This window comes from Achromobacter spanius (assembly GCF_029637605.1).
In the GTDB taxonomy this organism is placed as follows: domain Bacteria; phylum Pseudomonadota; class Gammaproteobacteria; order Burkholderiales; family Burkholderiaceae_B; genus Achromobacter; species Achromobacter spanius_E.
Window position 1 is genome coordinate 1 of record NZ_CP121261.1, and the last position, 229790, is coordinate 229790.

Consider the following 229790-nt stretch of genomic DNA (forward strand, 5'->3'; position numbering starts at 1 on the left):
TGACAAGCGATAAAAACTTCTTCATAATCTCGCCTCTCTGCTGCTGAAAACAGCAAGCGACGCAAAGCGAAAGCCGCAGCGAAGCTGGTGGGTTCAGCGAGTGGCAAGAAGTTGGTAGTACAGAATTTAGCAGTACCGCTCTTTAACAATTAAACAACCGATAAGTGTGGGCGCTTGATGCGATGCACTGTGATTCAGGTCTGGGGTCAAACCTTGGCTTGCTTCACAAGCACAATGAAATCAAGTGCTCACTAGAAGTGAAGTACCTTAGACGTCAAGTTTAAGAACATACCTCACTTCCTTTGAGTAGCGACGTATGACCTGGTTCGGATTTATTCGGACCAAGAATACGAAACAAATACAGAGATTAAACTGAAGAGTTTGATCCTGGCTCAGATTGAACGCTAGCGGGATGCCTTACACATGCAAGTCGAACGGCAGCACGGACTTCGGTCTGGTGGCGAGTGGCGAACGGGTGAGTAATGTATCGGAACGTGCCTAGTAGCGGGGGATAACTACGCGAAAGCGTAGCTAATACCGCATACGCCCTACGGGGGAAAGCAGGGGATCGCAAGACCTTGCACTATTAGAGCGGCCGATATCGGATTAGCTAGTTGGTGGGGTAACGGCTCACCAAGGCGACGATCCGTAGCTGGTTTGAGAGGACGACCAGCCACACTGGGACTGAGACACGGCCCAGACTCCTACGGGAGGCAGCAGTGGGGAATTTTGGACAATGGGGGAAACCCTGATCCAGCCATCCCGCGTGTGCGATGAAGGCCTTCGGGTTGTAAAGCACTTTTGGCAGGAAAGAAACGTCATGGGCTAATACCCCGTGAAACTGACGGTACCTGCAGAATAAGCACCGGCTAACTACGTGCCAGCAGCCGCGGTAATACGTAGGGTGCAAGCGTTAATCGGAATTACTGGGCGTAAAGCGTGCGCAGGCGGTTCGGAAAGAAAGATGTGAAATCCCAGAGCTTAACTTTGGAACTGCATTTTTAACTACCGAGCTAGAGTGTGTCAGAGGGAGGTGGAATTCCGCGTGTAGCAGTGAAATGCGTAGATATGCGGAGGAACACCGATGGCGAAGGCAGCCTCCTGGGATAACACTGACGCTCATGCACGAAAGCGTGGGGAGCAAACAGGATTAGATACCCTGGTAGTCCACGCCCTAAACGATGTCAACTAGCTGTTGGGGCCTTCGGGCCTTGGTAGCGCAGCTAACGCGTGAAGTTGACCGCCTGGGGAGTACGGTCGCAAGATTAAAACTCAAAGGAATTGACGGGGACCCGCACAAGCGGTGGATGATGTGGATTAATTCGATGCAACGCGAAAAACCTTACCTACCCTTGACATGTCTGGAATTCCGAAGAGATTTGGAAGTGCTCGCAAGAGAACCGGAACACAGGTGCTGCATGGCTGTCGTCAGCTCGTGTCGTGAGATGTTGGGTTAAGTCCCGCAACGAGCGCAACCCTTGTCATTAGTTGCTACGAAAGGGCACTCTAATGAGACTGCCGGTGACAAACCGGAGGAAGGTGGGGATGACGTCAAGTCCTCATGGCCCTTATGGGTAGGGCTTCACACGTCATACAATGGTCGGGACAGAGGGTCGCCAACCCGCGAGGGGGAGCCAATCCCAGAAACCCGATCGTAGTCCGGATCGCAGTCTGCAACTCGACTGCGTGAAGTCGGAATCGCTAGTAATCGCGGATCAGCATGTCGCGGTGAATACGTTCCCGGGTCTTGTACACACCGCCCGTCACACCATGGGAGTGGGTTTTACCAGAAGTAGTTAGCCTAACCGTAAGGGGGGCGATTACCACGGTAGGATTCATGACTGGGGTGAAGTCGTAACAAGGTAGCCGTATCGGAAGGTGCGGCTGGATCACCTCCTTTCAGAGCTTAAGTGCTCGTGTTAAGCGTCCACTCTTATCGGTTGTTTGATATAGCTGGGATCAGTTGTAGGCTTGGGTCGAGGGAATCTTCCCTGGGTCTTCAGCTACCTGACTGCTGATCCGAGAAGGTTTTGGGTCTGTAGCTCAGTTGGTTAGAGCACCGTCTTGATAAGGCGGGGGTCGTTGGTTCGAATCCAACCAGACCCACCAAGTATTCTGCGATGCAGGATATGGGGGTGTAGCTCAGCTGGGAGAGCGCCTGCTTTGCAAGCAGGATGTCATCGGTTCGATCCCGTTCACCTCCACCATTGATTCTCACAATCGCCCTGGTGGTGATGTAGAGGCTAACTCATAGCGCTGTTGTCAGTGTTATGAGTTAGGTTTTACCTAACAGCTATATTCGTTCTTTAACAATCTGGAAGAAGCACAACGAAATGTACTTATTAAGTACTCGACGCAAGTCGAAGAAGATAAGTACGGGTTGTGATTGCATTATTTTGTTCCAAGTTCTCAAGACTGGGGTGAATAACCTCAGACTGCTTTGAAACTTATGAACGGCACAAACGCTAATACTCAGGTCCTATAGCCTACAGCGTTATAGGATCAAGCGACTAAGTGCATATGGTGGATGCCTTGGCGATCACAGGCGATGAAGGACGTAGTAGCCTGCGAAAAGCTACGGGGAGCTGGCAAACAAGCTTTGATCCGTAGATGTCCGAATGGGGAAACCCACTGCAGCAATGCAGTATCCCTAGCTGAATACATAGGCTAGTGGAAGCGAACCGGGTGAACTGAAACATCTCAGTAGCTCGAGGAAAAGAAATCAACCGAGATTCCGAAAGTAGTGGCGAGCGAAATCGGAAGAGCCTTTACGTTTTAGCGCGCAAGATAGTCGAACGGAATGGAAAGTCCGGCCGTAGCAGGTGATAGCCCTGTAGATGAAATCTTGTGTGTGGAACTAAGCGTAAGACAAGTAGGGCGGGACACGTGAAATCCTGTTTGAAGATGGGGGGACCATCCTCCAAGGCTAAATACTCGTGATCGACCGATAGTGAACCAGTACCGTGAGGGAAAGGCGAAAAGAACCCCGGAAGGGGAGTGAAATAGATCCTGAAACCGTATGCATACAAACAGTAGGAGCCTCCTTGTGGGGTGACTGCGTACCTTTTGTATAATGGGTCAGCGACTTACATTCAGTGGCAAGGTTAACCGAATAGGGAAGCCGTAGCGAAAGCGAGTCCGAATAGGGCGATTCAGTCGCTGGGTGTAGACCCGAAACCAGATGATCTATCCATGGCCAGGTTGAAGGCACGGTAACACGTGCTGGAGGACCGAACCCACTAATGTTGAAAAATTAGGGGATGAGCTGTGGATAGGGGTGAAAGGCTAAACAAATCTGGAAATAGCTGGTTCTCTCCGAAAACTATTTAGGTAGTGCCTCAAGTATTACTGCGGGGGGTAGAGCACTGTTATAGCTAGGGGGTCATGGCGACTTACCAAACTATGGCAAACTCCGAATACCCGCAAGTACAGCTTGGGAGACAGAGCACCGGGTGCTAACGTCCGGACTCAAGAGGGAAACAACCCAGACCGCCAGCTAAGGTCCCGAATTATCGCTAAGTGGGAAACGAAGTGGGAAGGCATAGACAGTCAGGAGGTTGGCTTAGAAGCAGCCATCCTTTAAAGAAAGCGTAATAGCTCACTGATCGAGTCGTCCTGCGCGGAAGATGTAACGGGGCTAAGCGATAAACCGAAGCTGCGGGTGTGCACTTTTAGTGCACGCGGTAGGAGAGCGTTCTGTAAGCCTGCGAAGGTGGCTTGTAAAGGCTGCTGGAGGTATCAGAAGTGCGAATGCTGACATGAGTAGCGATAAAGGGGGTGAAAAGCCCCCTCGCCGTAAGTCCAAGGTTTCCTGCGCAACGTTCATCGGCGCAGGGTGAGTCGGCCCCTAAGGCGAGGCAGAGATGCGTAGCTGATGGGAAACTGGTTAATATTCCAGTACCGTCGTACAGTGCGATGGGGGGACGGATCGCGGAAGATCATCAGGGTGTTGGATGTCCCTGTTGCTGTATCGAAGATGGCGCTTAGGCAAATCCGGGCGCGTAAATCAAGGGTATGGCACGAGCGAGCATTGCTTGCGAAGTGATTGGAAGTGGTTCCAAGAAAAGCCTCTAAGCTTCAGCTGTACGAGACCGTACCGCAAACCGACACAGGTGGACGGGATGAATATTCCAAGGCGCTTGAGAGAACTCAGGAGAAGGAACTCGGCAAATTGATACCGTAACTTCGGGAGAAGGTATACCCCGGTAGTGTGAAGCGCCTGCGCGCTTAGCATGATGGGGTCGCAGAGAATCGGTGGCTGCGACTGTTTATTAAAAACACAGCACTCTGCAAAGACGAAAGTCGACGTATAGGGTGTGACGCCTGCCCGGTGCCGGAAGGTTAAGTGATGGGGTGCAAGCTCTTGATCGAAGCCCCGGTAAACGGCGGCCGTAACTATAACGGTCCTAAGGTAGCGAAATTCCTTGTCGGGTAAGTTCCGACCTGCACGAATGGCGTAACGATGGCCACACTGTCTCCTCCTGAGACTCAGCGAAGTTGAAGTGTTTGTGATGATGCAATCTACCCGCGGCTAGACGGAAAGACCCCATGAACCTTTACTGTAGCTTTGCATTGATCTGTGAACCGGCCTGTGTAGGATAGGTGGGAGGCTTTGAAGCGTGGTCGCTAGATCGCGTGGAGCCATCCTTGAAATACCACCCTGGTTTGTTTGCGGTTCTAACCTTGGTCCGTTATCCGGATCGGGGACAGTGCATGGTGGGCAGTTTGACTGGGGCGGTCTCCTCCCAAAGTGTAACGGAGGAGTTCGAAGGTACGCTAGGTACGGTCGGAAATCGTGCTGATAGTGCAATGGCATAAGCGTGCTTGACTGTGAGACTGACAAGTCGAACAGGTGCGAAAGCAGGACATAGTGATCCGGTGGTTCTGAATGGAAGGGCCATCGCTCAACGGATAAAAGGTACTCTGGGGATAACAGGCTGATACCGCCCAAGAGTTCATATCGACGGCGGTGTTTGGCACCTCGATGTCGGCTCATCTCATCCTGGGGCTGTAGCCGGTCCCAAGGGTATGGCTGTTCGCCATTTAAAGAGGTACGTGAGCTGGGTTTAAAACGTCGTGAGACAGTTTGGTCCCTATCTGCCGTGGGCGTTGGATACTTGACGGAGCCTGCTCCTAGTACGAGAGGACCGGAGTGGACGTACCTCTGGTGTACCGGTTGTCATGCCAATGGCATTGCCGGGTAGCTAAGTACGGAAGAGATAACCGCTGAAGGCATCTAAGCGGGAAACTCGTCTGAAGATTAGGTATCCCGGGGACTTGATCCCCCTAAAGAGTCGTTCGAGACCAGGACGTTGATAGGTCGGGTGTGGAAGCGCAGTAATGCGTTAAGCTAACCGATACTAATTGCTCGTGAGGCTTGATCCTATAACACTGATGGTTATGACCTGGTGGTATAGCGTTCCAAGTGTCGTTCAATACAAAATCTGGCTGCACCGTCGGCAGCCAGCCAACACCAATTACATCCCCCCTGTGCGTGATCATCGAGCTAGTCTCTGGTCACCCACACGTTGTGTTTCTTCCAAGATTGGAGCCGTTGCGTTAACCCGCAGCTGCTCAACCCGTTACGCCTGACGACCATAGCAAGGTGGTACCACTCCTTCCCATCCCGAACAGGACAGTGAAACGCCTTCGCGCCGATGATAGTGGACGGACGTCTGTGAAAGTAGGTCATCGTCAGGCTTTTATTGCGCAAAACCCCACAGGTGATCCGGTGGGGTTTTGTTTTTGGGTTTTGAGTTTAGATTTGAGATCCAAGATTTGATCTTCGCGATACTGATTAATTGAAAACGCCTCGCGGCTGATACCGCGAGGCGTTTTTGTTTAATGTCACCGCCATTCGATTATGAACTGGCTAGGTATTTTTGGCGGTCGATGCCGTGGCGTTGGAGTTTGTCGTAGAACGTCTTGCGTGGAATGCCCAATGTCTCAAGTGTGGCCTTGACGTCACCTTGGTTTGCGGAAAGCGCATCGCAGATCAATTGCGCTTCCAGACTTTCCATGCGTTCTGGCAAGCTGAGAACTGGATGCGGTTGCTGGGCTATGCCAGATTCTGGCATATTCAGCACCCCAAGCACTACGCGTTCGGCGAAGTGGGCCAGTTCGCGCACATTGCCAGGCCAGTCGTGCGTCATGACGTGCTGCTTGATGGCGGCAGGCATCTCTGGAATGTCGCGATGAAATCGACGCGATGCGTGCCCGAGATAATGCGCGAATAACAGCGGGATATCGTCCCGGCGCTCGCGCAGCGGGGGAATGCGGATGGTGACCACGTTGAGTCTGTAGAACAGGTCTTCGCGAAACTTGGTTCGGATGGCAGGGCTGCCCAGATCTTCTTTGGTGGCAGCCACGACGCGCAGATCCAGATTGCGCACCTCGTTGCTGCCAAGCGGGGTGATCTGGCGAGATTCGAGTACACGCAGCAGTTTCACTTGCACCGCTAGCGGCATACTCTCGATTTCGTCCAGGAACAAGGTTCCCCCGCTGGCATGCTCGATCCGGCCGACACGTTTTTTCTGCGCACCGGTAAATGCCCCAGCCTCGTGACCGAACAGCTCGCTTTCGATGACGGTTTCTGGCAGCGCACCGCAATTAATGGCGACCAGTTCGCGATGGCGCCGCCGACTGAGCCGATGAAGCGCCGTTGCCACGACCTCTTTGCCGGTTCCCGTTTCGCCCTCGACCAGCACATCGACATCCGCATCGGCAATGTGACGCAGGGTTTCCTTGATACGTTGCATGGCCGGCGTGGCACCGATGAAGGGTACTTCATCGGCTTGCACCGCAAACGCGGCTTCGCGCAGGCGGCGGTTCTCCAGCACCAGACGGCGCTTTTCTGCCGCGTGCAGGATGGCGGTGGTGAGCCGGTCGGGCGCATAGGGCTTGGCCAAAAAGTCATAGGCGCCTTCGCGCATGCATTGCACCGCGGTAGCGATATCGCCGTGGCCAGTGATGAGGATGACCGGCAGTTCCGGGTCGATGCCCCGCAGCCGATTGAACAGTTGCAGACCATCGATGTCAGGCATGCGGATGTCGGTCACGACCACGCCGTCGAAGTCGCGGTGCAAGATCGGAAGTGCCGACCGCGCCGTTCCATATGCGTCGACGGTCATACCGTGCAGCTTCAGGGTTTGAACGTTTGCGCGGCGCAGGTCCTCGTCGTCATCGATGAAGACGACATGGGGCGCCGCGGGGACGCGACCGGGAAGCGCCGGATCCGCATACGGAAAGGTATCAGGGTTTTGGATCATGGTGAAAAGGAATGGCTTGAGCGTCGCGGCCGACGTCTGCCTTGCGCAATGTGAGGATGAAGACGGCGCCGCGTGGGGCACCTTGATATGCCGGAAACCCGGGTTCCCCCGGTTGGCTCGCACGCAGATCACCGCCGAATTCGGCGACTATGTCGCGGCAAATGACAAGGCCCAAGCCCAAACCTTCCGGCTTCGTCGTATAAAAAGGTGTGAACAGGCGTGCCCGGGCGCCGTCCGACAGCCCGGGACCGTTGTCATTCACGTAGAGCTGCACGGTTGCGCCAAGATCTTGCAGGGCGACGATGACCCGGCCTTCGGAAATGCTTTCCAAGGCTTCCATCGCGTTTTGCAGCAAGTTCACCAAGACCTGTTCCAGGCGGATGCGGTCGGCGTGGACGAGTACATCTTGGTCAGCCGGCGGCCGTACCAGTGCAACGCCCTGCCTGCGCGCGCGAGGACCGATCAACAACAGCGCTCCATCGAGGGCTTCGTTGAGACTGGTGGGGCCGATTGACGCGCCCGCTTTGCGTGAAAATGCACGCAATTCGCTCGTGATATGGCCAATACGTTCGGTCAGCATGGCGATGGTGCCCAAATTGTCTTTGGCGGCTTCTGCATCGTCACGACGTAGGAACTCCGTCGCGTTGTCCGCATAGGCGCGGATCGCCGCAACGGGCTGGTTGATCTCGTGGGCAACCCCTGCAGCGACCTGGCCCAGCAAGGCCAGCTTGCTGGCTTGAACAAGTTCGTCCTGCATCGTATGCAGGCGTGCCTCGGCACGTTGGCGTTCATCCATTTCGTCCATCAATTGCTCGTTGACCTCGCGCAGCTGGCTAGTGCGTTCGCTGACCAGCGCGGCCAATTGCGCCTGGATAGCGGCTTGCTGGCCAGCCCGTTCGCGGTTGCGATGGCGCCGATAGAGGACGATGCCAATCGCCGCTGCCAGAAGGCTTTGCACTAGCAAGGCCGCCAATTGCGCATTGGCGATGGCCTGGTTCATGGCCGTTTGGACGGGTGACAGTAAATGCAATGTCCAGCCCGGAGACTCCGCGATGGGCAAGGTGGTGTGCAGCAGCGGTGCCCCAGTGGGAATTTGGGGCAAGGCGTGATTGGCGCGCACCAGTTGGCCGGTGCTGACTGGGGATAGAGGCGGCGTCAAAGGCAAAGGTTGGAATTGGGCATCGCCAAACTGAAGGCTGGTGCGCAAGGTTTGCGCCAGATCGGGAGCCAAAGGTGCCAAGACGTCGAAACGCCAGTCCGCCACGCTGCCCAGCAGAACCACGCCATGCTCGTCGGTAACGAAGATGGGCGCGGCAGATTGCCGCCAGTCGGATTCCAGGCCGCGAAAATCCACTTTCAATACGATCACGCCCAACATGGCACCGTTGGCGTCGTCGACGCGGCGCGACAAGTACAAACCGGCCTCATGGCTGACGGTGCCCAGGGCGAAGTGTTCGGCATAGCCGTTGGCGACGGCGCCTTGGAAGTAGGGGCGAAATTGATAGTCGACCCCGACAAACGTGGCGGGTTCGCGCCAATTGCTGGCGGCGATTGCAAGCCCGGTTTTGTCCAGTAGATAGATGGCTGAGGCGCCGACGCCGCGCGTCAGCGTGTCGAACTTGTCGTCCAGCGATTCGATCTGGGCGGCCGAGGCCCCTTGTAGTGCCGCACGCACGTCAACATCTCGGGTCAGTACGAAAGGCAGGGCCCGAAATTTGTCGAGGTTGTTGCGCAGCAAGGCCGCGTTGATCTGGCCGGCGCTGCGTGCCTGCGCGGTTGCGCTCTTGATTGCGTTATCGCGTGCCCACTCCGTGGCTGCGTGCAAGACCCCGACAATGATGGCGACGGCGACCAGGATGCCCAATGCACGCGCGAGCCACGAACTTGGCGCACGACGCGAGGCGGGTGCGGAAGAGGCAGCGTCTGAACGCTGGGCAGAGGATGAGGGATGGGATCGAGGCATGGTGTGCGGACTTCCGCACATTCTAGCTTAGTTGTGTGCGGCTTCCCGCCATCAAGATGCTGACGCATCTGCGTGTTGGGGGGAAAGCCCCGTCATATCAATGGCTTGCCGAGTTCCGGGTACATCGAGCTCGCCTGGCATGGGTCTTGCATATACACGGCTAAGCCGAGCCACATCCGCGCACGGTGAAATCGGCATGCGACCACAACGCAATGCCATAAAACAGAAAACGCCCTGTCGCCCGCTGCGCTCAACCACGCGGGGGCAAGGGGCATTGGTGGGGACAAAACCCGATGATCGACGTGGATCAAAGCGCACCCGTGCGCAAGCTCAAGTTCTATCAAATCCTGTATGTGCAGGTGATTTTCGCCATTGTGGTGGGGGTGTTGCTGGGCGCGTTCAAGCCTGAACTCGGCCAGCAGATGCAGCCGTTGGGCGATGCCTTCATCAAGCTGGTGAAGATGATCATTGCGCCGGTGATCTTCCTGACCGTGGCGTCCGGCATTGCCGGCATGAGCGACCTGAAAAAGGTCGGGCGCGTGGCTGGCAAGGCGATGCTGTATTTCCTGACTTTCTCGACGCTGGCCCTGATCATGGGCATGGTCGTCAGCCATATCGTCCAGCCGGGCGCGGGGATGCATATCGACCCCAGCACCCTGGACCAAAAGGCCGTTGCCAGCTTCGTGGCCAAGGCGCACGACTCGACCATCACCGGCTTTCTGATGAACATCATCCCGACGACGATCTTCAGCCCGTTCGTGGGCGGAGATATTCTGCAGGTGCTGTTCGTGGCAGTGCTGTTTGGAATCGCGCTGGCCATGGTGGGCGAACGCGGCAAGCCGATCCTGAGCTTCATGACGGCGCTGGCCCAGCCGATCTTCAAACTGGTCGCTATCTTGATGAAGGCGGCGCCCATCGGCGCGTTCGGTGCGATGGCGTTCACCATCGGCAAGTACGGCATCAAGTCCGTGGTGAACCTGGCCATGCTGGTGGGTACCTTCTACGCCACGTCGGTGCTGTTTGTGGTGGTGGTGCTGGGTCTTGTCGCCCGGTACAACGGCTTTTCGATCCTGAAGCTGGTTCGCTACATCCGCGAAGAATTGTTGTTGGTGTTGGGCACGAGCTCATCCGAAGCGGCATTGCCCACGCTGATGCAGAAGATGGAACGCGCCGGCTGTTCGAAGTCGGTGGTTGGCCTGGTGGTGCCCACGGGATACTCGTTCAATCTGGACGGCACCAATATCTATATGACGATGGCCGCGCTGTTCATCGCGCAGGCGTGCGACATTCCGCTGTCGTTGGGCGACCAGATCCTGCTGCTGGCCGTGGCGATGCTCAGCTCCAAGGGAGCCGCGGGTGTCACGGGGGCCGGTTTCATTACCCTGGCCGCCACCTTGTCGGTGGTGCCGTCCGTGCCTATCGCGGGGATGACGCTGATTCTGGGCGTGGATCGCTTTATGTCGGAATGCCGAGCCTTGACCAACCTGGTCGGCAACGCCACCGCCGCGGTTGTGGTTGCGCGCTGGGAAGGAGAGCTGGATCAGGAACAATTGCACGCCGCCCTGGATGGACAGTCGGTGCCTGTTGTACCGGCTTCCGATACGCCGACGCACGACACGCAGCCCACCTTGGGCCATACGCCCGTTTAAGTTCAGGGTATCTGGATGCCTGCCGCTCGCAGCAGATTCGACGTTTCGAATAGCGGCAGGCCCATCACGCCGGTATAGCTTCCGGCAATGCGCGAGATGAAGGTACCGGCCAGACCCTGGATGCCATAGGCGCCTGCCTTGCCGAAGGGTTCGCCGCTATCGCAGTAGCGGCCGATTTCGTCGTCGCTCAAATCGCGCATGTGGACGTCGGTGACTGACACCGCTTCCAGTAGCTGCTCGCCCGTGCAGACTGCGACGGCGGTACGGACTTCATGCGCCTGTCCGGACAAGGCACGCAAGATGCGCATAGCGTCCGCGCGGTCGGCTGGCTTGCCCAGCACGGCGCCATTCAGAATGACGGTGGTGTCCGCGGCCAGCAGGGGCAGATCAGGCAGATTGTGGGTGCGCATCCAGTCGCGGCCTCGCAGCGCCTTGTCGCGGGCAGTGCGTTGCACGTAGTCCGCGGCGCTTTCGCCTTCGTGTTGGGGCTCGTCTTCGCCGGGAGGCGCCGGCACCAGCAGGACCGTGTGCGCAAGGCCGATCTGGGTCAACAGTTCACGCCGCCGTGGGCTGGCCGAGGCCAGGTAGAGGCGAGCGGGCGAGGTGTCAGGGGCGGCAGTGTGGGGCATGCGGAATCTTGTGGGGCGCCGCCCTGGCAGCGGTCAGGCGCGGTGGTAGGGGTGATTGGTCATGATGGCCCATGCGCGATAGAGCTGTTCGGCCAGCACCACGCGGACCATGGGATGCGGCAAGGTCAGCGACGACAAGCGCAGTTGGCCGCTGCACGAGGCCTTCAAATCGGCGTCCAGGCCATCTGGGCCGCCAACCAGAAAAGCGACGTCTTGGCCGCCCGCGCGCCATTGTTCCAGCTTTTGCGACAAGGCCATGGTGGTCAGGTCGCGGCCGCGTTCGTCCAGCGCCAGCCGCAGCGCGCCAGCGGGTAATGCGGCTTCAATGCGTTTGGCTTCCGCCGCCATCATCTGGGCGGGCGTCTTGCCGGTGGTGCGCGGTTCGGGCTTGATCTCGCGCAGTTCCAGCGCGCAATCGGCGGGCAGGCGTTTGGCGTAGTCGGCCCAGGCAGTCTCTACCCAGTCCGGCATTCGCGTACCCACCGCCGCAACAATCAGCTTCACGGCAGGAACTCAGGCTTCGGCGTTGTCGTAGCCGTTGTCGGCGGGGATCGGTGCCACTCGGGTCGATTCCGGCAGCAGCTTCACGCGCACCGGTTTGCCGCCCCAGATTTCTTCCAGGTTGTAGTACTGGCGGATGGCGGGCTGCATGATGTGCACGACGACGTCACCCAGGTCGACGACGACCCATTCACCGGTGTCCTCGCCTTCGATGGTGATGCCGGTCAGTTCCAGTGCGCGGCCGCGGTCGGCCACGCTGGAGGCAAGGGCTCGGGTTTGGCGGTTGGAGGTGGCGCTGGCAATCACGACGCGATCGAACAAGCTTGTCAGATGCGTGGTGTTGTAGACCTTGATGTCTTGCGCCTTGACGTCTTCGAGGGCATCGATGACGGCGCGTTGGAGTTTCGTTATATCCATAGCTGCAAATATAACCCGCGGACGGACGGCGGATGCCGGCTCCGTGGCGCTTTCTGCGCCGGGCGGGTGTGGGTTTATCGGTAAAGTTGGTGCGCCGCAATATAGGCGGCGACGGCCGGGGCCAATAGGCCGTCAGTGGATTCGCCCGCGGCCAGCCGCCGACGGATGTCGGAAGCGGATACCGCCATGGGCGCAAAGGGCAATTCTTCCAGGCTGTGACCTTGCGCTTGCAGCCACGCGGTCAGTTCCGGGGGCGGCGTAAGCGGGGTGCCGGGGCGGGTAGCCACGGCCAGATCCACCAGACTGGCGATGTCGCGCCAATTACGCCAGGTGCAAAAATTGGCGAGTTGGTCGGCACCCAGCAGCCAGACATAGCGCGCGCCCTGGGGCAGGCCGCGCAGCGTGTCGATGGTGTAGGTGGGGCCGTCGCGTTCGATTTCGACGGGGTTGACGAGCAGCCCGTCGTGCCCGGCGATGGCCAGCTCCAGCATGTCACGGCGTTGTTCGCCCGTGGCGTGCAAGGCTGCTCGCTGCCAGGGATTGCCGGCGGGAATCAGTTCCACGGAGGTTAGATTCAGCGTGTCCAACGCGCTTTTTGCCAGCGTGACGTGGGCGACGTGGACGGGGTCAAAGCTGCCGCCCAGGAGACCGATGCGCTTCAAACCCAATCCCGCGGCGTCAGGTAGGCGGCAAGCTCGGCTTCCGGCGTGCCTGCTTCGGGCTGCCAGTCGTAGCGCCATTGCGCCAAGGGTGGCATGGACAGCAGGATGGATTCGGTGCGGCCACCGGATTGCAGGCCGAACAGCGTGCCGCGGTCGAACACCAGATTGAATTCAACGTAGCGGCCTCGGCGGTAAGCCTGGAAGTCGCGTTCGCGTTCGGTGTAAGCCGTGTCGCGGCGACGTTCGACGATGGGCAGATAGCTGTCCAGGAATGCGTCGCCCACGGACCGGGTCAGGGCAAACGAGGACTCAAAGCCAGGCGCGTTCAGGTCGTCAAAGAAGACGCCGCCGATGCCGCGCGTTTCGTTGCGGTGCTTCAGGAAGAAGTACTCGTCGCACCAGCGCTTGTAGCGCGGGTAGTACTCAGGGCCGTGGCTGGCCAGCGCGTCGCGGCAGACCGTATGGAAATGCCGGGCGTCGTCTTCGAAAGGGTAATAGGGCGTCAGGTCTATGCCGCCACCGAACCAGAAGACGTCGGCTTCGTCATGCCCGGGGCGGGCCGTCGCCACGAACATGCGCACATTCATGTGCGTGGTGGGCACGTAGGGGTTGCGCGGGTGCAGCACCATGGAAACGCCCATGGCCTCCCACGCACGACCGGCAAGCTCGGGCCGGTGGGCGCTGGCCGACGGGGGCAGCTTCGTGCCCTTGACGTGGCTGAACAGTACGCCCGCGCGCTCGAACAGCTTGCCGCCTTCCAGCAGCCGCGACAGCCCGCCGCCGCCTTCCGGACGTACCCATTCATCGGCACGGAAAGGGCCGCCTTCCGCCGCTTCCAGTGCTAGGACAATACGCGCCTGCAAGCCGGTGAGGTAATCGCGGACAGAGGCAACGGGCAAGGCGTTCATCAGCGCTTTCCGGCGTTACGCGTTGGACTTGGGTTTTTGTTGCGACGGCTTGAGCGCACGCCAGCCGATGTCGCCGCGGTACTGACGGCCATCGAAATGGATGCCGTCGATGGCTTCGTACACGCGGTCGCGAGCCATCTTGACCGAGTCGCCCAAGGCCGTGACGCACAGCACGCGGCCACCGGTGGTCTTGGTGTTTTCGCCATCGAGTTCGGTGGCGGCATGGAACACCATGCAGTCTTCGGCGTCGGCGGGCAGGCCGCGGATGACGTCGCCGGTGCGCGGCGTGTTGGGGTAATTGTGCGAGGCCAGTACCACGCCCAGGGCGGTGCGGCGGTCCCAGACGATGTCGGCCTGGTTCAGCGTGCCGTCCACGGCGTGCTCAAGCGCGTCCAGCAGATCGCTCTTGACGCGCATCATGATGGGTTGCGTTTCCGGATCGCCCATGCGGCAGTTGAATTCCAGCGTCTTGATTTCGCGGTCGGGATCATCGCCCGGGGCGATCATCAGGCCGGCGTACAGGAAGCCGGTGTAGGGAATGCCGTCGCGCGTCATGCCCTGCACCGTCGGCAGGATGATTTCGCGCATGATGCGGTGGTGCAGTTCGGGCGTGACGATGGGGGCCGGCGAATAGGCGCCCATGCCGCCGGTGTTCGGACCCTGGTCGCCGTCTTGCAGGCGCTTGTGGTCTTGGCTGGTGGCCAGCGCCAGCACGTTGCGGCCGTCGCACATGACGATGAAGCTGGCTTCTTCGCCCACCAGGCATTCTTCGATGACAACGCGGGCGCCCGCGGCACCCATGGAGCCATCGCCCAGCATGGCGTCAACGGCGGCATGCGCTTCTTCCAGCGTGGCCGCAACCACGACGCCCTTGCCGGCGGCCAGGCCGTCGGCCTTGATCACGATGGGGGCGCCTTCCTGGTCAATATAGGCATGCGCCTGGACCGGGTCGGTGAAGGTGGCGTAGCGCGCGGTCGGGATGTTGTGCCGGACCATGAAGGCCTTGGCGTAGTCCTTCGAGCTTTCCAGTTGCGCGGCGGCCTTGGTGGGGCCAAAGATTTTCAGGCCGCGCGCGCGGAACACGTCCACCACGCCCGAGGCCAGCGGCGCTTCCGGCCCAACGACCGTCAGGGCGATTCCTTCGCGCTGGACGAAATCGGCCAGCTCCTCGGCATTGGTGAGCGCGATGTTTTCCATCTGCTCGGCCCGTTGCGTGCCGCCATTACCCGGGGCGACAAACACTTTGTGTACGCGCGGGGAGCGGGCCAACCGCCAGGCGAGGGCATGTTCGCGGCCGCCCGAGCCAATTACCAGGAGTTTCATGTTGCGTGATTCTGAAGGTTGCCACTCTAGCCCGTGGAGAAGGCGACGGACCCGGGACAGCCCCGGGACCGATTCATATTCCGGCACGCTGGCGGACAAGCCGTCAACGCGCTGGAACCGTGGGATTTACTGTGCTTCGTCGAAAATAACGGTCGTATAGACTTCCTGCACGTCGTCCAGGCCTTCCAGGGCGTCGAGCAGTTTCTGCATCTTGATGGCGTCTTCGCCAGCCAGTTCGGTTTCGTTCAGCGCCTTCATGACGATGCCGTCAACTTCGGCTTTCAAACCCGCTTCGTCGAAAGCCTTGCGCACGGCGGCGTAGTCAGCCGGCGCGCAAACGACTTCGATCACGCCTTCTTCGTCGGTCGTTACGTCTTCGGCGCCGGCGTCGAGCGCGGCTTCCATGACTTTGTCTTCGGCGGTGCCCGGCGCGAATACGAACTGGCCGCAATGCTTGAACATGAAGGCCACCGAGCCTTCCTGGCCCAGGTTGCCGCCGTTCTTGGCGAAGGCGTGGCGGACTTCCGCCACGGTGCGGGTGCGGTTGTCGGTCATGCAGTCAACGATGACCGCCGCGCCGCCGATGCCGTAGCCTTCGTAGCGGACTTCCTCGTAGGCGTCGCCGTCGGCACCGCCCGCGCCACGCTGGATGGCGCGCTGGATGTTGTCCTTGGGCATGTTGGCGTCGGTGGCCTTGTCCCAGGCCATGCGCAAGCGCGGGTTGCTGTCCGGGTCGGGGCCGCCGGCGCGCGCCGCCACGGTGATTTCACGAATGATCTTGGTCCAAAGCTTCCCGCGCTTGGCGTCTTGACGCCCTTTGCGGTGCTGGATATTGGCCCATTTGCTGTGTCCGGCCATGGCTTCCCAGGAGAAATTGTCTGCAAAAAAAGGCATTTTACCGTGCCGGCGGCCATAGCGCCCCGGCGTGGCCCCGCCTGTGTCGATATTGCCACGCGCACAAGCCCCACGGCAGGCTCTACACTTGGGCATCCTTTTGGCTTCCTGGCCCGGAGCGTTGCCCATGCCCAATCCCATCGTCATTGCCAAGAACGCGCAGACCGAACTGGCCCTGTTACCCGCTTTGGCCAACCGGCACGGGTGCATTACCGGGGCCACGGGCACCGGCAAGACCGTCACCCTGCAAGTGCTGGCCGAATCGTTTTCACGCATTGGCACGCCGGTGTTCATGGCTGACGTGAAAGGCGACCTGACCGGGATATCGCAAGCCGGCATGGCCAGCCCCAAGCTGGCCGAGCGGCTGAAAAGCCTGGGCCTGGACGAACCCGCGTGGGGCGCCAGCCCCGTCACGCTCTGGGACGTGTTCGGCGAGCAGGGCTTGCCGGTGCGGGCCACCATTACCGATATGGGGCCATTGCTGCTGTCGCGCATCCTGGAGCTGAACGACACGCAGGAAGGGGTACTGACCCTGGTATTCAAGGTGGCCGACGATGAAGGCCAACTGTTGCTTGACCTGAAAGACCTGCGCGCCATGCTGCAAAACGTGGCGGACCGCTCGGCCGAGCTCAAGACCCGTTACGGCAATGTGTCGTCTGCCAGCGTGGGCGCCATCCAGCGCGGCTTGCTGGCGCTGGAATCGCAGGGCGCCGAAAAGTTCTTCGGCGAACCCATGCTGGACGTGGCCGACCTGATGCGCACCGATGCCCAGGGGCGCGGCATGGTCAACGTGCTGGCCGCCGACAAACTGATGCAGGCGCCGCGGCTGTACGCGATTTTCCTGCTCTGGCTCTTGGCCGACCTGTATGAAAAGCTGCCCGAAGTGGGCGACATGGACCAGCCCAAGCTGGTGTTCTTTTTCGATGAAGCGCACCTGCTGTTCAACGACGCGCCGCCCGCGCTGCTGAACAAGATCGAACAGGTAGTGCGCCTGGTGCGGTCCAAGGGCGTGGGCGTCTATTTCGTGACCCAGAATCCGCTGGACATCCCCGATACCGTGTTGGGCCAATTGGGCAACCGCGTCCAGCATGCCTTGCGGGCGTTCACCCCGCGCGACCAGAAGGCCGTCAAGACCGCCGCGCAGACGATGCGTCCGAACCCTGGGCTGGACATCGAAGCGGCCATTACCGAACTGGGGGTTGGCGAGGCGCTGATTTCACTGCTGGACGCCAAGGGCCGCCCGATGCCGACGGAACGCGCCTACGTGATGCCGCCTGCCAGCCGCATTGGCCCGGCGACGGATGCCGAGCGCCAGGTGTTGCGCCAGGGCAGCCCGATGGCCGCCAAGTACGAAAAGGCAGTTGATCGGGAGTCTGCCTACGAAATCCTGGCGGGACGCGCCGCCGTCCCGGTCGATGCTGCCAGCGGCAAGCCGGCGGAATCCAAAGGCGAGGCGCCCGCCGAGTCCTCCGACGGCGGCTTGATGGGCAGCTTGAAAGACGTGCTGTTCGGATCGACCGGCCCTCGTGGGGGCAAGCGCGACGGCGTTGTCCAAACCATGGCCAAGAGCACCGCCCGTTCGATTGCGCGTGAACTGACACGCGGCATTCTGGGATCGCTGCTGGGCTCCAAAACCCGTCGCTGACGCCACCTGTCCACTGGCAGGACGCATCCCTCCGTTTTGTAACGGGGGGTGTTGCGTCGCGGCCGTTTATGCCTATGATTCTGGGCGGTCTATCAAAGGAAACCTTAAGGACAAACGTGGTGGCTAAGAAACACAAGATTGCGGTGATCCCAGGAGACGGTATTGGCAAGGAAGTCGTGCCGGAAGGGCTGAAAGTGCTGGACGCCGTGGCGACGCGCTTCGGCATCGAATTCCAGTGGGATCATTTCGACTGGAGTTGCGACTATTACGCTCAGCACGGCAAGATGATGCCGGACGACTGGAAGGCGCAAATCGGGCAACACGAAGCGATTTTCTTCGGCTCGATCGGCTGGCCCGCCACGGTGCCGGACCACGAGGCGCTGTGGGGCTCGCTGTTCAAATTCCGTCGCGAATTTGATCAATACATCAATTTGCGACCGGTTCGCCTGATGCCTGGCGTGCCGTCGCCGCTGGCCGACCGCAAGCCCGGCGACATTGATTTCTTCATTGTTCGTGAAAACACCGAAGGCGAATATTCCAATAGCGGCGGCCGCCTGTTCGAAGGCACCGATCGTGAAGTCGTCATTCAAGAAAGCGTCTTCACGCGCATTGGCGCCGATCGTGTACTGAAGTTCGCGTTCGAGTTGGCCCAAAAGCGCGGCAAGCACCTGACTGCCGCCACCAAATCCAACGGCATCTCGATTTCGATGCCCTGGTGGGACGAGCGGGTGGCCGACATGGCCGGGAACTATCCGGACGTGCGCTGGGACAAATATCACATCGATATCCTGTGCGCGCACTTCGTGCAGCATCCGGATTGGTTCGACGTGGTGGTGGCTTCCAACCTGTTCGGCGACATTCTTTCCGATCTGGGGCCGGCATGCACGGGCACGATTGGCATTGCTCCGTCCGCCAACCTGAACCCCGAACGCAAGTTCCCGTCGCTGTTCGAACCGGTGCACGGTTCGGCGCCGGATATCTATGGCAAGGGCATCGCCAACCCGATCGGGCAGATCTGGAGCGGTGCATTGATGCTGGATTTCCTGGGCTATCCCGAGGCCTCGGCCGCGGTGGTGAAAGCGATCGAAACCGTGCTGGCGGACGGACCTCGCACGCGGGATATGAAGGGCAGCGCATCGACCGTTGATGTCGGGGACGCCATTGCGTCACTGATCGCGGCCGGTTAAGCGTATTTAGCGAGGGCGGCCATTCAGGCTAGTTGATGGAACATTCAATGTCTTCTACCTCCGCCGCCCACGTGGGCGGTGGCCGGGCCGACCGCTTTGTGCGCAAGCTGTTCCGTTTGCTGCGTTCACGCACGCAACGGCATAACCAGCATTTGTGGCCATTCGTGCGGATCTGGCGAGACCGCACGGGCGTCATCTCCGGCTTTCGCGCCTTTGGCCGGTCGCTGCCGTTGACGCCGCTGGCCCAAGGCTATGACCGCGCCGATGAAACGGTGCACTTGATTCTGAGCGGCCCGTCGGTCGCCCAGATTCCCTACGATCAGTTGGATATTCGCGTGGCCATGGGCGTGAACGGCGCCATTGCGCTGGCGCGCAAGTTCGACCTGCCATTCAAGTACTACTGCATCATCGACCAGAATTTTGTGCGGGAACGCATTGAACTGGTGCGTGAGATCGTTGCGCGCGACCTGACGCTGTACGTGTTTCCGGAAGTGCTGCGCTACATCATGCAAGGCATTCCGCAAGACCAGATCCGCTGCCGCATCTGCATCATCGAATTGATTTCCGAACGCGCCTATCAGCGCAGCGCGGCGCCCGCGGTGCTCAAGCGGATTGCGGCGGCCACGCCTGACGTGCAATTGCTGGATGCCAAGCAGGGCCTGGGCTACAGCTTCGATGCATCGTTAGGGGTGTTCGACGCCGACACCGTGGCCTATGCGGCCTTGCAGGTGCTGATGTCCGGCGGCGCGCGGCAGGTGTATGTGCATGGGCTGGACCTTACCGTACAGAATGGGCTGCGCTTTTATGAGGAAGGCGGCAAGCCGCAAACCAGCCGCCTGGCCCGCAAATTCACGCATTTGATCGAACCGTCGTTCCGCTTTGCCGCCGAGCAATGGCGGGCGCGTGGCGTGTCGGTGTTCAACCTGTCGCCCGTCAGCGCCTTGTCGCCCGACATTATCGAGCGGCTCGATTGGCAAGCGTTCTTGAAAGAGGACGCGCCTGGCGCGCCCTGATTGCCCGCGTCAGTGCGCGCCCGCCGCTGCTTCTGCCGCACCGCCGTCGCCCGCCTTGTTTGAGCGCGGCCGCGCAAACCAGACCAAGCCCGTCAGCATCAGGAAGATGATGGCCGAGGCGAAGAACACGTCCACTGCCGACATCGTGAATGCTTGCGTGTTGACCAGGCCGTCCACCATGCTCAAGGCTTGTTGATGCGACATGCCCAAGCCGTTCTGCAGGGCGTTCATGGTCTGGTCGAACGCTTGTTGGCCGGGCTTGGCGACCTCGGTCAATTGCGAGTGATGCAGTGTGGCGCGGTTTTCCCATAGCGTCGTTGCGATCGAGGTGCCGAATGCGCCCGCCGTCAACCGCAGGAAGTTCGACAGGCCCGACGCGGCGGGAATGCGCCATGGTTCGATGCCGGACAGGGTGATGGACGTCAGCGGCACAAAGAATGCCGCCATGGCCGCGCCCTGGATGATGGTGGGCAACATGAGCGTGCGCACGTCGGTCTGGGTGTTGAAACCCGCCCGCATGAAGCACACCAGCGCGAAGATCAGGAACGCAACCGTCACGATCTGGCGCGGGTCTCGTGTGGCCAGCATCTTGCCCACGATGGGGGTCAACACGATCGCCAGCAACCCAACCGGCGCCGTCACCAGGCCGGCGTAGGTGGCGGTGTAGCCCATATTGCTTTGCAGCCACAGCGGCAGCAGCACCACGTTGCCGAAGAACACACCGTAGGCCACGGCCAGTGTCAGCGCGCCGACAGTGAAGTTGCGCTCCTTGAACAGGCGCAGGTCCACCACGGGGTGGGCGTCGGTCAATTCCCAGATCAGGAAGAACACGAAGGCCACGAAAGCGATTGCCGCCAGGGCAATGATGGTGGGGCTGGCGAACCAGTCCAGTTCCTTGCCCTTGTCCAGCATGATCTGCAAGGCGCCAACCCAGATCACCAGCAGCACCAGTCCCAGCTTGTCGATGGGCAGCTTGCGGGTTACCGATTCGCGCTTGCCGTAGATGCGCCAGCTGATCCACGCGGCCAGGAGTCCCACGGGCACGTTGATGTAAAAAATCCACGGCCACGTGTAGTTGTCGGAAATCCACCCGCCCAGCAAGGGGCCCGCCACGGGCGCGACCAAGGTGGTCATGGCCCAGACGGCCAACGCCATGCCCGCCTTGGACTTCGGGAAGCTGGCGAGCATCAACGTTTGCGACAGCGGGATCATCGGCCCAGCCACCGCGCCCTGCAATACGCGAAAGGCGATCAACGCTTCCAACGAAGGCGCAAAGCCGCACAACCATGACGCCAGCACGAACAGCAGGGTGGAAATCAGGAACAGGCGCACCTGGCCGATGCGCTGTGTGAGCCAGCCGGTCAGCGGTACCGTGATGGCGTTGGCGACGGCGAACGATGTGATGACCCAGGTTCCCTGGCTGGTGCTGACGCCCAGGTCGCCCGAGATGGTGGGGATGGACACGTTCGCGATCGATGTGTCCAGCACGTTCATGAACACCGCGGTGGATAGCGCGATGGACCCGATGACGCGGGCCGCGCCTTCCAATGGCGGGTGAGTACCCGGCGGGCGGGCGGGTTCGATCGGGGGCGCGCCAGCGCCCGCGGGCTGGGCGGTCGTGCTCATGATGCGAGGTTTTGTTCGATGATTTTCTTGATCATGGCGTCGACGTCATCGTGTGCCGGTTCAAAAGCGCGCGTGGACCAGGCCGGCTCGCTGCGCACGGCTTGTGTCAGCGCTTCGCCATCCTGCTGGCCCACATCCACTTCCACGTCCATCGACAGGCCGACACGCAAGGGATGCGACTTCAGGTCTTCGGGGTCGAGCAGGATGCGCACGGGCACGCGCTGCACCACCTTGATCCAGTTTCCGGTGGCGTTCTGGGCGGGCAGCAGGGCGAAGGCGCTGCCGGTTCCGGCGTCCAGGCCGGCGACCGTGCCGTGGTAAACGACCGAGCTGCCGTACAGGTCGGCCACCATCTTGACCGGCTGGCCGATGCGCATCTTGCGCAACTGGCCTTCCTTGAAGTTGGCTTCCACCCAGACCTGGTCCAGCGGCACCACCGTCATCAGCGCGTTGCCGGGGGCCACACGCTGGCCAACCTGCACGCTGCGGCGCGCGATCACGCCGCCCACCGGCGCGGGCAGCACCGTACGCGACTGAGCCAGCCAGGCATTGCGAAGGCCGGCGGCGGCCTGGAGCACATCGGGATGATTGGCAACCGTGGTGCCCTGCGTCAGCGCCTGGTTGGTCACCAGTTTGGCTTGCGACGCGGCCAAGGCGGCGCGGGCTTGGGCCAGGCCAGACTGTGCCGATTTCAGCGCGGCTTCCGCGTGCAGGATCTCTTCACCACTGACACCACCGGATTTGGCCAATTGCTGGCGGCGGCTGACGTCGCTTTGGGCGCGCGTCAGTTCGGCCTGCGCGCGCAGAATGTCGGCGCGGCGCAGGTCGACATCAGCGGCCAGCGCGTCGTTCTGAACGTAATAGGTGCGGACCTGGCGCACCATCTGGGCGAGCCTGGCCTGTGCTTGTTGCAGGGCCACGTCGGTGTCGGCGGGGTCCAGGCGCACCAACGGCTGGCCAGCCGCGACGGTTTCGGTGTCGTCGGCTTCAATGGCCACGACAGTACCGGGCACCTGCGGCGTGATCTGCACCAGGTTGCCGTGCACGTAGGCATCGTCGGTGCTTTCGAAGTGGGCGCCGAAAAGCACCCACCAGATGCCGTAGGCGATGGCGATGAGAATGAAGACGCCGGTCGCGATCAGCAAGAGGCGTTTGCGGGCGGGGTTGGCGGTGGGGGTGGCAGCGTTCATGACGTCTGAATCCGGGGATCGTTCAATGAATGGGGTTCGTGGCGGGAGCGGCCTGCGCGGTGTGCGCGGGCTCCGTCTGTGGCGGTGGGGTGTAGCCGCCGCCCAGCGCGTTGGCCAGGTTGGCATCAAGCTGATAGGCGCGGATACGCAGGTCGGTATCCAGGCGGGCTTGGGTCAGCACGCCGGTTTGCGCAATGAGCACCGTGATGTAGTTGCCCAGGCCGGCCTTGTAGCGGTTCACGGCCAGCTCGTAGGCGGCTTCGATGGCGGTGCGGGCTTGGCGCTGTTGGGCGCGTTCCTGCTCCAGCAGGCGCAGGCCGTCCAGCGCGTCGGCCACCTGGTGCACGGCGTCCAGCACGGTCTGGTTGTAGTCCGACACGGCCAGATCGGCGTCGGCGCGGCGCCCGGCCAGATTGGCGTTCAGTTCGCCGCCATGGAAGATGGGCAGCGTGACGGCCGGCCCAAAGCCCGCCGTGCGCGCCGCGGCGCCCAGCAGATTGCCCGTGCCCAATGCCTGGAAGCCGGCAAACGCGGTCAGGTTGACGTTGGGGTAGAACTCCGCCTTGGCGGTGTCGATGGCGCTGCGTGCGGCTTCGGCGCGCCAGCGCGAGGCCACGACGTCGGGGCGATGGCCCAGCAGGTCCAGCGGAATGGTCGTGGGCACGACGCCCGCGGGCGCGGTCAGGTCCACGGCAACCAACGATTGGCCGCGTTGCGGGCCGGCGCCTGCCAGCGCCGCGACCTGATTGCGCAACTGCGCCAGCGTCGTTTCCGTCTGCGTCAGTTCCACCTGGCCGGCAGCCAGCGACGATTCCGCCTGCTTCACTTCCACTTGCGTATCCAGGCCGGCGCTATAGCGGCCTTGCGTCAAGGACAAGACATCGGCGCGTTGCGCGATCACCCGCTTGAGCACATCGCGTTGCGCGAAGGCGTTCTGCAGGTTCAGGTAGGCGCGTACGGTGGCGCTGGCCAACACATTGCGCGCGGCTTGCGCGTCGGCGGTCGCGGCCTCGCGCTCCGACACGGCCGATTTCAGGCGTGAGCGGTTCTTGCCCCAGAAATCCAGCTCATAGCTGAAGTCCAGCGCCAGCCGGTTATCGCTGACGACGCTGCCACCCAGCGGTGCCGGGTAGATGTAGTCGGACGACAAGTGTTCGCGAGTCAGCGAGTAATCGGCGTCCACGCGGGGCAGAAGCGGCGCGCGGGCAGTGCTGACGGCGGCGTTGGCCTTGGCCAGGCGCGCTTGCGCGGCGCTCATCGACGGGCTGTTGGCCAGCGCTTCGTCCATCAGCGCGTCAAGCTGCGCGTCGCCGTAGCGTTGCCACCATTGCGTGTTGGGCCAGGCGGTGTCGTGACCGGTCAATCCCAACTTGGCCGCATCCAGCGCTACAACGGGTTCGGACCCGGGTTCCATCAGTGCGCAGCCGCTCAGGGCAAGCACCAATACGGTAGAAAGAAGGCGTTTCATCCTGACTGTTTGCTGAAAGTAATTGATTGATCTGTATTTGCCTAGGCAAATATTATGCCAAATAAAACCCCAGGCGCATGGGGCGTAGCTAAAACGGGGGCAGCGTCGTCAGCGCTCGGGCGCCGTGCCCGATGCCGAGCCGTTGGCGATCATGCGGCGCAGGAAGTGCATGAGCTGGGTGACTTCGTCAGCGGAAAATCCACGCAGATGGTGATTCAGCGCCCGGGCGATGGTAGGAGGAATTTCGCGGGCCTTGGCTTCGCCCAATTCGGTCAGTTCGATCTTCACGACGCGGCGGTCTTCTTGGCTGCGGCTGCGGCGCAGCAGGCCTTTGGCCTCAAGCCGGTCAAGTGCGCGAGTCATGGCGCCGGTGTCCATGTCATTCAGGCGGGCGAGTTCGGCGGGGGTGTCGGCGCGGCCGAGAAAGACCATGGCCAATGGGCGCCATTGCATGGCGGTCAGGTCCAACGGCGCCATTTCCTGGTCCAGCATCCGGGTCAGGGAGTGATAGACCAGCTTGACGAGGTAGCCCGCGTTCTCTTCCCCCATGCAACGGTGGTCGTTGCGATAGTGGATGGGGTTGTCAGCGGCGGGCGGGGCAGTTTCGGCATTCATGGGCCGAATTTTACTGCCTAGTCAGTTATTGTCAAGGCTGTGATTTTGCCACCGCTTCTACATCGACCGCACCTTTGCGCAGGCCCGACCAGACAATCGCCGCGACGATCAGCGCGGCGCCGGCAATCATGCGGGGCGTCGGTTCCTGGCTGAACAGCACCCATGCGAAGGCGATGGCGTATACCGGTTCCAGGGCAATCACCAAGCCGGCGCTGCGGGCGTTCAGACGGGTCAAACTGGACACGAACAGATAGTGCGACAGGCCCGTGCAGAAGATGCCCAGCAAGGCCAGCCAGAACCAGTCCAGCGCGGGCAGGGCGGGCAACTGGCCAACGGCGAACGGCACCATCACCAGCGCCACCACCACGTTTTGCCAGCATGCCACCTGCATCGGGTCCATGCCGGAGGCCGAGCGCCGGTTGCTCAACGCCAACAGGGCGAAGGTCAGCCCGGACAGCAGGCCCCACGCCAGACCGATGGTGCCCTGGTTGGCCAGGTCGAACGACGGCGTTACCAGGATGAGCCCGGCAGTGACCAGGCCCAGCAACATCCATTCGGCCGCGCGAATGCGTTCACGGAAGAGCAGGCCTTCGAACAGCGTGATGAAGGCGGGAAAGCTGGCGAAACCCAGCGTGGCGATGGCGATTCCGCCCACCTTCACTGAAATGAAGAACGTGACCCAATGCGCCGCCAGCAAGGCGCCGGCAAGCACCAGCACGAATAGCTGCGCGGGCGTCAACACGCCCAATAGCGGCTTGCGGCGCATGCGGGCAAAAATGCCCAGCGAGATCACCGCGAAAACGGCCCGGCCCAGCGTGATGACGGCGGCGCTGGCTTGTATCAACTCCCCGAAAACGCCGGTCAGGCCGAAAAGCACGGCGGCAATATGGATGTAGGTCAGAGCGCGATGTCGGGTCATGCCGGAGGGTGTCGATGCCAAAAAGCGATGTTTGATCGTGCAAGAGCATTGCACTGAATCTAAAATCATCGCATGAATCGTATCGCCAAGCTTTTGCCATCCTCTCTTCCGTCCGGCCGCGCGGCCGGAATCCTTATGGCAATGCTGGGCGCGGTGCTGTTTTCGGCCAAGGCGATCGTGGTCAAGTTCACCTACCGTTATGGCATCGACGCGGTCACCCTGATCGCCTTTCGCATGCTGTTTGCGATGCCGTTCTTTGCGGCGGTGGCCTGGCACCAGTCGCGCCGCGCCGCCCGCGGCGAGATCGTGACGATGACCGCCAAAGAGCGTGTCCAGGTCATCGTGCTGGGCCTGTTGGGCTACTACCTGTCCAGCTTCCTGGACTTCCTGGGCCTGCGCTATATCACCGCAAGCCTGGAACGGCTGATCCTGTTCCTGTCGCCGTCGCTGGTCGTGCTGCTGTCCGCGTTCTGGTTCAAACGCCCCATCGAGCGCCGGCAATGGCTGGCCATGGTGCTGTCGTATGCCGGTGTGGTGCTGGTGTTTGCCCACGACCTGTCCTTTGGCGGCGGGGGCGAGGTGCTGTTAGGGTCTTTGTTCGTTTTTGGCTCGGCGGCAAGCTATTCTGTCTACCTGATTTGTTCTGGCGAACTGATCAAGCGGGTCGGCCCGACGCGCTTGGTAGCCTACGCCATGCTGGTTTCTTGCGTGGCCTGCATCATCCAGTTTTTCGTGATCCACCCGCCATCGATGCTGATCCAGCCGGCGGGCGTTTACGGGTATTCGGTGGTCCACGCCACGTTGAACACCGTGGTGCCGGTCTTCATGCTGATGTGGGCGGTGTCGCTGATCGGCGCGCCCACGGCATCATTGCTGGGCATGGTGGGGCCGGTGTCCGTGCTGTTTCTGGCGTCGTGGTTCCTGGATGAGCCCATTACCTTGTGGCAGTTGGCGGGAACCGCGCTGGTGTTGACCGGCGTGTTCGCCTTGATGGGCGGCGGCGCCAGCAGGCTGGTATCCGACGCAAAGCGCGCGGCGGAACCGCCATCGCGTTAAAGCCTGGTTTTCCCGATTTATTCGCATCATTTCCATTGAAAGGAGGCCAGCATGGCCAGCAATCTCGTCAAGGCAATTCGTATTGAGCAGCACGGTGGTCCCGAAGTCCTGAAGCTGGTTGACGTGGAAGTTCCGCCGCCCGCCGCCAATGAAGTCACGATTGAGCAGCACGCCGCAGGCCTGAATTTCATCGATATCTATTTCCGCACGGGCTTGTATCCGCATCCGCTGCCGCACGGCCTGGGTTTCGAAGCCGCGGGCGTGGTCACGGCCGTGGGCGCCGACGTCAAACACCTGAAAAAGGGCGACCGTGTGGCGTATGGCCAAAGCCCCATCGGCGCCTATGCCAAGGCGCGCAACGTGCCGGCCAATCAAGTGGTCACCGTGCCCAAGGGCATCGGGTTTGACGAGGCCGCCGCGATGATGCTCAAGGGCCTGACGGTGCAGTACCTGTTCCGCCAGACCTATCGCCTGCAAGGCGGCGAGACCATTCTGTTCCATGCGGCCGCGGGCGGCGTGGGGCTGATCGCCTGCCAATGGGCCAAGGCGCTTGGCGTGAAGCTGATCGGCACCGTGTCCAGCCCGGAAAAGGCCGAACTGGCGCGCGCCAACGGCGCTTGGGAAACCATCGATTACTCGCGCGAAAACGTGGTCGAGCGTGTGCTGGAACTGACCAAGGGCAAGAAAGTGCCGGTGGTGTATGACGGCGTGGGCAAGGACACCTGGGAAACCTCGCTGGACTGCATCGAGCCGCGCGGCCTGATGGTCAGCTTTGGCAATGCGTCCGGCCCGGTGGCCGGCGTCAACCTGGCCGTGCTGAACCAGAAGGGCAGCCTGTACGTCACGCGCCCGTCGCTGGGCGTGCATGTGAACACGCTGGAAAAGCTGCAAGCCGCCTCCAAGGAAGTCTTTGACCTGGTCCTGAAGAAGAAGATCAAGGTCCGCATCGATCAGCGCTACAGCCTGGAGCAGGCCGGCGAAGCACAGACCGCGCTGGCATCGCGCAAGACCACCGGCGCCACGGTGTTGATGCTGGACTGATCCTCTGCATCTGGCGCGCGCCCCCTCGGTGGGTGCGGGTCGAGGCCGGGCAGGGCACGCAATGCGTGGCCTGCCCGGCCTTTTTATTGGATGTCCCCGTGCGCAGAATGACAAATTTCCATGCACGGCCCGACAAGCCAGCGATAAAGCCCGTTGCTATTCTGGCTCCACACTTTTCGTTGGAGCTTTCAGATGTCTTCAGCAAGCGCATGTGCCACTGCCGACCGCCCGGAACTGGCCGCCATCCGGGAATTCATGCTGATAGACGGCAAACCGGTGCACGAAGGGCAGGGCCAGCCTATCCCAGTGTATGACCCGGCCACGGGCCGCGTCATTGCCCACCAGCCCGATGCGGGTCCTGCCCAAGTGGACATGGCCGTGCAAGCCGCGCGGCGCGCTTTTGACTCCGGGCCTTGGCGCGACACGCTGCCGGCCGGCCGTGAACGTCTGCTGCTCAAGCTGGCTGACTTGCTGGAGCAGCACGGCACCGAACTGGCCCGCCTGGAAACCCTGAACAACGGCAAGTTGCTGGGCATTGCGCAGGGCCTGGAAGTGGGAGCCGGCGCGCAATGGCTGCGTTACATGGCGGGGTGGGCCACGAAGATCACGGGCGATACCCTGTCGCTGTCGATTCCTTTCCCGCCTGGCGTCCAGTACAGCGCCTATACCCTGGCGCAACCCGTGGGCGTGGTGGGCGCCATCATTCCATGGAACTTCCCGTTGCTGATGGCGGTGTGGAAGATCGCGCCCGCATTGGCGGCCGGCTGCACGGTGGTGCTCAAACCCGCCGAGGAAACCCCCTTGACCGCCTTGCGGCTGGCAGAGCTTGTGCTTGACGCGGGCTTTCCGCCCGGCGTCGTCAACGTCATCACCGGTCGTGGCGAAACGGCTGGCGCTGCGTTGGTGGCGCATCCGGGCATCGACAAGATCGCTTTCACCGGCTCTACCGAAGTGGGCAAGCTGATCGGGCGGGCCGCCATGGACGACATGAAGCGCGTGTCGCTGGAACTGGGCGGCAAGTCTCCCGTGATCGTGCTGGACGACTGCGACGTCGACCACGCCGTGCAGGGCGCCGCCGCCGCCATCTTCTTTAACCAGGGCCAAGTGTGCACGGCCGGCTCGCGCCTGTATGTGCAGCGCGGCCTTTACGACAAGGTCGTGCAGGGGCTGGCCGACGTGGCCGCCGGCATGAGCTTGGGGTCGGGTTTCGACCCGGCCACGCAGATCGGTCCGCTGATCTCGGCGCGGCACCAGCAGCGCGTCATGGACTACATCGGTCTCGGCCGGGCCGAAGGGGGGCGCGTGCTGACGGGTGGCGTGGCCGGCGAGGGCGAAGGCTACTTCGTGCGGCCCACGGTATTCGCGGACGTGCCGCAACAGGCCCGTATCGCGCAGGAAGAAATTTTCGGGCCTGTCGTCGTGGCGCAGCCCTTCGACAGCCTGGACGACGCCGTGCGCCTGGCCAATGACAGCGCCTTCGGCCTGGGCGCCAGCATCTGGAGCAACGACCTGACCCGCGTCCAGCGCCTGATCCCGCGCATCGACGCGGGCACGGTCTGGGTCAACACCCACAACATGCTGGACCCGAACATGCCGTTTGGCGGCTTCAAGCAATCTGGCGTCGGCCGCGAACATGGCCGAGCCGTGCTTGAGATGTATCTAGAGAAGAAGTCTGTTTGCATCGCGTACTAGCAGGGCGGGCAGCGCTGACCAAGCCGGGGCATACCGGCGGCGGCGCGTTCGCGACAACCAAGGGGAAGTGGATGGCAGGCAAGACATACGGCCGCGCCCGGGTGGGCGCAGCGCTGGCGTTGGCAGGGGCGGGCGCATTACAGCCGGCTTGGGCGGGTGACCCCAGCGCGCGCGACTGGATCCCGGCACCGGTAGGCACCAATATCGTGGCGGGCTATCTGGCGGGCCTGCGCTCGTCCGGGCTGTATTCCGAAGGCAAGCGGGTCGACGATGCGTCGGTGGACGTAAACGCGCTGGTCTATCGCCAGATGCACTACCGTGATTTCTACGGCAAGACGGTGCAACTGGAATTCATCGTGCCCATGTACCGCACGTCGCTGGATCTGCCGGGCATGCCCGGCGATCATCAAACCGGCATTGGCGATGTGACGCTGGGTTCGGCAATCTGGCTCTACAACAACGAGCAGACCAAGACCTGGTTCGCCTGGGAGCCCTTCATTGTGGCGCCGGTGGGGCGCTACGACGGTTCGCGGCCCGATGTGTCGCCCGGCAAGAATCGATGGTCCACCATCCAGGACTTTTCGTTCGTCAAAGGGGTGGGCGAATCCACCTTTCTGGAAGCGATCGCCGAAGTAGAAATCTACGGACGCAACACCGATTGGTACGGCCAGACCTTGAAGAAAGACCCGTCGTTCCGCTTCTTCGCGCTGGCCTCGACCAACCTTACCCCGGACACCTACACAGGTATCCGCTACCGCTACGAAACGGGCGGACGCGAAACCGCGTCCGGGGAAACGGTGGCAACCCGGGCCCGCAATCACCAGGTGGCGCTTGAACTCACGCACCAGATCAACGACGCCAACCAGATTCAAATGCAGTACATCCACGACCTGAAGGTCGAGAACGGGCCGCGCATGCGTGGCGTGCAGCTGCGCTACGTCTACGCTTTCTAGGGAATCGGATCATGAGACCAGGAGGAATATCGATGATTGCGCGTCGAACCAGATCAAGAGCGTTGCGGGCAGGCCGCTGGGCGCTGTGCGCCGCCTTGGCAAGCGCCTCGGGCCTAGCCTGGGCAGACTTGCCCATAGAGGAACTCAAGGGTGGCACCCGCTTGCCCCCGGCCACGGCGCACCGGCTATACGTCATGGACGCGGCCTTCAACCATTTGGTCGACAGCCGGGTCAACATCTATGACGGCGATACCGGCAAATTCCTGGGGCTGGTGCCCACCTCGTTCAACGGCCACATGACGGTGTCGTCCGATGGCCGCGACATCTATGTCATGACGACCTATTACGAGAGGCTCAATCGCGGCAAGCGCACCGACGTCGTCGAAGCCTGGGACGCCGAAACGTTGACGCCCAAGTACGAAGTGCCCATTCCGCAAAAGCGCGCGCAAGCGCTGAACTACCGCAACTACCTGCGCCAAAGCACCGATGGCGAACTGCTCTTCGTGCAGAATGCCACGCCCGCCACATCGGTCACCGTGGTGGATTTGAAGACCCGCCAGTTCGCTGACGAGATCACGGCCGCGGCCGGGTGCTGGAGCGTCATCCCGCTGCCTTCGCGCCCGCGCAGTTTCACCACGATATGCGGCGATGGCGCGCTGCTGACCATCGACCTGGACGCGGCCGGCAAGCCCGCCGCCCAGCATCGCAGCCAGCCCATGTTCGACCTGGAAAAAGACCCCATCTTCACGCACACCGAGAACCTGGGCGACACCTTCTATTTCGTGTCCTACAACGGCAACGTCTACACCGCCGACTTCAGCGGCAAGGAAGTCAGTTTCGGCAAGCCATGGTCGCTGCTGGACGCCTCCGGCAAAGACCAGGGCTGGCGGCCGGGCGGCTATAACCTGCTGGCCGTCAACCGGGCGCTGAAGCGGCTGTACGTGGGCATGCATCCGAACGGCGCGGAAGGCACGCACAAGACGCCCGCCGCCGAGATCTGGGTCTATGACCTGGAATCGCGCAAGCGCGTGGCGCGTGTGCCGGGCAAAGGCGCGCTGTCGATGTCGGTGTCGCAGGACGACAAGCCGCGCCTGTTCACCATCGACGGCGGCAACGTCAGCGTCTTTGACGCCGCGCCGGCCGCACCGGTATTCAAGACCACCATCCAGGCAGCAGGCGAAACCGCGTTGCAGGTCGAGCCGCAGCCGCTCAAGGGGGCGCCATGAACGATCCTGTCCTGTTCTATGGTGCGAGCGCCGCGCTGGCCTGCGTGCTGCTGTTGGGCGCGCTGGAAAAAATGAAGGACGTGGCGGCGTTCTCGGCAGCGGTGTCGGCCTACGACATCCTGCCGTCGAGCTGGAGCGGCATGTTCGCGCGCGGCTACGTGCTGGCTGAGCTGGCAGCGGGCGTCTTGCTGCTGATCCCCGGGCAGCAAGCCGCGGGCGCTCTGTTGGCGTTGGGGGTGCTGGCCATGGCGACAGCGGCGCTTGCGTACAACCTGGCACGCGGGCATCGCGATATTGATTGCGGTTGCGGCGGGCCGGCTTCGCGCGCACCGGGCGGCGCGCAAACGGGCTTGTCTTGGTGGCTGGTGCTGCGCAACGGCGTCCTGGCGCTTTGGGCAATGCCAGCCCTTGCTTCCCAGGCGGGGCAAGCGCGCAGCCTGCAATGGGCGGATGCCGCCGCCGTGTTCGGCCTGGCGATGACCGCCGTGGGCCTGTACTTCACCGCCAATCACTTGTTGGCCTCGCATCTCAAGCTGCGGAATCTTTGAAGGAGTTTCATATGGATGCCTTGATCATTTCCAATTTTCTGCTGTGGGGCGTGGTGCTGTGCCTGGTGCTGGTCATCCTGGCGCTGTCCCGGCAGATCGGCGTGTTGTATGAGCGGGTGGCGCCGATGGGCGCGCTCACCATGGACAAAGGCCCTGCCGTGGGCGAGGCCGCGCCGCGCTTTGCCTTGCCTGATCTGCTTGGGCGCCGCATCACGATCGGTGAACGCGGCCAGCACAGCCAGTTGCTGTTTTTCCTGTCGCCAACCTGCCCTGTGTGTAAAAAGCTGCTGCCTATCCTGAAGTCGGTCGCCAACACCGAAAGCGCGTGGTTGCGCATCGTGCTGGCCAGTGACGGAGAGATGCCTGAACATCTGGCGTTCTACAAGCAGGCCGGCTTGGAGCGGTTTCCGTACGTGCTGTCGGCCGAGCTGGGCATGAAGTTCCAGATCAGCAAGCTGCCCTATGCGGTGCTGCTGGACGAAACGGGCACCTTGCGCGCCAAGGGCCTGATCAATTCCCGCGAGCAGTTGGAAAGCCTGTTCACGGCCAAGGAACTGGGCGTGGCGTCGGTGCAGGACTTCCTGGCCGCAAGCACGCTGGACGAGACCCGGATTTCCCGCAAGGAGAGCGGCAATGCACTGGCTGGATAAACTTGGAGAGCGCGCCACGCGCTCGGTTGCGCACGCCACGTCGCGTCGCAGCGTGCTGAACCGCATCGGCAAGCTGTTGGTCGGAACGGCCTTTCTGGTGCCGGTGCTGCCGGTGGCACGGTCGGCGCCCGCCGCCGGCAAGAAACCGCAAATGGACGACACGGCGTGCGATTACTGGCGCTACTGCGCGGTGGATGGCTTTTTGTGTTCGTGCTGCGGCGGCAGCATGACGTCGTGCCCGCCCGGCACCTCGCCGTCGGCAGTATCGTGGGTGGGCACTTGCCACAACCCCCTGGACGGCAAGGACTATCTCATCAGCTACAACGACTGCTGCGGCAAAACGGCGTGCGGCAAGTGCATGTGCGCGGCAGCCGAACGGGAACGTCCGGGCTACCAGATGTTCCTGCACAACGACGTGAACTGGTGCATGTCCAACGAATCGTCGATCTTCCACTGCACGACGTCGGTGATTGTGGGCTTGGCCAAACCCCAGCTCAAGGCGCCGGCCAAGCCATGAGGCCAGGCGGCAAACGGCGAATGACGGGACGTCGGTGGCCCTGGGCTGCCGGGGGCGCCGGGGGGGCCGGGATTGCCCTCCTGCTGCTTGTTGCGGGGCAGGCTGTAGCGGCGGACGATGCGTCCACGTCAGACCGCTTGCGGCAGGCCGTGCGCGCCGACTACGTGCTGCAATGCGCGGGATGCCATCGCGTGGATGGCCGCGGTAGCAACCCGCATGGCATTCCAGACTTTCGCCAGTCGGTGGGCGCGTTCGTGCATTTGCCCGCGGGCCGCGAATACCTGATCCGCGTGCCGGGCGCCGCCCATTCGCAGCTCAGCAATGCCGAGCTGGCGGCTGTGCTGAACTGGGTGCTGACGGAGTTCAGTGCCCCGCAATTGCCGGCCGATTTTGCGCCCTATACCGAAGCCGAAGTGGCGGTGGCGCGCCCGCGCCGGTACGACGACGTCGTGCCGGTGCGCCATGATCTGGCCAACAAGCTGTCGTCCATGGGCTTCACCTTGTCTGCATATTCTTACGGCAGTGACAGAAAACCCTAGTCCGGCAAGAGCTTAGGGGTTGTCACGGATATTCCCTGCCCAAGCGCGGTGCTAGAAAGAGGCAGCATCCCATTCAACGCTGTAGCTGTGCCGTGGGGCTTGCCGTTCCAGGCACAAAAGGCACGCCGTTTCGAGACGCCGGAGTCGCCATGTCATCATCCCTTTTGCACAGTCCGCCCAGGCATTTCCTGGACTGCGCCAGTTGGCAGGAAAGCATCAGCAGCACCTTCGTGCCCTTGGAAGTGTCGGCGGTGTCACCGGCGCGCTTTCGTAATAGCGTGGCGGTGGACGCACTGGGCTGGATGCACGTCAGCGAACTGCGCAGCAGCGCGCAGCGCGTGCGCCGCAGCAAGCTGCTGGCAGGGAGGTCCGAGGAAGCTGGCTACAAGGTCACGCTGCAACTGGCGGGCCGCAGCGAAATCCGCCAATCCAATCGCACGGCCCTACTGATGCCGGGGGAATGGAGCATTTACGACACCACGCGCCCCTACGAAGTTGATGTAGATGATGGCGCGCATTTTCTGGTGATGCAGGTACCGGGCAAGCATGCCGAAACCTGGCAACCCCATATGCACAACGCCGTGGCGCGCAGCTTCAGCGCCCGGCAGGGGTGCGGACGCATGGCCATGGACCTGTTGCGCGTGGCCTTGAGCGAACATGCTCATTTGTCGGAAAGCGCGGCGCGCGACGCGGCCAACGCCGTGCTGCAGATGATGGGGCTGGATATCAGCGAACGGGCCGGGGGGTTGGCCGAGCAGGATCAGGCCGGTTTGAAGCAGGCGCAGTTGCGCCGCGTGCAGCAGCATATTCTTGAAAACCTGCACGACCCGGCCCTGTCGCCGGCGTCGGCCGCGGCGGCGTTCCGGATGTCGCGCCGCTACCTGTACAACTTGTTCGCGCTGGCATCCACCACGCCAGCCGATTTCATTCTTGGCGCCCGGCTTGAGCGCTGCCGCGACGTGCTGCGCGATACGGCGCAGGCGGCGCGGCAAATTGGCGATATCGCCTACCGCTATGGGTTTTCAGACGCGGCGCGATTCAGCCATGCATTTCGCAAGCGCTTCGGGGCATCGCCATCCGAATACCGGCGCCAGGAGCGCTAGGGCTCCAAGCTTTGCGGTCCCGCCTGTCAAGGACGCAAACGCAGCGCTGTGATCAGAGCTGCTCTTCGTTGATCAGGTCTTCCTTGCCGTAGAACTTCACGCCGATGTGGATACGGTCGCGCCCTTGCGCGCGGCGGTGGCGGTTCGTGTCGCGCAGCGAATACACGCAGCCGCAGTATTCCTGCTGGTAGAAGTTTTCGCGCTTGCTGATTTCGATCATGCGGGCCGAACCGCCGCCTTTGCGCCAGTTGTAGGTCCAGTAGATCAGGTCATCGTAGCGGGCCGCCGCGCGTTCGCCGCAGCCGTTGATCTGGTTCATGTCTTTCCAGCGCGAGATGCCTAGCGAACTGGTGATGGTGTCAAAACCGTGTTCGTGTGCGTACAGCGCGGTGCGCTCAAAGCGCATGTCAAAGCAGGCGGTGCAGCGCTCGCCGCGTTCGGGGGCGTCTTCCATGCCCTTGACGCGGTCGAACCAGTTGTCCATGTCGTAGTCGGCGTCGATGAATTCGATGCCGTGCTGTTCGGCGAAGCGGATGTTTTCCTGCTTGCGGATCTCGTACTCTTTGACCGGATGGATGTTCGGGTTGTAGAAGTAGATCGCGTAGTCGATGCCGGAAGCCGTCATGGCTTCCATGACCTCGCCGGAACAGGGCGCGCAGCACGAGTGCATCAGCACTTTGCTGCGGCCGGCGGGAAGGTCAAGCTTGGGGCGGACGAGTTCGGACATGGCTGGCGTGCGGGCAAAAAGGCGGAAAACTCCTTATTTTACCGCGAGTTGGGGAGCGCCGGGCCGGGCGTCAAGCGCTGCCCCCAGCGCTGCGCCTAGCTCTGCTTCCTGGTCCGCCGGTTAGCTCTGCTTCTTAGCGCCGCCTCTTAGCCCTGCTCCGTAGCGCCGCTTCCCAGCACGGCCTCCCAGAGTTCGCGCACTGCCGCGCGTTCGGTCACCAGTTGTTCCGGCCCCACCCGCGCTTTTTCCACGCCTTGCATGCGCATTTCGTGCTGCACGCGGCGCAAGGTGCGGTAGGCGTCGGCGGCGCGCGCGGCCAGTTCGGGGGCGATCAGGCCGGCTTCGCCCGCCAGCCGCAGCAAGGTGATGTTGCCCAGGTTTTTCACGAACACGGGGTGCGTGGCCGCGTAGCAGAGCACGAGGTACTGCGTCACGAATTCCACGTCGACCATGCCGCCCCGGTCATGCTTCAGATCAAACTGCTGGCTGGTGTTGGGATGGCCGGCGTTGATTTTTTCGCGCATGGCCAGGACCTCGTCCCGCAACGCGGCGGGGTCGCGGGGCTGCACCAGAATCGCTTCGCGGATCTGCTCGAAGCGGGAGCCGACCTGGGCATCTCCCGCAGCGTGGCGGGCGCGTGTCAGCGCCTGATGTTCCCAGGCCCAGGCGTGCTTGTGCTGATATTGCTCGAAGGCCTCGACGGAAACGGCCAGCAGGCCGGCGTCGCCGTCCGGCCGCAGCCGCAGATCCACTTCGTACAGCCGGCCCGACGAGGTCATGGTGGACAGCCAGGACGTCATGCGGCGGCCAAGTTTGGCGTAGACCTCGGCGGCATCTTCACGCGGATCGTCAAACAGGAACACCAGGTCCAGGTCGGACGCATAGCCCAGTTCCTTGCCGCCCAGCTTGCCGTAGGCGATGACGGCAAAGCGCGGCGGGGCGCCGTCCACCTTGTTCACCAGCGGCCAGGCGCGGTGGATGGTTTCGGTCAGCAGCAGGTCGGCAAGCGCCGACAACTGGTCCGCCAGCTTTTCCACCGTGAGCTCGCCTTCCAGATCCTGCGCCAGCAGTTGGAAGCTGGCCTGCCGCTGCACGTCGCGCATCAGATTCATCTGCCGCTCGACGTCGGGGGCGCCATCAGGCAGGCGGCAAGCGTCCAGGTCGGCGCTGAGTTGGCGCGCGATCTGCGCAAAGTCCAGCGGTTCGAACAGCGTGCGCCAGTCGATCAGGCTGTCCAGCAGCAGCGGATGCTGCGTCAGGTACTGCGCGGCCCAGGGGCTGGCGGCCACCATCCGCGCCACGCGCGCCAGCGTATCGGGGTATTCGGCCAGCAGCGCCAGATAGGCGCTGCGTTGGACAATCTTTTCGATCAGGTCAAACAGGCGCACGGCGGCATTCAGCGGCGCCGAGGTCTGTCGAGCCGCGCGCAAGGCGGCCGGCAGCAGGGCTTCCATGCGGCGGCGGCTGCTCTCGGGCAGGCTGCGCACCCGATGGCTGCCCAGCAGCGTTTCGGTACGCCGCAGCAAATCCTGGGCCTCGTCGCCAAAGGCCTGCCGGATCTGTTCGGCAAGCTCGCAATCGCTGCCAGGCTCTTCGGCGTCGTTGCCGCCGTCGGTGGACGTGCCGGTGTCTTCCGCGTCGCCCATGCCGACCATGCGGAAGACGTTGCGGAAGGTCTGCGACACGAATTTGCGATGGGCGGCCAGCGTGCTTTCAAAGTCGTCCGGGCTCATGCCCAGCGCGGCGGCCAGTGCGGCGCGCTGGGCGGGGTCGCCCGGCAGCAGGTGGGTTTGCTCGTCTTCGCGATACTGCAAGGCATGTTCGGTGCGGCGCAGGTAGCGGTAGGCCTCTTCGAGACGGCGCGCGTCTTCCTCGGGCACCAGGCCCGCCAGGCGCTCGGCATGCAAGGCTTCCAGCAGGCCGCGCTTTTGCAGGGCGGGCATGCGGCCGCCGCGGATCAATTGGGCAAGCTGCACCACGAATTCGATTTCGCGGATGCCGCCGTCGCCCAGCTTGATGTTGTTGGCGCTGTCGATGCCGTTGCGCGCCATGGCGCGACGCTGCCAGTCCTGACGGATGCGTTCGCGCAACGCGCGCAAGGCGGCCAGCGCATCGAAGTCGAAGTACTTGCGATACACAAACGGCACGCGCAGGCTCTCCAGTTGGCGGGCTTGCGCGCTGCTATCGCTGCCTTCGAACGCCTGCGCGGGCATCAGGCGAGCCTTCAGCCAGGCATAGCGTTCCCATTCGCGGCCCTGGCCGATCAGGTAGTGTTCAAGCGCGTCCAGGCTCCAGGCGAGCGGGCCGGCGTCGCCGTCGGGGCGCAGCCGCAGGTCGGTGCGGAAGACCTGGCCGTTGGCATCCACTTCCGAAATCACCGGCATCATGCGCCGCGTCAGCCGGCCGTAGAACTCGTGGTGGCTGATGCGGCGCGGGCCATCCGTTTCGCCTTCTTCGCCATACAGCATGATGAGGTCGATGTCGGAAGACACGTTCAGCTCGCAGCCGCCCAGCTTGCCCATGCCGACGATCAGCATTTCCTGCGGCTTGCCGGTGGCGGGGTCGCGCGGCACGCCGTGCACCGCGGCCAGCTCGGCGGCCACGCTGCGGTATGCCTGCGCCACCGCGATGTCGGCCAAGGTGGTCATTGCGCCGACCACTTCTTCAAGGTCGGCCTGGCCGGACAGGTCGCGCACGATCAGTACGCTGAACACGCGCTCGCGCAATTTGCGCAGCACCATCCGGCAGGTGTCCAGCGGCAGGGTGGACGGTGCATCGGGGCCGGCCAATTCAGCTTGCCATTGGGTCATCCGGGCGGCGGTGACGGGCTGCTGCACGGCTTCCGCCAGCCAGGTGGCCAGATCGGGATGGGCGTCCAGGCGGCGGCGCAAGTGACCGGACCAGGCAAGAGCGGGGGCAAGCAAAGAGGGCGTTGACATGGCGTTGTGGCGGCAGACGAATGGGCGCGTTTCAGGTATAAGTGGGGACGATACCGCAAGACATATTCTCCTGCCCACCGATCCGTGTCTGTTTCAAAAAAAGCTCCCACGCCGCGCGCGCGATGCGTGTTCCGCTGCCTATTTTGGGCCGTGTTGATCGTTTATTGCGTGGCGGCTGCGGGGTTTCTGGGCGTGCGCTATTGGGTGCTGCCGCGCGTGGGCGAATGGCGTCCTCAGATAGAAGCGTACGTCAGCGATGCCCTGGGCGCCCGCGTCACCATCGGCGGCATCCAGGCCAGTTGGCAGGGCCTGAACCCACGGTTGGATCTTACTGCTGTCCAGGTCGTCGACCTCGACGATGCAACGCCTGTGTTGTCCCTGCCTTCCGTTTCCGCCGTGCTGGCCTGGCGCAGCGTGCTGACGCTATCGCCAAGGCTGGTGCGGTTGCAGATCGAAAAGCCCGAGCTGACCTTGCGGCGCGATGCCGCGAACCACCTGTGGGTGGCGGGGCAGAATATCGACTTGAACGCCAGCGACCATCAGTCCGATCTGGATCACCCCGCCTTGCGATGGTTGGTGCGGCAGCGCGAACTGCGGGTCAACGATGCCACGATCATCTGGCAGGATGACCTGCGCCGCGCCCCTCCGCTGCCCCTGACTGGCGTCGATTTCCTGATGCGCAACGGCAGCCTGTCGCACCGCTTTGTGCTGCGGGCGTCGGCCGGCGAGGCCCTGGCTCGCAACGTGGAAGTTCGCGGGGAATTCAACCGCAGCCTGTTCGCCGCCAACGCCTCCAACCCCGCAAACTGGAGCGGCCAGCTCTACACGGAACTGGACGATGTCGAGCCGCAGTCCTGGGCGCCATGGGTCCCGGCGCCTGTGATTGCGGGACGGATCGCCGGCCGGGCATGGCTGCAACTGGATCGTGGCAAGTTCACCGTGTTGACGGCCGATGTCGCCGTGCGAGGCGTGAACTGGGCGGCGTCCAAGGACGGGCCGGCGGTACAAGGCGCGTCGGCGCGATTTCGCGTGCAGGGGCTGCCGGGCGACTTCGTTCAGCTAGACGAGGTGCCGCTGGCGCGTAGCCCGGGCGCTGCCGACTTGTCGATCAAGGGGGCGGTGCAGCATCTGCGCGTAACGCTGCCTGGCGTGTTCCAGGAACCGACCCTGGCCGCGCGCGAACTGTCCGTGGATGCTCAGGTCAAGGGGCCGGACGCGGATCATTGGTTTGTAGACGTTGCGCAAGCGCATGTCGTGAACGACGACCTGGACGTGCGCGTACAGGGGCAATGGAAGCCGGAAGGCAAGACCGCGGCGGGTAGCGTCGACATGCGCGGCACGATGGTGCGCGGCGCGATGTCGGCCATCCATCGTTATCTGCCGCTTGAGGTGAATGCGGACGCGCGCGAATGGCTGGCGGTGGGGTTGCCAGCGGGCGAAATGCGTTCGGCCGCCGTCACGCTCAAGGGCGACCTGGATGATTTCCCCTACGCCGCGCCGGATGCCGCCGGTGAATTCGTCATTGCCGGCGAATATGCGGGCGCCAAGGTCGATTACGCACCACTGGGGCCGAGCCACAAAGGGTGGCCCATGCTGGAGAACCTGTCGGGCAATTTCCGCATCGACAAGGTAAGCCTGACGCTGGACAGCGCCGGTGGGGCCACCGCGCTGACCGGGCCCGGGCAAACGGTCAGTCTTGGTGCGGTGACGGCCACGATTCCAAACATGGATGACGGCGCCGAACTACTGCTAGATGGCGAAACGTCCGGCCCCGTTTCGGCCTATCTTGCCTTGGCGGCCAATTCCCCGTTAGGCGGGCTGCTGGACGGCGCGCTGGATGAGGCGCGCGGCACGGGCGACTGGCGCGTGCCGCTAAAGCTCAAAGTGCCGCTGTTGAACACCGACGATACCGAAGTGCAGGGCCACATCCTGTTTGCGGACAACAGCTTCACGTTCATGCCGGAAATGCCGCTGCTCAGAGACCTGCATGGCGACCTGGAATTCTCGGAGAAAGGGGTGCGCACCAAGGAAATCCGCGCGCAGTTCCTGGGCGGGCCGGTGAAGATTTTCGGCGCATTGGCACAAAATTCGGACGTCCTGCATTTCGAAGGTGCGCTGACGGGCGCTGGTTTGTCGCAACTGAGCAATGCGCCGTCCATGTCAAGGTTCTCCGGCAAGACGGACTACAAGGGCCGGCTGGGTTACCAGAAGGGCGGGTCGGTCGATATTTCGATGGAATCCAACTTGGCGGGTATGGCGATCGACATGCCCGCGCCGGTAGGCAAGGACGCCTCGTCCGCGCGCTTGTTGAAGCTGCAATGGGGCGCAGCCGAGGATCGTGGCGCGAAAGGCCGGCGCTGGCTGACGGCCAGCCTGGGCGAAGACGTAAACGCCTTGTTCGAGCGGGGCGCAAGCGGTGGCGCATCCTACTTCGATCGCGGCGCGTTGGGCATTGGCCGTCCGGCCAGCCTGCCGGATCGGGGGCTCAGCCTGAACGCCAGCCTGCCTGAACTGGATATTGATACTTGGGAAACCGTGGTGGACGGCTTCGATGCGCCGGCGGGCAAGGGCGGGGCCCGGAAAGCCTCGACCAAGCCCGTCTTTCCGCAGCCCGAGCGCATCAGCCTTGCCACCGGCTCCTTGCGCGCAAGCGGCTATACCCTGAACGACCTGACGCTGTATGCGATGCGGCCGGGTCCGTCGCAATGGCGTGTCGACATCCAATCACGCCAGGCCGCGGGGTCGTTGGAATGGCAGGAGGCCTCTGGCGCGATCGCGGGCCAGCTTACCGCCCGGATGAAGCACCTGTCGTTTGGAGGAGAGGGCGACACCAACGAGGCGGACAAGGCCCTGGCCTCTGGCAATGACCTGTCGGACATTCCCGCCATCGACCTGCAGGCCAAGGAGTTTCTTCTGTACGGCAAGAATGTGGGCGAGCTACAGGTGGTGGGAACGAACCTGGAACGCGGCCGGCAATGGCGGCTGGACAAGCTGACCATCACCAACGACGCGGCAACGCTGAACGCCACAGGCAACTGGCGCCTGGAAGGGCCGGATCGCGGCTTGAGCGTGGACGCGAACGCCAGCTTCGTGGATCTTGGCAAGTTCATGACGCGGATCGGTTTCGACGGGGTGGTGTCTGGAGGCACTGGTACGGCCCAGGGCCAGGCCACTTGGCGCAACCTGCCATGGACCCACAATATTGCGGACATCGGCGGCGAGGTCACCGTCAGTTTGGACAAGGGCCGCTTCATGCACGTAAATTCCCGCACGGCACGCCTGCTGGAACTGCTGTCCCTGCAATCTCTGCAACGGCTGGCGCGGCTGGACGTCAACCCGACCAATCTGCTGCGCGATGGCTTTCCATTCGACACCATTCGTGGCCACGTAAAGATGGCGGAGGGCAATGTGTCCACCGAGGGCTACAAGATCAATGGGCCGGTGGCGACCATCGTCCTGGCGGGCGGGGTCAACCTGATCCGTGAACGCTGGGATTTGAAGGCCGTGGTGATTCCGAACCTGGACGCCAGCGGCGCGGCCATGGTGACGGCGCTGGCGGTGAATCCGCTGATCGGCCTGGGCGCATTTGTCACGCAATGGTTGTTGAAACAGCCATTGGCGCGCGCGATGACCATGGAATATTCGGTGACGGGTAACTGGGACGATCCGCAGATCGAGCCGATTGAGGCGCCTGGCAAGGGCGTGGACACCGGCCCGGGCACCGACGCCGGCAAAGAGCCGCCCAAGCATACGCCGCGCCCCGCCAACGCTCCGGTTCGCAGCCGCATACCGGAATTCATCGAGCACTGACGGGTGCTTGGGCCTGCCGATGTGCTGGCGGCGCACCAAAAAAAAACCGCCCGAGGGCGGTTTTTTGACGTGAAGCCAGCTTACTTCTTCTTCATCATGTCGAAGAATTCGGCATTGGTCTTGGTGGCGCGCATCTTGTCCAGAATGAATTCCATGGATTGCACTTCGTCCATGTCGTGGATGAACTTGCGCAGCACCCAGACCTTTTGCAGCAGGTCGGGGGCAATCAGCAGTTCTTCGCGGCGGGTGCCCGACTTGTTCAGGTTGATGGACGGGTAGACGCGTTTCTCAGCCAGGCGACGCTCAAGGTGGACTTCGGAGTTGCCCGTGCCCTTGAATTCTTCGTAGATGACTTCGTCCATGCGGCTGCCGGTCTCGATCAGCGCCGTGCCCAGGATGGTCAGCGATCCGCCTTCTTCCAGGTTGCGGGCCGCGCCGAAGAAGCGCTTGGGGCGTTGCAGGGCGTTGGCGTCCACACCGCCGGTCAGCACCTTGCCGGAGGCCGGCACCACGGTGTTGTAGGCGCGGGCCAGACGGGTGATCGAGTCCAGCAGGATCACGACGTCTTTCTTCATTTCGACCAGGCGCTTGGCCTTTTCGATAACCATTTCAGCCACTTGCACGTGGCGGGTGGCGGGTTCGTCGAAGGTCGACGCCACCACTTCACCGCGCACCGTGCGCTGCATTTCGGTCACTTCTTCCGGGCGCTCGTCCACCAGCAGGACAATCATGACGGCGTCGGGGTAGTTGGTGGTGATGGCATGCGCAATGTGCTGCATCATCACCGTCTTGCCGGACTTGGGGCTGGCGACGATCAGGCCGCGCTGGCCCATGCCGATGGGGGCGAACACATCCAGGATACGGCCCGTCAGGTTCTCTTCGCTCTTGATGTCGCGTTCCAGACGCATCGTCCGGTTCGGGTGCAGCGGCGTCAGGTTTTCGAACATGATGCGATGCTTGATCGCTTCGGGCGCCACGCCGTTGACCTTGTCCACCTTGACCAGCGCAAAGTAGCGTTCGCCATCCTTCGGCGTGCGCACTTCACCTTCGATGGAATCGCCGGTGTGCAGGTTGAAACGGCGGATCTGCGAGGGCGAGATGTAGATGTCGTCCGTGCTGGCCAGATACGAGGTCTCGGGCGAGCGCAGGAAACCGAAGCCGTCCGGCAGGACTTCCAGGACGCCGTCGCCAAAGATCTGCTCGCCTTGCTTGGCGCGCCGTTTCATGATGGCGAACATCAGCTCCTGCTTGCGCAGGCGGTTGGCGTTCTCGATTTCCAGGCCAGCGGCCATTTCGAGCAGCTGCGAGACATGCAGCGCCTTCAGTTCATTGAGGTGCATCGCGGTGAATGTGGGGGAAAAGTAAAGGAGGGCTCTGGCGGCGCGCCACGGACGGGCTCGCGCGGTATTGAATGAGCGCCGCCTCCGGGGCGGCGCCTTTCACAGCACGCAGTTTACAACGCGCCGTCCAGGAATGCGGTGAGTTGCGACTTCGACAGCGCGCCAACTTTGGTGGCGGCGGCTTGGCCGTCTTTAAAGAGCATAAGGGTGGGGATGCCGCGGATGCCGTACTTGGTGGCGGTACCCTGGTTTTCGTCCACGTTCAGCTTCGCGATCGTCAGGCGACCTGCGTACTCGGTGGCGACTTCTTCCAGGATCGGGGCAATCATCTTGCAGGGGCCACACCAGGCAGCCCAGTAGTCCACCAGCACCGGCTGGCCGGATTTCAACACATCGGCATCGAAGCTTGCGTCACTGACGTTCTTGATTTGGTCGCTCATGATGGTGATTCTCGGTTCGGCAGCAAAAGGCGCGTAAAAAGGGACGCGCCTTGCCGTTGTTCTTGTATGTGGAATGGATTAAAGCATACCACTGTCGATAACAACAGGCACACCACTGTTAATAACAACAGGGTTTGCTGGTTTTGTGTAGGATGTTGCGGCGCAGTCGTTGTGATCCGGGCCGTGAAGCCCTGACGCGCTGGCTGTGACTGTCATCATCCTACCGAATTCGGAGCTGGTCAGGTCGTGCGCAACCCACCGGGAGCCGCGCGGAATCTAGGCTTATCCGTAAAATGTCGGTTTTTTTCCACAGATGTTGGGGATAACTTGGCCACTCCACGTTACACCGAGGCGTCCATTCGCGTCCTGAAGGGGCTGGAGCCCGTGCGGCAGCGCCCGGGCATGTACACCCGCACCGAAAACCCCCTGCACGTTGTGCAGGAGGTCATTGATAACGCCGCAGACGAGGCCTTGGCCGGCTACGGCAAACAGATCCAGGTCACGCTGCATAGTGATGGCAGCGTGTCCGTCGAGGATGACGGCCGGGGCATTCCCGTCGGCCTGCATCCCGAAGAAGGCGCGCCCGTCGTCGAATTGGTCTTCACCCGCCTGCATGCGGGCGGCAAGTTCGATAAAGCGGGCGGCGGCGCCTATGCGTTTTCGGGCGGCCTGCACGGGGTGGGCGTTTCCGTCACCAATGCGCTGGCGACCCGGCTTGAAGTCGTGGTCTGGCGCGACGGCGCGGTCAACCGCCTGGTGTTCAAGGGCGGCGACGTTGCCGAACCCTTGGCCCCGTACGACCAGGGCGGCCGCAAGAAGTCCGGCACCCGCGTGCGCGTCTGGCCCGACGCCAAATACTTCGACAGCCCCAACATCCCGTTGGGCGAACTGACGCACCTCTTGCGCAGCAAGGCCGTGCTGCTGCCTGGCGTGAAGGTCACGCTGGTCAATGAAAAAAGCGGCGACACCAAGACCTGGCAATACGAGGACGGCCTGCGCGGCTACCTGGCCGAGGCGCTGACCGGCGCCGAACTCATGGTGCCGTTCTTCGAAGGCCAGCAGTACGCCGGGGCCGACCACGAGAACTTCGCCGAAGGCGAGGGCGCCCAATGGGTGGTGGCCTGGACCGAGGACGGCAACGCCGTGCGCGAGTCCTACGTGAATCTGATCCCGACGCCGGCCGGCGGCACGCATGAATCCGGCCTGCGCGAAGGCCTGTTCGGCGCCGTAAAGGGCTTTGCCGAACTGCACAGCCTGTTGCCCAAGGGCGTGAAGCTGCTGCCCGAAGACGTGTTCGCTCGCGCCAGTTTCGTCTTGTCCGCCAAGGTGCTGGACCCGCAGTTCCAGGGCCAGATCAAGGAACGCTTGAACAGCCGCGACGCCGTGCGCCTGGTGGGCGGATTTTCCAAGAGCGCGCTGGACCTCTGGCTGCACAGCAACGTTGAATACGGCAAGAAGCTGGCTGAGCTGGCCATCCGCCAGGCGCAGGCGCGTCAGCGCTCGGCCCAGAAGGTTGAAAAGCGCAAGAGTTCCGGCGTGGCGGTATTGCCGGGCAAGCTGACCGATTGCGAATCCAGCGACGCCAGCCGCACCGAAGTGTTCCTGGTCGAGGGTGATTCCGCCGGCGGCTCCGCCAAGATGGGGCGCGACAAGGAATTCCAGGCCATCCTGCCGCTGCGCGGCAAGGTGCTGAATTCCTGGGAAGTGGACCGTGACCGGCTCTTTGCCAACAACGAAATCCACGACATCTCGGTCGCCATCGGCGTGGACCCCCACGGCCCGAACGACACGCCTGACCTGTCCGGCCTGCGCTACGGCCGCATCTGCATCCTGTCTGACGCGGACGTCGACGGCTCGCACATCCAGGTCTTGCTGCTTACCCTGTTCTACAAGCACTTTCCCAAGCTGGTCGAAGCCGGCAACGTGTACGTGGCCAAGCCGCCGCTGTTCCGCCTGGATGTGCCCGCCCAAGGCAAGCGCCCGGCCAGGAAGATCTATTGCCTGGACGAAGGCGAGCTTGAAGCCGCGCAGGACAAGCTGCGCAAGGAAGGCGTGCGCGAAGGCGCCTGGGCGGTCAGCCGCTTCAAGGGCCTGGGCGAAATGAATCCGGAACAGCTGTGGGAAACCACCATGAATCCGGACACGCGCCGCCTGCTGCCCGTGGGCTACGGGGATCAGACCCCCGAAGACACCACCCGCATGTTCGACATGCTGATGGGCAAGGGCGAGTCTTCACAGCGCCGCGCCTGGATCGAGGAAAAGGGCAACCTGGCCGAGCTGGATATCTGATGACGTCCACCGTGCCCGACCCCGCCTCCGACTCCGCCCGCATGACCGTCGACATGACGGCCGACGACTACGCCGAGTTCGCCGCCTATGTGTACAGGCGCCCCGAACTGCGGCGCCGTCGTTACCGGTCGCACCTGCGCTTTGGTGTCCTGATGATCGTGGCGCTCTTTGCCTACCTGGTCTGGCAGACCTGGGACGGCAAGGGGCCCAATTGGTCGCAGATGCTGCCCGTGTATTTCGAGGGGCTGGCGGTGGGCCTGGGCATTCTGGTGCTGTTGGCGCTGGCTTATGAGTTCGCGTTGCCGCCGCTGGTCAGGATGAACACGCGCCGCATGCTGAACAAGCAGCCCGACGATCTGTTCCTGGGTCAGCATCAACTGGACTTCGGGCCCGAGGGCATTCTGGACACCACCGCCCGGGCCTCCGGGCGCATGGAGTGGTCGGATATCCGGCGCGTCGAGGAAACCCCGCAGCACCTGTACGTCATTCTGGGCACCTTGCAAGGCGTGATCATTCCCAAGCGCGGCCAGGACGCCGCCACGCTGGCCGCGGTGCGCGCGCAAATACGCACGCACGTCGCCGACACCCAACTGGCCCCGTCCGCGTGAAGGCGCATTGACGCCGTTTCGATGAAATTGTCTACCTGAATACAACATGACCGATAGCAATCAACCCGGCCTGTTCGACCCCACCCCGCCTGATGGCGATGGCGATGCCAATGCCGCCATCACGCTGTCGCGCTACGCGGAACAGGCCTATCTGGACTACGCGGTCTCCGTCGTGCGCGGCCGTGCCTTGCCCGACGTGGGCGACGGGCAAAAGCCCGTGCAACGCCGCATCCTGTTCGCCATGCAGGCGATGGGGCTGGCCGCCGGCGCCAAGCCGGTGAAGTCGGCGCGGGTCGTGGGCGACGTGCTGGGTAAGTACCACCCGCACGGCGATCAGGCTGCCTATGACGCCATGGTCCGCATGGCGCAGGACTTTTCGCTGCGCTATCCGCTGATCGATGGCCAGGGCAACTTCGGTTCGCGCGACGGCGACAACGCCGCCGCCATGCGATACACCGAAGCGCGCCTGACGCCCATCGCCAAGCTGCTGCTGGATGAGCTGGACGAAGGCACGGTCGATTTCGTGCCCAACTACGACGGCAGCCAGGAAGAGCCGCAGATGCTGCCCGCGCGCTTGCCGGTGATGCTGCTGAACGGCGCTTCCGGCATCGCGGTCGGCATGGCCACCGAGATTCCGTCGCACAACCTGCGTGAAGTGGCGCAAGCCTGCGTGGCGCTGATCAAGCAGCCGCAACTGCCGGACGCCGAACTGCACGCCATGATTCCCGGGCCGGACTTTGCCGGCGGCGGCCAGATCATCACGCCCGCGGCCGACATTGCGCAAATCTACGGCGGTGGCCGTGGCTCGCTGAAGGTGCGCGCGCGTTGGACGTTCGAGGAAATGGCGCGCGGCCAATGGCAACTGGTGATCACGGAACTACCGCCGGGCACCTCGGGCCAGAAGGTGCTGGAAGAGATCGAGGAAATCACCAACCCCAAGATCAAGTCCGGCAAGAAAAGCCTGACGCCCGAGCAAACGCAGGCCAAGGCGGTGATGCTGAACCTGCTGGACGCCGTACGCGATGAATCCGGCAAGGACGCGGCCGTGCGCCTGGTCTTTGAACCGAAGACCTCGCGTGTGGACCGTGACGAATTCGTCAACACGCTGCTGGCCCAGACCAGCATGGAAAGCAGCTCGTCGATCAACCTGGTGTGCATTGGCACCGATGGTCGTCCGCGCCAGAAGGGCCTGCGCGACATCCTGGTCGAATGGGTGGCGTTCCGCACCAATACCGTCGTGCGCCGCACGCGCTTCCGGCTGGATAAGGTCACCGACCGGATCCACGTGTTGGAAGGCCGCATGCTGGTCTACCTGAACGTGGACGAAGTCATCCAGACCATCCGCGAATCCGACGAGCCGCGCGCGGCGCTGATGGAACGTTTCAAGCTGTCCGAGCGCCAGGCCGAAGACATCCTGGAAATGCGCTTGCGCCAGTTGGCCCGTCTTGAAGGCTTCAAGATCGAGCAGGAACTGGCCGACAAGCGCAAGGATCAGATTTCGCTGCAGGAACTGCTGGACAATCCGACGACGCTCAAGCGCCTGCTGATCAAGGAAATCGAGGCCGACGCCAAGCAATATGGCGACGATCGCCGCACGTTGATCGAAACGGCCGAACGCGCTGTGCTGGAAACCAAGGTGCTAGACGAACCGGTCACCGTGATCGTCTCGCAAAAGGGCTGGCTGCGCGCCCGGCAGGGCCATGGCCACGACGCCGCGCAGTTCACCTTCAAGCAGGGCGATGACCTGTACGGCGCCTTCGAATGCCGCACCACCGACACGCTGATCGCCATGGGCGACAACGGCCGGGTGTATTCGGTGCCGGTCGGCGGGCTGCCGTCCGCGCGGGGCGATGGCCAGCCGGTCACGACCATGATCGATCTGGAATCGGGCACGCGCATTGTGCATACCATCGCCGCGGCACCGGATTCCCGCTGGCTGCTGGCCACGCGCGGCGGCTACGGTTTTGCGGCCAAGCTGTCCGACATGATCAGCCGCCAACGGGCGGGCAAGCAGTTCATCACGCTGGAAGCCGGCGATGAAATGCTGCGCCCGGTACCGCTGTTCGTGGGCGCCACGCAGCTAGCCTTGCTGTCCGCCAAGGGCAAGTTCCTGGTGTTCGGCCTGGACGAATGCAAGTCCTTGTCTGGTGGCGGCCGCGGCACCATCCTGATGGGCCTGGATGCGTCCGACAAGCTGGATCAAACGGTGCCGATCGGCGCACGCGGCCTGCGCGCAACAGGCATCTATCGCAACAAGCTCACCGAGGACATCCTGGCGGGCGACGCCTTGGCGCCCTATGTGGGCAAGCGCGCGCGCAAGGGCCGTCAACTGGATGTGCGTCCCAAGCAGCCGGTGCTGTCGCCGGTACTGGGGTAGGGCAGGCGCGAGGGGCGAGGCGGTGCCTCGTTCCTCTAGCCAACAGGCTTCCACGTCATGGACACATACACGCATCCAGGGCTCGCGCAACCGTCATCCGGGCGCCTGGCGCATGTGGACGCGCTGCGCGGTTTTGCGCTCTTTGGCATCCTGATCGTGAATATCGGCGTTTTCTCGTCGCCGTTCTATGGCGCGGGTGTTGCCGACCCCGTCTATTCGCGTCCGGTGGATCTGGGCGTGCGCTGGCTTATCGCGTGGCTCTTCGAGACCAAGTTCTACCTGCTGTTCTCGTTTCTGTTCGGCTATAGCTTCACCTTGCAGATGGCGGCGGCCGAGCGCGGCCAAGCCGCCTTTGCGCCGCGATTCCTGCGTCGCCTGGCCGGGCTGGCCGTGTTGGGGGCCGCACACGCCGTGTTGTTCTACCAGGGCGACATCCTGGTGACCTATGCGCTGCTGGGGCTGGGTTTGCTGGGATGCCAGTCCGTGGCGCCGCAACGCGCATTGCACTTGGCCCTGTGGCTGATCGTGCTGGCGGCGTCGGTGTGGGCGCTGCTGGGTTGGCTCAGCTTCCTGGACCCCGTGCAGCCGGGCTATCTGGCGCAATACAAGGCGCAGGCGCTGGCGGCCATCGAGGCCTATCGCGGCGACATCGGCTCCACCGTCGCGCAGCACATCCATGAATTGACCACCAGCGTCTGGTTCATGGTCTTGTTCGTGCAAGGCCCGTTTGTCTTTGCAATGTTCCTGATCGGCTACGCGCTGGGCCGGCGCAATGCGCTGGCGGACCCCTGGGCGCGGCCGGGCTTGTTGTGGTTGCTGTGTGCGCTGGGCTTGCTACCCGGCCTGGCCGGCTCGGCGCTGTACGCGACGTCGTCCCTGCCGTTTGTCGACGCGGCCTGGGAACTGCCCGGGCTGGCCGCCGACCTCTTGACGGCGCCGCTGCTCAGCATGTCGTACGCGGCCCTGTTCCTGCTGGCGTGGCGCACGCGGGCGCTTGGGCGTGCGTTGCGGTGGCTGGCGCCCGCCGGGCGGATGGCGCTAAGCAACTACCTGATGCAGTCCGTCGTCTGCGCCTTTCTGTTCACCGGCTGGGGCCTGCGCCTATTCGCATCGGTCTCACCCCTGGCGACCGTCGGCATCGCGGTGGCGATTTTCGCGGCGCAGTTGCCATGGTCCGCATGGTGGTTGCGGCACCATGCCTACGGCCCGGTGGAATGGTTGCTGCGCGCGCTGACCATCGGGGCCTTGCCGCCCTGGCGGCGGGCAAGCGCAGGTGGATAGCAAGCGCAGGTGGATAACAAGCGCACGCGGATAACAAGGCCACGCGTGATCACATGCACAGGGTGATCACACAGGGGCGTTGCGAAGGCCCAATGGGTGCTTGACGGACATGGTCATGCGCGAGCGTCTCCAATGGCGGCGTCGATGGCGCCAGCCAGGCGTTGCGTCAATTGGTCCAGTTCGTCGTCGGAAATGATGAAGGGCGGGGCAAGCAGCACGTGGTCGCCGTGGCGGCCATCAATGGTGCCGCCCATGGGGTAGACCATCAGGCCCTGCGCCATGGCTTCGCGCTTGATGCGCGCATGCAGCGTCAGGGCCGGGGCGAAGGTCTGCTTGGTGGCTCGGTCCTGCACCAGCTCGATGCCCATGAACAACCCCCGACCGCGGATGTCGCCCACATGCGGGTGCGCGCCCAACGCTTGTTCCAGCCGCTGCCGCAACCCGGCGCCTTGCTCGCGCACGCGCTCCAGCAGCTTGTCGCGGCGTATCACGTCCTGCACGGCAAGCGAGGCGGCGCAGGCAATGGCGTGGCCAAGATAGGTGTGGCCGTGCTGAAAGAAGCCGCTGCCTTGCTGCATGGCGTCCACGATGCGCCGCTGCGCCATCACGGCACCGATGGGCTGATAGCCACCGCCCAGGCCTTTGGCGATGGTGATCAGGTCGGGCACGATGCCCTCTTGCTCTACCGCGTAGAGCGTGCCGGTGCGCCCCATGCCGCACATCACTTCGTCGGCGATCAGCAGCACGCCATGGCGGTCGCAGACTTCCCGTATACGCCGGAAGTAACCCGGTACCGCCGCGACGGCGCCGGACGTGGCGCCCACCACCGGTTCGGCCACGAAGGCCATCACGGTGTCCGGACCCAGTCTTTCAAAGGTTTGCTCCAGTTCAAGCGCCAGGCGCTCGCCGTACTGTTCAGCGCTTTCACCGGCTTGCTGGTCGCGATAGGCATAGCAGGGCGAGACGTGTTCGACGTCGATCAGCAGAGGCGCGAATTGCGCGCGACGCCAGGCGTTGCCACCCACCGCCAGCGCGCCCAGCGTGTTGCCGTGGTAGCTCTGGCGGCGCGCCACGATATGACGGCGCTGCGGTTGGCCGATTTCCACAAAGTACTGGCGGGCCATCTTCAAGGCGGCCTCGACCGCTTCGGATCCGCCCGACACGAAATACGCATGCGAGATGCCTTCCGGTGCATCGGCCACCAGGCGTTCGGCCAAGCGTTCGGCGACGTCTGTCGTGAAGAAACTGGTGTGGGCATAGGCCAGCGCGTCGATCTGGGCGTGCATGGCAGCCTGGACGTCGGGATGGTTGTGCCCCAGGCAGGACACGGCCGCGCCGCCCGAGCCGTCAAGATAGGCGCGGCCGGCGCTGTCGTGGACCCATACGCCCTGGCCGCGTATGGCAACGGGCGGGGTCTGGCGGAGGGAACGATGCATGACGTGTGTCTGGCTCATGGGAATTCCGTGATGCGTGAGAGGGTGTCAGGGCAAGGCAAGCGGGGTCAGGCAGGCCGCCGCGAGGCGGGGGCGATCCAGTAAACGTTGTCGGCGCGCAGGCGCTCCTCGACTTCCGTCAGGCGGTTCAGTATGTTGGCGCCGCCACGGGCGGTCAGGCGGGCAATCAGGTGCTCGGCCAGGCCCAAGAGGCCGGCGGTGGTATGGAAGAACGAGCCAGGGCCCTGGCGCGCGGGCTGGGCTCGGACGCCGTCGCGATCGGGAGGGGCGAATCGCAGCGTGTGGCGGGCTTCCACGGCCAATGGCGACAGCGGGTCATCGGTCAGCGCAATCAGCGCAACGCCGCGCTGCGCCGCCTGCCGGGCCAGTTGCACGGTGGCGGTCGGGTAGGGGGCTTGGGAAATGACGATCAGCGCGTCGCCGGCGTCCAGATTGTCGGCCTGCTCGGCGGGGGCCCCGCCCAGGCCATCGATCAGCACGCTGTTGCGGCGCACCAGTTGGTAGGCGTAGCGCATCTGGAACGCAATGCCAAACGCCGAGCGCGTCCCCAAAAAGCCGACCTGGCGCGCGTTCAGCAAGGTCTGGACCGCTGCATCAAATTCCGCCGACGGGTTCAGCGCGCATACCGAACTCACGGCCTGGATCTGGTAGTCGGTCAACACGTCGTGGCCGGGGGCGGCGGGATTGCTGGCGGGGTCTCCAGCGGCGGCCTGCAAGGCGGCAGCCCGGTCACGCAGCCCGGGCTGGCCCTGACCCTGGTCAGCAAGAGCCTGTTGAAAAGGCTGACGAAATGCTTCATAGCTGGCATAGCCCAGGGCTCGTGCCAGCCGCAACATGGTGGCAGGCGCCACGCTTAGCGCCTGCGCTTGCCGCCGCATGGACCACAGGCCGACCTCGGCCGGGTGCGCCACCACCCAATGGGCCGCGCGTTGCAATTCCGGGGGCAGATCCTCCAGCTTTTCTTGCAGGGTCGGTATCAGGTGTGAAGGCAGGGGCATGGGGCGCATCGGAAGGAAAAACAAATGATATATATAAATATTTCAATAAAACATATGTTTTTATTGGGAGTTTCCACTAGGGATGGAACGCAGCGCCAAGCCCTTGATGCAACGGCATTAAGTCCAGTAATTCTGCTGCCATCTTCTGCAATTACGTGTTCATTTATTTACATCAGGCCCCGGATTTTTGTTTGACTCGAATAGATCGGGCGCATATGATTCGTGTAGAAATGAATTTGACCGAACCCTTTTCTTCCATGATCAACCCCGTGAACACTGATTCCACCCAGCAGTACGATCTGCGCATTTTGCGAGCCCTGCGCCGTATTACGCGATCGATCGCACTGCACTCGCGTCAGTTGTCCGCGGTCAGCCATATCACTGCGCCGCAGTTGATGTGCTTGCGTACGGTGATGGCCAACGGCCCGATGACGGCCACGGCCATCAGCCGCGAAATGCACGTCAGCCCCAGCACGGTTGTCGGCATTCTGGACCGCCTGGAAGACAAGGGTTTGATCCGCCGTGAACGCGGCCGCGAAGACCGCCGCATTGTTTTCGTCACCGCCACCGACGCGGGACGCGAATTGGCGCAAGGCGCACCGTCGCCCTTGCAGAAGCATCTGGCCGACGCACTGAATGCGTTGCCCGAGCTTGAACAGGCCACCATCACGCTATCGCTGGAACGCATCGTGGCGCTGATGGAGCAAGAAGGCCAGGCAGTCGCAGCGGAACCGCACGGCGATGTATCGTCGCCCATCCTTGAAGTGCCCACGGGCGGGGCACCCCCAGAATCGGGAATCGTTGCATGAAGAAAAACGAACTGGACACCCCCCATCTCTCAAGTGCCGTGGCGCCGGCGGTTCGCGCGCAGACCCATACCATGCGTCTGCCCAACCGCAAAGACGGCGCCGCCATTCACCATCTCATTTCCGAGTGCCCGCCGCTCGACCTGAATTCCCTCTACGCCTACTTGCTCCTTGGTGAGCATTTCAGCGACACCTGCGTCCTTGCCGAAAGTGCTGGCGGACGTATCGACGGTTTTATCTCCGCTTACGTGATCCCGACCCGACCCGACGTGTTGTTCGTCTGGCAGGTTGCGGTGCACGCCCGCGCACGCGGCCATCGCTTGGCCCGCACCATGCTTCGCGAACTCCTGCAACGCAAGGGGCTCGAGCATGTTCGATATCTTGAAACCACAGTGGGGCCTGACAACCAGGCATCGCGCCGCAGCTTTACCGGCCTGGCCGGCGAACTGGGCGCCCACGTTTCCGAGCAGCCGTTCTTCGACCGGCAATTGTTTGGCGGCGCGGACCATGACGACGAGATGTTGTTGAGGATAGGCCCGTTCGCATTGCCCGCCCCCTAGGGGCGAGCAACCCCAGCGGACTTATCGAATTACCGGGATGGCAGTGCCTGTCCGAATGCGTTCAACGCATCCGGAGGGATTGTGCCGTCCATTCAACTTATTAGATGAAAAGGGAGGATTACTCATGGACTTGAAGATCTTTGACCGGATGGAATCAGAGGTGCGGGGCTACATTCGGTCGTTCCCCGTGATATTCAACCAGGCCAAGGGCTCGACGCTGATCGATGAGGAAGGCACCGAGTACATCGACTTCTTCAGCGGCGCCGGCACGCTGAACTATGGCCACAACAATCCTGTTCTCAAGGAAAAGCTGCTGGAGTATGTGCAGGCGGACGGCGTCGTCCATGGCCTGGACATGGCGACCAGCGCGAAGAAGCGTTTCCTGGAGACGGTGGATCGCGTGCTGCTCAAGCCGCGCAACTGGCAATACACGCTGCAATTCACCGGCCCCACCGGCACCAACGCCGTGGAAGCCGCGCTGAAGATCGCGCGCCAGGTCAAGGGCCGTTCCAATGTGATTTCGTTTACGCATGGCTTTCACGGCGTCAGCGGCGGTTCGTTGGCGGTGACCGCCAACATGAAGTTCCGCGAGGCATCGGGCTATGCGCTGGGCAACACCACGTTCATGCCCTATGACGGCTACTTCGGCCCGGACGTGGACACGATGGCCTACCTGGAGCGCATGCTGGAAGATCCCAGCAGCGGCATGGATAAGCCGGCCGCGGTCATCGTTGAAACGGTGCAGGGCGAAGGTGGCGTCAACGTCGCGACGCTGCGCTGGCTGAAAGAACTGGAAAAGCTGTGCAAGCGCCACGACATGCTGCTGATCGTGGACGACATCCAGGTCGGCTGCGGCCGCACCGGCACGTTCTTCAGCTTCGAGGCCGCCGGCATCCGTCCGGACATCATCACGCTGTCGAAGTCGCTGTCGGGCTTTGGCCTGCCGATGTCGCTGGTGCTGATGAAGCCCGAGCTTGATATCTGGAAGCCGGGCGCCCACAGCGGCACGTTCCGCGGCAATAACCTGGCGTTCGTCACGGCTACGCAGGCGCTGGAAACCTATTGGGCCAACACCGCCTTCACCGCCGACATCCAGCGCAAAGAGCGCCTGGTGCGCGACTGGCTGGAAAACCTGGTCCACAGCTATCCCAACGCCGGCCTGTCGGTGCGCGGCCGCGGCCTGATCCAGGGCCTGGTGTGCAACACCACCCCCGCGCTGGCCAATCGCATTGCGCAGCAGGCATTCAAGAAGGGCGTCGTCATCGAGACCTCGGGCGCGCATGACGAAGTGCTCAAGCTGCTGCCGGCGCTGACGATCGAGGAAGAACTGTTGAGCAAGGGCCTGGACGTCATCGAGGCCAGCGTGGCTGAAGCGCTGAGCGAAGAAGGGCAGTCTGCCCGCATTCTTAAATTTGGAGGAAAACGTCAATGATCGTACGCAATGTCAAAGATGTCATCGGCACCGCCGACGAAGTCCGCACCGATACCTGGGTCAGCCGCCGCGTGCTGCTGAAGAAGGACGGCATGGGCTTTTCCTTCCACGAGACCACCATTTTTCCGGGCGGCCGTACGCACATCCACTACAAGAACCATCTTGAAGCGGTGTGGTGCATTGAAGGTGACGGCTCCATCGAAACCATTGCCGACGGCAAGAAGTACGACCTGGGCCCCGGCGTGGTCTACGCCCTGAACGAAAACGACGAGCACTGGCTGTGCGGCGGCAAAGAGCCGCTGCGCGTCATCTGCGTCTTCAACCCGCCGCTGACCGGCCAGGAAGTGCACGACAAAGAAGGCGTCTACGCCTTGCCTGAAGCCGAAGCCAAAGCGGCTTGATACAAGGAGGTTCGCATGATCTCACCTGCACAGGATCCGTACGCCTCCCGTACGGACCGAGGTTCCGCCATCATCACCCGCCAGGATCCGGTGGTCTATGAAGACGGCAAATACGCCGACGCCTTGTCTGGCGAACAAGTCGGACAATACGAGCGCGACGGCTTCCTCTTGCTGGAAAACCTCTTCTCGGAAGAGGAGGTCCGCGCCTTGTCCACCGAGGTCGAGCGCATGACGCGCGACCCGTCGATCATCCGGCGCGAAGAGTCCATCACCGAGCCGGGCAGCAATGCCGTGCGTTCGATTTTCATGGTCCATGTGTTGAACCCCGTGCTGTCGCGCCTGGTGCGCGACCCGCGGCTGGTCAATGTGGCGCGGCAGATCCTCGGGTCCGAGGTCTACATTCACCAGTCGCGCGCCAACATGAAGCCTGGCTTCAAGGGCAAGGAGTTCTACTGGCACTCCGACTTCGAGACCTGGCACGTGGAAGACGGCATGCCGTCCATGCGCGCGCTCAGCTGCTCGGTGCTGCTGTCCGACAACAACGAGTGCAACGGCCCCTTGATGCTGGTGCCGGGTTCGCATCGGCAATTCATCTCGTGCGTGGGCGAAACCCCGAACGATCACTACAAGCAATCGCTGAAAAAGCAGGAATACGGGGTCCCGGACCCGGTCAGCCTGCAATTGCTGGTAGAGCAGGGTGGCATCCGCTCGATGACGGCCAAGGCAGGCTCGGTGGTGTTCTTTGATTGCAACACCATGCACGGTTCGAACAGCAATATCTCGCCGTGGCCGCGCGCCAATGTCTTCATGGTCTACAACAGCATGGAGAACACCCTGAACCCGCCCAAGTACGGCTTGACGCCGCGCCCTGAGCATATTGCGACGCGCAAGGGGTTCAAGGCGGTGACTCCGTTGGATACGCTGAAGCTGGTGGGCGGTTAATCCGCCGCTTGCGACGAGCCCACCGCGGCACACAGCAGCGGGCGGGACTCGCCACACCGAAACCCGGGCCATGCCCGGGTTTTTTCATGGCCGTCCGACAGGTGAAAAATCGGCCAATGAAGGCCGGGCTCTCTGCTATTCTTTCGCGGATTCCTCCCACGCCAAACCGATGCCGCCATGTCCGCCCGTATCCTGAGCCTGCATATCTACCCGATCAAATCCTGCGCCGGTATCGACCTGGCGGAGTCATCCATCGACCGGGCCGGCCTGGCCCACGATCGCCGCTGGATGTTGATCGGCGCCGATGGTCAGTTCATGACGCAGCGCCAGTGGCCTGCAATGGCCCTGATCCGCACGGCGCTCACCGCCAACGCGTTGCGTCTCAGCGCGCCCGGGATGCCCGACCTGGACGTGCCTTTGGACGGAGCGGGCCTGGAGCCCGGCGCGCAGACCGTCGCGGTCTGGAGCGACACCATTTCGGCCCGGCAAGAAAGTGCGGCGGTTGGCAATTGGTTTTCCGAATTCCTGAAAACGCCGTGCCGGTTGCTCAAGGTGGATGCGGCAGCGGCTCGCAACGCCAAGCCCGACTGGGTCTCGCGCTGGGTCGACGCGCATCCCGATCTGGCCGACGCCTTCGTGGGCGAACACCATTTCGGTTTTGCCGACGGTTTTCCCTTGCTGATCGCCAATCAGGCGTCGCTGGATGACCTGAACGCGCGCCTGCAAGCCAAGGGCGTGGCGCCGGTGCCCATGGACCGTTTCCGCCCCAACATCGTCATCGAGGGCGAATGGGAACCGTTCGAGGAAGACCACACTGCCATGATCACGGCGGCAGGCGTCAGGATGGCCTTCGTCAAGCCGTGCACCCGCTGCTCGATTCCCGACATTGACCAACGCACCGCGCAGCAGCACGAAGAACCGGGCCGCACGTTGGCGGGCTATCGCAATCTTGAAATCGGGGTGGTGTTTGGCCAGAACGCCATTCTGGATGCGCCGGCCGGCGCGCGCCTGAAGGTGGGCGACGCAGTCGAGATCGAACTGGATTTCTGACCGGTCGCCGGGGCTGGGTTGGGCCTGGCGTAGGTTACGCCGAAGACAGTTTCAGGCCGATCAAGCCCAGCACGATCAACGCCACGCTGACGATGCGCATCCAACTGGTGGATTCGCCGAACAGCACGATGCCGGCCACAAAGGCGCCCACGGTGCCGATGCCTACCCAGACGGCGTAGGCGGTGCCCAGCGGCAGGGTCTTCATGGCCACGGCCAGCAGCCAGACGCTGATGGCCATGCCGCCCGCCGTAATCAGGGACGGCCACAGGCGGGTGAAGCCATGGGTGTATTTCAGGCCCACGGCCCAGACGATTTCAAACAGGCCCGCGAGCACCAGGATGATCCAGGTCATTGACGACTCCTCTTGTTGCGCTGCCGGCGTTGCACCGGCAATAAGGGGTCGTCCCCGGATAAAAAAACACCGGTCGATTGACCGTGCGCGGCAACGGGCCGTCCCGCTGCGGCAAAAATTATAGAATACCGGCTTCCAACGGCAAAACCGGATGCCGGGCATCACCTTGGCTACACGTCGCGGACCGGACCGCGAACCAGGAAATTTTCATCATGCAACGCATCATGCTGCGGGCAAAGCTACACCGCGTCACGGTCACCGAAGCCGACCTTCATTACGAAGGCTCTTGCGGCATCGACGAAGACCTGCTGGACGCTGCCGGCATGCGCGAGTTCGAACGCATCGAACTCTACAACGTCACCAACGGCGAACGTTTCGACACATACATCATCAAGGCGGCCCGCGGCAGCGGCGCCATCTCGTTGAACGGCGCCGCGGCGCGCCGGGCCCAGGTTGGCGATTTGTTGATCATCTGCACCTACGGCCCGATGTCCGAAGAAGACTCCGCCACCCACAAGCCGCAAGTGGTGTTGGTGGATGACGCAAACCGCGTCAAGGAAATCCGCAAGTTCCCGGCCTGACGCCGGCCCGAGCGCAGCGTCATTCTGGCCCTGCCGGATGGCGCTCCCGTCAACCCTGAACCGTTTCATCATGAGCTTCCAGGTCATCATCCAACCCAGCAAGCATCAATTCCCGGTCGAGCCCGGCCAGACCGTGCTCGACGGCGCCTTGGCCGCAGGCATCGTGCTGCCCTATAGCTGTCGCAACGGCGCGTGCTCCACGTGCAAGGGCAAAGTGGTGTCCGGGGAGTTCGACGCCGGGCAGTATCCCGCCCAGATCCTGTCGCCCGAAGAGCTGGCCGACGGCTACACGCTGTTCTGCCAGGCGCGTCCGGAATCGGACATGGTGGTGGAATCCACCGAAGTCCGCCTGGCCAGCGACATCCAGATCCGCAAGCTGCCTTCGCGCGTGCAGACGCTGGAGCGCGTGGCCCCGGACGTCACGGTGATCAAGCTGCAACTGCCGGCTTCCGAACAGTTCCGCTATTACGCGGGACAGTACATTGAAGTCATCCTCAAGGATGGCCGCCGCCGCAGTTATTCAATGGCTGGCGCGCCGCACACCGGCAGCCCGCTGGAACTGCATATCCGGCACATGCCGGGTGGCCTGTTCACCGATCACGTCTTCGGCGCGGGCGACACGCAGATGAAAGAACGCGAGATCCTGCGGCTGGAAGGGCCGTTCGGCTCGTTCTTCCTGCGCGAAGACAGCGACAAGCCGATCGTCCTGCTGGCCAGCGGCACGGGCTTTGCACCCGTGAAGGCCATCGTCGAGCACATGATCCACAAGAACATCAGCCGTCCTGTCACGCTGTATTGGGGCGGCCGCCGCCCGCAAGACCTGTACATGGACGCGCTGGCGCAATCCTGGTCGGGCCTGCTGCCGAACTTCAGCTATGTGCCGGTCGTGTCCAACGCCGTGCCGGAAGACGGCTGGACCGGTCGCACCGGCTTTGTCCACGAAGCCGTCATGCACGACATCGCCGACTTGTCCGGCCATCAGGTCTATGCCTGCGGCACGCCGTTGATGGTGGATGCCGCGCGCCGCGAATTCAGCGTGCAGAACGGCCTGCCGCCGGAAGAGTTCTACGCGGACGCCTTCACGTCCGAGGCCGACCTGGCGAAAGCCGCGTCGTAACCAGACTGCACGAGCCACCGGGGGGGAATTCACAGGCTGAAAAGCTTGGTGACTTCCGCCCCTTTTTTATACGTAGGCGTAGGCAAATCGGCGGGGTAAACTGCCTTGGCAGCGGCTTGCCAAGGGGGGCGGACATCGGGTCCGTGGCCGATTTGGCACGCAAGGAGCAATGCGGGCATGAAAGTAGCGGTATTGGGTAGCGGCATTATCGGAATCTCCAGCGCCTGGTGGCTGAATCAGGCCGGCCACGACGTCGTGGTCATTGATCGCTGCACCGGTCCCGCCCAGGAAACAAGCCTGGCCAACGGCGCGCAAATCTCGGTGTCCTATGCCGAACCCTGGGCCAATCCCCAGGCACCGCTCAAGCTGCTCAAATGGATGTTCCAGGACAACGCGCCGCTGCTGTTCCGGCCGCAGCTAGACTGGCGCCAATGGATGTGGGGCCTTGCCTTCCTGCGCGAATGCCTGCCCGGCCGTCTGGCACCGAACATCCGCGCCATGGTCCGCATGGCCGAATACAGCCGCGCCACCTTGCGCAGCATGCGCGCCGAACTAGGCATCGAATACGATCACCTTGAACGCGGCATCCTGAACTTCTATCGCGATCCCCATGAGTTCGAGAACTCGCAACGGGCCGCGGGCCTGATGCGCGATTTCGGCGTCGAACGCCGCGTCGTCAGCGCGGACGAAGTCATTGCCATCGAGCCTGCCCTGGCGCCGCACCGGCAGACCATCGTCGGCGGCGACTACACACCCGAAGACGAAAGCGGCGACGTTCATCTGTTCACGGCCGCGCTGGCCGAGCGTTGCGCCCAGGCGGGTGTTGAATTCCGCTACAGCACGCGGGCGACCCGCTTGCTGACCCAGGGCGGCGCCGTGCAGGGCATTGAAATCATTGAACCCGATGGGCGTTTTGGCACGCTCTCCGCCGACGCCTATGTCGTGGCAATGGGCAGCTTCAGCCCCAATCTGTTGCGGCCCTTGGGCATCCCCTGCAACGTTTACCCGGCCAAGGGTTATTCCGCGACGTTTCCGGTTATCAGGCCGGACGCCGCGCCCACGGTCAGCTTGACGGACAGCAGCCATAAAATCGTGTTTTCGCGCCTGGGCGACCGCTTGCGCATGGCGGGTACCGCAGAGCTGTCGGGATACTCCCGCAGCCTGAACACCGGCCGCTGCGAAGCCTTGACCCATCTGGCGCAAGAACTCTTTCCCGACGCGCTTGATTTCGATCGCGTCAGTTATTGGTCGGGCCTGCGCCCGTCCACCCCCTCGAATGTGCCCATCATCGGCCGCAGCCGCATCCCCAATTTGTATATCAATACGGGGCACGGTACGCTCGGTTGGACGATGGGTGTTGGCTCAGGCCGGGCTTTGGCCGATCTGCTCAGCGGACGGCGGCCAGAACCGGAATTCCCTTTTCTTGGTCTGTGAACCTATGAAGAATCTGCAATTGGCGGGTGTGGCCCGCGCGATGTTCGCCAGCCGGCGTGCATGGGTATTTGGCGCCGCCATGGCGCTGGCGGGCGTGGCGAATGCCGCTCCCGTGGAAATCCAGGTCTGGCACGCCCTGTCGGACGCCAACAAGGCCGAGTTCGAAAAACTGGCCAAGCAATACAACAAAGAGCAGGACGAGGTCAGCGTCAAGCTGCGTAGCTTCAAAACGCAAGACGCCTTGAATCTGGAAGCCGTATCGGCCGTCAAGGCCAAGAAGGCGCCGAACCTGGTGCAACTGACCGACAACCATTCGCCGGAAGTCGTGGCGCAGCACAAGGCCATCCTGCCGATGTACCAGCTGCTGGCCAAGTACCCCATCAAGGACTTGAACTGGTTCGTGCCGGGCACCAGCAGTTTCACGCGCGACGGCAAGGGCCGCCTGCTTGCATTCCCCTGGATGGCTGAAGTGCCGGTGATGTTCTACAACACCGCCTCCTACAAAAAGGCCGGGCTGGATCCGAACAAGCCAGCTCGCACCTGGAGCGAGCTGCAAGCCGAACTGCTGAAGCTGCGCGACGTGGCCGACATTGACTGCCCCTACGCGTCGAGCGACCAGGTCACCGTGCACCTGGAGAACCTGGCCCCCATCAACGGCCAGCAGTTCACCAGCAACAACAATGGCCTGGACGCCGTCACCAAGAAAAGCGCCGCGCCCGCCATGCAGTTCGACACGCTCTACATGCGCCACATTTCGTTGATGGTCAGCTGGAAGCGTTCGCTGCTGTTCATGGCGCACACCGGCGACGCCTCGGCCGACAAGCTCTTCGCCAAGGGCGAGTGCGCCGTGCTGACCGCGAATTCCGGCGCCTTTGGCACGTTCGTGAACACCAAGTCGCTGTCGTTCGGCGTGGCACCGCTGCCTTACTACGACCAGGCCACCAAGTCGGCCGGCCAACCGTTTGTCAGCGGTTCGGCGTTGTGGGCGCTTGAAGGCCACCCGCAAGCCCAGGAAAAGGCCACCGCCCAGTTCCTCGCGTGGTTGTCCAAGCCGGTCGTCGCCGCCGAATGGCATCAGCGCACGGGTTTCCTGCCGCTGACCGAAGCCGCATTCCGCGCGTCCGACGTGTCGTTCTACAAGAGCATCCCGGGCGCACAGTCCGTGATCGCCTCGATGAGCAACCGTCCGGCCAGCAACAGCCGCGGCTTCCGCATGGCGAACTACACGCGCATCGAACCGGTGTTGAATCAACAACTGAATGATGCTTTCGAAGGCAAGGTTCCGCCCGTGGCGGCCTTGAACAATGCTGCCTCGCAGGCACGCAGCATCGCCGCGCAGCGCTGATCTTCAGCCGCGCCTGGCAGCGGGTACGCTGCCTGCCGAGCCCCTCGAAACCCGGTCCTCAAGGATCGGGTTTTTTTTCGTCTGTGCCCAGGCTCGTCGCAGGGGGGATCAATTCATCCATGCGTATATGCCAGTCTGGCGGCACGCCCAACCGTCGTCCACCATGCCGTTCATGCGTACCGCTTCCGGTGCGCCTTTTGCTTGCGGTGAGGCATGGTTCGAATCTTCTTCCTGGCGGCAGGCCTGTCCTGCCTGGGGGCCTGCACTAGCTGGCCCGCCACTGGCGGCGCGGGTCCCGCTTGGCACACCACGGGGTCCGCCGCGCGCGGCTTCCGTTTTGACTGGCGTTTGTCGGGCGATCCGGCGGTGGCGCCCATGCAGGTCTTCGACGATGGCAACGAGGTTTGGCTGCACTTCGCGCCGGGCCAGGCCTTGCCGGCAATCTTCGGCATGCGCGAAGGGCTTGAACATCCGTTGCCGTATACGCGGCGCGAGCCCTACGCGGTGGTTGCGGGTTCGTGGGGCGCTTTGCGGTTTCGCGGGGGCAGGCTGTCGGCCCGGGCTGAGCGTGATGTTGACGCGTCGGTCATGGCGTCTGCATCTGCACCCGCATCTGTGTCTGCATCCACATCAGCCTCCGCGCTGCCCGATGCCACGCCTTCGGTGGCAATCCCGCCGTCGGGCGTAGGCGAATTGGCTGCCCGTGGGCCCATGGGCAGCGCCGGTGGCGCCCCGGCAACGGCGGCAGCCACCGCGCTTGATACGGCTGCTGGTGTGACGACAACGCATTCCGTGCCTGCCATGGCTGCGTCCCTTTCCGGCGATGCCAGCGCACCGGCCCGCTTCTATCGCGCCGCCCCTCCCGACACCACCTTGCGCGCCGTGTTGGCTCGCTGGGCGGGCGATTCCGGCTGGACGTTCTATCCGCGGCACTGGGCCGTGGACGTCGATATCCCCCTGTCCGCGTCGGCTGAATTTTCCGGGGACTTCAAATCCGCTGTCCGTGAATTGCTCAGCGCAACCGAGCTTGGCGATAAGCCTTTGCAGCCCTGCTTCTACGGGAACCAGGTGCTGCGCGTGGTGCCTTTGGCCCAATCGTGTTCTCGCGCGGCCGTCATGCAAGGAGGTGGGGCATGAGCATTTTTCGAATGATCTGCGTTGTCGCCACCGGTGCGCTGGCGGGCTGCGTGGCGTCTCAACAAGCTGCGGATCTGAACCGCGCGGCGAAGGATCGGCTTGCCGTCGTCTCGGGCCGTCATCAAGCATTTGCCGATGCGCTGTCCGACCGTCAGGCGCGCATCGCCGCGCAGGACGTGGCCGCGCCGTGGGTGGCCGGCGCACCGCAGCCTTTGGCTCGCGAAGTGTCGCTGCCGTCCGCCTTGCGCGAAAACGTGCCCACCACGCTGATGCTCGCCGACGAAACCGACCTGTTTGCCCTTGCACAGCGCTTGGGCGCCGCCACCGGTATTCCGGTGCGCGTGCAACCGGAAGCCTTGCTTCCCATTGAACAGTTCTTGCCGCGCCTGGCCGTCACCGGAGGCTTGTCCCTGCCTGCCCCCCTCCGCATGGAGGTCCAGGACGGCCCCTTGCCGCTTGCCGACTTGCTGGACGCGCTTGCCGCGCGCTTCTCGGTGCATTGGCGCTACGTGCGCAACGCGCTGGAATTCTATCGAACCGAAACCCGGGTATTCGACGTGCGCGCGCTGTCGCTTGCCAGCGCGGTCGATGTGCGGTTGGGGCGATCGGGCAGCGAAGACGGCGAGGGCTTTGAAAGCACGTCCAACACCACCTTGTCGGCCAAGGAACACAACGCCGTGGCGGTGCTGCGCGCAAGCATCGTGCCGTTCCTGACCCGTTCGGGCTTGGTCGCCGACGCCGTGGACGGGGCATCTTCCATTGTTGTCACCGATACTCCCGAAGCGCTGGAGCGCGTGGCGCACTACCTTGAGCGCGAGAACAAGGCCATGACTCGACGCGTGCGTCTCGTCTTCGAGGAAATCACCGTCATCGTCAAACAATCGGCATCGGGCGGCCTGGACTGGAATGCGCTTTACGCCGCGGCGGGTTCGTCGGCGCGCTATGTCGTGCCCGCCGCGGCGGCTTTGGGGGCGGGCACGCTGGAAGCGTCGGTGGGCAGGGGCCCGCTGCAAGGCTCGCAAGCCATTGTTTCGGCGCTTAGCACCATGGGCGCGATCGTGCGGCACAGCAAGGTTCCTGTGCTCACGTTGAACCGGCGGCCGGTCACCCACGCGGTCCGCACCACGTTCTCGTACATCGATCGCGTGCAAAGCACTGCCGTCCCAGGCACCACATCGGGAGGCGCCAACGGATCGTTGCCCGCCGTCTCCATCACCCAGAAAGAAGAAACCGTGGGCTCGTTCCTGACGCTCGTGCCCGACATCCAGCAAGACGGCCAGATCTTGCTGTCCGTGGCCTACGACAACGCGGTCGCGCAACCCTTGAAAACCATCACGTTCGGCGAGCGCGGCAACCAGGTCCAGGTGCAGCAGATCACGATCGACGGCAATGGCACGGTGCAGCAGATTGAACTGCGCCCTGGCCAGCCCGTCATCCTGTCCGGCTTCGACCGCAGCACGGACCAACACGACCGCCAGCGCCTGGCGCCTGGCATGCCCCTGATCGCGGGCGGGCAGGACAGCGCGGCGCAAGAGCGCGAGACCACGCTGATGCTGGTCACGGCGCAGGTTGAAGAAGGGTATTGAGGCGCCATGAAACGAGCCCCGCTTCCCTTCCTGCTTGATTGTCCCGGCGCCAGCCACCAATTGGCGTTCGGCTTGCGGTGGCTGGCGCTGATCGGTTCCGACGTCCCGGCATTGGCGCGCGCCCGTGGGCGCAGGCTTCGGGCCACGCATTTCATCGTCGGCGGGTCTCCTGCCACCATGGCTGGCTTTGGCCGCTTGCGTTCATCATGGCGCATCCGCGGGCAGGGCGAGCGGGCGCGGCATCGCAACAAACCTCCGGTCCAGTCCGCCGCACAGCTTTACGCGTCGTTGTATCCGTTGGGCGGATATTGCCTGATCCCCCTTCCAGGTGGCCGTTATTGGCTGGCGGCCGCACAAGACGGCGTAGTGCTGTCGCAAGCAGACCGGGTGTTCGATTCCCGGGACGATGCCGCGCAGGCCCAGGCACGTTTGCGGGAGCAACGCCCCGGTTTGGTCGAGCACGATGCCGATGCGGCATGGGCTGCGCTGCTGCGGGCCGAGATTCCCGGCGCACGGATGGCGCGCCTGCCGTCACGCTGGGCGGGGGTGCCGTTTGCCCTGCGCCTGTTTCTGGCTTGCCTGGCCGTGTCGGCCCTTGCACCCCCGCTATGGCGCGCGGTGTCGTCCTATGTTTTCCCTGAGCAACAGGCCCCGCGTGCCTCGGAGGCCGTGCCGACGGGTCAGCCAAACCTTTATCAGTCGATGCTTAGTGCAACGGCCGCGCATGGGCCTCTTGAGGTGTCGCGGTTGCTGCGCAGTGTTGGAGAACTGCCGGTTCAGGTACAAGGCTGGGCGCTGCGTCGCGCGCAGTGCGATGCCCAAACCAGCGGCTGGAACTGCGTGGCGGTCTATGTGCGCGCGCATCCGCAAGCCACGAACCTGCGGCTGTACGCCCGGTTGCCGCCGGGGTGGCAGGTGTCGTTCAAGCCCATGGATGAAGCCACCCTGGCGTGGCAGATCGCGTCGCCGCCAGTTCCTTTGACGGCCTTGACGCTGCCCACTGCATTGCATGTCGACACCGAGCTTGTCGCCATATTGCAGGGTTTGCGGCCCGCCTTTTCGTCTATGACCTTGGCGCCCGCCATCGCGTTGTCGTTGCCTGCGCTCTTGTCCACGCCCACGACTGCTGGCGTGGACGCCGCCAATGCCGCGCTGGCAAACCCCTTGCCCGTACTGCGGCGGCGCGCACTGCGCCTGCAAGGGCCTTTGCGATCGCTTGCGCTGTTGCCCGCCGCCATCGCGCCGGCGCGATGGTCGCGCCTGATGGTCGATGTGCAGCCTCAACACCGGCCCACCTTGGTCGCCAGCACGCTGGTCGCCGAGCTTCAAGGAGATTTGTATGAACAGGATTAGGCTCGTCGTTGCCCTTGGCCGGCGCACGGCGGTTTGTGTGGCCGTGGCGTTGTCCGCTTGCGCGGCTGCGCATGCGAAGGCTACGCCGCCGGTTGAAGAGGCGCAGGCGTGGCCAGAGGTGGAAACGGTGCGCACCTTGCTGCGCGCGGACGCCGCCGCCGCGCTGGCGGATTGCAAGGTGCCCGGGGTATGCCAGCCAGGGGTGGAACGTGCGGACCCAGGGGAACGCGCGTCACGGCAGCAGGACGACATTCGTGTCGCTGCCATCTTTGGGTCTACACGGCGGCTCAACATCGACGTTCTCGTCAACGGCGCGTTGCTGCGCTATCGGGCGGGTCATGGCGCGCCCGTGGCCGGCGCGGTGTCGGCTGGCGGGTACCGATTGCTTGCCGTGGAGGGCGCTTGCGTGCATCTGCGCCGCGATGAACACAACCGTACCGCCTGCCTGGATGTCGGCAAGGCCCACCCATGAATCCGCCGACCATGCCCCTGAAAATCCACGTACCGCCGGCCTTGCAAACTGCCGATGACGTTGCTCGCCTGAATCCTCCCTTTGCACGTGCGCTGGCACGTGAATTCGATCTGGCCTCTTTGGCCGGCCGGCTCTGCCCGGTGCTTCTGGACAACGGCGATGCGGCGATTTTCGCCGTCAAGGAATATGTTCAGGGCGATGCCGTCGACGAACTGCAACGCATGGTGATCGCGGCGGGATACCGCTTGGCTGATCCGGCGCGCTATGCGTTGCCCGCGCCCTTGCTGCTGATGATCGCCCGTGGGCAACTGACGGCGGCCGGATTGGGCCGGCGCGGCGCGGGGCCGCAGGCCGAACGCACCTCGGGCCTGGCCGCCATGTTCATGGATATCGTCCGCTGGGGCGTCATGCAAGGCGCCAGCGACGTGCACATCAATGTGAATCGACGGCAAGAGGCCTGCGACATCCGCTACACGATCAACGGCGACTACGTCGGCACGCATCGGTTTGTGGGCTTGTCCAACGAGACCCTGCTGGAAGTGCTTGCGGTGGCGTGGATGGATGTGCGCGGCGGCAACGGCGCCGTATTTGATTCCACCGTCGAGCAGCAAGGACGCATCGCCACCACCGTCGACGGCATTCCTGTCGTCCTGCGGTGGGCGTCGCTGGCCACCGATGCCGGGCCTTCAGTCTGCCTGCGCATCCTGCGTCTGGACGCCACCGCCGACGGTGACCTGCAAGCGTTGGGGTATCCGGTCCAGCAAATTTCAACCCTGTTGCGCGCCCGCGACCGTGATGGAGGAGCCATCGTGCTGGCCGGGGTGGTGGGGTCGGGCAAATCCACCACCATCGCCAGCCTGATGCGCGGCATCGAGCCCACGCGCAAGGTCATCACGCTGGAAGATCCGGTGGAATACCTCATTGCCAATGCCTTGCAGAACACCCTGGGCAGCGCATTGTCGGAATCCGCCTGGCCCGCGTTCGACGCCAAGCTCAAGACAATCAAGCGATCCGCGATGAACGATCTGCTGATCGGCGAGATCCGTGATGTCAACACCGGCCGCGCGTTCATGGACCTTGCCAGTTCGGGCGTCAGCCTTTACGCCACCACGCACGCGGGCACGGCCGCCATGATTCCCGAACGTCTTGCGTCAGACGCCATCGGTGTGTCGCGGGACGTACTGGCAACGCCGGGCATTCTGAAGCTGCTGGTCTATCAGACCCTGTTGCCACGCTTGTGCGCCGGTTGCGCGTTGCCGATAGACAGCCTGTGGCTAGGGCGCGAAGCGGTGGCGCCGTCCGAAGGCGCGCCGGATTGGCGGACATGGATAGCGGGCATCTTGAACGCCTATCAACTGGATGGCTCAGCACTACGGGTCAGGAACGCGGCGGGATGCCCGCAATGCCGGCGTGCGCAATTACCGGATTTGAATGGCACGGCAGGCCGTTGCGTTGCCGCCGAAATGATCGAGCCCGAACGCACGGAAGGCTTTCTGGAGCGCGTACGCGTGCGCGACAACCTGGGTTTGAGTCAGCTGGCCGGTTGCGCAGTGCGAGACGGTGCCGACTGGCGCGAATCGGCCCTGCGCGGAACGCGAGCGCTGGACTGCGCATTGCACAAGGTCAGCATCGGCGAGGTGGACCCACGTGCGCTGTTGCGCCGCTTCGACCTGCCGTTGACGCCCAGCGTCGTTGCGGCGCGTGCTGCTTTCCATGACCTTGGACAGGGGCGCTCATGAACAGGCCAATGGCACCGACACGCTTGTGGCCAGGCATGGCGCTTGAGGTCATTTCGATACGGATCGACGCACTGCGCTTCCGCCCGCTGCGTGCGGACTACTTCGCGTATCTGGCTGACCTTATCGAAGGAACGCAGGGTCGAAAGAGCCTGCGCGACATCTTCGAAGACGACGCGCGGCGCTACGGGTCGGGAACGGTGCGGGGCCGCCTGTCGCGCCATTGGGCGGCTGCGTACCAGGAAGAGGGGGGCGACCTGGGAGAAGCGTGGCGGGGCACGCTGCCGCCAGCGGAATGCCAACTGATCAGTTGCGTGCAGGAAGAGGGCGGCGACCTTGCCGCCGCGCTGCGAGACTTGGCGGGCGCCGTGCGGCTGGCGGGGCAAGCGTGGTTGGCGGTCGTATCCGCCGCGGCGGCGGGACTGGTGGCGGCTGCCGTTGCGTTCGCCTTGCTGTGCGCTATCCCGTACTCCAGCGTGCCGCGCTTGTTGGCGGTCTTTCAGATGGTGCCGCCCGAAGACTATGGCCGTTTGACGCGCAACCTCTTTCGTCTGGCGCGGGCGTTGGATCAATGGCTATTGCTGTGGCTCGTGCTGAGTCTCGGCGCAGCCGTCCTGAGCCTGTGGTCGCTGCCGAACCTCACCGGAGGCCTGCGGTCCGTGTTGGATCGCTGGCTTTTGTGGCGCTTGTATCGCGATTTCCAGGCGATCCGCTTTTTGTGCCTGCTGTCGGTGCTGGTCCGGCAGCGTGGCGCGGCCGACACCCGGCTACGCCGCGCGCTGTCTGTGCAAGCGCGAGGTGCGCCGCCTTGGATGCATGCTCATCTGCAGGCCATGTTGGAGCACGTCGACGCGGGTGAAAGCGGCCCGGAGATATTTGCTACCGGCCTGCTGGACCAAGAAACGTGGTGGTACCTGGCCGACATGATGGACGTGTTGGGCCTGGAAGCCGGCCTGGCACGCGTGCGCGAGCGGGTCGAACTGCGTCTGCTTACGCGCGTGCGCCGGCAGGCGTCCGCATTGCGCTGGTCGCTTCTGATCGCGTCGCTGGCCACGGTCTTGGGCATCACCCTTTGGCATTACGGCGTCATCGACGAATTGCGTCACGCGCTGACCAATTTCTACGCAAGTCAGTAGCACTTCACGCGCGGCTTTGCGGGCCCCGCCCGCGGACGCGCACGTACCTTATCAACCCACGGAGGCAGTGATGCAGCAAGCAGTGATGCAGCAAGCAGTGATGCAGCAAGCAGTGATGCAGCAAGTAAAGCGTATTCAATCGGGCGCCGTGCGCCAGCAGGGCTTTTCCTTGATGGAGGTGTCTATCGTGACCGCCATAGTCTTGTTGATCGCAATCGTCGGTATTCCGGCAATTGGTTCGTATGTCATTGAAAACAAGGTGCCGAAGGTCGGAGAGGAGATCCAGCGGTTCGTCGCCAGCATGAAGATCAACGCCCAGGGCGGCGGCGTTACCCCGTACCTGGGACTGGACACAGGCGCCTTGGCGAATGCGTTGCGTGATTCAAGCGTGCTTGCTGTTCAGGGCAGCGGCGCGTCAGCCCGGGTCGTGCATGGCCTGGGAGGCAGCGGTACGGGGCGCAACGGCGTTGTGGAAGTGGCCGCGGCCGCAGCGGGTGGGGGAGGTCTGGGGTCCGCGTTTGTTGTTACGTTGACGAACGTCAGTCAGGCGGCTTGCCCGGCGCTGGCCTCGGTGTTGCAGCGGGTCTCGGACGTCATCTCCATTGGCGGCGGTGCAGGGGCGACGGTCGTGAAGGATGCGTTGGCGACGCCCGCTGTTCTCTACCGCGCCGCATCGGCGCAAGCGCAATGCGGGCAGGGCGAGGTCAACACTTTTGCGTTCACGGCAAGATGATGTCGTCCACCGTTGCGGAAAATGCGGCACGGCGCGTGGCTGCGCGCCGGCGGCAAGGCGGCTTTTCGTTGTTGGGGCTGGCGCTGACGCTGGCGTTGACCTCCATGATTGCCATCTGGGCGTCTAGCCAGCTTGTCCAGCGCATTGAGGACGCGGCTGCCCGTTCAACGGGGGTTTGGCTGACGCAGGTCAGGCAGGCGACCGCGGGCGTGCTGGAGCAACACTTTGCGGCGCTCGCCAAGGGCGAACCTTTGCAGAGCGAAGCGGGCGTTCCGCTGTTTGCCGACCCCTACGCCCCCACGGTTGCCGAATTGCGCGCATCGGCCCATCTTCCGGCCGATTTTCCAGAGCGCGCGTCGATGGGGTTTGCCGCACGGATCAACGTCGCCAGAAGCGAAGCCTGCCCGGGCGAGCGATGCCGGATAGACGCATTGGTCTACAGTGCCAACCCTGTGCTGAAAGTCGGAACGCATGCCCCCGACCTGATCGGCATTGCCGCCGTCATCGATGCCGCCCAGGGATATGGCGGAGCGGTGTGGCCGGAAGCGCCGGGCCAGGTCCGAGGCGCCGCCTTCAGCTTTCCCAACCCCTTGGTGGCCGGTGCGCCCATGCTGTCGGCGGGCACCGTGGCGCTTTGGGCCGGGGTCGGGGCGCAACCCGAGGCGGCCCCCCCGCCGGTCATGCCGGATTTAAGCGCCTACGTCAAAATCGGAGATCCGCGCGATCCCATGCTGGGCGGAGCGCTGACGGTCGCGTCGTCCATCAGCGCGGGGGCCTACCTCTCCGTGGGTGCGAGAGCCGTGGCCCGCCAGCCTTGCCACGTCGCAGCCGGCACGATGGCGTCTACACACGAGGGCGAACTGCTGACCTGCCAATTTGGTCTTTGGCAACGCGCCAGCAGCGGTTTTGGTGGCGCTTACAGCGTCAATTATCCGCTGGGGTGCAGGCATTACACAGGCGTTTCAACCGCAAACCCGCTTACTGGCCAGTGCTCTTGCCCACCGGGCTTTGCGGCCGTGATTGTTTCCGCAGGCGGAAAATGGACCGAAACCGAGGGGTGGACCACCGGGTATGTCTGCGTCAGGTAGAGCGCCATCGGACACCTTTTCCGCGCTTTTGCACTAAGCCTCTATAATCAAAGATTCGCCTAAATCTGCGTCATCCACGATGAAATCCTCCGAGATTCGCCGCCAGTTTCTGCAATTCTTCAAGTCGAAGGGACACACCATTGTTCCGTCGTCCTCGCTCGTTCCCGGCAACGATCCGACCCTGCTTTTCACCAATTCGGGCATGGTCCAGTTCAAGGACGTGTTCACGGGCAAGGAATCGCGGTCGTACACGCGCGCCACGTCGTCGCAGCGCAGCGTGCGCGCGGGTGGCAAGCACAACGACCTGGAGAACGTGGGCTATACCGCCCGCCACCATACGTTCTTCGAAATGCTGGGTAACTTCAGCTTTGGCGACTACTTCAAGCGCGATGCCATCCAGTACGCCTGGGAACTGCTGACGCAGGTCTACAAGCTGCCGGCCGAGAAGCTCTGGGTCACCGTCTACCAGGAAGACGACGAAGCCTACGATATCTGGGCCAAGGAAGTGGGCGTGCCCCCCGAGCGCATCGTCCGCATCGGCGACAACAAGGGCGCGCGCTACGCCTCCGACAACTTCTGGCAGATGGCCGACACCGGCCCCTGCGGCCCGTGTTCGGAAATCTTCTTCGACCACGGCCCAGAGATCTGGGGCGGCCCTCCGGGATCGCCCGAAGAAGACGGCGACCGCTTCATCGAGATCTGGAACCTGGTCTTCATGCAGTTCGAGCGCGACGCCGAAGGCAACATGCCGCGTCTGCCGCGCCCCTGTGTCGATACCGGCATGGGGCTGGAACGCATCGCGGCTGTTTTGCAAGGCGTGCATTCCAACTACGAAATCGATCTGTTCCAGAAGCTGATCCACGCGGCCGCCCGCGAAACGGGCGTCAAGGACCTGGAAAACAATTCGCTCAAGGTCATCGCGGACCACATCCGCGCCTGCTCGTTCCTGATTGTCGACGGGGTCATTCCCAGCAACGAAGGCCGGGGCTATGTGCTGCGCCGCATCGTGCGCCGCGCGCTGCGCCATGGCTACAAGCTGGGCCAGACCAAGCCGTTCTTCCACCGCCTGGTGCCGGATCTGGTTGCCGAAATGGGCGAGGCCTACCCGGAACTGGCGTCCATGGCCGACCGTGTTGGTCAGGTGCTCAAGCAGGAAGAAGAGCGTTTCGGTGAAACGCTTGAGCACGGCATGCGCATCCTGGACACGGCCTTGGCCAATGTGCCCAAGGGCGGCGTGCTGGACGGCACGACCCTTTTCACCCTGTATGACACCTACGGGTTCCCGGTTGACCTGACCGCCGACATCTGCCGCGAACGCGAAGTGGAAGTCGATATGGCGGGCTTCGAGGTGTCGATGGAGCGGCAACGTGATCAAGCCCGCGCCGCCGGCAAGTTCAAGATGGCCGAGGGCCTGAGCTACGAAGGCGCCGATACGCGCTTCGAAGGTTACGAAAAGCTGGAGCTCGACAACGTCAAGGTCACGGCCCTGTATGTGGATGGTACGCAGGTACAGGAAGTGACGGCCGGCCAAAGCGCCGTCGTCGTGCTGGATGCCACCCCGTTCTACGCGGAGTCGGGCGGCCAGGTCGGCGACACTGGTCTGCTGGAAGCGGACGGCGTGCGATTCGCCGTTGCCGACACCCTCAAGATCCAGGGCGGCGTTTTCGGTCACCATGGCGTGCTGGAATCCGGTTCGCTGTCGGTCGGCACCACGCTGCTGGCCCGTGTGGATGCGGTGCGTCGCGCGCGTACGGTGCGCAACCACTCGGCTACCCACCTGATGCACAAGGCCTTGCGCCAGGTCTTGGGCGCGCACGTGCAGCAGCGCGGCTCGCTGGTCGATGCCGACAAGACTCGCTTCGACTTCGCGCAGGATGCACCGCTGACCGCCGAGCAGATCGCGCGCGTCGAGGCGATCGTCAACGCCGAAGTGCTGGCCAATCAGCCCACCGTGGCCCAGGTCATGGCTTATGACGACGCCGTCAAGGGCGGCGCCATGGCGCTGTTTGGCGAGAAGTACGGCGACACGGTGCGGGTCCTGGATATCGGCTTTTCGCGCGAACTCTGCGGCGGCACGCACGTGAGCCGCACGGGCGACATCGGCCTGTTCAAGATCGTGTCCGAAGGTGGTGTCGCCGCGGGCGTGCGCCGTATCGAAGCCATCACCGGCGACAACGCGCTTGCCTGGGTGCAGAACCAGAACGCCTTGCTGACTCAAATCGCCGGCATGCTGCGCAGCACGCCGGCCGATGTTCCGGCGCGTATCGCGCAGGCGCAGGACCAGATCAAGGCGCTTGAGAAAGAGCTGGAACAGTCACGCAACAAGCTGGCTGCCAGCGCGGGCAACGATCTGGCCACCAGCGCCGCTGTCGATGTGAAGGGCATCAAGGTCCTGGCCGCAAGTATTGGCGACGTCGATCCCAAGGCGCTGCGCGGTATGGTCGACAACCTGAAAGACCGTTTGAAGCCGGCTGTCGTGTTGCTGGCCACCGGCTCGGCCGATGGCAAGATCAGCGTGGTGGGCGGCGTCACCGCCGACCTGACCGACCGCATCAAGGCGGGCGACCTGGTGGGCTTCGTGGCCAGCCAGGTGGGCGGCAAGGGGGGCGGTCGTCCCGATATGGCCATGGGCGGCGGCACGGACCTGGCTGCCTTGCCGGCGGCCATTGCCGGCGTGCAGAAGTGGGTTGACGAGCGTCTCTGATGAACGGCGTGCAAACCGGGGGCGATGTCGGCGCGCAAGCGCCTGCTTTCCAGCACGAAGTCGATGCCAGTGGCCTGACGTGCCCGCTGCCGATCTTGCGCGCCAAGAAGGCCTTGGCGCAAATGGCTAGCGGCGAGGTGTTGCGTGTCGTCACGACGGATCGCAATGCAATCCGCGACTTTCAGGCTTTTGCCCGCCAGACCGGGAACGTGCTGGTGGCGCAGGACGAGATCGAAGGCCGCGGCGTGCACTACCTGCGCAGGCGCTAGCGCTCATCTGGCAGCACCATCAAGGCTGCGGGTTGGGCGCAACGCCGTACCCACGAAAAGGCCCGCCTATCAAGCGGGCCTTTTTTCGTCGCTGCGCGTGGTGCTTACTGGTGGATTGCCGCGGCGACCGCCTGCGTGATCGTGAAATCCACCAAATCGCCCTCCTTGAGTTGCTGCAAGCGCGCTTGCAAGGCCGGGTCTTTGACCTGGATCGTGCGCATGCCGCCCTGTGGCCCCTTCAATGTGACAAGGTTGGCACTCTTGTTGATGTGCCAGATCTCGGCGGTAATCGTGGTTTGGCGGCCCATCGCGCCGCCCGGCTTGGCGCCCGTGGCACTGCGCGTTGCCGCCGTTTCGGTCTTGACTTCAGGGGCGCCTGAACCCGCGGGCCGCACATCTACCCCCACGGATTCGTAGTAATCCAAGGTCAGCATGTCGCCCGTCTTGATCTGCTGAAAATTGCGGACGTCGGGGCCGGCCACGACCTCGACCGTATTGCCGTTGGTTCCTTGCAAGGTGATGGTGCGCGTGGCCGGATCCACAGCGGTGACCTTGCCCGAAGCGGTGGTCATCGCCGCGCCGATAATGCGGGCGGAGGCCGAGATGGGCATCGCCAGCGTGCCCAGCAACAGGCCCGTCAAGGCCAGGCGTGCGACGGGTTTGAAGACGGATGTCGGGTTCTTCATGGTGTGGCGCCCTCCAATAGAGGAAGTGTTGGGGAAAAAATACGAACGGACAGGCGTAGCGCTGCCGGAGGATGGAATCCAACGTCAGGGGGAAGACTGGAAAACAGGGGGGAATGCCGTGCCGGGGCGGCGCAGCGAAACGGAGCAGGCGTGGGGTCTGGCGTAGGACGACATAAATCCGATCTCTCCAACCGGCTATTCTTCAAACGCACTGAGGGTAAATCGCAGGAAAAGACAGGCGAAAGCGCGGTCAGGCGGCTACACTTCTGCCTGCGGCGGGCTTCGGCCCGTTTTGTAGAATACCCGGATGCGGTGTTTTACGATACAAATTGCGCCGCCCCAACTGATTCAGCACCTGCATTTGCCAGCTGGCTTGTTTAAGTGCTAGAATTTCCCGTTTTTCACAACTAATTCAAGGGATTACCTATGGTGGTGATTCGCCTGGCCCGCGGTGGGTCCAAGAAGCGTCCGTTTTACAACCTGGTGGCCACCGATTCGCGTAACCGTCGCGACGGCCGCTTTATCGAGCGCGTGGGTTTCTACAACCCCGTCGCTAGCGAAGGCACGGAAAACCTGCGCATTGCGCTGGATCGCGTGCAGTACTGGACTGGCACCGGCGCCCAACTGTCGCCCGCCGTCGAACGTCTGGTCAAGGACTACTCGGCCAAGGTTTCCGCCGCGGCTTAATTGCCTGCGTCGTATAGCCAAGCCGTTAGTTCAGCTGTAAAGCTACCATTCTTAGCTGTTTCATAACTATCAAGAGCGCGATACATGTCTGATGCCGCAACCTCTAACGCGGCGCCTACGGATTTGATCGAGCTGGGCCGCATCACTGCAGCCTACGGTGTGAAAGGCTGGGTTAAGGTGCAGCCTCATTCGGCCAATGCCGAAGTGCTGCTCTCAGCATCTCAATGGTGGTTGACTCGCCCTGTGCCTGAATTGGCGCGGGGCGCTGTCGCGTCTGCGCCTGTCGCAATCAAGGTGTTGCAAGCTCGCTCGCAGGGCGCCACGGTGGTGGCCCAACTGGCGGGTATTGCGGACCGCGATCAGGCTGAAGCCTTGCGCGGACATTCCGTGCAGGCACCGCGCGGATCTTTTCCCGCGCCGGAAGAAGACGAATACTACTGGGTCGACCTCATCGGCTGCGCGTTGTACACCAGCGCCAACGGTGAGCCCGCGCTGATAGGCGTGGTGGACGAAGTCCTTGATAACGGCGCTCATGCCGTCTTGAAGGTCTTGTGCCAGAAAGTTGGAGCCGAAGGGCCCGAACCCATTCTGAACGCCAAGGGCCGACCCGCCGAAATGCTTGTTCCGTTCGTACGCGCGCATATTCACGCCGTCGATCTGGCCGCTCGCCGCATTGACAGCGACTGGCCGGCGGATCTTTGATGCGATTTGACGTCATTACGCTCTTTCCCGAAATGTTCGGGGTGGTGCGCGATCTGGGTGTCACCGGCCGGGCTCATACCCAGGGCCGGTGGTCGCTGCATGCTTGGAATCCCCGAGATTTCACGCAGGACGTCCATCGCACAGTGGATGACCGCCCTTATGGTGGCGGCCCGGGAATGGTGATGATGGCCGCGCCGCTCGAAGCCGCCGTCAATGCCGCCCAACAAGCGCGTGCCGCGCAAGGCCTGGGGCCTGCCCCCGTGGCGTTGCTGGCGCCGGTCGGTCAGCGTTACGACCAGGCGGGCGCTGAAACCCTGGCCTCGGGTGATGGAATCATCCTGATCTGTGGCCGCTACGAAGGCGTGGATCAACGGTTCATTGAACGTTGCGTCACGCATGAAATCTCGCTGGGCGACTTTGTGTTGTCCGGCGGGGAAATCGCCGCGCTTGCGGTGATCGACGCGGCCGTGCGCCTCTTGCCCGGCGTGCTGAACGACGGCGACTCGGCCTTGCAGGATTCGTTCAACGACACCTTGTCCGGCCTGCTGGACAGCCCGCACTACACGCGCCCGGAAGTCTATGAAGGTGAGTCCGTGCCCGCGCCGCTCTTGAGCGGCCATCATGCCAATATCGCCCGCTGGCGGCGTGAACGTTCGCTGGCCCTGACGGCGGCGCGTCGCCCCGAGCTGATTGAATCGGCTCGTGCCAAGGGGTGGTTGAACAAGGCGGATGAGCGCTATCTGGCAGAGCTGGCCGGCACCTACGACCCCGCATCCGACGCGCCCAAGCGCCGACGCAAGCCCGCGTCAAAGACCTCCGCGCAATCCCCCAAGACGCCCGACGCGTCCTGAGCCGTTCCCCTCTTCAAACTTTTCATGACCGCTAGGGATGTTCCTAGGTTGTGAGCTTGCCGCGTGCTCCTTAGTATTGAAAATTACACATAAATGAAATTTTCACATGAGCAGATCCAACGCGGCCGCCTCGCGGGTGGCCCGACCCGTCCTTGAGCATCGCGCTTCGCCGTCGCCGGCAAGGGCGGCTTCGTTTGCGGGCAGGCCGGAGTCAGCCGTGGATATGTGGTTGGGTCAGCAACTGCGGCAGTTGCGCAAACAGCAAGGCCGATCACTTGCCGATGTGGCGCGCGCCTGCGGGATGTCCCTGGGCTTGCTGAGCCAGATCGAGCGCGGCCTGAGCTCCGCCTCGGTCAAGGTATTGCATCTGCTGGCGCGGGAATTCCAGGTGTCGGTCAATTCACTGCTGCGCAATGCCGAGCACACGCAGGGCGAGGACGGCGGCCGCGTTGCCCGCGCCGGCACGCATCGCTTCATAGATCTAAGCGAAAAAGGCATCAGCAAAGAGATGTACACGCCGCCGGCCTGCAGCAGCATGGACCTGTGCCGGGCCACCATTGAGCCCGGAGGCTCCACCGGCAACGAGCTTTTCGTGACGGGGCAGGGCGAGCAGATTGGGGTGGTGCTCAAGGGTTCACTTGAATTATGGGTAGGCGACCGCGTGATGCTGCTGAATGAGGGCGACAGCTTTTGCTATGCCAGCAGCACTCCGCGCCGCTGGCGCAATCCCGGGTCGCAGACGACCGAGGTCATCTGGGCCATTTCCAACATCACTCAAGCCGCGGGGGACGACACGCAACAAGCGCCGTAAGCGCGCAGCATCCACATCGGCGCGATGACTCTGGGGATTGTCGCGCCACCGGACACGCAACGCGTTGCCCGGACTTCTTTGCCACGATGAGGAAATGTCATGAAATTCAAGACTCTGGTTGTCTCTGTATTTGCAGCATTGTCCATGGCCGCGGGCGCACAAGCCCAAACGGTGTTGAAAGTGGGGTCTACACCCACCGGCAGTCCCTTCACTTTTCTGGACACCAAAGCCAATAGCATCGAAGGCGTGATGGTCGACATCATCAAGGCCGTTGGCAAAGAGGCGGGCTTCGAAGTGCAGATCGAGCCCATGGCGTTTTCCGCATTGATAGGATCGCTGACCTCAAAGCGTATCGACATCGTCTCTGCCGCGATGTTCATCACTCCGCAGCGCCAGCAGATCGTGAGCTTTTCCGAACCCGTCTACCGCTACGGAGAGGGCTTGATGGTGCTGAAGAGCGACAACAAGGAATACAAGTCGTTTGCCGACATGAAAGGCATGACCGTCGGTGTGCAGGTGGGCACGGCTTTTGTCGAACCCGTTCAGAAGAGCGGCGTGTTCAAGGAAGTGAAGCTGTATGACAACCCGCCCGACATGATGCGCGACGCCAATGCCGGCCGCATCCAGGGCGGCTTCATGGACTTCCCGATCGCGGCCTACATCCTGACGCAGGGTAACTACCCCAACCTGAAGATGGCGCAGTCTTATCAACCTACCGTGATGGGCAGCCTTGGGCTGGCTACGCGCAAGGAAGACACCGCGCTGCTGGACCGCATCAACAAGGCGCTGGCCAAGCTCAAGGCGGACGGCGCCATCGACGCCATCCTGAAGAAGTGGGGCCTTTCCGGCTCGTAACGCAGCGTTAGTCACAAGCAAGCAAGCGTTTTTGCAACAGCCTGGCCGGCGCGTATCCGCGCGCCGGCGGGCGGGGCGCATCCCGCGTTCCCGCAGGCGGTCTTGTTGGGGTGGGGTAGTTCATGACGGAATTCTTCAAGGACGCGGCAGAGTACATGCCGATACTGCTGGAAGGCGCGAAGCTGACGATCCTGGTCACGCTGGGTTCGCTCGTGCTGTCGACGGTGCTGGGCCTGGTGTGGGCGCTAATGCGCGTCTCGGGAAACAAATTCCTGTCCAAGTTCAGCGCCGGCGTGATCAATCTGCTGCGCGGCATTCCAATCATCGTGCTGCTGTTCTACATCTATTTCGTGATGCCCGACATGGGGGTGTCGCTGACCGCGGTGCAGGCCGCCATCATCGGGCTGGGGGTGGCGTATTCCGCCTATCAGGCCGAGAATTTCCGCGCGGGGATCCAGGCGATTGACCGTGGGCAGATCGAAGCGGCGATGGCCATGGGCATGAGCTGGAGCATGACGATGCGGCGTGTGGTCTTGCCGCAGGCGGTCAAGATAGTGTTGCCGCCTTACGGCAACATCATGATCATGATGCTCAAGGACTCGTCGCAGGCGTCCACCATCACGGTGGCCGAGCTAGCGCTGCAGGGCAAGCTGATCGCGGTGTCCACGTTCAAGAACGCCACCGTGTTCTCTCTGGTGGCACTGATGTACCTGGTGATGTGCGTGCCCTTGATTCTGCTGGTGCGCCACCTGGAAAAAAGGAGTGCCACCAAGTGATCGAACTTCGCGGAGTCCGCAAGAGCTTCGGCTCGCTGGAGGTGCTGAAAGGCATTGACGCCGACGTCAGCAAGGGCGAGGTGGTCTGCGTGATCGGCCCTTCCGGTTCAGGAAAATCCACGATCCTGCGCTGCATCAACGGGCTTGAACGATACAACGCAGGGCACATCACCGTGGACGGAGAGCGGGTCGATGCCGACGCACCGTCCATCGTGTCCATCCGCACGCAAGTGGCCATGGTGTTTCAGCGCTTCAATTTGTTCCCGCATCGCACCGCGCTGGAAAACGTCATTGAAGGGCCGATCTTCGTGAAGAAAGAACCGCGCGCGCAAGTGATTGAGCGCGGCCGCGAACTGCTGGCCAGCGTGGGCTTGGCGGACAAGGCCGATGCGCATCCGAACCAGTTGTCCGGCGGGCAGCAACAGCGCGTGGCCATCGCGCGCGCGCTGGCCATGCAGCCCAAGGCCATCTTGTTCGACGAACCTACCTCCGCGCTGGACCCCGAACTGGTCGGCGATGTGCTGGGCGTCATGCGCAAGCTGGCGGAAGCCGGCATGACGATGGTCGTCGTGACGCACGAAATGAGCTTTGCCCGCGAGGTTGCCGACCGCGTCATGTTCTTTGACGGCGGGGTCATGGTAGAGCAGGGCGCCGCCCGCGAAGTGCTGAATCATCCGCAGCATCCCCGGACGCAGGATTTCCTGCACCGCGTGCTGCATCCCATGTAAGGAACCGTCATGCAGCAAGCGCCGTTTCCCCTTTCCCCGTCGTTGTGGGCAGCGACCGCGGCGCCACCGCCGTCGACCGAGCCGCTGGCCGCTTCCACGCAAGCGGATGTGTTGGTCATCGGTGGCGGCTACGCCGGTTTGAGCACCGCCTTGCATCTGGCCGAGCGAGGTGTGAAGACCGTCGTGCTGGAAGCGCGCGAAATCGGCTTTGGCGGTTCGGGCCGCAATGGCGGCCAGGTGATTCCAGGCTTGAAATACGATCCGGACGACTTGATCGCCATGTTCGGACCCGAAAAGGGCGACCGGCTATTGCGGTTTGCGGGCAGCACGGCGGACTCGGTGTTCAACCTGATCGACCGCCACGCCATGGACGTGCCGCACGTGCGCAAAGGCTGGATCCAGGGGGCGCATACCGCCGAAGCCTTGCGCATTGCGCACGGGCGCGCGGCGCAATGGGCGCGGCACGGCGTGGACGCGCAACCATTGGATCGGGACCAGGTCGCGCGCTTGCTGGGCACGGATCGCTATCTGGGCGGTTGGGTCGACAAGCGTGCGGGGGCCGTGCAGCCCTTGAGCTACGTGCGCGGCCTGGCGCGCGCCGCCTTGAACGCGGGCGCCGTGATCCACACGGAAACGCCGGTCACCGGCTTGAAGCGTGATGGCGGCAAGTGGACGGTGTCCACCGCGCGCGGCGCAACCGTTACCGCAGACCGCGTTGTGATGTGTACGAATGCCTATGGCGGCGATCTGCTGCCCGGGCTCAAGACCTCCATCATCGACGCCAACACTTTCCAGGTGGCCACGGCGCCGCTGCCGGAATCGGTGCGCGCGGGCATCTTTCCCGAAGGTCACGTCACGTCGGACACCCGCAATCTGCTGCTGTACTTCCGGCTGGACCATCAGGGCCGTCTGTTGATGGGCGGTCGCGGTCCGTTTCGCGAACCCAAGGGGCCGCAAGATTGGGCGCATCTTGAGCGCGTCATGTTGAAGATGTTTCCGCAAGTGGCCGGCACGCCGTTCGAATATCGCTGGTGCGGCCGCGTGGCGATTACGCGCGATTACCTGCCGCATCTGCACGAGCCGCAGCCGGGCTTGCTGGTGGATATTGGTTGCCAGGGGCGTGGCGTCGGGCTGCAGACGAGCATGGGACGCGCGATGGCGGAATATGTGGCCACGGGTGATGCCGCCGCGCTGCCGGTGCCCTTGTCGCCGGTGGTGCCGTTTCCGCTTTATGGCTTGCGCCGGCTGTATGTGAATGCGGTCGTCAGTTGGTATCGCATGACGGACGGCGGCGTGTAGGTGCGGGGCCGTTAACGTCGGCCAGATAAAAAAACACCCCGGGGCGTGAGCGTTCCGGGGTGTTTTGCTTTCGCGCGATCCGCAGTCGCTTATTCGCCCAGCTTGGCGCGCTGTTCGCGCACCTTTTGCAGGGTTTCGCCAAACTGCGCCATGCGCGCCTTTTCCTGTTCGACAACCGCCGCCGGGGCGCGCTCGACAAAGCTGGCGTTCGACAGCTTGCCGTTGGCCTTGGCGATTTCGCCTTCCAGGCGGGCGATTTCCTTGTTCAGGCGGATGCGTTCGGCTGCCACGTCGATCTCAACATGCAACATCAGGCGGCTGGCACCCACCACTTGAACCGGCGCGCCGGCATCCGGCAAGACGTCCAGCACATCGACCTGGCTCAGCTTGGCCAGCGCGGCCAGGTATGGCGCGTTGCGCTTGAGCGTGGGCGCGTCGCCCTGGGCGCACAGCGGCACCTTCTGAGCGGGCGACAGGTTCATTTCGCCGCGCAATGCGCGCACGGCTTCCACTTGCGCCTTCAGCTCGGCTACGTCCGCTTCGGCGGCGGCATCCACGGCGGCCGGATTGGCCTGCGGATACGGCTGCACGCTGACGCTGTCGGCCACGCCTTCCTTGCGCTTTCCCGCCACCACCGACACCTTCTGCCACAGCTCTTCGGTGATGAACGGAATGATGGGGTGGGCCAGGCGCAGCACGCATTCCAGCACGCGGATCAGCGTGCGGCGCGTACCGAGTTGCTGGGCCGGCGTGCCGGTCTGGATCTGCACCTTGGCCAGTTCCAGGTACCAGTCGCAGTATTCGTCCCAGACGTAGCGGTACAGGGCGTTGGCGATGTTGTCGAAGCGGTAGTCGGCAAAGCCGCGTGCCACATCGGCTTCCAACGTTTGCATCTGGCTGATGATCCAGCGGTCCACGAACGAGGTTTCGCCCGCGTCCGAACCGGTCAAGTCATGGCCCTCGGTGTTCATCAGCACGAAGCGCGTGGCGTTCCACAGCTTGTTGCAGAAATTGCGATAGCCCTCGCAGCGCTTCAGGTCGAAGTTGATGTTGCGGCCCAGCGTGGCGTAGGCCGCCATCGTGAAGCGCAGCGCATCGGTGCCGAACGCCGGGATGCCGTCGGGGTATTGGCGGCGCGTGACCTTTTCGATGTTGCCGGCTTGTTTGGGGTTCATCAGGCCGTAGGTGCGCTTCGCAACCAGGCCGTCCAGGTCGATACCGTCGATCAGGTCAACCGGGTCCAGCGTGTTGCCCTTGGACTTGCTCATCTTCTGGCCGTCGGCATCGCGGATCAGGCCGTGCACGTAGACGTGCTTGAACGGGATCTGGCCAGTCATGTGCGTGGTCAGCATGACCATGCGCGCGACCCAGAAGAAGATGATGTCAAAGCCCGTCACCAGCACGCTCGAAGGCAGGTAGCGTTGCAGGTCTGGCGTCTTGTCCGGCCAGCCCAGCGTGGTGAAGGGCACGAGACCCGACGAGAACCAGGTGTCCAGCACGTCCGGATCCCGCGTGAGATCGCCCGTGACGCCGGCGGCGCGCGCCTGCTCGATGGCGCCCGCTTCGTCGTGCGCCACGAAGACCTGGCCGTCTTCGGAATACCAGGCCGGGATCTGATGGCCCCACCACAGTTGGCGCGAAATGCACCAGTCCTGGATGTTGTTCAGCCACTGGTTGTAGATGGTGGTCCAGTTGTCCGGGTAGAACTGGATGCGGCCGTCGGCCACCACTTCCAGCGCCACTTCGGTAATGCTCTTGCCCGGGTTCAGCGTGCCTTCCGGCGCGGGCTTGCTCATGGCCACGAACCATTGGTCGGTCAGCATGGGCTCCAGGACGACGCCGGTGCGATCGCCCTTGGGTTGCATCATCTTGTGCGAGTCGACCTTGACCAGATAGCCTTCGGCATCCAACTGCGCAACGACCGCCTTGCGGGCTTCGTAGCGCTCCAGGCCCTGGAACTGCTTGGGGCCGTTCTCGTTGATGTGTGCGTCCAGCGTGAAGATCACGATCAGGGGCAGATCGTGGCGCATCGCGCAGGCGTAATCGTTGAAGTCATGTGCGCCGGTGATCTTGACGCAGCCCGTACCGAAGTCAGGGTCAACGAAATCGTCGGCAATGATCGGGATGTTGCGGTCGCACAGGGGCAGTTCGACTTCCTTGCCAACCAGGTGCTGATAGCGCGGGTCTTCGGGGTGCACGCACAGCGCGCCGTCGGCCAGCATCGTTTCCGGGCGGGTGGTGGCGATGGTCATGCCGCGCAAGGTGACGGTCTTGCCGTCTTTGTCGACGATGGTCTGCGGACCGTCCACGAAGGGGTAGAGGATGTGCCACATGTGGCCCTCGGTCTCTTCGGACTGCACTTCCAGGTCGGACACGGCGGTCAGCAGCTTCGGGTCCCAGTTGACCAGGCGCTTGCCGCGGTAGATCAGGCCCTGTTTATGCAGGCGCACGAAGGTCTCGACCACGCCGCGCGACATGCGGTCATCCATCGTGAAGTATTCGCGCGGCCAGTCGGCCGACGCGCCTAGGCGGCGCACTTGCTCGGTGATGGCGTTGCCGGACTTTTCCTTCCATTCCCAGACCTTTTCCACGAATTTTTCGCGGCCGAGGTCATGACGGGAAACCTTCTGGGCATCCAACTGTCTTTCAACAACGATCTGGGTCGCGATGCCGGCGTGGTCGGTGCCCGGGATGAACACGGTGTCGTCGCCCGACATGCGGCGGTAGCGAACCAGGCCGTCCATGATGGTCTGGTTGAAGGCGTGGCCCATGTGCAGCGTGCCCGTCACGTTGGGCGGCGGGAACTGGATAACGTAGGGTTGGCTTTCCGTCCCCGTTTTTACGTGCTGGCCCGCCGTGAAATATCCGCGCTTGTCCCATTCGGCATACCAGCGCGATTCCAATTCGGAGGGTTCGAAGCTCTTGGAGAGTTCCGGGGTGTCGCTCGCGGGATTCGCGGCGTTCGGGGGAGCAGCTTGAGTCATTACAGGGTTCCGGCAGACAGGGCGCCCGGCGTAGGGATACGGGCAGCAAACCGCTCATTTTAAGATGTAATGCGGTCTTCTCAGCGTGTTAGAATACCGGGTTACTGTAAACCTTTTAGAAGTCCCTGAATTCATTGAGGTTTCCTTCAGAAATGTGCGCTGAAAAGCCCACGTTTCGGTATCCTCGACAAGAATCATGGGCACGTCCGATCGGTGGCCAGTGTCGAATCCCTGCCTTGGCAAGCGGTTCAGGCCGGCCCGGAATGTTCAACGGAATCGTTCAAACACGCCGGACCGCCTGCGCGCCCAACGCGCGATGACACTTCAAGGGTGACACCGACAAGTGCAGAGCCACGCCAGGCAATTCATCAGAAACCAGTCAGAAATCAGTTTTCGGAGTTCCTAATGTCCATTCAACGCACCCTCTCGATCATCAAGCCCGACGCCGTCGCCAAGAACGTCATCGGCCAGATCGTCGGCCGCTTCGAACAAGCCGGCCTGAAGGTCATCGCTGCCCGCCTGGCGCAACTGTCGCGCGCCGACGCCGAGCGTTTCTACGCCGTGCACAAGGAACGCCCCTTCTTCAAGGACCTGGTCGATTTCATGATCTCGGGCCCCGTGTTCGTACAAGTGCTGGAAGGTGAAGACGCCATCCAGAAGAACCGCGACCTGATGGGCGCCACGGACCCGAAGAAGGCCGAAGCCGGTACCATCCGCGCCGACTTCGCCGACAGCATCGACGCCAACGCCGTGCACGGCTCGGACGCTCCGGAAACGGCTGCTGTCGAAGTCGCTTTCTTCTTCCCCGAAATCAACATCCACAGCCGTTGATTTTCGCGTAAGCACTGAATTAGTTTTTTAGCGTTACCCAGGTCATGGAATCCGTCGAACGAATCAATCTGCTGGGGCTGGATGGCTCCGCCCTGTCCGAACTTGTCGGGCAGTGGGGCGGCAAGCCGTTTCGCGCCCGTCAGTTGCAGCGCTGGATGCACCAGCGCGGCGCCGATTCATTCGACGCCATGACCGACCTGGCTCGCGAATTCCGCAGCCAGCTCGCGTCCAACTGCCGCATCGAGGCCTTGCCCGTCAATATCGAGCAGCGCTCGACCGACGGCACGCGCAAGTGGCTGTTCGACGTGGGGCAGGGCAATGCCATCGAAACAGTCTTCATTCCCGAAGATGATCGCGGCACCCTTTGCATTTCCAGCCAGGCCGGCTGCGTGGTCAATTGCCGCTTTTGCTCGACCGGGCATCAGGGCTTCAACCGCAACCTGAAAACCAGCGAAATCATCGGCCAGTTGTGGTGGGCCAAGCGCGTGCTGGAAGCCGATATCGGCACGGCGCGCCTGGCGAACGCCAAGGCGACCGAAGACACGCGCGTCGTCAGCAACGTGGTCATGATGGGCATGGGCGAGCCTCTGCTCAATTACGACCAGGTGCTGCCGGCCCTGCGCCTGATGCTGGACGACAATGCCTACGGACTGTCGCGCCGTCGCGTCACGGTGTCCACGTCGGGCGTGGTGCCCATGATGGACCGCCTGTCGCAAGACTGTCCGGTGGCGCTGGCGGTGTCGCTGCACGCGCCCAACGACGCGTTGCGCGACGAACTGGTGCCACTGAACAAGAAGTACCCGCTGAAAGAGTTGCTGGCGGCCTGCGAGCGCTATCTGGCGTTTGCCCCGCGCGACTTCATCACCTTTGAATACTGCATGCTGGACGGCATCAACGATACCGACCAGCACGCCAAGGAACTGATCCAAATTGCACGCCAGTTGCGTTGCAAGCTCAATCTGATTCCGTTCAACCCCTTCCCAGAGTCGGGCCTGAAGCGTTCCAACTCCGCCCGCGTGAAGGTGTTTGCGCAGCGGCTGATGGACGCCGGCATCATCACGACCGTGCGCAAGACCCGGGGTGACGACATCGATGCAGCTTGTGGTCAACTGGCCGGAGAAGTGCGCGACCGCACTCGGATTACCGAGCGCAACGCTGCACAGCGCCAGACCATACCAATTAAACAGGTGCATGCATGACGCAGGATGTCGCTTCTGCAGTTTCTGAAACGCCCGCCAGCGAAGCGGGCAATATCGGCTCGGCATTGCGTTCGCTGCGCCAGTCCAAGGGCTGGTCGCTTGATGAGGTTTCCAGCCGCATCAAGTTTTCCACCAAGCAGATTGAAGCCCTTGAAAACGAAGCGTGGGCCGACCTGCCGTCCGGGGTTTCCCTGCGTGGTCTGGTCCGCAACTATGCGCGCCTGCTGGGTGCTGATTCCCAGGCCATCGTCGATTCGCTGGACCCCAAGGCTCGCGTCACGGGTCCGGTGAAACTGAGCCCGGGCGCCCTGCATTCGGCGCACTCCATTCCCCAGTCCAGCGCTGACGATGATCGTTCGTCGTCCGCCTCCTGGGGATGGCTGATCGCCATCGTGCTGGTGCTGGCCGCCGGCGTGGCGTATGCGTTCTGGCAAGGCTGGTTGCCGCAGCAATGGCTGCCGTTCGACTGGCTGCCCAAGCCCACCAAGTAAACCGGTTCCGCCGATGCAAGATTCCTCTCTGCCTTGCCACGATGCGCCGCCTCCCGCCGTAGGAGCCGCCATACGCCGCGCTACCCGCTCTGTTGCGGTGAAGTGGGGCGATCGCGTTGTCATGGTTGGGGGCGATGCCCCGGTCGTGGTGCAGTCCATGACCAATACCGATACCGCGGACCCCATCGCCACGGCGATTCAGGTCAAGGAGCTGGCGATGGCCGGTTCCGAGCTGGTACGGATCACGGTGAATACGCCTGAGGCGGCCCGCGAAGTGGTCGCCATCCGCGAACAGCTTGATCGCATGGGCGTGAATGTGCCGCTGGTAGGAGACTTCCACTACAACGGCCACAAGTTGCTGACGCAGTTTCCGGAATGCGCGCAGGCGCTGTCCAAGTATCGGATCAATCCGGGCAACATGGGCGGCGGCAAGCGGCGCGACGACAACTTCGCGCAGATGATCGAAGTGGCTTGCCGTTACGACAAGCCCGTGCGCATTGGCGTGAACTGGGGCAGCCTGGACCACGAACTGATGGCGCGCAAGATGGACGAAAACAGCCGGCGCGCGCAGCCCTGGGAGGCCCAGGCCGTGATGCGTGACGCGCTGGTCGTCTCTGCCATCACCAACGCGCAGCGCGCCGAAGAGCTTGGCTTGCGCCGTGACGCCATCATCCTGTCGTGCAAGGTCAGCCATGTGCAGGACCTGATCGCGGTCTACCGAGACCTGTCCGCCCGTTGCGATTACCCGCTGCATCTGGGGCTGACCGAAGCCGGCATGGGCAGCAAGGGCATCGTGGCGTCCACTGCCGCGCTGGCCGTGCTGTTGCAGCAGGGTATTGGCGATACCATCCGTATTTCGTTGACGCCGGAACCCGGCGGCGACCGCAGCCGCGAAGCGGTCGTGGCGCAAGAAATCCTGCAGACCATGGGCCTGCGCGCGTTCACTCCCATGGTGGTTGCGTGCCCCGGTTGCGGCCGCACCAGCAGCACGTTCTTCCAGGAACTGGCTGACAGCATCCAGTCTTACCTGCGTCGCCAGATGCCGGTCTGGAAGGCGCAGTACCCCGGCGTCGAAAGCATGAACGTCGCGGTCATGGGCTGTGTGGTCAATGGGCCGGGCGAAAGCCGTCATGCCGATATCGGTATCAGTCTGCCGGGAACGGGTGAAGTGCCCGCGGCGCCGGTATTCGTGGATGGCGAACGCACGGTCACGCTCAAAGGCGATCATATCGCCGAAGAGTTCCAGGCCATCGTCGAAGACTACGTGGCGCGCCGGTACGGCGTGCTCGCCTCTCATTAAAAGAAAGGGTGTAGCCGCAAGCGCGCCGACAGGTGCGCGATGCGGCATGATCAAGATGACTCAAGCTTTCCAGAAAGTCGCCGCCATACGCGGCATGAATGACGTGTTGCCCGGGTCGAGCGCCCGCTGGGAACAATTCGAGGAAATCGTGCGCGGCTGGCTGCGCGGCTACGGCTATCGCAATGTGCGTACGCCCGTGCTTGAGCATACGCGCCTGTTCACGCGCGGCATCGGCGAAGTCACTGACATTGTCGAAAAAGAGATGTACACGTTCACCGATGCCTTGAACGGTGAATCGCTGACGATGCGCCCCGAAATGACGGCCGGTATCGTGCGCGCCTCCATCGAGCACAACATGCTCTATGACCGCCCGCAGCGCGTCTACTCGATTGGCCCGGTGTTTCGCCACGAACGCCCGCAGCGCGGCCGCTACCGCCAGTTTCATCAGGTCGACGTGGAAGCCTTGGGCTTCGTCGGTCCTGATGTGGACGCCGAACTCATCGTCATGCTGGCGCGCCTGTGGAAGTTGCTGGGCTTGACGGATGTGCGCCTGGAACTGAATTCCCTGGGGCAGCCCGCCGAGCGCGCCGCGCATCGCGCCGCATTGATCGAGCACCTGGAAAAGCACCGCGACATTCTCGACGAAGACGGCCAGCGCCGCTTGTACACCAACCCGCTGCGCGTGCTGGATACCAAGAACCCCGCCATGCAGGAAATGGCCAACAGTGCGCCGCGCCTGTTTGATTTCCTGGGCGACGAATCCCGCGCGCACTTCGACGGCGTCTGCCAGCGCCTGACCGAAGCCGGCATTGAATACAGCTTGAACCCGCGCCTGGTGCGTGGTCTGGACTACTACAACCTGACGGTGTTCGAGTGGGTCACCGATCGCCTGGGTTCGCAAGGCACGGTGTGTGGCGGTGGCCGCTACGACGGGCTGATCGAACTGCTGGGCGGCAAGCCCGCGCCCGCGGTCGGCTTTGCCATCGGCATGGAGCGCCTGCTGGACCTCTGGGAACAGAGCGTGCAGTTGGATGCGCCCGCGGAATGCGACGTCTATGTGGTGCACCAAGGTGAAGACGCGCAGCGCCTGGCGGCGAGCGTCGGCGAAACCTTGCGCGATGCCGGTCTGTCGGTGATCGTGCATGCCGGTTCGGCCGGCTTCAAGTCCCAATTCAAGCGTGCGGATGCAAGTGGCGCCCGGGTTGCGGTTATTCTTGGCGCCGACGAAGTCGCTTCGCAGACCGCCAGCGTCAAGTTTTTGCGTGCGGACGCCCAGGGCGACAACGCGCAGCAACAGGTGCCGCTTGCGGACCTGGCTGCGGTACTGAACAACAAGGGTTAAGGCATGGCATACGATCTCGAAGAACAGGAAAAGCTGGACGCCATCAAGGCTTGGTGGGCGCGATACGGCACGCTGGTCGTGTCGCTGTTTGCCGCGGTGGCGCTGGCGTGGGGCGGATGGTGGGGCTGGAAGGCCTACGAGTCGCATCGCACCAACCAGGCCATGGGCTACTTCGAGGCGCTGGAAGACGCAGCCCGCCTGGGGGGCGCTGATTCGTCGGTGCGCATCAAGGCCGCTGCCGCCACGCTGCGCGAACAGTATCCGGCCACTGGCTATGCCGCGCGCGGCGCGTTGGTTGCGGCGCAGGCGCTGCAAGCCCAGAAGGACGATGTCGGCGCACGTGAGCAACTGGAATGGCTGGCGGCGCAGGGCAAGAACCCGTCCATGCAAGCCGTTGCGCGGCTGCGCCTGGCCGGCATGCTGCTGGATCAAAAGCAGTTCGACGCCGCACTGGCGCAATTGAACAACCCGCCTGCCGCGTTTGCGGCCTTGTTCGCGGACCGCCGTGGCGATGTGCTGGCCGCGCAGGGCAAGCGCGATGAGGCGCGTGCGGCGTGGCAAAGCGCCATCGACGGCCTGGGTACGGCGAACCCGCTGACCCAAGTCGTGCAACTGAAATTGGATGCCCTGAGCGGAGCGTGACTGTAATGCGTAAATTTGCACCTGGTCGTACGTGGCGTGGCGCCGTTTGCCTGGCAGGCTTGCTTGCATTGGGCGGTTGCGGCCTGTTTTCCCATGACGACGGCCGTTATGATCCCGCGCCGCTGACCGAGTACAAGGCTGGCATGTCGGTGCGTCAGGTCTGGTCCACGTCGATCGGCAGTGGTTCCGGCTTGGGCTTTGCGCCCACGGTGCTGGGTTCAGCCGTCTACGCCGCCACGCCGGACGGTTCGGTCGGCAAATTCGACCTGCAAAGCGGCCGTCCGTTGTGGAAGGCCAAGACCGATACCAAGCTGTCGGCCGGCGCTGGCAGCGATGGCACCACCACCGCCGTGGCTTCGCCTGATGGCGAAGTCATCGCCTTCGACGACAACGGCAAGGTCAAGTGGAAGGTTCGCGCCACCAGCGACGTATCCGTACCTCCCGTGGTGGGCTATGGCATCGTCGTGGTCCGTAGCGGCGACTACCGCATCCAGGCGTTCGATGCCAACAGCGGCGAACGTGTGTGGAGCGTGCAGCGTCCCGGCCCCTCGCTGGCCTTGCGCAGCGTGTCGCAGATGGTTCTGGCTGAAGGCCTGGTCATCACCGGTCTGCCGGGCGGCAAGCTGATGGCGATTGCGTCGGACAGCGGCAACGTGCAGTGGGAAGGCACCGTGGCGACGCCGCGGGGCGCCAGCGACCTGGAACGCCTGACCGACGTCGTCGGCACGCCGCGGATCGCCGGAAATCTTCTTTGCGCAGTGGCCTATCAAGGGCGTATCGTCTGCTTTGAGGTTACGGCTGGCGGCCGTCCGCTGTGGGCCAAGGATTTCTCCAGCGTCAGCGGCATGACGCTGGATGACCGCTTTGCCTACGCGTCGGATCAAAATAGCGTCGTCAGCGCGTTTGCGCTGGATAATGGCGGCAACGTGTGGAAGCAAGCAGCGCTGAAGAACCGTCAACTGACCGCACCGGCCCTGCTGGGCGGCGCGCTCGCGGTTGGCGATCTTGAAGGCTATCTGCACTTTCTATCGCGTAGTGACGGTAGCCTGATGGCGCGGCTGTCCGTGGGTGGAGGCGCTGTCGTTTCGCCGCCGCAAACCACCCCCCAAGGTGTGCTGGTCCAGACGGGCAATGGCAATCTCGTCCTGATCGGCGCCAACTAAAACCTATAGAACAAAGCCTTACACCGTGTCTTTCAAGCCTGTCGTTGCCCTGGTCGGTCGCCCCAATGTGGGGAAGTCGACCCTTTTCAATCGCCTGACGCGATCTCGCGCCGCGTTGGTGGCCGATTTTTCCGGCCTGACCCGCGATCGCCATTACGGTGAGGGCAGGGTAGGCGAGATCCCGTTCATCGCTATCGATACCGGCGGTTTCGAACCCGTCGCCAAGGACGGAATTCTGCTGGAGATGGCTCGCCAAACCCGGCAGGCCATCGCCGAAGCCGACGTGGTGGTGTTTTTGGTCGACGCGCGCGCCGGCCTGAACGCCCATGATCACGAGATCGCCCAACTGCTGCGCAAGTCTGGCCAGCAGCGCGTTCTGCTGGCGGTGAACAAGGCGGAAGGCATGGGCCTGGGCCCCGCCATTTCCGAATTCCATGAACTTGGCCTGGGTCAACCCTATCCGATTTCGGCGGCGCACGGCGACGGCATCGTCGACCTGATTGAGTTGGCACTGAAGGATCTGGCCGAGCCGCCCGCGGAAGAAGAGCCTTTCGAAGAAGGCGAGGGCGAACACGATCACCGCATCAAGCTGGCCATCGTGGGCCGCCCGAACGTGGGCAAGTCGACGCTCATCAACACGCTGATGGGCGAAGAGCGCGTGATCGCGTTTGACCTGCCCGGCACGACGCGCGACGCCATCGAAATTGACTTCGACCGCGATGGCCGCCGCTACACGCTGATCGACACTGCCGGCCTGCGCAAGCGCGGCAAGGTGTTCGAGGCTGTCGAGAAGTTTTCCGTCATCAAGACGCTGCAGGCCATTGAGGCCAGCAACGTCGTGCTGCTGATGCTGGACGCGCACACCGAGATCTCCGAGCAGGATGCCCACATTGCGGGCTTCGTGCTGGAAACGGGCCGCGCCGTGGTAGTTGCGATCAACAAGTGGGATGGTCTGGACGGCGAGGAAAAGGAACGCATCGAACGCGAATTCCAGCGCAAGCTGCGGTTCCTGTCGTTCGCGCGCATGCACACGATTTCGGCGCTGCGCGGGCAGGGCATCAAGCCGCTGTTGAAGTCCATCAACGCGGCGCATGCCGCGGCGTTCGCCAAATTGTCGACGCCGAAGCTGACGCGCGAATTGCAGGCCGCCATCGAGCAGCAGCAGCCCCCGCGCAAGGGGATCTTCCGCCCCAAGATGCGCTATGCGCACCAAGGTGGTCAGAATCCGCCGCTGGTCATCATCCACGGCAACGCGCTGGACGCTATCCCCGATTCCTATCGGCGTTACCTGGAAACACGTTTCCGCAACGCGTTCGATCTGGCCGGAACCCCGTTGCGTATCGAATTCAAGTCGTCGCATAACCCCTACACGCAGGAAAGCTGATCCATGAGCCGTTTCTGGAGTCCCGTGGTCGGGACGCTCAGTCCGTATGTGCCGGGCGAGCAGCCCAAGCTTCAGAACCTGATCAAGCTGAACACGAACGAGCACCCTTATGGGCCTTCGCCCAGGGTGCTTGAGGCCATCCGTGCAGCCAGTGACGACACCCTCAAACTGTATCCGGACCCGTCGTCCGATCAGCTGCGCCAAGCCATTGCGACCGCTGTTGGCGTGCAAGCCAACCAGGTCTTTGTGGGCAACGGTTCCGACGAGGTGCTGGCGCACGCTTTTCTGGCGCTGCTCAAGCACGACAAGCCGCTGCGCTTTCCGGACATCACCTACAGCTTTTATCCGGTCTATTGCGGCCTGTACGGCATCCAGTACGAAACGGTGCCGTTGGCGGCAGACTTTTCCATCAACGTTGATGACTACCTGCCGGGCGCAAACGGGCAGGCAGGCGCCATCATCTTCCCGAATCCCAATGCGCCTACCGGCCGAGCACTGAGCTTGACCGACGTTGAGCGTATCGTGGCGGCCAACCCGGACGCGGTCGTGGTGGTGGATGAAGCCTATGTGGACTTCGGCGGTGAATCCGCTGTGGGTCTGGTCGCGCGCTACGACAATCTGCTGGTGGTACAGACGCTGTCCAAGTCGCGTTCGCTGGCTGGGTTGCGCGTGGGCTTCGCGGTAGGAAGCGCCGAGCTGATCGATGGCCTCGAGCGCGTAAAGAACAGTTTCAACTCCTACCCCATCGATCGCCTGGCATTGGCCGGCGCAGTGGCGGCATTGGAAGATACAGAGTACTTTGAGCAGACGCGCCAAGCCGTGATCGAAACCCGGTCGCGGATGACGGTGGGCCTGGAGGCGTTGGGCTTTGAGGTGTTGCCGTCAGCGGCGAATTTCGTGTTCGCGCGGCACCCCTTGAAAGACGCTGCGGGCTTGGCCGCCGCCTTGCGCGAACGCAGCATCATCGTGCGTCATTTTCGTCATGCGCGCATTGACCAGTTTCTTCGCATTACCGTGGGCACCGACGAGCAGGTAAACCTGCTTCTGAAAGCGCTCGCGGAGGTCCTGCAAACGTGATTTTCAGAGCCATTTCAGCTTGAAATCTCTGGTGTCACTTTTGCTTCCCGGCCAAGTAGCACGGGCCGGGAAAACCCTGTAGAGTACATGCTTCGATGTGCTCCACCAGTACAAGAAAGCACATCATCATTCAATAACAAACAAATGGAGCCTGGCCAATGAGCAATAAAGGGCAAACTTTGCAAGATCCGTTCCTGAACACGCTGCGCAAGGATCATGTGCCCGTGTCGATTTACTTGGTGAACGGTATCAAGCTTCAAGGGCAAATCGAATCTTTTGATCAGTACGTGGTGCTGCTGCGTAATACGGTCACGCAAATGGTTTACAAGCACGCCATTTCTACCGTCGTTCCCGCACGCGCCGTCAATTTCCAGGTGGAAGTCCCTGCTGAATAGTCTCGCTCCAGCTTTACCTTTTTTTGCCCGCCGGACGGTTCACGTCGGCGGGCATTTTCGCTTTGGCTCCAATATGGTGCATGTATGCGCGCTCTGATTATCAGCGTCGACCTGGGTGACCCGGACTTCGCTGCCCATGCCGAAGAATTCGCCATGCTGGCCAAGGGGGCGGGCGCTGAAGTCGTCGGCACCCTGACCGCCCGGCGTGACCGGCCCGACGCCAAGTTCTTCATCGGCTCGGGCAAGGCGGATGAGGCCGTCGGAATGGCGCAGGCCCTATTTGCCGACATAGTCTTGTTTGACCAACCGCTGTCGCCCGCCCAGCAACGCAACCTGGAGCGCGCGTTTAATCTGCGCGTGGTGGACCGTGTCGCGCTGATCCTGGATATCTTCGCGTTGCGTGCGAAAAGCCACGAAGGCAAATTGCAGGTCGAACTGGCGCAGTTGCAGCATTTGGCCACGCGACTGACGCGCATGTGGAGCCACCTGGAGCGTCAGCGCGGTGGTATCGGGATGCGCGGGCCGGGTGAGTCGCAGCTTGAGATGGACCGCCGCATGATCGGCGCCAAGGTCAAGACGCTGCGCGAACGGCTGGACCGCGTTGAGCGCCAGCGTGTGACCCAGCGTCGTGCGCGGGCGCGAGGCGGCGCCTTGTCGGTGTCGCTGGTGGGTTATACCAACGCGGGAAAATCCACGCTGTTCAATGCGCTGACGCGCGCGGACAGCTATGCCGCCGACCAGCTCTTCGCAACGCTGGATACCACCACCCGCCGCATCTGGATCGAAGGCGCCGGGTCCGTCGTGGTGTCGGACACGGTGGGATTCATCCGTGACCTGCCTCACGGCCTGATTGCCGCGTTCCGCGCAACGCTGGAAGAAACCGTGCATGCCGATCTGCTGCTGCATGTGGTTGATGCAGCCAGCCCCCAGCGCGACGAGCAGATTTTTGAAGTGAACAAGGTACTTGCCGAAATCGGCGCCTCCACCATTCCGACCATCCTGGTATACAACAAGATTGACCGGGCTGGGCTGGAACCCCGGGTGGAACGCGATGCACATGGTACGATTGCGCGAGTATTTGTAAGCGCCACCGAGCGCGCCGGTCTGGATGCGTTGCGCGGGGCAATTGCGGAGACCGGACAGATTGTGGGAAACAATGCCGCGAATTATCAAACTCTTCAATCTGAATGACCCCGGTTGGGGTCGTGGGAACAACAATGGCTCCGAGCCGCCGCCGAAGCGGCCTCAAGGCAATGGAGACGGCCCACCTGACCTGGACGAAGTCTGGCGCGATTTCAACAATCGCATCGGCTCGTTGTTTGGTCGCAAGGGCGGTGGCGGTGGCAACAATCGCCCCAACAACCGCGGCGGCATGACGCCGCCTTCTCCGCGTGGTGCGCGCATCGGCCTGGGGGTTATCGCCCTGGTCGCGGCGGGCATCTGGCTGGCCAGCGGCTTCTACATCGTGCAGGAAGGCCAGGTCGCGGTTGTGACCCAATTCGGCAAATACAAGAGCACGTCGCAAGCCGGTTTCCAATGGCGCTTGCCGTATCCCATTCAAAGCCAGGAAATCGTCAACGTGTCGCAATTGCGCACGTTCGAAGTCGGTTTCCGTGGCGGTTCGCGCAACAAGGTCCTGCCTGAAGCGCTGATGCTGACGACGGACGAGAACATCGTCGACATGCAGTTCGTCGTGCAATACCGCCTGCGTGCCGATGGCGCACCTGACTATCTGTTTGAAATGCGCGACCCGGACGAATCCGTCCGCCAGGCCTCTGAAACGGCCATGCGCGAAGTCGTGGGCAAACAGACGATGGACTTCGTTCTGTACGAAGGCCGTACCCAGGTGGCCACGCAAGTACAGGAGTTGATGCAACAGATCCTGGATCGCTACCAAAGTGGCGTGCAGATCAGCACCGTCGCCATCCAGAACGTGCAGCCGCCCGAGCAGGTGCAAGCCGCCTTCGACGACGCCGTCAAGGCTGGTCAAGACCGCGAGCGCCAGATCAACGAAGGCCAGGCCTATGCCAACCAGGTTGTGCCGCTGGCCAGTGGTCAGGCGTCGCGCATGACTGAACAGGCTGAAGGCTACAAGGCCAAGGTCGTGGGCGACGCGCAGGGTAATACATCGCGCTTCACCAGCATTCTGGGTGAATACGAAAAGGCCCCGCTAGTCATGCGCCAGCGCATGTACCTGGAAAGCATGCAGGACATCTTCACGCGTGCCACCAAGGTCATGGTCGACACCAAGAGCAACAACAACATGTTGTATTTGCCCTTGGACAAGATCATGAATCTGGCAGCTCAAGACGCTGGCAAGTCCACCGTGGGCAACCCGGGTTCGCCTGCCTTGATCAGTCCGCCGGTTCAACCGCCGTTGCGTAGCAACGTGGTCCCGGTGCCTCAGTCTTCCGGCAGCAGCAATAGCAACACGCTGCCTCGCGACCGCACGTCGCGCTAACCCGGAGGAATTCTGATCATGCAACGTTTTATGCCCATCCTGGTCGGCCTGCTTATCGTGCTGGCTGCCCTGTCGTCCACCGTCTTCGTCGTGCGCGAGCGCGACTACGCCCTTGTGTTCTCGCTGGGTGAAGTGCGCAAGACCATCAATGAGCCCGGCCTGTACTTCAAGGCGCCCCCGCCGTTTCAGAACGTGGTGACGCTCGACAAGCGCATTCTTACCATCGAAACCAACGAAGCCGAACGCATCCAGACTTCCGAAAAGAAGAACCTGCTGATCGACTCCTACGTGAAGTGGCGTATTGCGGATCCCCGTCAATACTACGTTTCGACGGGGGGCAATGAGCGCGTGGCGCAAGAGCGCCTGCAAGCGCTGATCCGCGACGCCTTGAACGCTTCGGTCAACGTGCGCACGGTGCGCGACGTGGTCTCGACTGAACGCGACAAGATCATGGCCGAGATCCTGGCCAACGTGGCCAAGCGCGCCGAGCCTTTGGGCGTGCAGATCGTCGATGTGCGCTTGCGCCGCATTGAATTCGCGCCGGAAATTTCGGAATCGGTGTACCGCCGCATGGAGGCGGAGCGTACTCGCGTCGCCAACGAGCTGCGCTCCATCGGTGCCGCCGAAGGCGAAAAGATTCGCGCCGAAGCGGATCGTCAGCGCGAAGTGATCGTGGCCCAGGCTTATGCCAAGGCTCAGGGCATCATGGGTGAAGGCGACGCCGCCGCCGCCTCGATCTATGCGCAAGCCTACGGCAAGAATCCGCAGTTCTACACGTACTACAAGAGCCTGGAAGCCTACCGCGCTTCGTTCTCGAAGCCGGGCGACGTGCTGGTCGTCGACCCCAGCTCCAGCTTCTTCCAGTTCATGAAGGACCCAACTGGCGAAGCTTTGGCACCGGTCACCGTGCCCGCCAAGTAAGTCGGCTGCGTATCGCGGAACGAAAAGCCCCTTGGAAATCCAAGGGGCTTTTTCTTGATACCCAGCCAGGCCAGGGGCCACACAAGGGAATAAGGGGACGGTTTGGCGGCGCCTGAATCCCGGCTGGCGCTGCCCGCTGACTCATGTACAATACCGCGTAAGCTAGAAAACATTCCGCAGCGGCTGAGCGGGCTTACGCCCCCTCAGCCGCTTTTTCGTTTGGGCGACGCCCACGCATCACTTGGCGTTATTCAGGTAAACATTCATGGGTAACTGGTTGCTGCCCGAGAGCCTTGCCGACGTACTTCCGGCAGAGGCCCGGCGCATCGAGGAATTGCGTCGCGAACTTCTCGATTTGTACCGTACTTACGGCTTCGAGCTGGTCGCGCCGCCCCTGGTCGAATACATCGATTCATTGCTGTCCGGTACCGGTAGCGATCTGGATCTGCGCACTTGCAAGCTGGTTGATCAGCTGACTGGGCGCACTCTGGGTGTTCGGGCCGACATGACTCCTCAGGTCACGCGCATTGATGCGCACTTGTTGAACCGCGCAGGCGTGACCCGCCTGTGCTATTGCGGCAACGTGCTGCACGCTCGCCCGGCTGATCTGCTGTCCAGTCGTGAGCTGTTGCAGATCGGCGCCGAGATCTACGGTCATGCGGGTTTTGAAGCCGATCTGGAAATCATCCAGCTTGTGTTGGAAACCGTGGCGATCGCCGGGGTGCGCAACCCCCGTCTGGACTTGTGCCATCCGGGTGTGGTTCGCGCCATCGTCGAGTCGGATCCGGCTGCCGTGGCGTTGGCGGAAGACGTTATCCGTTTGCTGCGCGATAAGGACGTGCCGGGGTTGGGTGAGCTGGCCTCGCGCGCACCGGGCATGCGTGAAGAGACGCTTAAGGCACTGACCTTGCTGCCGAATTTGTACGGCGGTCCGGAGGTGTTGAAAAACGCGCGCCGAGAATTGCCGTTGTTGCCGGGTGTGGCGTCGGCATTGGACGCGCTGCAAGCGCTGGTGGACGCGATGCCTAACGTGGCGTTCGGAGTCGATCTGGCCGATGTGGGTGGTTATGGCTACCACTCGGGCGTGAAGTTCGCGCTGTATGCGGAAGGCTGGCACGATGCGCTGGTCAGTGGCGGCCGCTACGACGACGTCAGTCGTGCATTCGGTCGGGCTCGTCCCGCGACTGGTTTCAGTCTGGATTTACGCAAACTGGCGGCAGGTTTGCCGCCAGCGGAACGGGCGCGTGCGGTTCGCGCGCCTTGGGGGCAAGCCCCCGCCTTGACCGAGGCGGTTCGCCGTCTGCGCCGGTCAGGGGAAATTGTCGTTCAGGTATTGCCCGGTCACGAGCAGGATCAGGACGAATTCGTTTGCGATCGCGAGCTGGCGCTGCAAGATGGCGCCTGGACGGTCAGAACGCTGTGACTAACTCCCTCTTGGAAACGAGAGGGCCGCGGGGAGATTTCCGGATTTCCCGAGAAACTCGATATTGATTCGTAACATGAGCAAGAACGTAGTCGTAATCGGCACCCAATGGGGTGACGAGGGCAAGGGCAAGATCGTCGACTGGCTGGCGGAATCCGTCCAGGGCGTGGTTCGCTTTCAGGGCGGTCACAACGCCGGCCATACGCTGTGGATCAACGGCAAGAAGACGATTCTGCGCCTGATCCCGTCGGGCATCATGCATCCTGGTGTCACCTGCTTTATTGGCAATGGCGTCGTGCTGTCCCCGGAAGCTCTGCTCAAGGAAATCGAAGAGCTGGAAGCGGCGGGTCTGGACGTGCGTTCGCGCCTGCAGATTTCTGAAATCTGCCCGCTGATCCTGCCTTATCACGTGGCCATCGACAAAGCGCGCGAAGCGCGCAAGGGCGAGGGCAAGATCGGCACGACCGGTCGCGGCATCGGCCCGGCGTACGAAGACAAGGTCGCTCGTCGCGCACTGCGCGTACAGGACTTGTTCAACCCGTCGCTGTTTGACGAGAAGCTTGCTGAAGTGCTGGACTACCACAACTTCGTGCTGACCAAGTACTTGGGCGCCGAAGCGGTGTCGGCCAACGAGGTGCGAGATCAGGCCATGGCGCTGGCTCCGGCCATTGCGCCGATGGTCAAGGACGTGTCCAGCAACCTGTACGCGATGCAGCAGGAAGGCAAGCGCATTCTTTTCGAAGGTGCGCAGGGCGCTTTGCTGGACGTCGATCACGGCACGTACCCCTTCGTCACCAGCAGCAATTGCGTGGCGGGTGCCGCGTCCGCTGGTGCTGGCGTAGGCCCGCAGCAACTGGACTACGTGTTGGGTATCACCAAGGCGTACACCACCCGCGTCGGTTCGGGCCCGTTCCCCACGGAACTGGTTGACGAGATCGGTACCCGCCTGGCCACCATCGGCAAGGAATTCGGTTCGGTCACGGGCCGTCCGCGTCGCTGCGGCTGGTTTGATGGCGCGGCGCTGAAGCGTTCGGTCCGTCTGAATGGCATTTCCGGCCTGTGCATCACCAAGCTGGACGTGTTGGACGGTCTGGAAACGATTCAACTTGGCGTTGGCTACCGTGTGAACGGCGAATTCCGCGACGTGCTGCCTTATGGCGCGCACGCCGTTGCGCAAGCGCAACCGGTCCTGGAAGAGCTGCCGGGTTGGTCGGAATCCACCGTCGGCATTACCGAGTACGACAAGCTGCCGGCCGCGGCGCGTCGTTACCTGGAGCGCGTTGCTGAAGTTTGCGGCGTGCCAATTGACCTGGTGTCGACGGGGCCTGACCGTAACGAAACCATTGTCCTGCGTCATCCCCTGAAGGGCTGATCGGGTTAATATTCCAAAGGCCGCCGCCGGTCTCATACCGGCGGCGGCCTTTTCGTATCTTTAAGCAGGAGATGCTTACCTATGAGCACGCCGACCAATGATGAAAGCCATCTGTGGGTGACGTGGGACGATTACAACCGGTTGATCGAGCGCCTTACCTTGCAGGTGCACCAATCGGGATGGAAGTTCGACAAGATTCTGTGTCTGGCGCGCGGCGGCATGCGCGTCGGCGATGTTATGTCCCGTATTTTTGACGTGCCGCTGGGCATCCTGGCGACCAGCAGCTATCGCGAGGCCGCGGGCACGAAGCAGGGCGACATGGATATCGCCCAGTTCATCACGATTACGCGCGGCACCTTGTCCGGGCGCGTGTTGCTGGTTGACGACATGGTCGATACCGGGAAAACCTTTAACAAGGTTTACGACCACTTGAAGCGCCAGTTCGCGGACATTACCGAACTGCGTAGCGCGGTGTTGTGGTGGAAGGGGCATTCCCAGGCCACCCCCGACTATTACGTCGAAAAGCTGCCGACGAATCCTTGGATTCACCAGCCGTTCGAAGATTACGACAGCCTGCGTCCGCATCAGTTGGAAGCCTGGATCCGCAAGGGCCATACGAGCTGATCTGTTGCGAACTTCCCAGGAGGGTGGGTTTGTACGCGCCCGGTGTCCCTCCTAGTAGTCAAAGCGGCGTTGACCATGCTAGAATCGCTGGTTATCGCTAAACCGAACTTGGCTTGTTACTCTTTGGGTAGTCTTTGGGTAACGGAAACAGCCAGCGGAAATCCGAGAAATAAGCAAGAACGAGTAGAAGTGGGTGCGCATCGGTGTTGTTCAAGCAGCGCTGCATGTTTCCCACTTAGTCGTTTTTCAGGAACTCGGGTTGCGCTTTCAAGGTTCCACGTTCCGCGGTTATCGCGGACCTGGACCCGCGCAGCGTTGCTGGTAAGCAAGCCAGGTTTGTCATCAACTTTTGTTACCCTACAAGCAGGCCAATCACTTTATGCCTATCGTTCGACTGAAGGAAAACGAACCGTTTGAAGCCGCTCTGCGCCGCTTCAAGCGCACCATCGAAAAGACCGGTTTGCTCACCGAGCTGCGTTCGCGCGAGTTCTATGAGAAGCCCACGGCTGAGCGCAAGCGCAAGCACGCCGCCGCCGTGAAGCGCCACTACAAGCGCATCCGTAGCCAACAACTGCCCCCGCGCCTGTATTGATTTTTGATTCCCGAATCTATTGATTCCAGAATCATTCATCCAGGATCTACTCGCCCGAGTCGACGTCGTCGACGTAGTCGGGCGATATGTGCAGTTGCGAAAGGGTGGGGCCAACTTGCTTGGCCTGTGCCCCTTTCATAACGAAAAAAGTCCGTCATTCACTGTCAGCCCCACCAAGCAGTTCTATCACTGCTTCGGCTGTGGAGCACACGGCAGCGCCATCACTTTCCTGATGGAACATACGGGCACCAGTTTCCCCGAAGCCGTGCGTACGCTCGCGGCTTCGGCGGGAATGACGGTCCCCGAAGAAAATCGCAGTCCACGCCAGCAGCAGGAATCCGCGCGTCGCAAGGCCGAGGAGTCCCGCCACACACAGGTGCTGGATGCCGCTCAGGCGCATTATCTGAAGCAGTTGCGGGCATCGCCCGTCGCGATCCGCTACCTGAAGCAGCGTGGCCTGACCGGGGAAATCGCGGCACATTTCGGCTTGGGGTGGTCGGGCACCGACCGTCACGGGCTGTCGCAGGTTTTTCCCAATTACGAAGATCCCACGCTGGTTGAGTCAGGGCTGGTCATCGAGTCCGAAGACGGTCGCCGCTATGACCGTTTTCGCGAGCGCGTCATGTTTCCGATCCGCAATGTGAGGGGTAGCCTCATCGGATTTGGCGGGCGCATCATCGGCAAGGGCGAGCCTAAATACCTGAATTCCCCCGAAACACCGCTGTTCTCCAAGGGCCACGAGCTATACGGCCTGTGGGAGGCGCGCCAAGCCATCCGCCAGGAAGGCCAAGTGATCGTGGTCGAAGGCTACATGGATGTGGTGGGGCTGGCGCAGCAGGGCATCGCCAACGCTGTCGCGACGCTGGGTACGGCGACTACCCCGGACCATGTGAAAAAGCTGCTCCGCGCAAGCGACAAGGTCATCTTCAGTTTTGACGGGGACGGAGCGGGTCGCCGCGCCGCCTGGCGAGCATTGCAGGCTTGCCTGCCGGTGCTGCGTGACGATATCGCAATACGCTTTTTGTTTTTGCCGTCGGAACACGACCCCGATTCTTACGTCCGCGAATTAGGCGCCGAAGCGTTTCGCGCCTGTTTGAGCGATGCGGTGGCGCTGTCGCGCTTCCTGCTGGATGAATTGGCCTCGCGTCATAACATGTCCGAAGCGGAAGGGCGTGCCAGTTGCCTGCATGAAGCCAAGCCTTTGTTGGCGACGATTCCAGAGTGCGCGTTGCGCGTTCAGATCGAGCGCGAAATGGCCAAGCTGGTGCAACTGACGCCCGAAGAAATGGCGCAGATTCTGGCCCAGCAGCCCGCCAAGCCTTTTGCGCCAGCCGGGTCCAAACTCCCGTCTGGCGAAGGGGCCAGCGCAGCGGGCGCCTCCGGCTCGGACCATGATGGCGGTCACCCGGACATGGGTTACGACTTTGCCGGCCATGATTTCCAGGACATTCCCGCTGATGAGCCTGACTATGCCGATTACGGGCATATCCCGTCGCAAGGCGCGGAGATGCACGGCGGTGGTGGTCAGAGGGCGGGGGGAAAGTCCGAATGGAAAAGCAAAAGCGACTGGAAGGGCAAGAGCGACTGGAAGGGCGGCAAGGGTAACTGGAAGGGGCGCCGTGACAATGACGTCGGCGGCTTCGAAGGGCGCCGCACGATGCCGTCGCTGGCCAAGCGTTTGTTGGGTCTTTTGCTTGCCCATCCTGAATTAGTGGACTCCATGGGTGATCAGCAGCTTGAAGTCATCGACCATGGTCCCCATCTAGGTTTGGTAAGAGACCTGATCATGCTGGCCCAATCCAGTGGTGCGCGCCATGTGGGCGCCTTGCTGGAAGCGGCTGAGCCGGACTCGGACTTGGCGACCGTATTGAAAGGCTTGCGCGCGGATATCCTGTCGCAGGAAGATCTGCCCGACCCGCAGACCGAGTGGGATGACGCCTTGCGGCGTATTGAATTCGATTCAGCCAAGCTGGAAATGGCCAAGTTGGCCTCGACCGGGCTGTCGACTGACGAAGCGCGCAAACGCTACGTGGAGCTATCCGGCAGACTAGCCGTTCTGAAGGGTGCCGGGATACGTTAAATGCGCTAAAATCAAAGGTTGTCCGCTGGCAGGTATGAGTGCCCGGTGGAGCAGTCTGACGGAATCAAATCCAGATATCGCGATCTAATTCTGAAGTGCTGTAGTTGAAACGCAGTTGTAGAAAGAGCAAGCAAGAAAGTAGCCAGTAGGAAGCTGCAAAGCAGTAGGAAGCAGCGAGGTAGTAGGAAACAGCAAAAGAAGCAGCAAAGAAGCAGCATTTAGAAAAAATCAGTAGAAAGTGAAGCATCGGTGCTGGAAGAAGGGCACTAGAAAAGAGTACGTAGGAATTGAAATTCGGCCGTAGGGCTTCAGGCCCGGCAGTCGAGTTTGTTACATCATTAAATTATTATGGCCAATGGCTGATAGCCAAAGGCTGAGCGGTGAATCAGGCAGTTCAACGGCGAGCATTTTTGCGTAGCGTTAGTGGTCTGGGTGCTGTGTCTACATAGCTGCTAGGGGCAATGACCCCATAAGCAAGCAAAGCCTATTTATAGGCAGGCAGCCCCCCCCAACGCCCGGAATCCGTCGCGGAATGAGGTTATGCACGTAAAGCGTCCCAACGGTATTGCACCGCCACGTCGCTAAACGGGTTCGAAAGAACTGGCGCTGCGAACAACGCAGCCGCGTGATCTTCGCCGATTTATCTGTTTTACCCGTAGCTGCGTCGCGCTAGGCCACCGTCTGGCGTGGTGCTTGCGCGGTGCAACATGCCCAAACGGGTTGCGACGACCACGGAAGCGACTATGACCAAATCCACCGGCAAATCCTCCTCTGCAATTGATGCGGCTGAAATCAAGGCCCCCGCGGCCAAGCGCGCCGTAAGCATGGCGGCGGAAAAAGCGCCCGCCAAGACGGCGGTGAAGGTCGCCAAGCCTGCTGCCAAGACGGCTGCCAAGAAGGCAACCAAGACGGCTGCGGCTGACAAGCCCGAGAAAGTGACGAAGGCTCGCGCCAAGAAGGCTGAGGACAAGCTCGCCGACTTGGTCGGCGGTAGCGCCCCGCGCTCGGGCCCGGTCCCGAGCGGCCGCCGCCCTGGCCGTCCCGCCAAGAACGCCAACAATGATTCCGACGGTTTCGACGACACGATGGACGGCGAAGGCGAAGTCTTGCCCGATCTGAAGCCGCCCAAGCGTGGTGGCAAGCGCGGCAAGGCTGATCCCAAGGATCTGATCGCCCGCGGTCCCGTCACGCCGGAAGAGTACGAAGCGCGCCGCAATCGCCTGAAGCAGTTGATCAAGCTGGGCAAGGACCGCGGCTACCTGACGTACGGCGAAATCAACGACCATCTGCCTGACGACCTGGTGGATGCCGAAGCCATTGACGGCATCATCAGCACATTCAGCGACATGGGTATCGCGGTCTACGACCAGGCACCCGACGCCGAAACGCTGCTGATGAGCGAGAACGCACCGGTTGCGTCCAACGACGACGACGTCGAAGACGAAGCCGAAGCCGCGCTCACCACCGTGGATTCCGACTTTGGCCGCACCACCGACCCCGTGCGTATGTACATGCGCGAAATGGGTTCGGTCGAGCTGCTGACTCGTGAAGGCGAAATCGAAATCGCCAAGCGCATCGAAGATGGCTTGAAGCACATGGTCATGGCCATTTCGGCCTGCCCGACCACGATCAACGAGATCCTTGCCCACATTCTGCGCGTGCGCGAAGGCCAGGCCCAGATCGACGAAGTCGTTGATGGCCTGGTTGATCCGGAAGACGGCGAAGAATACGCCGGCGCCGGTGTCACCGCAGACGAAGACGAAGGCGACGACGGCCCCGCCGGCGGCATGTCCAGCAAGCAGCTGGAAGACCTGCGCGTGAAGGCGCTGGCCAAGTTCGACGAAGTGGGCAAGCAATTCGACAAGATGCGCTTGTCGTACGAGAAGGACGGCTACAAGTCAGACATCTACGTGCGCGCCCAGGAATCCATCCAGAACGAACTGATGGGTATCCGCTTCACCGCCAAGATGGTCGAGAAGCTGGCTGACACGCTGCGCAGCCAAGTGGAAGAAGTGCGCCAGCTTGAACGCGCCGTCCTGCACACGTGTGTGGACCGTGCCGGCATGCCGCGCTTGCACTTCATCAAGGTCTTCCCCGGCAACGAAACCAATCTGCAATGGGTGGTGGACGAAGTCGCCGCTGGCCATCCTTACGCCGAGACGCTGGAACGCCAGATTCCCGCCGTTCAGGAGTTGCAGCAGAAGTTGATTGACCTGCAAACGCGTGTCGTACTGCCGCTGAAGGACTTGAAGGACGTCAACAAGCGCATGGCCACTGGCGAAGCCAAGGCTCGCAAGGCCAAGCGCGAAATGACCGAGGCCAACCTGCGTCTGGTGATCTCGATTGCCAAGAAGTACACGAACCGCGGCCTGCAGTTCCTGGATCTGATCCAGGAAGGCAACATTGGTTTGATGAAGGCCGTGGACAAGTTCGAATACCGTCGCGGCTACAAGTTCTCCACGTACGCCACGTGGTGGATTCGTCAGGCCATCACGCGTTCCATCGCCGACCAGGCGCGCACCATCCGTATCCCGGTTCACATGATCGAAACGATCAACAAGATGAACCGGATCAGCCGTCAGATTCTGCAGGAAACCGGCGCCGAGCCGGATCCCGCAACCCTGGCGCAGAAGATGGACATGCCCGAGGACAAGATCCGCAAGATCCTGAAGATCGCCAAGGAACCGATCTCGATGGAAACGCCGATTGGTGACGACGATGACTCGCACCTGGGTGATTTCATTGAAGATACGTCGACCCTGGCTCCTTCGGATGCGGCCTTGCATGGTTCCATGCGTGATGTGGTCAAGGAAGTGCTAGACTCTCTCACCCCGCGTGAAGCCAAGGTTCTGCGTATGCGTTTCGGCATCGAAATGAGCACCGACCAGACCCTGGAAGAAGTGGGCAAGCAGTTCGACGTCACCCGCGAGCGCATTCGCCAAATAGAGGCTAAAGCGCTGCGCAAGCTGCGTCACCCCAGCCGGGCCGATAAGCTGAAGAGCTTCCTGGAAGGGCAGTAATCATTTCCTGGGCCTCTAGCTCATGCCTGGTTAGAGCAGCGGACTCATAATCCGTTGGTGCCGAGTTCGACTCTCGGGGGCCTACCAAGAAAATCCTGAGAAATCAGGTACGACACAGCCGCCAGCAATGGCGGCTGTGTCGTTTCTGGCGTCTACAGTGTCCAAAACATGACGGTCCTGGCATGGTTGGTAACGTGCGTCTAAGCCAAGTGGCATACTTCCGGACCGTCCCGATTCGCTCCTGGCCTTGCTGTATTACCGACGTATAAGGCGCGGATCTCGAGGATAAATTTTTCCTCTGCCAACGCGGAACCGTATGCAACCCCTCGCCCTGCTAATGCGTTTTTACTATGCCGTGCTCGATCCCGTGATCGTGCGACGGCGTCAGGCTGCGCGCTTGCGCCAATGGGGGAGTCACCCGTGCCCACGGCCCTGAGCCTGGAAGGGGCGCGGGCGCAAGGACCTGGTGCGACGCAGGCGTTGGTGCGCATGCAGCGCGTGGCACAACGCTACGATATGCAAGGCATTGGCCGGGGCGCCACGCCGATGATGCTGGATTTACATGCCTGCCGCGATGTCCAGGGTTTGGATCGCCTGCTACGCAGCCGCTCTTCGCGCAACTTGTCCAAGATTCGCCGCGCCGAACGCATCGGCTATCGCGTGCGTCCCTTTGCGCTAGCGAACCACATCCATGATGTGCACGCCATTAAAACGTCGATGGCCGTACGTAGCGGTGGCCCCGTGCTAGCACGCTGGCTGTTACGGCCTGAGCATATCGGCCAGCAGGCCGAGCATGCGCAGCCCTGGCAGGTTCCCGCCTGCGATACGCATTGGACACTGTGGTGGGGCGTCTTCATTGATAGCCCTGGCCATCGCAACGGGCCACTTGAAACCCCAGAGCGTCTGGTGGCCTATACCAAGCTCGCGCGCAGCGGCGAATTGGTTCACTACCTGGACCTGATGGGGCACCGCGATCATCTGGCTGACGGCATCATGCTGCTAATGCACGTGCACATTGCACAATGGCTGCTGCACGCTGACTCGCCACCGGCCCGTGGTGCGCGCGCCATCTGGTATGGGGCGCTGGAGCATGGAGGAGAAGGCCTGCTTACCTGGAAGCGGCGCGCGGGCTTCGCCCCCGTGCGAGCCCGCTTGCAGGCTTGACCTCGCGTACACGAGCGCCGGAGACAGTCGGCATTGTCAGGTCATGCTGCCGTCGAGCAGGGCGATACGCGGTTTAGCTAATAGAAAGACAGATTATCCGTGGATGGCCGCAAGCCGATTTGTTCTTGCAGCGCAACTTCAGCACAGTATGCGCGGATCATCGCCAGACAAATTTCTTTGTCTGCGAGCGAGAGTGCTCTGAATTGCTCGAGCGGGAAATTGGGGATAGGCCAGTCGTTCATGCATCGCACTCTACCAAGTGAACTGACCTTTGCGGCGCATACCGGCCCAATCTAGGACCAATTGACTCTCCTATCTGCAGCCCGCCATGGGCACGCCCTGGCGGCTATCGGGGCGCCATTCCCTTTCTAAGCTTGTCCGGCGCTTCCAGCAGGGAAGAGGTGATTCCTTCACGTTCTTGCACACAGGGTTCGTCGCGCAGGTTCTTCATGAAGTCGTCGTAAAGCTCGCCCGTGACCCCTGCAGGCCGCTTGAAGTCGCTGGACAACTGATACGCGCGTAACAACACCGAGCGCATCCGCTTGACCTCCCAGAGCAGCGAGATCACATCGGAGTTCCAGGGCTGGCGTTCGCGGATGGTGCGAAGGTCGTCAAGGGTGAGGGGGGCTTTGAACGTCATGGCGGAATATACTGTTTGTATATCCAGTATATTCCATCAAAAACGGGGACGTTCCTCACTATCGCAACAAGAGTCCTGCGACGATGCGGACACGAGAGGATTTGGCCGTCTTGATATGCCGAATGCCCGGTAATTCGACGCGCCAATGGAAGAGCGCCCCAGCTCAAGATGAGTCTGAGGCGCTCCTGCCCGGCTTCGCACGCGATGGGTGTCAGACAGCCCGGCAACTCAAATCTACTGCTGCGAAAACCCATCGGCAATAGGGAAAACCCCAGAAAATTAAAGGGTTACAAGAATCTTGAGTGGGGTCCGTCCACGAACTGCATGAGCCCTTCGCCGCCGCCGGCGCGAAGGGCTTTTTCTTGTTGGGCCCTCACGTCCTTACGCACGTCAAGGCTACGAGATCTTTTTGCCCACCTCGGCTTCCGCGAATTGTGACGGCCAGGTGCCAAGCCGACACTGACGCTTCATTCAACGCAGCGGAGAACAGAAATGTGGAGCAGTCGAAAACGGCAATTGGGCCAAGGTATGACGGAATACATCGTTGTCGTGGCGCTGGTAGCGGTGGCGGCCATTGCCGTCTACCAGTATTTCGGTCAGGTGGTGCGCTCACAAACCGCCGCCATGGCTCGCGAGCTTGCAGGGGAAGATGGCGGCACGCAGACGCGCGCGGCACAGCAGGCGGCTCAGAAGGCAGCCGCTCAGGCCAAGGCACGGTCCCTCAAGTCCTTTACCGGCAATGCCTCGGATGCGAAGTGATGACGCAGATGCGCATGCCTCCCAGCCTTCAGCAAGGGCAGGCATTGGTGCTGGGCATGCTGATCGTGTCGGTTGCGGCGGCATCCCTGGTTGTGCTCTACAACCTGGGGCAAACGGCGGAAGGCCGGATGCGCTTGACCCATGCGGCGGATGCGGCCGCATACAGCGGCGCGCTTGAGCAGGCACGTACGCTCAATGCCCTTGCCTATGTGAACCGTACGCAGATTGCGCATCAAGTCGCCATGGCGCATTTGGTCACCTTGGCGGCCGCCGCACAGTACGGCCGCACCATGCAGGCCCAACGTACCCGGGGTAACCCGCCAGCAGGCTTGATCGCCATGCTGTTTGGCCCGGATATGGGGCTTGCTTATCGGGCAGGGCAGGCGTTGCCCGAGGCCGAGCCGCGGTTGGCAAACGCGTTTGCGCAACATGACCATGTTGTGCATCGGGTATTGGAAGCGGCGGCGGCATCGGCCATGGCGGGGCTGTCGGCCTCGCGCGATCGCATCATGCGCAAAGTCCTGGAAGCCAACATGGCTGATCCAGACCCGGATCAGGGTTTGGATTCGGATACGGGATCAGGTTCGGCTTTTGGGAAGTCGCCACGTGCGCGGGGTCTTACCTTGCATCTGCTGTCGGATGCGTGGCCCGGGTTCGCTCAGCGCCAGGTCGCTACGCGCGGCGTGGGGTTGCGGCCAGCAGTGGAACAGGCGGCCGACCGCTATGGATATCTGCAAAGGCGCAACGCCACACGCCGCAATCCCTGGCCGGTCAGCAAGCGGTGTCCGTTGAAGCGGCATGAGTTGCGCCGCCGCGGTTCGACATGGCTTGGGCCCGATGGGCGTTGGGGCGCCTTGGACACGCAGTCCTTTCATGCGCTGCGGTCCAATCGATGGATCGGCTGCTATTACCGGGAATACGCAATGGGCTGGGGAACGGCGCAAGGCCAGAAGTCCAGGGCGCCAGATGGCTTGGACTACGTGGACGAGCCGCCCGCGGACTTTTCCCAAGAGGACTTTTGGCGCTGGGTGGAGCACTCCACCGCGTGGGACATCTTCAGCGGCGTGACCAACCCCATGGCGAATTCCTATGCGATGGCGTCTGCGCAGCGTTGGCCGGGCAAAGGCTTGCCGGCTTACCGCGAAGTCAAGGCGTCGCGCGTGCGCGCGAGGCTGCGTTTTGCCGTGCGCGTGCGTTTGTCCGGTTCCGTGCTGAAGACCACCGATGCGGACAGCGTATTGGCGTCGCCGACGGGCATCTTTCGCTATGCCGCCCTGGGGCAGTCCGGCGGGATCACCGTGACCAGCGCCGCCGAAACGTATTTCTTGCGGCCAGAGCAACGTGCGGATCGCCGTGAAGAACTGGCCACCTTGTTTCGACCCTATTGGCAGGCACGTCTATCCGCAGTCACACCCCAAGAAGCCTTGCTGTCCCGGAGGACGCCATGACGCAAAGGTGTTTGTATTCCAGTCTTCCGGCGAGGCAACAGGGGCAGGCAATCGTTGAGGCCCTGCTGATGCTGCCGCTGATGGCTGTGTTGGTTTGGGCGGTGACCTGGGCCGGCGGGCTGCAGTTTTCGGCGCAACAGTTGTCGCAGGCTAGCCGCAAGACAGCGATGTCCGGCGCACTGGGGCAGCCTGTGGCGCCAGCACATTCCATGGCAGCTACCGGACAGCGCCAACGGGTTCTTGAGCTGCCCGGCTTTGCGCCTTCGAACATGTCTGTATTGCAAGACGAATGGTTTGGCGTGGGCCTGCGCCTGCTGTCGGTGTATGCGCGCTCGATGCCCTCGCAGGCGGGGCGAGCGCCGATCATTGCGCGCCACGCGCATGTGGCGATGGGCGCCGGTCATGCACACGGAGATGCCGACGCGCACCGCCGGATTGGCAATGCACCGACTGCATGGCGTCAGGTTGAACGCGTGTCGCTTGCGCAGGCGCGACGAGTCGGGCCCGCCACACGGCGCATGGACGGCCCCTGGCGGCGGCCGGCACTACAGACTGATTGGCTATCGGCATGGGCGGATGTGGTGCCGCCTGACCGGTTGGGAACACGTAAAGGACGAAAGCCATGAATGCGCACTCAATGACTTCGATTCGCCGGACAAGGCCTGTCGTCGTCCGCCTGATTCGCCCCTTGGTGTTGACGATAGGGGTCGCGAGTGTGACGGGACCCTGCGTCGCGCAGCCCTCGCAGTCCGCAACGACGGCTCCGGCATTCTTGAGCCGACTGCGCTTGCCCGAAGGATCCACCCATGCCTTGCTGGCCGACCGCGTGTGGCTTCATGGCTATCCGGCACAAGTGCTGGTGTTCGACGCACCGGTGGATACCCGTGCGGTGGTCCGCGCGTTGGCGGATCAGCAGCCGGGCTTGTCCGATCTGAATGTGTTGCCGGGTCATCTCATCCTGTCTGGCTGGATCGACGACCAGCAATGGGTGGTGCAACTGCAAAGTGCAGGTCCCAGCCGGACCGTCGGCACGGTCTCCTCGCTGCGCATGATGGCCCCGCCAAACCCCGTGGCGCCCGCCTGGCTGCCAGTGGGTGCACGGCTACGCCTTGATTTTGCGGTGATGGAGGCGGGCGTCAAAGTGTGGGAGCGCATTTGGCAGCACGGCTTGCCGCCTACTCGGCTGGCGCCCTTGCTACAAGCGGCCCTGTTGCGCGACGGGTGGCGCCTTGAAGCAGAGGACGGCGCCTTGCATTCATGGACGCGCGCGAATCAACGCATGCAGGTGTCGTTGGTGCCGTTGGATGCGGGTAGCGGCCTGCGGGTCAGAAGGTGGGCGCCATGAAGGCTGTACTGATGCATGGCGTGTCCCGGCTACGCCGCGCAGGCGTGTATGGCTTGGCGTTGTTGGCCGGGCTGTTGTCGGCATGGGCGGTGCGCGAGCACGTGCAGCAACGGGTAGAGGCATTGGAAGCCGAGGCCCGCACACCGGTTGTCGAGCGTCTGGTTGCCGCCTATGACCTTGCCGCGGGTACGCGGCTGGAAGAGGCTGACGTGGCGGTGCGCGAAATTCCGGCGCAGTGGGCATCTTCCGCCAGCCTGGACCCGCTGGCATTGAACAACTTGCTTGGCGGCACCCTGGTGGCGGATGTGGCCCACGGTGAACCGCTGCTGAAGTCACATCTGACTTTCTCCATGCCGACCCCCGCTCTGGCATCCCGATTGCGCGCGGGTCAGCGGGCGCTGACTGTCGCCGCGGCTGACCTTGGCGGGCTGGCCGATATGCTGCATGCGGGAGATCTTATCGATATCTACGTGACCTTTCCCCATCGCCAAAAAGAACTCACCGTGCCTTTGCTGCAGGGCATGCGCGTGCTGACGGTTGGCGCCGGGGCCGATGAGGACGAGGCGGCAACCGGTGCCGGCGGCATTACGCTTGCCGCTGATCCGGACCAAGCCATGAAATTCGTCGCTGCCAGGCAGGCTGGCTCGTTGACGGCCATGCTGCGACATCGCGACGATGAGGCGGCCGTTGCCGAATCCACGCAGACGGATCTGGCCTCGCTCATCGGATTGGCGCCCGAACCCGCGCCCGCGCCAGGCGTTGCGATCTTGTACGGGGACCGCATGCAGGTCCAATCGCCTGTTCCTTCAGACGCCGCCGCAATGGCGGGCATTGCTTCGGAGCGGCCATGAGACGCCTCGCATTCATCCTGGGCGTCATCACGCTTGCCCTGACGTCCGCAGCGGCCAACGCCACCTCAGCCACCTCCGCCGCCTCAAACGAGCCGCAAGCGCTGGAGTTGCAGGTGGGTGAAACCCGGGTGCTGCCGCACCCCGGAGTGAAAAGAGTGGCCATTGGAAATGGACAGGTCTTGAGCGCTGTTGCGACCGAGGGCCGGGAGGTCGTGATATTTGCCCGCGCCGAAGGGGTGTCGTCGGTGCACGTGTGGACAGCCGGAGGCAAGCCGAAAGCCTATGACTTGCGCGTCGTTGCCGCTGGCGCACCACGTTTGCGGGCAGAGGTTGAGTCGCTGCTTGCCCGTATCCCCGGCGCGCGCAGCACCACGGTGGGAGGGCGTATCGTGATCGAAGGAGACGATTTGTCCGACGACGACCGGGCACGCATCGCCGCCTTGGCCGAACGTTACCCCGCCATCCTGGACTTCACCGGGCAAGTGGGATGGGATCGCATGGTGCTGCTTGATGTGCAGGTTGTCGAGATTCCCACATCGCGTATGCGCGAGTTCGGCCTGCGCTGGGATGGAGTGACCCAAGGCGGTGCCAATGCCGGCATGGCCTGGGACGCCGGCTCGCGGGGGCGCATGACCCGACCCGGCGAATCCATCATCGAGACCACCGGGCCGGTGCCGGCCGCCGCGGGGTATTTCGGGGTCAATGCTCTGCTGTCCGCTCGCATCGCCGCGCTGGCTCAAAGCGGTGAAGCCGTCATGCTGGCGCAGCCGCAACTGCTTGCGCGCAGCGGCGCCAGCGCCACGTTCCTGGCGGGCGGCGAGGTTCCCTACACGTCGACCGATTCGCGTGGCAATCCCACCACCTTGTTCAAACCGTATGGCGTGTCGCTCAACATTACGCCGCGCATCGATCGAAACGGTGTGATTCGGTCGTTGATCGAAGTCGAGGCCAGTTCTGTCGACACGTCGCTTAGTGTGGCGGGCGGCCCGGCTTTGCGGACGCGGCGGGCTTCCACCGAGTTCAACGTCAGATCGGGCAATACGCTGGTCATTGGGGGATTCTTGTCGCGAGAACAAGGCCAGGAAATCAATGGACTGCCCTGGTTGCAGAACATCCCCATTCTTGGGGCCTTGTTCTCGTCGAGGCGGTTTCAGCAGCGCGAAACCGAACTGGCCATTTTTGTGACGCCCAAGATCGTGTCGCAAAGCGAGCCCGCAATGCAGGATCGGGTGCGGCGCGGACGTGGGGTGTTGGAGACGGCGTTTCCAGAGCCGCCACGCCTGGGAACCGCAACGCCCGTGACCGCCGAAGCTTGGGATCCCTATGCAGGCGCAGGCTCGCAATGGGTCGCCCGCGATGATTCCCCGCCGACGCCACAGCGAGAGTGATGAAATGCTCGATATCGAAATGACATTTGAAGATTCCGGCGTTCGCCGACTGTTGGCGCCGACACCGGTGCTGATCGGACGGGGCGCTCAGTGCGGCTTGCGTATCGTCAATTGGCGGGTGGGGCGGCAGCATGCCCGCTTGCTTCGTCAAGACGACGATATCGTTCTGGAGGACCTGGGCACCTTGGCAGGCACCATCGTGAACGGAGCAAGAGTGGTGCGTCATGCGCCGGTCTTGCCCGACGACGATATCCTGATAGGCCCTTGCCGCCTGCGCGTCCGGTGGGTCGCGCCGGATGATGCCGCGCCGGCCCTCGCTGTCGCCTTGGCCGTCGCGCCCGCATCACCGCAGGCAGCGGTGGCGCCCCCGGCTGAGACTGCTTCGCCTTCAATGGTCGCGACGTCGTTGCCGTCCATTGCGCCACAGCGCGTGCAGGCACGGCGGCGCCTGCACGCGGCGTTGCTTGACGCGCTGGACCTGCGCCGGCGCGACGTCGCGGGCATGAGCGACGGCACGTTGCGCGCGGAAGCCGAACGTTTGCTGACGCATATCGTCGCGTCGGACGTCGATTTGCCCGACGATGCGGACAAGCAGGCCTTGTGTCGAGAGGTACTGGACGAAGCCGTGGGCTTGGGACCCTTGGAACCCTTGCTGGCCGCGCCCGACATCACCGAGATCATGGTCAACCGTTATGACGAGATCTATGTGGAACGCGCCGGGCGGCTCTGGCGACATCCCGCCGCATTCACCAGCGAACAATCGGTGCGTTGGGTGATCGAACGCATCGTCACGCCACTGGGCCGCCGTATCGACGAAAGCTCTCCGATGGTTGACGCACGCTTGCCCGATGGATCGCGCGTGCACGCCATCATTCCTCCGGTGGCGATGAAAGGGGCCAGCCTGACCATCCGCAAGTTTCCGCAGCGACGCCCCCAGATGTCCGACTTGATCGCGGCGGCTTCCTTGAGCGAGGCCATGGCGCGGTTCCTGGCACTGTGCGTCAGAATGCGCAAGAATCTGGTTGTGTCCGGCGGCACGGGCTCGGGCAAAACAACCTTGCTGAACATCTTGTCCAACGAAATCCCCGATGGCGAGCGGGTCGTCACCATTGAGGATGCCGCCGAGTTGCGGCTGAATCACGATCATCTGGTGGCGCTGGAAGCGCGCCCCGCCAACCAGGAGGGCAGGGGGCATATCGCCATACGCGAGCTGGTACGCAATGCGCTGCGCATGCGGCCTGATCGTATCGTCGTCGGGGAATGCCGGGGCGCCGAAGCGTTCGACATGTTGACGGCCATGAATACGGGCCATGAGGGCTCGTTGACAACCCTGCATGCGAATTCACCCCGCGACGCCTTGGGCCGGCTGGAATCGATGATCCTGATGGCGGGCCTGGATTTGCCCTTGTCCGCCGTGCGGGAACAAATCGCCGCCAGCGTCGAACTTGTGGTGCAGCAGGCCCGCTTGGCGGATGGCCGCCGAGTCGTGACGTCGATCGTCGAAGTCGCGGGTATGGAAAGCGGGCGCATACAACTGCAGGAGCTATTCCGATTTGATCGGGCGACGGGGTTCAAGGGCAGTGGCGCTTTGCCCAGCTTTTCGCAAGGCTGGGCTGAGGACGGTGTGTCGATGGACCCGGCGTGGTTCACCGAAACATCGGCAACGAAGGGATCGCCTTCGTCCAGGTTTGCACCGGAGCTTCCATGATCTGGTTGGCGGCGGCGGGCGCGATGTGCTGCGCGGCGGTGTTGGTGATGCATGCCCAGGCCTGGTTTGCGCCGGCGTTGCGCCGCTACCGGGAGCTATACACGCAAGACGCGGGGGTCCGTCTAAGTGAATTGTTCCTGTTCATCGACCCGGCACAGTTGTGGCTGGCGGCAGTCGCCTGCGCGGCCCTGTCGGCGGCGCTGACTTTTTCGCTGACCGCCAGCGGCATCCTGGCGACGCTGCTGGCCGGGCTGGCCTCGCGCGCGCCTCGCATGACGGTCGAGATGCTGCGGCGTAGACGGGCACGCCGTTTCGAACAGCAATTGCCGATGGCTTTGCAGATGCTCGCGTCGGCTTTGCGCGCAGGGGTCGCATTGCCCACGGGCCTGCGCCACGTGGTCGAGCAGAGCGGTGTGCCGCTGGCCCAGGAATTTGGCCTGATGCTGCGCGAACAGCGTCTGGGTGTGCCGTGGGACGCGGCGCTGGGAAATTTGCAATTGAGGATGCCGGCCGACTCCACCTCGCTGGTGGTGGCCGCCATGCGCATTGCTTCGCAGACCGGAGGCAACCTGGCCGAGGCGCTGGAGAGCATTGCACAGACCTTGCGTGCGCGCTTGCAGTTACAGGCGAAGCTGCAGGCGCTGACATCCCAAGGGCGTCTGCAAGCATGGATAGTTGGGGCGTTGCCCTTGGCTTTGCTTGCCGTGTTGAACCAGCTTGAACCTGAAATCATGAGCTTGCTGTGGCACACGCCCATGGGGTGGAGCGTGCTGGCGATTGTGGCGGTACTGGAGACGGCGGGTGTGTTGCTGATCCGGCGCATTATCCGGATCGAGCTCTGATAGAAGAGGCAATAAGGAAGGGGCCATGGGGAGGAAGCTATGTTGTTGATACTGAGCATGGGGATGGCGGCATTGGCTGTTGGCTGCCTGACCTGGTTTGCGCTGCGTCCATTGCTGGGCGGCAAACAGGCGCTGACGGCCGGCTTGCCGTGGTGGTGGCAAGCGGCCTGGCCTTGGGTGTCGGCCGTGGCGCCGATAGCGGGGCCGCTATGTTCGTGGCGTCTGCGCACACGATTGGCTCGCGCGATCGAATGGGCGGGCTTGCCGGCAAGCGTGGGCTACGCGCACGTGGCGGCATTGAGCGCCAGCGCGGCGTTGCTGGTTGGTGGGGTGGCGGCAGGCGCGATGGCGGCCTACGGCATGTCACCCTTGGGCTGGACGCCTTGGGCGTTGGCGGCGGGCTTCATGGCCGGTCTGGCCCCCCGCGCCTGGCTGCGAAGCCTGAGCGCAACACGCCGGCGCAGCATTGAGCGCGACCTTCCCTTTGTGTTCGACATGATGACGCTATGCGTGGAAGCGGGTTTGAGCGTGCAGGGAGCGCTGCAACTGGCGGCGCAAAGCGGTCCGCAAGGCGTGCTGCGCAATGCGCTAGCGGAGGCCTTGGCCGAGATGCGGGCAGGGGTTACGCGGACCACGGCGATCAAGGCGCTGGCCGAGCGCAGCAACAGCCCGCTTGCGCGGACCTGGGCCGCTGCATTGGCGCAAGCCGAGGCATTGGGTATCAGCCTGGGGCCGGTTCTGCGGGCGCAAGCGGCGCAGTGCCGCAGCGACCGCCACCTGCGAGCCGAGCAATTGGCGATGCAGGCGCCGGTGAAAATGCTATTGCCCTTGATCGCCTGCATTTTCCCGTGCACGTTCATTGTGCTGGCGTTTCCCATCGCCGTTCAAATGCTGCACAGCGTGCAATGAAGCGCCGCTTGCCCTTGTCGCCTGAGCGCCTGAGGTTCTTGCGTGTGGATGGCTGGAAGCGCCGGATGCGGGGCCTGCTGGGACGTCGGCCGCCCGGCAGGCGGTCCGGCGTGTTGCTCACGCCCTGCGCTGGCGTGCATACGTTTGGCATGCGCTATGCCATCGACGTGGCGTTTGTCGGGCGGGATCTGCGGGTGATGGCGGTGCGCAGGGCGTTGCCGCCCTGCCGCATTGCCTTATGCCTGGGCGCTGTTGCCGTTGTCGAGATGCGGGCTGGTGTTATTGATGCCGAACACGGAGGTATAGGCAGGATAGAAGCTGCAATACAGCGCGCCGCCCGCGGCGATATTGAACGGAATCTGTAGGGTGCCCGCGAATTCGAGCGACAGGCCCATATAAACCAGCAGGCCGGCGCACAGGTCGATGAAAAGGAAGACAAGTGCCCAGGTGGCGCCGTACACCAGGAACGGCCACTTGTTGCGCCAGCATGCAATACCGGAGAAAAACAAGGCTTGCACCAAGCGCAGGCCATGCCACGCGACCAACACCGGGGCATGCCAGAACAAGGCCGCGATCACGACATAAATGATGGCGAAGATGGTCAGCGGAACCCGCATGGCCATCAGGATGGGGTCCAGAGAGCGCTCGACGGAAGCAATGCGATAAGCCTCCGCCATCGAGTCCATGAACGGCAGGAAAGTCAGCAGGCCGGCCGCCATGCTCAAGCCCGCATACAACAAGCCCATCAGGAACAGCTTCCTGAACACGCCCGGCTGCTTGAGGGGTTTGCCCCACATGGACGGCAACATGACGCGGTCGGCGTCAACGTGCTTGCACGCAGACAAGGTCATGAGGGTGATGATGGGCATGAGCGCCACGACCAGGATCGGGCCCACGGGAGGCGTCGCGCTGGCGAAGACGACCAGAAGGCTGATGAACATTGCCCAGGTGAACATGGCCAGGGGTTGTTTGCGGAACAGACGGAAGCCGTCTCGAACCCATTGCCAGCCGGACGTCGCGGGTAAGAATGCTGCTTGCATGGCTCTCTAAAGGAGGGATGTCTCTCAAAAAGGGACGCGCTAGCCCCATTATGGGGGGCGTTACGGTTACGGCAATATTGGCAAGCGTGAGCGGTGGCGTGCCTGCAACACTCTTTCGAAGTGGCGCGGGTCGTGCGGTTTAAGCGTTTGTGCAGGTCGGGGCAGGAAAAAGTCGTACAAGCGGGATATCCAGAAGCGCAGGGCGGCGGCTCGCAGCATCAGGGGCCAGACTTCCCGTTCAGCGTCGGTGAACGGGCGCACGCTGGCGTAGGCGGCCAGCCATGATTGCACCAGTTCGGGGATGAACTCGCCGGTGTCGCGTTCGATGCACCAGTCATTGACGCTGACCGCTACGTCGAATAACCACGTGTCGCAGCCCGCGAAATAGAAGTCGATGATGCCGCCCATGAGCGGATCTTCGAACGTGCCCGCAAACAGCACATTGTCGCGGAAGAGGTCGCAGTGGGCGGGGCCTGTCTGTAGCGCCTGCCAGGCGGGCGTGGTCACCGCGGCTTGTTGGGCAGTCAGTTCCGCGCTTAATAGCTTGGCTTGGTCGGGCGTAAGAAACGGCATGACTTTGGGGGCCGTTTCCAGCCACCAGTTCAGACCGCGCAGGTTGGGTTGCTGGATCGGAAAATCCTGAGCGGCCAGATGGGCTCGGGCCAGGGTCGCGCCCGCCAGTGCGCAGTGGGTCGCGCCGGGGGCGGGTTCGTAGCCGCCGGGCAAGCGCGACACGATGGCGCAGGGTTTGCCGTGCAGGGTCGTCAGCCGGGTGCCGTCGCGCAGGTTTTGCGGCTGCGGCACCGGGACGCCGCGTTCGGCCAGGTGGTACATCAGTTCAATGTAGAAAGGCAGTTGCGCGTGCGTCAACACCTCGAACAGCGTCAGCACGAATTCGCCGCGGGTCGTATACAGGAAGTAATTGGTGTTCTCGATACCCGCCGTAATCCCTCGAAGCGAGACGAACTCGCCCAAGTCGAATCGCGCCAGGAGGGCGCGTGCGTCGTCGTCGGATACGGGAGTGAATACGGCCATTGATATACAGGGTAAGGAGTTAACGGACGCTCGAACATGCCTGGTGCGGCGGCGGCGGCGCAATTTTAGACCACATAGCGCCTGGGCCGTTCGGGAAGGACGCGGGCAGGCGGGGACGGGCTGCCGGACATATTGCCGCGAAGCCCGTAAAATACCGCATCCCCTTGTTTTGTAGAGTGATTCTTGGACTCCCCCGACTGGCGGCTGTGTGTCGCCCCGATGATTGACGTAACTGATCGCCATTGCCGCTATTTCCATCGGCTGCTGGCTCCCCGCGCGCGCCTGTATACGGAAATGATCACCACGGGCGCGCTGTTGCATGGCAACGTCCCGCGTCACCTGGACTTCGACGAGGCCGAACACCCCGTGGCGCTGCAACTGGGTGGCAGCGAACCTGACGCATTGGCCCAGGCGGCCAAGCTGGGGCGCCAATGGGGTTACGACGAGATCAACCTCAACTGCGGCTGTCCCTCCGAACGCGTGCAAAAAGGCGCGTTCGGCGCCTGCCTGATGGCCGAGCCCGCTCTGGTCGCGGATTGCATGAAAGCCATGCAGGACGCCGTCGACATCCCGGTCACCGTCAAGCATCGCTTGGGCCTCGATTACGAGAATTCCTACGAATTTGTCCGAGATTTTGTTGGCAAGATCTATGACACGGGGTGCCGGGTATTCATCGCCCACGCCCGCAATGCGGTGCTGAAGGGCTTGTCGCCGAAGGACAACCGCGAAATCCCGCCTTTGCGTTACGACGTGGTCAAGCAGCTCAAGCGCGACTTTCCCGATTGCACGTTTGTGCTGAACGGCGGTCTGGCTGACGCGCATCAGTCAGTTGGGGCCGCGAACGAGTTCGACGGTGTGATGCTGGGCCGTGCAGCCTGGCACACGCCGCGCGTCCTGTCCGAGGTTTCACTGCAATTGTGGCCGTCGGTTCGCCTGCCCACGGATGCGCAAGTGGTGGACGCCATGACCGAATACGCCGCCCGGCAGGTGGCCAGGGGCGTGCCGTTGCGTGTGATGACGCGCCCGATGCTGGGCTTGGTGAATGGGCAGTCGGGGGCGCGGCGCTGGCGTCGGATGCTGTCGGATCCGGCCCTGCTTGCCGCCAACAACCCTGACTTGATCTATGACGCCTGGCGCAGCCAGCGGCAGGCACCGGACGTGCGCGGCGCCGCATTGGAAGCGGCGCCGGCGGGGGTCTGAGGGGCTGGCTGGCGGCGGGCGCCGCGTAAAAGCCCGAGGGCGATCAGGGCTTGGCGGCTTCCGCGCTTTCGGCCGGCCAGTCGCGGATATAGGCTTTCAGCATGTTGTTCTCAAACTGCTGAGCCGCCACGATCGCCTGCGCCATGTCATAGAACGAAATGACGCCCATCAGGGTAGGGCCGTCCATGACCGGGATGTAGCGCGCATGCTTTTCCAGCATCAGGCGCTGCACTTCGTCGGCGCTGGTGTTGGGAGACACGCTGACCGGCGCGTCGTCCATGATCGACCGGATGGTGGTTTCACCGGCGCCTCCATGCGCGTGCATGTGGCGGATGATCTCGCGGAACGTGAGCATGCCGGTCAGGGTGCCGAATTCCATGATGACAAGCGAGCCTATGTCCTGCTCGCTCATGGTTTGCACGGCCTGGGACACAGGCATGTCCGGCGACGCCGTATAGAGCGTGTCGCCCTTGACGCGCAAAATCTCGCTGACCTTCAACATCGGTTCCTCCTGGGCGGACTGCGCCCTGATACTTTGCTATTTCTTGTTCGCTTCCAACTGCAATAAGGGAGCGACTCCATTTTCGGTATTCTGCGCTTCTCCGCACAGTTCTTCCAGCGTTGGCGCATTTTCCTGGGAAATCACGGACGAGGCGACGCGCAGGATGTCTGGATCGTTCCGCACCCTGGGCTGGTCGCGGTCCAGCAGAAAATGGTCCACAACCGGCGCCATCGATGTTTCGCGGGCATCGCAGGTCAGCACCCAGAGGTCTTCCGGGCTGCGGGTGGTCAGACCCATCGCGCTCAGTCTTTCCAGTACGTCGTTCAGTTCGTCTTGATGCAAGCGCAATTGCGACGCCAGCACGTTGGCGGGCAGGCCCGGCGGGTTGGCGGATTGCACACGGCGCAGGGCGCGCAAGGCGTCCAGCGCGTCCACGAATTGCGCGCCGGGGTAGCGGTTGATTTTGCGGCGGCCCAGCCGGATCAGCGGCGCGCTGGAAGCCAGGATGGCGCCCAGCAGTACCGCCAGCCACGACAGGTAGATCCACAACAGAAAGATCGGCAGCGTGGCGAACGCGCCGTAAATGATGGTGTAGGTGGGAAACCGGGTCAGGTAGTACGCAAAGCCCGACTTCATGATTTCCAGGACGATGGCCGTCACGGCCCCGCCAACCAGCGCGTCCCGCCACAGGACGTCCCGGTTCGGGACGACGACGAACAGGGCCGCGAAGCCCAGGCCCGTCAGGATCAGCGGCATAAAGGAAACGGCGATGCTGATGATTTCCGGGACGTCGCGCACCAGCCCCAGCGATTCGCGTGCCACGAAAGAGGTGGCCCACAAGCTGGCGCCGGCCAGGACCGGCCCCAGGGTGATGACGGCCCAGTACACCAGCGCGCGCTGCCGTAGCGGACGCTGGCGCGACACATGCCAGATGTCATTGAAGGCCTGGTCGATCGTCATGATCAGCAGCAGGGAAGTCACCAGCAGGAATGCGCCGCCAATGGCCGTCAGGCGAGACGCCTGGCGCGCGAACTGGTTCAGGTATTCCATGATGTTGTCCGAGACGGACGGCGGCATCAGGCTGTTGGCGAGGAAGTCTTCGAGGGCGACACGGAACTCCTGGAACACCGGAAAGGCGGTGAACAGGGAAAGCACCACTGCCAGCATGGGCACGATAGCCAGCACCGTGGTGAAGGTGAGGCTGGACGCGACTTGCAGAAGTTTTTCTTCGCCGGCGCGTTGCAGGGTGAACCGAAACATACGTCCTGCCCTGACAACCCATGAAGCGCGCGGGGTCGAGGGTTTGGTAGCCACCGGCGTAGCGGTGACGGACTCGGCTGGGCGATTCATCAGGCGATAATAGCAGCATGAACCCTGAACTCAACCCCCGTTTGCGCCTGCTGGCGTCGGTTTCGCTGTTCGCCCTGATCGTCCTGTGCGTGACTTGGGAAACCGTGGTGGCGCCGTTGCGGCCGGGCGGATCCTGGATGCTGTTGAAGGCCTTGCCGCTGGCGTTTCCGCTGCGCGGCATCCTGCGCGGGAACCTTTACACCTATCAGTGGGCGTCGATGCTGTCGCTGCTGTATCTGATGGAAGGCGTGGTGCGAGCCATGTCAGATCCGATGCCGCTTTCCGTGCTGATGGCCTGGGGCGAGATCGTTCTTTCGGCTACCTTTTTCCTTAGCGCCATTTTCTATGTGCGGCCCGCCAAGCGCGCCGCCAGGAGCCAACGCGCATGAATGCACACTCTCTATCAGAACTGCGCGCGGTCAATACGTTTGCCGCGTTGCCCGCTGCCTTCTACACCCGCCTGACGCCGCAAGGCCTGAACAACCCCCGCCTGTTGCACGCCAACGCCGATGCGGCCGCGCTGCTTGGCCTGGACGCGTCCGTCCTGGCCTCGCCCGAGTTTTTGCAGGTTTTTTCCGGTACCGAACCGCTGCCTGGCGGCGACACGCTGGCCGCGGTCTACAGCGGGCACCAGTTCGGCGTGTGGGCCGGCCAGTTGGGAGACGGGCGTGCTCACCTGTTGGGCGAAGTCCAGGGGCCGGACGGTGGCTGGGAACTGCAGTTGAAGGGTGCCGGGATGACGCCGTATTCGCGCATGGGAGACGGCCGCGCCGTGTTGCGCTCGTCCGTGCGCGAATACCTGGCCAGCGAAGCCATGCATGGCCTGGGTATTCCCACGACGCGCGCGCTGGCGCTGGTGGTGTCGGATGACCCGGTCATGCGCGAAACCGTGGAAACCGCCGCCATCGTGACGCGAATGTCGCCCAGCTTCGTTCGATTCGGTTCGTTTGAACACTGGTCATCGCGTCGACAGCCGGAATTGTTGAAGACGTTGGCCGACTATGTCATTGACCGCTTTTATCCGGAATGCCGCGAGGCGCCGGCGGGGCAGTCGCAGGACTCTCCGGGTGACGTGACGCCCTACATCAACCTGCTGCGCGAGGTCACGCACCGTACGGCGCGGTTGATGGCCGACTGGCAAGCGGTGGGCTTTTGTCATGGCGTCATGAACACCGACAACATGTCCATTCTGGGCCTGACGCTGGATTACGGTCCGTACGGCTTCATGGACGGATTCCGCCTGGGGCACGTGTGCAACCATTCCGATTCGGAAGGGCGCTATTCCTGGAATCGCCAGCCGTCGGTGGCGCTGTGGAACCTGTACCGTCTGGGCGGCAGTCTGCATGCGCTGGTGCAAGACGTTGACCGCCTGCGAGCCGTGCTGGACGAGTTCGAGGCGGTCTTCACCCGCGCCTTCCACGACCGCATGGGCGCCAAGCTGGGGCTGGCGGCATGGCGGCCAGCCGATGAGGAACTGCTGGACGACCTGCTCAAACTGATGGACGCCAACCAGGCGGATTTCACTTTGTCATGGCGCCGGCTGGCGGATGCGGTGCAGGGGAAGCGCAATGGGTTCGAAGACCTGTTCATCGACCGTCCGGCGGCTGCCGCCTGGCTCGACAGGCTGCTGGCGCGCCAGGCGCAGGACGGACGGCCCGCGCAGGAAATCGCTGACGGCATGAACCGGGTCAACCCCTTGTATGTATTGCGCAATCACCTGGCCGAAGAGGCAATCAGGGCGGCAAAGACGGGCGATGCAAGCGAAATCGACACCTTGATGACGCTGCTGCGCAATCCCTATGAAGCAAAACCGGGGTATGAACGCTATGCCGGTCTGCCCCCGGATTGGGCTGGAAGTTTGGAAGTCAGCTGCTCGTCTTGATCGGACTTGTCGTCAAACGCTCAAAAACGCATACCGAATTCTTGTGATTTACGCGAAAAAGCGGTGATAGAGAGTGAAATATCACGCTTTTTTTCACTGCAATCATTCGTTTCCTTTGTAAATCTCGTAAGATTGTCGCCTGTTGGACACTCAGGATCGCATACCGCATCCCTGGAGCATTTGTCGACAATTTTCAATATAAAGCACTCTTAATATGCCTGGCGCAGATGGTTTGCTATGTATCGGTCTGCTTGAGGATGACGCCGACTTCCGCGAGGAACTGGCGTTAGGCCTGGGCGGCTATGGTTTTCGAGTAGCGTTTGCTTGTGACAATGCGGCGGCGTTTTATCGCCGGCTGCAGGAGCAGCCGTGCGACATCGTCATTCTGGATGCGCATCTTCCAGGTGAAGACGGCTTTTCCGTCGCCACTCGGCTACGGGCCTTGAGCCCGGTGGGCATTGTCATGCTGACAGGTCGTAGCGCCCTTGAAGACCGGGTGCGCGGCCTGGAAGGCGGCGCGGATGTCTATATGACCAAGCCGGTGGACCTGCTGGAACTCAGTTCTGTGATTCGCAGCCTTGCCCGCCGCATGCGGCTGGCCAAAGCGCCGCGCCCGGCTGACGCCGAATCGCGGGCATCAGCCGACAGCACCTGGTCATTGCAGGATGGCGGCTGGATCCTGGTGGCGCCAGACGGCGCGTCGCTGCACTTGAGTGCGCAAGAACGGACTTTCCTGATGGCCTTGATGGATGCGGCCGGCAATGCCGTCAGCCGCCAGGTATTGGCGGAATTGTTCTTGCCCGAGAGCCCGGGAGGGTTCGAGCTGCGCCGTATCGATGTGCTGGTGAGCCGTCTGCGTGCCAAAGCGCAAACCGCCGGCCTCAAGCTGCCGGTCTTGTCGGTGCGCGGCCAAGGCTACGTGTTCGCGGCCTGATTCGCGCCAGCGTGGCTGGGCGCATTCTCGGGTAACGTGATGACAAAGCGGGTGCCCACGCCGACCTTGCTCTGCAGGGTCAGCGAGCCCCCCTGGTTCTGGCAGATGCGGCGTGCCAGATATAGCCCGATACCCATGCCCTGCGTTTCCCGATGCGCGGAACGCCGGAAATGCGGTTCGAACACACGCGCCTGCTCCTGCTCTTCAATACCCGGGCCCCGGTCGACCACGGCCAGCCATGCCATTTGCGCGTGACCAACGCGGGCCTGGCCTGTTTCTATCCGGACGGGTTCATTGGCCGGCGAATATTTGATTGCGTTGTGAATCAGATTGCGCACCACGACGCTGGTCAGCGGGCGGTCGCAAAACACGGGCAAGGGGGCGTCCGCTTGGATCACCAGCGCGTGTGCGGTGTCGGGTTGCATCGCCGTTGCGACATCGCGGGCCAGTTCAGCCAGGTCGGCGTGTTCGCCTCGCGGTGTCCAGGCCTGTTCGCCCAGACGGTCCTGATTCAGCAATTGATCCATCAGTTCCGTCATGCGCGCCACAGAGCGGTGGATGCGGCCCAGGCGCGTGTCGACGGCTTCACCGCTGTCTGCCAGGATCATGTCCAGGGATTGCGCGGCCGCGCTGATGGTGGATAGCGGCGCCCGCAGCTCATGCGAAATCAAGGCGTTCATTTGGCGTTGTGTGTCCAGCGCACCGGCCAGTTCCGCCACCCGCAGTTCGCCTTGCGCCACGTGTTCGGCATCGGCGTGGTCGTGAACCCCGCGGCGCACGGAGAAGGGCCCATGGCTTTGCCATCTGAGCGCCACGCCCAGCAGCGCGCCGGCTACCAGCAGCAGCCTGGCAAGCTCAATCGGCGCGCCGGTGGTGTCCGCACCGTTGGACAGCCAGGCGTCATGGCCCAGCATCCATGCTGACGCGGCGTAGATGCAGACCATGGCCAAGGCGAGAGGCCGGCCGGCTTTGCGTTGAACGGCTTGCGCTCCAAACCAGGCAGTCAGCGCCACGCTCAGGCAGGCGCACGTTCCGGCGATGACGGCGGGAATCAGGCCGTTTTCGGTTTCGTAGACGAAGATCAGCGCTAATGCGGCCACGCACGCCAGCGCCATGCTGAGCCCGCGGCAGGCGACTGCAACCCTGGCGGCCGGTGGCGATCCCGGCTGTGGCGCCCCCATCAGCAGGGGGGCGGTCAGCGCCAATAGCGCGGCATAAGAGCCGGCCTGCAACGCACCGGGCGGCAGCAGCGTGGGTAATGAACGGAATACGCCTTCCAGCAACATGAAGGCCAAGCCCGCGCCGAAAAGCGATGACCGGGTGCAGACCCAGGCCAGCAGGCATGCCAGGCCGCACGTCATCGCCACGCCCGCCGTCAAGCCCAGCAACATGTCTTCGTAGGGGGAAGTGATGCCATGCGCCAGAACCGCGCCAGGCCAGAAGAACGCGCACGCCAGCATGCCGAGTCGCGACAACAGTGCCTGCGATCCGGCGGTGGCGCCTCGTGCACCGCATTGGTGGAAAAAACAGCGGGTGCGAAGAAACAGTCCTTCCGTCAACTAGGAACCCATTGATGATCCGGCGCGAGTTCGCGCGTAAGGGCGAAGTTTACGACAGCCCCGCGTATCGCGCGGACACCCAGATCTTCCAGGATATCCTGGGTGGCCAGGTCGGGCACGTCTTCGGCATAGACGGCCATGCCCAAGGTTGCCGCGGTGGTCATGACGGTGGCCGCCAGATGCTGGCTGCCGGGGCTGTGAAGCAAACCGGTAATGAAGCTGCCGCACAGTTTCAAATAGGAAACCGGGAATTCGTGCAGCCGTTCCATGGCGCCGAATTGCTGCGACAAACGTGAGAGGCCGACACGTCCGCCGGCCGCGGTGACGATGCTGCAAAGCTGGCGCAAGTCGGCGGCTTGCTCGATCAGTCCGTCGGCGTCCACTTCAATGATCAGGCGCACGGTCAATGCGGGGCGGTCGGCCAGCATGCGTTCAAGCCTCGACATGAATGAGCTTTGCGCCAGCGACGCCAAAGAAACCGGCACTGTCAGCGCCGCCGAATGGGTGAACAGCCAGTCCAGCCCCAAGCGGATGGCCTGTATGTCGCATTCGGCCGACAGGCCCAGGCGAACCGCGGGGGGCATGAAAATCGAAGCCGGAACGGGGTCGCCGCCGGTCGTGTCGTGCAACGTCAGGCTGGCTTCATGGTGCAGCAGTTCGCCTTGCACCGCATGCAGCGGCAGTACCGATAGCGAAAACCGATGCTGCTCCAGGGCGGTGGCCAAGGCGTCGTGCCAACTGTATTCACCGATGCGCGTACTGTCGGCCGCCTGGCTCGCGGGGGTGATCTGATCGTCCTCGGCGCTTTCCGCGCACATGAGGGCGTGGTCCAGCCGCGCCAGCGTATCGCTCATGTTGTCGCCAGGCGCATAAGCGGCCATCGCCAGCGCCCAGCGACACCATCCGTACTTGTCCATGGGCACCCGCAGCGAACGAAGTTCGCGTCGCACCCGTTCGGCCAGCACGCTGGCCTGCGGCGCAGAGGTGCGGGGCATCAAGAGCGCGAAGTCCGAGCCGCTGATCCGGGCAAGTTGCGCCGTGGGTCCGCCAAATTCGGTAATCAGCTTGCGCAAGCGGTCAGACGAGGATCGCAGCCACTGATCCGTGAACGCGCGCGACAGATGGCGGTTGATCTGCGCCAGATCGCGCTGGCGGAACATCAGGACGTGACCGCCCGCTTCCCCGGTTTTATCGGCCAGCGCCGCTCGGAATTGGTCAATGAAATACTTGCGGTTGGACAGGCGGGTGATCGGATCCCGATAGATTTCGCTTTGCAGCGATTCGATCTTGGCATTCTGTTCTTCCACGGTGGCGGCCACCCGGCGCTGCGCGTCAACCAGGGCCTGGTCCACACCCGCTAGTTCGCACGATCCGCTTGGCGGGGCATTGTGACCGGGTGCCAAGGCGCGGACACGTTCGCAGATGTCGCGCGATGTCCTCGCCTCGATCCATCGCACCAGGTTGATGGCGAAGAGCGCCCAAAAGACCCCCGCCGCCAACACCAGCCCCAGGACCCGGACGCCACCTTGCCACAGCGTGTCGCGCGCCAGCCGGGTATCCGCTTGCACCGTTACCGTGCCGCGCGCGCCGCCGTCCAATGACACATAGGGACGCGATATCGGCGGGGCTTGAACCATCAGCCAGGCATTGCGCCAATCGCCGTTGCGGGCGTCGGCCTGCGGGCTGTTTCGCTCAATGACCGAGGTATCGCCCTGGTTGGTGATGCGTACCTGCGTATACAGCCCTTGTTCGAACAATTCATCAGCCAACGCCGCCCGTTCTTCGTGGCTGGAAGAGGCATGCGCCAATGCCCACGCCAGTGCGCTGGCCCCGCCTTCGCTCTGCTGGGCAAGTTGGGCGTTCAGATAGCGATGGGCGGCCAGCATCCCCAGCGCCTGGGCGCCAAGCAGGATGAAGCCGACCAGGAGGGCAGTGCAAAAAAGTAATCGGCGTAATGTCGACATGTGGTTGAGTTCCCTTTGCGGGCAGCAAGCGCGCGTGTCGAAGACTGCATGGCCGCCGGTTAAAGGGCGTCGGGCAAAGAAGGGGCCCGACGTAAAGAAGCCTGGATAAGAAACGTGACACACGTTACTAATACCGCAGTGGCACCGCTTACACTGTAATTCGGCATGTCACATAACGTACAGAATATTACGAAATTCGGCGCAACGTCAGACGAGCTATGCAATTATTTCTATTGTGATGATCACGAGCTTGAGAACTATTGAGACAGGGCGTATTAATTTTTAGGGCTTCGCTGTCGTAGTAAGGGCAGGGCATGGGTCCGTGGACCGGCCGGCACGCTGCTACCAAGGACCGACATGACCACCCATAAGCGAGTAAAGAGCCTTCAGATTTCAAGGAAAAGAGGCGCGTTGCCTCCGAAGTGTGGCGTTTTTTTGCGAAAATAATGCATAATTCAAAAAATGTTACAGCCTTTGGGTTCTTTCCTGGACCGCAACGCCAAGGGTATCTAGATAGGGGGCTCCGTGCGTGAGAGTTACCTGCTCGCACTGTGCCTGACGCTCGCGGGCGCATTGGCAGCGATAAGTTGGTTTTTCGTGCGCCGGGATCGTGCGCTGCGTCACCGGTTGACGCGCGACGAGTTGACCGGCGTCTTGAGCCAGCAGGAGTTGCATCGGCGCGTCCGCGCCTGGCTGGTGCAAAAAGACGGGCCGGCGCGCCGAGGCGCGTTTTTTCTTGTCAGTTTCGAGCAATACGCCGAGATCAGTGCCATGCTGCGCGCGGGCGAAGACCAGACGCTATTGGTGCTTGTCGCCAACCGTCTGAGCCTGATCACGCGCACGCTCGGTGGCCTGGTTGCCCGCAGCGGCACCGACACCTTTACCGTCTGCGTGCCGGAAGTGGATGAGGTAGGCGCGGCCCAGGTGTCCACAAAACTGCTGGAAGACCTTAGCGAACCTTATGAATTAGGGGGGCGTCCCCTCATCGCGGTATTCAGGGTGGGGGCGGCCTTGTACCCGGAACATGGGCGCACGGTCGAAGAACTGCAACGCTGTGTGCAGGTAGCGCTGGTTCCCCTGAAAGAGCGCGGTGGACCGGGATGGAACTTGTTTGATTTTCGGCTTCTGGCACGGCATCGGGACGAACAAGGTCTGGAAAACGACCTGCGGCTGGCCTTGACCACGCCAGCCATGGAGCAGTTCGAACTCTTTTACCAGCCGGTCTGCGATAGCGGCTCGGGCATGGTGCAGGGGTGCGAAGCGTTGTTGCGATGGCATCACCCGACGCTGGGCAGTGTGTCGCCGGCGGTCACCATCGAACTGGCCGAGCGCAGCGGGCTGATCGTGCCGCTGGGCGCCTGGATTCTGGAACGCGCGTGTTCGCAGGCCGCATTGTGGCCGCCAGCCTGGCGTGTGCATGTGAACCTGTCCGTCAAGCAAATGAATGAAGACGGGCTGGTGCAATTGGTGTCCGACGTATTGGCCACCACGCAACTGTCGCCGCGCAAACTGGTGCTGGAAATCACGGAATCGATCTTCATCCTGCACTACGAAAGGCAGGTGAAGATGCTGAACATGCTGCGCGCCCAGGGTATCGGCATTGCGCTGGACGATTTCGGTTGCGGCTATTCCAGCCTGAATCATTTGCGCCATTTGCCCATCGATTGGGTCAAGATCGATCGCAGCTTCATTTCCGCGCTGGAGTCCGACGCAGGCAGCCGCGAGGTTGTCTCGGCGCTGTTCGGGCTATGCCAGGCGATGCGGCTGCCCGTGGTGGCAGAGGGCGTCGAAACCGAAGGCCAGCGCGAAATCCTGAAGTCGCTGGGCTGCCGTGTGATGCAAGGCTTTCTGCTCGGCCGGCCCGCGCCAGCCTCTGAAATCCAGGCTTTGGCCTTGGCGGTGTCATAATCGGGGTTGCTTGCAAACCCGACCTGTTGACTCCCTATGCCCGGCAATACCCTAGGTACTCTTTTTACCGTCACGAATTTCGGCGAATCCCACGGGCCGGCTATCGGTTGCGTGGTGGATGGCTGTCCTCCGGGGCTGAGCCTGGACGCGTCCGATATCCAGTTGGAACTGGATCGCCGCCGCCCTGGCACCTCACGCCACGTCACGCAGCGCCAGGAGGCCGATCAGGTCGAGATCCTCTCGGGCGTCTATGAAGGTGTCACCACCGGCACGCCGATTGGCCTGCTGATCCGCAACACCGATGCCCGCAGCAAAGACTATTCGAACATCGCCGACACGTTTCGGCCCGGCCACGCCGATTACGCCTACTGGCGCAAGTTCGGCGTGCGCGACCCGCGCGGCGGCGGCCGCTCATCGGCGCGCCTGACGGCGCCCACAGTGGCGGCGGGCGCTATCGCCAAAAAGTGGCTGGCCGAACAATACGGCGTCAAGGTGCGCGGCTACATGAGCCAGTTGGGCCCGGTCGCGATCCCGTTCCTGTCCTGGGACGAGGTGCCCAACAATCCCTTCTACGCACCCAATGCCGAAGTCGTGCCGGAACTGGAAGCCTATATGGACCAGTTGCGCCGCGATGGCGATTCCGTCGGCGCGCGTATCGAAGTCGTGGCCGAGAACCTGCCTGCCGGCTGGGGCGAACCCATCTATGACCGCCTGGACGCCGACATCGCGCACGTGATGATGGGCCTGAACGCCGTCAAGGGCGTGTCCATTGGCGCGGGCTTTGACTGCATTGCGCAGCGCGGCTCCGAGCACGGTGACGAAATCACGCCTGATGGCTTTTTGACCAACCACGCCGGCGGCGTGTTGGGCGGCATTTCAACAGGCCAGCCCATTACCGTGTCGCTGGCCATCAAGCCCACGTCCAGCATCCGTGTCGAACGCCGCTCGGTGAATCGCGCGAACGAGGCCGTCATGGTCCAAACGCTGGGCCGTCACGACCCTTGCGTCGGCATTCGCGCAACGCCCATCGCGGAAGCCATGCTGGCGCTGGTGCTGATCGACCACGCGCTGCGCCATCGCGGGCAGTGCGGCGATCCCCTCTGATCTTCCGGCATTCTCGCCATCGTTTCCAGGAGGCCGTCATGAATCGTAAACGTCATCTGTTGCGCGGCGCGGGCGCCGCGCTTGCCCTGGCCGTGTTGGCGGGCTGCACCGGCATGAACACCACGCAGTCCGGCGCCATCGGCGTCAACCGTACGCAATACATGTCCAGCCTGGTGCCGTCCCAAGCGCTGGAGCAGGAAGCCAGCCAGCAATACGCCGACATCCTCAAACAGGCGCAAGCCAAGGGCTTGCTGGATCGCGACGCGCAGCAACTGTCGCGCGTGCGCACCATTTCCCAGCGGCTTGTTGCCCAGGCGGGCATTTTTCGCCCCGATGCGGCGGGCTGGAAATGGGAAGTCCACGTCTTGTCCAGCGATGAGGTCAACGCCTGGTGCATGCCCGGGGGCAAGATCGCCGTCTATACCGGCCTGATCTCCAAGATCAAGCCGACCGACGATGAGCTTGCCGCGGTGATCGGCCACGAAATTGCCCACGCGCTGCGCGAGCATGCGCGCGAGCGCGTCTCGCAGCAGATGGCAACGAACCTGGGCTTGTCGGTGCTGTCCATCGCCACGGGTTCCAGCGCCGCTTCCGACCTGGGCGGCCAATTGACCGATGTGATGTTCTCGTTGCCCAACAGCCGCACGCATGAAACGGAAGCGGATCGCATGGGCGTCGAACTCGCGGCACGGGCAGGGTACGACCCGCGCGCCGCCGTGACCTTATGGCAAAAGATGGGAGCGGCCAGTAGTGGCAATGCGCCGCCGGAAATCTTGTCGACGCACCCTTCGGCGGAGTCTCGCATCACTGATCTGCAAGCCGCCGCCCAGCAGGTATTGCCGCTGTATCAGCAGGCGAAGAAATAGAGTCGTCATCGCGCGGCAGCCACGCAAGAAAATAAGCCGCCCGGGGTCAAACCCGGGCGGCTTATTCGTTGATGCGTCGTTGATGCGCGGCGCGGTTACGCCGGGTTTGCCACGCGCTTCACGCCAGGACCACGCATGACCTCGATGCCCAAACCAGCCAGGATGCGCTGCGTTTCAGCGTCCGGCACGTCTTCGGCGTAAACATCGATGTTCAAGGCGCGAGCGGTTTCCAGCACCGAGGCCGTCAACTGCTGGCTGCCCGGGCTTTGCGACATTCCTCCCACAAACCCGCCGCCCAGTTTTACGTAGGATAGCGGCAGCGTGTGCAACTGAGCCACCGCGCCGAATTGCTGCGCCAGCCGGCGCACGCCAATATGCGCGCCAAAGTCCGAGACAACGCGGGCCAACGTGGCGATCTGCTCATGGCATTCCACCAGGCCATGCGCATCAATCTCCAGATACAGGCGATGAGCCAAAGGACGGTGTTCTGTCAGCATCAGGGCCAATTGGCGGAAAAACTTCTGGCCACGCAAGGACGGCAGGGCGACGCGCACTGCCAGTTCACCGTCATGGGCGGCAAGCCAAGCCAGGCCCAGGCGCACCGATTCCAGATCGCAATCCGCCACCAGGTCCAGGCGCACGGCGGGTGGAATGAACAGCGTGGCGGGAATGGCGACCTGGTCAGCGGACGTGCGCAGCATCAGCATTGCCTCGGTGCGCAGGGCGGTGCCGTCGGCCGCCAGCAGGTGTTCCGTGGCCAGTTCAAAATGCTTTTCCTCCAGCGCGGACAGAATGGCGTCCTTCCAGGCCCGCTCTCCCGACTCCGACGGCGATTGCATATCCGTCGCGCCCGCAATCACGACCTGATCGTTGTTGGCGCTTTCCGCGCGCATCAGGCCGAAGTCCAGCCGCGCCAACACCGGGCCGGCCTGGTTGCCCCGGCCGTAATCCGTCATGGCCAAGGCCCAGCGGCAAAGATGGCCTTCCCCCACGGGAATGCGCGTGGCATGCAGGTCGGCCCGTAGCTGCTCGGCCACCATCATGGCCTGCGGCGCGGCGCAGCCTGGCAGCAACAACGCAAAATCCGAACCGTTCAGACGGGCCAGCAAGGGCGACGCCACGTTCAGCGCCTTCAACGCGCCCTGAATTCGTTCGCACGCGGCACGCAGCCATTGGTCGATGAATTCGCGCGGCATGTGGCGGTTCAGGTCGGCCAGATCGCGTTGGCGGAACACCAGCACGTGTCCACCCGCCACGGTGGGCGCTTCAAGCGCGCGCCGGAATTCGTTCACGAAATACTTGCGGTTCGGCAAGCGGGTGACCGGATCCTGGTTCAGTTCCAGCTCCAGCGATTCGATCTTGGCGTTCTGTTCTTCCACGCTGGCGTACACGCGCTCGCGGGTCTGGTTCAACGCCTGCACCACGCCGGATAACTCGGGCACACGTGCCTCGACCTGCTCGGGCGGGGTGTCTTGGCCGATGCTGCGGACATGGTCGCTGATTTCGCGCAGCAGACGGTTCTTGATCCACCCCACCAGCACAAAGGCAAACACCGCCCACAACACGCCGGCGCCGACCACCAGCGCAATCATCTTCACGCTGCTGCGCCACAAGGCTTCCCAGGCGTACGAATCATTGGCGATCAGGGTGACTTCACCCAACTGGCGCCAGCCGTCGCTGACCGCGTGGCTGGCCGGTTGAGTGTCCAGCGGCGCCAGCTTCTGAAACCAGGCGGGAACCGCATTCGGCGTGGCGATGGACTTGCGTTCGATCAGCACCTTGCCTTCGGGGTCCGCCAAGCGCACCAGCGAGAAATGCCCCCCGTCGTACAGCGCCGAGATCAGCAATTCCTGCAGCACCGGATCATTATTGGCGGGTTGCGACAACGACAAGGCCAGCGACACCGCCGCATCGGTGCTTTGCACCTGCAACTGGCCAGACAGGTATTCGCGCGCCGAATTGATGCTGAGCGCCAAGGTGCCCAGCAGGATGACGCCGATCGCGAGGGTCACGCTAAGCAGTAACTGTCGAAGTATGGACATAGTCTTGTTTCCGGCCATCAGGGGCGTATGCCGTCCCGTTCCATGCGTTGAAGTAGATCACGCCAGCGGCTGAGTCGGTCAACCGGCGCGGCCGGCTTGCCGTCAACGTAGACACCGTCGGCGTTGAAACTGAATACCGGCGTCAGGTCGCGACGTTGCGTGGCCGGCAAGATGGTTGAAATCAGGCTGTCCAGCACCAGCGGGACGGCGTTTGGCGTGTCGTAGTAGCCCAGCACCATGTGGGCGACCTGGCTGCTGCTGGCCGGCCCGCCCACGCGCGCGCGGACGTAGATGAAACGCAGCTTGTTGGCGGGCACGCCCATCGCCAGCAGGGTGAAGTACTTGCCGATGACGTAGTCTTCACAGTCGCCGGCGCCTCGGCCCAGCGATTCAAGCGGCGTGGCCCAGTAGTCGGCCTGCTTCCAGAGGGTGATGTCTTCGGCGGACAGCAGCGCCTGGTTCCAGAAATCGTTGGCGGCCGTCAGCTTGTCCCGCTCTTGTGACGGGGGCGGGCTGCGCATCAACTGCAGCCAGTTGCCAACAGACTTCGCGCCCTTCGCGCCATAGCGGCTGGCGGCCAGGCTTTGCAGCCGTTCCGAGCTGAGCTCCAGCGCGAAACTTCCGCCCCAGACGCAAGCCAGGCACAGCAACACCAGCCGGCACAGGTTCACAAAGCCGCGGTAACGGTGAGTCGAAGACATGAAACGGATTTTCACATTTTTCCGGCTCATGAAAGACGTGTCAGCAAAAAATATGGCGGCACCAAGGGGAGGGCGGTTGCCCGCCGTCCCCTTGGTGCTTGACGCTTAGCTGTGATCGACGTTCAGCTTTCCCTTCTGCAGCAGGTCATTGATGATGGCCTGGTTGCTCATCGTGCCGTTACCCGTCAGGTCCACGTTTTCCAGCACGATCTTCTGGTCGACGCCATGGGCGATATCGCCCTTGGTGTTGATGTCGATGACCGTGTTGTTGCCGTCCTTGTGGATGTTCAGGTACTGCGTCAGCGTGCCGTCCTTTTCACCGATCAGCAGATCCTTCAGGTCCAGCACGTCGCCGCCATTGGCGACGGTGTCAGCCGAGAAGTCCTTGATGGTGTCGACAGTCGGGGCGCCGACCGTACCCTGGTCGTTCAACTCCCACTTGAAGGTGTCGCTGCCCAAACCGCCATACAGCGTGTCGTTGCCCTTGCCACCAATCAGCGTGTCGTTGCCCGCGCCGCCATCCAGCGTGTCGTTGCCGGCACCGCCATGCAGGGTGTCGTTGCCCGCGCCGCCATACAGGATGTCATTGCCGTCATCGCCGTACAGGGTGTCGTTGCCGCCCTGGCCGTAGATGATGTCGTCGCCCGTGCCGCCGTGGACGGTGTCGTTGCCGCCGCGCGGGTCATCCGCAATGTTGAACTGCGCGTGGTTCGCCTTCAGGTAGTCATAGACCTCCGCGGTGGTTGCCGCATGGCCATTCTGGTAAGCCAGGAAGTCCTGCAGCGCCTTCAGGCCTTGGCCATCGTGCGAACCGGCGGCGACGTTGCCCCAAGCGAGGTGATCGGTGTTGATCGTGTCGCCAAAGATGATGTCGTTGCCGGCGCCGCCGTTGATGACGTCGTTGCCCACCACGGCCGGGTCGGTGCTGGAGCTGCCGCCTTGCAGGGCAGCGGCCAGGTCTTCACCCTTCATCACGATGTCCACATCGCCGCCGGGGGCCGCGATGACGTTGTTGGCGTCGTAGTTCGTGCGCTTGATGTCGTCGATGTACACCGTGGCATTGCCGCCGCCCGAGGTGTTGTCAGCCACATCGAACACGAAGCGGTAGGTGCCACCCGCATAGGTATTGGTCGTGATGGTTTTCCAATCCGATTGCGCGCTGGTCAGGCTGCCCTTGTCAACGGTCATCCAGGTGCCGTCAGATTTTCGAATCTGCAACGCCCACGAGAACACGTCGCCGTTGCTGAAGTTGGCCGTTTCGACCTCGAAGCTCATCTTGCCGAAGCCGGTGTAGTTGAACGTCGGGGTGATGGCGTTGGTGCTGCTGCCGCCATTCGTGTCGACCATGCGCCAGTAGTCATTGCTGAACCAGCCGGTATTGTTGACCCTGCCCGCCGAGCTGCCGTTGCCAGTGCCCGTGATGGTCCATCCGCTGGTGTCGCTCCACCCGCTACCCGATTCAAAATCGGCCAGCGTCGTCGTGGAAGAACCGCTACCGAAGCTGGCGTAGGTCATCACCGAGCCGCCCGAGCTGCCCGTGTTGTCGAACAGGCGCAGGTAGTCTTCGTTGACGCCGTTGCCGACGCCGATGCCGTGCACGGTGCTGACATTGGACAGCGGTGCGAAGGCGTCGACGGATTCCTGCACCGTCGTCTGATCCGTGGTGCTGCCGTCGCCACCAGTCTTGCCGTTGTCCTTGATGTAGTAAGTGGGATCACCGTCGGTCAGGAAGAACGTGACGTTCTCGTAACCGGCAGCCGCCGACTTGCCAGCGGAGGTTTGGGCGTTGAACCACGCCACGGCGCTGTTGAACGCCGCTTCGTAGTTGGTGCCGCCTGACGCCGACAAGTCATCGATGGCGTCCAGCAGCGTCTTCACGTTCGACGCCGTCAGGTTCTGCAGCGTGACAGGCGTGTCCGCCGTCTTCTCAAAGCCGATCAGCGTGACGTTGACGATGCCGTCGTGACCAACCAATTGGTTGGCAAGGTTCGTCAACGCTTCCTTGACCAAGGAAATGCGCGACTGACCCGAACCGTTGGTCGATCCGTCCAGCTTGTACGCCATGCTGCCCGACGTATCCACGACCAGGGCAATGTTGTAGTTCTTGCCCGGCTCCACGGTCACAACCGTGCCGCCCTTGTCGCCCAGGATGATGTCATCACCCGAACCGCCATTGAGCGGCGGCGTCGTGCCCGTGCCGCTGCCGACGTTCTCGCCCGTCACCATGTTGTTCGTGTTCAAGGCGAAGTTGTACGTGCCCGACGTGTTCTGGCCACCGTGCTCCGTACCCCCAGCATCGCGCACCTGGAACCCGATCGAGGTATCCAGACCATGGGCCGACGGCGTGAAGACCAGCTTGCCCGCGGCGATGTCCGCTGCCGAGACGGCGGTGTTCAGCCCCACGGGGTTGCCGTTGAGCGTCAGGGTGCCGTCGGTCGGCAGGCGCGAGATGATCACGCTTTGCAGGGCGTTGCCTTCGGCGCCGTCGCTGAAGTTGAACTCGGACAGCGTGAAGACGTGGCTGTCGCCGATCTCCACATTGGCGGAGTTGTCCGCGGCGACCGGGGCGTCGTTGGTGCCCACGATCGACACCGAGATCGGCTGCACCGTCGTGCCGTCGCCGGCCACTACATTGAACGATTCCGACAACAAGGCGCCCGCGGGCAGGTTCTGCACCACCGCCAGGCTGTTGTTGAGCGTGTACGTCCAGTTGCCGTTGGCGTCGATCGAGAACGTGCCGTACTTGCCGACCACGTTGGTCTGCGCAATGACGCCGCTCTGGCCCACGTCCGCGTCCACCACGTTCAGCTTGCCGGTCGAGGTCAGCTTGTAGTCTTCCGTCACCGTGCCCGAAGTCTGGCCCGTGATGGCCGGGACGTCGTTCGTGCCGGTGATGGTGACGGTAACCGGCATCTGTGCCGTGCCGCCATGCCCGTCGTTGACGGTCACGGTGATGGTGTCAGTAACCTGTTGGCCTTCCTTCAAGCCCTGGACATTGGCGCTGCCGTTGTTCAGCGTGTAGGTCCATTTGCCGCTCGCGTCCACCGCAAAGGTGCCGTAGGCGCCCGCGCCGTTGTTGCTGACGGACCAGGTGTGTGTGTCGGTCGTGTCGACGTCGGTCTTGGTCAGTTGGCCGCTGGCGCTTTGCGTACCGTCTTCCTTCACGGCGCCTGTGGAGGTGCCAGCGATGGTCGGGGCGTCGTTGGTGCCATTGATGGTGACAACGATCTCGGCTTCCGTGCCGTCAACGGTGGTAACCGTGAACTTCTCGGTGAGGGTCTCGCCGACTGCCAGGGCTTGGACCTTGGGATCGTCGTTGTTCAGGTGATAAACCCAGTTTCCGGCCGCGTCGATCGAGAACTTACCGTGGTCACCCGTCTTGTCGGTGATGGCGTTAAACGATGCCTCACCCGCATCCGGATCGGTCACGTCCAGCTTGCCGCCGGTCGTGTAGACGGAGTCTTCCTTGACTGAACCGGCGTCGTCGCCGGGCTTGGAGGGGGTGACGACAGCGCCGTCGTCAGCGCCGTTGATGGTGACGGTGACGGTCTTGGTGTCGAACCCGCCGTTGCCGTCGCTGACCTGAACCGTATAGGTCTCGGTCTTGACGTCGCCATCCTTCAAGGCTTGGGCAGCATCGTTGTCCAGCGTGTAGGTCCACTTGCCGTTGGCGTCAACGGCGAAGGAGCCATACGTACCCGTTGCCGAACCCAGAACCGAGTAGGAGTGGATGTCGGAGGTGTCAACGTCAGCAACGTTCAACTGACCATTGGCCGTCTTGACGCCATCTTCCGTGACGGTACCGGTCAATTCGCCGGACAGGACGGGCTTGTCGTTCGTACCATTGATGGTCACGACGATTTCGGCTTCCGTGCCGTCCACGGTCGTAACCGTGAACTTCTCGGTCAGCGTCTCGCCGACGGCCAAGGCTTGCACCTTGGGATCGTCATTGTTCAGCTTGTAGGTCCAGTTGCCATCGGCATCGATGGAGAACGTGCCGTGGTCGCTGGTCTTGTTCGTGATCGGGTCGAACGCGGCTTCGCCTGCATCCGGATCAGTCACGTCGAGCTTGCCGCCGGTCGTGTAGACGGTGTCTTCCTTGACCGAGCCGGCATCGTCGCCCGGATTAGCCGGAGTGACCGTCGCACCGTCGTCAGCACCGTTGATGGTGACGGTGATCGTCTTGGTATCGAAACCGCCGTTGCCGTCAGCGACTTGAACCGTGTAGGTCTCGGTCTTGACGTCGCCATCCTTCAGCGCCTGGGCAGCATCGTTGTCCAGCGTGTAGGTCCACTTGCCGTTGGTGTCAACGGCGAAGGAACCATACGTACCGGTGGCCGAACCCAGAACCGAGTAGGAGTGGGTGTCGCTCGTGTCGACATCCGACACCGAGAGTTGGCCGTTGGCCGTCTTGACGCCGTCTTCCGTGACGGTGCCGGTCAGTTCGCCGGACAGTTTGGGCTCGTCGTTGGTACCGTCAATGGTGACGACGATCTCGGCGGTCGTGCCGTCAACGGTCGTGACGGTGAACTTCTCCGTCAAGGTCTCGCCGACGGCCAGTGCTTGCACCTTGGGATCGTCATTGTTCAGCTTGTAGGTCCAGTTGCCATCGGCGTCGATGGAGAACGTGCCGTGGTCGCTGGTCTTGTTCGTGATCGGATCGAACGATGCCTCATTCGCATCCGGATCAGTCACGTCGAGCTTGCCGCCGGTCGTGTAGACGGAGTCTTCCTTGACCGAGCCGGTGTCGTCGTCCGGCTTGGATGGGGTCACGACAGCGCCGTCGTCGGCGCCGTTGATGGTGACGGTGACGGTCTTGGTGTCGAACCCGCCGTTGCCGTCAGCGACTTGAACCGTGTAGGTCTCGGTCTTGACGTCGCCATCCTTCAGCGCCTGGGCGGCGTCGTTGTCCAGCGTGTAGGTCCACTTGCCGTTGGTGTCAACGGAGAAGGAACCATACGTACCAGTGGCCGAACCCAGAACCGAGTAGGAGTGGGTGTCGCTACTATCGACATCCGAGACCGAGAGTTGGCCGTTGGCGGTCTTGACGCCATCTTCCGTGACGGTACCGGTCAATTCGCCGGACAGTTTGGGCTCGTCGTTCGTACCGTCAATGGTGACGACGATCTCGGCGGTCGTGCCGTCAACGGTCGTGACGGTGAACGTCTCGGTCAGCGTCTCGCCGACCGCCAGGGCCTGAACCTTGGGGTCGTCGTTGTTCAGCTTGTACGTCCAGTTGCCATCGGCATCGATGGAGAACGTGCCGTGGTCGCTGGTCTTGTTCGTGATCGGGTCGAACGATGCCTCATTCGCATCCGGATCAGTCACGTCCAGCTTGCCACCAGTCGTGTAAGTCGTGTCTTCCTTGACCAAACCAGCGTCGTCGCCCGGCTTGGACGGGGTGACGACAGCACCGTCGTCGGCACCGTTGATCGTGACGGTGACGGTCTTGGTGTCGAACCCGCCGTTGCCGTCAGCGACTTGAACCGTGTAGGTCTCGGTCTTGACGTCGCCATCCTTCAGCGCCTGGGCGGCATCGTTGTCCAGCGTGTAGGTCCACTTGCCGTTGGTGTCAACGGAGAACGAGCCGTAGGTGCCGGTGGCCGAACCCAGAACCGAGTAGGAGTGGGTGTCGGAGGTGTCAACGTCAGCAACGTTCAACTGACCGTTGGCCGTCTTGACGCCGTCTTCCGTGACGGTGCCGGTCAGTTCGCCGGACAGTGTGGGCTCGTCGTTCGTACCGTCAATGGTGACCACGATCTCGGCGGTCGTGCCGTCAACGGTCGTAACGGTGAACTTCTCCGTCAAGGTCTCGCCGACCGCCAGGGCCTGAACCTTGGGATCGTCGTTGTTCAGCTTGTAGGTCCAGTTGCCATCGGCATCGATGGAGAACGTGCCGTGGTCGCTGGTTTTGTTCGTGATCGGGTCGAACGCGGCTTGGCCGGCGTCGGGATCACTCACGTCGAGCTTGCCGCCGGTCGTGTAGACGGAGTCTTCCTTGACCAAACCAGCGTCGTCGCCCGGCTTGGACGGGGTCACGACAGCGCCGTCATCGGCACCGTTGATGGTGACGGTGACCGTCTTGGTGTCGAATCCGCCGTTGCCGTCAGCGACTTGAACCGTGTAGGTCTCGGTCTTGACGTCGCCATCCTTCAGGGCCTGGGCGGCGTCGTTGTCCAGCGTGTAGGTCCACTTGCCGTTGGCGTCAACAGCGAACGAGCCGTAGGTGCCGGTCGTAGCGCCGACCACGGAGTAGGTGTGGGTGTCGGAGGCATCGACATCCGAGACAGAGAGTTGGCCGTTGGCGGTCTTGATGCCGTCTTCCGTGACGGTGCCGGTCAGTTCGCCGGACAGGACGGGCTCGTCGTTCGTACCGTCAATGGTGACGACGATCTCGGCGGTCGTGCCGTCAACGGTCGTAACCGTGAACGTCTCGGTCAGCGTCTCGCCGACCGCCAGGGCTTGCACCTTGGGATCGTCGTTGTTCAGCTTGTAGGTCCAGTTGCCATCGGCATCGATGGAGAACGTGCCGTGGTCGCTGGTTTTGTTCGTGATCGGATCGAACGCGGCTTGGCCGGCATCCGGATCGGTCACGTCGAGCTTGCCGCCGGTCGTGTAGACGGAGTCTTCCTTGACCAAACCAGCGTCGTCGCCCGGTTTGGACGGGGTGACAACAGCGCCGTCGTCGGCACCGTTGATCGTGACGGTGACGGTCTTGGTGTCGAACCCGCCGTTGCCGTCAGCGACTTGAACCGTGTAGGTCTCGGTCTTGACGTCGCCATCCTTCAGGGCCTGGGCGGCGTCGTTGTCCAGCGTGTAGGTCCACTTGCCGTTGGCGTCAACAGCGAACGAGCCGTAGGTGCCGGTCGTAGCGCCGACCACGGAGTAGGTGTGGGTGTCGGAGGCATCGACATCCGAGACAGAGAGTTGGCCGTTGGCGGTCTTGATGCCGTCTTCCGTGACGGTGCCGGTCAGTTCGCCGGACAGGACGGGCTCGTCGTTCGTACCGTCAATGGTGACGACGATCTCGGCGGTCGTGCCGTCAACGGTCGTAACCGTGAACGTCTCGGTCAGCGTCTCGCCGACCGCCAGGGCTTGCACCTTGGGATCGTCGTTGTTCAGCTTGTAGGTCCAGTTGCCATCGGCATCGATGGAGAACGTGCCGTGGTCGCTGGTTTTGTTCGTGATCGGGTCGAACGCGGCTTGGCCGGCGTCGGGATCACTCACGTCGAGCTTGCCGCCGGTCGTGTAGACGGAGTCTTCCTTGACCAAACCAGCGTCGTCGCCCGGCTTGGAGGGGGTCACGACGGCGCCGTCGTCAGCGCCGTTGATGGTGACCGTGACGGTCTTGGTGTCGAACCCGCCGTTGCCGTCGCTGACTTGAACCGTGTAGGTCTCGGTCTTGACGTCGCCATCCTTCAGGGCCTGGGCGGCGTCGTTGTCCAGCGTGTAGGTCCACTTGCCGTTGGCGTCAACGGAGAACGAGCCGTAGGTGCCGGTGGCCGAACCCAAAACCGAGTAGGAGTGGGTGTCGGAGGTGTCAACGTCAGCAACGTTCAACTGACCGTTGGCCGTCTTGACGCCATCTTCCGTGACCGTGCCGGTCAATTCGCCGGACAGTTTGGGCTCGTCGTTCGTACCGTCAATGGTGACGACGATCTCGGCGGTCGTGCCGTCCACCGTCGTAACCGTGAACGTCTCGGTCAGCGTCTCGCCGACCGCCAGGGCTTGCACCTTGGGATCGTCGTTGTTCAGCTTGTAGGTCCAGTTGCCATCGGCGTCGATGGAGAACGTGCCGTGGTCGCTGGTCTTGTTCGTGATCGGGTCGAACGCGGCTTGGCCAGCGTCGGGATCAGTCACGTCCAGCTTGCCTCCGGTCGTGTAGACGGAGTCTTCCTTGACCGAGCCGGCATCGTCGCCCGGATTAGCCGGAGTGACCGTGGCGCCGTCGTCAGCGCCGTTGATGGTCACCGTGACGGTCTTGGTGTCGAACCCGCCGTTGCCGTCGCTGACTTGAACCGTATAGGTCTCGGTCTTTACATCGCCGTCCTTCAAGGCCTGGGCAGCGTCGTTGTCCAGCGTGTACGTCCACTTGCCGTTGGCGTCAACAGCGAACGAGCCGTAGGTGCCCGTTGCAGCGCCGACCACGGAGTAGGTGTGGGTGTCGCTCGTGTCGACGTCAGCAACGTTCAACTGACCGTTGGCCGTCTTCACGCCGTCTTCCGTGACGGTGCCAGTCAATTCACCGGACAGTTTGGGCTCGTCGTTCGTACCGTCAATGGTGACCACGATCTCGGCGGTCGTGCCGTCAACGGTCGTGACGGTGAACGTCTCGGTCAGCGTCTCGCCGACCGCCAGGGCCTGAACCTTGGGATCGTCGTTGTTCAGCTTGTACGTCCAGTTGCCATCGGCATCGATGGAGAACGTGCCGTGGTCGCTGGTCTTGTTCGTGATCGGGTCAAACGCGGCTTGGCCGGCGTCGGGATCAGTCACGTCCAGCTTGCCTCCGGTCGTGTAGACGGAGTCTTCCTTGACCGAGCCGGCATCGTCGCCCGGATTAGCCGGAGTGACCGTGGCGCCGTCGTCAGCGCCGTTGATGGTCACCGTGACGGTCTTTGTGTCGAACCCGCCGTTGCCGTCGCTGACCTGAACCGTATAGGTCTCGGTCTTGACGTCGCCATCCTTCAGCGCCTGGGCAGCGTCGTTGTCCAGCGTGTAGGTCCACTTGCCGTTGGCGTCAACGGCGAAGGAGCCATACGTACCCGTTGCCGAACCCAGAACCGAGTAGGTGTGGGTGTCGGAGGTGTCAACGTCAGCAACGTTCAACTGACCATTGGCCGTCTTGACGCCATCTTCCGTGACGGTACCGGTCAATTCGCCGGACAGTGTGGGCTCGTCGTTCGTACCGTCAATGGTGACCACGATCTCGGCGGTCGTGCCGTCAACGGTCGTGACGGTGAACTTCTCCGTCAAGGTCTCGCCGACGGCCAGGGCCTGAACCTTGGGATCGTCGTTGTTCAGCTTGTAGGTCCAGTTGCCATCGGCATCGATGGAGAACGTGCCGTGGTCGCTGGTTTTGTTCGTGATCGGGTCGAACGCGGCTTGGCCGGCGTCGGGATCAGTCACGTCGAGCTTGCCGCCGGTCGTGTCGGTGGTGTCTTCCTTGACCAAACCAGCATCGTCGCCCGGCTTGGACGGGGTCACGACAGCGCCGTCATCGGCACCGTTGATGGTGACGGTGACCGTCTTGGTGTCGAATCCGCCGTTGCCGTCGCTGACTTGAACCGTATAGGTCTCGGTCTTTACATCGCCGTCCTTCAGGGCCTGGGCGGCGTCGTTGTCCAGCGTGTAGGTCCACTTGCCGTTGGTGTCAACGGCGAAGGAACCATACGTACCGGTGGCCGAACCCAGAACCGAGTAGGAGTGGGTGTCGGAGGTGTCAACGTCAGCAACGTTCAACTGACCGTTGGCCGTCTTGACGCCATCTTCCGTGACGGTGCCGGTCAATTCGCCGGACAGGACGGGCTCGTCGTTCGTTCCGTCAATGGTGACCACGATCTCGGCGGTCGTGCCGTCAACGGTCGTGACGGTGAACTTCTCGGTCAGCGTCTCGCCGACCGCCAGGGCCTGAACCTTGGGGTCGTCGTTGTTCAGCTTGTACGTCCAGTTGCCATCGGCATCGATGGAGAACGTGCCGTGGTCGCTGGTCTTGTTCGTGATCGGGTCGAACGCGGCTTGGCCAGCGTCGGGATCAGTCACGTCGAGCTTGCCGCCGGTCGTGGAGACGGAGTCTTCCTTGACCAAACCCGCATCGTCGCCCGGCTTGGACGGGGTCACGACAGCGCCGTCATCGGCACCGTTGATGGTGACGGTGACCGTCTTGGTGTCGAATCCGCCGTTGCCGTCGCTGACTTGAACCGTATAGGTCTCGGTCTTTACATCGCCGTCCTTCAGGGCCTGGGCGGCGTCGTTGTCCAGCGTGTAGGTCCACTTGCCGTTGGTGTCAACGGCGAAGGAACCATACGTACCGGTGGCCGAACCCAGAACCGAGTAGGAGTGGGTGTCGGAGGTGTCAACGTCAGCAACGTTCAACTGACCGTTGGCCGTCTTGACGCCATCTTCCGTGACGGTGCCGGTCAATTCGCCGGACAGGACGGGCTCGTCGTTCGTTCCGTCAATGGTGACCACGATCTCGGCGGTCGTGCCGTCAACGGTCGTGACGGTGAACTTCTCGGTCAGCGTCTCGCCGACCGCCAGGGCCTGAACCTTGGGATCGTCGTTGTTCAGCTTGTAGGTCCAGTTGCCATCGGCGTCGATGGAGAACGTGCCGTGGTCGCTGGTCTTGTTCGTGATCGGGTCGAACGCGGCTTGGCCAGCGTCGGGATCAGTCACGTCGAGCTTGCCGCCGGTCGTGTAGACGGAGTCTTCCTTGACCGAGCCAGCGTCGTCGCCCGGATTAGCCGGAGTGACCGTGGCGCCGTCGTCAGCGCCGTTGATGGTCACCGTGACGGTCTTGGTGTCGAACCCGCCGTTGCCGTCGCTGACTTGAACCGTGTAGGTCTCGGTCTTGACGTCGCCATCCTTCAAGGCTTGGGCAGCGTCGTTGTCCAGCGTGTAGGTCCACTTGCCGTTGGCGTCCACCGCGAACGAGCCATAAGTGCCCGTTGCAGCGCCGACCACGGAGTAGGTGTGCGTGTCGCTTGCATCGACATCCGAGACCGAGAGTTGGCCGTTGGCGGTCTTGACGCCGTCTTCCGTGACGGTGCCGGTCAGTTCGCCGGACAGTTTGGGCTCGTCGTTCGTACCGTCAATGGTGACCACGATCTCGGCGGTCGTGCCGTCGACGGTCGTAACCGTGAACGTCTCGGTCAGCGTCTCGCCGACCGCCAGGGCTTGAACCTTGGGATCGTCGTTGTTCAGCTTGTACGTCCAGTTGCCATCGGCATCGATGGAGAACGTGCCGTGGTCGCTGGTTTTGTTCGTGATCGGGTCGAACGCGGCTTGGCCGGCGTCGGGATCACTCACGTCGAGCTTGCCGCCGGTCGTGTAGACGGAGTCTTCCTTGACCAAACCAGCGTCGTCGCCCGGCTTGGAGGGGGTCACGACGGCGCCGTCGTCAGCGCCGTTGATGGTGACCGTGACGGTCTTGGTGTCGAACCCGCCGTTGCCGTCGCTGACTTGAACCGTGTAGGTCTCGGTCTTTACGTCGCCATCCTTCAGGGCCTGGGCGGCGTCGTTGTCCAGCGTGTAGGTCCACTTGCCGTTGGCGTCAACGGAGAACGAGCCGTAGGTGCCGGTGGCCGAACCCAAAACCGAGTAGGAGTGGGTGTCGGAGGTGTCAACGTCAGCAACGTTCAACTGGCCGTTGGCGGTCTTGACGCCATCTTCCGTGACCGTGCCGGTCAATTCGCCGGACAGTTTGGGCTCGTCGTTCGTACCGTCAATGGTGACGACGATCTCGGCGGTCGTGCCGTCGACGGTCGTAACCGTGAACGTCTCGGTCAGCGTCTCGCCGACCGCCAGGGCTTGCACCTTGGGATCGTCGTTGTTCAGCTTGTAGGTCCAGTTGCCATCGGCGTCGATGGAGAACGTGCCGTGGTCGCTGGTCTTGTTCGTGATCGGGTCGAACGCGGCTTGGCCAGCGTCGGGATCAGTCACGTCGAGCTTGCCGCCGGTCGTGTCGGTGGTGTCTTCCTTGACCAAACCAGCGTCGTCGCCAGGCTTGGAGGGGGTGACGACAGCGCCGTCGTCGGCACCGTTGATGGTGACGGTGACGGTCTGCTCGTCGAATCCGCCGTTGCCATCGCTGACTTGAACCGTGTATGTCTCGGTCTTGACGTCGCCATCCTTCAGGGCCTGGGCGGCGTCGTTGTCCAGCGTGTAGGTCCACTTGCCGTTGGCGTCAACAGCGAACGAGCCGTAGGTGCCCGTTGCAGCGCCGACCACGGAATAGGTGTGGGTGTCGCTTGCATCGACGTCAGCAACGTTCAACTGACCGTTGGCGGTCTTGATGCCGTCTTCCGTGACCGTGCCGGTCAGTTCGCCGGACAGTTTGGGCTCGTCGTTCGTACCGTCAATGGTGACCACGATCTCGGCGGTCGTGCCATCGACGGTGGTAACCGTGAACTTCTCCGTCAAGGTCTCGCCGACCGCCAAGGCTTGCACCTTGGGATCATCGTTGTTCAGCTTGTACGTCCAGTTGCCATCGGCATCGATGGAGAACGTGCCGTGGTCGCTGGTCTTGTTCGTGATCGGGTCAAACGCGGCTTGGCCAGCATCCGGGTCAGTCACGTCCAGCTTGCCACCAGTCGTGTAAGTCGTGTCTTCCTTGACCGCGCCGGCATCGTCCCCGGGGTTTGCCGGCGTGATGATCGCGCCATCATCCGTGCCGTCGATGGTAACGGTCACTTCCTTGGAAACCTGGCCGCCATTGCCGTCATCGACGGTGACGGTGAACGTCTCGGTGATCGATTCTCCGGACTTCAAGCCCTGGACGTCCTTGTTGGTGTTGTCCAGGTTGAAGGTCCAATTTCCATTGCCGTCGACGGAGAACGAACCGTAGGTTCCCTTGCCGTCGTTGTTGACCGTCCAGGTATGGGTGTCGGTGGTGTCGACGTCGGCCACGTCCAGTTTGCCGGTCGCGACCAGGCTGCCGTCTTCGGTGACCGCGCCATCGGCCTTGCCGGTCAGCACGGGAACGTCGTTGGTGCCGACGATGGTGATCACGACCTCGCCAGTGGTGCCGTCAGCGGTGGTGACGGTGATGGTTTCGGTCAGTGTCTTGCCGGCGCCCAGGCCTTGGACTGCAGGGTCGCCGTTGTTCAGGTCATAGGTCCACTTGCCGTCGGCATCGATCGAGAACGTGCCGTGCGTGGTGGGCGCGTTGGTCTGTGCCTGGAATACGGCCTGGCCTGCGTCGGGGTCCGTGACTTCCAGTTTGCCCGCGACCGACAGCTTGCCGTCCTCGACCACTTCACCCTTGTCGTCGCCAGGAACGCCCGGGGTGATGATCGCGCCGTCGTCGGTGCCGTTGATCGTGATGGTGACGGCTTGCGTGGTCACGCCGCCGTTGCCATCGTCGACGGTAACCGTGAACGTTTCGGTCAACGTTTGGCCCGCGGTCAGGGCTTGCACGGCGGGGTTGGCGTTGGTCAGGTTGTACGTCCAGGTGCCGTCCGCCGCAATGGACAGCGCGCCGTATTCGCCGGCGCCGTTGTTGTTGATCGTCCAGCTGTGGGTGTCGGACGTGTCGACATCGGCCACGTCCAGCTTGCCAGTGGCGACAAGCGATGTGTCTTCGGTGACCGCGCCCGCGGCCTGGCCGCTTAGCGTCGGGACGTCGTTGGTGCCCTGGATGGTGACGGTGACCGTGCCGGCCGTGCCGTCCGCCGTGGTGACGGTGAAGGTCTCGGTCAGGGTCTCGCCAACGGCCAGCGCTTGCACGCTGGCGTCGTTATTGTTCAGGTTGTAGACCCACGCGCCGCTGGCGTCGATTGAGAACGTGCCATGCTGGCCGGCCTGGCCGGATTGCACGACGAAGCGGGCCTCGCCGTCGTCCACGTCGGTGACGTTGAGCTTGCCGTTGGCGGTGAAGGTGGTGTCTTCCTTGACCGTGCCGGCATCGTCACCCGCATTGGCGGGCGTGATCACGGCGGCATCGTTCACGCCGACGATCGTCACTTCGACGGTGGCGGTGGACGTTGCGCCACTGGGGTCGGTGACCGTATAGGAAATCGTGCTGGTGGTGGTTTGGCCTTCAGGCAGGTTCTGGAAGCCCGTGCCGGGCGTAAAGACGTAGCTGCCGTCGGGCAGAACCGTGAACGTGCCACCGTTGGACCCGGTAACGGTGATGCCGTCCGAGGTCATGGGGCGGCCGCTGACCGACACGATCGCCAGGGGATCGCCGTCGGGGTCGCTGTCGTTGGTGAGCAGGTTGCCGCGCTGCACGGCGTTCTGGTCACCCGTGTTGGCGTCGTTCAAGGCCGACGGCGCGGTGTTGGTTGCGCCAGGAACGGCCGCATCGCCATCATCGCCCGTTGCGCCCGCACCCGCCGCGCGGGCCAGGGTGTCGTCGCCACGGGCCGGGTTGGTATAGGCCAGATCCAGCGGCGAGGTCGTTTCCAGAATGCGGGCCAGGCGAACAAAACTGCTGCCGCCTGCATCACCACCGCCCGCCACGATGGCGGCGGTGGGGTCCAGTTCGTCAAACGGGTCGCGGCCGGCTTGCAGGGCGGCCAGAAGGCGTTCGGAATCGGTGCCGGTGGGCGGGGCCACCGCGGCTTCGCTGGCATCGGCCAACGGGCCCGCCATGTCGCCATTCACGGCAACTTCACGGCTTTCTCCGATCACGATCGGCATGCCGTTTTCAACCTGAAGGGAAACCGTGGCGCCCGAAGCCGTGACGATGTCGCTGCCGGCGGGGACTTTGCTGCCTTGATGCAGTTCGGTCAGAGAGCCGTCGCTATTGCGTATCCACGCGCGACCAGAGATTTCGTTGACGACTGCGGGAGTAGAGTTGGCCATGTGGGTTCCGTTTCAGGGAGTTATCCAAGATGGCCAGATACTAAAGAGCGCCGCGTCGGCGCGATATTGTCCTCAAGGACAGGTTCAGGAGGGTATTTTGCTGCGAGTGTCGGCCGGCGCCGAAATGCCGTGGACCAGCAGGGCGAGCTGAAGGCGGTCTGACACATTCAGCTTCTCGAAAACGGCGGACAGATGGGCCTTTACCGTGCGTTCGGTAATGCCCAGCGCTTCGGCGATCTGCGCATTGGCCTGGCCGCTGGCGGCGTACCTGGCAACGGTGGTCTCGCGTTCGGTCAACACGCCGTCATCCCAGGAATGCGAGTCCTGGGCGCGTTCCGTCACCAGCTTCAGTAGGCGCGCCACTAATGAACGGCCCATCCAGATCCCGCCGGACGAAACCACTTCCAGCGCTTGCGACAGGGCGGCAGTGGGCGCATAGCTGTGGCAATAGCCATGGGCGCCCGCGCCCAGCGCTTGCGTGCCTTGTTCGTCGTTGGGGCTGGGGCTGGCCACGACCAGATGCAGGCCGGCCAGGGCGGGCGCCCAGGACGGGTCCTGCCAGGACGGCAGGCGCGGCACGCCGGTATCCAGCACGGCCAGCGTGCGGCCTTGCTCGCGCCAGCGTTGCAAGTCGGCCAGGCCGCGCCCACGGGCAGCCAGCCAGCGCGTGGAATCCAGCGCGCGCCAGTGTTGCCAGAGCAGGTCGTCGTGCGTAATCAACAAGACGGGAACAGGTTTCATAAAGCCTTCCAGCTCTCCTTTAACGTTCGGTGAAGGCGTTTGCCTTGGCACGCAAAATCGGCTTGAGCAGGTACTGCAACACGGTGCGTTTACCCGTCAGGATATGAACCTCTGCCACCATCCCTGGGATGATGGGCAATAGCTTGTCGCCCACGGTGCTGCGGTCCGTGCGGACGCGCACCACGTAGAAGGAATTGCCTTTCTCGTCGGTCACGGTATCGGCGCCGATCTGTTCGATCTTGCCTTCCAGGCCGCCGTAGATGGCGAAGTCGTAGGCGGTGAATTTCACTTCCGCCTTCTGGTCGGCATGCAGGAAACCGATGTCACGCGGCTGGATGCGGACCTCCAGCAGCAAGGTGTCGTCCTTGGGGACGATTTCGATGATGTCCTTGCCGGGCTGCACCACGCCGCCCACTGTGTTGTTGAACAGTGTCTTGATGGTGCCCGCCAGGGGCGCGCGGACTTCCGCCAGCTTCACGCGGTCGGCCAATGCCAGCTTGCCCTGACGCAGGGTGGCCAGCTTGGTGTTGGTTTCCGAGAGTTCGCTGCGCGCCTGGTTGCGGATATTGAGCTCGGACTCCTCCAGCTTGCTTTGCGCTTCCTTGATGGATGCCTGGAAGCGGTCGATCTGCGCTTCGGCGCCTTTCTGTTCGCCGCAATACCGCGCCACATCGCGCTGCAAGCGCAGCAGGTCCACTTCAGACACGGCGCCGCTCTTGAGCAGCGGCCGCGTCACCTGCAGTTCCCGCGACGTCAGACTGCAACTGGTGGATGCCTGGTCGCGTTTGGCGATCGTTTCGCGCAAGTCTTCTTCGCGCTGCTTCAGCTGTTCGCGCGCCACGTTGATGGTGGCGTTCAGCTCGGTATTGCGAGCCAGGTAGGCGTTGCGTTCCATTTCGACCAGGCCGGGGGCTTGCTTGAGCACCTCTTCCGGGGCAACGAACGGTTCGCCGGTGGCCAGCGCCTTCAGGCGGGCGGACCTGGCCAGCAACGACAGATATTCGGCGTTGTTTTCGCCGAGCGAAGACGCAAAACGGGTGGGATCTATCTTCAGCAGGGTTTGGCCGGCTTGCACCTCCTGGCCGGGGCGGACCAGGATTTCCTCGACGATGCCGCCGTCCAGGCTCTGGATGACCTGCACTTGGCGCGACGGCACGACCTTGCCTTCGCCCCGCACCACTTCGTCGATGCTGCCGGTGGCCGCCCAGACGATCAGCAGGAACGTCGCCAGCAGCGCCACCCACAGCAGCACGCGCGAACTGCGGGCTTGCGATTCGTGAATGACCCATTCGGCGTTGCCGACATAGTCAGAGCGCTTTTCCCGATTGCCTTTGTCGGCGCCATCCAGCAGCCGATCAAAAAAGAATACGAAGATGTTGCGCAACTTGCGCCACAAGCCGCCCAACAGGCCGTGCTTGATCTCTCCTGGGTTTTTCTGCATGGCGCCCTTAACTCCCGCGTCCAACGCGTCCTTGACGCAGTGCCTCGACAACCTGCTCCTTGGGACCGTCCGCCACAATATGGCCGTTGTCGATCACGATCAGGCGATCGACCAGGTCCAGCAGAGCGGTGCGGTGCGTCACCAGCAAAATGGTCTTGGTGGCGCTGGCTTCGCCAAGGCGCTTGCGCAATTGGGCTTCGCTCTGGTGATCCATATTGCTGCTGGGTTCGTCCAGCAGCAGGATCGGCGGGTCGTTGATCAACGCGCGTGCCACCGCCACGGATTGGCGCTGGCCGCCCGACAGCGATTCGCCGCGTTCGCCGATCACCATGTCAAACCCGTTGGGGTGCAGGTTGGCAAAGTCGGTAACGCCGGCCAGGTTGGCGGCCGCCAGGATGCTGGCATCGTCGGCATAGGGCGCGCCCATGGCCAGGTTGTGCTTCAGGCTGCCGTAGAACAGCGTCGGATCTTGTGGCACGTGGCCAATGGCGCGGCGCACGTCGGCCGGGTCGATCTGGCGCACGTCCACCCCGTCCAGCAGCACGGCGCCTTCGGTGGGCTGATACAACGCCAGCGCCAGCTTTTCCAGCGTGGTCTTGCCAGAACCGATGCGGCCGATGATGCCGACCTTTTCGCCAGGTTTGAGCTTGAACGACACCTTTTTCAGCACCGGCTGGGTGCTGCCGGGATAGGCGAAGGTCACGTCGCGGAATTCCAGGCCGCCGTGAAAGACGGGGCGATGCAGGAACTCGGATTCGGCCGGGCGCTCGATCGGCAGCTTCATGTAGTTGTCGATGGAACCCAGCGACGTGCGCGCGTTCTGGTACTGCATCAGCAGCCCGGCAACCTGGCCCAGCGGCGCCAGGCAGCGGCTGGCGATCATGGATGCGGCGATGATGCCGCCCATGGACATGGCGGATTCCTGCGCTTGGTAGACGCCGATGATCACAACGGCGATCGACACCATTTGCTGGACGGCCTGCACAAAGCCCACCGTGGACGACGAAATCAGCTTGAGCTTGCCGCTGGTCTGCGCGATGAATTCGGTGGAGCGTTCCCAATTGCGCTGGACGGAGCCCTGCGCGTTCAGCGTTTTCACGGCCTCCAGGCCGGTCAGCGCTTCCACCAGCGTCGCGTTGCGCTGCGAACTGGCCTGGAAGCTGGCCATGGTCAGCGCCTCCATGCGGGCTTGCGCGGCAAAAGACACCAGCAGAATCAAGACGATGGCGACCAGCGGCGGCAGGATCATCCAGGGTGAGATCCAGGCCAGCGCGGCCAGGAACAGCAGGATGAAGGGCAGATCGACCAGCGTGGTGATCGTGGCGGATGCGATGAAGTCGCGGATGGACTCGAACGAACGCAGGTTGGCCGCGAAAGACCCCACCGACACCGGGCGGCCCTCCAGGCGCAGGTCCAGCACGCGTTCCATGATTTGCGCGGACAGACGCACGTCGACCCGCTTGCTGGCGCTGTCCACGACGTGCGAGCGCGCCGTCGACAAGACCATGTTGAAAATGACCACCAGCGTAATGCCGATAGCCAGCACCCACAGCGTTTCAACCGCGTTGTTGGGCACCACGCGGTCGTACACGTTCATCGTGAACAAGGGCATGGCCATGGCGAAGATATTGATCAGCAGCGCGGCGACCAGGGCGTCGCGGTACAGGCGCCGGTTCTCCATGATGGCGGCCCAGAACCAATGGCGCTCGCGCACTTTGGCGACTTCGGGCGCGCGGGCGTCGAAGCGAAACTGCGGACGTACAAAGCACACCAGGCCGGTGTATTGCGCGGCCAGGGCTTCGGGCGTCATCTCGACCGAGCTGCCGCCCAGCTCGGGGTGGCTGACCAGGTACTTGCCGCCTTCTTTCTTCAGCAGCAGGCAGGCGCGCTCGCCTTGCAGCAGCAGGATGGCAGGCAAGAGGTCTTGGGAAATGCTGTCCAGCGTGCGCTTGACCACGCGGGCGGAAAGTTGCGCGCGCGCCGCGGCGCGCGGAAGCAGGGCAGGGGTCAGGCGGTGTTCTTCCAACGGCAGGCCGGAAGACAAGGCCTGGGCTGTGGCCGTCACGCCATGCAGGCGTGTGATTTCAACCAGGCAGTCCAGCAGCGGGTCATCGTGCGCCGCGCGAGCGTCGGTGCGCCATTCCCGAGCCGCCGATTCAGATAACTTGTCCATCTTCGTCATCCAGGAGGTCGAGGTGTTCCGAGAGGCGCGCGCGTTGCTGCTTGCGCTGTGAAAGCTTTTGCTGTGCCTGAACAGGCAGGTCCGTCATGCGCAAGGTGCCATTGGCGATCAAGGCGTCGATCAAGTCTTCCAGAACGCGGACAAAGTCCGCGTCCAACTGCGAAAATTCGTTGCCCTGGGGCGTCATATGGCCTCCTTGCGTCCTGCCGCCATTACGGTTTGGCGTTGGGAGCGTTCAGCGGCACGAGCGTGGGCGGCAGCGTGCCTTCGTTGTATTGAACGCGCACCGGAGCCAGGCGGGCAGAGTCGGGAACCGTCGAATTGCAAAGCTTGATCACTTCGTCGGTTACCTCCAGCTTGCCGTTTTCCTCGGGCATCTCGTTGCGCGCGGGTTGCAGCGCCAGGGCGGGCAGCAACGTGTGCGACAGCGCCAGCCAGCGATACTGCGCAAGCTTGAGGTCATACAAGCCGTTGGTCAATGCGCGGCGTGACTCAAACAGCTCGTTTTCCGTGTCCAGCAAGTCCAGCAGCGAACGCTGGCCAATCTGGAACTGTTGGCGATACGCATCACGTACCTTGGTGGTGGCCACTTCGTGGTCACGCAGGAACGGCAGCTTCTCGCTCAGGCTGGTGATGTTGTTCCAGGCCACGGCCAGATCTTGCTGCACGTTGCGGCAGGTGTAGTCGCGGATGTCGCGCGCGGCGTAGGACTGCGCGGCCGTCTGGCGCACGCGAGCCGAGTCAGCACCGCCGCGGTACAGGTTGTAGCTCATCACGACCTGCACACTGGAGCTTTGGATGTCGCGGTTTTCGGGCGTGGGGTCATTCTGGTCACGGCCCGAGGACGCCACGAATTCAAACTTGGGCGAAAAAGCGCCCTTGGACGACGCGACGCCCGCTTGCGCGGCCTGCAGCCCGGCCTGCTTGGACAGGAAGCTGGGGTTGCGGCGCAGCGAGTCATTGAAATTTCCCGGCTTGACGGGCAGCTTGGCGGCGACGTCGGGCGGCGGTTGCATGGCTTCAGGCGGGAAGGCGCCGGTCACGCGCTGGAAGCGCTGTTGCACGTCCAGCAAATTTGCGGTCTCGGTCATCAGGTTTGTCTGAGCCAGGGACAAGCGACCACCCGCCTGTTCCAGGTCGACCCGGCGGCCAACGCCCGATTCCGTCCGCTCGCTGATTTGCTTCAGCGTTTCTTCGTGCAGCGAATAATTCTGGCGCGCCAACAGTTCCATGTCGCGGTAGCGTTGCAGGTCGATGTAGGCCTGCACCGCTGCAAACGCCGTGCTGTCGCTGGTGGCCAGCACGTCATAGAAGCGCGCCAGCTTGTCGAAACCGGCCTGCTTGACGTCGTTGCTGGTGCGGAAGCCGTCAAAAATCAATTGGCGCAGTTCAACGTTGTAGCCAGGACGGCTCCAGCGCTGCGAACCCACGTCGGGCACGTTGCTGCGATATTCCCTGCCCACGTAGCCCAGTGCGTTGATCTGCGGGAAGAACGCCGCGCGAGCAACCGACTGGCCTTCCAAAGACGCCTGGAAGTCGTGGTACTTGGCCTGAATTTCGGGATTGCTGAGCAGGGTCTGCTCCACAATCTGATTCAGCGTCACTGCGGGGGCACTGGCGGAAGGCACAGCGGCCGGGGCAACAGGCGCGGAAGTTTGGGCAAATGCAGCGGGAACAAAGGCCAGGGCAAAAATCGTAGTCGTGCGTTTGAGCAAAAACGAAGCCATAGTGATTATTCGCGGGTCAGGTTGGAATGAATGGCCGCCATGTTGTATGCAAATGTCAAAATGAACTAGTCAAGATTTGTTAAGTCTTGGTAATCCATAAACACGAACAAAGAACGGTCCATAACTTATCGTCGCGCAACATCACCTAATTTGACTGAATTTGCACGAACTTCGCAGGCTGTTTATTCCTTCGATTTTATTAATACGGTTTATTACGTATTATGTCGAAAGCTGTGTGTCCTGAGTGAAACGGGATTATATCGACTTGATAATTGTGTATCCATTTTATTTACATCTATTGTGTGGTGGATTAACTTCAGTTTCACCCAAACGGACGAGGCCGCGCCTAGCTGAAGGGCGGAGCAACGGCACATCATGGTAGTGGTGGTACTAGTATGTATCGTGCGCTTGTACTAGGTTTGGGGCGTGGGCATAATTCATCCATGCCGCAGTGGCCGGCGCGGGAGCGATTTGCTTTTCAACCGCGTGAGGCTCAAGCCGGATTGTCTATTTGCAGAGCGCATCCATGGCCCAAACCCTTTACGACAAACTCTGGGACGCCCACATCGTCCACCAGGAATCAGACGGCACCTGTCTGCTCTATATCGATCGCCACCTGGTGCATGAAGTCACCAGCCCCCAGGCGTTCGAAGGCCTGGCGATCGCCGGGCGCAAGCCGTGGCGCACGGGCGCCAATCTGGCAGTGGCGGACCACAATGTGCCGACGCTGAATCGCGCCCAAGGTATTGACGACCCCATCTCGCGCCTGCAAGTGGATACGCTGGACGCGAACTGCGATAAGTACGGCATTACCGAATTCCGCATGAATGACCTGCGCCAGGGCATCGTGCACGTGATCGGACCCGAGCAAGGCGCAACGCTGCCTGGCATGACTGTCGTCTGTGGCGATTCGCATACCAGCACGCACGGCGCGCTGGGCGCCTTGGCGTTCGGGATTGGCACGTCCGAGGTCGAGCACGTGCTGGCGACCCAGACGCTGCTTATGAAGAAAGCCAAGAGCATGCTGATCAAGGTCGACGGCGACTTGCCCTTCGGCTGTACGGCCAAGGACGTGGTCCTGCACATCATCGGCATCATCGGCACGGCGGGCGGCACCGGCCACGCCATTGAATTTGCCGGCAGCACGATCCGCGCGCTGTCCGTGGAAGGGCGCATGACGGTGTGCAACATGGCCATCGAAGCCGGCGCGCGTTCGGGCATGGTCGCGGTGGACGACAAGACCGTTGAGTATTTCCGTGGACGCCCCTTCGCGCCCTCGGGCGTGGTCTGGGACCAGGCGGTCAAGTACTGGCGCACCCTGCACACCGATGACGGCGCCAAGTTCGACACGGTGGTGGAAGTGAACGCACGCGACATCAAGCCGCAAGTTACCTGGGGCACCTCGCCTGAAATGGTGCTGCCGGTGGATTCCCGTGTGCCGGACCCCGACCGCGAAAAAGACGACGTGCGCCGCAGCGGCATGGAGCGCGCCTTGCAATACATGGGCTTGAAGCCCAACACGCCCTTGACCGACATTCGCGTTGACCGCGTGTTCATCGGTTCGTGCACCAACTCGCGTATTGAAGACCTGCGCGCGGCGGCTGCCGTGGCGCGTGGCAAGCGTGTGGCGTCCAACGTGCGCCAGGCGATGGTTGTGCCGGGTTCCGGCCTGGTCAAGCAGCAGGCCGAACGCGAAGGCCTGGACAAGATCTTCATCGAAGCCGGTTTTGAATGGCGCGAACCGGGCTGCTCGATGTGCCTGGCCATGAACGCCGACCGCCTCGAACCCGGCGAGCGCTGTGCCTCCACGTCGAACCGTAACTTCGAAGGCCGGCAAGGGCAGGGCGGGCGTACCCACCTGGTCAGCCCCGCCATGGCCGCCGCCGCCGCCGTGGCCGGCCATTTCGTCGACGTCCGCACGTTCCGTTAAGCGATCACGCACCGAGTACCGACATCATGCAAGCATTTACCACTCACGAAGGCCTGGTGGCTCCGCTCGACCGCGAAAACGTCGACACGGACCTCATCATCCCCAAGCAGTTTCTCAAGTCGATCCAGCGCACGGGTTTTGGCCCGAACCTGTTTGACGAGCTGCGCTATCTGGACCACGGCGAGCCCGGCATGGACAACAGCAAGCGTCCGCTGAATCCGGACTTTGTGTTGAACCAGCCGCGCTATCAGGGCGCGTCCATCCTGTTGGCGCGCAAGAATTTCGGCTGCGGCTCCAGCCGCGAGCACGCGCCCTGGGCGCTGACGCAGTTCGGTTTTCGCGCCATCATCGCGCCGTCGTATGCCGACATCTTCTTCAACAACAGCTTCAAGAACGGCCTGCTGCCGATCGTGCTGTCTGAATTGGAAGTCGCCCGCCTGTTCGACGAAGTCAAAGCCTTCCCGAACTACAAGCTGCAAATCGACCTGGACCGCCAGGTGGTGATTGCCGCGGACGGCCGCGCCATGGGTTTCGACATCGAACCTTTCCGCAAGTACTGCTTGCTGAACGGCTTTGACGATATTGGCCTGACGCTTCGCCATTCCGACAAGATCCGTGCCTTCGAGGCCGAGCGCCTGGCCCGCCACCCGTGGCTGGAAAGCCGTCCCATCGCCTGAACCCATTCTGACCACAGGATCGCATTTAAATGACCCACAACATCGCAGTCTTGCCGGGTGACGGCATCGGACCGGAAATCGTCGAGCAGGCCGTGCGCGTGCTCAAGGCGCTGGACGTTTCCTTCGACATCAAACAAGCTCCCGTGGGCGGCGCCGCGTTCGACCAGTTCGAACATCCGCTGCCGCCGGCCACGCTGAACCTGGCCAAGGAATCGCATGCCGTGCTGTTTGGCGCCGTGGGCGACTGGAAGTACGACAGCCTGCCGCGCGAATTCCGCCCGGAACAGGCCATTCTGGGCTTGCGCAAGGCGCTGGGCCTGTTCGCCAACCTGCGTCCCGCCATCTTGTATCCCGAGCTGGCCAGTGCGTCGTCGCTGAAGCCCGAGATCGTGTCCGGCCTGGATATCCTGATCATCCGCGAACTGACCGGCGACATCTATTTCGGTTCGCCGCGCGGCGTGCGTTCGTCGCCCGATGGCGTATTCGCGGGCGAACGCGAAGGCTACGACACCATGCGCTACGCGGAATCCGAAGTGCGCCGCATTGCGCGCATCGGCTTCGAATCGGCCCAAAAACGCAACAAGAAGCTGTGCAGCGTGGACAAGGCCAACGTCCTGGAAACCTCGCAATTCTGGCGCGACATCGTCATCGAAGTGGCGCGCGAGTACCCGGACGTCGAGCTGTCGCACATGTATGTCGACAACGCCGCGATGCAGTTGGTGCGCAACCCGCGCCAGTTTGACGTGATCGTCACCGGCAACCTGTTCGGCGACATCCTGTCGGACGAAGCGGCCATGCTCACGGGTTCGATCGGCATGCTGCCGTCGGCATCGCTGAATGCGGGCGGCCAGGGCCTGTACGAGCCCAGCCACGGTTCGGCGCCGGACATCGCCGGCCAAGGCATTGCCAACCCCCTGGCGACGATCCTGTCGGCCGCCATGCTGTTGCGCTATTCGCTGAACCTGGCTCCGCAAGCCGACCGCATTGAAGCCGCCGTGCGCCGTGTGCTGGCCGATGGCCTGCGCACCGCCGACATCTTCGAGCCGGGCACGACGAAAGTCAGCACGGCAGGCATGGGCGACGCGGTACTGAAAGCCCTGGCCTGAATAGCTGGCAAGGGGTAGCGCCCCTGCGGCGCGAGCCCCGGTTTTTGAAAGGCCGCCTGCGTAGCGGCCCTTTTTTTGGCCGTGTTGCGACGGCGCCGCGAAAGGGGTTTTCGATGATTTCGTCCCCATTTTTTTCTAGCTGCACCGCAACATCCCTCCGTGCATTCTGATAAATTGTTGGATTGCACGCCTTTTTCACCTGGACCTTGTCTCCACCTTTATAGAGCGATTGAAATGAATCAAGCAGTAGGCCTTATCGGCTGGCGCGGAATGGTCGGCTCGGTGCTCATGCAACGCATGCGCGACGAAAACGACTTCGCACTGATCGAACCGGTGTTTTTTTCCACCAGCAATGCTGGCGGCGCCGCGCCCACTTGGGCTGAAGGCGCGGGCCCCTTGCAAAATGCCTACGACATTGACGCTCTGAAAAAACTGCCGATCATCGTGACGGCGCAAGGCGGCGACTACACGTCCGAGGTCTACCCGAAGCTGCGCGGCGCGGGCTGGAACGGCATCTGGATCGATGCGGCCAGCACCCTGCGCATGGCCGATGACGCCATCATCGTGCTGGATCCGGTCAACCGTCCGGTCATCGACGCGGCGCTCAAGCGCGGCGTGCGCAACTTCATCGGCGGCAACTGCACGGTCAGCTGCATGTTGATGGGCCTGGCCGGCTTGTTCAACAACGACCTGGTGGAATGGATGAGCTCCATGACGTACCAGGCGGCTTCAGGCGGTGGCGCGCAGCACATGCGCGAACTGCTGACCCAGTTCGGCGAGATCAATCAGGCGGTCAAGCCCCTGCTGGACGACCCCGCGTCGGCCATCCTGGAGATCGACCGTGGCGTGCTGGCCAAGCAGAAAGATGCGTCGCTGCCTCACGAACACTTTGGCGTGCCGCTCGGCGGCAACCTGATTCCCTGGATCGACAAGGACCTGGGCGACGGGATGTCGAAGGAAGAGTGGAAGGCCGAAGTCGAAACCAACAAGATCCTGGGCCGCGGCGCTGCTTTCGGTACGCCCGCCACGCCGATCGACGGCTTGTGCGTGCGCATCGGCGCCATGCGTTGCCACAGCCAGGCGCTGACCATCAAGCTCAAGCGCGATGTGCCGCTGGACGAGATCGAAGCGTTGATCGCGCAAGGCACGCAGTGGGCCAAGGTGGTGCCCAACACCAAGGAAGCCACCGTTTCCGCACTGACCCCGGTGGCCGTCACCGGCACGCTGGATATCCCGGTTGGCCGTCTGCGCAAGCTCTCGATGGGCTCGCAGTACCTGGGGGCTTTCACGGTGGGCGATCAACTGCTGTGGGGCGCCGCCGAACCGCTGCGCCGCATGCTGCGCATCGCGCTGGCTGAAGCTTGATACCCGCCGCGGGCGCCTGGCAAAGGCGCCTGCTTGGTCGTCAGGACAAGCAGGGGCACCTTCGGGTGCCCTTGATGTTTGCGCAATCGTAGTGAGGGTGTGGTGGATGTGCCCGAGAGCCAACGCCTACGCGCCTTTCAGGTTTGTGAAATGGGCATCATCCATTACACTTTTCCCGTGAATTGAGGCCTGTTCCCGCCTATCTGCCGCGAGACCAGCGCTAGCCCGTAATTCGACTACAAGAACGGAATTCCAGCTTATGACCCAGCGTTCGCGCCATGTGAAGCATGCCCGCCGTTTGAAAGCCCTTCAATGGGCAATCGCTTTGGCGATAGGGTCAAGCATGTGCAGTTCGGCGCTGGCCATGCGGGTCGGGCATTCCCGCGTGGTGTCGGTGCCGGGTGCGCCGTTGCAGGCGGTCGTGGGGTTGCAGGAACTGACGCCTGATGAAGTGTCTTCCCTGAAGGTGTCGGTGGCTGACGAAGCCGCTTGGCAACGCGCCGGCTTGAAGCCGCCAGTGCCGTTGGCCAGCATGGTGGTCCGCGTTGAAGATGGCATGGACAGCACGCGCAAGAATCTTCGCGTCCGGGGCACGCAGCCTCCTGCAAGCGGCGCGGTCGACCTGTTGTTGGACATCAGTTCAAGTTCCGGGCAGCGCCAGGTCCAGGTCAGCATTCTGGTGCCCCTGCGGGGCACCGGTGCCGATGTGACGCCGGCAGCGGTGGGCGGCACGGCGCGCGCGACGGCGGCTACCGTGAATGTGAGGCGTGGCGATCACCTGTTCGCGATCGCGCAACGCAACGCGGTGCCGAACGCCTCGGTCTATCAGATGCTGGTGGCCTTGTGGCGCGCCAATCCCGAAGCGTTCATTCAGAACAATATGAATCTGGTCCGCGCCGGCCAGACCTTGAAGATCCCCGATGCGGCAACGGTCAGGGCGATCGATCCGGCCGAAGCTCGCCGTATCTTCAACGAGCATGCCGAGGCGTTTGCCAGGTATCGCGGTCGAATAGGCGCGGCTGCCAGCGCGAACCCGTCGGTGGTGAAGGGACAGGATGGGGCGTCGGGTACCGTGGCGCAACCGGACGACACCGGCGTGGCCAGCGCCGCGCCGCCACAAGACCGAGTGCGCCTGTCCACGGGGCTGGCAACGGACAGCCCCGCCGCGCAAGCCGATGCGCAGGCAGACGCCAGGACATCGAATGAACGCGCGATGAAGGACGTCGAAGGGCGCGTGAGTCAACTGCAAAGCAATGTCGATGAATTGAATAAAGCCGTGGCGCAACAGGGGGCCGCGGGAACGGGCGGCACGGGAGCGGCGGGTCAGCCGGGGGCAGCGGGTCTTCCTGGCGCAGCAGGCGCACCGGGAGCAGCAGGCGTGCCGGGCGCATCGGGCACGCCGGGCGCAGCAGGCACATCGGGTGCAGCAGGCACACCGGGTGCAGCAGGCACACCGGGCGCAGCAGGCACATCGGGTGCAGCAGGCACACCGGGCGCAGCAGGCACATCGGGTGCAGCAGGCACATCGGGTGCAGCAGGCACATCGGGTGCAGCAGGTACATCGGGTGCAGCAGGCACATCGGGTGCAGCAGGTACATCGGGAGCAGCAGGCACATCCGGTGCAGCAGGCACATCGGGTGCAGCAGGCACATCGGGTGCAGCAGGCACATCGGGTACAGCAGGCGCACCGGGCGCAGCAGGCGCACCGGGCGCAGCAGGCGCATCCGGCGCAGCAGGCGCACCGGGCGCGGCAGGCACACCGGGTGCGACAGGTACATCAGGCGCAGCAGGTACATCAGGCGCAGCAGGCACATCAGGCGCAGCAGGCACATCAGGCGCAGCAGGCACATCAGGTGCAGCAGGTACCTCGGGCGCAGCAGGTGCCTCGGGTGCAGCAGGCACACCGGGCGCAGCAGGCACTCCGGGTGCCGCAGGAACTTCCAGCGCTGCGGGCGCATCCAGCATGGATGGCAGCACGCCCGGCGCGGCCGACACCGACAACGCGGCAGGCGGCGCTTCCGCCAACAATACAAAGGACGTAACAACAAGCATGCCCAGTTGGCTGGCTGACAACCTTCTCGTCATCGTTACCGCCTTGCTGGCGCTGATCGCATTTGTCATTGCATGGCTGCTGCGCCGAGCCGGCGCGCGTCGCGATGACGACGACGAGGACACCTACGCTTATAACGAGCCGGCGCTGGACACGGCAGCGCTGAACCGCAAGCTCGATACGATCAATCTCGACCTGGATGAACCACCCACGGACGAACCGCGCCGAGTCAGCGGTCCTCGGGTTTGAACGATGTCTAGAGTTGCATTGGGGCTGGCGTATGACGGCTCCGCTTGGCAGGGTTGGCAGACACAGCCGCATCGGCAGACGGTGCAGGACACGCTGGAGTCTGCGTTGGCAAGATTCTGTGGGGTGAAGCAAGCCGTGCCCACCATATGCGCCGGCCGCACCGATACCGGCGTGCATGGCGCGATGCAGGTGGTCCATCTGGACACCGCGTTGGACCGGCGCATGGAGTCCTGGGTGCGAGGCGTCAATGCCTTTCTACCGCCCAGCGTGTCTGTGCAATGGGCGCAAGAAGTGTCAGACGAGTTTCATGCGCGTTTCTCCGCCCGCGCCCGCACCTATGTGTACCTGTTGTGGCGTGGCCGCGTGCGGCCAGCCCTGTGGGCAGGGCGGGCGGGCTGGTGTTTTCAACCGCTGGACGTGGACGCCATGCGCGCCGCGGCGCAGGCCTTGGTAGGCGAGCACGACTTTTCCAGCTTTCGCTCTTCGCAGTGCCAGGCCAAGCACCCGGTGCGGCACATGCACCGGCTTGAGATCGCGGAGCGCGGGCCCTTTCTGGTCTTCACGTTGAAGGCCAATGCATTCCTGCATCACATGGTGCGCAACATCATGGGCGCACTGCTGCAGGTGGGGCAGGGCAGGGAATCGGTAGAGTGGATGGCACAGTTGCTGTCCTGGCGCGATCGCACGCAAGGCGCGCCCACCTTTTCGCCGGACGGCCTGTACCTGTCCGCGATTGAATATCCGGCGGAGTTCGGCTTGAAGGAGCTTGATGGCGGCGCTCTGTTGTTGTCGCCATTCACGCAATCGCATTAATAGGACGCTGTTGTCGACGGCGTCTTGATCGCGCTATTGAGGGGGGATTTCGCCATGCAACGCCGCGCGTTTTTGAAGCAAGCCGCCTTGGGGGCCGCGGGGTCCGCGACGATCGTCGCGCCGGCCTTCGCACAAGAGGCGCCGACGATCGCGTGGCGGCTGGCATCCAGTTTTCCGAATGAATCGCCTACGCTGTTCGCGGGCGCCGAAGACGTTGCGCGTTATGTGGCCGAGGTCACCGACGGCCGCTTCACCATCGAGATTTTTCCGGCGGGTGACCTCGTCCAGCCCGGCCAGGTGCTTGAAGCCGTGCAGCATCGCGTGGTGGACTGCGGCCATACGGCGTCGACACGTTACTTTGACATCGATCCCGCGTTGAGTTTTGATGCCGGCGTTCCCTTCGGCTTGAACACGCGGCAAATGAATGCGTGGATGAACGAGGGCGAAGGCCTGGCGCTGACGCGGGTGCTGTTCGATAAGTACAACATCATGAACTTCCCCTGTGGCTACACGGGCGCCCAGATGGGCGGCTGGTTTCGCGGCGAGATCAAAACCGTGGACGATCTGCGCGGTCTGAAGGTGAAGGCGGGCGGCTTTGCGCGCCATGTCCTGTCGCGCCTGGGCGCCACGCCGGTGGATGTGCCGGTGGCGGAATTCTATGCCGCGCTGGAACAGGGCACGGTCGACGCGGTGGCGTGGATCGGGCCGTACGACGATGAGAATCTGGCGCTGTATAAAGTAGCGCGCAATTATTATTTTCCGGGCTGGTGGGCCGGTACCTTGCAGCTATCCCTGTATGTGAACCAGAGCGCCTACGACGAGCTTCCCAAGCCGTTCCAGTCGGCGTTGGCCTTGGCGTGCCGCATGGCAACCGCCAACATGATCGCCAAGTACGACGCCGGCAATCCGGACGCGCTGCGCAGGCTGGTGTCCAAGGGGGCGCAACTGAAGGCGTTTCCCAAGCCGGTGCTGCAAGCATGCCATGAGGCGTCGATGGCGGCTTACAAGGACTTGAGCGCCAAGGATCCCATGTTCAAAAAGCTCTACGACAGCATGACCGCCTTCCGCAACAAGGAGGTGCCGTGGTTTCGCGTCGCCGAGGGCAGCTTTGATTCCTTGATCTCCACATTGGGCCAGCCCGGCGCCTGAATGCCGCGGGCGCACTCGATATACTGATAGACCGCGTCCCCTTGGACGACAGGTAAGAACGCCATGCGCACACGCATCAAAATCTGCGGTTTGACCCGCGAACAAGACATCGAGGCTGCTGTTTCAGCCGGCGTCGATGCGATCGGTTTCGTGTTCTACCCCAAGAGCAAACGTTGCCTTACGCCGACGCGCGCCGCGCAGTTGCGTCGCACGGTACCGGCCTTTGTCGACGTTGTGGCCTTGTTCGTGAACCCTGACCCGTCTGAGGTACAAGCAGTGCTGGACGAGGTGGAGCCGGAGTTGCTGCAATTTCACGGCGACGAGTCACCGCAGGATTGCGGCCGCTACAGCCATCGCTTTCTACGCGCCTTCCGCGCGGGCGCGCCAGGCCTGGATACGGCGGAAAGCCTGGCCACGTACTGCCGGGCTTTCGGTGAAGCGGCGGGCTGGCTGTTCGACAGCTACAGCGCCGGTTACGGCGGCAGCGGCCATGGTTTTGACTACACCTTGCTGGACGAGGTGCGCGCGGATCCGGTGTCGCGCCCGTTGATCTTGTCGGGTGGTTTGAACGGCGATAACGTTGGCCAGGCCATCGAGCGCGTCAGGCCTTGGGGGGTCGATGTGAGCAGCGGCGTTGAGCTTGAGCAAGGAATAAAAAGTTCTGATAGAATCTCGGTCTTCGTTGATGCGGCACATGCTGCGGACGCGAAATTGAAGTGAATAGTAGTGCGGTGATGTGGGCAGAAATGCTAGTGAAAGCGCAAGCAAAAGCAAAGCCATTACCACGCAACGAACATAGCAAAAAATCGATTATGACGATTTGCACGGTTCAAAAAAGCACTATATAATTCTTCTTCTTTGCAGGCGGTTAGCTCAGTTGGTTAGAGCGCCACGTTGACATCGTGGAGGTCGTTGGTTCGAACCCAATACCGCCTACCAGAATACTTGCAAGAGGTGCCACGCACCGACATGAAAGCCGCATAAGTCTATGACTTTGCGGCTTTTTTGCATTCTGCCCGCCAACTGTCTCGCCTATTACCGCCAACTGTCGCCGGCTGCACGCCTAGCGGCTGCCATCAGCCGATTCAAGGGGAGTCGGGCGCCTGACTCATATCAGCGCCTGCATCATGCCAACCTCTCTCTGCCCGTTGATTTTGCGCCAAAAAGACAACGGGGAAAATGGCCCTGATGGAATGATTGCCGCCATCTGTGCTGATCGTAGAATCGTGCTTAGTTCCTAAGGATGATTATGACGACACGGCGTCTCCCGGGCCGATATGGGTTGCTGTTGGTCTGTGTGCCAACTGTGGTGCTCACCGTGTTTTGTGGGGTGATCGGCTATTGGCTTGAAGCTTTGCACGCGGACGAGATCGTTGATCACAATAATGACCACCTACTTCGACGTTCGCTCGACATTGCCAATGAGCAAATCGCCACGATTATTGAGCTGAGTGCTCCGGCGGAATCATGTTCGGACGAGGACCTTGCCCGGATGAGGGCGCGCCTCTTTAGGTCTAGGTATGCCGGCGACATCGCTCGGATTTCCGATGGGGCATTGAGATGCTCGGCCGTGTGGGGACGCTGGAAAGAACCGTATGCTCTTCCTCCTGGCGGGAAGCACGTGCGCTACGGCATCACCCTGTGGAGAAATCTGACAAACCCGGTTCAGCCATCGTTCGTTGGCGGGCTAGCGGCAAATGATCGCGTGGCGGTATTTATTATCCCCAATGCACTTGGCGAGGTGGAGGAGCACTCTGGCCGTTTCTGGGGGCGGGTATTTTCAAGAGACGGAAGCACGATCCAAAAATTCGGTTCTCAGCCACATGCGACGAAAGACTCGAGCGTTATGGGGCGCTTAGCGAGCCGGCTTGGGATCATTCGGCATGGGGTCATGTGTTCGTCGGCTGGTGAGCCCGACGTCTGTGTTGAGTCTTTTACCCGAGTGGATGCGCGCGTTTCGATGCTGGTGTCCGCCCTGATCGGGATGGTGCTGGGCGCGGCCAGTGGCATAGCGTTGTTCCTCTGGTGGCGAGGATCAAACGGTTTGCGAGGGAGTATGGCCCAGGCCCTGCGTCAAGAGAAAATACACGTTCACTATCAGCCGCTCTGTTCTCTTGCGACTGGCGAAATGGTTGGCGCTGAAGCGCTAGCCCGCTGGACGCATGACGAAGTGGGGCCTATTCCTCCGGACACGTTCATTCCGTGGGTTGAGTCGATGGGACTGCGTCGACTTTTCACGAGATACATCATCCGCAATGCGATTGACGGCGTGCGGGAACGGTTGGCCGCCTCGCAGCCGTTCTATTTGAGTGTCAATGTCTTTCCCGCGGATTTGGAAGACGACCTGTTCCTTGAATTTCTCGTTGATTGCGTAGCGGAGCGTGGCGTCTCGCCCACGCGGATTGTGCTTGAAGTGACTGAGTCCGCGAGGTTCTCAACCACCTCACCGGCAGATCTGTTCAAGCGCTATCACCAAGCGGGTTTCAGAGTCTTCCTGGACGATTTTGGTGTGGGGTATTCCAATCTGGTGAACGTTTTCCAATGGGACGTCAGCGGGATCAAGCTAGACAGAATCTTTGTCGGGGCGATTGGAGATGTTTCCAGCGCCATTCCGGTATTGGATCAAGTAATCGAAATGGCCAATCAGTTGGACATTCAACTCGTCGTGGAAGGCATAGAAATGCGCAGGCAGGTTGACTACATCGTAGAACGTGCGCCGCACGCCGTAGGACAGGGCTGGTTTTTTGGAAAACCAGTTCCTGCAGGCGAGCTGAGCGAAGGGGTGATCGGCGCCGACCCGCACAGGGATGTGCGCTCGTCGTCCGCTGGTTGACGACGGCCGTTGGCATTCGCAACGGTTTTAGATCCCTGCAAAGCCGCGCCCAGCACGACTCAGAAAGCCGCGTAGGTCTCAGACTTCCGGACTTCGCGGCTTTTTGTTTTCAGCTTCTGCGCTGCATTCCGGCAGTTTCGCGGGTGCCTACGCCTACGATCCGCTTCAATCAAAAACATCAAAAAGCACATCGGCGACCACGGCGGTCGCGACGGCCACGAGGATCAGATCGGATCCGGCGACTCGCCATTCGTAGCCCGGATAGGCGGGTAGACGAGCCAGCATCGGACCTGGCACCATCTTCTTTGCAATGCCTGGAGGCAGAGGTTTGCCGCGCGCCAGGTTCTTGCGGACGCCGGGCGGCAGTGCGCTGTAACCCGACAATCCGTACTCGTCCGCGTAGCCCCTGGCGACCGAGATCGTGATGCCGGCGTGGCGCAGTGTCACGTTAGTGTTATCGGAATCGGAGGCTCCCCCTTTGGACGAGCCTCCCTGATTGCCACTATTACCGTTGCCATTGCCTTTACCGTTGCCCTTGCCGTTGTTCTTATTGCCCTGGCCCTGACTTTGGCCCGCGTTATCGGGTTTCCCTTTCCCTTCGGGCGGAGCGGCAACTGCGCTGCCACCCACGTACAGACAGCAGATCATGGCAGCGGCATATTTCTTGATAGTGGGGGCATCCATGGAATGGCTCCTGATCAGCCAAAAGTGGCAGTGAACCGATTCTAGGGTGGGCCTAGTCTTTTGGAGTAGGGGCGGAATTGATAAAGATGTAAGCGGAGTTGGCCCCGGCGGCGATGCGAATTTATGGGGTGTCTGCTTTTCCTACGTCGCACGGCCCGCTCGTTTGTTTTTCTTCACTCCACGAATATTCAACGCGGCCAGCCCAACTTGAAGCGCAATCAGCGCAAACGCCCCGTCGTGCAAGCCCCATGCAATCCATAAGGCATTGCTTAATAGAAATACCCAAAACCCCCATTGGCGTTTCGCTTTTCCTTGCGAGGCCACCAACCATGCGGCTGCCAGCGAGGTAATCATCGCGGGCCATTGAAGAAAATCCCATAGTGCTTCCATGGTGCGTATTTCGCTCGGGCTCGCAGTTGCTTTCAGCCCAGTTTCTTGACGACACGAGCCAGTTTCGCGATGCCGCCCGTGCCGCTTGCGGCGCGGCCCATCAGCGCGGTGCCAGCGGCCGTCAGCACGGTGCGCTTGAAGAATGTTCGACCCTTCAGGCCCGCCACCATCAGCAAAGCGCCCAAGCCAAATACGATCAGATGTTCGCCAGGAAAGTCGGGGCGCCTGGCGTCTATGTCTTTCAATTCGTGAAATAGCGAGCGATGGCCGCGCTCGACTGGTTCCATTTCCACAACGTCGTCGGATTTCATGGTTGTCCCCCAAGAATAGAAACTGGGTCCCACTCAGCAAGTGACATGCCAGACACGGTTTGTGTCAGTGTCGGCCCAACTCTGATAAGGTCCGGCGTATCTTCCCTACCGGCCACACCATGTATACATCGCTCAAGGCACTCCTGCTGGTCCCTTGCCTGTGCCTGGCGGCTTGCGCCGTCAAGCCACGGCCCGCAACGCAAGCGCAGCCACGCATCGACGAGTTGCCAATGTACGGCGGCATGGACCGATCGGCGGCCGCCGAGCTTCAGGCTAGCGACAAAAAGCTGGTTGCGGATGCGGTCCAGGCGTTTGGCTCCGCTGCCAAGGCGTCGCAGGCCTGGGTGTCGCAGGGGTACCGCTTTTATCAAGCTGACCAGTTGGGCATGGCGATGCGCCGCTTCAATCAGGCCTGGCTGTTGAACCCGGACAACCCCGAGGTCTATACCGGCTTTGCCGCCGTGCTGCACGACCAAGGCAAGTTCTGCCAGGCCATGAGCATGATGGACCAGGCGATCAGCCATGATCCGCCCACATTCCAGGGAATTTACGCGGATGCGGGGCGTATCGCGGCTCGCTGCGCCGCGGAAGACAAGACGCTGCCGCCCGAAGCGCGGGTGGCGGCAACCGCTCGTTCCGACGAGTGGTACCGCAAAGGCGAGGCCGTCGAACCGGATAAGGGATATCTGTATTCGTCCTGGGCCACCGCCTACTACTGGCGCGGGCAATACGATCAGGCCTGGGCGATGGTTGTCCGCGCGCGCGCGGCTGGGGGATCACCAAGCCCGAAATTCATGGAAATGCTACGCGCCCAAATGCCGGAGCCGCGCTCATAGCCCGCCCATCATGCAGGTGAATCCGGCTGCGCTGGCGGCATTTGCGATATTCTGCTGACCATCATGATCAAAGCTCTATGGTTGGCGTTGGGCTGCGTGATGCTGGCACTGGGCGTCATCGGCGCGTTCTTGCCGGTCATGCCGACGACGATTTTCCTGATTTTGGCGGTGGGCTGCTTTTCGCGCTCGTCTCCGCGCCTGGAAAAATGGCTGCTGGATAGTCCGACTTACGGGCCGCCCCTGCGTATCTGGCGCGAACAGAAGGCGGTGTCTCGCAAGGGCAAAACCTACGCTTGCCTGGGCATGGCGCTGGGATACGGCATTTTCTGGTGGAGCGCGCATCCGTCGTGGCCGCTGGCGGTAGGCGTCGGCGTGTTTTTTCTGGCCAGCGCGGCCTATGTGCTCAGCCGCCCGGCACCCAAAACGACGGGTGCCGGTAGCGAGCCGTTGCAACGATAGGGTTCCGCGCCGGATCGACGCGGGGTATTCCGCTTTACCCGTTTAGTGTGAATGCCGGGGATCGCCCCGAGTTTCGATCACTTTCAGATAAAGCGTGGCGGGTTCCAGGCAGCCGCCGGTCGATAATTGGCCCACCAGTTGCCGATAGAGCTCCTGCCAGGGCGTTTGCGACGCCGGTGGCTGGTAGGCCGGTTCCTGCTTGCGCCGTTCCATTTCCGCGTCGTCCACCAATGCCGTTACGCTGCGTTGGTTCAAGTCGACACGGATCTTGTCGCCCGTGCGCAGCAGCGCCAGGCCCCCGCCCGCAGCGGCTTCCGGTGACATGTTCAGGATGGACGGGCTGGCCGATGTGCCGCTTTGCCGGCCGTCTCCCAGGCAAGGCAGCGAGTCGACGCCACGCTTGATCAGGTGCGAGGGCGGGGCCATGTTGACGACCTCCGCGCTGCCCGGATAGCCCACGGTGCCGGCGCCGCGTATCACCAGAATGCAGTGCTCGTCGATGTTCAGCGACGGGTCTTCGATGCGGGCGTGATAGTCCTCGGGGCCTTCGAACACAATGGCGCGTGCCTCGAAGGCGTTCTCCGAACCGGGCTCCGACAGATAGGTGCGGCGGAAGGCTTCGCCCACGACCGACATCTTGATGATGGCGCTGTCGAAGAAGTTGCCCGACAGCACGATGAAACCGGCGCGGTGCTTGAGCGGCGCCTCGCAACTGCGAATGACGTCGGCGTCGCGGGTCTTGGAGGCCGCGGCGATATCGCCGATGGTTTTGCCGGACACGGTGGCGCAGTCGGCGTGCAGACGGCCCGCGGCCAGCAATTCGTGCATGACGGCGGGCACGCCGCCCGCCCGGTGGAAGCCTTCGCCCAGGTGTTCGCCGGCGGGCACGCAATTGACCAGCAGCGGTACGTCTTCGCCCAAGCGCTGCCAATCGTCCAGACTGAGGTCGATGCCGGCGTGGCGGGCCATGGCGATCAAATGCGGCGGACAGTTGCTGGACGCGCCCAGTGCCGACGCCACGACAATGGCGTTTTCGAAGGCCTGGCGGGTCAGGATGTGCGACGGCCGCAGGTCTTCGCGAACCATGTCGCAAATGCGCATGCCGGTGGCGTAAGCCATCTGCGCGCGTTCGCGGTAAGGCGCGGGGATGCTGGCGCAGGTGGGCAGCGACATGCCCAGGGCTTCCGCCAGCGAATTCATGGACAGCGCCGTGCCCATGGTGTTGCAGTGCCCGACCGATGGCGACGATGCCGTGGCCAGCGTCATGAAGCCTTCGTAGTCCAGCTTGCCCGCCGCCATCAGGTTGCGGGCATGCCAGATGACGGTGCCCGAACCTACCCGCTGGCCGTCGTGCCAGCCGTCCAGCATTGGCCCGCCCGACAGCACGATGGCGGGCAGGTCAACCGTGGCGGCAGCCATCAGGCAAGCCGGGGTGGTTTTGTCGCAACCGGTGGTCAGCACTACGCCGTCCAGCGGATAGCCGTGCAAGATTTCAACCAGGCCCAGATAGGCCAGGTTGCGATCCAGCGCCGCCGTGGGCCGCCGGCCTTGTTCGGCCAGCGGATGTACCGGGAACTCCATCGGGATGCCGCCCGCGTCCCGGATACCCGCCTTGATGCGCTCGGCCAGCGCCAGGTGATGCCGGTTGCAGGGCGCCAGGTCGCTGCCGGTCTGGGCAATGCCGATGATCGGCCGCCCGGACTGCAGCTCTTGCCGCGTCAGGCCGTAGTTAAGATAGCGCTCGACGTAAATCGCCGTCATATCGGCGTGCGAGGGGTCGTCGAACCATTTCTGGCTGCGCAACTTGCGGGGTATCTGAGACATGGGTGACTCGCTTGCTTCGCGTGGGCGTCAGTGATGAGACGTCAGTAATCGGGCCTCAATATCAGGCCCGAACATAAGACTTTGATCCATCAGGCCTTAATTACGCGCCTTCTGGATTTCGTCGTTCATTTGCTTGATGAGGTCGGGCCCCAGCTCCTGGGTGTACTTGTCAACCACCGGCTGAACCTTTTCGCGCATGCGGGCCACTTCCTCGGGGCTGACCGTGTTGATCTTCATGCCGGCCTTTTCAAGCGTCGCCATGGCCTTGGTCGAATCCGCGCGGCTGTCCTTGCGTTCGAAATCACGCGAGGCCGCGGCTGCCTGCCGGATCAGCTTCTGTTCGTCAGGCGACAAGGTGTCCCACCATTTCTTCGAGGCCAGCACCACCCACGGCGTGTAGACGTGGCGGGTGATGGTCAGGAAGGGCTGCACTTCGTAGAACTTGCTGCTTTGGATGGTGGTGATGGGGTTTTCCTGCCCGTCGACCGTGCGCGTTTCCAAGGCGGTGAACAGTTCCGAGAAAGGCATGGGCACGGCGTTCGCGCCCAGCGTGTTGAAGACGCCCAACGCGATCTGGTTCTGCATGACCCGCAGTTTGATGCCTTGCATGTCTTCCGCGCGCACGATCGGATGCTTGGAATTGGTCATGTTGCGAAAGCCGTTTTCCCAATAGACCAAGCCAACCAGGCCCTTGGCTTCCAGCTTCTTCAACAGGTCCTGGCCCACCTTGCCATCCAGCACGGCATCGGCTTCCTTTTCACTGTTGAACAGGAAGGGCAGGTCGAACACGCCAAATTCCTTGACCATGCCCGCCAGCGGCGCGGTGGAACCCACCATCATTTCCTGTGCGCCGCCGGCCAGGGCGCCCTGCATTTGTTCGTCGGAACCCAGCGTGGCGGAACCGAAGGTCCTCATCTTCAGCTTGCCGTCGCTGACTTTTTCAAGCTCTTGCGCCAGGAAGCGCGCGGCGCGGCCCTGGACACTTTCTTCGTTCAGGCCGTAGCCGAAGCGGATCAGGCGCGGCTTGACGTCGGCCGCCGCGGCCACGCCGGCCACAGCGCAGGACAGCGCGGTAGCCAGCACAAGTAGACGGGTCTTGAATCGAATGGTCATGGTGCTCCTCCTTGGGGTTTTCTCTATGCCGCTAGTGCATCCAGCGTGCGGGTACGGTGATCAGTTCGGGGAAGATCACCAACAGAATCAGCAAGATCGCGTAGGCCACGACGTAGCGCCACACCCCCTTGCAGATAGTTTCCATATTGATGCGGGCCACGCCGCACACCACGTTCAGCACTGTGCCCACGGGTGGGGTCAAAAGGCCCACGCAGCCCACCATGACGAACATGACGCCGAAGTAGACGGGGTCGATGCCAGCCTTGGTGACCACCGGCATCAGCACCGGCGCCAGAATCAGGATGGTGGGCGTGAGGTCCATGACCGTGCCGATCAGGATCAACAGAAGCATCAGCGCGAACATCAGCAGCTTGGGCTGGTCCATGATGGGCGCAAGCAGCGCGATCAGATCTTGCGGCATGTCGGCCAGCGTGATCATGTAGGACGACACCATCGCGGCGGCCACCAGGAACATCACCACGGACGTGGTGCGCGCGGCGTTCACGAACAGCGGCACCAGGTCCCGCAGGCCGATCTCGCGGTAGACGAACAGGCTGACGATCAGCGCATAGACGGCGGCCACCACGGCCGCTTCGGTCGGTGTGAAGATGCCGCCACGCAGCCCGCCGATGATGATCACGGGCAACATCAGCGCCCACAGCGATTCGCGCAGCGCTTTCCAGCGCATGCTCCAGGGTTCGCGCGGCGAAGGCGTGATGCTGCCGTGCTTGCGCGCCACCCAGGTCCAAACTGCCACCAAGGTCATGCCCATCATCAGCCCCGGCGCGATGCCCGCAAAGAACAGCTTGGTGATCGACACATTCGTGGCCACGCCAAAAATAATGAACGAGATGGACGGCGGAATGATGGGGGCGACAATGCCGCCCGCGGCGATCAAGCCCGAGGCCTGTCCGGCGTCGTAACCTTTTTCGCGCAGCATGGGGATCAACAATGACCCGAGCGCGGCGGCATCGGCCACCGCCGAGCCGGAAAGGGCGGCCAGCAGCACGCTGGCGAAAATGGCCACATAGCCCAATCCGCCTTGGACGTGCCCGACGAACATGCTGGCCAGGCGCACGATTCGACGTGAAATGCCGCCAGCGTTCATGAGCTCGCCCGCCAGCATGAACAGCGGCACCGCCATCAGCGTGAAGCTGTTGGCGCCCGTCAGCATGTTCTGCGCCAGGATCTGGGTGTCGAAGAAATTCAGTTGGAACATCATGGCCAAGGCGCTGAGTAGCAGCGCGAAGGCAATCGGCATGCCCAGGGCAATCAGCCCAAGCAGCACAAGCAGGAAGACGGTCAGGATCATTGCGGGTTTCCGGGCGAGGCAGGGAGGCGGGTGCGGGGGAAGGCCGGGATCAGATGGCGGGGTCTTCCGGACTGGATTCCGCCGGCAAGGGGCCACCGGCCAGCACGCGGATGATGTCGACCAGGGTCAGGATGCCCATGGCGACCGATGCATACAGCGCCGCGGTGTTGAATACCGCCAGGCGCATTCCCGTGACAGGCAGCACGGTGCCCATGCCGATGACGGTCTGCACCCAACTGCCTTGCGCCATCAGCCAAAGCACCCACAGCACCAGCAATTGGCAGAACACGTGCGACACGCGTCGGGCGGTGGGACCGAATCGATCAACGAGCATGGTGACGCCGATGTGCTGGTGATCGCGTAGCGCAATGACCGCGCCCAGGAAGATCAGCCAGACGAAAGCCAGGCGGGACACCTCGTCCGACGCATTGATGCCGGAATTGAACAGGTAGCGCAGCGCTACGTTGCCGAACAGCAGCACGACCATGACGACCAGACAGGCCACCATCAGCCAGGTCTGCAACTTGAAACACCAGTCAGCGGCGCGGGCCAACGGTGAACCGCCGGGCCGCCCGGAATGGGAAGCTTGCATGTTTGTCTCCTGCCCCGTTTTTCGGGGCTTTTTTCGCTTATGCTTTTGCGGATGTTAGCGCTAACATTTCGACTTTGGCAAGCCCCTGTTTTTGCGTCAGACTACGCGCTGCCCATCCGACCACGAGGCCCAATGTCCGTCCGTAAACCCCGCAGCTCGCACGCTGGCCGCATCACCATGCAAGAGGTTGCACGCCGCGCGGGCGTCAGCGCCATCACGGTGTCGCGCGCGTTGCGCACGCCCGACAAGGTGGCCGAGGCGCTGCGCCTGCGTATCGTCCGGGTTTGCCAGGAATTGGGCTACGTGCCCAACCACGCCGCCAGTGCCTTGGCGTCGGCGCGGTCGCAAACCGTGGTGGTGTTGATTCCGTCGTTGAGCAACGTGGTGTTCGTGGACATCATTTCCGGCATCAAGGAAGTGCTGGATCAGCAGGGCTATCACATGCTGATCGGGGTGACGGGGTATTCGCCGGATGCGGAAGAAGCCTTGCTGCGCAAGTATCTGCAGCATTCGCCGGACGGCGTGATCTTGACCGGTATCGACCACAATCCCGGCACATGGGCATTGCTGCGCACGCAACGGATCGCCACGGTGCACACCATAGAAACACTGGCCGATGGCGAAGACATGAGCGTGGGTTTTTCGCAGTTCGATTCGGGCTATGCCGCTTGCCGCCACCTGGTGGAGCGCGGCCGTCGCCGCATCGGCATCATCGGCGCTCAGCTGGACCCGCGCTCGTTGCGCCGCTGCGAAGGCGCGCGGCAGGCGCTGCGCGATGCGGGCTGCTACGACGCCACGCTGGAAATCATGACGCCGGAGAAATCGTCCATCAGCCTGGGGGCGTCCTTGCTGGACACCTTGCGCACCCAGCATCCGGATTGCGATGCCGTTTTCTTCTGCAACGATGACCTGGCGCAGGGCGCGGTGTTTCAGTGCGGCAGGCTGGGCGTGCGCGTGCCGGAGCAGATGGCCATCATCGGCTTTCATGATCTGGCCGGCACCGCCTGGACCACGCCACCCTTGTCGACCATCGCCACGCCGCGCTACCAGATCGGCTTGTCGGCGGCCGACCTGCTGATGCGCCACCTGGCGGGTGAGACCGTCGCCCAGCGGCATGTGGACTTGGGCTTTACGCTGGTGCAGCGCGAAACCAGTTGAAGGGCGGCGTCAGGCCGCGCGGCGCAACGCCAGGAACACGCCCGAGGCCATGATCAACCCCATGCCCGCCAATGCCATGGCGTCTGGCGGCCGCTGAAACCAGAACGTGCTGAACAAGACCGCCAGCAGCAGTTGGAAGTAATTCAAGGGGGCCAGCGTGGCGGCCGATACGCGTTGGAACGCGGCAATCAGCAGCACCTGCGCCAGGCCGCTGCATACGCCAAGCGCGATGATGAGCGTGGCGTCGGCGGGGCCGGGCCAGGGGTCCGGCAGAAAGAAGGGGGCGGGCAAGGCCGTGACGATCAGGCAGATGATCGCGGTATAGGCGTATTGCACGGGCCCGGGCACCTTGCCCGACAGCTTGCGCGTCAGCACCTGGAAAATCGCGTAGCACACGGCCGACACCGCCATCAGCAGCGTGCCCAGCAGCGGCAAGTCGGCACCCGGGCGCACAATCAAGAGCATGCCGGCAAAACCCACGGCCACCGCGATCCATTGCACGGGGCGCACCCGTTCTCGTAGCAGCCAGGGCGACAGCGCCACCATGATGAGCGGCGAGGTGAAATAGATGGCGGTGGCTTCCGACAGCGGCATCCAGATCAGCGCGGTCATGAAGCACGTGGCCACTGTGGCCAGCGTTAGCCCGCGCAACACCAGCAGCGGTTTCTCGGGCGTATCACGCAGTCGCAGGCCGGGGGCGTGGCGCCATAGCATGTACAACGCCAGAACGATCACCGCCAAATACCGCATCACGTTCAGGAAGGGCGCGGGGTAGCGTTCCAGCATGTGCTTGGAGCCGGCGTCGAAGGTGGCGAACGCGACCAGCGCCGCAAAGAACAGCAGGATGCCCGCGTTGCGCGACGCGGCGGGGGCGGGCAGGACGGCGTCGGGAACGGAGGCCATGGATGATGCGCGCGCGTCAGGCGCTGGCTTGCCCCATGCCTTGCAGGAAGGCGTCTAGCGCGGGGCCGATGGCCTGGACCATGTACCCGCCTTCCTGCACCACGACGGTAGGCACGCGCAGGCTGGCCACGCGCGCGCCGATGTCGCGGTAGGCGTCGATGTCCAGCTTGAGCACGCTGATGGGGTCGTCCTTGTAGGAGTCGAAACCCAATGCCAGCACCAGCGCTTGCGGCCCGTAGCCGGCCAGCGCCGACAATGCCGTGTCCAGCGCGGCCAGGAAGGGATCGTTGCCCGAGCCGTGCGCAAGCGGCAGGTTCAGGTTGTAGCCTTCACCGGCGCCGTGGCCGCGTTCGTCGGTATAACCGGTATAGAACGGGTAGTAGGCGCTGGGGTCGGCGTGCAGCGACACGGTCATGACGTCGGCGCGCTGGTAGAAAATGTTCTGGGTGCCATCGCCGTGGTGCGCGTCCACATCCAGCACCGCCACCTTGGACCACGTTTGCAGCAAGCGGCTGGCCGCCGCCGCGCTGCTGTTCAGGTAGCAAAAGCCGCCGGCGCGGTCACGATGCGCGTGATGGCCGGATGGCCGGCACAGCGCGTAGGCCATGCCCGCCGTGCTGGCGACATGGTCCGCCGCCGCCACCGCGCTATGGGTTGACCGCAGCGCCGAGCGCCAGGTGTGTGGGCCGATCGGGCAAGACAGATCGCTTAAGTAGTAGCCCGTTTGCGCCACGATGGACGGCGAAGGGCAGGGCCCGCGCCCGGCCTGTTCGACACGCCCGTTGTAGTAGGGCGACAGGTTGGGCAGGACTTCCGGCCCGGGGTCCACGCCCGGCGCTTTCAGCGACTGCCAGCGTGTGTAGGCGGTTTCCAGGTAGTTCAGGTATGCGGCGCTATGAATGCTCTCGAGCGGCTTGCGGCCGTAGTCGGAAGGGGCTTCCACGGCGATGCCGCGTGCCGCCAGCGCGCCTTGCAGGCTTTCTGCCCGGGACGGCAGATCGGTGGGGGCACTGAGCCGGCCCAGCCGCATGAACTGCTGCGGGGTGTGCAGCAATTGTTCTTCCGAGAAAAACGCCTTCATGATGATCCTCGCTGATGCGTCAGGCCTGCTTGATTTCGATTTCGACAAAAACGAATTCGGTATCGCCGGGATTGATGACGTTGTGCTCAACGCCAACCGGTCGATAGTAGGCGATGCCCGTCGTGAGCTGGCTGGTGACCTGGCCGGTGGGCGTGTCCAACAGCAAGGGGCCGGTGGTTTGCGGGACCACCACGTAGTTCATGCCATGGCGATGCCAGCCCGTTTCGCCACCGGGCGGAAAGCGCCATTCGGTGACGGTGACCAATTCGTTATCGATCTGCACGGTGGGAACGGCGGCGGGACGTTGCACGAGGATGCTCCTGGGGTTGGCTTGGGATTGTCTTGGGGCTTAAGGATGATCAGGCCATTGTCGCCTGAGTGGGGTCCCAGTGCTGGCCGGGCACGGCGGCGATCAACTGCCGCGTGTATTCATGCTCGGGCCTGTCAAAGATCTGTGACGGCGAGCCATACTCGACGACCTTGCCGCGATGCATCACCAGCACCGAATTGCAGATCTGAGCGGCAACTCGCAGGTCGTGGGTGATGAACACCAGCGCAATCTGCAAACGCTGTTGCAGGTCATGCAGCAGTTGCAGCACCTGCGCCTGCACCGATACGTCCAGCGCTGACACCGATTCATCGGCCACCAGCACCTTGGGCTCCAGGGCCAGCGCGCGCGCGATGCCGATGCGCTGACGCTGCCCACCCGAAAACTGATTTGGGTAGCGATCAAAGGCGGACGGGTCCATGCCCACCAACGACAGCAGTTCGCGCACGCGGGCCTCGGCCTTCGCGCGCGGCACGCCATTGGCCACGGGGCCGTCGCTGATGATGCGGCCTACGGTGTGGCGCGGGTTGAGCGAGGCGAACGGATCCTGGAAGATCATCTGGATATCGTGGCGCAGCGGGCGAAAGCGCGACTCCGACATCTTGGCGATGTCCTGGCCGTTGAAGATCAATTGGCCGCCATTGATGCCCACCAATTTCAGCAGGCATTTTCCGATGGTCGATTTTCCCGATCCCGATTCCCCCACGATGCCCAGCGTCTCGCCCCGTCGCACGGTGAAACTGACGCCGTCCACGGCACGCACTTCACGCTTGCCGCCCAGCCAGCCGTGGCCAATCACGTAGGTCTTCTTCAGGTCTTTTACTTCCAGCACCGGCGTGTCGTCGGCCGTTGCCACGCGTTCTTCGCCACGGCGGTGCGGCACGGCCGCGATCAGGCGCTGGGTGTAGGGGTGGCGCGGACGGTTCAAGACCTCGTCGGCCGGGCCTTGCTCCACCAAGATTCCTTTTTCCATGACGGCGACGCGGTGGGCAATTTCGGCCACCACGCCGAAGTCGTGCGTGACGAACATCACGCCCATGCCCTTTTCTTTCTGGATGCGGGCAATCAGCGCCAATATCTGCGCCTGCGTGGTGACGTCCAGCGCCGTGGTGGGTTCATCGGCGATCAGCAACGCGGGCTCCAACGCCAGCGCCATGGCGATCATCACGCGCTGGCGTTGGCCGCCCGACAAGCGGAATGGGTAGACGTGGTAAAGCGTGGCTGGGTCCGGCAGGCCCACGAAGTCCAGCAGTTCCAGCGTGCGCCGCATGCGCTCGGCGCCGGGATAGGCGTTGTGGACGCGCATGACTTCACTGATCTGTTCGCCCACTGTCATCAGCGGGTTCAGGGCCGACAACGGCTCCTGGAAGATCATCGCCATGTCCTTGCCGCGCATGGCTTGCAGCGTGGCTTCGTCTTGCCGCAGCAGGTCTTGGCCACGGAACAAAATGCGGCCCTGCTGCGGCGTCAGATAGTCGGGCAATAAACCCATGATGGCGTTGGCGCTCATGGACTTGCCCGAACCGGACTCGCCCACGATGCAGAGGATTTCGCCGGCGCGGATATCGTAGGAAACGTCCTGCACGGCAAAGGGCCGGTCGCCGCCCCGAGGCAGCGCAATACTTAGATTCTGGACAGACAACAGCGGCGTGGATTCGGTCATGTCGGCCTCCTATTCGCCGCGCTTGCGCAGTTGGGGGTTGAGGGCGTCGTTCAAGCCTTCGCCGATCAGGTTGATGGCCAGCACCGTCAGCAAGATGGCCACGCCGGGCCAGACGCTCATCCACCAGGCTTCGCGGATCATCGTACGCGCCGCGCCGATCATGAAACCCCAACTCATCAGGTTGCGGTCGCCCAGGCCCAGGAAGGACAGGGACGATTCCGTCAGGATGGCGGTCGCCACCATGAACGAGGCCGACACGATGATGGGCGACATGGCGTTGGGCAGGATCTGGGTGCTGACGATGCGCGCGGGGGTCTGGCCGATGACGATCGCGGCCTGGACGAATTCCCGCTGCTTGAGCGTCATGAATTCCGAACGCACCAGCCGCGCGGCCGGTGGCCAGGACACCACCGCGATGGCCCCCATGATGGAATACACCGACGGGCTCAGGATGGCCACCAGCACCACCGCCATGGCCAATTGCGGAATGGTCTGGAAGAACTCGGTGAAGCGCATCAGCGCGTCGTCCACCCGGCCGCCGCAGTAGCCGGCCACCGAGCCGATCAGTATCCCGAACAGCAAGGCCACCGCGGTCGACAGCAGTCCCACCATCAACGACACCCGCGCGCCCCATACCAGGCCTGCCGTGATGTCGCGCCCCAGCATGTCGGTGCCAAAGGGGTAGGCGGCATCCGTGAATGGCGGAATCAAGGGGTCGGCCACCATCATCCAGGGCGACTCCTGATACAGCAGCGGGGCGGCCAGCGCCACGATCACCACAACCAGCATGATGGCAAGGCCTGCCACCGCGCCGTAGTTGCGCATATAACGTTGGGCAAAAGACTTCATGCGGCGGCTCCTTGCTGCGCACCGGCGCCAATGCGCGGATCGATCAGGCGGTACAGCACGTCGGTCAGCAAGTTGAACACCACCACCATGATGGAAGTGACGAGGAAGATGCCCAGCAGCAATTGGTAGTCGCGTTGCAGCAGGGCGTCGAACATCAGGCGGCCGATGCCCGGCCAGGCAAACACGGTTTCGGTCAGCACCGCGCCGCCGGCCATCTGGCCTAGCTGGATGCCGGCGAAGGTGATGACGGGCAGCAGCGCGTTGCGCAACACGTGGGCGCGGATCACGCGGCTGGGGCTAACCCCCTTGGCGCGCGCCGTTTTCACGAAGTCCATGCCGATCACTTCCAGCATCGACGCCCGCGTCAGGCGCACGTAAACGGCCATGAAGAAGCAGCCGAGGGTCACCGTGGGAAGAATCAGGTGCTGCGCGATATCCACCGCGCGGGCCCAGCCGGTCAAGCCGGCGCCTACCGTTTCCATGCCGAAGGCGGGCAGCCAGCCCAGCACCACCGAGAACAGCAGGATGCCCATCAGCGACAGCCAGAACAAGGGCGTGGCGTACAGCAGCAGCGCGCCCGTCATGACCGAGCTGTCGATCCAGCGGCGCTTGTTGCGGTAGCGCGCCTTGGCGGCGACTACACCCAGGAAGACGCCCAGCACGATGGAAAACACAAAGGCGCAGGACATCAGCAGGAACGTCGCGGGCAGGCGCTCCACAATCAGGTCCAGCACCGGCACGTGGTTGCGATACGAAAAGCCCAGGTCCAGTTGCACCACGCCCTTCAGGTACAGCATCAGCTGCGTCATGATGGGCTTGTCCAGCCCGAAGGCCACGCGCAACTGGTCGACGTAGGCGGCATCGCCCGCGCCGGCCTGGCCCGCCAGCACGGCGGCGGGGTCACCGGGCGCCAGGCGGATCAGGAAGAAATTGATGATCACCACGCCCAGCACGACCACCAGGGCCTTGCCGATGCGGGACAACAGAAAAGACAGGAATTTCATGCTTGAAGTCCTTCTCAGGCTGGCGTGGGCAGCCAAGGGCCTGCCCGCCGCGCGGCCGGGATCCGCCGCCGCGGGGAGCTCCGCGGCGGCGTCTTGCTGCGCTTACTTTTCGATGTAGACGTCGTCGAACGATTCGTTCAGGCCAATGGCGGTCTTGACCAGGTTCTTGACGTTGGAGCGGTACAGGGTGGGGAACTCCATGTCCACCATGAAGCCGTTGGCCACTTCGTTGACCAGCGTCGTCTGCAGCTTGGAGTAGAGCGCCTGGCGCTTGGCCGGGTCGACTTCAGAGGCGGCCGCTTCCCACTGCTTGTCGGTCTCGGGGTTGCTGTAGCCCTGCACGTTGGCAAACGGCGAACCCTTGACGATGTTCGACGAGATATACAGGCGCTGCACGCCCAGCGCCGGGTCGCCGTACTGGTAGGTGAAGTTGGTGGTCAGGTCGAAATCCCAGTTGCCGGTGCGGCTGGCCCAGCCGCCTGCATCCGTGGATTCCAGGTTCACCTTGAAGCCCAGTTGTTCCAGCGCCTGCTTGGTGTATTCGCCCAAGCGGTCCCAGGTCGAACCGTAGGGGAAGCTCAGTTGGCGGATGGTGTAGTCCTCGGGCTTGATGCCCGATTCCTTGATCAGCGCGCGCGCCTTTTTCATGTCGAACGGCATGGGCGGCGTGTTCTTGTCGTAGAACATTTCGGTGGTGACGAACGGGCCGGTCGACACTTTGCCCAGGCCGAAGAAGATATTGTTGACCACCATCTTGCGGTTCATCGCGGCCATGACCGCTTGACGCACCTTCAGATTGTCGAAGGGCGGCTTGCGCATGTTGAACAGCAGGTAGGCCTGCGGCGAGAACATTTCCCAGCCGGCGGTGGTGTATTCCACCTTGGGCAAGGCGCGCAGGCGCTTGATGTCGACGTTGTCCACGTCGCCGCCGCGCAGCACGTCCACGCTGCCGCGTTCAAAGGCCACCGCGCGCGAGGCCGCGTCAGGGATCACGTTGAACACCAACTCGTCTAGATACGGCAGACCCGGCTTCCAGTAGTTGGGGTTGCGCGTCAGCTTGATGTATTCGCCACGCTTCCATTCCTTGAACATGAACGGACCCGTGCCCACCGGTTTCTGGTTGGCCGGATTGGTCATGTAGTCAGTGCCGGCGTAAAGATGCTTGGGCATCATGGGGGCAAAGCCCGGTTCGAACATCAGCATGAAGGCCGGGAAGGCGGTCTTCAGCTTGATGACAACGGTCTTGGCGTCGGGCGCGGTGACCGAATCGACGAACTTGTTCAGGATGACGCGGGCGCGGGCATGCGTCTTGGGCAGCATCTCGGCCAGCGAGAACACGACGTCTTCGGACGTGAACGGCTTGCCATCGTGCCACTTGACGTTGTCTTGCAGGTGGAAGGTATAGGTCAAGCCATCGGCCGACGCCTCCCAGGATTTGGCCAGGCCCGGCATGGGCTTCAGGTTGGTGTCATAGGTCAGCAGGCTTTCGTAGATCTTGCCCGCGACGAATTGCGTAGGCCCTTGCTGGTTGATGGCCGTGACAATCACGGGCGGCTCGGGCTGAACAATCATGTTCAGGGTGCCGCCTTTGGTCTGGGCCAATGCTTGGGTGGCGGGTAGCGCGGCCGCAAGGACCAATGCGCCGATGCTTAGGGAGAACCATTTCTTCGATTTCACTGCGAGCCTCCGGGCTGGAAAGGGACTGACAGGTGACCGCCGCTGCGCGGCGGATGCCGTGCTTTGACAAGCAAACCTTGTGCCACCTGGGTTTCTCAGGGGTACTACAGGCGAAGCCGCTACAGCCATGCTTCGTACAGGTGCTGGGTAAGGCAGGCCGCGCACCATTGCGGCGAAATCGGCGGTGCACCGCGGCGTGCCGTAAGACGTCGGAATGGGCGGTGCATTGATCGGATGAAAACGCGACCGCTAGCGCGCGGCGTTGGCTCGCGCCACCATGGCGTCAAGCAGGACGTTGCAACCGGCTTCCAGATGCTCGGGCTGCGCGTCTTCAATTTCGTTGTGGCTGATGCCGTCCTTGCAGGGCACGAAGATCATGGCGGTCGGCGCCACGGCGGCCATATAGACCGCGTCGTGTCCAGCGCCCGTCACGATGTTCATGGCGGGCAGGTGGCGCTTGGCCGCGCCCTGGCGCACCTTGTCCACCAGGTCGGTGTCGAACGGTGTCGGGCGGAAGTACTGCACGTCTTTCAGATCGACCTGCACGCCATGGGCCACCGCGATGTCATCGCAGGCGCGCCGCCATTGCTGGTCCATGCGCGTCAACGTGGCTTCGTCTTCGTGGCGCAGGTCGGCGGTGAAACGCACCTGGCCCGGGATGACGTTGCGCGATCCGGGATGCGCGTGGATTTCTCCGACGGTGCCGCGCCCGTGCGGCTGATGCGCGTTGGCAATGTTGATCACTGTCTGCACCAGAAAGCTGGCGGCAAACAGCGCGTCGCGGCGGATCGCCATCGGCGTGGGGCCGGCGTGCATTTCCATGCCCGTCACCGTGATGTCGTACCAACGCAGGCCCAGCGATCCGGTCACCACGCCGATGGTTTTTTCCTCGTGCTCCAGGATCGGGCCCTGTTCGATATGGGCTTCAAAATAGGCGTCCACCGGGCGCCCGCCCACCGGGTCCGGGCCCGCATAGCCGATCGCCACGAGTTCATCGCGCACCGTGATGCCCTGAGCGTCTTGCGCCGACAGCGCCGTCTCCAAGGGGAACTTCCCGGCGAACACGCCGGAACCCATCATCACGGGTACAAAGCGCGATCCTTCCTCGTTGGTCCAGATGGCCAGTTCCAGCGGCGCTTCGGTCTGCACGCCGGCATCGTTCAGCGTGCGCATCACTTCAAGCCCGGCCAGGACGCCATAACAGCCGTCGAACTTGCCGCCCGTGGGCTGCGTATCGATGTGGCTGCCGGTCATGACAGGCGGCAGCTCGTTGTTGCGGCCCGCTCGGCGCGCAAAAATGTTGCCCACCTGGTCCACCCTGACGGTCATTCCTGCTTCGCGCATCCAGGCGGTGACCAGATCGCGGCCTTGGCCGTCAAGCGCCGTAAGCGCCAGGCGGCAGTTGCCGCCTTTGGGCGTCGCGCCAATTTGCGCCAGATCCATCAAGGACTGCCACAGCCGTTGGCCATTGATGGACAGGGAAGACGATGTCATGGGGCGCCTCGATGGTCGGAAAGTGAGTCGAAGTCTTCACGCAGCCGTGCCAGGATGCCCAACAGATGCGTGTGCATGGCGTGGCGCGCGCGGATCGGGTCCCGCGCCGTGATGGCGGTCAGGATGCGTTGATGCTCGGCATGGGCGGCGGCCCAGGCTCGTGTGGTGACAAAGTAGTCCTGCATGCGGCTGTACACCGAGCTGGCCTGGCTAAGGTTCCACAAGTGCGCCACGGCCGAGGCCAGCGCGGCGTTGCCGCAGGCCGCGCCAATGGCGCTGTGGAACGCGCGGTCGTGGTCGCCGGGCGCGTCGGTCAGCGACATGGCGGCGTGGGCGTCGCGGATAACCGCAATTTGCGCGGGGGTGGCCTGGTGCGCGGCCAGCGCGGCGCATTCCGGTTCGATCAGCATGCGCGCCTCCAGCAGGTCGAAGGGGCCGATGTCGTCTTGACCGACGGCCACGGCCGCGCCGGTGGCAGGCAACAGGGGGAACGCGGCTCCATCGGGCGCGATGGTGACGAACACGCCCGTGCCCACGCGCACTTCCACATAGCCTTCGATTTCCAGGGCGATCAATGCTTCGCGGATGGACGCCCGGCTGACTTGCAGTTGTTCCGCCAGCTCGCGTTCGGACGGCAAGCGTCCGCCGCGAGCAAAGTCGCCCGCACGGATGCGGCCGGCGATCTGGTCGGCGATCATGCGGTAAAGGCGGGTGGCGGCGACAGCCTGGAAGGTGCTCATCAATGGGGCGATGCTATGGCCTGGTGGTCAGGCCACCAATATAGGCACGCTGCCATTGAAATAGAAGGGAAATATCGCGTTTTCAGGGAAAACGATCAGAGGGATTTCACGTCTTCCTATCTGGTGGTCAGGCCAGTTAGGAAGTGCGTGGCGGCGCTATTGCTGGCCGTTGTCGCCGCCGGGTTCCGGCGTCTGCGTGAAAGCGCGAACCAGGCGCGCGATGCCGTCCAGTTCGTCGTGTGCGCCCACCACCCATTCGGGCTTTTCGAAGGGGCTGTCCGAAGGCGCGTTGTCCATGCTTGTCTTCAGGTCGTTCAGCAGTTCCAGCGCCATGTCGGTGGCTTGGGGGCTGCTGCGGGTGGAAAGGGCGATGGCGATTGCCAGCGCCTGGCGCATGGCCAGCAGGCGGCCGTCCAGTTCAGTGCCCATGAGGTGTCCTTGTTATGCAACGTGAAAGGGGGCATTTTAAGGGCCGGGCAGGTCCCGCGCGCGGACGCGATTCGTGCACATCCTCGACGCGGGCAACTTGAGCGAAGCCGCGCGGGGTTTGCGCAAGATCAAGATGCGGTGGCAGGCATGGGCGAATAATCCGGGGTATGCAAGCCGCCATACGCCCACCCGCCACGCCGCCCGCGCCTGTCACCGCGGCGCCATTTTTCCCCCCTCAGTTGCTGGCCAGGCTGGACAAGAACGGGCCGCGCTATACGTCGTATCCCACCGCCGACCGCTACCACGGCAACTTTGGCGAACAAGACTATCGGCTGGCGCTGCGGCAGCGTCACGCCACCTGTCCGACCGAGCCCCTGTCGCTGTATGTACACATTCCGTTCTGCGATTCGGTCTGCTACTACTGCGCCTGCAACAAGGTGGTGACCCGGCATCATGACCGCGCCGCCCGTTATCTGGATGCGCTGGCAAGCGAAATTGCGTTGCACGTCAACGAGTTGGGCGCGGGCGTTCCCGTGACGCAACTGCATTTCGGCGGGGGCACGCCAACCTTCCTGTCCGACAACGAACTGTCCCGCCTGATGCGGGACTTGCGGGCTGCTTTCCAGTTGGCGCCAGACGCCGAGATCTCCATAGAGGTTGATCCTCGCACCGCCACGCCGCAACGCCTGGCGCATTTGCGCGAATTGGGATTCAACCGTCTGAGCTTCGGCGTGCAGGATTTCGATGCGCGCGTGCAAAAGGCAGTGCATCGCGTGCAGTCCTTCGAGGACGTCCGCGCGCTGATGCAAAGCGCTCGCGCGCTGGGCTATGACTCGGTCAACATGGATTTGATCTATGGGCTGCCGTTGCAGACCGCCGAATCGTTCGCTCGCACAATCAAGCAGGTGGTGGCGCTGCGCCCCGACCGCATCGCGCTGTACGCCTACGCGCATTTGCCAGAACGCTTCAAGCCTCAGCGCCGCATCAACGAAGCCGAATTGCCCGACCGGGCGACGCGGGTCGGCTTGCTGGGTTCCGCCATCGATGGCTTCCTGCAACAGGGCTACACCTACATCGGCATGGACCACTTCGCCCTGAACACCGACGCGCTGGCGATCGCCAAGCAGCGTGGCGAACTGCATCGCAATTTTCAGGGCTACAGCACGCAACCCGATCGTGACCTGGTCGCGCTGGGCGTGTCGGCCATCGGCCGCATCGGCAACACGTACAGTCAGAACGCAAAGGTGCTGGATGCGTACTACGGCGCGATCGAATCCGGAAGTTTCGCGGTGGAACGGGGCCTGATGCTCTCGCCCGACGACCTCGCACGGCGCGACGTCATCATGGACATCATGTGCCAGGGGCGCGTCGACTTCGCGACGGTCGAAGCGCGCCATGGGTTGCGGTTCGGTGATTACTTCAGCCGCGAACTGCTGCAAATGGCCCATCTGGCGGAGTTGGGGCTGGTCAACCTGCGGGCGGGCAATGTGCAGGTGACCGGACTGGGTTGGTATTTTGTACGAGCCGTCGCCATGGTGTTTGACGGTTATCTGGGCAGCGTCAGCAGCACTGCCAGCTATTCCCGCATTATTTGAGATCGTGGCCGCGCGGTGGGTTCATTCGGCGAACTTCTCGCGCAGGTAAAGCGCAAGCGAGAGGTCGTCGGCCAACTGCAGCTTGCGCATGGCGCGGCGCTTGTGGGTGCTGATGGTCTTTTTGCTACGCATGAGCCGCGCGGCAATCTGCGTGACCGACAGGCCCTGGCTGATGTGACGCAGAATCTCGACTTCCGACGTGGTCAGCATCGCATGAGGGTGGGTCGGCAGCAGCGGGCGGATCTTGCCATCCTGCACCGACAGAAAATCATCGTTGCCGCTGAGCACGCCTCGAATGATCTCAGGCAGCAGCATCATGCCCCATTGCTTGGCAAGGTAGCCGTTGGCCCCCGCGCGGTACGCGGCATATTGTGTTTCCTGCCGGTTCCCAGCCGAGAAGGTGATGATGGACAGGGTGGGGTGGTAGCGCCGCAAGCGGCGCAGGAAATTGACGCCATCCCAGGGTTCCTGGGGCAGATAGAAGTCGATCAGGGCAACGTCACAGGGTGATTTGCTCAGCTTTTCCAGCAGCGCGCGCGCGGACGTTTCGCGATGCAATACCCGAAAGCCGGGCCGGCTTTCCAGATACGCGCCGACGCCCAGCGCCACGACCGGATGGTCGTCAAGTATTGCAACCTTGATGACCGAAGGCAGGCGCGACAGCAGCAGGTGGCGGCGCCCGCCTGAGCGGCCGCCACCGTCGCCGCAGCGAGACGGATTTGAAGGCGTTGCCGCTTTGGTCACAAGTTTTGGGACAGCTTTCATCGATGCTCCACAAGCCGGGAAAAAGAACGTTGGTGGCGGGTTCAGCCGGCTAGAGTTGAAGTCCGGAGCACGCTCCGCGGTTAGTCGTAAATTTGCGATGGAAGGTTACGTTTTCGAGCGCCCGTCCGGATAGGAATCACGCGAAAATCAGACCGTTGCACCTTCGAGCGCGCATTCGGTCTTGCCCCGGCAAGCGGGGCGTATGCCCGCATTCGGGATAGGCGCAAATGGTGCTACAATCGGCAACGTTAATTGCACTCGTTCCGTTGGTGTCCGGGGTTTTCCCCGCGTGGTTCCGGCGTGAATCGATGGCTCAAACTTGATTGCTCAATATTTAGCGCGCCGCCTTGGGCGCGTTTTCCACAGGCTTAGAATCATGTTTTTCCCGCTGGCACGAACTACGACCCGGAACTTTCGCCCTATGTCGCGTTAGTTTTTCGTGCGTCGGGTTCCTCCGTGTCAGGTCAGCGGCAGAACTCAGCAAGACAACCAAAAACGCGGCTCTCAGGCCGCGTTTTTCGTTTCCGTTTCGTTTATTGATTTTCTCGTTCCAAGAACCCCAGGAAGCACTCCCGATGGTACAGATCACATTGCCCGATGGTTCGCAACGCCAATATCCGGGGCCGGTCACGGTCGCTGAAGTGGCGCAGTCGATCGGTACGGGCCTGGCCAAGGCCGCCTTGGGCGGCCGCGTGACGTTTGAAGGCGCGGATTCCAAGCTGGTCGACACCAGCTTCAGCATTGAAGGCGATGCGCGCCTGGCGATCGTGACCGCCAAGGATGCCGACGGCCTGGACCTGATCCGCCACTCCACGGCCCACCTGCTGGCCTATGCCGTGAAGGAATTGTTTCCGGACGCCCAGGTCACCATCGGCCCCGTGATCGACAACGGCTTCTACTACGATTTCTCGTACAAGCGTCCGTTCACGCCCGAAGATCTGGCGGCCATCGAAAAGAAGATGGCCGAGCTGGCCAAGAAAGACGAGATCGTGACGCGCGAAGAATGGTCGCGCGACGACGCCGTCGAGTTCTTCAAGGGCATTGGCGAAAAATACAAAGCCGAGATCATCGCGTCGATTCCGTCGAACGAGCCGCTCAGCCTGTATCGCGAAGGCAATTTCATCGACCTGTGCCGCGGCCCTCACGTGCCGTCCACGGGCAAGCTGAAAGTCTTCAAGCTGATGAAAGTGGCGGGTGCCTACTGGCGCGGCGACAGCAAGAACGAGATGCTTCAGCGCATCTACGGCACGGCCTGGGCCACCAAGGACGAACAGGAAGCCTACCTGCACATGCTGGAAGAGGCCGAGCGCCGCGACCACCGCAAGATCGGCCGCGAGCTTGACCTGTTCCACTTCCAGGATGAAGCGCCGGGCTTGATCTTCTGGCATCCCAAGGGTTGGGCGTTGTGGCAGCAGGTGGAGCAGTACATGCGCTCCGTCTACAACAACAACGGCTATCAGGAAGTCAAGGCGCCGCAAATCCTGGATATCTCGCTGTGGAAAAAGACTGGCCACTGGGACAACTATCGTGAAAACATGTTCACGACGGAATCCGAGAACCGCGTCTATGGCCTGAAGCCGATGAACTGTCCGGGCCACGTGCAGATTTTCAACGCCGGCCTGCATTCCTACCGTGAACTGCCGCTGCGCTACGGCGAATTTGGCCAGTGCCATCGCAACGAACCCTCGGGTTCGCTGCACGGCATGATGCGCGTGCGTGGTTTCACGCAAGACGATGGCCACATTTTCTGTACCGAAGAACAGTTGCAGGACGAATGCGCTGATTTCACGGCACTGCTGCAAAAGGTCTACCGCGACTTCGGCTTCACCGAAGTGCTGTACAAGGTTGCCACGCGTCCTGAAAAGCGCATCGGGTCGGACGAAGTCTGGGACACGGCCGAGCAGGCGCTGATGGAAAGCCTGCGCCGCACGGGCTGCGAATTCGAGATTTCCCCCGGGGAAGGCGCGTTTTACGGCCCCAAGGTGGAATACACGCTGAAAGACGCCATCGGCCGCCACTGGCAATGCGGTACCATTCAGGTCGACTTCTCGATGCCTGTGCGTCTGGGCGCCGAGTATGTCGACCAGAACGACCAGCGCCGTCCGCCGGTCATGTTGCACCGTGCCATCCTGGGTTCGCTTGAGCGATTCATCGGCATGTTGATCGAAAACCATGCCGGCGCGATGCCGCCCTGGTTGGCCCCGGTGCAAGCCGTTGTATGCTGCATTTCCGAGCCTTCGGCCGATTATGCGGCTGAAATAACACAAAGCCTGAAAAAACAAGGCTTTAGAGTAGAGTCCGATTTGCGTGGTGAAAAAATCACTCGTAAAATCCGGGAGCACAGCCTGCAAAAGGTGCCGTACATTCTTGTCGTCGGCGACAAGGAAAAACAAAATGGCACCGTAGCCGTTCGCGGTCTGGGTGGATTGGACCTTGGCGCCATCGCATACGACGAATTCGTCGCGCGATTGTCCGAGGATGTCTCCGCCCGTCGCGACGTCAATCAACCTGATAGCAGTGCTGCTTAACATTTCTAGGAGCTTTCAACATCGCCACTGAAAAAGCCAATCGCATCAACGGTGAAATCCGCGTCCCCGAGGTGCGCCTGATAGGTCTGGACGGAGAACAGCTGGGCATCGTCAAGATTGCCGACGCGTTCCGTCTTTCCGAGCAAAGCGACGTGGATCTGGTGGAAATCGCGCCGAACGCCGAGCCGCCGGTCTGCCGTTTGATGGACTACGGTAAGTTCAAGTACCAAGAGCAGAAGCGTCAAGCCGAAGCTCGTTCCAAGCAGAAAGTCATCCAGGTCAAGGAAGTCAAATTCCGTCCGGCCACCGACGAGGGCGACTACCAAGTCAAGCTGCGCAACCTGCGCCGCTTCCTCGAAGAAGGCGACAAGGCCAAGGTGACGCTGCGCTTCCGTGGCCGCGAAATGGCTCACCAGGAACTTGGTATGCGCGTGCTTGAACGTGTGCGTGACGATCTGCTGGAACTTGCCCAGGTCGAAGCCATGCCGAAGCTCGAAGGCCGTCAGATGGTCATGGTGCTGGCGCCCAAGAAGAAGGCCGTGCCCGCTGCGGGCAAGCCCGAGTCGGCGGCATAAGTTCCAGCCTTGGCCTTCCCTAGAGGGCCAGGCCGCCTCCCACCCGACCCGCCGTCCATTGTGTGACCGGCGGGTTCGCTTATTGGGCGGCTCTGCGCTACGATGTAAAAAATGCCGCCTTCCCATTAGGGAAGGCGGCGTACGTTCAGGGTGTCGCGATGCATGTATTGTTCGTTATGGATCCCTTGCCGCTTCTCAAGGCGTACAAGGACAGTTCGGTTGCCATGATGCGTGCCCTTGTGGCGCGCGGTCACACGCTTAGCGTGGCCATGCAGGGCGACCTTTACATTGAGGCCGGAACGGTCAAGGCTGTCACCACGCCCGTCGCGCTGGTGCCGGACGCAGACTTGCACGGCCACGCCTGGTGGACGGAGTCCGCCGCGCAAGACCTGCCACTGGCGGATTTTGGGGCCGTGGTCATGCGCAAAGACCCTCCCTTCGACATGGAATACGTGTATTCCACGCATCTGCTGGAATATGCAGAGGCGCAAGGCGCGCGCGTGTTCAATACCGGCGCCGCCATTCGCAACCATCCCGAAAAGCTGGCTATCACCGAGATCAGCGAGTTCACCACCCCGACGCTGGTGACGCGCAACATGGCTCGCCTGAAAGCCTTTCACGACACGCATCACGACGTGATCGTGAAGCCCCTGGATGGCATGGGCGGCACCGGCGTGTTCCGCCTGCAGCCCAAAGACCCCAACCTGAACGCCATCCTGGAAACGCTGACCGACAACGGCGCGCGCACCATCATGGCCCAGCGGTATATCCCTGAGATCGTCAACGGTGACAAGCGCATCCTGCTGATTGGCGGCGAGCCGGTCCCGTATTCGCTGGCACGCATTCCCCTGGCTGGCGAAACGCGCGGTAACCTGGCTGCCGGCGGTCGTGGCGTAGCACAAGAGTTGTCCGCGCGCGATCGCGAAATCGCTGAAGCCGTGGCCCCCAAGCTTGCCGCTCGCGGCCTGCTGCTGGTCGGCCTGGACGTCATTGGCGATTACGTCACCGAAGTCAATGTCACTAGCCCCACCTGTTTCGTAGAGATTGCCGAACAGACCGGTTTCGATGTCGCGGGCATGTTCGTCCAGGCGCTTGAGAAGGCCGTGGCGACCACTGCTCTCGCGGCCTGATCTCTCTGGAAACCTTCATGACCACGGGTATTGTTATCGTCGTGCACGCGCCTTTGGGCGCGGCGATGCGGGAATGCGCCAGCCACGTCATGGGCGACCTTGACGGCATGCTGGCCATTCACGATATCCAACCCGAAGATCGGCCCGATGATCAGGCGCCGGCCGTTCTGAAGGATATTCTGGGCCAGGATCACGGCGCCGGTGTGCTTGTGCTGACCGACCTGATCGGCGCCACGCCAGCCAACATCTCCAAGCGCGCCGTGGCCGATGCCCAGGCACAGGGCATCCAATGCTGCGTTCTGGCGGGCTTGAATACCCCGATGCTTTTGCGCGCATTGACCTACCGCAATCTTCCGTTGGCTGAAACGCGCGAGAAGGCCTTGGCTGGGGGAGTGCAGGGCGTCTTGCGTGTAGACTGACGGGCAGAAATTTGCCCTAGAATTTGCCCTAATATGTCGGCTGGCACTTCAAGTTGAAAAGCGGTTGGCGGTTTGGCTCTTTGTTGCGATCAACACTGCGGCGTGAATCCGCGGTCATAATATTTCCTATGCCTACTAAAGACATCGTCATCAGCAATAAATTGGGTTTGCATGCGCGGGCCGCGGCCAAGCTGACGCAACTGGCCAGCAAATTTTCAAGCGAGGTCTTTATTTCTCGTGGCGCGCAACGCGTGAACGCCAAGAGCATCATGGGCGTCATGATGCTGGCGGCCGGGTTGGGCGTGACGGTCAAACTGGACGCTTCCGGCAGCGATGCCGAGCAAGCGCTTTCCGAAATCGAAACTCTGTTCGACAGCAAATTCGGTGAGCAGGAATAGAACAACCCCTGAATCCGCCAGCCTGGGCATAGCCGAGGCTGGCCTGTCTACGACCCTGAACAATGCCCACGACGGGGCTGGCGGTGCCAGTCCCGTCGTTTGCCTTTATGGCAAAGGCGTTGCGAAGGGATATGCCATCGGACGCGCCGTCGTCATGGGCGCCGCGGCGCTGGAAGTGGCGCACTACCGTATTGCCCCCGAGGACGTGCCCGCTGAAAGCAGCCGTCTGACCGAGGCGCTGGCGTCGGCGCAGCATGAACTTCGGCAACTGGCCGACACGCTGCCCGCCGATGCGCCGCGCGAGCTGGGCGCCATGCTGAACGTGCACAGCCTGTTGCTGGGCGATCCCTTGCTGGCCGAACAAACGCTTGGCCTCATTGCGGAACGCCACTACAACGCCGAGTGGGCGCTGACGACGCAAGGCCAGATGCTGGGCCAGCAGTTTGATGCCATGGAAGACGAATACCTGCGCGAGCGTGGGGCTGATGTTCGCCAGGTTATTGAGCGGGTGTTGCATGTACTGGCCGGCACGTCGGTGATTCTGCCCGACATGTCGCATATGGGCGGCGACGACGCGCTGGTGGTCGTGGCGCACGACATTTCTCCCGCGGACATGCTGCGCTTGCGCGGCGGCCGCTTCGCCGCCTTCGTGACTGACCTGGGCGGCCCCACCTCCCACACGGCCATCGTGGCGCGCAGCATGGGTGTGCCCGCCGTGGTGGCCATGGGCAACGTGCGCGAGCTGGTGCGTGACGGCGACATGCTCATCATCGACGGCGCGGCTGGCGCGGTGGTGGTCAATCCGTCAGATCGCATTCTTCAGGAATATCGCCGCCGTCAGGCTGCGTACGCGGATGAACGCGCTGAACTCGGCCTGCTGCGCGACGAACCCTCCGTTACGCTCGATGGCATCGATATCGTGCTGCACGCCAATATCGAGCTACCGGAAGAAGCCGCCCTGGCGCTGGCTTCCGGGGCGGATGGTATTGGCTTGTTCCGCAGTGAATTCCTGTTCATGGGGCGCCCGGACCTGCCAGGCGAGGAAGAGCAGTACGAAGCCTATTCCTCGGTGGTCAAGGTCATGGCGGGCAGGCCTGTCACGATCCGCACCCTGGATATCGGGTCGGACAAGACGCTGGACGGTGAGGCCACCGTCGCCACCAATCCTGCCTTGGGGCAACGCGCCATCCGCTATTGCCTGGCGCGTCCCGAAATGTTCGCCACGCAGTTGCGCGCCATCTTGCGGGCATCGGCGCACGGCCCGGTCCGTCTGCTGATCCCCATGATCGCGCACATGCATGAGGTGGTGGCGACCAAGGCGGCCATCGAATCCGCCCGCCGCGAACTTGATGCGCGCGGCCAAGCCTATGCACCGCACATGGAAGTGGGCGCCATGGTGGAGGTGCCGGCAATCGCGATTGCGATCGAGCCTTTTGCGCAGGCGCTGGATTTCCTGTCCATCGGCACCAACGACCTGATCCAGTACACGCTGGCCATCGACCGTGGCGACCACGATGTGGCGTCGCTGTACGACCCGCTGCACCCCGCCGTCTTGCGGCTGGTGGCCAACACCATCAACGCGGGCGAGCGTGCTGGCAAGCCGGTGGCTGTCTGCGGCGAAATGGCGGGCGATTCGCGCATGACCCGGCTGCTGTTGGGCCTGGGCCTGACGGAGTTTTCCATGCATCCGCAGCAACTGCTGGACGTGAAGCGCGAGGTGCGCCGGGCGCACTCGAACGCGCTGCGGATCAAGGTGGCCACGGCGCTCAACCGCGCGTTGCCCGTCGACCTGGATGCGCTGGACCCGGCCTGACCCCTGGTGCCTGAGCCGCCATACGCTGAACGCCCCGTGATGGGGCGTTTTTCTTGCGGGGCATCTTTCCTGCTGTGGGCATTCACCATGAAAAACGGCGCCGGGGTTAAGCCCCCGGCGCCGTTTCTCTGCAAGGCCCGCTGCAAGTGCCGCGGGCCCGCCATACTGATCTAGCTGTGGTAAGCCGATTCGCCGTGGCTCGTGACGTCCAGGCCTTCGCGTTCCTGGTCTTCCGGCACACGCAGGCCGCAGAGGGCGTTGGCGATCTTGTAGGCAATCCACGCCACCACACCGGACCAGACAACGGTCAGCAGCACGCCTTCCAGCTGGACCCACAGTTGATGGGCGATCATGCCGGGCTCGGCCAAGCCGGGGCCACCGAGGATCTGGGCGTTGAAAACCCCGGTCAGCAGGGCGCCGACGATGCCGCCCACGCCGTGCACACCGAACACATCCAGCGCGTCATCGGCGCGCAGCAGGCGCTTCAGACCATTCACACCCCAGACGCAGACCACGCCCGCGACAACACCGATAATCAGAGCACCCACCGGGCCAACCAGACCGGCTGCGGGGGTGATGCCCACCAGGCCGGCGATTGCGCCAGAGGCGGCGCCCAGCATCGAGGGCTTGCCCTTGACGGCCCATTCCGTGAACAGCCAGGCCAGGACGGCGCCCGCGGTGGCGATCATCGTGTTGAAGAAGGCCAGGGTGGCATTCTCATTGGCGGCCAGTGCCGAACCTGCGTTGAAACCGAACCAGCCCACCCACAGCAGGGCGGCGCCCACGAAGGTCATCGGCAGGTTGTGCGGCTGCATCGCTTCGCGGCCGTAGCCGACGCGCTTGCCCACCACATAGGCGCCCACCAGGCCGGCTACGCCAGCGTTGATGTGCACCACGGTGCCGCCGGCGAAGTCCAGCGCGCCCGCGGCATTAAGCAGGCCCGGCGCCGTTTCGGATGCGAACCACACCATGTGGGCGATCGGCACGTAGGCGAACGTGAACCAGATCACCGTGAACACCAGCACCGCCGAGAAGCGGGCGCGTTCAGCAAAGCTGCCCACGATCAGCGCGCAGGTGATGCCGGCGAACGTAGCCTGGAACGAGGCGAACAGCAGCTCGGTCAGGGAGTTCGACATGGCGTAGGAGCCATCAGCCGGGTTGAACATGCCAGAGAAGAAGGCGCGCGACAGGCCGCCGAAGAAGGCGTTGCCCTCGGTGAAGGCAAGCGAATAACCGTAGATGAACCAGAGAACCAGGCCCAGCACGAACGTGCACAGCACTTGCAGCAATACAGACAGCACGTTCTTGCTGCGCACCAGGCCGCCATAGAACATCGCCAGACCGGGTACGGCCATCATCAATACGAGTAGGGTAGAGACGAGCAACCAGGAGATATCTGCTTTATCCATTTTCAGGCTCCAATGAGTCTTTATTTATTTATTTACAGCGCAGCTTCGCCAGCTTCACCCGTGCGGATACGGATAACTTGTTCCAGGGGCGCGGCAAAGATCTTGCCGTCGCCGATCTTGCCGGTACGAGCGGCTTGCTCGATCGCTTCGATGACCTGGTCGACAAGGTGGTCGGGCACGGCGGCTTCGACGCGCAGCTTGGGCAGGAAGTCGACGGCGTATTCCGCGCCGCGATACAGCTCGGTATGGCCCTTTTGTCGGCCAAAACCCTTTACTTCGGTAACAGTCAGGCCCTGGACGCCGATCCCGGATAGAGCCACCCGCACTTCGTCGAGCTTGAAGGGCTTGATGATGGCGATGATGAGTTTCATGGCATTTCCTCTCATGGTTGCACGTTGGCTACGACTATCAAGCAATATCCATGCCATGTTTTTTGATACGCAAATTGCGGGCTGTAGGCGCATGAGTTGTGCCTGCGCGCACCAACATGGGGCGCCATGCACCACAAGCCGGCCTCAATTTGGTGCGTAACGTGGGGATTCGGGTATATGCAACCAAATATGTTTCAGGCTGGGTATTTGTAGCCAGTTAATGCTGCGCTCGTTGCCGTTTGTATGCATTTTGCATTCCCGAAGGCCGGCGCCTGCCAACCCGAAATGGGCCGCGCAGCCATGCTGGCCGGGGGCTGCGGGGTTGCCGCATGGCGGCAGTTGCGTTCCCGCGCTTGATTCAGCGTCCTCAAAACTGAGGGGGTGTGTGATACCAGGGTTTACACGCATGAGCTTGTTGCGAAGGGGCGGCTGAAGAAGAATCAACAAAACTCACAAAAGTTGGTGAGTAAGGCAAGTAAGGCAGCAATGCGGCGCTCAAGAAGAAGGGATGTGGGAAAAGAACTCCATGAGGATTCAACGCAAGCTGATGGGCGTGTTGGCACTGGCTGCGTCGGTGGGCGTCCTGGCGGGCTGCAACAAGAGTGAAGAGAAGGTCGCTGCACCGGCGGCCTCCAGCCCTGCAGTGCCGTCGACGCCGGTCCCGTCAACGGCTGCTGCTCCCGCGGCTAGTCCGCCAATAGCGGGCTCGGCCTCGTCGACCCCGGCGGAGTGCGAGGCTTACGTGGCCAAGGTGAATGCATGTATGGACAAGTTGGGCAGCAGTAATCCGGCTGCCGCCAGCGTCAAGCAACAGCTTGAGGCGGCTAAATCGCAGTGGGCGGCCATTTCGGACAAGACGCAATTGGCGGCCCAATGCAAGCAATCGTCTGACATGTTTGCGAAGTCAGCAAGTCAGATGGGTTGCCCGTAACGATGTTGGTAGGGGGTTGCCGCCATGGCAACCCGGTTTTCTCCTGTGCTTTGATGGGCGGTCACCGCATGCGGCCCGCCCTTTTTTTTTGCCTGGCGTTTGGCCGCCTGCCTGAGACGGGCCGCCGAAGCACTACACTTGAGCCATCAAGAACACGAGAGGCCGCTATGAACAATCGCACCCAGTGGATGGAAGACATCCAGAAGAATATTTCCGACCTGATCGCCCGTAGCCCCGCGGCGGATGTTGAGCGCAACGTGCGCGCGATGATGACGCAGGCGTTTTCGAAGCTGGATCTGGTCACGCGCGAAGAATTCGATGTTCAAGCCGATCTGTTGGCCCGTACGCGTGCTCGCGTTGATCAGCTTGCGGCTCAGGTGCAGCAGATGGAATCGCGCTTGTCCGCAATGGAAAAGTGATTGGCCGCTAGCCGGCTCGCCGACTCGCAGCAAAAAGCGACCGCCCTGTGCGGTCGTTTTGCTTAGGTGGCATTGGCGTCTTGATAAGGGACATCATTGTCCCATTCGACCTGCGGCCTGCGGGCGGAATTGCCGATACTGACGGTCCTGCACTCACGGAGACTGTCTTGACGCTTGCCGTACTCGCCAGCCGCGCGCTTAGTGGCATGCATGCGCACGCCGTCCGGGTCGAGACCCATTTGGGCCCTGGGCTGCCCAGCTTCAACGTCGTGGGCCTTCCCGACACCGAGGTGCGCGAAAGCCGCGAACGCGTGCGTGCCGCGATTTTGAACAGCGGATTCGATTTTCCTTCCGGTCGAATTACGGTCAATTTGTCGCCGGCTGACATCCCGAAGGAATCGGGGCGCTTTGATCTACCCATCGCGTTGGGTTTGTTGTTGGCGTCTGGCCAACTGGCCACGCCTGCCGGTGGCGACGATGTGGCGGGCAAGCCACCTGCGTCCGAGCCATCGCTGGCGGACCTGGTGTTCGCAGGCGAGCTATCCCTGACCGGAGCGTTGGTGCCGGTTGCCGCGCCCTTGGTCATTGCGCTGAGCGTGGCCCACGATGCCCCCGGCGCTACGCTGATTCTGCCGGCGGGCAGTGCCGAAGAGGCCGCCTGGGTGCCGGGCTTGCGCGTCTTGTCGGCGCGCAGTCTGGCCGATGTCGCCGCGCATGCCGCTGGCGCGCAATTGCTGCCCGATGCCATCCCGAAGGCATGGCCGCAAGCGCCACCCGGCCCGTGCCTGTCGGATGTGCGAGGGCAGGCTGTCGCCAGGCGGGCATTGGAGGTCGCCGCGGCGGGTGGACACAGTTTGCTGATGGTAGGCCCGCCGGGGGCAGGCAAAAGCATGCTGGCGGCGCGCTTGCCGGGGCTGCTGCCGCCATTGAGCCGGTCTCAGGCGCTTGAGGCGGCGGCCGTCGCTGCCTTGGCGGGCTTGCCGCAAACCCTGATGGGCGAACCCCCGTTTCGCGCGCCGCACCATTCGGCATCCGTTGCCGCCCTGGTGGGAGGGGGAAGCCGGCCGCGCCCCGGGGAGATCAGCCTGGCGCACAATGGCGTGCTGTTCCTGGACGAATTGCCTGAGTACAGTCGCCGTACCCTGGAGGCACTGCGCGAGCCGCTGGAGGCGGGCAGGGTGGTTATCGCCCGGGCGTTGCACGCCGCGCAGTTTCCGGCGCGCTTTCAACTGATCGCCGCGATGAATCCCTGCCCATGCGGGTGGCGCGGACATCCCGGGCGGGCCTGCGTATGCCGGCCGGACCAGGTCGCTCGCTATGTGGGCAAGATATCGGGGCCACTACTGGACCGGATCGACCTGCATGTCGCCCTGCCGCCGTCGGATCCGGCGGCGATGGCGGGTCCGGCGGGAGAAGCCTCGAGCCAGGTGTCGGAACGCGTGAGACGCTGCCGTCAGCGCCAGCACGACCGCCAGGGCAAGCTGAACGCCGCGTTGGGTGGGGCGGAGCTTGATCAGTACTGCGTGATGCAGGCAGACGCACAGGCGCTGCTGTTCCAGGCCATGCGCCGGCTGTCCGGCTCCGGCCGAGCCCTGCACCGGGCATTGCGGGTTGCCCGCACGATCGCTGATCTGGAGGGGGCGCACGAACTGGGCGCCAGTCACGTCGCGCAGGCGGTCCAGTACCGCCGGCCGGGTTTGTAAGGTTGCTCGGAAGCCGGGCTGTGCACCCACCTCGGGTTTTTCCGCATTTCGGCTCGACAGCGCCCCGGAAATCACCATATAATCAAAGGCTTTCCCGGATCTGGGCTGCTTATTTGCCACGTTTCCGGGGGAGAAGTCCTGAGGGAAGCCTCGGGAAAACAGCGGCGCTGTAAGTCAGGCGCCGCTGTAGCAATAACTCCGCAATACCTGGCAGTACCCCAGCAATACCCCAGCAGTACCCCCAAGAAGTGGCAACAGGTCTACAAGTTTTGCCGTTGTGTCGGTACCAGCCTTTGGGCTGTCAGCCACCCGCGTCAAGCACCTGGCGTCATGTCAAATCAACTACGAGTTTAAGTTTAGGGAATCATCATGCCCAAGATGAAAACCAAGAAAAGCGCTTCCAAGCGCTTTAAGGTTCGCGGCAGCGGCTCCATCAAGCGCGGTCAGGCGTTCAAGCGCCACATTCTGACCAAGAAGACCACCAAGGCCAAGCGTCAATTGCGCGGCTCGACGGCGGTTCATGAATCCAACGTGGCCTCCGTCAAGGCCATGATGCCTTTCGCTTGATAAGGGAGATCTAATATGCCTCGCGTCAAACGCGGCGTAACTGCCCGCGCACGTCACAAAAAAGTCATTGCCGCCGCCAAGGGTTACCGTGGCCGCCGCGGTAATGTGTTCCGTATTGCCAAGCAAGCAGTCATGCGCGCTGGCCAATACGCCTACCGCGACCGTCGTAACAAGAAGCGTACGTTCCGTGCTCTGTGGATCACGCGTATCAACGCTGCTGTCCGCGAACATGGCGTCAGCTACAGCGTGTTCATCGCTGGTCTGAAGAAGGCTTCGATCGAACTGGACCGTAAGGTTCTGTCCGACCTGGCCGTGCGCGACAAGGCTGGCTTTGCCGCCATCGTGCAACAAGCCAAGGCTGCCTTGGCTGCCTGATCGCGCGCTTTAACTCATCGCGCATCGCTGCAAACGGGGCTGTAATAGCCCCGTTTGCGTTTTGAAGGCTGGATTTCATGACTCTATTGGTTGACGACCTGGTCTCCCAGGCGCAAGAACGGTTCGCCGCGGCTACGGATGCCGCCGCGCTTGAGAACGCAAAGGCTCGATTCCTGGGTAAGGAAGGCGCACTGACGGTGCTGCTGAAAGGCCTGGGCAAGCTCGATCCCGAGCAGAAGCGCGAGATGGGCGCCCGGATCAATCAGGCCAAGCAACAAGTCGAAGAACTCTTGAATTCGCGCCGCGCCGCGTTGGCGCAGGCGGAACTGGACGCCCGACTGGCCTCTGAAACCATTGACGTCACCCTGCCGGGCCGCGGTCGCGCGCCGGGGGGCATCCATCCGGTGATCCGGACCTGGGAACGTGTGGAAGCCATCTTCCGTTCCATTGGCTTCGACGTGGCCGATGGCCCCGAAGTGGAAAACGACTGGACCAATTTCACCGCATTGAACAACCCGCTGGACCATCCGGCGCGTTCCATGCAGGACACGTTCTACGTCGACATGAACGACGCCGACGGCCTGCCGCTGCTGCTGCGCACGCACACCAGCCCCATGCAGGTGCGCTACGCGCGCATGCACAAGCCGCCCATCAAGGTGATTGCACCTGGGCGCACCTATCGCGTCGACAGCGACGCCACGCACTCGCCCATGTTCCACCAGGTGGAAGGGTTGTGGATCGCCGAGGACATCTCGTTTGCCGATCTGAAAGGCGTGTACACCGATTTCCTGCGTTGCTTCTTTGAAAGCGATGATCTCGTCGTGCGTTTCCGTCCGTCGTTCTTCCCGTTCACGGAACCGTCCGCCGAAATCGACATGATGTTCACCTCGGGTCCCAACCGTGGCCGCTGGCTGGAAATTTCCGGCTCGGGCCAGGTACACCCCGAAGTGGTGCGCAATTTCGGACTTGATCCCGAGCGCTACATCGGCTTTGCCTTCGGTTCCGGACTTGAGCGCCTGACGATGTTGCGCTACGGCGTCAACGACCTGCGCCAGTTCTACGAAGGCGATTTGCGCTTCCTGCGCCAGTTCAACGAATAACAGACGGCTGATCATGCAATTTCCCGAATCCTGGCTGCGTACGCTGGTCAATCCTCCAATCGCAACCGATGAACTCGCGCACCGGCTCACCATGGCCGGCCTGGAAGTCGAAGACACCGCGCCCGCCGCGCCGCCCTTTACCGGTGTGGTCGTGGGTCACATCGTCGAGATCGCGCCGCATCCCGACGCCGACAAGCTGCGCGTCTGCCAAGTGGACGATGGTTCCGGCGAACGCCTGCAAATTGTGTGCGGTGCGCCGAATGCGGCTGCCGGCCTGAAGGTGCCGCTGGCCCGCGTCGGCGCGGAACTGCCTGGCGGCATGAAGATCGGCGTTGCAAAAATGCGCGGCGTGCAATCGTCGGGCATGCTGTGCTCGGCCCGCGAACTGGGCTTGTCGCAAGACCACGCAGGCCTGTTGGAACTGCCCGCCGGCATGGTGCCCGGTCAGTCCATCCGCGAAGCGCTCGACCTGGACGACACGCTCTTCACGCTCAAGCTCACGCCCAACCGCGCCGATTGCCTGTCGATTCTTGGCGTGGCGCGCGAAGTGGCCGCCTTGACCGGTGCGCCCCTGTCCGTGCCGACCGCCGTGGCGGTGCCGGTGGCGCTTGACGAGCGTTTGCCCGTCATGATTGAAGCCCCGGACCTTTGCGGCCGTTTTGCCGGCCGCGTGATCCGCGGCGTGAACGCCCGCGCCGCAACGCCCGACTGGATGAAGTCGCGCCTGGAGCGCGCTGGCCAACGTTCGCTGTCGGCCCTCGTCGACATCTCGAACTACGTCATGCTTGAGTTGGGCCGTCCGTCGCACGTATTCGATCTGGACAAGATCGGCGGCGACATCTCCGTGCGCTGGGCGCGCGAAGGCGAAACGCTGGAACTGTTGAACGGCCAGACCGTCACGCTGGACCCGAAGGTTGGCGTGGTTGTGGCCGGCGATCAGGTGGAAAGCCTGGCCGGCATCATGGGCGGCGAAGCCACCTCGGTAACGCTGGACACGCAGAACATCTATCTGGAAGCCGCGTTCTGGTGGCCGCAAGCCATCGCCGGCCGCGCGCGCCGCTATAAGTTCAGTTCGGAAGCCAGCCATCGCTTCGAGCGCGGCGTGGACTACGCCAGCATCCCCGAGCACACTGAATTCATCACGCGCCTGATCGTTGATATCTGTGGCGGCCAAGTCGGCCCCTTGGACGATCAGGCCGTCAATCTGCCCGCGCGTCCGCCTGTGCGCATGCGCCTGGCGCGTTGCCACCGCGTGCTGGGCGTACCCGTCACGCAGGAACAGGTCGCGAAGATTTTCGCCAGCCTGGGTCTGGAATTCACGGTTGAAGGCGATGACTTCATCGTCAACCCGCCGTCGTACCGATTCGATCTTGAGATCGAGGAAGACCTGATCGAAGAAGTGGCGCGCATCTATGGTTTCGAGAGCATTCCCGATGTGCCGCCGATGGCGCGCGCCAAGATGTTCTCGCAGCCCGAAGTGCACCGCGGCGCGCATGCGCTGCGCCGCTTGACCGCCGCGCAGGACTACCAGGAAGTCGTCAACTACAGCTTCGTCGAAGCCGACTGGGAACGTGACTACGCCGGCAACGACACGCCCGTGCGCCTGGTGAACCCGATTGCCAGCCATTTGTCGGTCATGCGTTCAAGCCTGATTGGTGGTCTGGTCGCCAACATCCGCCACAACGCCAACCGCAAGCAGTCGCGGGTTCGTGTGTTCGAACTGGGCCGCGTGTTCATGCGCGACGCGGATGCGCAAGATGGTCCCCTGGAAGTTGCAGGCGTGCGCCAGCCGATGCGTTTGTCGGGTGTCGCCTGGGGGCCGGCCGTTGAAGAGCAGTGGGGCATTGCCACGCGCCAAGTCGATTTCTTTGATGTGAAGATGGATGTCGAGGCGCTATTCGGCGCACGCGGCCGCCGCTTGCGTTTCGAAGCCGCCGCCCATCCGGCACTGCATCCGGGCCGCAGCGCCCGCATCGAACTGGACGGCAAGCAAGTGGGCTGGATCGGCGAACTGCATCCGCGTTGGGCGCAGCAAGCAGACCTGGTGCATGCTCCCGTTGTGTTTGAACTGGACGTGGACGCGCTGTCTGAAGGCGAGCTGCCCCAAGTGCGCGAGCTCTCGCGTCAACCGGTGGTGGTGCGCGATCTGGCCTTGTGGGTCGACGCCTCGGTGTCTACGCAATCGATGCTGGATACTGTGTTCGCAGCCGTCAAGGCCGATGCGCAACTGGCCGTTGTGCAGGATGCGCGCGTGTTCGACGTGTGGCGCGAGAAGGCCCAGGGCAGCGAGCCCGTCACGGAGAAAAGCCTTGCTTTCCGTTTCTGGCTACAGGACACTGAAGTCACCCTGGACGAAGCTCGTGTGGCGGATTGCCTGTCCCGCATCAAGGATGCATTGGTCAGCGCCCACGGCGCGCGCCAGCGTACATGAACCATGGGGAACAGTATGCTTGCTGCCGAGCCACGCACCCTGACCAAGGCTGAGCTGGCCGAACTGCTCTTCGAGCGGGTCGGCTTGAACAAGCGCGAAGCCAAGGACATTGTCGATACCTTCTTTGAAGAAATCCGCGACGCGCTGGCGCGCGGAGATTCCGTCAAGCTCTCGGGTTTCGGCAATTTCCAGGTGCGCGACAAACCGCCGCGCCCGGGCCGCAACCCCAAGACCGGCGAGACCATTCCCATCGCCGCACGCCGCGTGGTCACGTTCCACGCGAGTCAGAAACTCAAGAGCGTGGTGGAGCAGGCCACCCCTGCGGCACCCGACGCCGCGGAGTGATACGCTTTGTCGGTAATTGTTATCGGCACCCAGCTTACTCGCGGCATAAAATTCGCTTATGACACGTACTGAATCCACCGTTACGCTACCGCCCATTCCCGCCAAGCGTTACTTCACCATTGGTGAAGTCAGCGAGCTGTGTGGCGTCAAGCCTCATGTCTTGCGGTACTGGGAGCAGGAATTCACCCAGCTCAAGCCGGTCAAGCGGCGCGGCAACCGCCGCTACTATCAGCACCACGAAGTGCTGCTGATCCGCCGCATCCGTTCCTTGCTGTATGAACAAGGCTTCACCATCAGCGGCGCACGCAACCGCTTGGGCGATGCGCGCGACATGCCGCACGACCAAGATGCAGCGGTGCGTTTGTCTGGGGCCGAAATGCAAGGCTTGCGCAACGAACTCGCCAACGTCTCGACGATGTTGGCCGACGCCTTGGGCTTGCCCGCGAACGCGCCCAGCGCCGCCCACACCGCAAGCGGCAGCAACGTTGGCACCGCGGTCTGAGCGCTGAGCCGATCGACCGCTTCATCGTCGTCAAAGATCTTCCGACAGTACGAAATATCCGCAACGCGCGACGCTGATTCAGCAACGTGCGTTGCACATCGCAGTGCCTTTGCGCGTCATGCGCCGTCTTGTATGTAGCTGATGCAAGCGACGAACATGAGGCGCAAATTTTTTTGAGTATTAAGCACTTTTTTTGCACCAATCTGTGCAAACAAATTTTTGTTCTGCTATACTCTTTTTCTTTCGGGGCGTAGCGCAGCCTGGTAGCGCACTTGCATGGGGTGCAAGGGGTCGCGAGTTCGAATCCCGCCGTCCCGACCAGCAATACCCTAGGGGGTTAGTGATAGTAATCACTAACCCCCTTTCTCATTGTGGGGACTTTCTGGGGACTTCGCTCTATTGTTGTCGGCGCAATACCGTCAACGTAGGCGTGTGATCATTGGTGCGTGTAATGCGATTGGCCAATTCGATCAGCTTGCCCAGCTCCGCAGCAGAGTAGTGCGACGTGACGCTGCCATTCGTGTGGCCCAACAGCACCTGACGATCCTCATGCGAAACGTCCGCAGCCCTAAGCCGACGCCCAAACGTGTGTTTTAGATCGTGCACGCGAAGCCGTGCGAAGTCCGGATGCGCCGGCTTGCCGTATTTCTTCTCCCAAGCCGACGCAGCGCGCTTGCGCGCGCTACGCCATGCGGTCGCATTCATTCGCGACATCGGACCTCCTTCGAATGGGAACACCCATTCCTTATCTAAACCGCGTTGAAGCCGGATGACCTCACTGGCGACGTCGTTGAGCACCACGAGCCGCTCTTCGCGATTTTTCACGCCTGAGTCGTCAAACCGGTCACCAAAGTCTGCTGGCAACAGGAAGACCGAAGTGCGGAGCTCAGGTACGTGAATCTCCCATTCCCAGCGCAGTTTGCACACCTCTTGCTCGCGGCAGCCTGTATTGGCCGTGTACAGCGCCATCCGCTTGAGATACAGCGGCAGCTCGCCCATCAGAAGGTCTTCTTCATCCCACGAGATCGGGTAAGGCTTGCGCGATGTGCGCTCGTCGAGCATCTCGATCAACGGCACGGCGTTAAGCCACGGTCGCTTCTCTGCCGTCCGCCATTTGCGCTGGCAGAGATTCAAAACGCGTACTACGCGCTGCAACGCGATGTTCACGGTCCTTGCCTTGATCCCGGCCTCCAGACGATCCTCGACATAGGGCTCCAGCGCCTCGCTATCGATCTCGTGCAGCTGCAGCCCCCCGATGTAAGGGTCCACCTGCTTTAGATAGGTTGCAGATAGCCAGATCGATCGCTGATGAGCGTATTCCTTTAGGTACCGGGTCGCAGCTTCGCGGAAGACTGGCGAGCGTATGGCTTCTTTCTTGCTTACCGCGGCGGCGCGAGCCTCGTCGATCGCTTCTTGGAGTCGGGTTTCGGCTGCCTTCCGAGAGCTTGTGCCAGTGCTGCCTCGAATTCTGCCGATCCCCTTGATTTGTTTGTCGATATGCCAGATCCCGTCTTTCTGGTATAGACCTGTGATTTTCTGCGCCATGTCCCGGTGATTCCTTCCTGCAATTCTGAATCCACTTGGCCTCGCGGCAGCAAGGGCTGGATGTCTTTTTCGACCGCGTGTACCTGCTTGTAGTGTTCGGCGAATTGGTCCAACTCGATGCGGTCAAAGCCGATACCTTGTTTGCCTATCGAGAACTCGAGCAGGTGCGGCCTCGCATCGCGCGTGAAGACGGTGCGGGACATCCCTAGATATGCCGGTGCCTTTCCGGCCCGGATGAAGCGGGGCTTGAGATTAGGCATGTCCTTCTAGACCCCGCATGTCAGTGATTACGGCAGACGTGAGAAGATCGCTGCCTGGAAGAACGGTCGAGCCACGGGAGGCATTGGCATGAACGAGTGGACGTTTTACGTCAACAAGCGAGATTCGAAAGGCGAGCCGGTCGACAGCTGGACTTTGCATGTGCTTCCAAGCGAGCAACCAACGGTCCATGGGCATTCGTTTGCTGATTCGGATGCATGGTTGTGGGTGCGAGAGCCGTACGTCGGCCAGATCCGAGAGCTCGTCGACGCATCGATAAACGGCGACGGGCAAAGTGGTTTTGGCAGGGTTATTGGAGCGTGTGGAATTTGCGTCAACGCTGGACGGCTCTATCTCATGAGAGAGCATGTTCCCGACGTCCAGGTCGGGGACGTCTCTCGTAGCCAATAAAGTTGTCGCATTCATATCGGCGTCTCCCGCCACGTGACCACGTTGCTGACCGCGTGGACCATCGGAGGCTGCGCCGCAGCCGCGCGTATCGCGGCCTCTCGCATGGTCCTGTCGTAGCTCAGAGGCTTCCTCACGACCGGGCGGCAGACCATGAAGGGCGACCCTCAATGATGTGAAGGTTCTGCATGATCATCAGGGGATCGGCGCGCATGCGCTCGGACATGTTGAGCGCCACAACGCAGTTCGCCAGCGCTTTCGGGTTCTCGCGCGTGTCCGTGATGTTGCCGTACTTGTCGCGTTTTTCGATGGTGGCCCGATACTGCTCGGGCACCAGGTCGCTGCTGGAAAGCAGGCGCGCGGCGCGCTGCATCAGCTCAAAGCTCTGCAAGCTACCGAAGCCGGGGGAAACTGCAGGCATTTGTGCCTCGGCAGGGGAACGCAACGCTTGAACGGTGGCTGTTTCCGTCGTCATGTTCAACGTCCTTTGTTCTGTTGTGCGCGGTACTCCGCGACGGTTGCGATGGAAATGGTCTGGCGATCTTTCGGTTTGGCCTCGGTGTCGTACTGCTTGACCTGGCAGGCCACGAACATGCTCGGATGAAAGCCTGGTCAAGCTTGTCGCGGCCCAGGCTATGGCAGGGCGCGAATCCTATACGGGGCCTATACGCATGGACCTGGACATAGTCCTACCGATCCCGCAATCCTGGTCCGGCGTGCGGCAGCGCCGCGCGGTTGAAGGGCTGATCGCTCCGACGGTGAAGCCTGATGCCGACAACGTCGAGAAGGCCATCAAGGACGGCTGCAACGGGGTCGCATACCGCGATGACGCTCAAGTGGTCCAGGCCAGCAAACGCAAGATCTACGGCCTGGTGCCGGGCATGGCCGTCGTGCTGACCGTGTTAGACATGGAACCCGCGCAGGGAGTAAAGAAAAATGCGCCGTGAAGCCGGGACCTTTGCGTGCGCAGAGCACGCGATCGCGGTTGCCTACCTTATGTTGGCTCTGTCGATCGAGCCGAAGAACCCAACGCAGATGGTGTGTGAGGCGCTACGGGAGCGTTTCGACGCGACCTACGACCGCAAGGCGCTATCGGGTCTTTCGCCGCATGAGTGGCACGCGCAGGCGGTGTTCATCGTCAAGCTGATGGAGCGGACCTTGGGCAACGGCATTGGGTTCCATCTGCTGCGCGCGCAGCATGCTACGGGGCTGGACGGCGCTGAGAGTGCTCGCAAGGTGTCGGAATGGCTGAACCCGGTGGGTGAGGGCAGGGAGCGCCTGGTGACCGATATGCTGGTCTGCCGAATGCTGCGAGGCCGGCCGAGAATTCGCGATCTTTCGGATCGTTTCGATGTGCCGAAGTCGACTCTGCACGATGTGTTGCAGGCATACCGATGTCTGGCCGGGTCGGAACGGGAAGCGGCGTTGGCCTCGTTAGACCACGTGATGAGGGATGTTGCACTTGTCGTTACGTGCCCATCCTAGGCAGAACCTTAATTCAACTAACTATTTTCGCGTGAACAACGTGGATATTGTCTTCGCGAGCAAGGTGTCCAGGAGTTTCGATTGTCTACGGGCAATCGGGTCAGTCCAATAGCTTCTTCTTATTTTTATTTCTGGATTGGGTAGTCCATCTCTCTCCGCAATTGATCTTATAGTGTTTCTTAGTATGTGTTGCTGGTAAGTCATTGCCTGGTTTCTTTCTTCTATGCTTTGGACAAAGTTACTCGCCAGTTCTAGGACTTCCGGGTAATCCTCCCTTACGAAAAAGTCCTCATATAGTTTCGTGACGTTATCCCATTCGTTACTGGAAGTTATGTAATTATATATATCGATTGGGAGCGTTTTGGAAGGATTTTTATTTGATATCGGCCGCTCGATCTCAGCATACGCTTTGCTAACTAGTTCTGAACAGAACGATGCGTCGTGGCGGCTTGCTAAAAAAAATCGAATGTTATATTTTTGATGGTTGTAAAACCAAATATGCTCCTCCAGCTCAACGATATCGCTACTCGTGCACAAGTCTCTATTTCTATACACCGAAAATTTTCCCTGCTTGTCTTTCAGAAGTGAGCGAATTGAAGATATGTGTACGCCGATTTTTGGCATCGCGTGAAGGGAGTTTCCTTGCTTAGCAACGATTGCTATATGGCTATGCATTGCTTTCCCGTGGCGCAGTATTCTCTGAATACCAATATTCGCAGATATACTTTTTTTCGGTGAAAAGAAAATTAGATCGCCGGAAAGTGATGGGAATTCGGTCATTGCGGAGTTTGAGGCGAAAGATCTAGGAGTTATGGATCAATTTATCAAAGCGGGTTGTTGAGCTTTTAGGCTGCGCGACGGGGGTTGAACGCACCTGCTGTGGCTGATCATGAGTGTGGTTGGAATGTGAGAGGAGGAGCACAGCAAAGGACGAGCGCGCTAAACGATCTTCCTATGAAGTGCTGCTTCTCTTTACACTGCAGCATTCGTCAAGGATATCGCTGCTTATACCCGTTATTCCGTAGTTATTTTGAAGCCAATTACAAACGAATCTGGATCTGTCGGAAGGGTTGAGGCTGAAGTACTTCGATATGAAACCTATAGAGCGGTCGGGGCCATTAATTTGTTCTTCAACTAATTCTTGACAGAAGGTCCGAAGATCCAGCTTGGTAATTATGGCTTCGTCAACTTCTTGAACAAAATGCTGGGCGGCTGAAATTAAAGACGCAGTTTCTTTAAATGTCAAAATGTCGCCACTCGCGGCTTTTTCCGGTAGCTGGGCGGGCGATAATCCTCTATATTTGCTTTGTATTTCCTCTTCGTTGCTTAAAAGGAAGTCAATTGACGATTGCCGCAGTGCGTTGTCACCTAATTGGTGAAAAACGTTATTGCGCCACGTGATCAGGACGTCAACCAGAGCCAAGACATCGCCCGATATTTTGTAGTGATTTCCGACCGCGAATATTTTTTTGTAGACGGAACGGCCGGCGCCGTCGATCTCACTCTTCAACGCTGGATCTCGAATGTAGTCGGGCTTCCTGTTGAGCAATGAAATATACATGTCAAGAGAATCGACTGCCCAGCCAAGCGAAGACTGAAGCACAAAAATTCTGGATCGTGCAGTTGATGCAGTCTTGTTGTGGGGATTCCAGCTTGTATGCAATTCTGCTGGAGCTTCTACCACGTCAGAGGCTTCAAGGTGGTGTAAGCCAACCAAGCTTGTGATCATGAAATGATTAGCTTGGCCTAAGTGTTTTTTGAATTGAGCTCGAGCAGGGGTAGTGTTCATCGTTTTTTTGCACAAGGCAAGATTTGAACTTGCATCTTTCTCTTTGAGGAAGGTCCAGCCGGACCTTGATGAAGGAGAACGCCTTTACCGCAGACCACTTGTACGCGGTAATTGTATTTCAATTTCACTAACATTGCTAACTGTATCATTGGCTTGGCGCTCCCGAGGATCTCCGGTACCGACTCGGTATGTGGTCGTTGACGCGTCCGGACAAATAGGCAAAAATATCACCACACTCGCAGCAACTGTGAGTATGGCTTTCCTTCTGCTTTAATTGATGCATCGTGTAGACGCAGTGCAGCAGTAAATCCGGGACTGTCGCCTCAGGTGCTCACTTGCAGATCTTCACGATCGGTTCTCGCCCGGTCGTCCTTGGCAGTCAAAGCCCATTTTTCCTATCCGCGAAGAACTTCGGCCACCTGGCTACACATGGTTTCCGTAACCAGCCAAGGTAGGGCGCGCGAGCGATCACATTTCGCCATCGTCGCCGTCGCAGCGTATGCAATCAACACGAAGGTCCAAATCATGGTGACCCTCACCCTGTTTAGTAAAGTAGTCGCGCGTCTCTGAAGCTTCTGCCGGCGGTCAGGATTTAGGGTCATTGCATGATGCCGACTGAATACGCCAAGACTGCCAACTAGTGCAAGTAGCAGGCCGGTTATGGCGATGGTCATCATGAAAGTCCCGATCATTTTTGCCTGGCCCATTGCGACCAGCGCAGCTATGGCGGCGGCGGATAACGTCGCCATTAGTTTCGCGAGCTCGCGTTCAACCAGCATTGCCTCTCGCAGCTGTTGCTGGTTTAGCGACAGATGTTGCTTCGGTGAGCTAATGCGAGCGAGGCGAGGCGCCCGCTCTTTGCCGCGCACGCTTCGAGAACTATTGGCTGACAGCCTCCCCAACCCGATGCAGACGATGCCTACAAGTATGGCCAGGGAAATTGCAGAAATGCTCATCGTATTAATGGGGTTGCGGTCGGCTAAATGCCGGGATAACTAGACTGACTGCTTTTCAGAGTGTTTAGCAGTTGACTAGAATTTTCGTTGCGTTAGACCGGTGTGGACTTCTTTCGCACCGTCTTTTTCTTCGGAGCAGCCTTACTAATCCGTTTTTCCGTTTTTTTGCCGTTCTCCATGAGCGCGGCAAACTGCTCCCAGGAATAGTGCTTCACCCGTGTCGACTTGCCAGCAGCTTTCCAGTCAATGGAACCCTGGCTGATATGCAGCTTGCCAAGCCGCTTCCCATCGCTAAAGACGTCGACGATGCTATCGGACTTCTCGATATGAATTGGCATCGGGACGGACACGGTGACGGTATGTTGGGGCAAGCGGTTCTCCAAGAAATGACAGCGTCGTGTCAAGAATGAGCAAATCGATTGAAAGAAGACGGCGACGGCCGAGCAGCTGTAACTGCACGACCGCCAGCCGACCCACGGTCTAACCCCGTGAGCAACCCAAGGCCGTCTCACCTGTACAGGTGAGAGGACGGTAACACAAATTACAAGTTGACTCATGGAAGAACTACGCTGTGCCAATTGCGGGCGCAAGCTCGCTGAATCTGCCGGTTATCTTCGGCTCAGCATTAAATGTTCACGGTGCAAGACCGTGAACTCATTTTCGATGGCCTTGAGCGCCCAGAGCGCCGCGAGCCACTTCCGCGCATGCCCTGGAGCATCCACACAAGAGGATGCTCATGTATGCAGCAGGACAATCGCAACCGACCGTCGGTAGCCTCTTCGCAGGCATCGGCGGTTTCGATATTGGATTTGAACGCGCCGGATTTCGCACCGCCTGGCAAGTCGAAATCAACCCAATCGCCCGCGCAGTCCTTGCGGACCGATTCCCTCACGCAAAGCAATTCGAAGATGTGTGCGCAGTCGGGGCCGACCAGCTCGACCGCGTCGACGTCGTTGTCGGGGGATTTCCCTGCCAACGTAAGCTCCCCCTTCAGGTAGACACCGCCCGGTAGAATTTCGGAGCCTCCCTGAGTTGGAGATTCCCTTGAAGAAAAGCAGATTTACCGAGAGCCAGATCGTTGCTGTTCTGAAGGAAGGCGAAGCCGGCATGCCGGTCGCCGCTGTGCCGCAAACACGGCATCAGCAACGCCACGTATTACCTTTGGAAGAGCAAGTTCTCCGGCGTTCAAGTTTCCGAGTTGCAGAGGCTGCGCGAACTGGAAGCTGAAAACGCCAAGCTCAAACGCATGTTTGCCGAATTGGCGCTGGAGAATGCAGCGATCAAGGATGTCTTGAATCGAAAATCCTGACGCCGTCGGCCAGGCGCGAAGTGGTGGGACAGCTGGTGCAAGCCAAGCTCTCAATCACGCGCGCTTGTCAGATTGCCGGCCTATCGCGGGCGGCGTACTACAAGAAGCCAATGCCGGCATCTGAGCGGGATTCCCAAGTCATTGATGCTCTCAATGCCATTGTGACCCGGCATGGGCGTTGGGGATTCTGGAAGTGTTTCACCCGGCTGCGCCTCGACGGTCGCGGCTGGAACAAAAAGCGCGTTCATCGGGTGTACTGCGACGTGGGTCTGAATTTGCCTCGGCGCTGCAAAAAGCGGCTTCCCGACCGACCGCGACAGCCGCTGGATCTGGCCACAGAGCCTAATCGTTGTTGGGCGCTCGACTTCATGCATGACGCTCTCTACTGCGGCCGGCGGTTTCGCACTCTGAACGTGATCGACGAGGCGAACCGGGAGTGCTTGGCCATCGAGGTAGGCGTGTCCATCCCGTCTGCACGCCTCATTCGGGTATTGAGCCGTTTGATCGACTGCTATGGGCCGCCTGACGCAATACGCCTGGATAACGGTCCGGAGATGATCTCAGAGGCGTTCACCCAATGGGCTAGCGCAAAGGGCATCGCGATCCGCTATATCCAGCCGAGCAAGCCAAATCAGAACGCTTTCATTGAGCGCTTCAATCGAACTTATCGAACCGAGGTGCTCGACGCGCACCTGTTCGCCAACCTTGAGCAGGTCCAGGCGATTACCGATCAATGGCTGGTCGATTACAACCAGTACCGCCCGCATGAATCGCTGGGTGGCCTCCCGCCGGTGCAATTCATGCCCCGGCTAACCCTTGCTCCGATCGTCTATCAACCGATGTCTACTTGACAGGGGTGCTTACGGCTCCTCTCTAGCCATGATGGCCGCGACTTTCAAACAGTCGTCCAGACCCTTGCCGAGTGCGGGTATGTGGGATGCTGGAGGGTGCTTAATGCTCAATATTTCGGAGTCCCCGCAAAACGCCGTCGCGTTTTCTTGGTCGGACGTCTGGGACAGCAGCCCCCCATTGGCCTGCTGGCTGACGCCGCGCCAGTGGGAACTATTTCTGGCTCGACGCGCCCGGACGAAGGGGACAGTGGACTGGACGGATGGGCTTACCCTACCTTACTTGCCGGCAAGTCTGGAGCTCAAATCTCCGTCGCTGGCTCAGGCCTGGTCTTTGCCGAAGGGGGCGGGCATTCGATGGTTGAGCGGCGGCGAGCGTCTAAAGATCATGGGCTTTGCCTCGGATTGGATGCGGCCAACTTTGCAGAGGCTCATGCTGCCGGAAACGCCGTTGCCCCGCCGGTCATCGAATGGATCGCGCGCCATATTCGTCGGAAGGTCGACGTCTGGCCCTGAGACCGAAATTTGACACTAACTGCCGTTCTAGCGAGCCAAGGCAAAAACTCAAGGCGTCGACTTCGACGCTGGCGGATTCATGAAGAAATTGGGCGGGTTCGTGCCAAATGCCGAAGGTTCATACAGATTTCGGCTTGACCTAAGCAGTATATGCATGCGGAAATCGTTCGGGTTGTCCAAATTGTCGAACAACGCGAATTTATTTGCGAGACTTGAAAATGCTTCCCCGCGTTTTGTTAGACCATTGAAAAAGAGCAGTTGGAGCTCGTTGTCGGTGAGCTGGGCTCTAATTATTCCGCTGTAAAGCCGTTTTTTTTCAATTGATAGAAACTCGTCGGGGTGTGAGCTTATCCATTTAAAGATCCCGAATAATGTGCGCATGGCTGGTTTTATTTCATGAGAACCGTCCGCCATCAGATCCTCCCATTTTTGCATCAGTATTGATGCCGCCTCTTCGATCTCGCTTTGAATTAGCGTGGCAGGATCGGCTCGCTTCCTTGCCATTTCCTGTAATCTCCTTTCGAAGGCGTTTTCTTTTTCCCATGAGAATCGAATTTTAAATGCCCACTTGCGAATGGCATCCAGGCCAACACGTGGCGGTTTTAGTTCCCCATAATCGTCGTATTCCTGAGTGTGTAGCCCATGGACGATTTGTTTGTAATTTCCGAACCATGTGAACAGAGTCTGCTCAAAGCTCTGCAACGCGGTGGCTTCGGCTTGCTTTTTTAGTGCATCCCCGGATTCTTGAGCTTGCGCCAACTGACTGCGAAGTTCTTCTTGCTGCGCGCGAAAAGTCTTTACCAGAAGAATGATCGTTATCATGCCGACCACAGGGTTGATCATGCCTCCAAAAAAATCGCCGAACTGGCCCCAGGACTCGGGCTCACCAGCTGGGTTTCCTCTAAATACAATGGCATAAGCTGCTAAGCACGCTAAGGCTAGAACGCCGGGGAGTACCCAAAAGAGGAATAAATTCGATTCGGCCGCGCGCTGCGGCTCCCTAGGTTCTTCGTTGTGTTGTGTATTCTTTGGCATGCGTTCGCTCTGCTGGCAGCTTTTACTTAAAAGGTTTTGGATCGGTTAGTTCGTTGAACTAGTCAAGCACGCGGTAAGGTTTGTGCGATCAAGGCCGTAATTGGATGACGCCTCTCTATAGTATTGGCTTGTATATCCGTTTGCGACGTCAACTGCCCACTTCGAAGCTGTCAGATATTGAATCTCACTGCTGCGGGCGAGCGTCTCCAGATAGACACACTTCTCCGCTTTGTAAATACTAGCCTGTGCTTTTCCCAGTTCTCGCTTTGCCGATTCCAACTCGCCTCGCAGTCGTGACATTTGATCGCGGAGATCCTTGACATCCCTTTCAGCTGTTTCGGCGCGTTCCTTCATGGCCACTCGTCGCTCATCCACATTCTCGAGTTTTGCCAGCTTCACACTGAGGTGTTGAAGCTGACTGGATTGCTCTCCGCGTTCGTAGGAAGTTGTTCCAAACCATGTTAGAACACCGCTAATCGCGGCGATGCCCCCGGCGGAGAGGATCAGATTGCCGAGCGAGAGTGGTTTTTTGGGCTCATGAAACGATGGGTTGTGCATAGTGGGAAGCGAATGAGGTTGGTAATGTCTATGGCGCTGCTATAGAGGTTCGCCATGGTGAGTATCTTGGGTTAACGCTCCTCGCGGGTTTCAGCTTTAGCCGACGCGTCGGCCTTAACTGGGCATACTTTGAGGGTGGGGGCGATGGGCACGCTACAGCTTTTCGCGGAGGAGAACATCAACTGCAGAATGAGCAACAGTGCGCCAATCGCAGTGCATGACAACGAGAAAATGGATGCGGCTTTTACGGTGCGGCTGGATTGAATAATGGGTAACGACAGGCTCATGTCCTTTAGTGGCCAATCGTGTGGTGACAAATTCATACTGACAAACTTGGCCATGCGCCGCTCATGTGAATCCCTAGCGCCTAGGAGGGGTAGGGCGGCCACTAACTGACCTAACAGTGTGAGGGCCACTGCCGCAACTGGTAGATCAGTTCCGGGCCAGTAGGTCATCGCCGCAGTACATGCGACCAGCAAAGCGCTGGAAAGAACCAAATACAGCTTCGCGTGTTCCATTTCCGCAAACGAGGCCTGGGCATAGATCGTGCCCCACGCATCGACAATCGAATTTGCCGGCACCACGGGCGTGTCCATCATGTCTGCAGGGGCTCGACGAAATAGCGTGCGGTAACCCAGCAGCCCAAAGAATAGCGACAGCACGGCGGCGCAGAGAATTGCATACCAAAGAACTTTCATCATCGTAGTTTAGACACAGTATGAATTAAACGGTCACAAATAGACGTTTACCATAGTTTGCGCGGTATTGGGGTTGGGGATCGAGGAGATGGCGAGACTGACCGAAGTGCACCAGCGCTTCATCGTCCAGGAGCTGGCTTGCTACGACTCACCCCAGCAGGTGTCCGACTCGGTGAGGGAGGAATTTGGCGTTGACGTGCCTAGGACCCAGGTCGCACGGTACGACCCGACGAAGGTGGCGGGTACCGGCCCCTTCAGAAGCTGTGGCGGGGAAGCTGGGTAACCGTATCCATCGAACGATAGGAGAGACATCGATGAGAGTGTTTTGTAAGTATGTGCCTGAAGATGCGGTGCCAAGCGTGCAGTACCTTCAGGACGATGATGGCGTCGATTGGTATGCCGCACAGGAAGAGTTCGCCGCCGACAGCTTGATCGTATGCACGGACGAGACGGGCCGAGTTTGTGCCTTCGGCCGGGATGCGTCGGCGTTGTATCCCATTGATCAAGCGGTGTGGAGTGTTCCCGCTTCATCCGTACCCGAAGGATTTGACGCCGATGGGGATTGGACCGTGGTCGACGGCAAGATAGCTGCCAGGGCGCCCACTGCCGAAGATGCCAAGGCCAAGATGCACGTCCTTTTGGCCCCTGCCTTACTGGACTTCCAAGCATTGCAAGTCATCGTAGATGCTGGTGGCGCCTCGGACCCCGAGAGGCAGCGTCACGAGGCGCTGCGCGCTTACTGCCAGGCACTGTATCGGGTGGAAAGCCAAGAGGGCTATCCGGCTGATGTAGTTTGGCCGGAACGACCGTAGTGATGGCGCTTAATTCGATACTAGCCAACCCGGCCCGCTTGCGCGGGCTTTTTTGCGTCTAAGCGGAGCGTGCGATGAACGATTGGGAAAGAACACTTGCGTGGCTGGCCGGGATGGGCGCTCTCATCGCGGTGGGGTGTGCGTTGACCAGCAAGGAAAAGCTGTCTTGGAAAGTGGCGGTAGGCCGGACGATCTTGGGCAGCGCTCTGAGCACGGCGGTGGCGCTGATCTATATCCCGTTTCCGAATGCGCCGCAGGTTGTGATGATTGGTGCTGGTGCGGCGGTTGGGATTTTGGGTGAACAGGTGCTTGAATTCGCCGCGCGCCGACTGCTTGATTTTAAGTTTGGGGGGGATCCGAAATGAGTCAATTCCGACTTTCTCAACGTAGCTTGATGCGCTTGGTCGGCGTTCACCCCGACCTTGTCGAAGTCGTCAAACTGGCGATTCAGCGAACGGCCGTGGATTTCATGGTGGTGGAGGGCGTCCGGACGCTGGCGCTGCAGCGCGAGTACGTGACCAAGGGTGCCAGTCAAACGATGAACAGCTATCACCTGCCACAGGCCGATGGTTTCGGCCACGCCGTCGACCTGGCGCCATTGGTGCGGAGGGCGATCCCCTGGAACGATTGGCTGGCCTTCGCCGATTTGGCCGACGTGGTCAAGGCATGCGCTGCGGAGCTGGGCGTGCCGGTGGAGTGGGGCGGCGACTGGAAGTCATTCAAGGACGGGCCGCACTTCCAGATTCCACGCGACTGGCAAGGCCGGGCATGAGTGGCGCCGGCAAGCTTAGTCAGGTGCTCGCAGGATGGAAAGGTTACGCGGCGGTCGCGCTGGCGGCCGCCGCATTGGCCAGCTGCGCGGCATGGACTGCCCAGGGCTGGCGCAAGGATGTCCGCATTTTGAGGCTTCAGCGGGACCACCAGCAGACCAGGGCAGATACCAACGCCGCGGTACTGGACGCCATCTCCGTCGACATCGGCGCGATCGCGGCAGCCGCGGCCCGCGCGGCAGCCGACGCCGGCGCACTTCCGGCCCAAGTGGGCGAAATCACTAAGGCACTGAAAAATGCGAAACCCCTTCTTGCTGGCTGCCGTCCTGATGATGTCAGGGTGCGCAGTCTCACCGACGCAGTACGTGCCGCGCGAGGTGCCGCCGCTGGACCGCAGGCTAGCCGAGCCGTGCCCGCCCATCCCGGATCCGCCGCAAAACCCTGACAGCTACGACGACTGGCAGGTCTGGGCGCAGGGGCAGGTGCTGGTGCTGTGGGGGCTATGCGCGTCTCGGCATCGGGAGACGGTGCGGGCGTGGCCCAAATGAAACAGGCGCATGCGGCGCCTGTTTCCGTGTCGGGCATACGCCATTAGCTCTTTGCGTCCGTTGGGACGGCTGAGGGAGATGAGGGAGATGAGGGAGATGAGGGAGATGAGGGAGATGAGGGAGGCGTCGGCTTAGGTATGCTGCCGGTAGCCGCCTTTATCGAGTCTTGGATGGCAGGGGTGGCGACGGAGCTTATTAGCTGCCAAAGATTATTGGCGAACCATCCGCCTACCGATCCGCAAATGATCAAAAGTGCGGCAAAGGTCGATATTTGTATCTTGATCCAGTGGACAGATTTGTGCAGGTCCTTCAGATCCCCCGAGACCTGCTTGTGGTCATCTTTCGCGCCAGTGCTGGAGTCCTTCACTACACCCTTAATTTCTTGGAGAGCCCGATCGAGTTGACGTTCAGTTGCTGTGCAGTGGTCGTCAATCGTCTTGGACAGGGCCGAGACATTGCCTTGAAGAACTCCGACCGTCTTCTGCAGCTCCATGACCGTTTGGAGCGTGAAACTGTGGTCATGTGAAGGAAACGTCGGAGCAGAAGATGGCATCTGCCCCGGGGCGCCCATCGCCTGATTGACATCACTTGCGCGAGATCGTGACATTCTTCACTTTTCCCAGCGAGTTTGGATCCACTCCCACACATCGGTGGGCGCGCGGCCATAGTAGCTCGTGATAGCGAGGACCATCCCTAATCCTCCAGCGCCATCCGGAGTGATACCCAACTCGTTCGACAACTCGAGAGCAGTTCCAGGGAACGACACAAGCCATTCACCGTTCAACAGTTTCTTGTGCGCTGCCGGGAATTTCGATTTGATCGAATGTTCTAGGACCTCATGCAAGCCGGTCGGAATGACGACAAATACAGTCATGGTTGACCCTCGGGTAGGCTTGGCACGGTTGCTCCTAATTGATACATATTTGCTACTTTGGTGCGAAGCATACCATTTCAAGGTCTCGGTTCATATTTGGAAAAGTACAGAAAGCGGGCTTAGTTAGCAGCACTCGGGTGGTCATAAATCAGCCCGGTCGTCGTAAGGCATTCGATTCGGACTAGAGCTCTAACATACGCTGCCAGCCACTGCATCCTCCACCCTTGGTAGTAGCGCCGGCCGTCGATTTCTTCGAAGCCGACGACCATCATGCTGCGGTCCGATGAGAAGGTCAGCAACTGAGGGTTCAGCAGATCGGGGATTGCGCTCGGCACAGTGGCGCCGAACTTGACCATGGAGTACATGCGAGCCGTGCCGACTACGGGCTGGCCCGGGTAGTTGCCGCGGCGACGCTCGCCCTGGTGATGGGTGCGCAGGACGGAGCACTGGAGCAGCTTGGTTGGACGATTTGCCGCGTCTTTCTGGATGGCATGTGGCAATACGAACTGTGGTTCAGCCGCGGTGACGTCGGCACGATCTACGATGCGCGCGTCACTAGCGGCCGCGCAGGATCTGTACTATCAGAAGCTAGGCTAGGACTGCTTAGATTGAGGCTTGGCGACGAGCCTGTCGGAAGGGAAGGGCGCCAGAAAGTGTCGGCTTTGCTTGTCGCTGGCCGTGAGCCAATCGCCGTAGGCGCCCTCGGGCAGAATGACGACTATCCGCTTTTCCTTGTTCGGCTGGTGGAGGTGCTTGAACAGGGGGGGGCATCGTCCGCGTAGGTGGTCAGCATGGTGTAGCTCTTCTGCCACTGACCGGCGGCGCCTCGCCAGCGATCCCAGAGGGCGGCGATGCCAAGCGGTGCGTCATTGGTTCGCGTAGAGCTGGCGCTGACTGACTTCTTGCTGTGTCCTTCGCCCACCGGCTGTCAATCGGGGGCGAAGATCGCGTCGGCCGGGATGATGCATTGCTGCTCGCGCCGCCAGGCATTCCTGAATGTGAAGGACCTGGCGGCTGTCTCGCTGCGGGCATTTAAGGTAGACAGTTTGCAGGCCTTGTTCAAGCCGTCCCCTTGGTCGTGGCGCTGATCCCCCCCAGCGGCCTACAACGGCCTCCCATTCGACGGATGCCCACGCCCTGATTGACCACTACCATCCCCGCCCGCCACGTTTCTCGTACTAAGCTGATATATCGAAATGTATCTGCTAATCTATCTGGACGACACACCTTGGTGGTGTATATCTTCCACTTCGACCCGGCTAGCCCATGCCAAGGATCACTGAAAACGAACTGCTGTTAGTTTCGAAATCCAATCAGGAGACTCTGAGAGGATTCGCTCGAGGCGTTCAGCTGACCACTCGGTCTGGTAGGTCAATACATGAATTGCAAGTTCGCGTGGCACTGGATCGACTAAAGCTGGCCAATCTCCATCTGAGGCAGGCAAGTGCTGCAGCACGGGCGAAGGCCCCACACCATCGCGCGACGGTGAGCAGGGCTTACTATGCTATGTACCATGCCGCTCGCGCTGTCACATATCTGGCGATCGGAGGTGACGACCATGAGGGGCACTCAGTGCTTCCGATGAAGCTCCCCGCGGATTTTCCTGACTGTGACGAGTGGAAGAACAGACTTAAAATTGCCAGGCTTGAGCGTAACCGTGCTGACTATGACCCTTACCCCGCAGGCGACGTGGAGTTTAGCGACTCTGCCGGGGAACTGCTTCAAAATGCTCGCATGTTAGTGAAACTGTCGCGAGCCTATCTCCATTCCAAAACTTAGAGAACCTGCGGTATGTCATTAGAAGCAACAACGCGGAAAATCATCGAGAACGAGCTTGAGGCGGCGGGCATTCGACCTGTGTCTCTCCAGATCAGGACGTTCCCGAACGAAGTGATCGCGATCATTGAGGTTGACAGGGACTATGAAGTTGCCCTGTCTGTCGCTCAGCGCATCGATGAGTTGCTGGATAATGGGTTCGTTACCGTTCGACACTCCAAGGCCGTCGCACTGGGAATGGATAACGCTCGCGTATCCGGCGTGCATGACGAGCGCATTCCCGACCTCATCCGTTTGCTCAACGCCCGATCCCGAACATCGGAGACGCAGCCCAGCCTCCGATATATCGGGGATGTGGCAGAACGGCTCAGCCTGGCTATCTCTCCGCGGCATCATCTGATTTTTGGCCGCCGTGGCGTTGGTAAAACGGCCTTATTGCTCGAAGCAAAGCGAGTCTTGGAATTACAAGGATCCCACGTTCTTTGGGTCAATATGCAGTCGCTTCGGTCGTTGGGAGCTCCGCATGCATTTCTTACTGTAGCGCTCCGGATATGTGACCTGATCCTCGGTGCTTACGCTGCCAGATCCGAATCATCTCACGGGCATGAATCGTTGAAGCTTTTGCGTGCCACGATAGAGCAGTGGTTTCAGCCGAATACCGGATCATCACTGGAAGACGTTGCTTTGCTGGTGCCGCAGATACAGCAAGCGTGTGCACGGTTTTGTCTTCAATCTGGCTCATCTTTGTTCATTTTCCTCGATGATATCCACTATGTGAGAAGTAGCGATGTTCCGAAATTCTTAGACCTTATTCATGGGGTCACTCGAGATTGCCCCGTCTGGCTCAAGGTAGCGGGTATACAACACCAGACGCGCTGGTTCATTCCTGATCCGCCCACGGGGCTTCAGACAGGACATGACGCCGCCATTATTAATTTGGACGTGACCTTAGAACAACCGGAAAAGGCGAAAATCTTCCTAGAGAAAATTCTTAGAGGCTACGTGGAAGAAAGCAACGCCCTTCCGCTGAGCAGCGTTGTTAGCGCCTCCGCGGTCGATCGGCTGGTGCTAGCTTCCGGCGGCGTGCCTCGAGATTTCTTAACGCTTTGCGCGGCGTCACTTCAAACCGCTAGGCAGCGGTTAAATGCCAAAACAGTGGGCGTTCAAGACGTAAACAATGCTGCTGGTGTCATTAGTCAGACAAAACAACAAGAGCTTGAGGACGATGCTGCGGCCACCTCCGGTCGCTCTGCCATTCTGGTCGCCTCTCTTAATATTGTCAGGGATTTCTTGCTGAGCGAACAGCAAATCACTTTTTTTCGTATTGAATTCCGCGATAAAGAGTTACATCAAGCCGAGTACCGCGCGTTGCAAGCCCTTGCGGATCTGCGCATGATTCACCTTATAAATGCAAGTTTGTCCGACCCTCATCATGCTGGTCAGCGGTCTGAAGTATATTTGTTAGATCTCAGTCAGTACTCAGGTTCTAGACTCAAGCAAAATCTTTACGTCTTGGATTTTGAGAAAGGCCATATGGTTTTAAAGCGGACTCGAAGCGCAGAGCCTGCGCGCGTGGGTGATACTGTTCTGAGGCTTGTATCATTATTGCGGCGTGCACCTATGCTCGATTTGGCGCGCCTATCAGATTCAATTTTGCCTGCTCAGGAGCTTTAGCCAGATGCTCCAGCGCAGATATTCTCCGCGGCGGCGGCTGCCTGCACTGTGGTGCAGGATAGCTTCGCGAAACTTTGATGCCAATCATGCGTTTAATGGCTAGTTGATTCTATCGGACTGGATTCGCGCACATGTACAACTTGATGGTGACGGGAAACGGCGAAGGCTGGAGCGGAGAACCTTGGCTCATCGAAACCAGCAGATGCGTCAGGGAGTATACCGACACTGAAATTACGAAGCAATTTGGCAAACTTGACGCTACTGCGGTCGCCGAACTTCAGCGTTTGCCGTGTATATTCGCTTACGAGGCGTCCTGCAAACAGGCCCCAAAATTTGGGATCATCCGCGACATCACCCGACGTCAGGATCAGGTTCGCATCGAATACGAAATAAGGGATATCAGCCCCTTCCTGTCCGCCGACGACCTCCAGTCGTTGGCTTTTGACTTAGACATTACCAAATGGGAACTGAACAGGTCTCATTGGGCTGTGAAGAACGTAAATGTGGCTCGTGAGCTCAGAAAGCGGGGGATTAATCTGCCGGGGTGGGCTCGTGATATTACGAAAGCCGTCGATATTTCGACTCACTTATTCGATGTGGCGCTGTCGTTTCCCGGGGAAGTGCGGCCTGTCGTCGAACAGATCGCTCAGGAGTTAGAAAGGCTAATTGGTCCAAATTCCTATTTCTACGACAATAACTATGTTTCTCAGCTTGCACGGCCGTCGCTTGATACCCTGCTTCAGGATATTTACCGAAACCGCTCTAAACTGATCGTGGTGTTTATAGGGCGGCACTATCAACTGAAGGATTGGTGCGGCATCGAGTTTCGGGCAATCAAAGAAATTATCATGGAGCGTGATCACAAGAAGATTATGTTTGTAAAGATGGACGATGGCTCAGTCGACGGCGTCTTTAAAACAGACGGTTACGTAGACGGTCAACGGTTCAGCCCGCAGGAAATTGCTCGTTTCGTTGAAGAGCGGGTAGCCCTATTTTCGTAGGGGCTATGCGTGGACGTGGACCAAAGGGCCGCCTATATCACCTCACGTTGCAGTTTGAGCGGGACGAACGAGCTCAAGGGACCTGCGCAGTCAGTGGATCACGCCCGCTTCTGGCAAGAGGCATGCCAAGGTGCTCTAGCGCCTGCAGGTACGATGGCCATGCTGAAATCCGGAATCCTTCCGCTCCCCCCGCTTGACGGCGGGACTTGCCGGCCGGAGTCGGGAACCGCCCCGGCATGAAAGTCATCCATCGGCGGAGCTTGCTGGGGACTTTGTGGGGGACATAGGTGCTCGTTTGTGAGCATCGTTGCGCAACGTTTGCAGCGAGCGTAGATCTAAGTTGTTGAACAATAACGATGTTTAGTTCGCCCCTATGCATGGGGTGCAAGGGGTCGCGAGTTCGAATCCCGCCGTCCCGACCAGCAATACCCTAAGGGGGTTAGTGATGAAAATCACTAACCCCCTTTCTCATTGTTGGAGCAATCTGGGAAGGTTGCTCTATTGTTGTTGCTGCAATGCCGTCAAAGCAGGCGAGTGATCATTGGTGCGTGTAATGCGTTTGCTCATGCATTGCCACAACATAACTGGAGATCAAAAATGCGGAAGCTGATTGCAGTGGCATTCGCTCTTTCTGCCTTGACTGGTTTTGCTCAAGCACAGAACACGGATTCATCGCCGATGGATCATTCCAAGATGGACCATGCGGCTCACATGAAAGGGAAAGCTGATGCGCAACGTCAGGCAGAGGTTTCCGAGCGGGGCAAAGATGTGATGCCTTTCAGCTTGTCGGCTACGACCCATATCTTTACCAAGAATGCGGACGGCGGCGTTCAGCGTGTGGTGGCGAAGGATGCGTCAGACGCTGATCAAGTGGCACGGATTCGGCAGCATTTGCGGGAAATCCAAGCGCAGTTCTTGCAAGGAGACTTCGCGGGTCCGAGCCACATCCATGGCCAAGACATGCCAGGATTGGCTGAGCTAAAGGCGGCCAGCTCTAGGCAAATCGACATTGCCTACCAAGATGTCGAAGGTGGGGCGCAACTGACGTACACCGCGAAAGAAGTGCACCTGGCGGATGCGTTGCATAAGTGGTTTGATGCGCAGCTTTCTGACCATGGCAGCGATGCGGTCGAAGGGCATGAATCCCATTGACTGACCGGTTTCCCTGCGTCAGTCAGAGCCTCCCTTGAATCCCAACGAAAATCACGGACTCTGGTGTAACGTATCGCTCCATCTCAGTCCCTAAAGGCAAGCCTGTGGCTAGCAAACTCGCTGGAACTCAGTTCATCGCGTTGACCTTCAAAGCCATCCGCCAACAAGGCCGTCGAATGATGGCGACCGCGCCAGGGGTATTGGCCGCATTCATCGTTACGCTACCTTTCGCGTTGCTGTTGTCGAACTCCGGGGGCACGATGCAGTTTGTGTTTCTACTGCTGGCCATGGTGAACCTGCTGGCGTTGGCGCGATTGACCTTTGCTTGGCTAGCGATGCTTGTCGGCCGTGATGTGGCCGCGGCGCAGCTTGCGCGAGGGAGCAACGCCGAGGCCAAGCATCTGGCTTTGCTGGTGCTCTTTGTGGTCGTGGTGGGCGCGATATTGCGGGCGTCTGCTGATATTCCGATATTGCTTTACTTCGCGATGAACGGCGTGGGAGATGCCGGGTTCTTCCTCGCGCTGTTCATTGTGCTGGGCCTGCTGTGGGTGCCGTTTGTGTATGCCGGCGCGGTGGTGGCCTTGAGTTGGGTGCACGCCGTGGCGGTGGGTGAATATGGCTTCAAGGCAATGCGCGATGCCATGCGTTTCAAGCGTTGGCCCTTGGTCACTGGGCTGTTTGTCTTGCTCGTGTCAGTGGGCTTTACCAGCGCCATGGTGGCGGATGTGGCGCGTTTCCCGACGATGTCTGGCGTTGGGTTCACCGTGGCCGGCATGCTGATCAGCATCGGCATGCTTGTGATTGTGACGGCGATGTGCGCGGTGGCGTATCGCGAGTCCGTGCCGCAGGCTGCCGATACGGCGGGCGACCCCGCCGCGCTTGCGTGAGCCATGCGTACGCAACATCAAATCCCTTGCGGTCGTGCGACGCTTTTTGCGGAAGCGGAGGGTAGCGGCGACCCGGTTGTGTTCTTGCATGCCGCCATTTGCGACCGCCGCATGTGGGATGTGCAGATGGCGGGCATTGCGATCGGCAACAAGGCCATTGCGTATGACCGGCGCGGCTACGGAAAGACGCATGCCGTGGCAGAAGATCATTCGGCGGTTGCGGATCTGATGGCGGTGATTGATGCCTTGGCGGACGGCAAGTCGGTGGTCTTGATCGGATGTTCGCAGGGCGCGCGGGTGGCGCTGGACGCGGCGCTGCTGCATCCGTCCCGCGTGCGGGGGCTGG

199 protein-coding genes, 6 tRNA genes, 3 rRNA genes and 4 pseudogenes (1 of these 212 running past the window's edge) are annotated in these 229790 nt (G+C 62.0%); 139 read left to right on the forward strand and 73 right to left on the reverse strand.

Annotation, left to right across the window (positions count from 1 at the left end):
• Positions 1–369: 369 nt before the first annotated feature.
• From P8T11_RS00005 to rrf, 5 genes are all read left to right on the forward strand, one after another.
• Positions 370–1900: ribosomal RNA gene (locus tag P8T11_RS00005) — 16S ribosomal RNA — on the forward strand.
• Positions 1901–2032: 132 nt separating this feature from the next.
• A tRNA-Ile gene (locus P8T11_RS00010) sits at positions 2033–2109 on the forward strand.
• A gap of 22 nt (positions 2110–2131) precedes the next feature.
• Positions 2132–2207 (forward strand) — tRNA-Ala (locus P8T11_RS00015).
• Positions 2208–2500: 293 nt separating this feature from the next.
• Positions 2501–5385, forward strand: a 23S ribosomal RNA gene (locus P8T11_RS00020).
• 202 nt (positions 5386–5587) lie between these two features.
• Positions 5588–5700, forward strand: a 5S ribosomal RNA gene (gene rrf / locus P8T11_RS00025).
• The 16S, 23S and 5S rRNA genes sit together here with 2 tRNA genes alongside, the layout of an rRNA operon.
• Before the next feature lie 161 nt (positions 5701–5861).
• Here rrf and P8T11_RS00030 read toward each other — a convergent pair.
• Positions 5862–7268 (reverse strand): sigma-54-dependent transcriptional regulator, encoded by a 1407-nt coding sequence (locus P8T11_RS00030; protein ID WP_268078890.1) that lies wholly within the window; start codon positions 7266–7268, stop codon positions 5862–5864.
• Positions 7252–9252 (reverse strand): sensor histidine kinase, encoded by a 2001-nt coding sequence (locus P8T11_RS00035; protein ID WP_418910262.1) that lies wholly within the window; start codon positions 9250–9252, stop codon positions 7252–7254. Before P8T11_RS00035 ends, P8T11_RS00030 begins: the two co-directional genes overlap by 17 nt.
• Positions 9253–9524: 272 nt before the next feature.
• On the opposite strand from P8T11_RS00035, the gene P8T11_RS00040 reads away from it, so the two are divergent.
• On the forward strand, positions 9525–10880 hold the full coding sequence (locus P8T11_RS00040; protein ID WP_268078888.1) for a dicarboxylate/amino acid:cation symporter: 1356 nt from the start codon (positions 9525–9527) through the stop codon (positions 10878–10880).
• A gap of 2 nt (positions 10881–10882) precedes the next feature.
• On the opposite strand, the gene P8T11_RS00045 is transcribed toward P8T11_RS00040, so the two are convergent.
• The 7 genes from P8T11_RS00045 to P8T11_RS00075 all read right to left on the reverse strand — a co-directional run bounded on the left by P8T11_RS00045 (position 10883) and on the right by P8T11_RS00075 (position 16178).
• Positions 10883–11509 (reverse strand): Maf family protein, encoded by a 627-nt coding sequence (locus P8T11_RS00045; protein ID WP_268078887.1) that lies wholly within the window; start codon positions 11507–11509, stop codon positions 10883–10885.
• Positions 11510–11542: 33 nt separating this feature from the next.
• Positions 11543–12013, reverse strand: a complete 471-nt coding sequence (gene rlmH, locus P8T11_RS00050; RefSeq protein WP_050449060.1) for a 23S rRNA (pseudouridine(1915)-N(3))-methyltransferase RlmH — start codon at positions 12011–12013, stop codon at positions 11543–11545.
• 9 nt (positions 12014–12022) lie between these two features.
• Positions 12023–12427: a ribosome silencing factor gene (gene rsfS / locus P8T11_RS00055; protein ID WP_268078886.1), complete on the reverse strand. Its 405-nt coding sequence runs from the start codon at positions 12425–12427 to the stop codon at positions 12023–12025.
• 74 nt (positions 12428–12501) lie between these two features.
• Positions 12502–13089 (reverse strand): nicotinate (nicotinamide) nucleotide adenylyltransferase, encoded by a 588-nt coding sequence (nadD, locus tag P8T11_RS00060; protein ID WP_268078885.1) that lies wholly within the window; start codon positions 13087–13089, stop codon positions 12502–12504.
• Entirely contained in the window at positions 13086–13997 is a 912-nt protein-coding gene (gene hemF, locus P8T11_RS00065) for an oxygen-dependent coproporphyrinogen oxidase (protein ID WP_268078884.1), read from the reverse strand. Before hemF ends, nadD begins: the two co-directional genes overlap by 4 nt.
• A gap of 15 nt (positions 13998–14012) precedes the next feature.
• Positions 14013–15320, reverse strand: a complete 1308-nt coding sequence (gene purD, locus P8T11_RS00070; protein WP_268078883.1) for a phosphoribosylamine--glycine ligase — start codon at positions 15318–15320, stop codon at positions 14013–14015.
• A 126-nt stretch (positions 15321–15446) separates the two neighbouring features.
• Entirely contained in the window at positions 15447–16178 is a 732-nt protein-coding gene (locus P8T11_RS00075; RefSeq protein ID WP_050449096.1) for a YebC/PmpR family DNA-binding transcriptional regulator, read from the reverse strand.
• 163 nt (positions 16179–16341) lie between these two features.
• Between P8T11_RS00075 and P8T11_RS00080 the strand changes: the two genes are divergently transcribed.
• From P8T11_RS00080 to P8T11_RS00090, 3 genes are all read left to right on the forward strand, one after another.
• Positions 16342–17859, forward strand: coding sequence for a helicase HerA-like C-terminal domain-containing protein (locus P8T11_RS00080; protein ID WP_268078882.1), 1518 nt, complete (start codon positions 16342–16344; stop codon positions 17857–17859).
• Positions 17860–17978: 119 nt separating this feature from the next.
• Entirely contained in the window at positions 17979–19046 is a 1068-nt protein-coding gene (locus tag P8T11_RS00085; RefSeq protein WP_268078881.1) for a tartrate dehydrogenase, read from the forward strand.
• A 47-nt stretch (positions 19047–19093) separates the two neighbouring features.
• On the forward strand, positions 19094–20059 hold the full coding sequence (locus P8T11_RS00090) for a hypothetical protein (RefSeq protein ID WP_418910261.1): 966 nt from the start codon (positions 19094–19096) through the stop codon (positions 20057–20059).
• Positions 20060–20068: 9 nt separating this feature from the next.
• On the opposite strand, the gene P8T11_RS00095 is transcribed toward P8T11_RS00090, so the two are convergent.
• The 5 genes from P8T11_RS00095 to P8T11_RS00115 form a co-directional block, all read right to left on the reverse strand.
• Positions 20069–21685: a DHA2 family efflux MFS transporter permease subunit gene (locus P8T11_RS00095; RefSeq protein ID WP_268078879.1), complete on the reverse strand. Its 1617-nt coding sequence runs from the start codon at positions 21683–21685 to the stop codon at positions 20069–20071.
• Entirely contained in the window at positions 21682–22875 is a 1194-nt protein-coding gene (locus P8T11_RS00100) for an efflux RND transporter periplasmic adaptor subunit (RefSeq protein ID WP_268078878.1), read from the reverse strand. Before P8T11_RS00100 ends, P8T11_RS00095 begins: the two co-directional genes overlap by 4 nt.
• Before the next feature lie 22 nt (positions 22876–22897).
• Complete coding sequence (locus tag P8T11_RS00105; RefSeq protein WP_268078877.1) at positions 22898–24343, reverse strand: efflux transporter outer membrane subunit; 1446 nt, start codon at positions 24341–24343, stop codon at positions 22898–22900.
• Positions 24344–24451: 108 nt separating this feature from the next.
• Positions 24452–24958 (reverse strand): MarR family winged helix-turn-helix transcriptional regulator, encoded by a 507-nt coding sequence (locus tag P8T11_RS00110; RefSeq protein ID WP_268078876.1) that lies wholly within the window; start codon positions 24956–24958, stop codon positions 24452–24454.
• A 31-nt stretch (positions 24959–24989) separates the two neighbouring features.
• A complete protein-coding gene (locus P8T11_RS00115) occupies positions 24990–25877 on the reverse strand; it encodes a DMT family transporter (RefSeq protein ID WP_268078875.1) in 888 nt (295 codons plus the stop codon).
• Between the two features lie 72 nt (positions 25878–25949).
• Between P8T11_RS00115 and P8T11_RS00120 the strand changes: the two genes are divergently transcribed.
• From P8T11_RS00120 to P8T11_RS00165, 10 genes are all read left to right on the forward strand, one after another.
• On the forward strand, positions 25950–26933 hold the full coding sequence (locus tag P8T11_RS00120; protein WP_268078874.1) for a DMT family transporter: 984 nt from the start codon (positions 25950–25952) through the stop codon (positions 26931–26933).
• A 51-nt stretch (positions 26934–26984) separates the two neighbouring features.
• Positions 26985–27974: a quinone oxidoreductase family protein gene (locus tag P8T11_RS00125; RefSeq protein WP_268078873.1), complete on the forward strand. Its 990-nt coding sequence runs from the start codon at positions 26985–26987 to the stop codon at positions 27972–27974.
• 192 nt (positions 27975–28166) lie between these two features.
• Positions 28167–29666, forward strand: a complete 1500-nt coding sequence (styD, locus tag P8T11_RS00130) for a phenylacetaldehyde dehydrogenase StyD (protein ID WP_268078872.1) — start codon at positions 28167–28169, stop codon at positions 29664–29666.
• A gap of 71 nt (positions 29667–29737) precedes the next feature.
• Positions 29738–30619, forward strand: a complete 882-nt coding sequence (locus tag P8T11_RS00135) for a transporter (RefSeq protein ID WP_268078871.1) — start codon at positions 29738–29740, stop codon at positions 30617–30619.
• A 32-nt stretch (positions 30620–30651) separates the two neighbouring features.
• A complete protein-coding gene (locus P8T11_RS00140; protein WP_418910260.1) occupies positions 30652–31845 on the forward strand; it encodes an amine dehydrogenase large subunit in 1194 nt (397 codons plus the stop codon).
• Positions 31842–32393, forward strand: a complete 552-nt coding sequence (locus P8T11_RS00145) for a MauE/DoxX family redox-associated membrane protein (RefSeq protein WP_268078869.1) — start codon at positions 31842–31844, stop codon at positions 32391–32393. Before P8T11_RS00140 ends, P8T11_RS00145 begins: the two co-directional genes overlap by 4 nt.
• 11 nt (positions 32394–32404) lie before the next feature.
• Positions 32405–33043: a methylamine dehydrogenase accessory protein MauD gene (gene mauD, locus P8T11_RS00150; RefSeq protein WP_268078868.1), complete on the forward strand. Its 639-nt coding sequence runs from the start codon at positions 32405–32407 to the stop codon at positions 33041–33043.
• Entirely contained in the window at positions 33027–33560 is a 534-nt protein-coding gene (locus P8T11_RS00155) for a methylamine dehydrogenase light chain (RefSeq protein WP_100855044.1), read from the forward strand. The genes mauD and P8T11_RS00155 overlap by 17 nt, the downstream gene beginning before the upstream one ends.
• A 20-nt stretch (positions 33561–33580) precedes the next feature.
• Positions 33581–34099, forward strand: coding sequence for a c-type cytochrome (locus tag P8T11_RS00160; protein ID WP_268078867.1), 519 nt, complete (start codon positions 33581–33583; stop codon positions 34097–34099).
• A gap of 149 nt (positions 34100–34248) precedes the next feature.
• A complete protein-coding gene (locus P8T11_RS00165) occupies positions 34249–35202 on the forward strand; it encodes a helix-turn-helix domain-containing protein (protein ID WP_268078866.1) in 954 nt (317 codons plus the stop codon).
• Between the two features lie 52 nt (positions 35203–35254).
• Here P8T11_RS00165 and P8T11_RS00170 read toward each other — a convergent pair whose 3' ends face one another.
• Both P8T11_RS00170 and glnE read right to left on the reverse strand, forming a co-directional pair.
• A complete protein-coding gene (locus P8T11_RS00170) occupies positions 35255–35929 on the reverse strand; it encodes an epoxyqueuosine reductase QueH (RefSeq protein ID WP_006218530.1) in 675 nt (224 codons plus the stop codon).
• 146 nt (positions 35930–36075) lie between these two features.
• Positions 36076–38868: a bifunctional [glutamate--ammonia ligase]-adenylyl-L-tyrosine phosphorylase/[glutamate--ammonia-ligase] adenylyltransferase gene (gene glnE / locus P8T11_RS00175; RefSeq protein ID WP_268078865.1), complete on the reverse strand. Its 2793-nt coding sequence runs from the start codon at positions 38866–38868 to the stop codon at positions 36076–36078.
• A gap of 150 nt (positions 38869–39018) precedes the next feature.
• Here glnE and P8T11_RS00180 point away from each other — a divergent pair, with 150 nt between their 5' ends.
• Positions 39019–42678, forward strand: a complete 3660-nt coding sequence (locus P8T11_RS00180; RefSeq protein WP_268078864.1) for a YhdP family protein — start codon at positions 39019–39021, stop codon at positions 42676–42678.
• A gap of 80 nt (positions 42679–42758) precedes the next feature.
• Here the strand turns inward: P8T11_RS00180 and rho are convergent, their stop codons facing one another.
• Entirely contained in the window at positions 42759–44018 is a 1260-nt protein-coding gene (gene rho, locus P8T11_RS00185) for a transcription termination factor Rho (RefSeq protein WP_006218533.1), read from the reverse strand.
• Between the two features lie 113 nt (positions 44019–44131).
• On the reverse strand, positions 44132–44458 hold the full coding sequence (gene trxA / locus P8T11_RS00190) for a thioredoxin TrxA (RefSeq protein WP_006218534.1): 327 nt from the start codon (positions 44456–44458) through the stop codon (positions 44132–44134).
• A 327-nt stretch (positions 44459–44785) separates the two neighbouring features.
• Here trxA and parE point away from each other — a divergent pair, with 327 nt between their 5' ends.
• The 4 genes from parE to P8T11_RS00210 are packed head-to-tail and all read left to right on the forward strand — an operon-like array spanning position 44786 to position 51013.
• Positions 44786–46747 (forward strand): DNA topoisomerase IV subunit B, encoded by a 1962-nt coding sequence (gene parE / locus P8T11_RS00195; protein ID WP_268078863.1) that lies wholly within the window; start codon positions 44786–44788, stop codon positions 46745–46747.
• Positions 46747–47355: a YcxB family protein gene (locus P8T11_RS00200; protein ID WP_268078862.1), complete on the forward strand. Its 609-nt coding sequence runs from the start codon at positions 46747–46749 to the stop codon at positions 47353–47355. The genes parE and P8T11_RS00200 overlap by 1 nt, the downstream gene beginning before the upstream one ends.
• A gap of 46 nt (positions 47356–47401) precedes the next feature.
• Positions 47402–49732 carry a DNA topoisomerase IV subunit A gene (gene parC, locus P8T11_RS00205; protein ID WP_268078861.1) on the forward strand — a complete coding sequence of 777 codons (2331 nt, stop codon included), beginning with the start codon at positions 47402–47404 and terminating at the stop codon, positions 49730–49732.
• Positions 49733–49789: 57 nt separating this feature from the next.
• Positions 49790–51013: a DUF418 domain-containing protein gene (locus P8T11_RS00210; protein ID WP_268078860.1), complete on the forward strand. Its 1224-nt coding sequence runs from the start codon at positions 49790–49792 to the stop codon at positions 51011–51013.
• Positions 51014–51126: 113 nt separating this feature from the next.
• Here P8T11_RS00210 and P8T11_RS00215 read toward each other — a convergent pair whose 3' ends face one another.
• Positions 51127–52467, reverse strand: coding sequence for an aspartate aminotransferase family protein (locus tag P8T11_RS00215; protein WP_268078859.1), 1341 nt, complete (start codon positions 52465–52467; stop codon positions 51127–51129).
• A 47-nt stretch (positions 52468–52514) separates the two neighbouring features.
• Complete coding sequence (locus P8T11_RS00220) at positions 52515–53465, reverse strand: MurR/RpiR family transcriptional regulator (RefSeq protein WP_268078858.1); 951 nt, start codon at positions 53463–53465, stop codon at positions 52515–52517.
• Between the two features lie 257 nt (positions 53466–53722).
• Here P8T11_RS00220 and P8T11_RS00225 point away from each other — a divergent pair, with 257 nt between their 5' ends.
• The 6 genes from P8T11_RS00225 to P8T11_RS00250 all read left to right on the forward strand — a co-directional run bounded on the left by P8T11_RS00225 (position 53723) and on the right by P8T11_RS00250 (position 58656).
• Positions 53723–54274: a MarR family winged helix-turn-helix transcriptional regulator gene (locus tag P8T11_RS00225; protein ID WP_268082477.1), complete on the forward strand. Its 552-nt coding sequence runs from the start codon at positions 53723–53725 to the stop codon at positions 54272–54274.
• Positions 54271–54831 (forward strand): diaminobutyrate acetyltransferase, encoded by a 561-nt coding sequence (gene ectA, locus P8T11_RS00230; RefSeq protein WP_268078857.1) that lies wholly within the window; start codon positions 54271–54273, stop codon positions 54829–54831. Before P8T11_RS00225 ends, ectA begins: the two co-directional genes overlap by 4 nt.
• Before the next feature lie 124 nt (positions 54832–54955).
• Positions 54956–56263: a diaminobutyrate--2-oxoglutarate transaminase gene (gene ectB, locus P8T11_RS00235; protein WP_268078856.1), complete on the forward strand. Its 1308-nt coding sequence runs from the start codon at positions 54956–54958 to the stop codon at positions 56261–56263.
• A complete protein-coding gene (locus tag P8T11_RS00240; RefSeq protein WP_054427419.1) occupies positions 56260–56664 on the forward strand; it encodes an ectoine synthase in 405 nt (134 codons plus the stop codon). Before ectB ends, P8T11_RS00240 begins: the two co-directional genes overlap by 4 nt.
• Positions 56665–56679: 15 nt before the next feature.
• A complete protein-coding gene (gene thpD / locus P8T11_RS00245) occupies positions 56680–57606 on the forward strand; it encodes an ectoine hydroxylase (RefSeq protein ID WP_268078855.1) in 927 nt (308 codons plus the stop codon).
• A 177-nt stretch (positions 57607–57783) separates the two neighbouring features.
• A complete protein-coding gene (locus tag P8T11_RS00250) occupies positions 57784–58656 on the forward strand; it encodes an MOSC domain-containing protein (RefSeq protein ID WP_268078854.1) in 873 nt (290 codons plus the stop codon).
• A gap of 34 nt (positions 58657–58690) precedes the next feature.
• Here P8T11_RS00250 and sugE read toward each other — a convergent pair whose 3' ends face one another.
• Positions 58691–59008 carry a quaternary ammonium compound efflux SMR transporter SugE gene (sugE, locus tag P8T11_RS00255; protein ID WP_046803706.1) on the reverse strand — a complete coding sequence of 106 codons (318 nt, stop codon included), beginning with the start codon at positions 59006–59008 and terminating at the stop codon, positions 58691–58693.
• 212 nt (positions 59009–59220) lie between these two features.
• Between sugE and panD the strand changes: the two genes are divergently transcribed.
• The 14 genes from panD (at position 59221) to P8T11_RS00325 (ending at position 75699) form a co-directional block, all read left to right on the forward strand.
• A complete protein-coding gene (gene panD / locus P8T11_RS00260) occupies positions 59221–59589 on the forward strand; it encodes an aspartate 1-decarboxylase (RefSeq protein ID WP_050446262.1) in 369 nt (122 codons plus the stop codon).
• A 70-nt stretch (positions 59590–59659) separates the two neighbouring features.
• Positions 59660–60706, forward strand: coding sequence for a CDP-6-deoxy-delta-3,4-glucoseen reductase (locus P8T11_RS00265; RefSeq protein WP_259253171.1), 1047 nt, complete (start codon positions 59660–59662; stop codon positions 60704–60706).
• Between the two features lie 177 nt (positions 60707–60883).
• Positions 60884–62140: a D-amino acid dehydrogenase gene (locus tag P8T11_RS00270; protein ID WP_268078853.1), complete on the forward strand. Its 1257-nt coding sequence runs from the start codon at positions 60884–60886 to the stop codon at positions 62138–62140.
• 4 nt (positions 62141–62144) lie between these two features.
• Positions 62145–63485 (forward strand): extracellular solute-binding protein, encoded by a 1341-nt coding sequence (locus P8T11_RS00275; protein WP_268078852.1) that lies wholly within the window; start codon positions 62145–62147, stop codon positions 63483–63485.
• Positions 63486–63698: 213 nt separating this feature from the next.
• On the forward strand, positions 63699–64622 hold the full coding sequence (locus P8T11_RS00280) for a TcpQ domain-containing protein (protein ID WP_268078851.1): 924 nt from the start codon (positions 63699–63701) through the stop codon (positions 64620–64622).
• Positions 64619–66208: a type II secretion system protein GspD gene (locus tag P8T11_RS00285; RefSeq protein WP_268078850.1), complete on the forward strand. Its 1590-nt coding sequence runs from the start codon at positions 64619–64621 to the stop codon at positions 66206–66208. Before P8T11_RS00280 ends, P8T11_RS00285 begins: the two co-directional genes overlap by 4 nt.
• Before the next feature lie 6 nt (positions 66209–66214).
• Positions 66215–67561: a type 4b pilus protein PilO2 gene (locus tag P8T11_RS00290; protein ID WP_268078849.1), complete on the forward strand. Its 1347-nt coding sequence runs from the start codon at positions 66215–66217 to the stop codon at positions 67559–67561.
• On the forward strand, positions 67548–68033 hold the full coding sequence (locus tag P8T11_RS00295; RefSeq protein ID WP_268078848.1) for a hypothetical protein: 486 nt from the start codon (positions 67548–67550) through the stop codon (positions 68031–68033). The genes P8T11_RS00290 and P8T11_RS00295 overlap by 14 nt, the downstream gene beginning before the upstream one ends.
• Before the next feature lie 11 nt (positions 68034–68044).
• Positions 68045–69772, forward strand: a complete 1728-nt coding sequence (locus P8T11_RS00300) for an ATPase, T2SS/T4P/T4SS family (RefSeq protein ID WP_418910345.1) — start codon at positions 68045–68047, stop codon at positions 69770–69772.
• A gap of 8 nt (positions 69773–69780) precedes the next feature.
• Positions 69781–70905, forward strand: a complete 1125-nt coding sequence (locus P8T11_RS00305) for a general secretion pathway protein (protein ID WP_268078846.1) — start codon at positions 69781–69783, stop codon at positions 70903–70905.
• A gap of 115 nt (positions 70906–71020) precedes the next feature.
• A complete protein-coding gene (locus tag P8T11_RS00310; protein WP_268082476.1) occupies positions 71021–71638 on the forward strand; it encodes a type 4 pilus major pilin in 618 nt (205 codons plus the stop codon).
• Complete coding sequence (locus tag P8T11_RS00315; RefSeq protein WP_268078845.1) at positions 71638–72726, forward strand: prepilin; 1089 nt, start codon at positions 71638–71640, stop codon at positions 72724–72726. Before P8T11_RS00310 ends, P8T11_RS00315 begins: the two co-directional genes overlap by 1 nt.
• 79 nt (positions 72727–72805) lie before the next feature.
• Positions 72806–75430 (forward strand): alanine--tRNA ligase, encoded by a 2625-nt coding sequence (alaS, locus tag P8T11_RS00320; RefSeq protein ID WP_268078844.1) that lies wholly within the window; start codon positions 72806–72808, stop codon positions 75428–75430.
• Complete coding sequence (locus P8T11_RS00325) at positions 75430–75699, forward strand: sulfurtransferase TusA family protein (RefSeq protein WP_268078843.1); 270 nt, start codon at positions 75430–75432, stop codon at positions 75697–75699. Before alaS ends, P8T11_RS00325 begins: the two co-directional genes overlap by 1 nt.
• Positions 75700–75803: 104 nt before the next feature.
• Here P8T11_RS00325 and P8T11_RS00330 read toward each other — a convergent pair whose 3' ends face one another.
• Complete coding sequence (locus P8T11_RS00330) at positions 75804–76385, reverse strand: hypothetical protein (RefSeq protein WP_268078842.1); 582 nt, start codon at positions 76383–76385, stop codon at positions 75804–75806.
• A gap of 426 nt (positions 76386–76811) precedes the next feature.
• Between P8T11_RS00330 and rpsP the strand changes: the two genes are divergently transcribed.
• From rpsP to P8T11_RS00370, 8 genes are all read left to right on the forward strand, one after another.
• Positions 76812–77072, forward strand: coding sequence for a 30S ribosomal protein S16 (rpsP, locus tag P8T11_RS00335; protein WP_006224007.1), 261 nt, complete (start codon positions 76812–76814; stop codon positions 77070–77072).
• 84 nt (positions 77073–77156) lie between these two features.
• Positions 77157–77774, forward strand: a complete 618-nt coding sequence (rimM, locus tag P8T11_RS00340; RefSeq protein ID WP_268078841.1) for a ribosome maturation factor RimM — start codon at positions 77157–77159, stop codon at positions 77772–77774.
• The gene (gene trmD, locus P8T11_RS00345; RefSeq protein ID WP_268078840.1) at positions 77774–78625 is read left to right on the forward strand and encodes a tRNA (guanosine(37)-N1)-methyltransferase TrmD; all 852 of its coding nucleotides are present in this window, start codon (positions 77774–77776) and stop codon (positions 78623–78625) included. Before rimM ends, trmD begins: the two co-directional genes overlap by 1 nt.
• Before the next feature lie 106 nt (positions 78626–78731).
• Positions 78732–79436: a helix-turn-helix domain-containing protein gene (locus tag P8T11_RS00350; protein ID WP_268078839.1), complete on the forward strand. Its 705-nt coding sequence runs from the start codon at positions 78732–78734 to the stop codon at positions 79434–79436.
• 99 nt (positions 79437–79535) lie between these two features.
• On the forward strand, positions 79536–80291 hold the full coding sequence (locus P8T11_RS00355) for an ABC transporter substrate-binding protein (protein WP_268078838.1): 756 nt from the start codon (positions 79536–79538) through the stop codon (positions 80289–80291).
• A 122-nt stretch (positions 80292–80413) separates the two neighbouring features.
• Complete coding sequence (locus P8T11_RS00360; RefSeq protein ID WP_268078837.1) at positions 80414–81067, forward strand: amino acid ABC transporter permease; 654 nt, start codon at positions 80414–80416, stop codon at positions 81065–81067.
• On the forward strand, positions 81064–81795 hold the full coding sequence (locus P8T11_RS00365) for an amino acid ABC transporter ATP-binding protein (RefSeq protein WP_268078836.1): 732 nt from the start codon (positions 81064–81066) through the stop codon (positions 81793–81795). Before P8T11_RS00360 ends, P8T11_RS00365 begins: the two co-directional genes overlap by 4 nt.
• Positions 81796–81804: 9 nt before the next feature.
• Complete coding sequence (locus P8T11_RS00370; protein WP_268078835.1) at positions 81805–83094, forward strand: NAD(P)/FAD-dependent oxidoreductase; 1290 nt, start codon at positions 81805–81807, stop codon at positions 83092–83094.
• An 89-nt stretch (positions 83095–83183) separates the two neighbouring features.
• Here the strand turns inward: P8T11_RS00370 and P8T11_RS00375 are convergent, their stop codons facing one another.
• The gene (locus tag P8T11_RS00375) at positions 83184–86078 is read right to left on the reverse strand and encodes a valine--tRNA ligase (protein ID WP_268078834.1); all 2895 of its coding nucleotides are present in this window, start codon (positions 86076–86078) and stop codon (positions 83184–83186) included.
• A 405-nt stretch (positions 86079–86483) separates the two neighbouring features.
• On the opposite strand from P8T11_RS00375, the gene ndk reads away from it, so the two are divergent.
• The 21 genes from ndk (at position 86484) to P8T11_RS00480 (ending at position 109559) form a co-directional block, all read left to right on the forward strand.
• Positions 86484–86909 carry a nucleoside-diphosphate kinase gene (gene ndk / locus P8T11_RS00380; RefSeq protein ID WP_006218576.1) on the forward strand — a complete coding sequence of 142 codons (426 nt, stop codon included), beginning with the start codon at positions 86484–86486 and terminating at the stop codon, positions 86907–86909.
• A gap of 44 nt (positions 86910–86953) precedes the next feature.
• Positions 86954–88108, forward strand: a complete 1155-nt coding sequence (gene rlmN, locus P8T11_RS00385; protein ID WP_050446283.1) for a 23S rRNA (adenine(2503)-C(2))-methyltransferase RlmN — start codon at positions 86954–86956, stop codon at positions 88106–88108.
• Positions 88105–88599, forward strand: coding sequence for a helix-turn-helix domain-containing protein (locus P8T11_RS00390; protein ID WP_268078833.1), 495 nt, complete (start codon positions 88105–88107; stop codon positions 88597–88599). Before rlmN ends, P8T11_RS00390 begins: the two co-directional genes overlap by 4 nt.
• A 13-nt stretch (positions 88600–88612) precedes the next feature.
• Complete coding sequence (gene ispG, locus P8T11_RS00395) at positions 88613–89899, forward strand: flavodoxin-dependent (E)-4-hydroxy-3-methylbut-2-enyl-diphosphate synthase (RefSeq protein WP_268078832.1); 1287 nt, start codon at positions 88613–88615, stop codon at positions 89897–89899.
• A gap of 55 nt (positions 89900–89954) precedes the next feature.
• Positions 89955–91241 carry a histidine--tRNA ligase gene (hisS, locus tag P8T11_RS00400; protein WP_268082475.1) on the forward strand — a complete coding sequence of 429 codons (1287 nt, stop codon included), beginning with the start codon at positions 89955–89957 and terminating at the stop codon, positions 91239–91241.
• A gap of 3 nt (positions 91242–91244) precedes the next feature.
• Positions 91245–91883 (forward strand): YfgM family protein, encoded by a 639-nt coding sequence (locus P8T11_RS00405; RefSeq protein WP_268078831.1) that lies wholly within the window; start codon positions 91245–91247, stop codon positions 91881–91883.
• 5 nt (positions 91884–91888) lie between these two features.
• Positions 91889–93046 carry an outer membrane protein assembly factor BamB gene (gene bamB / locus P8T11_RS00410; protein WP_268078830.1) on the forward strand — a complete coding sequence of 386 codons (1158 nt, stop codon included), beginning with the start codon at positions 91889–91891 and terminating at the stop codon, positions 93044–93046.
• A gap of 25 nt (positions 93047–93071) precedes the next feature.
• Complete coding sequence (gene der / locus P8T11_RS00415) at positions 93072–94430, forward strand: ribosome biogenesis GTPase Der (protein ID WP_268078829.1); 1359 nt, start codon at positions 93072–93074, stop codon at positions 94428–94430.
• A 3-nt stretch (positions 94431–94433) separates the two neighbouring features.
• Positions 94434–95507, forward strand: coding sequence for a histidinol-phosphate transaminase (hisC, locus tag P8T11_RS00420; RefSeq protein ID WP_268078828.1), 1074 nt, complete (start codon positions 94434–94436; stop codon positions 95505–95507).
• Positions 95508–95665: 158 nt separating this feature from the next.
• On the forward strand, positions 95666–95902 hold the full coding sequence (hfq, locus tag P8T11_RS00425) for an RNA chaperone Hfq (RefSeq protein WP_006218585.1): 237 nt from the start codon (positions 95666–95668) through the stop codon (positions 95900–95902).
• Between the two features lie 84 nt (positions 95903–95986).
• Positions 95987–97093 (forward strand): GTPase HflX, encoded by a 1107-nt coding sequence (gene hflX / locus P8T11_RS00430; RefSeq protein ID WP_268078827.1) that lies wholly within the window; start codon positions 95987–95989, stop codon positions 97091–97093.
• Complete coding sequence (hflK, locus tag P8T11_RS00435) at positions 97059–98363, forward strand: FtsH protease activity modulator HflK (RefSeq protein ID WP_268078826.1); 1305 nt, start codon at positions 97059–97061, stop codon at positions 98361–98363. The genes hflX and hflK overlap by 35 nt, the downstream gene beginning before the upstream one ends.
• 18 nt (positions 98364–98381) lie before the next feature.
• Positions 98382–99284, forward strand: coding sequence for a protease modulator HflC (hflC, locus tag P8T11_RS00440; RefSeq protein ID WP_268078825.1), 903 nt, complete (start codon positions 98382–98384; stop codon positions 99282–99284).
• Positions 99285–99549: 265 nt separating this feature from the next.
• Positions 99550–100707, forward strand: a complete 1158-nt coding sequence (locus tag P8T11_RS00445; protein ID WP_268078824.1) for an ATP phosphoribosyltransferase regulatory subunit — start codon at positions 99550–99552, stop codon at positions 100705–100707.
• Between the two features lie 76 nt (positions 100708–100783).
• Positions 100784–102079 carry an adenylosuccinate synthase gene (locus P8T11_RS00450; protein ID WP_050446295.1) on the forward strand — a complete coding sequence of 432 codons (1296 nt, stop codon included), beginning with the start codon at positions 100784–100786 and terminating at the stop codon, positions 102077–102079.
• Positions 102080–102160: 81 nt separating this feature from the next.
• The gene (locus tag P8T11_RS00455) at positions 102161–102703 is read left to right on the forward strand and encodes a phosphoribosyltransferase (protein ID WP_100855090.1); all 543 of its coding nucleotides are present in this window, start codon (positions 102161–102163) and stop codon (positions 102701–102703) included.
• A 379-nt stretch (positions 102704–103082) separates the two neighbouring features.
• Positions 103083–103295: a 30S ribosomal protein S21 gene (gene rpsU / locus P8T11_RS00460; RefSeq protein WP_006218592.1), complete on the forward strand. Its 213-nt coding sequence runs from the start codon at positions 103083–103085 to the stop codon at positions 103293–103295.
• A 19-nt stretch (positions 103296–103314) separates the two neighbouring features.
• Positions 103315–105375 (forward strand): DNA primase, encoded by a 2061-nt coding sequence (gene dnaG, locus P8T11_RS00465; RefSeq protein ID WP_268078823.1) that lies wholly within the window; start codon positions 103315–103317, stop codon positions 105373–105375.
• 743 nt (positions 105376–106118) lie between these two features.
• Positions 106119–108395: an RNA polymerase sigma factor RpoD gene (gene rpoD, locus P8T11_RS00470; RefSeq protein ID WP_268078822.1), complete on the forward strand. Its 2277-nt coding sequence runs from the start codon at positions 106119–106121 to the stop codon at positions 108393–108395.
• A gap of 9 nt (positions 108396–108404) precedes the next feature.
• Positions 108405–108482: transfer RNA gene (locus P8T11_RS00475), tRNA-Ile, on the forward strand.
• A 333-nt stretch (positions 108483–108815) separates the two neighbouring features.
• A complete protein-coding gene (locus P8T11_RS00480) occupies positions 108816–109559 on the forward strand; it encodes a hypothetical protein (protein ID WP_268078821.1) in 744 nt (247 codons plus the stop codon).
• 346 nt (positions 109560–109905) lie between these two features.
• Here P8T11_RS00480 and P8T11_RS00485 read toward each other — a convergent pair whose 3' ends face one another.
• Entirely contained in the window at positions 109906–110199 is a 294-nt protein-coding gene (locus tag P8T11_RS00485; protein WP_268078820.1) for a hypothetical protein, read from the reverse strand.
• A gap of 492 nt (positions 110200–110691) precedes the next feature.
• Between P8T11_RS00485 and P8T11_RS00490 the strand changes: the two genes are divergently transcribed.
• From P8T11_RS00490 to P8T11_RS29165, 10 genes and pseudogenes are all read left to right on the forward strand, one after another.
• Positions 110692–110958 (forward strand): hypothetical protein, encoded by a 267-nt coding sequence (locus P8T11_RS00490; RefSeq protein ID WP_100855097.1) that lies wholly within the window; start codon positions 110692–110694, stop codon positions 110956–110958.
• A gap of 14 nt (positions 110959–110972) precedes the next feature.
• Positions 110973–112406: a hypothetical protein gene (locus tag P8T11_RS00495; protein WP_268078819.1), complete on the forward strand. Its 1434-nt coding sequence runs from the start codon at positions 110973–110975 to the stop codon at positions 112404–112406.
• Entirely contained in the window at positions 112403–113032 is a 630-nt protein-coding gene (locus P8T11_RS00500; RefSeq protein ID WP_268078818.1) for a TadE family protein, read from the forward strand. The genes P8T11_RS00495 and P8T11_RS00500 overlap by 4 nt, the downstream gene beginning before the upstream one ends.
• A 161-nt stretch (positions 113033–113193) precedes the next feature.
• Positions 113194–113751, forward strand: a complete 558-nt coding sequence (locus tag P8T11_RS00505; RefSeq protein WP_268078817.1) for a hypothetical protein — start codon at positions 113194–113196, stop codon at positions 113749–113751.
• Entirely contained in the window at positions 113748–114602 is an 855-nt protein-coding gene (gene cpaB / locus P8T11_RS00510; protein WP_268078816.1) for a Flp pilus assembly protein CpaB, read from the forward strand. Before P8T11_RS00505 ends, cpaB begins: the two co-directional genes overlap by 4 nt.
• The gene (locus tag P8T11_RS00515) at positions 114599–115990 is read left to right on the forward strand and encodes a type II and III secretion system protein family protein (protein WP_268078815.1); all 1392 of its coding nucleotides are present in this window, start codon (positions 114599–114601) and stop codon (positions 115988–115990) included. The genes cpaB and P8T11_RS00515 overlap by 4 nt, the downstream gene beginning before the upstream one ends.
• Before the next feature lie 19 nt (positions 115991–116009).
• Positions 116010–117698, forward strand: coding sequence for an ATPase, T2SS/T4P/T4SS family (locus tag P8T11_RS00520; protein WP_418910259.1), 1689 nt, complete (start codon positions 116010–116012; stop codon positions 117696–117698).
• Positions 117695–118540, forward strand: coding sequence for a type II secretion system F family protein (locus P8T11_RS00525; RefSeq protein ID WP_268078813.1), 846 nt, complete (start codon positions 117695–117697; stop codon positions 118538–118540). The genes P8T11_RS00520 and P8T11_RS00525 overlap by 4 nt, the downstream gene beginning before the upstream one ends.
• Before the next feature lie 39 nt (positions 118541–118579).
• Positions 118580–119449 (forward strand): type II secretion system F family protein, encoded by an 870-nt coding sequence (locus P8T11_RS00530; protein WP_268078812.1) that lies wholly within the window; start codon positions 118580–118582, stop codon positions 119447–119449.
• Positions 119450–119514: 65 nt separating this feature from the next.
• Positions 119515–119679 (forward strand): annotated as a pseudogene (locus P8T11_RS29165) (DUF192 domain-containing protein); the annotation flags it as partial.
• Positions 119680–119685: 6 nt separating this feature from the next.
• On the opposite strand, the gene P8T11_RS00535 reads toward P8T11_RS29165, so the two are convergent.
• Both P8T11_RS00535 and P8T11_RS00540 read right to left on the reverse strand, forming a co-directional pair.
• Positions 119686–120489, reverse strand: coding sequence for a BPSS1780 family membrane protein (locus tag P8T11_RS00535; RefSeq protein WP_268078811.1), 804 nt, complete (start codon positions 120487–120489; stop codon positions 119686–119688).
• Between the two features lie 66 nt (positions 120490–120555).
• On the reverse strand, positions 120556–121524 hold the full coding sequence (locus P8T11_RS00540; protein ID WP_268078810.1) for a homoserine kinase: 969 nt from the start codon (positions 121522–121524) through the stop codon (positions 120556–120558).
• Positions 121525–121707: 183 nt separating this feature from the next.
• Here P8T11_RS00540 and dusA point away from each other — a divergent pair, with 183 nt between their 5' ends.
• Entirely contained in the window at positions 121708–122724 is a 1017-nt protein-coding gene (gene dusA / locus P8T11_RS00545; RefSeq protein ID WP_268078809.1) for a tRNA dihydrouridine(20/20a) synthase DusA, read from the forward strand.
• Between the two features lie 43 nt (positions 122725–122767).
• Here the strand turns inward: dusA and P8T11_RS00550 are convergent, their stop codons facing one another.
• Together P8T11_RS00550 and P8T11_RS00555 are read right to left on the reverse strand one after the other, a co-directional pair.
• The gene (locus P8T11_RS00550; protein WP_268078808.1) at positions 122768–123226 is read right to left on the reverse strand and encodes a CBS domain-containing protein; all 459 of its coding nucleotides are present in this window, start codon (positions 123224–123226) and stop codon (positions 122768–122770) included.
• A gap of 36 nt (positions 123227–123262) precedes the next feature.
• A complete protein-coding gene (locus tag P8T11_RS00555) occupies positions 123263–124576 on the reverse strand; it encodes a YihY family inner membrane protein (RefSeq protein WP_268078807.1) in 1314 nt (437 codons plus the stop codon).
• 17 nt (positions 124577–124593) lie between these two features.
• Between P8T11_RS00555 and P8T11_RS00560 the strand changes: the two genes are divergently transcribed.
• The 3 genes from P8T11_RS00560 (at position 124594) to P8T11_RS00570 (ending at position 127392) form a co-directional block, all read left to right on the forward strand.
• The gene (locus P8T11_RS00560; RefSeq protein WP_268078806.1) at positions 124594–124965 is read left to right on the forward strand and encodes a DUF2069 domain-containing protein; all 372 of its coding nucleotides are present in this window, start codon (positions 124594–124596) and stop codon (positions 124963–124965) included.
• On the forward strand, positions 124962–126458 hold the full coding sequence (locus P8T11_RS00565; protein WP_268078805.1) for a protein adenylyltransferase SelO: 1497 nt from the start codon (positions 124962–124964) through the stop codon (positions 126456–126458). The genes P8T11_RS00560 and P8T11_RS00565 overlap by 4 nt, the downstream gene beginning before the upstream one ends.
• A gap of 214 nt (positions 126459–126672) precedes the next feature.
• Positions 126673–127392: a response regulator transcription factor gene (locus tag P8T11_RS00570; protein WP_100855109.1), complete on the forward strand. Its 720-nt coding sequence runs from the start codon at positions 126673–126675 to the stop codon at positions 127390–127392.
• Here P8T11_RS00570 and P8T11_RS00575 read toward each other — a convergent pair.
• Entirely contained in the window at positions 127374–128867 is a 1494-nt protein-coding gene (locus P8T11_RS00575; RefSeq protein ID WP_268078804.1) for a sensor histidine kinase, read from the reverse strand. The genes P8T11_RS00570 and P8T11_RS00575 overlap by 19 nt on opposite strands.
• An 80-nt stretch (positions 128868–128947) precedes the next feature.
• Positions 128948–130915 carry a bifunctional diguanylate cyclase/phosphodiesterase gene (locus P8T11_RS00580; RefSeq protein WP_277549532.1) on the reverse strand — a complete coding sequence of 656 codons (1968 nt, stop codon included), beginning with the start codon at positions 130913–130915 and terminating at the stop codon, positions 128948–128950.
• Positions 130916–131440: 525 nt separating this feature from the next.
• Here P8T11_RS00580 and P8T11_RS00585 point away from each other — a divergent pair.
• From P8T11_RS00585 to P8T11_RS00595, 3 genes are read left to right on the forward strand one after another with little or no spacing between them, the layout of a single operon-like run.
• Positions 131441–132823: a putative bifunctional diguanylate cyclase/phosphodiesterase gene (locus tag P8T11_RS00585; RefSeq protein WP_268078802.1), complete on the forward strand. Its 1383-nt coding sequence runs from the start codon at positions 131441–131443 to the stop codon at positions 132821–132823.
• 36 nt (positions 132824–132859) lie between these two features.
• Entirely contained in the window at positions 132860–133927 is a 1068-nt protein-coding gene (aroC, locus tag P8T11_RS00590; RefSeq protein ID WP_277549531.1) for a chorismate synthase, read from the forward strand.
• 38 nt (positions 133928–133965) lie between these two features.
• On the forward strand, positions 133966–134793 hold the full coding sequence (locus P8T11_RS00595) for a M48 family metallopeptidase (protein WP_268078801.1): 828 nt from the start codon (positions 133966–133968) through the stop codon (positions 134791–134793).
• A gap of 95 nt (positions 134794–134888) precedes the next feature.
• Here the strand turns inward: P8T11_RS00595 and P8T11_RS00600 are convergent, their stop codons facing one another.
• The 8 genes from P8T11_RS00600 to P8T11_RS00635 form a co-directional block, all read right to left on the reverse strand.
• A complete protein-coding gene (locus P8T11_RS00600) occupies positions 134889–136835 on the reverse strand; it encodes a bifunctional diguanylate cyclase/phosphodiesterase (RefSeq protein ID WP_268078800.1) in 1947 nt (648 codons plus the stop codon).
• Positions 136836–136852: 17 nt separating this feature from the next.
• Positions 136853–137536 carry a transglutaminase-like cysteine peptidase gene (locus P8T11_RS00605; protein WP_268078799.1) on the reverse strand — a complete coding sequence of 228 codons (684 nt, stop codon included), beginning with the start codon at positions 137534–137536 and terminating at the stop codon, positions 136853–136855.
• Positions 137537–137641: 105 nt separating this feature from the next.
• Positions 137642–152059 carry a retention module-containing protein gene (locus P8T11_RS00610; RefSeq protein WP_277549530.1) on the reverse strand — a complete coding sequence of 4806 codons (14418 nt, stop codon included), beginning with the start codon at positions 152057–152059 and terminating at the stop codon, positions 137642–137644.
• Between the two features lie 84 nt (positions 152060–152143).
• Positions 152144–152800, reverse strand: a complete 657-nt coding sequence (locus tag P8T11_RS00615; RefSeq protein WP_268078798.1) for a helix-turn-helix transcriptional regulator — start codon at positions 152798–152800, stop codon at positions 152144–152146.
• Between the two features lie 19 nt (positions 152801–152819).
• Positions 152820–154241 (reverse strand): HlyD family type I secretion periplasmic adaptor subunit, encoded by a 1422-nt coding sequence (locus P8T11_RS00620; RefSeq protein ID WP_268078797.1) that lies wholly within the window; start codon positions 154239–154241, stop codon positions 152820–152822.
• Positions 154242–154248: 7 nt separating this feature from the next.
• On the reverse strand, positions 154249–156414 hold the full coding sequence (locus tag P8T11_RS00625) for a type I secretion system permease/ATPase (protein ID WP_418910258.1): 2166 nt from the start codon (positions 156412–156414) through the stop codon (positions 154249–154251).
• Complete coding sequence (locus P8T11_RS00630; RefSeq protein WP_169274367.1) at positions 156398–156610, reverse strand: hypothetical protein; 213 nt, start codon at positions 156608–156610, stop codon at positions 156398–156400. The genes P8T11_RS00625 and P8T11_RS00630 overlap by 17 nt, the downstream gene beginning before the upstream one ends.
• 25 nt (positions 156611–156635) lie before the next feature.
• Positions 156636–158150, reverse strand: a complete 1515-nt coding sequence (locus P8T11_RS00635) for a TolC family outer membrane protein (RefSeq protein ID WP_326494507.1) — start codon at positions 158148–158150, stop codon at positions 156636–156638.
• Positions 158151–158676: 526 nt separating this feature from the next.
• On the opposite strand from P8T11_RS00635, the gene leuC reads away from it, so the two are divergent.
• From leuC to asd, 4 genes are all read left to right on the forward strand, one after another.
• Positions 158677–160080 (forward strand): 3-isopropylmalate dehydratase large subunit, encoded by a 1404-nt coding sequence (gene leuC / locus P8T11_RS00640; protein WP_268078794.1) that lies wholly within the window; start codon positions 158677–158679, stop codon positions 160078–160080.
• A gap of 26 nt (positions 160081–160106) precedes the next feature.
• Positions 160107–160757, forward strand: coding sequence for a 3-isopropylmalate dehydratase small subunit (leuD, locus tag P8T11_RS00645; RefSeq protein ID WP_050448627.1), 651 nt, complete (start codon positions 160107–160109; stop codon positions 160755–160757).
• A gap of 29 nt (positions 160758–160786) precedes the next feature.
• Positions 160787–161863, forward strand: a complete 1077-nt coding sequence (leuB, locus tag P8T11_RS00650; RefSeq protein ID WP_268078793.1) for a 3-isopropylmalate dehydrogenase — start codon at positions 160787–160789, stop codon at positions 161861–161863.
• A 234-nt stretch (positions 161864–162097) separates the two neighbouring features.
• A complete protein-coding gene (gene asd / locus P8T11_RS00655) occupies positions 162098–163228 on the forward strand; it encodes an aspartate-semialdehyde dehydrogenase (protein WP_268078792.1) in 1131 nt (376 codons plus the stop codon).
• 309 nt (positions 163229–163537) lie between these two features.
• Here the strand turns inward: asd and P8T11_RS00660 are convergent, their stop codons facing one another.
• Complete coding sequence (locus tag P8T11_RS00660; RefSeq protein WP_268082519.1) at positions 163538–163786, reverse strand: hypothetical protein; 249 nt, start codon at positions 163784–163786, stop codon at positions 163538–163540.
• 271 nt (positions 163787–164057) lie between these two features.
• Here P8T11_RS00660 and P8T11_RS29170 point away from each other — a divergent pair.
• Positions 164058–164156: pseudogene (locus P8T11_RS29170) on the forward strand (FimV/HubP family polar landmark protein); the annotation flags it as partial.
• A 40-nt stretch (positions 164157–164196) separates the two neighbouring features.
• Here the strand turns inward: P8T11_RS29170 and P8T11_RS29175 are convergent.
• Complete coding sequence (locus tag P8T11_RS29175; protein ID WP_431521709.1) at positions 164197–165186, reverse strand: hypothetical protein; 990 nt, start codon at positions 165184–165186, stop codon at positions 164197–164199.
• Positions 165187–165191: 5 nt separating this feature from the next.
• Here P8T11_RS29175 and P8T11_RS29180 point away from each other — a divergent pair, with 5 nt between their 5' ends.
• The 6 genes from P8T11_RS29180 to P8T11_RS00690 all read left to right on the forward strand — a co-directional run bounded on the left by P8T11_RS29180 (position 165192) and on the right by P8T11_RS00690 (position 170322).
• Entirely contained in the window at positions 165192–165527 is a 336-nt protein-coding gene (locus P8T11_RS29180; protein WP_431521710.1) for a hypothetical protein, read from the forward strand.
• Positions 165528–165530: 3 nt separating this feature from the next.
• Positions 165531–166340 (forward strand): tRNA pseudouridine(38-40) synthase TruA, encoded by an 810-nt coding sequence (truA, locus tag P8T11_RS00670; protein WP_268078791.1) that lies wholly within the window; start codon positions 165531–165533, stop codon positions 166338–166340.
• A 54-nt stretch (positions 166341–166394) separates the two neighbouring features.
• Complete coding sequence (locus P8T11_RS00675; protein ID WP_268078790.1) at positions 166395–167489, forward strand: TRAP transporter substrate-binding protein; 1095 nt, start codon at positions 166395–166397, stop codon at positions 167487–167489.
• Positions 167490–167552: 63 nt separating this feature from the next.
• Complete coding sequence (locus P8T11_RS00680) at positions 167553–168209, forward strand: phosphoribosylanthranilate isomerase (RefSeq protein WP_268078789.1); 657 nt, start codon at positions 167553–167555, stop codon at positions 168207–168209.
• A gap of 142 nt (positions 168210–168351) precedes the next feature.
• A tRNA-Val gene (locus P8T11_RS00685) sits at positions 168352–168428 on the forward strand.
• A gap of 367 nt (positions 168429–168795) precedes the next feature.
• Positions 168796–170322 carry an EAL domain-containing protein gene (locus P8T11_RS00690; RefSeq protein WP_278072160.1) on the forward strand — a complete coding sequence of 509 codons (1527 nt, stop codon included), beginning with the start codon at positions 168796–168798 and terminating at the stop codon, positions 170320–170322.
• A gap of 165 nt (positions 170323–170487) precedes the next feature.
• Here the strand turns inward: P8T11_RS00690 and P8T11_RS00695 are convergent, their stop codons facing one another.
• The 3 genes from P8T11_RS00695 to P8T11_RS00705 form a co-directional block, all read right to left on the reverse strand.
• Positions 170488–171006, reverse strand: a complete 519-nt coding sequence (locus P8T11_RS00695; protein WP_268078787.1) for an anti-virulence regulator CigR family protein — start codon at positions 171004–171006, stop codon at positions 170488–170490.
• A gap of 141 nt (positions 171007–171147) precedes the next feature.
• Positions 171148–171396 (reverse strand): hypothetical protein, encoded by a 249-nt coding sequence (locus tag P8T11_RS00700; protein ID WP_268078786.1) that lies wholly within the window; start codon positions 171394–171396, stop codon positions 171148–171150.
• A gap of 32 nt (positions 171397–171428) precedes the next feature.
• Positions 171429–171707 (reverse strand): hypothetical protein, encoded by a 279-nt coding sequence (locus tag P8T11_RS00705; RefSeq protein ID WP_268078785.1) that lies wholly within the window; start codon positions 171705–171707, stop codon positions 171429–171431.
• Positions 171708–171826: 119 nt separating this feature from the next.
• On the opposite strand from P8T11_RS00705, the gene P8T11_RS00710 reads away from it, so the two are divergent.
• Both P8T11_RS00710 and P8T11_RS00715 read left to right on the forward strand, forming a co-directional pair.
• The gene (locus tag P8T11_RS00710) at positions 171827–172543 is read left to right on the forward strand and encodes a tetratricopeptide repeat protein (protein ID WP_268078784.1); all 717 of its coding nucleotides are present in this window, start codon (positions 171827–171829) and stop codon (positions 172541–172543) included.
• A gap of 63 nt (positions 172544–172606) precedes the next feature.
• The gene (locus P8T11_RS00715; RefSeq protein ID WP_268078783.1) at positions 172607–173002 is read left to right on the forward strand and encodes a YbaN family protein; all 396 of its coding nucleotides are present in this window, start codon (positions 172607–172609) and stop codon (positions 173000–173002) included.
• 42 nt (positions 173003–173044) lie between these two features.
• Here the strand turns inward: P8T11_RS00715 and P8T11_RS00720 are convergent, their stop codons facing one another.
• The 4 genes from P8T11_RS00720 to P8T11_RS00735 form a co-directional block, all read right to left on the reverse strand.
• Positions 173045–174826, reverse strand: coding sequence for an IlvD/Edd family dehydratase (locus tag P8T11_RS00720; protein ID WP_268078782.1), 1782 nt, complete (start codon positions 174824–174826; stop codon positions 173045–173047).
• A gap of 96 nt (positions 174827–174922) precedes the next feature.
• On the reverse strand, positions 174923–175939 hold the full coding sequence (locus tag P8T11_RS00725) for a TRAP transporter substrate-binding protein (RefSeq protein ID WP_050448615.1): 1017 nt from the start codon (positions 175937–175939) through the stop codon (positions 174923–174925).
• A 31-nt stretch (positions 175940–175970) separates the two neighbouring features.
• Positions 175971–177251, reverse strand: coding sequence for a TRAP transporter large permease (locus tag P8T11_RS00730; protein ID WP_268078781.1), 1281 nt, complete (start codon positions 177249–177251; stop codon positions 175971–175973).
• Between the two features lie 49 nt (positions 177252–177300).
• Complete coding sequence (locus P8T11_RS00735) at positions 177301–177843, reverse strand: TRAP transporter small permease (RefSeq protein WP_268078780.1); 543 nt, start codon at positions 177841–177843, stop codon at positions 177301–177303.
• Positions 177844–177975: 132 nt separating this feature from the next.
• On the opposite strand from P8T11_RS00735, the gene P8T11_RS00740 reads away from it, so the two are divergent.
• Positions 177976–179001, forward strand: coding sequence for a LacI family DNA-binding transcriptional regulator (locus P8T11_RS00740; RefSeq protein WP_268078779.1), 1026 nt, complete (start codon positions 177976–177978; stop codon positions 178999–179001).
• Between the two features lie 9 nt (positions 179002–179010).
• Here P8T11_RS00740 and P8T11_RS00745 read toward each other — a convergent pair whose 3' ends face one another.
• The 10 genes from P8T11_RS00745 to P8T11_RS00790 all read right to left on the reverse strand — a co-directional run bounded on the left by P8T11_RS00745 (position 179011) and on the right by P8T11_RS00790 (position 189169).
• Positions 179011–179904 (reverse strand): DMT family transporter, encoded by an 894-nt coding sequence (locus P8T11_RS00745; protein WP_268078778.1) that lies wholly within the window; start codon positions 179902–179904, stop codon positions 179011–179013.
• Positions 179905–179920: 16 nt separating this feature from the next.
• Complete coding sequence (locus tag P8T11_RS00750) at positions 179921–180985, reverse strand: histone deacetylase family protein (protein ID WP_268078777.1); 1065 nt, start codon at positions 180983–180985, stop codon at positions 179921–179923.
• Positions 180986–181004: 19 nt separating this feature from the next.
• Positions 181005–181295 (reverse strand): cupin domain-containing protein, encoded by a 291-nt coding sequence (locus P8T11_RS00755; RefSeq protein ID WP_050448609.1) that lies wholly within the window; start codon positions 181293–181295, stop codon positions 181005–181007.
• 49 nt (positions 181296–181344) lie between these two features.
• Positions 181345–182976 (reverse strand): ABC transporter ATP-binding protein, encoded by a 1632-nt coding sequence (locus tag P8T11_RS00760; RefSeq protein ID WP_268078776.1) that lies wholly within the window; start codon positions 182974–182976, stop codon positions 181345–181347.
• Positions 182977–182985: 9 nt separating this feature from the next.
• The gene (locus P8T11_RS00765; protein ID WP_050448607.1) at positions 182986–183825 is read right to left on the reverse strand and encodes an ABC transporter permease; all 840 of its coding nucleotides are present in this window, start codon (positions 183823–183825) and stop codon (positions 182986–182988) included.
• Positions 183822–184829, reverse strand: coding sequence for an ABC transporter permease (locus tag P8T11_RS00770; RefSeq protein WP_050448606.1), 1008 nt, complete (start codon positions 184827–184829; stop codon positions 183822–183824). The genes P8T11_RS00765 and P8T11_RS00770 overlap by 4 nt, the downstream gene beginning before the upstream one ends.
• 102 nt (positions 184830–184931) lie before the next feature.
• Positions 184932–186506 (reverse strand): ABC transporter substrate-binding protein, encoded by a 1575-nt coding sequence (locus tag P8T11_RS00775; protein ID WP_268078775.1) that lies wholly within the window; start codon positions 186504–186506, stop codon positions 184932–184934.
• Between the two features lie 249 nt (positions 186507–186755).
• On the reverse strand, positions 186756–188000 hold the full coding sequence (locus tag P8T11_RS00780; protein WP_268078774.1) for a Zn-dependent hydrolase: 1245 nt from the start codon (positions 187998–188000) through the stop codon (positions 186756–186758).
• On the reverse strand, positions 187997–188740 hold the full coding sequence (locus P8T11_RS00785; protein WP_268078773.1) for a FadR/GntR family transcriptional regulator: 744 nt from the start codon (positions 188738–188740) through the stop codon (positions 187997–187999). The genes P8T11_RS00780 and P8T11_RS00785 overlap by 4 nt, the downstream gene beginning before the upstream one ends.
• Before the next feature lie 156 nt (positions 188741–188896).
• On the reverse strand, positions 188897–189169 hold the full coding sequence (locus P8T11_RS00790; protein WP_268078772.1) for a hypothetical protein: 273 nt from the start codon (positions 189167–189169) through the stop codon (positions 188897–188899).
• Positions 189170–189336: 167 nt separating this feature from the next.
• On the opposite strand from P8T11_RS00790, the gene hemN reads away from it, so the two are divergent.
• A complete protein-coding gene (hemN, locus tag P8T11_RS00795) occupies positions 189337–190764 on the forward strand; it encodes an oxygen-independent coproporphyrinogen III oxidase (RefSeq protein WP_268078771.1) in 1428 nt (475 codons plus the stop codon).
• Between the two features lie 21 nt (positions 190765–190785).
• Here the strand turns inward: hemN and P8T11_RS00800 are convergent, their stop codons facing one another.
• Complete coding sequence (locus P8T11_RS00800) at positions 190786–191529, reverse strand: response regulator transcription factor (RefSeq protein WP_268078770.1); 744 nt, start codon at positions 191527–191529, stop codon at positions 190786–190788.
• A 575-nt stretch (positions 191530–192104) separates the two neighbouring features.
• On the opposite strand from P8T11_RS00800, the gene thrS reads away from it, so the two are divergent.
• The 6 genes from thrS (at position 192105) to ptsP (ending at position 198392) form a co-directional block, all read left to right on the forward strand.
• A complete protein-coding gene (gene thrS / locus P8T11_RS00805; protein ID WP_268078769.1) occupies positions 192105–194057 on the forward strand; it encodes a threonine--tRNA ligase in 1953 nt (650 codons plus the stop codon).
• A 20-nt stretch (positions 194058–194077) separates the two neighbouring features.
• A complete protein-coding gene (gene infC / locus P8T11_RS00810; RefSeq protein WP_081451529.1) occupies positions 194078–194632 on the forward strand; it encodes a translation initiation factor IF-3 in 555 nt (184 codons plus the stop codon).
• A gap of 158 nt (positions 194633–194790) precedes the next feature.
• A complete protein-coding gene (gene gshB, locus P8T11_RS00815; RefSeq protein ID WP_268078768.1) occupies positions 194791–195762 on the forward strand; it encodes a glutathione synthase in 972 nt (323 codons plus the stop codon).
• Between the two features lie 17 nt (positions 195763–195779).
• A complete protein-coding gene (locus tag P8T11_RS00820) occupies positions 195780–196181 on the forward strand; it encodes a PTS sugar transporter subunit IIA (protein WP_268078767.1) in 402 nt (133 codons plus the stop codon).
• Positions 196182–196309: 128 nt separating this feature from the next.
• On the forward strand, positions 196310–196579 hold the full coding sequence (locus tag P8T11_RS00825) for an HPr family phosphocarrier protein (protein ID WP_100855154.1): 270 nt from the start codon (positions 196310–196312) through the stop codon (positions 196577–196579).
• Positions 196515–198392, forward strand: coding sequence for a phosphoenolpyruvate--protein phosphotransferase (ptsP, locus tag P8T11_RS00830; RefSeq protein ID WP_268078766.1), 1878 nt, complete (start codon positions 196515–196517; stop codon positions 198390–198392). Before P8T11_RS00825 ends, ptsP begins: the two co-directional genes overlap by 65 nt.
• A gap of 170 nt (positions 198393–198562) precedes the next feature.
• Here ptsP and amt read toward each other — a convergent pair whose 3' ends face one another.
• Positions 198563–199801: an ammonium transporter gene (gene amt / locus P8T11_RS00835; RefSeq protein WP_050448593.1), complete on the reverse strand. Its 1239-nt coding sequence runs from the start codon at positions 199799–199801 to the stop codon at positions 198563–198565.
• Positions 199802–199833: 32 nt separating this feature from the next.
• Positions 199834–200172, reverse strand: a complete 339-nt coding sequence (locus P8T11_RS00840; RefSeq protein WP_006218735.1) for a P-II family nitrogen regulator — start codon at positions 200170–200172, stop codon at positions 199834–199836.
• 526 nt (positions 200173–200698) lie between these two features.
• Between P8T11_RS00840 and P8T11_RS00845 the strand changes: the two genes are divergently transcribed.
• From P8T11_RS00845 to P8T11_RS00890, 10 genes are all read left to right on the forward strand, one after another.
• Complete coding sequence (locus P8T11_RS00845; RefSeq protein WP_268078765.1) at positions 200699–201103, forward strand: DUF5339 family protein; 405 nt, start codon at positions 200699–200701, stop codon at positions 201101–201103.
• A gap of 167 nt (positions 201104–201270) precedes the next feature.
• A complete protein-coding gene (locus tag P8T11_RS00850; protein ID WP_268078764.1) occupies positions 201271–201522 on the forward strand; it encodes an accessory factor UbiK family protein in 252 nt (83 codons plus the stop codon).
• A gap of 167 nt (positions 201523–201689) precedes the next feature.
• Complete coding sequence (locus P8T11_RS00855; RefSeq protein WP_268078763.1) at positions 201690–203225, forward strand: YifB family Mg chelatase-like AAA ATPase; 1536 nt, start codon at positions 201690–201692, stop codon at positions 203223–203225.
• 369 nt (positions 203226–203594) lie between these two features.
• Complete coding sequence (gene rpmI / locus P8T11_RS00860) at positions 203595–203792, forward strand: 50S ribosomal protein L35 (protein WP_006218740.1); 198 nt, start codon at positions 203595–203597, stop codon at positions 203790–203792.
• A 15-nt stretch (positions 203793–203807) separates the two neighbouring features.
• A complete protein-coding gene (rplT, locus tag P8T11_RS00865) occupies positions 203808–204167 on the forward strand; it encodes a 50S ribosomal protein L20 (RefSeq protein WP_100855158.1) in 360 nt (119 codons plus the stop codon).
• Positions 204168–204244: 77 nt separating this feature from the next.
• A complete protein-coding gene (gene pheS / locus P8T11_RS00870) occupies positions 204245–205267 on the forward strand; it encodes a phenylalanine--tRNA ligase subunit alpha (protein WP_006218742.1) in 1023 nt (340 codons plus the stop codon).
• Positions 205268–205280: 13 nt separating this feature from the next.
• Positions 205281–207698: a phenylalanine--tRNA ligase subunit beta gene (gene pheT, locus P8T11_RS00875; protein ID WP_268078762.1), complete on the forward strand. Its 2418-nt coding sequence runs from the start codon at positions 205281–205283 to the stop codon at positions 207696–207698.
• 3 nt (positions 207699–207701) lie between these two features.
• Complete coding sequence (locus P8T11_RS00880; RefSeq protein ID WP_006218744.1) at positions 207702–208043, forward strand: integration host factor subunit alpha; 342 nt, start codon at positions 207702–207704, stop codon at positions 208041–208043.
• Positions 208044–208101: 58 nt separating this feature from the next.
• Positions 208102–208545: a MerR family transcriptional regulator gene (locus tag P8T11_RS00885; protein ID WP_268078761.1), complete on the forward strand. Its 444-nt coding sequence runs from the start codon at positions 208102–208104 to the stop codon at positions 208543–208545.
• A gap of 244 nt (positions 208546–208789) precedes the next feature.
• Positions 208790–208866, forward strand: a tRNA-Pro gene (locus tag P8T11_RS00890).
• Positions 208867–208941: 75 nt separating this feature from the next.
• On the opposite strand, the gene P8T11_RS00895 is transcribed toward P8T11_RS00890, so the two are convergent.
• Entirely contained in the window at positions 208942–210090 is a 1149-nt protein-coding gene (locus P8T11_RS00895; protein WP_268078760.1) for a tyrosine-type recombinase/integrase, read from the reverse strand.
• A 35-nt stretch (positions 210091–210125) separates the two neighbouring features.
• Between P8T11_RS00895 and P8T11_RS00900 the strand changes: the two genes are divergently transcribed.
• Positions 210126–210299, forward strand: a complete 174-nt coding sequence (locus P8T11_RS00900; protein ID WP_268078759.1) for a hypothetical protein — start codon at positions 210126–210128, stop codon at positions 210297–210299.
• A gap of 590 nt (positions 210300–210889) precedes the next feature.
• Here the strand turns inward: P8T11_RS00900 and P8T11_RS00905 are convergent.
• Positions 210890–211231: a hypothetical protein gene (locus tag P8T11_RS00905; RefSeq protein ID WP_268078758.1), complete on the reverse strand. Its 342-nt coding sequence runs from the start codon at positions 211229–211231 to the stop codon at positions 210890–210892.
• A 133-nt stretch (positions 211232–211364) separates the two neighbouring features.
• Between P8T11_RS00905 and P8T11_RS00910 the strand changes: the two genes are divergently transcribed.
• Both P8T11_RS00910 and P8T11_RS00915 read left to right on the forward strand, forming a co-directional pair.
• Positions 211365–211703 carry a RusA family crossover junction endodeoxyribonuclease gene (locus P8T11_RS00910; protein ID WP_268082472.1) on the forward strand — a complete coding sequence of 113 codons (339 nt, stop codon included), beginning with the start codon at positions 211365–211367 and terminating at the stop codon, positions 211701–211703.
• Positions 211693–212241 (forward strand): hypothetical protein, encoded by a 549-nt coding sequence (locus tag P8T11_RS00915; protein WP_268078757.1) that lies wholly within the window; start codon positions 211693–211695, stop codon positions 212239–212241. The genes P8T11_RS00910 and P8T11_RS00915 overlap by 11 nt, the downstream gene beginning before the upstream one ends.
• 21 nt (positions 212242–212262) lie before the next feature.
• Here P8T11_RS00915 and P8T11_RS29185 read toward each other — a convergent pair whose 3' ends face one another.
• The 5 genes from P8T11_RS29185 to P8T11_RS00935 form a co-directional block, all read right to left on the reverse strand.
• On the reverse strand, positions 212263–213021 hold the full coding sequence (locus tag P8T11_RS29185) for a YiiX/YebB-like N1pC/P60 family cysteine hydrolase (protein ID WP_418910256.1): 759 nt from the start codon (positions 213019–213021) through the stop codon (positions 212263–212265).
• Positions 213022–213193: 172 nt separating this feature from the next.
• Positions 213194–214030, reverse strand: coding sequence for a hypothetical protein (locus P8T11_RS00920; RefSeq protein ID WP_268078756.1), 837 nt, complete (start codon positions 214028–214030; stop codon positions 213194–213196).
• Between the two features lie 8 nt (positions 214031–214038).
• Positions 214039–214134: transfer RNA gene (locus tag P8T11_RS00925), tRNA-OTHER, on the reverse strand.
• Positions 214135–214425: 291 nt separating this feature from the next.
• The gene (locus P8T11_RS00930; RefSeq protein WP_268078755.1) at positions 214426–214809 is read right to left on the reverse strand and encodes a hypothetical protein; all 384 of its coding nucleotides are present in this window, start codon (positions 214807–214809) and stop codon (positions 214426–214428) included.
• Between the two features lie 269 nt (positions 214810–215078).
• Positions 215079–215357, reverse strand: coding sequence for a hypothetical protein (locus P8T11_RS00935; RefSeq protein ID WP_268078754.1), 279 nt, complete (start codon positions 215355–215357; stop codon positions 215079–215081).
• Between the two features lie 184 nt (positions 215358–215541).
• Here P8T11_RS00935 and P8T11_RS00940 point away from each other — a divergent pair, with 184 nt between their 5' ends.
• The 4 genes and pseudogenes from P8T11_RS00940 to P8T11_RS00950 all read left to right on the forward strand — a co-directional run.
• Entirely contained in the window at positions 215542–215760 is a 219-nt protein-coding gene (locus P8T11_RS00940; protein WP_268078753.1) for a Com family DNA-binding transcriptional regulator, read from the forward strand.
• Complete coding sequence (locus P8T11_RS29190; protein ID WP_431521704.1) at positions 215723–215998, forward strand: DNA cytosine methyltransferase; 276 nt, start codon at positions 215723–215725, stop codon at positions 215996–215998. Before P8T11_RS00940 ends, P8T11_RS29190 begins: the two co-directional genes overlap by 38 nt.
• Positions 215999–216030: 32 nt before the next feature.
• Positions 216031–217146 (forward strand): annotated as a pseudogene (locus tag P8T11_RS00945) (IS3 family transposase).
• A gap of 24 nt (positions 217147–217170) precedes the next feature.
• Positions 217171–217659: pseudogene (locus tag P8T11_RS00950) on the forward strand (DNA cytosine methyltransferase); the annotation flags it as partial.
• A 48-nt stretch (positions 217660–217707) separates the two neighbouring features.
• On the opposite strand, the gene P8T11_RS00955 reads toward P8T11_RS00950, so the two are convergent.
• The 3 genes from P8T11_RS00955 to P8T11_RS00965 form a co-directional block, all read right to left on the reverse strand.
• Entirely contained in the window at positions 217708–218694 is a 987-nt protein-coding gene (locus P8T11_RS00955; protein ID WP_268078752.1) for a putative phage abortive infection protein, read from the reverse strand.
• Positions 218695–218739: 45 nt separating this feature from the next.
• Complete coding sequence (locus tag P8T11_RS00960; protein WP_268078751.1) at positions 218740–219252, reverse strand: hypothetical protein; 513 nt, start codon at positions 219250–219252, stop codon at positions 218740–218742.
• Between the two features lie 71 nt (positions 219253–219323).
• Entirely contained in the window at positions 219324–219953 is a 630-nt protein-coding gene (locus tag P8T11_RS00965; RefSeq protein WP_268078750.1) for a hypothetical protein, read from the reverse strand.
• 85 nt (positions 219954–220038) lie between these two features.
• On the opposite strand from P8T11_RS00965, the gene P8T11_RS00970 reads away from it, so the two are divergent.
• The 5 genes from P8T11_RS00970 (at position 220039) to P8T11_RS00990 (ending at position 222080) form a co-directional block, all read left to right on the forward strand.
• Positions 220039–220233 (forward strand): DUF2280 domain-containing protein, encoded by a 195-nt coding sequence (locus P8T11_RS00970; RefSeq protein ID WP_268078749.1) that lies wholly within the window; start codon positions 220039–220041, stop codon positions 220231–220233.
• Between the two features lie 31 nt (positions 220234–220264).
• A complete protein-coding gene (locus P8T11_RS00975) occupies positions 220265–220762 on the forward strand; it encodes a tail fiber assembly protein (RefSeq protein ID WP_268078748.1) in 498 nt (165 codons plus the stop codon).
• A gap of 74 nt (positions 220763–220836) precedes the next feature.
• A complete protein-coding gene (locus tag P8T11_RS00980; protein ID WP_268078747.1) occupies positions 220837–221127 on the forward strand; it encodes a holin in 291 nt (96 codons plus the stop codon).
• Positions 221124–221534, forward strand: a complete 411-nt coding sequence (locus tag P8T11_RS00985; protein ID WP_268078746.1) for a M15 family metallopeptidase — start codon at positions 221124–221126, stop codon at positions 221532–221534. Before P8T11_RS00980 ends, P8T11_RS00985 begins: the two co-directional genes overlap by 4 nt.
• 294 nt (positions 221535–221828) lie before the next feature.
• Positions 221829–222080, forward strand: a complete 252-nt coding sequence (locus P8T11_RS00990) for a hypothetical protein (RefSeq protein WP_268078745.1) — start codon at positions 221829–221831, stop codon at positions 222078–222080.
• Positions 222081–222690: 610 nt separating this feature from the next.
• On the opposite strand, the gene P8T11_RS00995 is transcribed toward P8T11_RS00990, so the two are convergent.
• The 3 genes from P8T11_RS00995 to P8T11_RS29125 form a co-directional block, all read right to left on the reverse strand.
• The gene (locus P8T11_RS00995) at positions 222691–222954 is read right to left on the reverse strand and encodes a hypothetical protein (protein ID WP_268078744.1); all 264 of its coding nucleotides are present in this window, start codon (positions 222952–222954) and stop codon (positions 222691–222693) included.
• Positions 222955–223073: 119 nt separating this feature from the next.
• Positions 223074–223319: a hypothetical protein gene (locus P8T11_RS01000; RefSeq protein ID WP_268078743.1), complete on the reverse strand. Its 246-nt coding sequence runs from the start codon at positions 223317–223319 to the stop codon at positions 223074–223076.
• Between the two features lie 563 nt (positions 223320–223882).
• Positions 223883–224017: an SOS response-associated peptidase family protein gene (locus tag P8T11_RS29125; RefSeq protein WP_347404734.1), complete on the reverse strand. Its 135-nt coding sequence runs from the start codon at positions 224015–224017 to the stop codon at positions 223883–223885.
• A gap of 203 nt (positions 224018–224220) precedes the next feature.
• Between P8T11_RS29125 and P8T11_RS01005 the strand changes: the two genes are divergently transcribed.
• The 6 genes from P8T11_RS01005 to P8T11_RS01030 form a co-directional block, all read left to right on the forward strand.
• Positions 224221–224733, forward strand: a complete 513-nt coding sequence (locus P8T11_RS01005; RefSeq protein WP_268078741.1) for a HEPN domain-containing protein — start codon at positions 224221–224223, stop codon at positions 224731–224733.
• 12 nt (positions 224734–224745) lie between these two features.
• A complete protein-coding gene (locus P8T11_RS01010; RefSeq protein ID WP_268078740.1) occupies positions 224746–226404 on the forward strand; it encodes an ATP-binding protein in 1659 nt (552 codons plus the stop codon).
• A 131-nt stretch (positions 226405–226535) separates the two neighbouring features.
• A complete protein-coding gene (locus tag P8T11_RS01015; protein ID WP_268078739.1) occupies positions 226536–227405 on the forward strand; it encodes a toll/interleukin-1 receptor domain-containing protein in 870 nt (289 codons plus the stop codon).
• 597 nt (positions 227406–228002) lie between these two features.
• Positions 228003–228557, forward strand: a complete 555-nt coding sequence (locus tag P8T11_RS01020; protein ID WP_268078738.1) for an aspartate carbamoyltransferase — start codon at positions 228003–228005, stop codon at positions 228555–228557.
• 104 nt (positions 228558–228661) lie between these two features.
• Entirely contained in the window at positions 228662–229444 is a 783-nt protein-coding gene (locus P8T11_RS01025; protein ID WP_268078737.1) for a hypothetical protein, read from the forward strand.
• 3 nt (positions 229445–229447) lie between these two features.
• Positions 229448–229790 carry the 5' end (the start) of an alpha/beta fold hydrolase gene (locus P8T11_RS01030; protein WP_268078736.1) on the forward strand. The gene runs 479 nt beyond the window's last position, so the window shows 343 of its 822 coding nt (coding positions 1–343); its start codon is at positions 229448–229450; the stop codon falls past the right edge of the window.

Bases quoted from the DNA above. Each gene is read 5' to 3' on its own strand.
- P8T11_RS00030 (WP_268078890.1), bottom strand. From the start codon at position 7,268: ATGATCCAAAACCCTGATACCTTTCCGTATGCGGATCCGGCGCTTCCC.
- P8T11_RS00035 (WP_418910262.1), bottom strand. From the start codon at position 9,252: ATGTGCGGAAGTCCGCACACCATGCCTCGATCCCATCCCTCATCCTCT.
- P8T11_RS00040 (WP_268078888.1), top strand. From the start codon at position 9,525: ATGATCGACGTGGATCAAAGCGCACCCGTGCGCAAGCTCAAGTTCTAT.
- P8T11_RS00045 (WP_268078887.1), bottom strand. From the start codon at position 11,509: ATGCCCCACACTGCCGCCCCTGACACCTCGCCCGCTCGCCTCTACCTG.
- rsfS (WP_268078886.1), bottom strand. From the start codon at position 12,427: ATGGATATAACGAAACTCCAACGCGCCGTCATCGATGCCCTCGAAGAC.
- hemF (WP_268078884.1), bottom strand. From the start codon at position 13,997: ATGAACGCCTTGCCCGTTGCCTCTGTCCGCGATTACCTCACCGGCTTG.
- purD (WP_268078883.1), bottom strand. From the start codon at position 15,320: ATGAAACTCCTGGTAATTGGCTCGGGCGGCCGCGAACATGCCCTCGCC.
- P8T11_RS00075 (WP_050449096.1), bottom strand. From the start codon at position 16,178: ATGGCCGGACACAGCAAATGGGCCAATATCCAGCACCGCAAAGGGCGT.
- P8T11_RS00080 (WP_268078882.1), top strand. From the start codon at position 16,342: ATGCCCAATCCCATCGTCATTGCCAAGAACGCGCAGACCGAACTGGCC.
- P8T11_RS00090 (WP_418910261.1), top strand. From the start codon at position 19,094: ATGTCTTCTACCTCCGCCGCCCACGTGGGCGGTGGCCGGGCCGACCGC.
- P8T11_RS00095 (WP_268078879.1), bottom strand. From the start codon at position 21,685: ATGAGCACGACCGCCCAGCCCGCGGGCGCTGGCGCGCCCCCGATCGAA.
- P8T11_RS00100 (WP_268078878.1), bottom strand. From the start codon at position 22,875: ATGAACGCTGCCACCCCCACCGCCAACCCCGCCCGCAAACGCCTCTTG.
- P8T11_RS00105 (WP_268078877.1), bottom strand. From the start codon at position 24,343: ATGAAACGCCTTCTTTCTACCGTATTGGTGCTTGCCCTGAGCGGCTGC.
- P8T11_RS00110 (WP_268078876.1), bottom strand. From the start codon at position 24,958: ATGAATGCCGAAACTGCCCCGCCCGCCGCTGACAACCCCATCCACTAT.
- P8T11_RS00115 (WP_268078875.1), bottom strand. From the start codon at position 25,877: ATGACCCGACATCGCGCTCTGACCTACATCCATATTGCCGCCGTGCTT.
- P8T11_RS00120 (WP_268078874.1), top strand. From the start codon at position 25,950: ATGAATCGTATCGCCAAGCTTTTGCCATCCTCTCTTCCGTCCGGCCGC.
- P8T11_RS00125 (WP_268078873.1), top strand. From the start codon at position 26,985: ATGGCCAGCAATCTCGTCAAGGCAATTCGTATTGAGCAGCACGGTGGT.
- styD (WP_268078872.1), top strand. From the start codon at position 28,167: ATGTCTTCAGCAAGCGCATGTGCCACTGCCGACCGCCCGGAACTGGCC.
- P8T11_RS00135 (WP_268078871.1), top strand. From the start codon at position 29,738: ATGGCAGGCAAGACATACGGCCGCGCCCGGGTGGGCGCAGCGCTGGCG.
- P8T11_RS00140 (WP_418910260.1), top strand. From the start codon at position 30,652: ATGATTGCGCGTCGAACCAGATCAAGAGCGTTGCGGGCAGGCCGCTGG.
- P8T11_RS00145 (WP_268078869.1), top strand. From the start codon at position 31,842: ATGAACGATCCTGTCCTGTTCTATGGTGCGAGCGCCGCGCTGGCCTGC.
- mauD (WP_268078868.1), top strand. From the start codon at position 32,405: ATGGATGCCTTGATCATTTCCAATTTTCTGCTGTGGGGCGTGGTGCTG.
- P8T11_RS00155 (WP_100855044.1), top strand. From the start codon at position 33,027: ATGCACTGGCTGGATAAACTTGGAGAGCGCGCCACGCGCTCGGTTGCG.
- P8T11_RS00160 (WP_268078867.1), top strand. From the start codon at position 33,581: ATGACGGGACGTCGGTGGCCCTGGGCTGCCGGGGGCGCCGGGGGGGCC.
- P8T11_RS00165 (WP_268078866.1), top strand. From the start codon at position 34,249: ATGTCATCATCCCTTTTGCACAGTCCGCCCAGGCATTTCCTGGACTGC.
- P8T11_RS00170 (WP_006218530.1), bottom strand. From the start codon at position 35,929: ATGTCCGAACTCGTCCGCCCCAAGCTTGACCTTCCCGCCGGCCGCAGC.
- glnE (WP_268078865.1), bottom strand. From the start codon at position 38,868: ATGTCAACGCCCTCTTTGCTTGCCCCCGCTCTTGCCTGGTCCGGTCAC.
- rho (WP_006218533.1), bottom strand. From the start codon at position 44,018: ATGCACCTCAATGAACTGAAGGCGCTGCATGTCTCGCAGCTGCTCGAA.
- trxA (WP_006218534.1), bottom strand. From the start codon at position 44,458: ATGAGCGACCAAATCAAGAACGTCAGTGACGCAAGCTTCGATGCCGAT.
- P8T11_RS00200 (WP_268078862.1), top strand. From the start codon at position 46,747: ATGACGTCCACCGTGCCCGACCCCGCCTCCGACTCCGCCCGCATGACC.
- parC (WP_268078861.1), top strand. From the start codon at position 47,402: ATGACCGATAGCAATCAACCCGGCCTGTTCGACCCCACCCCGCCTGAT.
- P8T11_RS00210 (WP_268078860.1), top strand. From the start codon at position 49,790: ATGGACACATACACGCATCCAGGGCTCGCGCAACCGTCATCCGGGCGC.
- P8T11_RS00215 (WP_268078859.1), bottom strand. From the start codon at position 52,467: ATGAGCCAGACACACGTCATGCATCGTTCCCTCCGCCAGACCCCGCCC.
- P8T11_RS00220 (WP_268078858.1), bottom strand. From the start codon at position 53,465: ATGCCCCTGCCTTCACACCTGATACCGACCCTGCAAGAAAAGCTGGAG.
- P8T11_RS00225 (WP_268082477.1), top strand. From the start codon at position 53,723: ATGATCAACCCCGTGAACACTGATTCCACCCAGCAGTACGATCTGCGC.
- ectA (WP_268078857.1), top strand. From the start codon at position 54,271: ATGAAGAAAAACGAACTGGACACCCCCCATCTCTCAAGTGCCGTGGCG.
- ectB (WP_268078856.1), top strand. From the start codon at position 54,956: ATGGACTTGAAGATCTTTGACCGGATGGAATCAGAGGTGCGGGGCTAC.
- P8T11_RS00240 (WP_054427419.1), top strand. From the start codon at position 56,260: ATGATCGTACGCAATGTCAAAGATGTCATCGGCACCGCCGACGAAGTC.
- thpD (WP_268078855.1), top strand. From the start codon at position 56,680: ATGATCTCACCTGCACAGGATCCGTACGCCTCCCGTACGGACCGAGGT.
- P8T11_RS00250 (WP_268078854.1), top strand. From the start codon at position 57,784: ATGTCCGCCCGTATCCTGAGCCTGCATATCTACCCGATCAAATCCTGC.
- sugE (WP_046803706.1), bottom strand. From the start codon at position 59,008: ATGACCTGGATCATCCTGGTGCTCGCGGGCCTGTTTGAAATCGTCTGG.
- panD (WP_050446262.1), top strand. From the start codon at position 59,221: ATGCAACGCATCATGCTGCGGGCAAAGCTACACCGCGTCACGGTCACC.
- P8T11_RS00265 (WP_259253171.1), top strand. From the start codon at position 59,660: ATGAGCTTCCAGGTCATCATCCAACCCAGCAAGCATCAATTCCCGGTC.
- P8T11_RS00270 (WP_268078853.1), top strand. From the start codon at position 60,884: ATGAAAGTAGCGGTATTGGGTAGCGGCATTATCGGAATCTCCAGCGCC.
- P8T11_RS00275 (WP_268078852.1), top strand. From the start codon at position 62,145: ATGAAGAATCTGCAATTGGCGGGTGTGGCCCGCGCGATGTTCGCCAGC.
- P8T11_RS00280 (WP_268078851.1), top strand. From the start codon at position 63,699: ATGGTTCGAATCTTCTTCCTGGCGGCAGGCCTGTCCTGCCTGGGGGCC.
- P8T11_RS00285 (WP_268078850.1), top strand. From the start codon at position 64,619: ATGAGCATTTTTCGAATGATCTGCGTTGTCGCCACCGGTGCGCTGGCG.
- P8T11_RS00290 (WP_268078849.1), top strand. From the start codon at position 66,215: ATGAAACGAGCCCCGCTTCCCTTCCTGCTTGATTGTCCCGGCGCCAGC.
- P8T11_RS00295 (WP_268078848.1), top strand. From the start codon at position 67,548: ATGAACAGGATTAGGCTCGTCGTTGCCCTTGGCCGGCGCACGGCGGTT.
- P8T11_RS00300 (WP_418910345.1), top strand. From the start codon at position 68,045: ATGCCCCTGAAAATCCACGTACCGCCGGCCTTGCAAACTGCCGATGAC.
- P8T11_RS00305 (WP_268078846.1), top strand. From the start codon at position 69,781: ATGGCACCGACACGCTTGTGGCCAGGCATGGCGCTTGAGGTCATTTCG.
- P8T11_RS00310 (WP_268082476.1), top strand. From the start codon at position 71,021: ATGCAGCAAGTAAAGCGTATTCAATCGGGCGCCGTGCGCCAGCAGGGC.
- P8T11_RS00315 (WP_268078845.1), top strand. From the start codon at position 71,638: ATGTCGTCCACCGTTGCGGAAAATGCGGCACGGCGCGTGGCTGCGCGC.
- alaS (WP_268078844.1), top strand. From the start codon at position 72,806: ATGAAATCCTCCGAGATTCGCCGCCAGTTTCTGCAATTCTTCAAGTCG.
- P8T11_RS00325 (WP_268078843.1), top strand. From the start codon at position 75,430: ATGAACGGCGTGCAAACCGGGGGCGATGTCGGCGCGCAAGCGCCTGCT.
- P8T11_RS00330 (WP_268078842.1), bottom strand. From the start codon at position 76,385: ATGAAGAACCCGACATCCGTCTTCAAACCCGTCGCACGCCTGGCCTTG.
- rpsP (WP_006224007.1), top strand. From the start codon at position 76,812: ATGGTGGTGATTCGCCTGGCCCGCGGTGGGTCCAAGAAGCGTCCGTTT.
- rimM (WP_268078841.1), top strand. From the start codon at position 77,157: ATGTCTGATGCCGCAACCTCTAACGCGGCGCCTACGGATTTGATCGAG.
- trmD (WP_268078840.1), top strand. From the start codon at position 77,774: ATGCGATTTGACGTCATTACGCTCTTTCCCGAAATGTTCGGGGTGGTG.
- P8T11_RS00350 (WP_268078839.1), top strand. From the start codon at position 78,732: ATGAGCAGATCCAACGCGGCCGCCTCGCGGGTGGCCCGACCCGTCCTT.
- P8T11_RS00355 (WP_268078838.1), top strand. From the start codon at position 79,536: ATGAAATTCAAGACTCTGGTTGTCTCTGTATTTGCAGCATTGTCCATG.
- P8T11_RS00360 (WP_268078837.1), top strand. From the start codon at position 80,414: ATGACGGAATTCTTCAAGGACGCGGCAGAGTACATGCCGATACTGCTG.
- P8T11_RS00370 (WP_268078835.1), top strand. From the start codon at position 81,805: ATGCAGCAAGCGCCGTTTCCCCTTTCCCCGTCGTTGTGGGCAGCGACC.
- P8T11_RS00375 (WP_268078834.1), bottom strand. From the start codon at position 86,078: ATGACTCAAGCTGCTCCCCCGAACGCCGCGAATCCCGCGAGCGACACC.
- ndk (WP_006218576.1), top strand. From the start codon at position 86,484: ATGTCCATTCAACGCACCCTCTCGATCATCAAGCCCGACGCCGTCGCC.
- rlmN (WP_050446283.1), top strand. From the start codon at position 86,954: ATGGAATCCGTCGAACGAATCAATCTGCTGGGGCTGGATGGCTCCGCC.
- P8T11_RS00390 (WP_268078833.1), top strand. From the start codon at position 88,105: ATGACGCAGGATGTCGCTTCTGCAGTTTCTGAAACGCCCGCCAGCGAA.
- ispG (WP_268078832.1), top strand. From the start codon at position 88,613: ATGCAAGATTCCTCTCTGCCTTGCCACGATGCGCCGCCTCCCGCCGTA.
- hisS (WP_268082475.1), top strand. From the start codon at position 89,955: ATGACTCAAGCTTTCCAGAAAGTCGCCGCCATACGCGGCATGAATGAC.
- P8T11_RS00405 (WP_268078831.1), top strand. From the start codon at position 91,245: ATGGCATACGATCTCGAAGAACAGGAAAAGCTGGACGCCATCAAGGCT.
- bamB (WP_268078830.1), top strand. From the start codon at position 91,889: ATGCGTAAATTTGCACCTGGTCGTACGTGGCGTGGCGCCGTTTGCCTG.
- hisC (WP_268078828.1), top strand. From the start codon at position 94,434: ATGAGCCGTTTCTGGAGTCCCGTGGTCGGGACGCTCAGTCCGTATGTG.
- hfq (WP_006218585.1), top strand. From the start codon at position 95,666: ATGAGCAATAAAGGGCAAACTTTGCAAGATCCGTTCCTGAACACGCTG.
- hflX (WP_268078827.1), top strand. From the start codon at position 95,987: ATGCGCGCTCTGATTATCAGCGTCGACCTGGGTGACCCGGACTTCGCT.
- hflK (WP_268078826.1), top strand. From the start codon at position 97,059: ATGCCGCGAATTATCAAACTCTTCAATCTGAATGACCCCGGTTGGGGT.
- hflC (WP_268078825.1), top strand. From the start codon at position 98,382: ATGCAACGTTTTATGCCCATCCTGGTCGGCCTGCTTATCGTGCTGGCT.
- P8T11_RS00445 (WP_268078824.1), top strand. From the start codon at position 99,550: ATGGGTAACTGGTTGCTGCCCGAGAGCCTTGCCGACGTACTTCCGGCA.
- P8T11_RS00450 (WP_050446295.1), top strand. From the start codon at position 100,784: ATGAGCAAGAACGTAGTCGTAATCGGCACCCAATGGGGTGACGAGGGC.
- P8T11_RS00455 (WP_100855090.1), top strand. From the start codon at position 102,161: ATGAGCACGCCGACCAATGATGAAAGCCATCTGTGGGTGACGTGGGAC.
- rpsU (WP_006218592.1), top strand. From the start codon at position 103,083: ATGCCTATCGTTCGACTGAAGGAAAACGAACCGTTTGAAGCCGCTCTG.
- rpoD (WP_268078822.1), top strand. From the start codon at position 106,119: ATGACCAAATCCACCGGCAAATCCTCCTCTGCAATTGATGCGGCTGAA.
- P8T11_RS00485 (WP_268078820.1), bottom strand. From the start codon at position 110,199: ATGACGTTCAAAGCCCCCCTCACCCTTGACGACCTTCGCACCATCCGC.
- P8T11_RS00490 (WP_100855097.1), top strand. From the start codon at position 110,692: ATGTGGAGCAGTCGAAAACGGCAATTGGGCCAAGGTATGACGGAATAC.
- P8T11_RS00495 (WP_268078819.1), top strand. From the start codon at position 110,973: ATGCCTCCCAGCCTTCAGCAAGGGCAGGCATTGGTGCTGGGCATGCTG.
- P8T11_RS00500 (WP_268078818.1), top strand. From the start codon at position 112,403: ATGACGCAAAGGTGTTTGTATTCCAGTCTTCCGGCGAGGCAACAGGGG.
- cpaB (WP_268078816.1), top strand. From the start codon at position 113,748: ATGAAGGCTGTACTGATGCATGGCGTGTCCCGGCTACGCCGCGCAGGC.
- P8T11_RS00515 (WP_268078815.1), top strand. From the start codon at position 114,599: ATGAGACGCCTCGCATTCATCCTGGGCGTCATCACGCTTGCCCTGACG.
- P8T11_RS00520 (WP_418910259.1), top strand. From the start codon at position 116,010: ATGACATTTGAAGATTCCGGCGTTCGCCGACTGTTGGCGCCGACACCG.
- P8T11_RS00525 (WP_268078813.1), top strand. From the start codon at position 117,695: ATGATCTGGTTGGCGGCGGCGGGCGCGATGTGCTGCGCGGCGGTGTTG.
- P8T11_RS00530 (WP_268078812.1), top strand. From the start codon at position 118,580: ATGTTGTTGATACTGAGCATGGGGATGGCGGCATTGGCTGTTGGCTGC.
- P8T11_RS00535 (WP_268078811.1), bottom strand. From the start codon at position 120,489: ATGCAAGCAGCATTCTTACCCGCGACGTCCGGCTGGCAATGGGTTCGA.
- P8T11_RS00540 (WP_268078810.1), bottom strand. From the start codon at position 121,524: ATGGCCGTATTCACTCCCGTATCCGACGACGACGCACGCGCCCTCCTG.
- P8T11_RS00550 (WP_268078808.1), bottom strand. From the start codon at position 123,226: ATGTTGAAGGTCAGCGAGATTTTGCGCGTCAAGGGCGACACGCTCTAT.
- P8T11_RS00555 (WP_268078807.1), bottom strand. From the start codon at position 124,576: ATGAATCGCCCAGCCGAGTCCGTCACCGCTACGCCGGTGGCTACCAAA.
- P8T11_RS00560 (WP_268078806.1), top strand. From the start codon at position 124,594: ATGAACCCTGAACTCAACCCCCGTTTGCGCCTGCTGGCGTCGGTTTCG.
- P8T11_RS00565 (WP_268078805.1), top strand. From the start codon at position 124,962: ATGAATGCACACTCTCTATCAGAACTGCGCGCGGTCAATACGTTTGCC.
- P8T11_RS00570 (WP_100855109.1), top strand. From the start codon at position 126,673: ATGCCTGGCGCAGATGGTTTGCTATGTATCGGTCTGCTTGAGGATGAC.
- P8T11_RS00580 (WP_277549532.1), bottom strand. From the start codon at position 130,915: ATGTCGACATTACGCCGATTACTTTTTTGCACTGCCCTCCTGGTCGGC.
- aroC (WP_277549531.1), top strand. From the start codon at position 132,860: ATGCCCGGCAATACCCTAGGTACTCTTTTTACCGTCACGAATTTCGGC.
- P8T11_RS00595 (WP_268078801.1), top strand. From the start codon at position 133,966: ATGAATCGTAAACGTCATCTGTTGCGCGGCGCGGGCGCCGCGCTTGCC.
- P8T11_RS00600 (WP_268078800.1), bottom strand. From the start codon at position 136,835: ATGTCCATACTTCGACAGTTACTGCTTAGCGTGACCCTCGCGATCGGC.
- P8T11_RS00605 (WP_268078799.1), bottom strand. From the start codon at position 137,536: ATGTCTTCGACTCACCGTTACCGCGGCTTTGTGAACCTGTGCCGGCTG.
- P8T11_RS00610 (WP_277549530.1), bottom strand. From the start codon at position 152,059: ATGGCCAACTCTACTCCCGCAGTCGTCAACGAAATCTCTGGTCGCGCG.
- P8T11_RS00615 (WP_268078798.1), bottom strand. From the start codon at position 152,800: ATGAAACCTGTTCCCGTCTTGTTGATTACGCACGACGACCTGCTCTGG.
- P8T11_RS00620 (WP_268078797.1), bottom strand. From the start codon at position 154,241: ATGCAGAAAAACCCAGGAGAGATCAAGCACGGCCTGTTGGGCGGCTTG.
- P8T11_RS00625 (WP_418910258.1), bottom strand. From the start codon at position 156,414: ATGGACAAGTTATCTGAATCGGCGGCTCGGGAATGGCGCACCGACGCT.
- P8T11_RS00630 (WP_169274367.1), bottom strand. From the start codon at position 156,610: ATGACGCCCCAGGGCAACGAATTTTCGCAGTTGGACGCGGACTTTGTC.
- P8T11_RS00635 (WP_326494507.1), bottom strand. From the start codon at position 158,150: ATGGCTTCGTTTTTGCTCAAACGCACGACTACGATTTTTGCCCTGGCC.
- leuC (WP_268078794.1), top strand. From the start codon at position 158,677: ATGGCCCAAACCCTTTACGACAAACTCTGGGACGCCCACATCGTCCAC.
- leuD (WP_050448627.1), top strand. From the start codon at position 160,107: ATGCAAGCATTTACCACTCACGAAGGCCTGGTGGCTCCGCTCGACCGC.
- leuB (WP_268078793.1), top strand. From the start codon at position 160,787: ATGACCCACAACATCGCAGTCTTGCCGGGTGACGGCATCGGACCGGAA.
- asd (WP_268078792.1), top strand. From the start codon at position 162,098: ATGAATCAAGCAGTAGGCCTTATCGGCTGGCGCGGAATGGTCGGCTCG.
- P8T11_RS00660 (WP_268082519.1), bottom strand. From the start codon at position 163,786: ATGCCATCTTCAACGCGGACCACCATGCTGGCCAACGGCACTGGCGGC.
- P8T11_RS29175 (WP_431521709.1), bottom strand. From the start codon at position 165,186: ATGCGCCCGCAGCGCTGGAAGTTCCTGCGGCACCCGGAGTGCCTGCTG.
- P8T11_RS29180 (WP_431521710.1), top strand. From the start codon at position 165,192: ATGGATGGCAGCACGCCCGGCGCGGCCGACACCGACAACGCGGCAGGC.
- truA (WP_268078791.1), top strand. From the start codon at position 165,531: ATGTCTAGAGTTGCATTGGGGCTGGCGTATGACGGCTCCGCTTGGCAG.
- P8T11_RS00675 (WP_268078790.1), top strand. From the start codon at position 166,395: ATGCAACGCCGCGCGTTTTTGAAGCAAGCCGCCTTGGGGGCCGCGGGG.
- P8T11_RS00680 (WP_268078789.1), top strand. From the start codon at position 167,553: ATGCGCACACGCATCAAAATCTGCGGTTTGACCCGCGAACAAGACATC.
- P8T11_RS00695 (WP_268078787.1), bottom strand. From the start codon at position 171,006: ATGGATGCCCCCACTATCAAGAAATATGCCGCTGCCATGATCTGCTGT.
- P8T11_RS00700 (WP_268078786.1), bottom strand. From the start codon at position 171,396: ATGGAAGCACTATGGGATTTTCTTCAATGGCCCGCGATGATTACCTCG.
- P8T11_RS00705 (WP_268078785.1), bottom strand. From the start codon at position 171,707: ATGAAATCCGACGACGTTGTGGAAATGGAACCAGTCGAGCGCGGCCAT.
- P8T11_RS00710 (WP_268078784.1), top strand. From the start codon at position 171,827: ATGTATACATCGCTCAAGGCACTCCTGCTGGTCCCTTGCCTGTGCCTG.
- P8T11_RS00715 (WP_268078783.1), top strand. From the start codon at position 172,607: ATGATCAAAGCTCTATGGTTGGCGTTGGGCTGCGTGATGCTGGCACTG.
- P8T11_RS00720 (WP_268078782.1), bottom strand. From the start codon at position 174,826: ATGTCTCAGATACCCCGCAAGTTGCGCAGCCAGAAATGGTTCGACGAC.
- P8T11_RS00725 (WP_050448615.1), bottom strand. From the start codon at position 175,939: ATGACCATTCGATTCAAGACCCGTCTACTTGTGCTGGCTACCGCGCTG.
- P8T11_RS00730 (WP_268078781.1), bottom strand. From the start codon at position 177,251: ATGATCCTGACCGTCTTCCTGCTTGTGCTGCTTGGGCTGATTGCCCTG.
- P8T11_RS00735 (WP_268078780.1), bottom strand. From the start codon at position 177,843: ATGCAAGCTTCCCATTCCGGGCGGCCCGGCGGTTCACCGTTGGCCCGC.
- P8T11_RS00740 (WP_268078779.1), top strand. From the start codon at position 177,976: ATGTCCGTCCGTAAACCCCGCAGCTCGCACGCTGGCCGCATCACCATG.
- P8T11_RS00745 (WP_268078778.1), bottom strand. From the start codon at position 179,904: ATGGCCTCCGTTCCCGACGCCGTCCTGCCCGCCCCCGCCGCGTCGCGC.
- P8T11_RS00750 (WP_268078777.1), bottom strand. From the start codon at position 180,985: ATGAAGGCGTTTTTCTCGGAAGAACAATTGCTGCACACCCCGCAGCAG.
- P8T11_RS00760 (WP_268078776.1), bottom strand. From the start codon at position 182,976: ATGACCGAATCCACGCCGCTGTTGTCTGTCCAGAATCTAAGTATTGCG.
- P8T11_RS00765 (WP_050448607.1), bottom strand. From the start codon at position 183,825: ATGAAGTCTTTTGCCCAACGTTATATGCGCAACTACGGCGCGGTGGCA.
- P8T11_RS00770 (WP_050448606.1), bottom strand. From the start codon at position 184,829: ATGAAATTCCTGTCTTTTCTGTTGTCCCGCATCGGCAAGGCCCTGGTG.
- P8T11_RS00780 (WP_268078774.1), bottom strand. From the start codon at position 188,000: ATGACATCGTCTTCCCTGTCCATCAATGGCCAACGGCTGTGGCAGTCC.
- P8T11_RS00785 (WP_268078773.1), bottom strand. From the start codon at position 188,740: ATGAGCACCTTCCAGGCTGTCGCCGCCACCCGCCTTTACCGCATGATC.
- P8T11_RS00790 (WP_268078772.1), bottom strand. From the start codon at position 189,169: ATGGGCACTGAACTGGACGGCCGCCTGCTGGCCATGCGCCAGGCGCTG.
- hemN (WP_268078771.1), top strand. From the start codon at position 189,337: ATGCAAGCCGCCATACGCCCACCCGCCACGCCGCCCGCGCCTGTCACC.
- P8T11_RS00800 (WP_268078770.1), bottom strand. From the start codon at position 191,529: ATGAAAGCTGTCCCAAAACTTGTGACCAAAGCGGCAACGCCTTCAAAT.
- thrS (WP_268078769.1), top strand. From the start codon at position 192,105: ATGGTACAGATCACATTGCCCGATGGTTCGCAACGCCAATATCCGGGG.
- gshB (WP_268078768.1), top strand. From the start codon at position 194,791: ATGCATGTATTGTTCGTTATGGATCCCTTGCCGCTTCTCAAGGCGTAC.
- P8T11_RS00820 (WP_268078767.1), top strand. From the start codon at position 195,780: ATGACCACGGGTATTGTTATCGTCGTGCACGCGCCTTTGGGCGCGGCG.
- P8T11_RS00825 (WP_100855154.1), top strand. From the start codon at position 196,310: ATGCCTACTAAAGACATCGTCATCAGCAATAAATTGGGTTTGCATGCG.
- ptsP (WP_268078766.1), top strand. From the start codon at position 196,515: ATGCCGAGCAAGCGCTTTCCGAAATCGAAACTCTGTTCGACAGCAAAT.
- amt (WP_050448593.1), bottom strand. From the start codon at position 199,801: ATGGATAAAGCAGATATCTCCTGGTTGCTCGTCTCTACCCTACTCGTA.
- P8T11_RS00840 (WP_006218735.1), bottom strand. From the start codon at position 200,172: ATGAAACTCATCATCGCCATCATCAAGCCCTTCAAGCTCGACGAAGTG.
- P8T11_RS00845 (WP_268078765.1), top strand. From the start codon at position 200,699: ATGAGGATTCAACGCAAGCTGATGGGCGTGTTGGCACTGGCTGCGTCG.
- P8T11_RS00850 (WP_268078764.1), top strand. From the start codon at position 201,271: ATGAACAATCGCACCCAGTGGATGGAAGACATCCAGAAGAATATTTCC.
- rpmI (WP_006218740.1), top strand. From the start codon at position 203,595: ATGCCCAAGATGAAAACCAAGAAAAGCGCTTCCAAGCGCTTTAAGGTT.
- rplT (WP_100855158.1), top strand. From the start codon at position 203,808: ATGCCTCGCGTCAAACGCGGCGTAACTGCCCGCGCACGTCACAAAAAA.
- pheS (WP_006218742.1), top strand. From the start codon at position 204,245: ATGACTCTATTGGTTGACGACCTGGTCTCCCAGGCGCAAGAACGGTTC.
- pheT (WP_268078762.1), top strand. From the start codon at position 205,281: ATGCAATTTCCCGAATCCTGGCTGCGTACGCTGGTCAATCCTCCAATC.
- P8T11_RS00880 (WP_006218744.1), top strand. From the start codon at position 207,702: ATGGGGAACAGTATGCTTGCTGCCGAGCCACGCACCCTGACCAAGGCT.
- P8T11_RS00885 (WP_268078761.1), top strand. From the start codon at position 208,102: ATGACACGTACTGAATCCACCGTTACGCTACCGCCCATTCCCGCCAAG.
- P8T11_RS00895 (WP_268078760.1), bottom strand. From the start codon at position 210,090: ATGGCGCAGAAAATCACAGGTCTATACCAGAAAGACGGGATCTGGCAT.
- P8T11_RS00905 (WP_268078758.1), bottom strand. From the start codon at position 211,231: ATGACGACGGAAACAGCCACCGTTCAAGCGTTGCGTTCCCCTGCCGAG.
- P8T11_RS00915 (WP_268078757.1), top strand. From the start codon at position 211,693: ATGCGCCGTGAAGCCGGGACCTTTGCGTGCGCAGAGCACGCGATCGCG.
- P8T11_RS29185 (WP_418910256.1), bottom strand. From the start codon at position 213,021: ATGACCGAATTCCCATCACTTTCCGGCGATCTAATTTTCTTTTCACCG.
- P8T11_RS00920 (WP_268078756.1), bottom strand. From the start codon at position 214,030: ATGAACACTACCCCTGCTCGAGCTCAATTCAAAAAACACTTAGGCCAA.
- P8T11_RS00930 (WP_268078755.1), bottom strand. From the start codon at position 214,809: ATGCTGGTTGAACGCGAGCTCGCGAAACTAATGGCGACGTTATCCGCC.
- P8T11_RS00940 (WP_268078753.1), top strand. From the start codon at position 215,542: ATGGAAGAACTACGCTGTGCCAATTGCGGGCGCAAGCTCGCTGAATCT.
- P8T11_RS29190 (WP_431521704.1), top strand. From the start codon at position 215,723: ATGTATGCAGCAGGACAATCGCAACCGACCGTCGGTAGCCTCTTCGCA.
- P8T11_RS00955 (WP_268078752.1), bottom strand. From the start codon at position 218,694: ATGCCAAAGAATACACAACACAACGAAGAACCTAGGGAGCCGCAGCGC.
- P8T11_RS00960 (WP_268078751.1), bottom strand. From the start codon at position 219,252: ATGCACAACCCATCGTTTCATGAGCCCAAAAAACCACTCTCGCTCGGC.
- P8T11_RS00965 (WP_268078750.1), bottom strand. From the start codon at position 219,953: ATGATGAAAGTTCTTTGGTATGCAATTCTCTGCGCCGCCGTGCTGTCG.
- P8T11_RS00970 (WP_268078749.1), top strand. From the start codon at position 220,039: ATGGCGAGACTGACCGAAGTGCACCAGCGCTTCATCGTCCAGGAGCTG.
- P8T11_RS00975 (WP_268078748.1), top strand. From the start codon at position 220,265: ATGAGAGTGTTTTGTAAGTATGTGCCTGAAGATGCGGTGCCAAGCGTG.
- P8T11_RS00980 (WP_268078747.1), top strand. From the start codon at position 220,837: ATGAACGATTGGGAAAGAACACTTGCGTGGCTGGCCGGGATGGGCGCT.
- P8T11_RS00985 (WP_268078746.1), top strand. From the start codon at position 221,124: ATGAGTCAATTCCGACTTTCTCAACGTAGCTTGATGCGCTTGGTCGGC.
- P8T11_RS00990 (WP_268078745.1), top strand. From the start codon at position 221,829: ATGCGAAACCCCTTCTTGCTGGCTGCCGTCCTGATGATGTCAGGGTGC.
- P8T11_RS00995 (WP_268078744.1), bottom strand. From the start codon at position 222,954: ATGACTGTATTTGTCGTCATTCCGACCGGCTTGCATGAGGTCCTAGAA.
- P8T11_RS01000 (WP_268078743.1), bottom strand. From the start codon at position 223,319: ATGTACTCCATGGTCAAGTTCGGCGCCACTGTGCCGAGCGCAATCCCC.
- P8T11_RS01005 (WP_268078741.1), top strand. From the start codon at position 224,221: ATGCCAAGGATCACTGAAAACGAACTGCTGTTAGTTTCGAAATCCAAT.
- P8T11_RS01010 (WP_268078740.1), top strand. From the start codon at position 224,746: ATGTCATTAGAAGCAACAACGCGGAAAATCATCGAGAACGAGCTTGAG.
- P8T11_RS01015 (WP_268078739.1), top strand. From the start codon at position 226,536: ATGTACAACTTGATGGTGACGGGAAACGGCGAAGGCTGGAGCGGAGAA.
- P8T11_RS01020 (WP_268078738.1), top strand. From the start codon at position 228,003: ATGCGGAAGCTGATTGCAGTGGCATTCGCTCTTTCTGCCTTGACTGGT.